Genomic DNA, 226,077 nt, shown 5'->3' on the forward strand with positions numbered 1-226,077 from the left:
GCGCGTGCACGCCGTCACCGGCCGCGAGCCGCTCCTTCTCGGTGCGGGACCGGAGCGGATCGGCTCGATCGGGGTCGTCTCGGGTTCGGCCGCGGACACGCTCAACGAGGCCGTCGCGGCGGGCCTGGATGCCTTCCTGACCGGCGAACCGCGAGAGCACATCACGGCCGAGGCGGCGGAACACCGCGTCCACTTCGTGGCCGCCGGACATCACGCGACGGAGACCTTCGGGGTCCGGGCCCTAGGTGAGCTGCTGGTGGACCGGTTTGGGGTCGAACACACCTTCTTCGATCAACAAAACCCGGTCTGATCGAATGTTTAGTACAGGTTGATCAGGTTGGCATTGTGGACATCCGGTGAAGTCGCTACCGTGCCCTGACACGTGGCAAACCTCACCAGGAGGATTCGTACTGATGGCAATCCATCTCACGCCCACGGAGCTCGCTCGCGAAGCCGGAATGGAACGGCGCGAGGTCATCGAGAAGTGCATGGAGCTGGGCGTGCCGATCTTCCAGGGACGAATCGACAAAACGCTCTTCATGGCCAATGTCGAGGAGCAGTCCGTCTCCGTAGCGGCGGCGTGATCTGCGGCGCCTAGCGCGCCTCCCCGGGTAGGATCGCCTCCTCGGCTTTTCGAGGAGGAGCAAGGAATGCAGGAGACGACGGCAGGGCCGACCCACGGGGGAACGGGGTCGGTCACGATCGCGGACATCGTGGGCCTGGCCGCCGAACGCTATGGGGAGCGTCCGGCGGCCCGGTTCAAGCGCGACGATGAGTGGCGCGAGGTGTCGTACGCCGAACTCGGCGAGATCGTCTCCGAGATCGCCCGCGGGTTCGTGGACCTCGGACTCGCGCAGGGCGATCGCGTCGCGCTGCTGTGCACGACGCGCGTCGAGTGGACGTACGCAGACTTCGGGATCACGTCCGCCGGTGGCGTCGTCGTCCCCGTCTATCCCACGAACTCGCCCGACGAGTGCGCGTGGGTGATCGGCAACTCCGAGTCGCGCTTCGTCGTCTGCGAGGACGCCGCGCAGGTCGCGAAGATCGTCGCGGTGCGCGACGGGCTGCCGCTGCTGGAGGGCATCGTCTGCATCGAGCCAGGGGTCGACGGGACGATCTCGCTCGACGAGCTCCGGGAGCGTGGACGCCCTCGTGACCGCGCGGAGATCGCCGCGCGGGTGGCGGCGACGAAGCCCGAGGACCCGTACACGATCATCTACACGTCGGGGACGACGGGGCCGCCCAAGGGCTGCGTGCTCAGCCACGGCAACTACCGCAACGTCACCCGCATGTGCGAGGAGATCGGGGTCATCGAGGCGGGCGAGCTCGTCTACCTCTATCTCCCGCTCGCCCACTCCTACGCGCTGCTGATCCAGCTGCTGGCGGTCGACCTGGGCGCGCCGATCGCCTATTGGAGCGGCGATCCGCAGCAGATCGTGCCGGACCTGATGGCCGTCAAGCCGGTCTACCTGCCGTCGGTGCCGCGGATCTTCGAGAAGATCTACACGCTCGTCACGTCCAACAACGATCCGCAGACGATCGCGGGCGCGACCCGGCTCGGGCTCACCGTGCGCCGCATGCTGGAGGCCGGCCAGGAGGTGCCGCCGGACCTGAAGGCCGCGTTCGACAAGGCCGACGCCGAACTGTTCGTCAACGTCCGCGGGATCTTCGGCGGGCGCATGAAGCAGGCGACCTCGGGCGCCGCGCCGATCTCGATGGAGATCCTCGAGTTCTTCTACGCGTGCGGCGCGCCCGTGCTCGAGGGCTACGGGATGACCGAGACGTCGACGGTGAGCACCACGTCCACGGTCGCCGACCACCGGCTCGGGACGGTCGGCCGCGCCTTGCCCGGCTGCGAGATCAAGATCGCCGACGACGGCGAGATCCTCGTCCGCGGGCCGCACATCTTCGGCGGCTACTACTCGCCCGGCGACGACACGTCCGCGTTCGGCGGCGTGAGCGACGACGGCTGGCTGCACACCGGCGACCTCGGCGCGCTCGACGAGGACGGCTACCTGTCGATCACCGGCCGCAAGAAGGACATCATGATCACCGCGGGCGGCAAGAACCTCACGCCCGCCAACCTCGAGAACGACCTCAAGCGCTCACGCTGGATCTCCCAGGCCGTGATGCACGCCGACCGCCGGCCGTACCCGGTCGTGCTGATCACGCTCGACCCCGAGGAGATCGTCCACTTCGCCCGCGAGCACGGGCTCAGCGAGGACGTCGCCTCGCTGTCGACCGACCCCAAGGTCATCGAGCTGATCCAGGGCGAGCTGGACCAGGTGAACGAGCGGTACGCCCGCGTCGAGCAGATCAAGCGCTTCTTCATCCTCGACCACGACCTGTCCCAGGAGACCGGCGAGCTGACCCCGACGCTGAAGGTCAAGCGCAACGTGGTCAACGAGCTCTACGCGGAGCACTTCGAACGGCTCTACTCCTGAGAGGCGCGTTCGACCGGCCTGTGGAGCGCGCGGCCCGCCTGCTGGCGGGCCTCGTGCTCTTTGGCCTCGCGTTGGCGGTCCTCGTCCAGGCCGACCTCGGCCTCGACCCCTGGACGGTCTTCCACCAGGGCATCTCCAAGCACGTCGACCTCTCGCTGGGCACGATCACGGTGATCAGCTCGCTGACCGTGCTCGCGCTCTGGATCCCGCTGGGCGAGCGCCCCGGGCTCGGCACGATCGCCAACGCCCTGATCGTCGGCCCGGTCCTGGACCTCGGCGTCGCCACGATCCCCGCGCCGCACGCCCTCGCGCTCCGCTACGCCTACGTGCTGGGAGGGATCCTCGCCATCGCCGTCGCCACGGGCCTCTACGTCGACGCCGGCTGGGGCCCGGGCCCTCGCGACGGCCTGATGACCGGCATGGCCAAGCGCGGTGTCCCCGTCGCCCTCGCCCGCGCCGCGATCGAGCTGACGGTCCTGATCGCAGGCTTCCTCCTCGGCGGCACCGTCGGCGTCGCCACCGTCCTGTTCGCCCTCCTCATCGGCCCGCTCGTCAAGCCCGCACTGAGCCGGTTCGCGATCCGCTCTCAGGCGTCGCTCTGACGCAGCAGGGCACCGGTGGTCTGCTCGAGGATGCGCCGCCAGGCGCGGGTCTTCTCGCGCTCGGCCGAGAAGTGGCGGACGACCTTCCGGACGCGCGTCGCGGAGATCTCGATGCCGTGGCGGCGGCAGACCTCGCGGATCTCGTCGTAGTCCTTGGCGAGCTTGAGCGTGACCGACTCGAAGCCATGGCGGGCGACGTCGACCCGGGAGGCGAAGTTGAGGATGTTCGTCTGGAACATCAGCTCGTCGTCGGGGTCCGGCTCGATCAGGACGATGTCGACGCCCGGGTAGCGCTCCTTCCAGTGGCCGGCCATCTCGTGCAGGCGCTGGTAGGCGAGCAGCTTGAACGTCTGGTAGCCGATCTTCGGGAAGCCCATGTCGGACACCCGGCGCACGCGGGTGCCGAAGAGGGTCGGGATCGTCTTGGAGAAGTCGTTGACGTAGGGGACGAGCGGGTTGACGACGACGATGAACTTGGCGCCCGCCTCGACGGCGATGTCGAGGTTGGTGGTGGAGACGATGCCGCCGTCGACGAGCTCACGCTCGCGCACCCGGTAGGGCGCGTAGATCATCGGCAGCGCGGTGGAGGCCCGGACGGCGCTGGAGATCGGGATGTCGTCCCAGCCCTCGGCGCCGAGCACGATCCGCTCGCACGTGTCGAGGTCGGTGGCGGCGAGGTAGAGCTCCTTCTTGAGCAGCCGGAAGTCGTCGGTCCGGCCTTCCTCGGAGAGCGCCTTGCGCAGGTAGTCCTCGACGCCCTGACCGGTGTAGATGCCGGACGGCAGGGCGTCGCCGAGCGCCAGCACGAGATCGACCGCGCTCAACGAACCCAGCGACGACGCGACGTTGCGCGCGACGCTGATCGCGTGCAGCGGCAGCTTGAGCGCCTTGGTGGCGAACTCGGCCTTGTTGAGCTTGAGCAGCATCTCGCGCCCGAGCGGCGGGAGCACCGACGGCAGCTGGTCGTTGACCGTGCGCATCATCTGCTCGGGCGTGACGCCGTTGGCCACGAGTGAGGCGATCAGCGATCCGGCGCTGGTCCCCACGTAGACGTCGAACTGGTTGACCGAACGGTTGGACGACAGCAGGTCGAGCGCCCGCAGCGCGCCGATCTGGTAGACGCCGCCGGTGAAGCCGCCCCCGCCCAGCACCAGCGCGGTGCGCGACGAACGTCGCCTGCGACGCGCCGGAGCGTTCATCTCGACCACGGACCCCATCCCGCCACCAGTGTAAGAGGCGCGACTTCCGTCCCGCCGCCGGGTTTCGTACGCTCGACATGCTCTTGCGCCGTCTCGCCCTGCTCATCTCCGTGGCCGTGCTCACCGCCGCGCCGGCCGCTGACGCCGCCGGCCCCGCCGCCACGAAGAAGGTCCTCCAGCGCGAGATGGCCAAGGCCGGCGCCTCTTCAGGCGCGTATGTCGTCGACCTCGGCACCGGCGCAGAGCTCTACGCGAGCAAGGCCGACGTCGCCCGCATGCCCGCGTCGGTGAACAAGCTCTACACGTCGTCGGCCGCGCTGCTGCGCTACGGCGCCGACGGCCACCTCACGACGAGCGTGCTCTCGAGCAGCCTCCCGGACGAGACCGGCACGATCGCCGGCGACATCGTGCTCAGGGGCGGCGGCGACCCGATGTTCAACTCCGCATCGGTCACCACCCTGGCCCAGCAGCTCGCGGACGCGGGGCTGCAGGAGGTCACGGGCCGGGTGATCGGCGACGAGTCCGCGTTCGACGCGTTCCGCGGCGTGCCCGCCTCCGGCTACCGCCTGACCAGTGAGGTCGGTCCGCTCAGCGCGCTGTCGTACAACCACGGCCGCACGGGCAAGTCGAGGCCGTACTTCCAGGCGAGCCCCGCGAAGTTCACCGCGCAGGCCTTCGAGAAGGCGCTCGAGAAGGAGGGCGTCAAGGTCGCCGGCTCCGCCCGCGCCGGTCTCACGCCCGAGGGGATGACGCCGCTGAGCGAGTTCGAGTCCCCGCCGATCGCCTCGATCGTCAAGGCGATGAACCAGCCGAGCGACAACTACATCGCCGAGATGCTGATCAAGGGCCTCGGCGCGCAGTTCGGCACCGCGGGCAGCACCACGGCGGGCGGGACCGTGATCAAGGACGCGGTCCGCGATTTCGGGATCACGCCGAGCGTCGTCGACGGGTCGGGATTGAGCCGCAGCGACCGCACGACCCCGCGCCAGGTCGTCGAGCTGCTCAGGCACATGGACTCCTCCGAGGCGGGCGTGGCGTTCGACTCCTCGCTCCCGGTCGCCGGCCGCAACGGCACGCTCTACAACCGGATGCGCGGGACCGCGGCCCAGGATCGCTGCCACGCGAAGACCGGCACGCTGCACGACGTGTCCGCCCTGGCGGGCTTCTGCAACACCACCGGCGGGGAACGCGTGGCGTTCGCGTTCCTGATGAACGGCGTCTACCCGAACGCCGCACGGGTGCTCCAGGACCGCATGACCGTGGCACTCGCGCGCTACGACGCACCATAAAACGGGTACGAGGCGGAAGTCATGCGCTCCCTCCTCATCGCCGCCCTCGTCACGCTTGCGCTCCCCGCCGTCGCGGACGCCCGCGACGCGACCGTCACCTCCTTCGACGGCACGCAGATCGTCCTCTCGTTCTTCCCCGCCCCAGGCGGCGGCAAGGCGCCGACGATCCTCGAGGGCCACGGCTGGGGCGGCTCGCGCGAGACGAACCCCGACGCGGCGAGCGACGAGGTCACGGGCAATGTGGGCGTCGGGGCGCTGCGCAAGGCCGGCTTCAACGTCCTCACCTGGGACAGCCGCGGGTTCGGGAACTCGGGCGGGACCGTGACGGTCGACTCGCCCGATGCCGAGGGCCGCGACGTCAGCGCGCTGATCGACTGGCTGGCCCAGCAGCCTGAGGCGCAGCTGGACAAGGCCGGGGACCCCCGCGTCGGCATGACCGGCGTCTCCTACGCGGGCGGCATCGAGCTCGTGACCGCGCCGCGCGACAAGCGCATCGACGCGATCGCGCCGATCATCGCCTGGCACAGCCTGCTCACGAGCCTCTACAAGGAGGAGACGGTCAAGGGCGGGTGGGCGAGCGCGCTGACCACGCTCGGGATCCCGACCTCCAAGGGCCGGCTGGACCCGCACATCCTGAGCGCCTTCACGAGCGGCGCCGCCACCGGCACGCTGAGCGCCGAGGACCGGGCGTGGTTCGACAGCCGCGGCCCCGGGGACCTCGTCAAGCAGCTCACGATCCCGACCTTCCTCGTCGAGGGCACGGCGGACACGCTCTTCACGCTCAAGGAAGCGATCACGAACTACGAGATCCTCAAGGCGAACCACGTGCCCGCGAAGATGCTGTGGTTCTGCGGCGGCCACGGGGTCTGCCTCACCGGCTCGGGCCCCAAGGGCCACATCGAGCAGGCGGTCGTCGCGTGGCTGAGGCGCTACGTCGCCGGCGATGCGAACGTCGACACCGGCCCCACCTTCGAATGGCTCGCCGACGACGCGCAGTGGCGCTCCGCCGCCGACTACCCGCTCCCGGCCGGCGCACCGATCACCGCGACCGGGTCCGGCACGCTCGTGCTCAACCCCGCCGACGCCGCCTCCGGCACGATCGCCACCGCCGGCAAGGCCGTCAACGCGGTCGACGTGCCTGTCGCCGTCGCCGCGCCTGCGCAGATCGTCGGCGAACCGCAGCTGCGCCTGACGTACAGCGGCACCGGCGCCGGCACCCACGTGTTCGCCCAGTTGGTGGACGAGGCGCGCGGCGTCGTCGTCGGCAACCAGGCCACCCCGATCCCCGTCACGCTCGACGGCGCGCCGCACACGATCACGCGCCCGCTCGAGGCGATCGCCGCCAGCGCCGCCAAGGGGACGAGGTACACGCTCCAGATCACCGGCGGCACGCTGCTCTACGGCCCGGTCCGCGGCGCCGCCGCGATCACGTTCTCCAAGATCGACCTCGCGCTTCCAACGGCCGGCGTCGCGGCCGTGCAGGGCGGCGCGGGCGTGCTCCCGACCACCCGCACGTGCCTCTCCAAGCGCCGCTTCAGCATCCGCGTCCGCGGCGCCCACCCGCGGGTGACGGTCGCGGGCAAGCGGGTGAAGGTCCGCAAGGGCCGCGCGATCGTCGACCTGCGCGGCAAGCCGAAGGGCACGGTGACGGTCAAGGTGACCGTCAAGCGCAAGGGCAGGACGGTGCGCGAGACGCGGGTCTACAAGACCTGCGCCCCTAAGCTGCGTTCGTGAGCGGACACATCGTCGCGATCGGCGGCGGCACCTTCCTGACCGACGATCCGGACCCGCGTCTCGATGCGTTCATCCTCGCGCTGACCGGCAGAGCCCGCCCGAGCGTCTGTTACCTGGGCACCGCCGGCGGCGACCACGAGCGCGGGTCGCTCGCCTTCTATCGAGCGATGCGGGCGCACGACTGCGTCCCGACCGAGCTGACGTTCTTCGAGCGCACGGTCGAGGACCTGGCGGGCTTCGTGGCCGCGCAGGACGTGTTCTGGGTCGGCGGCGGGTCGACCGCGAACCTGCTGGCGGTCTGGCGCCTGCACGGGCTCGACGAGCTCCTGCGCGAGGCGTACGCGCGCGGCGCGGTGCTCGCCGGCGTGTCCGCGGGGATGAACTGCTGGTTCGAAGGCTCGACGACGGACTCGTTCGGCGCGACCCTCGCGCCGCTGCGCGACGGGCTCGGGCTCCTGCCCGGCTCCTGCTGCCCGCACTACGACTCCAACGAGCAGCGACGCCCGCTCTACCGCGGCGCGGTCGACCGCGGCGAGCTCGCGCCCGGCTACGCCGCCGACGACTACGCCGCGCTGCACTTCCACGGCACCGACTTCGTCGAGGCGGTCGCGCTGCGGGAGGGCGCGCGGGGTTATCGCGTCGAGCCGGGCGCCGAGACCGCGCTAGGAACCCGCATCCTCTAGCAGCGCCAGCAGCCCGGGTTCGTCGAGGACCGGCACGCCGAGCCGCTCGGCCTTCTCGAGCTTGGAGCCCGGCGAGGCGCCCGCGACGACGTAGCTCGTCTTCTTGGAGACGCTGCCGGTGACCTTCCCGCCGGCGCGCAGGATGCGCTCGGTCGCCTGCTCGCGGGTGAGGTCGGGCAGGGTCCCGGTGAGCACGAACGTCTGGCCCGCCAGCGGTCCCTCGCCCGGCGGCGGGCCCTCCTCCTCGAAGCGCAGGAACGGCCGCAGGTCGTCGATCAGGGGGCGCAGCTCGTCGAGCTGCGAGTGGATCAGCGCCGCGGTGATCGGGCCGACCTTCGGCGTCTCCGCCAGCTGCTCGGGCGTTGCCGCCAGCAGCGCGTCCACGGTGCGGAACTGCTGCGCCACGTCGCGGCCGGTGACGTAGCCGACGCCCTCGATCCCGATCGCGAACAACACGATGCCCAACGGCCGCTCGCGGCTGGCCTGGATGCTGCCGAGGAGGCGGTTCACGCTGACCTCGCCGAAGCCGTCGAGCGCCAGCAGCTGGTCCGGTTGCAGCCTGTAGAAGTCGGCGACGGTGCGGACGATCCCGAGCCGCTGGAACAGCGCGACCTGCTTCTCCCCCAGCCCGTCGATGTCCATGATCTGCGCGAACGTGGTCAGCAGCTGCCAGCGGCGCTCCGGGCAGTCGCGGTTGGGGCAGCGGGTGAAGACGGCGCCCTCGCGCTTGACGGTGGGCGTGTCGCAGAACGGGCAGCGTTCGGGGACCTGCGGCGGCTCCGCTCGGTCGGCGCGTTCGACGGCGTGTGGGGCGGGCGAGACGACCTCGGGGATCACGTCGCCGGCGCGGCGGACGATCACGTCGTCACCGACCCGCAGGTCCTTGCGGGCGAGGACCTCCTCGTTGTGCAGCGTCGCGGCCTTGATCGTCACGCCGCTCACGTGGACCGGCTCGAGCGCCGCGAACGGATGCAGATCCCCGAACTTGCCGACGTTCCAGTTGATCGCGTTCAGCCTCGTGACCGCCGTCGTGGGCGGGAACTTCCAGGCGATCGCCCAGCGCGGGTCGCGCCCGACGACGCCGAGCCGGCGCTGCAGCTCGATGTCGTCGACCTTGACGACGACGCCGTCGATCTCGAAGTCGAGCGTGCCGCGGCGCTCCTCCCAGCGCAGGCAGCGGGCGACGACGTCGTCCTCGGCGGTCAGCTTCTCGATGTCGCCGTTGACGCGGAAGCCGTGCGCGCGCAGCCACTCCAGCGACTCCCAGTGCGAGCTGAACGTCAGGCCCTCGGTGACGCCGATCGCGTAGCAGAACATCGACAGCGGGCGCTCGGCGGCGAGGCTCGGGTCGAGCTGGCGGATCGTCCCCGCGGCGCTGTTGCGCGGGTTCATGAAGGTGGACTGGCCGGCCTGCGCGCGCCGCTCGTTGAGCGCGGTGAAGTCTCCGAGCGCCATGTAGACCTCGCCGCGCACCTCGAGCAACGGCGGAGCGTCGTCGACCTTGAGCGGGATCGCGCCGATCGTGCGCAGGTTGTGGGTCACGTCCTCGCCGACCTCGCCGTTGCCGCGCGTGGCGCCGCGCTCGAAGACCCCGTCGCGGTAGATCAGCGACATCGCGAGCCCGTCGATCTTCGGCTCGCACACGAACTCGAACCGCGGGTCCTCGATCCCCTCGCGCGCCAGGTGGTTGCGCATCCGCTCCACCCACGCCCGCAGGTCGGCCTCGTTGTGCGCGTTGGCCAGCGAGAGCATCGGCTGCAGGTGCGTGACCTTCTCGAGCTTGCCCACCGGCTCGCCGCCGACCCGCTGCGTCGGCGAGTCCGGCGTCAGCAGCTCGGGATGGTCGCGTTCGATCGCCCGCAGCTCGTCCAGCAGCGCGTCGTAGGCGTCGTCGCCGATCTCCGGGTCGTCGAGGACGTAGTAGCGGTGCCCGTGGTAGGCGAGCAGGTCGCGGAGCTCGGCCGCCCGTTCGGCCGGGGAGGTCACGTCTCTCCCAGTAGACGTGCGAGGTCGTACTCGCGCAAACCCTCCATCCCGTGCTCGGCCGTCAGGTCGAAGTGCAGCGGCGTGACCGCGATGCGGCCGGCCTTCACCGCCTCGAGGTCGGTGCCGGGCTCGCCGTCGTGCAGCGGCGCGTCCCCGTAGACGCGGAACAGCCGGCGGCCGCCGACCTCCTCCTCGATCAGCTCGAGCTTGTCCCGGTAGACGCGCTTGCCGAGGCGGGCGACGTCGACGCCGGCGATCGGCCCGGGCGGGACGTTGATGTTGAGCAGGGTGCCGGGCGGGAGCGGGACGTCGTCGAGGCGGTCGACGACCTGCGCGGTGAACGCGGCGGCGTTGGTGAAGTCGAAGAGGTTGCCGAGGCGGAAGTCCAGCTCGCGGTGCGTGGACTGCTGCGAGACCGCGATCGCCGGCAGGCCGAGCACGATGCCCTCGAGCGCGGCGGCGACCGTTCCGCTGTAGGTGATGTCGTCGCCCAGGTTGGCGCCGTGGTTGATGCCCGAGACGATCACATCCGGGGTGAAGTCTTCGATCAGACCGAGCGCCGCGAGCCGCACGCAGTCCACGGGCGTCCCGTCGCAGGCGTAGCCGACCGTCCCGTCCTCGAACGGGACCTCCGCCACCCACAGCGGGCGCCGGAACGTGATCGAGCGCGCCGTCGCCGTCATGTTGTCGTCGGGCGCGATCACGGCCAGTTCGATGTCGTCGAGCGCGACGAGGGCGCGCCGCAGCGCCTGCAGACCCTCGGCGTCGATCCCGTCGTCGTTGGTCAGCAGGACCCGCAGCATGTGGCGGTCGACTCTACTGACGTCCAGGTCTTCACCGGTGGGCGCGCCCTAAGGTCAGTCAGATGGCGCGGAGACCGGGGTGGCCGTGTGCCGTACTGCTGATCACGGGGGTGACGGCGCTGATCCTGGGCGCGCTGGCGCTCTACGGCCGCTATGCCGTGCTCGACCGCGAGGCGTTCGCGACGCGGGCCACGGGCGCGCTGCAGCAGGACGAGGTGGTCGACGAGATCGCGTCGCGGATCACGGGCCGGGAGATCGCCGTGAATCCGGCGCTGGCCTCGCGGCGGCCGATCGTCGATGCCGCGGTCCGCGACGTCGTCTCGGATTGGCGCTTCCAGGCTGAGTTCCATCAGGGCGCGCTCGTCCTGCACGACGCGCTGTTCGGCGACGGCGGGATGGCGACGGCGACGGACGGGAGCGGCAGGCAGATCCAGGTGCGCGTGACGGCGCTCCCGCTGCCCGGGACGGGCCGGGAGCTGCGTGACGCGGTCGCCGCCCGCTCGCCGCAGACGGTGCGCGAGCTGCCGGAGGGGGACCCGGTGCTCTTCCAGCTCGGCGGCGGGCGGCTCGAGTCGGCGCTCGTGAGCTCCGCGCCGCACGCGCGGCGACTCTCGCTGCTGGCGCCGTTCGCGATCGTCCTCGGGTTGGTGCTGCTCGGGTGGGCGGCGCGGCGGGCGCCGACGCGGCGTCTCGGGCTGCGGCGCGCCGCGCTCGGGATCGCGCTCGCGGGTGGGACGCTGGTCGCGGCGACCTCGGTCGGGCGGGCCGTCGTGCTCTCCACGTTCGACACCTCGCACGGGGACGCGGTCGTCGGGACGATCTGGAGCGCGTTCCTATCGGATCTGCGGCTGTGGGGGCTCGGGGTGGGTGCGGCGGGGTTGATCGCGGCGGCGGCGTTCGAGCCGGGCGCGCCGGGTGCGTGGCGGCGGGTGGTGTCGGGCGCGATGGCGCCGTCCGGGAGCATGTTGCGGCTCGCGCGGGCCGCCGCGCTGGTGCTCCTGGCGGTGCTGCTGCTGTGGATGCCCGAGGTGCCGCTGGACCTCGCGGTCGTCGCGGCCGCGGGGCTGCTGGTCTTCACCGGGGCCGCCGAAGTCGTGCGACTGGCCCAACGGTCATTAATCCGATAGACCGATGCGACGGCCGCGGTCAGCGGCCGATCACCCGGTCATGGACAGCTCACGACGTGTCGTTGGCGTCGCCGTGGCCGAGGAGCGCCCGCTTGCGGGGCTGATCGTCGGCTGGATGTTCATCGCCGGGGCGGTCGTCACGACGCTCCTCCCACTGCTCCCCGGCGCCGACGGCAAGGTCCTGACGCCGACGCTCCCGATCGGGATCGCGGCGTTCGTCTGGGGCCTGGTCGCCGCGTTCCGCTTTGACTGGGCGCGCGCGCCCGGCTGGGTGATCCACGTCTCCACCGTGCTCGGCGCGTTGTCGATCGCGGTCGCCACGCACGACACGGGCGGCGCCGACTCCCCCGCCCGCCTGCTGGTCATGCTCGTGCTGGTCTACGCGTCCTACTACTTCCCGTCGCGCGAGGCCTGGCCCTACCTGGTGCTCGTTCTCGCGCTCCAGGAGCTGCCGATGGCCTACGACAAGGATGCCTTGACGGCCGGCATCCTCGGCGAGCTGCTGACCGTCGGCCCGTGCTACTGGCTGCTCGGCTGGCTGCTGATCTCGGGCAAGCGGGGGATGATCGAGGCGCAGGCATGCGCCCAGGAGCTCGCCCGCACGGACCCGCTGACCGGCCTGGCGAACCGCCGCGCCTTGTTGGAGGCGATGGCCTGGCGCGAGCGCGGCCAGTGCGTCGGGCTGCTGATGCTCGACGTCGACAACTTCAAGCAGGTCAACACCGAGCAGGGCCATCCGGGCGGAGACCGCGCGCTCGTCTTCGTCGCCGAGTGCCTGCGCGACAGCTGCCGCGCCGGCGACCTCCCTGCCCGCCTCGGCGGCGACGAGTTCGCCATCCTCGTCCCATCCGCCTCCGCCGACGGCATGGCCGCCCTCGCCGCCCGCCTGCTCGACACGGTCCGCGCGGGCGGAACCGTCCGCATCAGCGTCGGCTGGGCGATCACCTCCGGCTCCGACGAGGTCCTCCTCCACGACGCCGACAACGCCCTCGCCGCCGCCAAACGCGGAGGCAAGGACCGCGCGCTCAGCGCGGCGCGAACATAAAGGGGTCAGGCCCCTTTAGGTTCGTAGCTCACCTCGGCGAGGTAGAGGCCGTGCGGGGGCGCGGTGGTGCCGGCCGCGGAGCGGGGGGCGCCTTCGAGGAGGCGGGCGAAGTTGTCGCGGCGGCCTTGGGCGACCTCGAGCATCGTGCCGACGAGGATGCGGTTCATGTTGCGCATGAAGCTGTCGGCCTCGATCTCGAAGGTGACGATGTCCTCGTAGCGGTACCACCGCGCGCGGTGGACGTCACGCTCGAAGCGCCGGTGGTAGGTGTCGGTCGGCGTGAAGGCCGTGAAGTCGTGGGTGCCGACGAGGGCCGCGGCGCATTCGTCCAGGGCGGCGAGATCGAGCCCGTACGGCCACCAGAGAGCGCGGCCGCGCTCGAAGGCGCTCGGCTGGCGGCGGGCAAGGATCCGGTAGCGGTAGGTGCGGCTCGTCGCGTCGTGGCGGGCGGAGAAGCCCGGCGGAGCCTCCTCGGCGCGCAGCACGACCACCTCGCGCGGCAGGAGGGCGTTGACGCCGCGCAGGTTCGGCAGCTCGCCCGCGTACGAGACGACCTGACCGAGCGCGTGGACGCCGCGGTCGGTGCGGCCGGCGACCGTGATGTCGACCGGCGCGCGCAGAACGATCTGGAGCGCCTTAACGACTTCGGCGGCCACGGTCCGCTGGCCGGGCTGAATCGCCCAACCGGCGAACGGGCCGCCGTCGTATTCGAGAGTGAGCTTGGTGGTGCTCAGACGAGCTCGAGATAGACCATTTCCGTGGCGTCGCTCGAACGCGGGCCCAGCTTCAGGATCCGCGTGTAGCCGCCCGGACGCTCGGTGTAGCGCGGAGCGATCTCCTCGAAGAGCTTGTAGATCACGCCCTTGTTGGGGTGCTGGAGGATCGACGTCGCCTGACGGCGCGCGTGCAGGTCACCCTTGCGCGCGAGCGTGATCAGCTTCTCGATCTCCGGCTTGACCGCCTTGGCCTTGGCCTCGGTGGTCTTGATCCGCTCGTGGTCGATGACCTCGATGCAGAGGTTCGCGAGCAGCGCCTTGCGATGGGCGCTGTCACGGGACAGCTTGTGACGCGTCTTCTGATGGCGCATTAGTCCGTGCGCAGCGTCAAGCCCCGCTGCGAGAGGGTCTCGATCACTTCGTCGATGGACTTCTTGCCGAAGTTCGGGATGGCAGCGAGCTCGCCCTCCGACTTCGACACGAGGTCGCCGACCGTCTGAATTCCCGCCCGCTTGAGGCAGTTGTACGAGCGAACGCCCAGCTCGAGCTCCTCGATGAGGATGTCGTCCATCGGGCCGCCGCCACGCTGGCCGCCGCCCGTGGGCAGCATGCCGCCGGGGCCGGCGCCGTTGTCGAGGCCGATCGGGCCGGGGCCCGCGCGGAGGTCCTCGATGCGGTCCTCGTCGGTGAAGATCGACAGGCTCGAGATCAGGATCTCGGCGGCCTCGCGGAGCGCGGCCTGCGGGTCGATCGAGCCGTCGGTCTCGATGTCCAGCGTGAGCTTGTCGAAGTCCGTGCGCTGGCCGACGCGGGCCTGCTCGACCGAGTAGGCGACGCGACGGACCGGCGAGAAGATCGAGTCGATCGGGATGACGCCGATCGGCTGGTCCGGCGACTTGTTCTCCTCCGCCGGGCGGTAGCCACGGCCGCGCCCGATCGTCAGGTACAGCTCCAGCTTCGTCTTCTTGTCCAGCGTGGCGATGTGCGCGTCGGGGTTGAGGATCTCAACGCCCGATGGGAGGTCGATGTCCCGCGCGGTGATCTCCCCCGGCCCCGTGACGACGAGCGGAGCCTCGACCTCGGTCGCATCCGAGTGCATGCGGCACACGATGCCCTTGAGGTTGAGGACGATGTCGGTCACATCCTCGGTCACGCCCTTGATCGTGGAGAACTCGTGCGCGACCCCTTCGATCCGGACAGAGGTCACCGCAGCGCCCGCGAGGCTGGCGAGCAGCACGCGGCGCAGCGAGTTCCCGAATGTGTAGCCGAAGCCGCGATCAAGCGGCTCAACCACGAACTGCCCGCGGTTGTCTTCAACCGATTCGGACGTGATCCGGGGGATCTGGAAGTCGAGCATCAGGGTCCTAACGTCGTTCTCGTGTGGGGAGGCAAGCCCCGGCGGCGCCGGCTGCGCGGCCAAGGGGGTGGGGAGGGCGATGACTACTTCGAGTAGAGCTCCACGATGAGCTGCTCCTGCACCGGCGCGGCGATCTCCGCGCGCTCGGGCCGGCGCAGCACCTTCGCGGTGAGCTGGTCGTGGTCGGCCTGGAGCCAGGCCGGGACCTGGGCGACGAGCTCGGTTGCGTCACGGATCACGGTCTCGGCATCGCTGCCGGGCTTGAACGTGATCACGTCGTTCTCGCGGACCTGATAGCTCGGGATATCGACACGGCGGCCGTTGATGGCCCAGTGCCCGTGGCGAATCAGCTGGCGCGCCTGGCGGCGGGACGCGGCGAATCCGAGGCGCACGAGCACGTTGTCGAAGCGGCACTCGAGGATCCGCAGAAGGTTCTCGCCCGTGATGCCCTGCTGACGGGACGCCTTCTCGTAATAGTTGCGGAACTGCTTCTCCAGAACGCCGTAGTACCGGCGCGCCTTCTGCTTCTCGCGAAGCTGGACGCGGTACTCGGACTGCTTCTGGCGCCCGCGGCCGTGATCACCCGGCGGGTAGGAGCGTCGCTCGACGCCGCACTTGTCGGTGAGGCAGCGCTCGCCCTTGAGGAACAGCTTCTGTCCCTCGCGGCGGCACTGCTTGCACTGAGGAGAGGTATCGCGTGCCATGTGTTCCTAGACCCTGCGCCGCTTCCGGGGGCGGCAGCCGTTGTGTGCCTGCGGGGTGACGTCCTTGACGCCCGTGACCTCGAGCCCGGCGGCCTGGAGGCTGCGGATCGCGGTCTCGCGGCCGGAGCCCGGGCCCTTAACGAAGACTTCGACCTTCTGCATGCCCTGCTCGATGCCCTTGCGCGCGGCGGCGTCAGCCGTGACCTGCGCAGCGAAGGGGGTCGACTTGCGCGAGCCCTTGAAACCGGCGCCGCCGGCGGACTCCCAAGCGATGACATTGCCCTCACGATCGGTCAGCGCGACGATCGTGTTGTTGAACGACGTCTTGATGTGCGCCTGGCCGATCGGGATGTTCTTCTTGATCTTGCGGCGACCGCGCTGGGGGCGGCGAGGAGCGGGCATTACTTCTTACCTGCCTTCTTCTTGCCCGCCACCTGCATGCGCTTGGGACCCTTGCGCGTACGAGCGTTGGTCTTCGTGTTCTGACCGCGCACCGGGAGGCCGCGCCGGTGGCGCAGGCCGCGGTAGCAACCGATCTCCATCAGCCGTTTGATGTTCTGGCTGCGCTCGCGACGCAGATCGCCCTCGACCACGTAGTCGCGGTCGATGATGTCGCGGAGCTTTGAGACCTCGTCATCCGTGAGATCGCGGACCTTGCGGTCCGGCTCGATCCCGATTGCGGCGAGGATGTCGTTCGAGGTGGGGCGCCCGATCCCGTAGATGTAGGTCAGGCCAATCTCCACGCGCTTGTTGAGGGGGATGTTGATCCCTGCGATGCGAGCCATGCTTCCGCCTACCCCTGACGCTGCTTATGCCGGGGGTTCTGGCAGATCACGAGCACCCGACCGTGGCGGCGGATGATCTTGCACTTTTCACACATCGGCTTCACCGACGGTCGTACCTTCATGATCCCTTTCGGCTGATGATCCAGACGGGGTGGCTCTGGCGACCGGGCCGGCCGCCGCTACCATGCCCCCGGAGCGGTTCACACGCAGAAGCCTCCCGGCTCCGAGCGCGACAGAGTAGGTTAGCAAAGGCTCGCGTGCCGCCGACCAGTGTGCTAATAGCCTGCACGCGCGGTATTTTCGGGGTCGCGATACTCGGCCGAGATGCTCGCTCAAGCCGCCGCGCTCCTCGCAGCTCTTAACCCGATCGTGGCGCACGACTCGCATGAGTCGTACCCGCTGAGCTCCGTCGGGGATCGCGGTCCGGTCGCCTACGGCCACGCCGCCCCGGCCCGAGCCGGGGGCACCTGGCTCCAGTACTGGTTGTTTTATGACTACCAGGACCAGGACCGCGGCCTCGTCCGCACCGGGCGCCACGAGGGCGACTGGGAGCTCGTCCAGTTCCGCGTGACCGACGGCGGGCGCCCGGTCGAGGCGGTCTATGCCCAGCACTCCGGCGCCGAGCGCTGCGGGGCGTCGGCGCTGCGCTTCCGGGACGGCCGCCCGATGGTCTTCCCGGCCCACGGCTCGCACGCGTCCTATCTGCGCCCGGGCGTCCGCGACCGGATGTGGCCCGACCCCAACGACGAGGCCGACGGGCGCGGCTCGGTCGTCTCGCCGCAGCTCGTCGTCATCTCGGAGGACTCGCCGGCCTGGATGCGCCGCTCGACCCCGTGGGGCGGCTCGCGCGCGGGATGGATTCCGGGCGAGCAGGACTCGCCGCGCGGGCCGGTGTTCCAGCCGGCCCGCTGGGACCCGGACGCGTTCGCGGCGGCCGCCGGCCCGTGCCGGGCGTCCTGCGACGAGGTCGGCGAGTGCGACGGCCGCGAGAAGGCGCTGACCGCCGCCGGCGTGCTCGCGCTGCTTGCGTGGCCGGCGTGGTGGCTGCGGCGCCGCCGCCGCGAGCGGCCGCGAGGGCCGGCGTGACGCGAGCGCGGCGTGGCGGTGCGGGCGCGGGGAGCGGCGGGGCGGCGCGCGCTGGGCGCGCACGGCGGCGCGGCGCGGGGGCGCGGCGCGGGGGCGCGGCGCGGGGGCGCGACGACGCGGGGGCGCGGCGACGCGGCGCGGGCGCGGCGGCGCGGCGCGGGCGCGGCGGCGCGGCGCGGGCGCGGGGGCGTGGCGGCGCGGGGTGTCGAGGTGAGCCGAAATCGTCAGGCGAGGCCAGACACGGCCGGCGCACCTGGCGCGCGGGCATGCCTCGCGGCTGTCCGGCCAGCCCACCCCGCGCGTCCGGCGGTCCCCTCTGGCGGGACCCGGCCGCGGGCGCGAAAGTGAACCGCATGAGAGTCCTCGTGGTTGCGCTCCTTCTCCTCGCCGCGTTGCCTGCCGCCGCGCGGGCGGACACGTTCGTCGCGACCGCCGACAGTCCGCCCGACGCGAGCCTGCCGCCGGGGCAGGACTTCACCAAGGTCGAGTCCAGCGTCGACGACGTCGCGGGGACGTGGGCCGTCGCGGTGACGCTGCGCGACGTGCCGGACGCCGACGGGTCGGCCGCGATCAACGCGACGCTCGACGCGACCGCGCCCGACGGCGGGTGCGGGGACACGTTCGGCTTCCTGCGGGCGAGCACGGACCCGGCCAACACCGCCGCCATGGGGTCGGTGCTGCCGCCGACCGGGCTTCGCGCCGCGCAGTCGATCTCGCGGACGGCCGATGGCGCGACGCTCACGTACGTGATGACCGACACCGCGCTCGTGGGGCTGCGGCCGGGCTGCCTGACGCTGACGCTGAGCAAGTTCGGCTTCAAGGACCAGGTCGACGATGTTCCGTTCACCGGGCCCAAGCAGCCGCCGGTCGTCGTCCCCACGCCCACCCCGACCCCCACGCCGGCGCCACTCACCGTGCGGTTCTCGCACCCCACCGCGCGGCTGCACGCGTCGAGCACGGGCGTCGTCACGATCACGCTCGCCCCGTTCGGACGCGCCGCCTCCGGAACGGTGACGGTCAAGCGCGGCGGCAAGATCGCGGGGCGCGCCAACTACAGCGCGAAGGTGGGCGCCGCGGTCAAGGTGCCGATCCGCCTGAACGCGACGACGCGCCGCAGCCTCGCGCGTGGGCGGACGCTGGCGGTGAAGGTCGTCGCGACCGCCGGAGCTGCGACGGACACGATCTCCACGACGGTTCAGCGCACGCGGACCCGCACCCGCGGCGAGTAGCCGAGGTAGTACGGGTAGGAGTCGTCGCGCCGGATCCGCGCCCGGATAAGGAACGACGCTCCGCGGCCGGCGCGCAGGAACCGGTACCGCGTGGTGAACGTGCCGCGCGCGCCGCGCGCGCGGGCGGTGTCGAACGTCCGCCATTTCCCGCCCTCGTATGCCTGCAGGTCGACGACCTTGCCCGAGCTCGGCAACGGCAGGCCGCGCAGGCGCCCGCGGATCGTGATGCGCCCACGTGGCCGGACGCGCTCCGGGGTGATCGAGAGCGTCGCTCCCGCGGCGACCCGCAGCTCGACCGTCTTGGCCGCGTCGGCCGCCGGGAGCAGCGTCCGCGAGCGGTACTCGACGCGGATCGAGCGCGCCGCACCCCGGCCCGGGGTGAGACTGAAGCGCCCGTCGGCGTCCGTGGTCACCTCGCCGGCGCGAGCGTAGTCCGCGCCGGCGCGCGATTGGCGGTCGAGCACCTGCAGGACGGCACCGGCGATCGGCGCCTCCGTGGCGCCCGTCAGGCGCCCCGTGATCCTCGCGGTGCGCCCGTAGCCCACGTCGACGCGCGGGCGCGCACGCGCGAAGCCCGCCGTCAGGCGCGCGACGGGCGTCGCGCCGGCGCCGTTGGCGACGCCGCCGATGTCAGCGGTGAACGGCTGGCTGTCGGCCGCGTTGCCACCCGCGTCGATGACCCGCAACCGCAGCGTCCGCTTGCCCCCGACGGCGACCGACACCGGGACCTGCGCGCCGGTGATCGTCGTCTGACACGGCGCGGCGAACGAGTAGTCGCACGTGAAGTCCTCGACGCCGACCACCGTCTCGCCGGACGTCACGTCGACGACCTCGGCGCGCTTGATCCCGGAGTTGTCGGAGGCGTCGAACGTGACCGGTTCGTTGCCAACCAGGACGCCGGCACCCGCGGCGAGCCCGGAGGACGCGACACGGTCCACGCGCGGCGGCACCTCGTCGCGCAGCGTGATCGTCGCGCCGCGGATCGCGTACTCGAGATACCCGTTGGCCGCGAGCGAGCACGGGTTCCCGGCACACCCGACCCCGAGCCGCAGGATCGTCCCCGTGCCGTCGTAGTTGCCCGCGGCGCCGTACTGGCCGAGCGAGATGTCGCCACCGACGACGACGGGGTTGCGCGGGTCATACCAAGCGCCGACCGCCGACGGCGGGCCCTGGACGTTGGCGTCGTTGGCCCCGGAGCCCTCGAGGTAGGCGCCGCCGACCACGGTGTAGCCGCTCAACACCGCGCCATAGCCCGGGTCGCTCCTCGTGGGGTTGAAGTGACGCAGCCGCCGGTTCCAGCTGAACCCCGCGATCGTCGTCTGCGGCGCCGCGACGAAGGTGAGCTGCGCGCCGCGATAGACGCCGTAGAGGAAGTCCGGCCGGGCCTGGATCTCGATCGTCGGGTTCGCGACGCTCGTGTCGCAGTCGCGGGTGACGAAGTCGTCCGCCGTCTTGTAGAGCGTGAACGAGTGATTGACGAACCGCCCGGCCGGCGTGTCGCACGCGTGGACGTCGTAGGTCCCGGCATGCGCGACCGGCGCCGCGAGCGCGAGCGCGCCCAGCGAGACCGACAGGGCTTTAGCGAACGCGGACACGGACACGCGGCGAATACCCGAGGTAGTAGGGATAGGAGTCGTCGCGGCGGACCCGCGCGCGGATCAGGAACGACCGGCCGGAGGCCGCTCGCTGGAAGTAGTAGCTCGTCGCGAAGCGCCCGCTCGCGCGCGCCCGCGTACTGCGGAAGGTGCGCCACTTCCCGCGCTCGAAGGCCTGCAGCTCGACGACCTTGCCCGACCGCGGCATCGGCAGGCCCCGCAGCCTCCCGGCAAGACGGATGCGCCCGCCCGCGCCCACCTGCCGCGGAGTGACCGACAGCGTCGCGCCCGCCTGCACGCGCAGCTCGACACGCCGCGCGACGCCGGGCTGCGCCAACATGCGCCGCCAGCGGTACTCGAACCGGATCGCCCGCGCCGCGCCCTTGCCCGCCAGGACGCTGAAGCGCCCGTCGGCATCGGTCGTGACCTCGAGCCGCTGCCGGTACTGCGTCCCGGTGCGCAGCTCACGGTCGAGCACCTGGAGCGTCGCGTTCGCGATCGGCGCGCCCGCGGCGGTCGTCAGCGTGCCGGTGATCCTCGCCCGCTTGCCGAAGCCGAGCACGAGCGTCCCACGGCGGTTGCTCGCGAACCTCGCCGTCAGCTTCGCCCCGGGCTCGGCGCCCGCGCCGTTGACCGGCCCGCCGACGCCGACGGCGAACGGATCGGACTCGGTCACGTTGCCGCCGGCATCGGTGACCCGCAGCCTGAGCTGCCGCTGCCCGGCCGGAAGACCGGCGGGGACGACCTGCGCACCCTGCGCCTGCGGGCACGGCGAGGCGTAGGAGAAGTCGCACGCGAAGTCACGCTGACCGACCACCTCGGGATCGCCGCCCGGCGTCACGTCGACCAGCTGCGCGCTTCTGATGCCGGCGTTGTCGTTCGCGTCGAAGAGCACCGGCTCGTCGCCGGCGACCGCGCCTCCCACGAGCAGGCCCGCGGCCTTGAGGTCGGTGATCTGCGGCTTGGTGGGGTCGTTCACGGTGACGGAAGCGCCGAAGATCTGGGAGAGGATCGACCCGACGCGTCCGGCTCCGTCCGTCCACAGCGCACACCCTTGCGCCGCCTCGCAGCCGATCGTCCAGCGCAGGAACGTCGCGTCACCCCTGTAGCCGGCGAGCGCGGGGAAGCTCGCGCGTGTGATCGTCGCCTCGTTCTCCGCGGCCTGGCCGAGGTTGTACCAGTGCTCGCGATCGATCGAACCGGAGGCACTGTGCTGCCCGGTGAGCTCGAACGCGGTCGGTCCGAGTTGACCGAGATCGAAGAGCATCGCCTTGCCGGGGTTGTTGTCCACCGGGTTGAACTGGAAGAGGTACCGGTGGATCGAGAAGTCCGCGATCGTGGCCCCGGTCGGCGCACGGAACGTCATCGTGGCCCCCCACCCCTGGTCGTAGGTCCGATTCGCGTTGGAGCTCAGGAAGATGCTCGGGTTCGCATCCGCTGTCGAACACGTGCCCGTCGCGAACTGCGGCGCGTTGCTCGTGATCTCCCACGAGTGGTTGGCGAACTTCCCCGCCGAGGTCCCGCACGCGTACACGTCGTAGGTGCCGGCCTGCGCCGGAGCCGCCGCGACACCCACCCCCACCGCCATGGTCGCCATCCAGCGACCGATCCGTCGATCCATCGCGGTCAATGATGCCACGCCGGTCGCCCGGCGAGGACGGAACGCGGCTACGCCGCCGCGGCGGGCTGCGCCTCAGGGTGATGCCAAGGCGTGAGGATGCGCGGGCCGGCCGCGGTGATCGCGATCGTGAACTCGAAGTGGGCGGCGAGCGAGCCGTCCTGGGAGTAGATCGCCCAGCCGTCGTCGCCCATGCGGACCATGTGGCGGCCGACGTTGACCATCGGCTCGACGGCGAGGACCATGCCCTCCTTCAACACGACGCCCTTGCCCGGGTCGCCGTAGTTGGGGACCTGGGGCTCCTCGTGCATGTCGCGGCCGATGCCGTGGCCGACGAGCGACTTGACGATCGAGAGGCCGTGGGACTCGACGTGCTCCTGCACGGCGTGGGAGACGTCGCCCAGGCGGTTGCCGGCGCGGCACTGCTCGACGGCCTTGAAGAGCGCGCCCTCGGTGACGTCCAGGAGTTTGAGGGCGACCGGCGAGACGTCGCCGACCGGGAAGGTGCGGGCGGCGTCGGCGACCCAGCCGTCCTTCACGACGCCGATGTCGACCGAGATGATGTCCCCGCGGGTCAGCTTGAACTTGCCCGGGATGCCGTGGACGACCATGTCGTTCGGCGACGCGCAGATCGAGCCGGGGAAGCCCTTGTAGCCCTTGAAGGCGGGCGTCGCGCCCTGGGAGCGGATGAACTTCTCCGCCGCCTGGTCCAGATCGGCCGTGGTGACGCCGGGCCGGATCTTCCCCGCAAGGAGATCCATGGTTCGCACCAGGATCTCGCCCGCGGCCGCCATCTGCTCGATCTCGGCCGGGGACTTGCGGATGATCACAGCCGTTCCTCCAACCGCAGCGTCGCGAGCGTCGCGCGGATGTGGTCGTGCACCTCCGTCTTGTCCCGCGTCCCGTCGAAGCGGCGCAGGAGACCGCGCTCGTCGTAGTAGTCCTTGAGCGGCTCGGTCATCTTGTGGTACGTCGTCAGGCGCTTCTGGACGGTCTCGGGCTCGTCGTCCTTGCGCTGGAAGAGCGGCTTGCCATCCTGATCGCAGACATTGTCGTGCTTGGGCGGGTCGAACTCCACGTGGTAGAGATGCCCGTTCGAGCACTGGCGGCGACCGCTCAGACGCTGGAGGACGACCTCGTCCGGAGCGTCGATGCTCAGAGCGGCGGTCAGCCGGCGGCCCAGCTTGTCCAGCTCCTCGCTCAGCGCGTCGGCCTGGCCGACCGTGCGCGGGAAGCCGTCGAGCAGGAAGCCGTCGTCGCCCTCGTCCTCGACCTTGTCGAGGATCATCGCGATCACGAGCTCGTCGGGGACGAGGTCCCCGTTGTCCATGTACTCCTTGGCCTTGCGGCCGAGCTCGGTGCCGTTCTCCTTGTGCTCGCGCAGGAGGTCGCCGGTGCCGATGTACGGCAGGCCGAAGTCCTCGCGCAGGCGGGCGGCCTGGGTGCCCTTACCGGCCCCGGGCGGGCCGAGGAGGATCAGATTGAGCTCGCTCATGGCTACTTCAGGAAGCCTTCGTAGTTGCGCATCATCAGCTGGGCCTCGAGCTGCTTCATCGTGTCGAGGGCCACACCCACGACGATCAGCAGCGACGTTCCGCCGAAGTAGAAGCTCGACGGCGCGTTCGTGAAGGCGATGATGATGGTCGGAAGCGCCGCGACCGCAGCGAGGTACAGCGCTCCCGGGAACGTCAACCGGGCCAGGATGCGGTCCAGGAACTCGGCCGTGGGCCGGCCTGGCCTCACGCCCGGGATGAAGCCGCCGTACTTCTTCAGGTTGTCGGCCTGATCAACAGGGTTGAACGTGACCGCCGTATAGAAGTACGTGAACAGGATGATCATGATCGTCTCGCCGAGCACGTACGCCCAGCGACCTGGGTTGAAGAAGGTCGCGAGACCCTCCAGGCCCGGGACGAGCTGGCCGATCGTGGGCGGGAACGCCATGATCGACGCGGCGAAGATGACCGGGATCACGCCGGCCATGTTCACGCGCAGCGGCAGGTAGGTCTGGCCGCCGGAGCTCATGCGACGCCCGATCACGCGTTTGGCGTACTGGATCGGGATCCTTCGCTGGCCCTCCTGGATGAAGACCACCGCCGCGACCACGCCGATCGCCAGGAACGGCATGATGATCTTGAAGACCGGGTCGGGGTTCGTCCACCAGGCCTGGATGCCGTGCGGCAGGCGCGCGACGATCGACGCGAAGATCATCAGCGAGATGCCGTTGCCGATGCCCCGCTGGGTGATCAGCTCGCCCATCCACATGACGAGGATCGAGCCCGCCGTGAGGCACAGGACCACGAGGATCACCGTGCCGGCGTTGAAGTTGTTGAACACCGGGGTGCCGCCGGCGGAGCCCTGCGAGCGGAACAGGAACGTGTAGCCGACCGCCTGCGCCGCGGCGAGGCCGACGGTCAGGTAGCGCGTGTACTGCGTGATCCGCGCCTGCCCGACCTCGCCTTCCTTCTGCAGCTTCTCGAGCGCCGGCGACACGACCACCAGCAGCTGCAGGATGATCGACGCCGTGATGTACGGCATGATCCCGAGCGCGAACAGCGCGATCCGTGACAGACCGCCGCCGGTGAACGTGTTCAGCAGCCCCAGCACACCGCTGGAGTAGTTGTTCTGGATGTCGTCCACGGCCTGGGTGTTGACACCCGGGACGGGGATGAACGAGCCCAGGCGATAAAGCGCCAGGACCGCCATCGTGAACAGGATCTTGTTGCGGATCTCCGCGACCCGGAACGAACTGAAGATCGTGGAGATCATGCCGCTGCTCTCGCTTTAGTCCTCGATGACCTGAACGCTGCCGCCCGCACCCTCGATCGCCTCGCGGGCGGACGAGGAGAACTTGTGCGCGGACACGGTGAACTTCTTCGTCAGCTCACCGCGGCCGAGGATCTTGACCGGCACGTCGCGGGTCTTCGCCAGGCCGGTGGCCTTGAGCTCAGCGAGCCCGATCGCCGCACCGTCGTCGAAACGCGCCTCGAGATCGTCCAGGTTCACGTGCTGCGTGTGCGTCCGGAACATCTCGAACGGCATGGACATCTTCTTGTTCGGGCCGCGCAGCTTGCGCATCCGCATGTGGAGCGGGTTCTGGCCGCCCTCGAAGCGGGCGCGCTGCTTGGCACCGGCGCGCGAGTTATAGCCCTTGTGGCCACGCCCGGACGTCTTGCCATGGCCGGAGCCGTGACCGCGACCGACGCGCTTGCGGTCCTTCTTGGAGCCGGGAGCCGGCTTCAGCGAATGGAGCCCGACCGCCTCGGCGGCGAGCTCCTCGTTGACGGCGTCCTGCTCACTCATGACTTCTCCTCGACCACAACGAGATGGCGGACGGCGTGGACCATGCCGCGAAGCGGCTCGGAGTCCGGACGCTCCACCGACTTGCCGATGCCGCGCAGGCCCAGCGAGCGCAGCGTGTCGCGCTGACGGCCGTTGGTGCCGTTGGCGGACTTGACCTGGGTGATGACGAGCGTGCTCACGCCGTGACCTCCTCGGTGGCCTCGGCCTCAGCCGGAGCCTCCTCGGCGGGAGTCTCGACCGCGACCGGCTTGGCGCTCAGGCCGAGGACCTTGTCCACGGAGAGGCCGCGGAGCGCCGCGATCTCCTCGGGCTTGCGCAGGTCCTGGAGGCCGGCGATCGTCGCCTTGACCAGGTTGATCGGGTTCTGGGAGCCGAGCGACTTCGAGAGGATGTCGTGGATCCCGGCGAGCTCGAGCACCGCGCGCACACCACCGCCGGCGATGACGCCGGTACCGGGGGACGCGGGCTTCAGGAAGACGCGGCCGGAGCCGAAGATGCCCGTGGTCTGATGGGTGATCGTCGAGCCGTGGCGCGGAACCCGGAACAGGTTCTTCTTCGCGCGCTCGACGCCCTTCTGGATCGCCAGCGGGACCTCGTTGGCCTTGCCGTAGCCAACGCCCACGACGCCGTTCTCGTCGCCGACGACGACCAGAGCGGTGAACGAGAACCGCCGGCCGCCCTTGACGACCTTGGCGACGCGGTTGATCTCGACGACGCGTTCCTGAAGGTCGAAGCCAGAGGCTGAGATTGATCGATCGGGGGCTGCCATGGAGTCCTAAAGGGTAGAAGGGGGCTGCGTCGCCTTAGAAATTAAGGCCGCCCTCGCGGGCGCCCTCGGCCAAGGCCTTGACACGGCCGTGGTACTGGTAGCCGCCGCGATCGAACACGGCGGAGTCGATGCCGGCGGCCTTGGCGCGCGACGCGAGCAGCTTGCCCGCCTCGGTCGCCTGCTCCATCGGCTTGAGCGTGCGCAGGTCGGCCTCGGTCCACTGGACCGAGACGACCGTGCGGCCCGCGTCGTCGTCGACGAGCTGGGCGAACACGCCACGGTTGGAGCGGAACACCGAGATGCGCGGGCGCTCGGCGGTGCCGTGCACCTTCGCGCGGACGCGGCGGCGGCGCTTGAGGCGCCGGGTGGGCGGAGAGACAACGGTCATGCGCGCTTACCGACCTTCCGGGCGACGTACTCGCCCTGGTAACGGATGCCCTTGCCCTTGTAGGGCTCCGGCGGCCGCTGCTTGCGGATGATCGCGGCGATCTCGCCGACGACTTGCTTGTTGTTGCCCTTGACGATGACGCGCGTGGGCTGCGGCACCTCGAACTCGATGCCCTCCGGCGCCTTGATCGGCACCGGGTGCGAGTAGCCGAGGGCGAGCTCGAGGTCCCTGCCCTTGAGCTGCGCGCGGTAACCGACGCCCTGGATCTCCAGCGTCTTGGTGAAACCGACGGTGACGCCCTCGACCATGTTCGCGATCAGCGAGCGCGTGAGCCCGTGGAGGGCCCGGTGCTCGGCGCGGTCGGTCGGGCGGGCCACCGTGAGGACGCCGTCCTCCTGGGAGACCGTGATGTCCCGGTTCTTGCGCTCCTCGAGGTTGCCCCGGGGGCCGGAAACGCGCACGACCTCAGGCTCGATCGTCACGGTGACGGTCGAGGGGACGTCGATGGGCTTTCTACCGATACGGGACATGCGGACTACCAGACCTCGGCGACGACCTCGCCACCGACGCCCGCAGCGCGAGCCTCGTGGCCGGTCATGACGCCGTGCGAGGTGGACAGGATGGTGGTGCCCATACCGCCGAGGACCTTCGGGATGCTCTTGGAATCCACGTAACGTCGCTGGCCCGGGCGGGACACCCGGCGCAGGCCGGAGATCACCGAAGTCCGGTTCTCAGTGTACTTGAGCCGGATCAGGATCTTGTCCGCCGCGGAGCCGGGGACGCCCGGCGCCTCGTCGAAGCCCTCGATGTAGCCCTGCTCGGTGAGGATCCGGGCCATTTCCTTCTTGAGTCCGCTGGAGGGGATCTCCACCGTCTCGTGCGCGGCCATGATGCCGTTCCTGATCCGGGTCAGGAAGTCGGCGATGGGGTCGGTCATCGACATGAGCGACTACCAGCTCGACTTCGTCATGCCGGGGATGAAGCCGTTGTGCGCCAGCTGGCGCAGGCACAGGCGGCACAGCCCGAACTTGCGGTACACCGCGCGCGGGCGACCGCAACGCCGGCAACGCGACTGCTGCCGCGTCTTGTACTTCGGCGTGCGGTTGGCCGCAACGATCTTTGAGGTCTTAGCCATTCGAGAAGTTCTCTCTTGGTCGTAATCAGGCGGCCACGGGCTCGCGGCCGGCGATGCTTTCGTATTCCTTCGGGCGCCCATCGCGCGCGAACGGCATGCCGAGCGCGTCGAGGAGGGCGAACGCCTCACGGTCGGAACGCGCCGACGTCGTGAAGGCGACATCCAGGCCACGGACCTGATCGACCGTGTCGTAGTCGATCTCCGGGAAGATGACCTGCTCCTTGATGCCCATGTTGTAGTTGCCACGGCCATCGAAGGACTTCGGGTTCAGACCGCGGAAGTCACGCAGGCGCGGGAGCGCCACGGACGTCAGACGGTCGATGAACTCGTACGCGCGCTGGTCGCGCAGGGTGACCGTCAGGCCGACGGGCATGCCCTCGCGCAGCTTGAACGCGGCGACCGACTTGCGGGCGCGGCGGATGTTCGGCTTCTGGCCGGCGATATCCGCCAGCTGCCCCAAGGCCGCCTCGAGCATCTTCGAGTCCTGCTTGGCCTCGCCCACGCCCATGTTGAGCGTGACCTTCAGCAGACGCGGGGCCTGCATCGGCGTCGAATACCCGAACTTCGCCACCAGGGCGTCGCGGATCTCGTCGTTGTATCGGTCCTTGAGGCGTGCCATCAGTCGAGCTCAGCTCCGGAGCGGCGGGCGACGCGAACGCGCTGGCCCTGCTCGTTGGTCTTGTGGCCCACGCGGGTGGGCTTGTGTTCCTTCGGGTCCACGATCGCCACGTTGGACACGTGGATCGGGCCCTCCTTCTCGATCACCCCGACCTGCAGGTTGGGGCGGCCGGGCACCGGGCGCTGGTGGCGCTTGATCATGTTCAGGCCCTCGACGAAGACGCGGCCCTTGGCCGGCTCGACGCGGATGACCTTGCCGGTCTTGCCCTTGTCCTTGCCCGAGATGACGATCACGTTGTCGTCAGTGCGGATCTTCGCCATGCCTAGAGCACCTCCGGGGCGAGCGAGACGATCTTCATGAAGCCGCCGTCGCGCAGCTCGCGCGCCACCGGGCCGAAGATGCGCGTGCCGCGCGGGTTGTTCTGGGCGTCGATGATCACGGCCGCGTTCTCGTCGAAGGCGATGTACGTGCCGTCCTCGCGCCCGAACTCCTTCTTCGTGCGCACGACGACGGCCTTGACGACATCGCCCTTCTTGACCGTCCCGTTCGGGTTGGCCTGCTTGACCGTGGCCACGATGATGTCCCCGACGCTCGCGTAGCGGCGGCGTGAGCCGCCCATCACGCGAATCGTCAGGATCTCGCGCGCGCCGGTGTTGTCGGCCACGCGCAGCCGGGTCTCGTTCTGGATCATCGAGCACGCTCCAGCACATCCAGCAGCCGCCAGCGCTTGGTGCGCGACATCGGCCGGCACTCCTGGACGCGAACCGTGTCGCCCGCCTGGGCGTTGTTGGACTCGTCGTGGGCGTGCAGGGTCACGGAGCTGCGGAGGATCTTGTGGTAGCGCTTGTGCCGGCGCGCGATGTCCACGCGCACGACGATCGTCTTGTCCGCCTTGGCGGAGACGACGATGCCCTGGCGCACCTTCGGGCGGCCGGGGCCATGCTCGGGGGCGTGCTGCTCCTCGGCGACGGGAGCCGCCGCACGAGCCTCGGCACGCTTGACCTTCTGCTTGGCGCGGTACGCACGGCGCTGCTTGGCGTTGCGCTCCTTGTGAGCGGCACGCTCGGCCAGGCGGTCCTCCAGCGTGCGCGGGCCCGAGGCCGTCTTGGCCTTGGCCGCGCGCGCGGCGGCGTTGCGTTCCTTGCGGGTGGCGGTGGGCTCCTCGGAGGCCGGCGCCGCGTCGGCGGTCGCCTCCGTGGAGGTCACCTCCTCCGTGGTCTCAGTTGTGGTCTCTTCGGATTCAGCCATCGTTCTTCGCAGTCGGGTCGATGCCGCGCTGGCGCGCGACGGTCAGGGCGCGGGCGAGGTCGCGCTTGGCGCCCCGCAGCCCGGCCGTGTTCTCGAGCTCGCCGGTGGCGTGCTGGAGACGCAGGCCGAACAGCTCACGGCGCTGGGTCGCGATGTGCTCGCGCAGCCCGTTGTCGTTGAGGTCACGGAGTTCGGTCGACTTCATCACTGACCGTCCTCGCGCAACACGAACTTGGTCTTCACAGGCAGCTTATGACCCGCCAGCCGCATGGCCTCGCGGGCGAGGTCCTCCGGCACGCCGGAGAGCTCGAACATCACGCGGCCCGGCTTGACGACGGCGACCCAGCCCTCCGGGTTGCCCTTACCGGAACCCATGCGGGTCTCGGCCGGCTTCTTGGTGAAGGCCTTGTCCGGGAAGACGTTGATCCACACCTTGCCGCCACGCTTGATCTTGCGGGTCATCGCGATACGAGCGGCCTCGATCTGGCGGTTGGTGAGCCAACCGGCCTCGAGGGCCTTCAGGCCGTAATCGCCGAAGGCGACCGTCTGCTGACCCCGCGAGAGGCCATGCCGACGCCCGCGATGCACCTTGCGGAACTTGACGCGCTTAGGGGAGAGCATTAGCGGGAGATCCCTCCGGAAAGGTCCGGACGCCCACCGCCACGGCCACCCTGGCCGCCGCGACCGCCGCCACCGCCTCCGCCGCCACGGCCACCGCCGCCGCCGCCGAAGCCGCCGCCGCCACCGCGACCGCCGCCTCCGCCGCCACGGCCACCGCCGCCGCCGCCGAAGCCGCCACCGCCGCCGCCACGGCCACCGGGTCCGCCGCCGCGGCCACCGCCGCCGCCGCCACCCTGGCCACCGCGCCCACGGCCTCCGCCGCCGCGCCCGTCGCCGCGCCCGCGGCCGTCACGGCCGCGACCGCCACGGCGGTCGTCGTCACGGTCCTGGCCACCGGTCGCCGGCTCGTCGAGCGACGTCAGGTCCTGACCGGCGTAGCCGGCCGGCATGATCTCGCCCTTGTTGATCCAGCACTTGACGCCGATGCGACCGAACGTCGTACGGGCCTCGTAGAAGCCGTAGTCGATGTCGGCACGCAGCGTGTGCAGCGGCACGCGGCCGTCGGAGTAGGACTCCGAGCGGGCCATCTCGGCGCCGCCGAGGCGGCCGCCGACCTGGATCTTGCAGCCCTTGGCGCCCGAGCGCATCGCGCTCGTGAGGGCGCGCTTCATCGCGCGCCGGAAGGCGACGCGGTTCTGCAACTGCTCGGCGATCGACTGCGCGACGAGCTTGGCGTCGAGCTCGGGCCGCTTGATCTCCAGGATGTTGACCTTGATGGCCTTGCCGGTCATCCGGTGCAGGTCGCGCCGCAGCGCGTCCACCTCGGACCCCGACTTGCCGATCACGATGCCCGGACGGGCCGTGTGGATGTTGACCTCCACCTCGGCAGCGTCCTTGCGGATCGTGATGTCGGAGAGGCCGGCGTGCGCGAGCTTGTTCGTGATGTGATCGCGAATCCGGACGTCCTCGATCAGAAAGTCCGAGAACTGGCGCTCAGAGAACCAGTTGGACTTCCAATCGTGGATGTAGCCCACGCGCATCGCCTCGGGATGAACCTTCTGACCCATGGCGGGCTAGGACTCCTTCGGGGTGAGCGTGATGGACAGATGCGAGGTGCGCTTGCGAATCCGCGTCGCGCGACCCATGGCGCGAGGCCGGTAGCGCTTCAGCGTCGGCCCCTCGTCAGCGTGGACGTTGAAGATCCGCAGATCCTCACCGACCAGTTCGTGGTTGTGCTCGGCGTTGGCGACGGCCGACTCGAGCAGCTTGCTCCAGGCCTTCGCCGCGCCACGGGGCGTGAACGCGAGGATCGCGCGCGCCTCGTTGACGTCCTTGCCGCGGATGTGATCGCAGACGAGCCGCGCCTTGCGGGCGGACGTGCGCACGTACTTGGCCTGCGCGGAGACCTTGAGCCCGACCGGGACGGCCTTGGGCTCCTCCGCCTTGCGGCCGCGGCGCGCCGCGCGCGAGCGCTTCGCGGAGTCCTTGGCCTCCTCGGCGGCTTCCTCGGCCTGCTCGGCGGCCTGCTCGGCCGCGCGGGCCTTGCGGGCGCGCTTGGGCTTGGGCGCCTCAGCGGCGGCCTCGGCAGCCTCCTCGGCCTTCTCCGCCTGCTCCGCGGCCTCCTCGGCAGCGGCCTCGGCGGCCGGGGTCTCCTCGGCGGCCTCGGCGGCTTCCTCCGCGGCCTCGGCGGCCACGGCGGCGGCCTCGTCGGCGCGCTCGACCTGATCGACGGGCTCGGACGACGCCTCCGGCGTCTCCTCGACCTCGTCCTTCTTGTCTTCAGGCTCGGTCATCGCACCTTGCCCTTCGAGTCATGCCCGCGGTACGTGCGCGTGGGAGCGAACTCGCCGAGCTTGTGCCCGACCATCGACTCCGAGACGAACACGGGAACGTGCTTGCGCCCATCGTGGACGGCGATCGTGTGACCCACGAACTCCGGGAAGATCGTCGACGCGCGCGACCAGGTACGGATCATCGTCCGCTGGTTGGCGTCGTTCATCTTCTCGATGCGCTCGAAGAGACGATCCTCGACCCAGGGCCCCTTCTTGGAGGAACGGCTCATCAGCGGCCACCCTTCTTGCCGCGGCGACGGCCGCGGACGATGTAACGGTCGGACTGCTTGCCCTTCTTACGGGTGCGGTAGCCGATCGTCGGCACGCCCCAGGGCGTCTGCGGGTGGTTGCCCAGCGGCGTGGCACCCTCGCCACCGCCGTGCGGGTGGTCCACCGGGTTCATGGCGGTACCGCGCGTCTGCGGGCGCACGCCCATGTGACGCTTGCGGCCGGCCTTGCCGATGGTGACGTTCTGGTGGTCGGAGTTGCCGACCACGCCGACGGTCGCCCGGCACGCCGACTCGACCATGCGCATCTCGCCCGAGGGCAGGCGCAGCGTCGCGTAGGTGCCTTCCTTGGCCATCAGCTGCACGCCGACACCCGCGGAGCGGGCGAGCTGGGCGCCGCGGCCCGGCTTGAGCTCGACGTTGTGCACCAGGGTGCCGACCGGCATCGACGACAGCGGCATCGCGTTGCCGACCTGGATGTCGGCGCCTGCGCCCGAGATCACCGTCATGCCGACCCGCAGGCGGTTCGGGGCGATGATGTAGGACTTCGTGCCGTCCACGTAGTGGAGCAGCGCGATGTACGCGGTGCGGTTGGGGTCGTACTCGATCGCCGCGACCTTGGCGGGGATCGCGTCCTTGGTCCGCTTGAAGTCGATCTTGCGGTACAGGCGCTTGGCGCCGCCGCCGCGATGCCGTGCCGTCTTGCGGCCGAGCGCGTTGCGACCACCGGACTTCTTCAGACCCTCGACGAGGCTCCGCTCCGGCTCGGTCTTCGTGATCTCCTGGAAGTCCGGGAACGTGATGAACCGGCGACCGGGAGACGTGGGCTTGGGCTTACGAATCGGCATGGCTTAGAGGTCGGCCTCGAGGCCCTGGAAGATCGGGATGGTCTCGCCGGGACGCACCTGGACCACGGCCTTCTTCCACGCCCGGGTGCGGCCGGCGGTGACGCCGCGGCGCTTGGGCTTGGAGGGGACCTTGGAGGTGCGCACCTCGACGACGTGAACGTCGAACAGCGCCTCGACGGCCTGCTTGATCTGCGTCTTGTGCGCCTTGTCGTGCACGCGGAACGTGTACTTGTCCGCGGTCGCCAGGACGTAGCTCTTCTCGGAGACGACCGGGCGGATGATCACCTGGCTGTGGTCCATCAGACCTTCGCCTCCTTGCGGGCCCGCGCCGTCAGGTTGTCGAGCGCGCTCTGGGAGAGCACGAGCGTCGCCGCCCGCACGAGATCGGCCACGCCGATGTCGTCGACGTGCAGGACGATCACGCGCGAGAGGTTGCGGAAGGACTTGGCCGCGGTCAGCTCGTCGTCGTGCAGCGCAACCAGGACCGAGCCGCCACGGTGGGCGTTCAGCAGGTCGGCGGCCTTGGACGTGCTCGGCGTATCGCCGAACCCGGGAGCGTCGACCACATGGATCGTCCCGCGCTCCGCGTGCACGGACAGCGCGGAGCGCAGCGCGGCACGGCGGGCCTTGCGGTTGACCTTGAGGATGTAGTGACGCGGGCTCGGACCGAAGACCGTGCCGCCGCCCGTCCAGATCGGCGAACGGCTGGTGCCGGCGCGGGCGCGGCCCGTGCCCTTCTGGCGCCACGGCTTCGCGCCACCACCCGAGACCATGCCACGGGTCTTGGTGGAGTGCGTCCCCTGCCGGCGCGCGGCCAACTCGGCCACGACGACCTCGTGCACCAGCGGACCGTTGAACGGCTGCTCGAACACGTCGGCGTCGAGGTCGACGGCGGCGCCGCCACCCAGTGCGGGGGCCTTAGGCATCGGTACGCACCTCCACGGTGTCTCCCTTGGAACCGGGGACGGAGCCGCGGACCATCATCAGGTTCTGCTCGGGCATGAGCTCGACGATCGTCAAGCCCTTCTGCGTCACGCGCTTGCCGCCCATGCGGCCCGGGCCCTTGATGCCCTTGAACACGCGCGACGGCGTCGCGGACGCGCCGATCGAACCCGGGGCGCGCACGTTGTGCGAGCCGTGGGCCTTGGGACCGGCGGCGAAGTTATGGCGCTTGATCGTCCCCTGGAAGCCCTTGCCCTTGCCCTTGCCGGCGATCTTGACCGTCTGGCCGACCTTGAAGGCCTCCACGGTGACGGTGTCGCCGACCACGAGCTCGCCGGCCTCGTCGCGGAACTCCACGAGCGTCTTGACCGGGGGCGCGTCAGCCTTCTTGAGGTGGCCGAGCAACGGCTTGTTCAGGGCTTTCTCGCGCACGGCACCGAATCCGAGCTGTACAGCTTCATAGCCGTCGGCCTCGTGCGTGCGGATGGCCGTGACCGGGCAAGGGCCGGCCTCGAGCACCGTCACGCGCTCGACACGACCGTCGTCGAGGAAGCGCTGGGTCATTCCCAGCTTCTTGGCGAGGATGGCGGGCATCAGTTGAAGGCGAGTCGGATCTCGATGTCCACACCGGCCGGGAGATGGTCGAGACGCTGAAGCGAGTCGACCGTCTTCGGGGTGGGCTGATGGATGTCGATCAGGCGCTTGTGCGTCCGGATCTCGAAGTGCTCCTGGGAGTCCTTGTCCTTGAAGGGGGACTTCACCACGGCATACACGTTCTTCTCGGTCGGCAGCGGCACCGGGCCGGAGACAGTGGCGCCAGTCCGCGTCGCGGTCTCGACGATCTCCTTGGCCGCGGTCTCGATGGCCGACGAGTCGTACGCCTTGAGACGGATGCGGATCTTGTTCTGGGCTATGGCCACGTTCTGTCCGGTACTTGGAGTGAAATCTGTGCTGGCTACTTGCGCGCAATGAGGGCGGCCCCCGGGCACCGGGGCCCGCCCTCTAAAGGTCGTATCTTGCGATTCGCGGCGGGCGTTGTGCGCCCGCCGCGGGGAACTACCTGCTTACTGAATGATCTCCGTGACGACGCCGGAGCCCACGGTGCGGCCACCCTCGCGGATGGCGAAACGCAGGCCGGCGTCCATGGCGATCGGCTGGATCAGCTCGACCTCCATCTGGATGTTGTCGCCCGGCATGACCATCTCCGTGCCCGCGGGCAGGTTGGCGACGCCGGTCACATCCGTCGTGCGGAAGTAGAACTGCGGCCGGTACCCGTTGAAGAACGGAGTGTGGCGGCCACCCTCCTCCTTCTTGAGGACGTAGACCTCAGCCTTGAACTTGGTGTGCGGGGTGATCGAGTTCGGCTTGCAGAGAACCTGCCCGCGCTCGATCTCCTCGCGCTTGATGCCGCGCAGGAGGCAGCCGACGTTGTCGCCGGCGCGCCCCTCGTCGAGGATCTTGCGGAACATCTCGACGCCGGTGACGACGGTCGAGCCGACTTCCTTGTGGATGCCGACGATCTGGACCGTGTCGCCCGTGTTGACGATGCCCTGCTCGATGCGGCCCGTGGCCACCGTGCCGCGACCCGTGATCGAGAAGACATCCTCGACCGGCATCAGGAACGGCTTGTCCAGGTCGCGCTCGGGCTCCGGGATGTACGTGTCCAGCTGGTTGCCCAGCTCGATGATCTTGTCGACGTACTCCTGATCGCCCTCGAGCGCCTTCAGCGCCGAGCCGATGACGAACGGAACGTCGTCGCCCGGGAAGTCGTACTCGTTGAGCAGGTCACGGACCTCGACCTCGACGAGCTCCAGGAGCTCCTCGTCGTCGACCATGTCGGCCTTGTTGAGGAACACGACGATGTACGGCACGCCCACCTGACGGGCGAGCAGGATGTGCTCGCGCGTCTGCGGCATCGGGCCGTCGGCCGCCGAGACCACGAGGATCGCGCCGTCCATCTGCGCGGCGCCCGTGATCATGTTCTTCACGTAGTCCGCGTGGCCGGGGCAGTCGACGTGGGCGTAGTGACGCGCCTCCGTCTCGTACTCGACGTGGGACGTGGCGATGGTGATGCCGCGGGCCTTCTCCTCAGGAGCGTTGTCGATCTCCTCGAAGGACCGGGCCTGACCGCCGTACTTCTCCGACAGGACCTTGGTGATGGCCGCGGTCAGCGTCGTCTTGCCATGGTCGATGTGACCGATGGTGCCGACGTTGACGTGCGGCTTATCCCGCGTGAACTTCTCCTTCGCCACTTTCTATTCGCTCCTAATCTCGAAATCTGTCCTGAGGCGAACCCGTGCAGACTACCGCGTCTACGCGGGAACCGGCACTCCGGTGCGGCCCTCGACCACCTTCTCGGCGATGTTGGGCGGCACCTCCTCGTACTTATCGAACTGCATGGTGTACGTCGCACGGCCCTGAGACATCGTGCGCACGTCGGTTGCGTAGCCGAACATCTCGCTCAGCGGGACGTGCGCCGACACCACCTGGGCGTTACCGCGCGGCTCCATGCCGTTGACCCGACCGCGCCGGCGGTTGAGGTCGCCGATCACGTCACCCATGTACTCCTCGGGCGTGACGACCTCCACGGAGAAGATCGGCTCGAGCAGAACCGGCTTGGCCCGCTTCGCCGCCTCCTTGAACGCCAGCGAACCGGCGATCTTGAAGGCGATCTCCGACGAGTCCGTGTCGTGGAACTTGCCGTCCACGAGCGTGACCCGCACGTCGACCATCGGGTAACCGGCGCGCACGCCGTTCTCCAGGGCCTCTTCGACGCCCTTCTCGATGGCCGGGATGAACTCGGTCGGGATCGAGCCACCCTTGATCTTGTTGACGAAGTCGAAGCCTTCGCCCGGCGCCGGCTCGATGTCGATGTAGACGATGCCGTACTGGCCCGAGCCACCCGTCTGACGGACGTGGCGACCCTCGATCTTCTGTGCCGTGCCCTTGACCGTCTCACGGTAGGAGACCTGCGGGCGGCCGACGTTGGCCTCGACCTTGTACTCGCGCATCATGCGGTCGACCAGCACCTCGAGGTGCAGCTCGCCCATGCCCGAGATCTCGGTCTGCCCGGTCTCCTCGTTGGTCCGGACCTGGAACGTCGGGTCCTCCTCGGCCAGGCGGCCGAGAGCGACGGACATCTTCTCCTGGTCGGACTTCGTCTTGGGCTCGATCGCCACGGAGATCACCGGGTCGTCGAACTCGATCGCCTCGAGCTTGATCGGCTTGTCAGGCGCCGCCAGCGTGTCGCCGGTGACGACCTGCTTGATGCCGACCGCGGCCGCGATGTCGCCCGAGTAGACCTCGGTGACGTCCTCGCGGTCGTTGGCGTGCATCATCAGGATGCGGCCGATGCGCTCGGTGCGCCCGGTGGTCACGTTGAGCACGCGCGAGCCGGCCTCGAGCTTGCCCGAGTAGACGCGGAAGTACGTGAGCTTGCCGACGTACGGGTCGGCCATGATCTTGAACGCCAGCGCGGCGAACGGCTCGGAGTCGTCGGCGTGGCGCTCGGCCTCGCGGTCGTCCTCGCCCTTGACCGGCTCCAGGCCCTTGACGGCCGGGACGTCCAGCGGCGACGGCAGGTACGCGATGACCGCGTCCAGCAGCGGCTGCACGCCCTTGTTCTTGAACGACGAGCCGCACAGCACCGGCGTGAGCTGGCTGGAGAGCGTGGCCTTGCGGATGGCCTCGACCAGCCGCGCCTCCGGGATCTCCTGCTCCTCGAGGATCATCTCCACGAGCTCGTCGTCGTAGTGCGAGACCTCCTCGAGCAGGTGCTCGCGCGCGATCGTCGCGTCGTCGAGCAGCTCCGCCGGGATGTCGATGACCGACACGTCCTTGCCGAGGTCGTCGTTGTAGACGACGGCCTTCATGGCGACGAGGTCGATGATGCCCTTGAAGTCGCCTTCCGCGCCGATCGGCAGCTGGATCGGCACCGGGTGGGCGCCGAGGCGGTCGATCATGGTCTGCACGCCGCGCTCGAAGTCGGCGCCGATGCGGTCCATCTTGTTGATGTAGGCGATACGCGGCACGGCGTACTTGTCCGCCTGGCGCCAGACCGTTTCAGACTGTGGCTCTACACCTGCAACAGAGTCGAAGAGGGCGACAGCACCATCGAGCACGCGCAGCGAGCGCTCGACCTCGACCGTGAAGTCCACGTGGCCGGGGGTGTCGATGATGTTGATGCGGTGATCAGCCCACTCGCACGTCGTGGCGGCGGAGGTGATCGTGATCCCGCGCTCCTGCTCCTGCTCCATCCAGTCCATGGTCGCGGCGCCTTCGTGCACCTCGCCCATCTTGTGGGACCGGCCGGTGTAGTACAGGATGCGCTCGGTCGTCGTCGTCTTGCCCGCATCAATGTGGGCCATGATCCCGATGTTCCGGGTCTTTTCGAGCGTGAACTTGCGCGGCATGGAGATATCTCTTCTCTGTGTGCGGTCTTCCTGCGTAGGCTGCCCCGACTACGGGCAAAGAAACGGGCCCTCTCGGGCCCGTGTCGTTTCACATAGTGCGAGGCCCTGTTCGCGGGTGGGCTATGTCTCGCGTGACTCCATGTGAAGGACCGGGTGCTGCGGCGACGTGCGTCTGCACGCTGCGCAACGGCAAGCGAATATAGCAGGGGTTAGACGCGATGGTCGCTGTCGGCGCGGTGTCCGCTAGAACCGGGTCCGATGATTCGTTTCGCGTGCGTCGTCGGGGCGCTCCTGTTGGCCTCGTCGACGCCCGCTTTCGCCCAGCTGAGGGCCGTTTCCGATGGCCCCGCGCCGGTCCTCGAGGGCGACCGCGTGCTGTGGGGCGAGCGCTCGGGAGAATCCGTGCAGTTCCTCAGCGCGCCGGTTTCCGGAGGCGCCGCGACGCCGTTCGGCTCGCTGACCGTGCCGCGCCGCGACGTCATGTGGCTCGCGGCCTCGCCAGGGCTGTTGGCGGTGCAGCTGCGCGACGGCGGTTCGCCGAGCGCGCCGGGACGCCTCTACGTCGCAGGTGCGGATGGTGCGTTCCGCTTGCTGGCGGACGATGTCGGCGAGGAGCCGTTCGATCCGCTCTGGCCGCCGCTATCGGTGACGAGCGGCGGGGTCTTCACCCAGGAGGCCGTGCCGCTCGTACGCGGCCTGTCGGGAGAACGGACCGAGGTCGTCGTCCCGCCGGAGTCCAACGCGGGGTTCGTCGCGGCGGCGGGCGACGTCGGCGTCGCCTCGACCGACGGCGCGCTGATCGTCTTCGACCTGCGCTCGGGCACCGAGCTGCACCAGATCTCGCTGGAGGGCTACGACGCGCAGGTCACGAGCCTCGCGGTCTCGCCGGACGGCGACGTCGCGGCGACCACCGCCGTCGGCGACGGCTCGGACGTGCTGCTCTACGCGCCCGCCGGCGCCTCGCGCGTGCGCGCGCTCGCGCGGGAAGTGCGGATGGAGACGGTGGCCACCGCGGGTGGGCGGGTCGCCTATGTGGGTTCGAACCGCCTCGACGCGGGCGTGCGGGTGACCGTGCTGGACGGTGCGTCGGGCGCGCGGCTGTTCCGCGGCCCGGTGAGCGCGGACGCCGAGCGGCTGAGCTTCGACGGCACGCACCTCGCGTGGACGACGGGCGGGTGCACGCTGCTGGCGGCGGTCCCCACGGCAGCGGTCGGCGTGGTGCCGTCGGGTCCCTGCGTGCGGACGGAGGCGAGCGTGGCGCGGATGGAAGGTGCGCGCGTCGAGGTCACCTGTCTCAGCGCGCCCACCTCCTCATGCCGGGTGCGCGCGGCCGGGCGGACGGCGCGCGTGCGGGTCGGGCGGACGAAGACGATCCGCCTCCCCCGCGGCGCGACGGTGCGCGTGATCGACCCGGATGGCCGCACGCGCACCGTCTTGCCTGCTTAGGGGTTCGTCGTCGACAGCGTGAACGTGAGGGTCTTCGAGTAGGACCCGGTGCGCAGCGGCTCGTTGCCGCCGATCGCCTGGCTGAACGTGATCGTCGTGACCTCGTTGGAGACCGGGCCTGACCAGGTCTTGGGCAGGTTGGTCATGAGCGGCTGGGCGAGCGTGAACGTGCCGTTCTTGAGCCGCATCGGCGCGACCGTGTCCGGGTCGGAGACGTTGAGCGTCGCGTCGCCGGCGGTCGAGACGATCGTCGCCGTGGTCTGCGCCGTGTACGTCTTCGGGACGCCCGGGGTGAACGGGCCGAAGCTCGCCGGTGCGCCGAGCGTCAGGGCGAGCGTCGCCGGAACCGTGCCGGCGGCGCCCGACGTCGCCTGCGCGGCCACCGTGTAGGCGATCGTGCGGGTGGTGACGTGACCCTCGGCATCGGTCGCGGTGATCGCCAGCGTGTGCGGCCCGGGCGTGGCGTTGAGGACCTCGCCGTTGCTCACCGCCTTGCCGTCGAGCGTCGCGACGCAGGACTCCAGCTCGGACTCGTCGGCGCAGCTGAAGCTCAGCGGGATCGGGGCGCCGAGCGGGAGCGTGGTTGCGACGTCGACGGTGATCGTCGGCGCGACCGTGTCGGGCGCGAGCTCCTTGATCCGCACGCTGCGGTACATGAGGTTGTTGCCCGCGTTCTCGAGGCCGATGGAGCCGACCCGGCCGTTGCGGGTCGCGGCGTCGTAGGTGCTCGTGAGCACGCCGTTGATCCACACCTGGATGTGGCTGCGCACGGCGCGGATCGTGAGCGTGTTCCACTCGCGGGTCGGCTTGTAGAGCGTCGCCGGCGCGGTCGGCGACGCGAACGTCGTCGCCGGGCCGCGCTCCTGCGTGATCGCACCCGTGCGGGTGGTCGCGCCGCCGTTGTCGAGGATCGCGACCTGGTAGCCCTTGTCGAGGTCGGCGACGACGGCCGGCGATGGTGACCGCACGAAGACGCCGCCGTTGTTGCTGGTGGCGGCGGTCCGGTAGTCCACGGAGAGCTCGAAGTCCTTGAACTGGCGGGGCGAGTAGTGGATCGCGCCCGGGTTGGCGCTCGTCGCGCCGCCCGAGGTCGCGAGGCTGGCCATGAAGTTGCGGGTGACCGCGCCCGCGCCGACGGCGCTCCAGCCCGCGAGCGACTCGCCGTCCCACAGCTCGGCGAAGCCGTCCGCGCCGGGCTTGTAGGCCCAGTCGACGCTTGCCGAGCCCGCGCCGGGCTTGAGGCTTCCGGGGGCGCCGCAGGTCCTCTCCGCGCAGGCGACGACGACGTCGGAGGCCGCGATCGGCGACGAGTAGGTGAGGCTGCCGCCCGTCACCCTTTGCAGCACGCGCGTGTACGACGTCGCGCCGGTCTTGCGGTAGACCTCGAACGTGAGGTCACGCGCCGGGGTCGTGGTCGCCGTGAACGTCGCGTTCTCACCGGCGGCGGGCGTGGTCGCCGGACCGGTGACGGTGACGGCACCGCCGGAGGTGGAGACGTTGGAGGTGGCGGTGCCGATCACCGTCGTGCCGTCCTTGACCGTGAGGCCGACCGTGTAGCGGCCGGCCGCGGCGTAGGTGTGCGTGGCGGTCGCGCCGGTGCCGGTGGCGCCGTCACCGAACGTCCACTCGTATGTGGCGGCTGCCGGGGCCTTGAACTGGGCGGCGGTGAACGTCGCGTCGTTGCCGGTCGCGTCCGCGGTGATGCGGGTGAGGGCGCGGGTGACCTTCAGCCGCGCGCTGACGCCGTCGGTGAGGTCGAGCACCTCGAAGCGGGTCCCGGTCTCGGGGTCCTCGAAGACCGGCGGACCGTCGCCCTGGCCCTCGCCGAGCGTGGCGATGTCGAGTTCTGCGGTGCAGCCCGCCCCGGTCGAGCCCGGCTGCGCGTCGAAGGTCTTGATCGTGCCGTAGGAGTTCAGGACCGTGACGTCGATCTTGTAGAGCAGCACGCCCCAGTCGCACATGCGGTGGCTGCCGGTGGTCACGGTCTCCGTCGCGTCGTTGCCGAGGGGTGCGCGCAACTCGGCCGCGATCGCGGTCGTCGGGCCCGTCCTGATCACCACGCCCTTCTTCGTCACCCCGTCCGGCGGGGTCGAGACCGGGCTCAGGGTGTACTCGGCGCTGCCATCCGTCGCCAGGCAGCCGAAGTCGGCGTCGTCGAGCCAGCCGAGCTTCCACTTGTTCCACGCCATGTACTCAGGCGCGTGTCCGGCGATGTTGCCCATCAGGTCCCAGCCGCCGACCCACGCGTGCGTCGCGCCCGTGCCGGAGCCGTTGTAGGACTCGGGCAGCGAGATCGCGTGGCCGGTCTCGTGGTTGATGATCTTCGGCCCCCAGCTGAACATGTCCTGGCCGAAGGTCGCCCCGTTCTTGACGATCGTGCCGTCGACCGCGATCTGCTCCGAGTAGAGGTTCAGCTCCGGCGAGAACGCGATGCCGGTCGCGTTGCGCGGCGGCATGATGTAGACGAGCTGGTAGCCCCGGTAGTCGGTCTCCGGGTCCGCCGCGAGGACCGCGTCGTGCGCGTACGCCTTCTGGTTGGCGATGCTGAAGGTCTGGCGCGTCATGCCGTAGCCGGTCGTCGGCTTGGGCATCCGGAACCACTTGTCGGACTTGAGCGTCACGTCGAGCTGGAAGCGGCCGTTGGAGCTCGCGTTGAAGAAGTCGACCGACTGCTTGAGGAACTCCCAGTAGGAGTTCGGGTCGCGCCAGTCGCGGCCGCCCTGGTTCGGGTTGGCGGCCGAGGCGGGCGCGTCGGAGAAGTCGACGAAGATCATCAGCGCCTTCACGTGGCCGATCGGGCGGACCTGCTTGGTGAAGTCCGAGTTCAGGCCGTGGTGGAGGTTCGTGTCCCACTCGCCGCTGCCGAGATCGACGTAGTCGCCGGGCCAGAGGCCGTCCGGCCGGTCCACGCGGCATTGCTGCGGCGGGTCGGGTGGTGCCGCCGTGGCCGGCGGTGTGGCGACCACCACCGCCGCGATGGCTACGAGCACTGCGATCCAACGGTGCATCCCCGACTCCCCTCGTCGTCGTGACGGGAGCAACGCTACGTGTGGGAGGGGGATGAGACCTTCCGCAGATGGCGGATTTCTAGGCTGCTGCGCTCCGACGGTCGTCGGACAGGAAGTCCTTGACGATGTTCAGCGCGCGGCCGTCGGGGCGGCGCCGCAGCGCGCCGTCCGCGATCAGCGCGTCGAGCAGCGCCTTGCCGAGCGCGCCGGCGACGTGCGGGCGGCGCTCGGTCCAGTCGGTGCAGGCGCGCACGAGCGGGCGGCGGGTGTGCAGCGCGGTGGGGTCGACGCCGAAGCGCCGCTCGAAGTAGCGCGGGTCGGTGAGGACGAAGGCGCCGTCGCAGAGGGCGAGCGCCTCGTGCTCGAGCAACTGGTCGGCGAGCGCGACCCCGGCGCGCCCCGCGAGGTGGTCGTAACACGAGCGCGCCTCGCGCAGCGCCTGCTTCTTGTTGTGGGCGGTGAGGCCGATCGGCCGTTCGTCGCCGGTCGAGATGTTGGCCAGCGCCTCGAGCGCCTCGGCGACGTGCGGGCCGGCGAGCTGCGCTTCTCTGCGCCGCCCGACGTTGGCGATCGTGATCAGGCCCGCGGATTGCAGCTTCTGCAGGTGGCCGGAGACGGTCGACGGCGCGACCCCGACCCGCACCGCCAGCGCGCCCGCCGACAGCGGCGGGCCGCCGAGCAACTCCTCGAGCATCCGCGCGCGGGTCCGGTCGGCCAGTGCGGCGGCGACGTCGGCGATCTCGGACATGGGCTGCACACTAGGCCCTCGACGCTTCGGCGAGCACCGAAACGTCGCGCGCTTATGGTCAAGCGCATGCTGCTCGCCGCCCCGGTCCCCGACCCCGGCCCCACCGGCCCGTACGGCACGATGCCGTGGCTGCGCGCCACGGTCTCGCGCTTCGCCAACGGCGAGACCCACGCCCGCCGCCGCGCGCTGGTGGAGGGGATGCTCGCCGAGATGGAGCCCGCGGCGCTGCGCGAAGAAGCCGCGGAGCTCGCCCGCGCGGCCGCGGCGCGGCCGGGCGACGCGGCGCGGCCGGGCGACGCGGCGCGGCCGGGCGACGCGGCGCGGCCGGGCGACGCGGCGCGGCCGGGCGAGGCAGCGCGGCCGGGCGACGCAGCGCGGCCCGACGACGCGTATCTGCCGGTCGCCGTGCTGGCGCGGCGGCTCGGCGCGCGGGACCTCGCCGCCGCCGTCGCGGCCACCCGCGTCGTCGCCGCGGCCTACCAGCCGCACACCTCGCACCCTGACGCCGACGACGCGCTCGCGCGGCTGCTCGAGCTCCTACCAGGTGGCGACGAGGAGGTCGTCGCCGGGCGGGTCGCGATCCTCGTCCAGGCGTGCGAGGCGACGGCCGGGCTCGTCCGGGGGGAAGATGTGCCGGTGCCCGTCACCCGCCGTGTCGGCCCCGAGGGCGAGATCGTGACCGTCAGCCTCGCGACGTGCCCGTTCGGGGCGGGCCCGCGCCGATGCCCGGGTGAGGCACACGCCCGCGCGCTGGTGGAGGGTCTCAGATGAGCTTCGCCGAGTTGCACAAGCCCGGGTTCGTGCTGCCCAACGCGTGGGATCACGCGTCGGCGGCCGCGTTGGCCGAGGGGGGTTTCGAGGCGGTCGGCACGACGAGCCTCGGCGTCGCCGCCGCGCTCGGCCTGTCCGATGGCGCCGCGGAGACCGCGGAGGCGACGATCGACCTCGCCCGCCGCCTCACCCACCTCCCGGTCCACATCTCGATGGACATCGAGAACGGGTTCAGCCACGACCCGGCGGAGGTCGCGGCCTACGTCGACCGGCTCGGCCCTGTCGCGGGCGTCAACCTCGAGGACCAGCTGACCGACCCGCAGCACTTCGCCCAGGTGCTCGTCGGCGTCACGGGCCACGGCACGTTCATCAACGCCCGCATCGACACCTACTGGCTCGGCGACGGCGGCGTCAAAGAGACCCTGGAGCGCGCGGAGCACTACGTGCACGCCGGCGCCGACGGGATCTTCGTGCCGGGCGTGCGCGACGAGCGCGAGATCGCCGCGCTGGTCGAGGCCCTCCCCGTCCCGCTCAACGTCCTCTTCCTCCCCGGGCTCACGGTCCCGCGGCTGGCCGAGCTCGGCGTCGCCCGGATCTCGACCGGCTCGCTGCTCTACCGCGCGGCGCTCGGTCAGGCCCTGCGCGTCGCCGCCGAGATCCAGGACGGCCGCAGCGACTTCGAAGCCCCGCCCTACGCGGCCGTCAACGCCCTCGCTACCTAAAGGGGTCAGGCCCCTTTAGATTTTGAGGACGAGCTTGCCGTGCACGTGGCCGCCTTCGAGCAGCTCTTGGGCGCGGGCGGCGTCCTCCAAGGCGAACGTCTCGGCGATGTGGGGACGCAGTCCGCCCTCGGCGACGAGCGGTGTGATCACCTCGCCGAGGTCGTAGCCCGACGGGCGGACGAAGATGTAGCCGGTCTCGATGTGCTCGCGCTTGGACGGCGGGGCGGCGATCGAGACGAGCCGGCCGCCGTGGCGCAGCGCCCCGAACGCCTGCTCGAGGCCGTCGCCGCCGAAGAGGTCGAAGGCGGCGTCGGCGCCCCCGCCGTCGGTCAGCTCGCGCACCTTCGCGGCCACGTCGCCGTCGTAGTCCACGGGCTCGGCGCCGAGGGACTGGATGAAGTCGAAGCTCGCCTCGGACCCCGTCGCGATCACGCGGGCGCCGCGGGCGAGGGCGAGCTGGATCGCGAGGTGGCCGACGCCGCCCGCCCCGCCGGTCACGAACAGCCACTCGCCGCCGCGCAGCCCGAGGCGCTCGAGCGACTGGTGCGCGGTCAGCCCCGCGAGCGGGAGCGCGGCCGCCTCCTCGAAGGTCAGCTCAGGCGGCATGTGGGCGAGAAAGCCCTCCGGCACGGACGTGAACTCGGCGTAGGTCCCGTACTGGAGGTCCTGGCGACGGCAGTAGCCGTAGACCGGGTCGCCCGGCGCGAACCACGTGACCGCGGGCCCGACCTTCTCGACCACGCCCGCCGCGTCCCAGCCGAGGATGACCGGGAAGTGGAACGGGAAGAGCCCGGCGAGCTTGCCCTCGCGCACCTTGTAGTCGACCGGGTTCAGCGACGCCGCGCGCACCCGCACGAGCACGCCGTCCGGCGCGACCGGGGGCGGCTCGACGTCGAGCAGCTCGAGCGCCTCGCGCCCACCCCAACGTTTGACGGCGATCGCCTTCATTAGCCCGGCAGTATCCACGAGACGGCCCCCCGAAACGACGAAGCGCCGGACTAGGCCGGCGCTTCAACTAACTCGTGGCGGGCGCGGTTACCAGCGGTAATGCGCGAAGGCCTTGTTGGCCTGCGCCATGCGGAAGATGTCGTCCTTGCGCTTGTAGGCGCCGCCCTGCTGGGACTGCGCGTCCATCAGCTCGTTGGCGAGGCGCTGGGCCATCGACTTCTCGCGGCGGTTGCGGGAGAACTCGACCAGCCAGCGGACGGCCAGGGTGCGGGCGCGGGGCGCGGGGACCTCGACCGGGACCTGGTAGGTGGCGCCACCGACGCGGCGGGAGCGAACCTCGAGGACCGGGGTCAGCGACTTGATCGAGATCTCGAGGGCCTCGACGGGCTCCTTGCCCGTGCGCTCGGCCAGGATCGCCAGCGCGTCGTACACGATGCGCTCGGCGGTGGACTTCTTGCCGTCCAGCATCACCTTGTTGATGACCTGCTGAACCAGCTTGGAACGGTGGACGGGGTCCGGATCAATGGTCCGGCGCCCTGCGGCTGCGCGACGCGGCATCTCTTACTTGGCCTTGACTCCGTATTGGGAACGGGCCTTCTTGCGATCGGAGACGCCGGCGGCATCGAGAGTGCCGCGGACGACCTTGTAGCGCACGCCCGGAAGGTCCTTGACGCGGCCACCGCGCACGAGCACGACGGAGTGCTCCTGCAGGTTGTGGCCTTCGCCGGGGATGTACACCGTGACTTCCATCGAGTTGGTCAGGCGCACGCGGGCCACCTTGCGCAGAGCCGAGTTCGGCTTCTTGGGCGTGGTGGTGTAGACGCGCGTGCAGACCCCGCGACGCTGAGGCGCGGCCACCTTCTTCTTGCGGCCCTTGCCGGACTTCAAGCCGGGGGTGGCGAGCTTCTTCGTCTTCGGGTTGCGGCCCTTGCGGACCAGCTGGGACGTCGTCGGCATACGGCGCCGGATGGTAGCAGCGCTTACAGCAGTGCCCGGGGATACGCGGCAGTGGCAACAACCGCCAACACGCCCAGCCACCCGAGACACACCAACAGATCGAGCATCGGGTGCCCGCCGCCGAGCAGGAATCCGCGCAGCCCCTCGACCTCGTAGGTCAGCGGATTCACGTGCGCGACGTCCTTCAGCCAGCCCGGCATGATCGCCAGCGGATACAGCGCGGAGGACGCGAAGAACAGCGGCATCATCACGAGCTGGCCGATGCCCATGAACCGCTCGCGCTCGCGCACCAGGGACGCGATGGTCATCGACAGGCACGCGAACGCCCCCGTCCCGATCGCCAGCAGCACCAGCGCGCCCACCACACCCAGCACGCTCCACTGCAAGCCGATCCCCGCCACGGCGACCACCACGAGCAGCAACACGGCCTGCACCAACGCCCGCGTCGCCGCGCCCGCGGCCTTCCCCAGCACGATCGCCGAGCGCGGCAGCGGCGTCGCCAGCAGCCGCTGCAGCTGGCCGACATCGCGCTCCCAGATCACCGCGATGCCGAAGAAGATCGCGATGAACATCGCCGCCTGGGCCATGATCCCCGGCGCCAGGTAGGCGCGGTACTCGACACCCCCGGTGGGGATCGAGCGCAGCCGGCTCATCGCCGTCCCGAACACGAACAGCCACAGCAGCGGCTGCACGGAGCGCGTCAGCAGGTCGAGCTGGTTGTGGCGCAGCTTGCGCCACTCCGTCAGCGACATCGCGAACGTCCCCTCGGCGATCCGCCGGAGCGGCCCGCCGGCCAGCGCGGCCGGCCGCGGGCGGACGACGTCAGCCGAGGCGACGGGCGACGCGGCGTTGGGCGCGGACATCGCTGAACCTCCCCTCTTCGGAGATCACGTGGCCGGTGACGGCGCGGAAGACGGCCTCCAAGGACCGCTCACCGTGCCGCGCCAACAGCGAAGCCGGAGACCCCAGCTCGACGATCCGGCCGCCGTCCATGATCGCCAGCCGGTCGCAGTGGCGCTCGGCCTCCTCCATCAGGTGCGTGGTGACGACGATCGTCGTCCCCGCCTCGGCGCGCAGCGCGTGCAGCCGGTCCCAGACCAGCGCGCGGGCGGTCGGATCGAGCCCCACCGTCGGCTCGTCCAGGAACAGCACCGACGGACGGTTCAACAGCGCGGTCGCGATCTCCAGCCGCCGCAGCATGCCGCCGGAGGAAGGTGCGGGCGAGCCGGTCGAGCATCGGCTCGAGCTCCATGGCGTCGACCGCCGCGGCGATCCGAGCAGAACGCTCCCGCCGTGGCACGCCGGTCACCCGCGCATAGAAGTCGAGGTTCTCCGCCGCCGTCAGCCCGCCGTCGGCCGACAGCGCCTGCGGCACGTACCCGATCGACGCGCGGACCGCCAAGGACTCCGCCTCGACGTCCCACCCGGCCACCGACGCCACGCCCGCGGCCGGCGACAGCAGCGTCGTCAACACCCGCAGCGTCGTCGTCTTGCCCGCGCCGTTCGGGCCCAGCAGGCCGAACACCTCGCCCTGCTCGACCTCCAGCGACACCTCGTCGACCGCCGTCAGCTCGCCGAACCGGACGACGAGGCCCGAGGCGGCGACCGCACTCAAAGCACGTGCTCCGTCAGCAGATGCGCGACACGCTGCCTGCGCTCGTTGAGCTCGGCCTCGAACGTCTCGAGCTCCTCCTTGCGCCGCCCCACCAGCGCCAGGAGCGAGTCGACGTGCGCGAGCGCCTCGTCCAGCAACCGCCGCTGTTCGACCGGGTCGCTCGTCTCGTTCCACGCCCGCCGCCGCTGCGCCCGCTCGTCCTCGCCGTGCATGACGGCCTTCAGCTCGTCCAGCGAGAGCCCGAGCGTGTGTTTGAGCCGCACGAGCTCGAGCAGCCGCGCGAGGTCCTCCTCGCCGTACTCGCGATGCGACCCCGCCGGCCGCGAAGCCGACTCCGGCAGCAGCCCGATCTCCTCGTAGTAGCGCACGGTCCGGGGCGTCACGCCCGCTTCCCGCGCCAACTCGCCGATCCGCACCGTCAGTCCCCTTTCGGCCGCAGCAGGCAGATCACGCCGCCGAACAGCGAGGTCGCCGCCAGCACCCACAGCGCCGTGTGCATGTTGGACACGAACGGCTCAAGGGTGGCATCGGAGAGGCCTGTCGTGACGCCCGAGAAGATCGCGAACAGCGTGTTCTTGTCCACCGAGGAGGTCACGATCGCGAGCACGAACGCGATCGAGATCACGGCGCCGGTGTTCTGCAGCATCGTGCGCGCGCCGGCCGCGATCCCGCGCCGGTAGGTCGGCACCGTGCCCATCATCGCGGCGGTGTTGGGCGAGTTGAACATGCCCGAGCCGACGCCGACGACGAACAGCCAGACCGCCGACCACGCGTACGGCGTGTGCACGCCGAGCGTCGTCATACCGACCAGCGCGAGCGCGGATACGACCATCCCCGCCGCCGAGAGCATCCGCGAGCCGCGGCGGTCGGCGTACACGCCCGCGATCGGCGACGCGATCAGCATCCCGATCGCCATCGGCGCCAGCTCGATGCCGGCCGTGATCGGGTCCTGCCCCTTGACGCCCTGGAAGTAGAAGACGAACACGAACAGCAGCGCGAAGCGCGACAGCCCGTTGATGAACGCCGCGCCGGTGGCGGCGGCGAACAGGCGGTTCTCGAAGATCGTCAGGTCGAGCATCGGCGCCCGGGAGTGACGTTCGATCAACACGAACACCGGCAACAGCACGACGCCGGCGACGATCCCGCCGATCGTCCACGGGTCCGTCCAGCCGTTGAGGCCGCCGCGCGAGAGCCCGAAGACGAGCCCGGTGAGGCCGAGCACGAACACCAGCACGCCCGGCACGTCGTAGCCGCGAATCCGGTCCGGCTTGGCCAGCTCGCGCAGGATCAGCCACGCCCACAGCGAGCCCAGCAGGGCGAACGGGACGTTGAACCAGAAGACCCAGTGCCACGAGATCGCCACGAGCGCGCCGCCGAGCACCGGCCCGATCACGAGCCCGATCGCCGCGACCATCGTGTTCGTCCCCATCGCCAGCCCGAGCTGCTCCTTCGGGAACGCGTCGGTCACCAGCGCGGCCGAGTTCGCGAACAGGAACGCGCCGCCGATCCCCTGCAGCACCCGCCAGACGATCAGCTCGGTGCCGCCGCCCGCGAAGCCCGCGCCGAGGGAAGCCAGCGCGAAGAGCACGAACCCCAGCACGTACGCCATCTTGCGCCCGAACAGGTCCGACAGCCGGCCCGCGAAGAGCACGAGCACGGTCGAGGAGATCATGTAGGCGAGGATCACCCAGACGAGCGAGAGGATGCTCGTCCCCAGCGCCCGCTCCAGGTCGGGCAGCGCGATGATCAGCGTGCCCGAGTTGATCGTCGCCAGCAGCATCCCGAGGCTCGTGCACGACAGCGCCCACCACTTGTAGTGCTCGTGCTCGGCATGGACGCCGATCCGGCGCCGCCGAGCCGCTGCTGTTTCGATCGCCATGGAACTAGATCCTAACGTGAACGTCAGGTTCTAGATGAGAGCACCTTCATCGCCGCGTTGTGACCCGGGATCCCGCTGACGCCGCCCCCGCGCCGCGCGCCCGCGCCGCACACGAGCACGTTGTCGTACGCGGTCTCGACCCCCCACGTGCCGACCTCGCCGTCCTCCTCGGCGAAGGGCCACAGCAGGTCGCGGTGGAAGATGTTCCCGCCCGGCAGCGCGAGCTCGGCCTCGAGCTCGACCGGCGTGCGCGCCTCGATGCACGGCTCGCCCGACGGCGCGATCCACAGGCAGTCCTCGATCGGCTCGCCCAGCACGCTGTTCAGCGACGCCAGGGTCGACGCGATCGCCTCGGCCTTGGCCGCCTGCGGCTCGCGGGCGAACAGCCGCGCGGGCATGTGCAGTCCGAAGCAGGTCAGCGTCTGAGCGCCCGCCTCGCGCAGGTCCGGCCCGAGGATCGTCGGGTCGGTCAGCGAATGGCAGTAGATCTCGCATGGCGCCAGCTCGGGGATCTGGCCCCGCTGGGCCTGCCCGTAGGCGAGCGCGAGCTGGGTCGCCGACTCGTTGACGTGGAAGGTCCCCGCGAACGCCTCGAACGGGTCGATCGACGGGTCGCGCAGCCGCGGGAGCCGCTTGAGCAGCAGGTTCATCTTCAGCTGCGCGCCCTCGGGCGGCGGGTCGGGCTCGGGCTCGCCGAGCAGCCGCGCGAGCACGGCGGGCGCGGCGTTGGAGAGCACGTGGCGCGCCGCGACCGTCCCGCCGTCGAACACCACCTCCGCGCCGACGCCGTCGGTCTCGATCGACGTCACCTCGACCCCGAGGCGGATCTCCGCCCCGGCCGCGTACGCGATCCCCGCCAGCGACTCGGTCAGCGCGCCCATGCCGCCGACCGGCACGTCCCAGTCACCGGTCCCGTTGCCGATCACGTGGTAGAGGAAGCAGCGGTTCTGGCGCAGCGACTCGTCGTCGATCCCGGCGAACGTGCCGATCAGCGCGTCGGTGGCGATGATCCCGCGCTCGAAGTCGTCCTCGAAGTAGCGGCTCAGCACCTCGCCCAGCGGCCGCTCGACCAGCGCCTCCCAGGCCGCGTCGTCACCCACCCGCGCCCGGAGCTCCTCGCGCGAGACCAGCGGCTGGGTCAGCGACGGGAACACGACCGACGCCATCCGCTCGGTCAGCGAGGAGAACGCCGCCCAGTTGGGGTTCGGCGGCTCGCCGGCCCGCACGAGCAGCCCGGTCCCGTCCGGTCGCGGCGAGTACGAGGACACCGAGCGACGGCGAAGCTCGATCGGCAGACCCAACTCCGTGGCGAGCTCGCGGGGGAAGAGCGAGACCAGGTACGAGTACCGCGACAGGCGCGCGTCGACGCCATCCCACGGCCGCTCGGACACCGCCGCGCCGCCGACGTGATCGGAGCGCTCCAGCACCAGCACGGACTTCCCCGCCCGCGCGAGCAGCGCGGCCGCGACGAGCCCGTTGTGCCCGGCCCCGATGACGACCGCGTCGTACACCTAGCGGCCGCTCCCGGAAATACGCCCGATTCCGGCGGGCCCCGCCCGCCTCTGCCGGGCCCCGGCAGGCGCCCACGTACTACCGGTATGCACGCGCCTGCCAGGACCCGGCAGAGACGACCGTGGATCTGGCCGGCGATCGGCCGTATTTGCGGTCGCGACCACTAGCCCAGCGCCTCGAACAGCTCCGTATAGGGCTGACCCGTCGCCTCGGCCACGGGCTGGTAGGTCACCTTGCCGTCGACGACGTTGACGCCCTTGGCCAGGCCCGGGTTCTCGCGCGAGGCCTGCAGCACGCCCTTGTCGGCCACGTGCAGGACGTACGGCATCGTCGCGTTCGTCAGCGCCCGCGTCGAGGTCACCGGCACCGCGCCCGGCATGTTGGCCACGCAGTAGTGCAGGATGCCGTCGACCTCGTAGGTCGGGTCCGAGTGGGTCGTCGGGCGCGAGGTCTCGAAGCACCCGCCCTGGTCGATCGAGACGTCGACGAGCACCGCCTGGCGCTTCATCAGCCCGAGTTGCTCGCGCCGGATCACGTACGGCGCCTTGGCCCCGTGCACGAGCACGGCGCCGATCACGAGGTCGGCCTCCGGCAGGCGCTGCTCGATGTCCAGCGTCGACGCGTAACACGTGTCGGCGCGGCCGTTGAAGGCGATGTCGAGCTCACGCAGGCGATCGATGTTGCGGTCGTAGACGTAGACCGTCGCCTCCATGCCGAGCGCGATGAACGCCGCGTTCATGCCGACCACGCCGCCGCCGATGATCATCACCTTCGCCGCCGCGACGCCCGGTACCCCGCCGAGCAGGATCCCGCGCCCGCCGAGTGGCTTCTCGAGCATGAACGCGCCCGCCTGCGTGGCGATCTTGCCCGCCACCTCGCTCATCGGGGCCAGGAGCGGAAGCCGGCCGCGGGTGTCCTCGACCGTCTCGTACGCGACGCACGTCGCGCGCGACTCGACCAGCCCGCGGGTGAGGTCGGGGTCCGGCGCCAGGTGCAGATAGGTGAAGAGCGTGTGGCGCGGCTCGAGCATCGCCACCTCGACCGCCTGCGGCTCCTTGACCTTGACGATCATGTCCGCCCAGGCGAAGACGGCCGGGGCGTCCGGCAGGATCTGCGCGCCCTGCGAGGTGTAGTCGGAGTCCTCGATCGCCGACCCGAGGCCGGCACCGGCCTGGATCGCGACCTCGTGACCGTGCTCGACCAGCTCTCGCACTCCGGCCGGCGTCAGGGCGACGCGGTACTCGTCCGTCTTGATCTCGGTGGGGACGCCGACCTTCATGTAGTCAGTTCCTTTCGGTCTGCACGAGTTCCCGCCCACGTAAGGCGAGCCAGAAGTCGATGCGGTCTCTCGCGCTGTCCAAGGAGCGGCCCGTCAACTCCTCGACGCGGCGGATCCGGTAGCGCAGCGTGTGACGGTGGCAGAAGAGCGCCTTCGCTGCGCGCTCCCATTGCCCGTTGCATTCGATGAACGCCTCCAGCGAGCGCATCAGCTCACCCCCGTAGGCGCCCTCGGAGTCCTCGATCGGGGCCAGGATCGAGTCGCAGAACAGCCGCAGCGCGTCGTCGTCCTGCAGTGACAGCAGCAGCTGGAAGCTGCCGAGGTCGCGGTACGTGGCGAGCTTGGTCGCGCCGTTGGATCCGTTCACCGACAGCGCCCGGGCCTCCAGCGCGCAGCGCGCCTCGTGGTAGCCGCGCCGCAGCTCGCCGGGCGCGACGGCGCGGCCCGCGCCCGCGGGCATCGCCTCGCGCACGACCCGCGCCACCCGCGCGTGCAGGCGCTCGGCGACGGCGAACAGCTCGTCGTCGTCCGTCGCCGGCAGCAGCGCGCAGAGGAACTTCCCGGCGGGAGCGACGAGGCCGCCGCCCAGCTCCTCGCGGACCGCCCGCGCGAGCTCGTCCTCCGCCGCGCCGCGCGCCGCCCGCGACGGCGCGAGGACGAGCGCCCCGGCGCGCTCGCGCAGCCCGAACGGCTCCAGCCGCCGCGCCAGCTCCGGGCCGGCCACCTCGCCCGAGACGAGGGCGCTCATGACGTCGCCCGCGAGGCGCCGCTCGGTGTCGTCGACGACCCGCCGGCGCAGCAGCTCGAGCGCCACGATCGTCACCGCCTGGTGCAGCGTGAGCCGGTCGAGCTCGCTCAGCGCGCCCACGTCCTTGGCCGCGATCAGCCACGCCTCGGGCGGCGGGCCGTCGCCGCGGCCCTGCGCGGTGCGCGCGACCGGCAAGGCGAGGGCTCCGGGTGGGAGCGCGTCCGGCACGAAGCCGCGGCGCGCCCCGCCGGCCAGACGCCCGCGCAGCTCGGCGGCCAGCGCGCCGACGTCGAGCTCGCCGCGCCGGGCCAGCGGCTCGCCGCGCCCGTCGAAGATCGCCGCGCGCCCGGCGATCAGCGCCGCCAGCTCGGCGGCGAGGCCGTCGAGACCGCGCTCGGACAGCACGACGCGCTCCAGCCGCTCGTGGGCGGACAGGGCGCGCCGCAGGACCGCGTACTGCTCGTTGACCAGGTGCGAGAACGCCTTCTCGGTGATCGCGATGAACGGCAGCTCGTAGGGGACCTCGAAGAGCGGGAACCCGTGCTCGCCCGCGGCGGCCAGCAGCGCCTCCGGGATCGCGTCATGCGCGAAGCCGACACCGAAGCCGAGCCCGGTCAGCCCGTGTTGGACGAGCCGCCCGACATAGCCCGCGGGATCGTCGCCGAGTTGCAGCCCGGTGGTCAGCAGCAGCTCGCCCCCGGACAGCCAGGGCGTCGGGTCCCGGAGCTCTGAGATGTGCACCCAGCGCACCGCACGGTCCAGCCCCGCCTCGCCGGCGGCGATCTCCAGCTCCAGTTCGCGCAGCAACGCTCGCAGCGGCAGCATCCGCTGCGAGCCTATCGCCGTGCGGGACTCCTAGGCCGCGACGGGCTGCGATCGCACGAAATCCCTGCTCCTGATCAACGTCAGGGACGTCACCGCGGCCCCGAAGGCGAGGACCGCGCCGACCAGCATGATCGAGTTCAGGCCGTCCACGAACCCCGCGACCGGCGTCGCGGCGCTGGTGACGTGGTGGGAGAAGATCGCGCCGAGCGCCGCGACGCCGGTGGCGATCCCGACCTGCCGGAACGTGGAGTTGATCCCGCTGGCCATTCCGGCTCGCGCGGGCTCGACGACGCCCACCGCCGTGCTCGCGAGCGGCACGTTGATGAAGCCCGCGCCGATGCCCGCGACGAGGAAGCCGGGGATGAAGTGCGTCCAGTCGCTGGTCGGGTCCAGGCCGCGCATCAGCAGCTGGGCGATGCCGACGCACAGGAAGCCAGGGCCGATCAGGAACTTGGTGGGCACCTTCTCGGTCAACCGTCCCGCGATCGCGGCCGTGAAGAAGATCGGACCCGACAGCACGAGGAAGCGCACGCCGATGTCGATCGCCGACAGCCCCAGCCCGGCCTGCATGTAGATCACCAGGTACGGGAACAGGCTGAACAGCGACGCGCTGATCGCGAACGCGGCGATCAGGCCGCCCACGAACGCGGGCTTGCGGAACAGCGTGAGGTCGAACATCGGCTGCTTCTGCAGCGCCTCCGCCGCGACGAAGGCCACCAGCAGCACGACCGCGGCGACCAGGGACCCGGCGACGGTCGCCGAGCCCCATCCGTCCTCGTTGGAGCGGATCAGCCCGAAGACGAGCAGGGCCAGGCCGAGGCTGAAGGTGCCGAGGCCGAGGAAGTCGACGGGGCGCGGGTTCGGGTCCTTGGACTCTGTGACGGCGCGGATCGTGATCACGAGCGCGACGACGCCGACCGGGATGTTGACCAGGAAGATCCAGCGCCACGACAGGCCGCTGGTGAGCGCGCCGCCGATCACGGGGCCGACCGCGACTGCGATGCCGGTGACCGCGCCGAAGACCCCGAAGGCGACGCCGCGATCGCGCCCGTGGTACGCGTTGGCGATGATCGCCAGGCCCGTGGCGAACATGATCGCGCCGCCGATGCCCTGGAACGCGCGGCTGAGGCTGAGGAAGGTCGATCCGCTGGCCAGGCCGCACAGCAGCGAGCCGAGCGTGAAGACCACGATGCCGATCGAGAACAGCAGCCGGCGCCCGAAGCGGTCGGCCAGCGAGCCGGCGGTCAGCTGGAGCGCGGCGAGCGTCAGCGCGTAGGCGTCGATCACCCACTGCAGGTCCGACAAGGAGGCGTGGAACGCCTGCTCGATGTCGGGAAGCGCGACGTTCACGATCGTGACGTCGAGAAGCAGCATGAAGATGCCGGCGGCGACAGCCACCAGGGTCAACCACTTGCGTTCCATGCCACGCACCTTACCTTCAGTTCAACTTATCGTCAACTTGCCTAACCATGTGGTCGGAGACCTATGATCTCTACGGCGTGGATCCGCTCATGGACTACACGGGTTATCTCCTGCGGACGGCGTTCTTGCGCGCCGCGACGATCGCCGCCCGCGAGTTCGGGCAGGAGTCGCACCCACGCGAGGCGGCGGCCATCGCCACCCTGCAGGCCTACGGGCCGCTGTCCCAGCAGCAGCTGGCGAACGGCTTGAACGTCAACCGGACCGTGATGGTCAAGCTGATCGACGGCCTCGAGTCCAAGGGCTTCGTCGAGCGCGTCCGCAATCCGGAGGATCGCCGCGCCTACGCGCTCCACGCCACCCGCACAGGACTCGAGTCCATGACCGAGATGCTGCCCCGGATGGCGAGCGCCGAAGCGGAGCTGACGGTCAACCTCTCAGAACCCGAGCACGAGCGGCTGAACGCGCTGCTGCGCGAGGTGATCGCGCCGCAGCCGCCGGCGCTGGCCGATCGCACCGGGTTCCTGCTCGCCCGTGCGCACCATCGCTTCCACGAGCGCGCCGACGAGGTCCTCAAGCCCTACGCGATCCAGATCCGCCAGTTCGGCGCGCTCGCGCGGCTGGCCGACGGGACGTCCTCGCAGCGCGAGCTCGCCGACCGCCTGCAGGTGAGCACGCCGGTCGTGGTCGAGCTCGTCGACGGGCTCGAGGCCGCGGGGTTCGTGGAGCGGCGCCGCGATCCGGACGACCGGCGCCTCAACGCGTTGCACGTCACGGGGGGAGGCCGTGACGTGCTGGAACGCGCAATCGCCGTGCTGCAGGCCGCGAACGAGGACTTGACGCGGCCGATCGGCGCAGATGGTGACCGCGAGCTGCGGTCGCTACTACGAAAACTGCTCGGAATCTAAACCCCACCTAAGGGGTCTGACCCCTTAGGTGGGGTTTAGGTTTATGCCGCGGCCGCTTCGGCGGCGCGCAGCGGCGGGCGGGTGACCAGCGCGGCGGCGCAGACGAGGACGAAGGCGAAGGCCTGGACGACGATGCCCAGGGCGTCGGAGGGCATCGGGTCGCCGAAGACGATGATGCCGCCGAGGATGCAGGAGACGTTGGCGGCGGTGGAGGTGGCGGCGATGACCGGGACGGCCTCGCCGTCCTGCATGCCGCGCGCCGAGGCGTAGAAGGCGACGACCGAGGCCAGGACCGTGATCGCCAGCCAGGGCGAGCTCACGATGCCGACGAAGCCGCCGGCGCCCGTGAGCGCCTTGATGGCGATGTCGGAGACGCCGAACAGCACGCCCGCGGCCGCGCCCAGCATCACGCCGTGGTGATGGTCGGGCATGCCGAGGTGCTTGCCGCCGATCAGCAGCGCGCCGAGGACGAGCATGCCGCCCTCGAAGCTGATCATGCCGAAGACCGAGTAGGTGGAGTGCGCGCCGGTGGCGGCCGGGAGCGTGATGACGAGCAGCACGAGGCCCAACGCGGTCATGCCCACGCCCAGCCACTGGCGCATGCCGACCTGGAAGCCGAAGAGCCGCTCGGCCATGACGGCGAGGATCACGACGCCGGTGGAGAGGACCGCCTGGACGACGGAGAGCGGGGCGAAGGCGAGGGCGGCCACGTGGAAGATCCAGGCGCCGGTCGCGACGGCCATGCCGATCGCGAACCACTTGCAGGAGTAGAGCTCCTTGGCGGTCCGGAACGGGTGACGGATGTCGACCGTCGGGGCGTCGTTCGCACCCTTGTGCTTGTACAGAAAGCCCAGCTGCGTGGCGATGGCGCAAGCGAACGCCAGCAGAATGCCCAGATTCAGCGACACGTGTCCTCGTACGTCGATTCAGCAGAGATTCCTCGCCACCAGCTCTTCGAAAGAGCGGGCTCCCCGGCGGGATGATCTCTACATCGGTCCCCGACCCGCGACTCTTTAGCGCGGTGGCGCCAGCGTAACGTCAGATATGAAGATTCCCTCAAGATGGCGCGTCGAACCCCCCTAAAGGAGAGGGCCCCTAGACCATTGCTGTTGGTCGACGTGGACGGCGTCCTCTCGCTCTTCGGCGGAGCCCGCGTGGCGCCCGAAACGCTGCTGCCAACACTGGTTGACGGGGTCCCGCATCTGCTCTCGCGGACCGCGGCGGAAGCGCTTGCGGAGCTCACCTCGGAGTTCGAGTGCGCGTGGTGCACCGGGTGGAAGGAGCGCGCGGATTCTCATCTTCCTCATCTGCTCGGGCTCCCTCGCGGCTGGCCGCACGTCCGCTTCCGAACCGCTCCCAACCACGGCGGCCACTGGAAGCTCGGCGGGATCGACGCGTTCGCGGGCCCGGAGCGGCCGCTGGCGTGGATCGACGACCACCTCGATGACGCCTGCCACGCCTGGGCGGCGGCCCGCGCGGGCCCGACGCTGCTGCTCGAGACCGATCCGGAGATCGGACTCACGCGCGCGCACGTCGCGCGCGCACGCGCGTGGCGCGCCACACTGGACTCATGAAGCTGCTGATCCTCGCCGTCCTGCTGCTCGGCTGCGGAAGCGACGTCGCGTCGGCGGCGACCCTCAAAGGAACGTTGAAGTACAGCCGCAACGGCGGCTTCGCCGGCGTCAGCGAGAGCGCCTCGATCGCCCCGAGCGGGAAGGCGACGTTCAAGGTCTCCAAGCGCCGGACGACGACCTTGACCCACGCTGAGCGCTCGCGGCTGGCCCGCTACGCCGAGGCCGCGGACATCCCGCACGCGAAGGTGCCCAAGGGCAGCAAGTGCTGCGACACGTACGCCTATGACCTGACCTACCGCGGGCGCACGCTGCGCTGGTACGACGGCGGGAAGGTGCCCAAGGCGCTCGCCACGCTCGTCGGCGAGCTCAACCGCCTCGTCAAGAAGCACGGAGGCGGGCTCGGCTGAGCCCGCCTCCGTCGTCAGATCACGGCGTCGTGGTCGACAGCGTGAAGGTGAGCGTCTTGCTGTAGGCGCCCGTGCGCAGCGGCTCGTTGGCCGCGATCGCCTGCTTGAACGTGACCGGCACCGACTCGTTGGACGTCGGGGCGGACCACGTCTTCACGACGCCGAGGCCCTGCAGCGGCGACGCCAGCGCGAACGCGCCGTTCACCAGCCGGCCGGTCGCGGTGCTGCTCGGATCGGCGACCGTCAGGGTCGCGTCGCCGGCGGTGGAGAGCACGGTCGCCGTCGTCGACGCCGTGTACTCCTTCGCCACACCCGGCGTGAACGCGCCGAACGCGGCGGGCGCGCCGAGCGTCAGCGCCAGCGTGGCGGGCACGCTGCCACCCACGCTGCCGTTCTCGTCGTCCGCCGCGACCAGCAGCCGCTGGCTCTTGACGGCCGACGTGTTGCCCTTCATGTCGGTCGCGATCCACTTGACCGTGTACGCGCCGGGCGTGCTCAGCGTCAGCACCTCGCCGATGCTGCGCGCCCGCTGGTTGTTGTACGTCGGCGAGGCCAGCGTCGGGGTCGAGCCGTCGGTCGTGTAGCGGATGACCGCGGCCTCGTCGTCCCAGTTGAACCGGAAATTGATCGGCTCACCGCTGGTCTGGGCCGCGGAGTACTCGATCGACGTGCTCGGCGCCTTGGTGTCGACGGCGTAGTCGTACGCGGACTCGACCATGCCGTAGTTGCCGTTGGCGAACTCCATCGCCTGGTCGCGACCCTCGTTGATCAGGTTCGCGTTGCAGGTGCCGGTGCCGCCGCCGGTGCCCACGCCCGAGAAGCACGGCTGGAAGCCGGTGATGATCTGCGCGGTGCCGGTCGAGGTCGACGTGAAGCGGTCCGCGCCGGTCTCGAACGAGTAGCTGATGATCCCCTTGCGGTACCACTGGTCGTCCGCCGAGTTGCCGGCGGCCGAGTAGAGCACGTCGGCGATCGGGCCGGTGCGCTCGGGCAGGATCACGGTGTTGCGGTGCTCCTTGATGCGGGCGAGGATCTTCTCGCCGGCCTCGAAGAAGTACTTCTCGATGCCGATGTTCGGCGCCGGCGCCGTCGTGCGGGCACCGTCGTTCTTGTAGGAGCCGGGCGCCCACATGAAGTAGCCGCCGTAGGAGTGGATGTTGTTGGCGAACTTGATGTTCGGGAACGTGTCGACGACCCACTTCTCGTTCTTGATCTCCGGCTCGGAGTACTCCGCCGGGCCCGAGTAGGTGTCGCTGGTGCAGCTCGACGAGGCGCCGAAGTAGCCGTCGAAGAGCGAGAACTCGCCGTTGTTGCGGTTGAGGTCGACGCCCCAGCTGTTGCGGCCGGCCGGGTCGGAGTTGCCGGTCAGCGGGCAGTGGTTGGTCATGTTGCGCCGCTGCGAGTTGAAGTCGTACATCGAGTAGTGGCCGCCGTCGGGGTTGACGTTCGGCAGGATGAAGACCTCGACCTGGTCGAGCAGCTTCTTGGTCTCGGGATCCGTGGCGTAGTTGCGCACCAGCCGCTCGGCGGTCTCGACGCAGGTCAGCGACGTCGTCCACTCGCGAGCGTGCTGCTGGCAGTAGAGGAACACGCCGACCTTGGAGCCGTCACGGACGGAGCCGATCCGGTACACGCGCTGCTGGAACGGCCCGCGGGCGACGTGCGCCGGGGCGTTGAGGAAGTCGTCCAGGTTCACCTTGGCGCGGACCGGGACGACGCCGGCGCCCGCGTTGTTGCGGTACGTCATGGCGGAGACGAGCGCCGTCGCGGCGGGCGAGGCGTTGATCGCCGCGACGACCTGCGCGGCCGTGCTGGTGAGCGCGCCGGTGTCGCTGGTCGCCAGGTTGACGACGATGTCCTTGCCGGTCACCGCGACGCTCAGCGGCGAGTTGTTCGCGCCGGGGTTCTTGAACTCGGCGGTGACCTCGTCGCCGCCCTGGTGGCCCCAGTCCTTGGCGGTCAACACGACCGCGGCGGCCGCCGACGCGGCGGCGGAGCCGGAGGTCGGCTGGACCTTGAGCGTGAAGTCGCCGATGTCGCCCTGGAAGCCCGAGATCTCGATCGTGTAGGTCCCGGCCACGGTGAAGGTGCGGTTGATCACCTCGGGGCTGGTCCCCGTGTCGACGTTGTTGAGGACGGTGCCGCTGGGGTCCTTGAGCGTCAGGATCAGGTCGGTCGACCCGGACGGGATGCCGTCGGTCGTGATGCGCAGCGGCGTGTTCAGCGGCGGGCTGAACGTGTAGGAGGCGACGGGCGCCGCGGCGGTGATCTCACCCGTCTGGTCGAAGATCGGCGTGCCGAGCTGGACGTCCGGCGCCGAGCCGATGGCGTTGGAGCCCGACATGATCGCCTGCGACTTGCGCTGGTAGCCGCCCGTCAGGTTCGGGAGGTTGACCGGCGTGACCAGGTTCGGGAACTGCGCGGCCAGCGCGTCGAGCTGGGCGCGGTTCTCCGTCGGGTCCTGGTAGCGGTTGAAGAAGCCCTTCTGGTAGCCGGCGACGTTCGGCGGCAGCGTCGTGCCGAGCCACTCGGTCACCTTGTAGGTGTCGACGGAGCCGGAGGACGCGGCGACGCGGACCGTCATCTGCGAGGCCGGGATCGCGGCCTGCTCGGGCGTCAGGCGCACGAGCTGACGGTGGTACATGTACTCGTCGGGCGTCGGGTCGGTGTCGACGAACCGACCCATGTTCGTCGCCGTCGAGTAGACCCCGTCGGCGCCGGCGAACGAGAGCGCCAGCGTCGGCCCGGTGAAGGCGGTGTTGGAGCCCGCGACGCGTACGGTCGCCTTGTTGTGCGCCTCGACGTAGAGGAACGTGCCGGCGTAGTTCGTGAATTTGTTGGCGCGCTGGATGACCGTCTCACCCGGGGTCGGCACGACGGCCTTGCCCTCGAGCTTGATGCCGCCGCGCGGGACACCCTTGGACGCGAGGTCCGCCGCGAGCCCCTCCAGGGCCGCCGCCTCCTCGCGCTCGGCGTTGACCGCGGCGCGCGTCTTGGCGTCCTCGATCGTCTGCCCGATGCGGAAGCCCATCGCGCGCAGCTCAGCCCGCTCCGATGGATCGACATCGATGTTCAGCTGGATCGAGCCGTCGTCCTCGACCTTCTTGTACTCGGCGAGGTCGTAGCCGCTCGCCGAGAGCTTGTCGACGTCGGCTTCCGAGTCGACGAAGACCTGCACGAGCGCGGTATCGGAGCCCGGCAGCGTGTCATTCGCCGACGCGATCCCTGCTGACCCAAACAACAACGCGGCCGTCGTGGCCAACGTCAATGATCGTCTCACGATCACTCCAGCACCCTCCTTCAGGCTTTAAAGGCCACACCGCGCGAGACGATCGCGCGGTGCATGAGGAAGAGTTGAACAGATTATGAGAGATCGGGGAACTGGCCGGGCGTGGAGTTTGCTCCACGCCCGGCCTAGACCCTTATGGAGTCGTCGTGCTGAGGGTGAACGTCAGCGTCTTGCTGTACGTGCCCGTGCGCAGCGGCTCATTGGCCAGGATCGCCTGCGTGAACGTGATCGGCACGACCTCATTCGAGACCGGAGCCGCCCAGGTCTTCAGCGTCCCGAGGCCGCCCAGCGGGTTGGTCAGGGCGAAGGTGCCGTTGACCAGCTTGCCGGTGTTCGTCGCGCTCGGGTCGGCGACGCTCAGCGTCGCGTCACCCGCGGTCGAGATCACGGTCGCCTGCGTGGACGCCGAGTACGACTTGGCGACGCCCGGGGTGAACGTCCCGAAGCTCGCCGGAGCGCCCATCGCCAGCGACAACGTCGCCCCGACGGTGCCGCCCACGCTGCCCGGGGTGTCGGTCAGGCCGACCCCGAACGTCTTGGACTGCACCGCGGACACGTTGCCCTTGATATCGGCCGCCAGCCACTTGACCGTCGTGCGGCCGAAGCTTGAGATCGTGATGACCTCGCCCACGCTGCGGGCGCGCTGGGCGTTGTAGGTCGGCGACGCCAACGTGGGCGTGGAGCCGTCCATCGTGTAGTGGATGACCGACGGCTCATTGTCCATCGTGAACCGGAAGTTGATCGGGCTCAGCGAGTTGGTCACGCCGTCCGAGTCGATCGACGTCGACGGCGGCGTCACGTCCTTGCCGTAGTCGTACGCCGACTCCACGAGACCGAAGTTGCCGGCCGCGAACTCCAGCGCCTCGTCACGGCCCTCGTTGACGAGCGAGCCGTTGGCCGGGCAGGAGCCCTGGCCGCCGCCGGTGCCGACCGCGCCGAAGCACGGCTGGAAGCCGACCGCCGTCTGCGCCGTGCCGGTCGTGGTGGACGTGAAGCGGTCAGCGCCGGTCTCGAACGAGTAGGCGATGATCCCCTTGCGGTACCAGTGGTCGTCGGCCGAGTTGCCGGCCGCCGAGTAGAGCACGTCGGCGATCGGGCCGGTGCGCTCCGGCAGGATCACCGTGCCGCGCGAATCCTTGATCCGGCGCAGGATCTTCTCACCGGCCTGGAAGAAGTACTTCTCGATGCCGATGTTCGGCGCCGGCGCCGTCGTGCGGTTGCCGTCGTCCTTGTAGGAACCCGGCGCCCACATGAAGTAGCCGCCGTAGGAGTGGATGTTGTTGGAGAACTTGATGTTCGGGAAGTTCTCCGTGACCCACTTCTCGTTGCGCGTCTCCGGCTCGGAGTATTCGCCCGGGCCCGCGAAGGTGTCGCTCGTGCAGGTCGACGAGGCACCGAAGTACCCGTCGAAGAGCGAGTACTCGCCGCTGTTGCGGTTCATGTCGACGCCCCAGGTGTTGCGGCTGTCCGGGGCGTTCGCGCCGTTGGCCGGGCAGTAGTTCGGCAGCGTCTTGCGCTGCTGGCTCGCGTCGTACATCGAGTAGTGCGCGCCGTCCGGGTTGGAGTTCGGCGAGATGAAGACCTCGACGTTGTCCAACAGCTCCTTCGTCTGCGGGTCGGTCGCGTAGTTCTCGACCAGCTCGTGCGCCGTCTGCAGGCACGTCAGGCCCGTCGCCCACTCGCGAGCATGCTGCTGGCAGAACAGGAACACGCCCGGCTTGGTGCCATCGCGATGCGTACCGATCCGGTACAGATGCTGCTGGAACGGGCCGCGCGCGACGCTCGCCGGCGCATTGAGGAAGTCCGACAGGTTGATCCGCGCGCGCGGCTGGACGATCGAGGCGCCCGTGATCCCACGGTACGTGGCGGCCGAGAGGAGCGCGGCGGCCTCCGGCTTGGCGTTGAGGGCGGCGACGACCTGGGCGGCCGTCGAGCTCAGCGCGCCGGTCGCATCCGTCGCGAGGAAGACCTCGACGAGCTTGCCGTTGACCGCCACGCTCAGCGGCTGGTTGTTGCCCGTCTGGCTGCGGAACTCGGCCATGACCTGGTTGCCGCCGTCCTGACCGTAGTCCTTGGCCGTGAGCACGACCCCGGCGGTGGTGGTCGCCTGGACCCGGAACGTGAAGTCACCGACGTCGCCCTGGAAGCCCGAGACCTCGAACTTGTAGGTGCCCGACGTCAGGAACGCCTGGTTGATGATCTCCGGGCTGGTGCCGGTGTCGATCGACTGCAGGACGTTGCCCGCCGGGTCCTTGATGGTCAGGATGAAGTCCGTCGAGCCGGACGGGATGCCGTCCACGGTCGCGCGGACCGACGTCCCCGCGGTGGCGTTGAACGGGATCGTGGCGACCGGAGCCGCGCCAGTGATCTCGCCCGGGGCGTCGAGCAACGTGGCGCCGAGCGTGACGGTCGGGGCGGCGGTGATGGCGCCCGTCCCGTTCATGATCGCCGCCGACTTGCGCTGATAGCCCGACGTCTTCTCGGGCATGTTGACGACCGACATCAGGTTCGGATTGGCCGCGGCGAGCGCGTCCAGGTCCGCCCGGTTCTCGGTCGGGTCCATGTACTTGGTGAAGAACGGCTGGTTCTTGAAGCCCGCGACGTGCGGCGGCAGCGACGTGCCGAGCCACTCCGTGACCGGGAAGGTCTCGACGCTGGCCGCGGCGCCGCCGGCGGTCGCCGCGGTGGCGACGCGGACCGAAGTGATGGTCGCCGGGGCGTCGGCGGGAAGGCGGATCAGCTGCCGGTGGTACATGTACGTCTGCGGCGTCGGATCCGGGTCGATGAACCGGCCCATGTTGGTCGCCGCGCTATAGACGCCGTCGGCGCCCGCGTAGGACAGCGCCAGCGCCGGCCCCGTGACCGAGTTGTTGGGCGCGACCTTGGTCGACTTGTTGAACGCCTCGACGTAGATGAAGCGCGCGGTGGTCCGGCCGCCGGCCGGGCCGACGACGTCCGTGAAGGTGTTGGCGCGCTGGATGACCGTGTCGCCCGGCGTCGGGACGACGGACTGCCCCTGGAACTTCTGCCCCTTGAGGCCGTTCTCGGCGACCTGGGCGGCGAGGTTCTCGGCGTCGATCGTGAACTGGCGCTCCGCCATGCGCTGCGGACCCGTGTTCGTGTCCTCGATCGTGGCACCGATCTTGAAGCCCTTGGCTTTCAGGCCGGCCTTCTCTTCGTTGGTCACGAAGAGGTTGAGCGTGATGGTGCCGTCGTCATTGACGCGCTTGTACTCGGCGGCGTCGTGCGTGGTGACGAGCTGGTCGGCCGTGCTCTGGTTCGGCACGGTGACCTCGACAAGCGCCTCGTACGGCGTCCCATCGTCGGCTGCCCAGGCGCTCGGAGCGCCCCCGATGAACAGTGCTGACGCGCAACACAGCGCCGTCAGCGACTTCTTCCCAACCATGGGCAGTCCTCCAAGTCCGTAGACCCCAAGGCTGTCACCCGGGTGACAGCCCCTCTCCAACCGCGTATGTGAGCAGAAATGGAGAGTTCGCGCACCTTCCGGCCGTGGAGGTTCCTCCACGGCCGGATCGTGCGTCAGGTGGTGACTACGGAGTCGTCGTGCTCAGGGTGAACGTCAGCGTCTTGCTGTACGTGCCCGTGCGCAGCGGCTCATTGGCCAGGATCGCCTGCGTGAACGTGATCGGCACGACCTCATTCGAGACCGGAGCCGCCCACGTCTTCAGCGTCCCGAGACCACCGAGTGGGTTGGTCAGCGTGAACGTGCCGTTGACCAGCTTGCCCGTGTTGGTCGCGCTCGGATCGGCGACGGTGAGCGTCGCGTCACCCGCCGTGGAGATCACGGTCGCCGTGGTGGAGGCCGAGTAGGACTTCGCCACGCCCGGGGTGAACGTCCCGAAGCTCGCCGGAGCGCCCATCGCCAGCGACAGCGTCGCCCCGACCGAGCCGCCGACCGAGCCCGGGGTGTCGGTCAGGCCGACCCCGAACGTCTTGGACTGCACCGCCGAGACGTTGCCCTTGATGTCGACCGCCAGCCACTTGACCGTCGTGCGGCCGAAATTGCTGATGGTCAGGACCTCGCCCACGCTGCGAGCGCGCTGGGCGTTGTAGGTCGGCGACGCCAGCGTCGGCGTCGAACCGTCCGTCGTGTAATGGATCACCGACGGCTCGTTGTCCATCGTGAACCGGTAGTTGATCGGGCTCAGCGAGTTCGTGACGCCGTCCGAGTCGAGCGTCGTCGACGGCGGGGTGACGTCCTTGCCGTAGTCGTACGCCGACTCGACGAGTCCGAAGTTGCCGGCCGCGAACTCGAGCGCCTCGTCGCGACCCTCGTTGGCCAGCGCGCCGGAGGCCGGGCAGGAGCCCTGACCGCCGCCGGTGCCGACGCCCGCGAAGCACGGCTGGAAGCCGACGGCCGTGGCCGCGGTGCCGGTCGTGGTGGAGAGGATGCGGTCGGCGCCCGTCTCGAACGAGTAGCTGATGATGCCCTTGCGGTACCACATGTCGTCGGCCGCGTTACCGGCCGCGGAGTACAGGACGTCCGCGATCGGGCCGGTGCGCTCCGGCAGGATCACCGTGCCGCGCGAGTCCTTGATGCGCTTGAGGATCTTCTCGCCGGCCTCGAAGAAGTACTTCTCGATGCCGATGTTCGGCGCCGGCGCCGTCGTGCGGTTGCCGTCGTTCTTGTAGGAGCCGGGCGCCCACATGAAGTAGCCGCCGTAGGAGTGGATGTTGTTCGCGAACTTGATGTTCGGGAACGTCTCCGTGACCCACTTCTCGTTGCGGGTCTCCGGCTCGGAGAACTCGCTCGGGCCCTGGTAGGTCTCGCTCGTGCAGTTCGTCGACGCGCCGAAGTAGCCGTCGAACGGCGAGTACTCACCGGCGTTGCGGTTCATGTCGACGCCCCAGGTGGTGCGGGCCGCCGGATCGGAGTTGCCGTTCGGGGCGCAGTAGTTCGGCAGCGTCTTGCGCTGGACGCTCGAGTCGTACATCGAGTAGTGCGCGCCGTCCGGGTTGGAGTTCGGCGAGATGAAGACCTCGACGTTGTCCAGCAGCTCCTTCGTCCACGGGTCGGTCGCGTAGTTCTCGACCAGCTCGTGCGCCGTCTGCACGCAGGTCAGGCCGGTGGCCCATTCGCGAGCGTGCTGCTGGCAGAAGAGGAACACGCCCGGCTTGGTGCCGTCGCGATGCGTACCGATCCGGTACAGATGCTGCTGGAACGGACCGCGCGCGACACTCGCCGGCGCGTTGAGGAAGTCCGACAGGTTGGTGCGCGCGCGAACCGGGACGATGCCGGTGCCGGCGTTGCCGCGGTACGTGGTCGCCGAGAGGAGCGCTGCGGCCTCCGGCTTGGCGTTGATCGCCGCGACGACCTGGGCGGCCGTCGAGCTCAGCGCGCCGGTCGCATCCGTCGCCAGGAAGACCTCGACGAGCTTGCCGTTGACCGCCACGCTCAGCGGCTGGTTGTTGCCGGTCTGGCTGCGGAACTCGGCCATGACGGCGTTGCCGCCGTCCTGACCGTAGTCCTTGGCCGTGAGCACGACCGCGGAGGCCTGGGCCGTCGCGGCGGTGCCCGTGACGGGCTGGATCTTGAAGGTGAAGTCGCCGAGATCACCCTGGTAGCCGGAGATCTCGAAGGTGTACGTGCCGGTCACCGTGTAGGTGCGGTTCAGGACCTCCGGGCTCGTGCCCGTGTCGACCGGGTTGCCGATCTGCACGCCGTCGGGGCCCTTGAGCGTCAGGATGAGGTCCGTCGAGCCGGACGGGATGCCGTCGACCGTCGCGAGGAGGGTCTGGCCGGCCGTCGCGTTGAACGTGATCTTGGCGACCGGGTTGGCGGCCGTGATCTCGCCCGTCGTGTCCAGCAGTGGCGCGCCGGTCTGCGCGGCCGGGGCCGTGCCGATGGCGTTGGAGCCGGACATGATCGCCTGCGACTTGCGCTGGTAGCCGGAGGTCTTCTCCGGCATGTTGACGACCGACATGAGGTTCGGGTTGGCGGCCGCGAGCGCGTCGAGGTCGTTCCGGTTCTCGGTCGGGTCCATGTAGTGCGTGAAGAACGGCTGGTTCTTGAAGCCCGCGACGTGCGGCGGGAGGTCCTTGCCCAGCCACTCCGTGACCGGGAAGGTCTCGACGCTGGCGGCGGCGCCGCCCGTGGTGGCCGCGGTGGCGACGCGGACCTGCTTGAGGTCGGTCACGCCGGCGGGCAGGCGGATCAGCTGCCGGTGGTACATGTAGAAGTCCGGCGTCGGATCGGTGTCGACGAAGCGGCCCATGTTGGTGGCCGCGCCGAACACGCCGTCGGCGCCCGCGTAGGACAGGGCGAGGGTCGGCCCGGAGACCGTGGTGGTGCCCGTGACCTTCGTCGACTTGTTGAACGCCTCGACGTACAGGAAGCGCGCGGTGGTGGTGCCGCCGGACGGGCCGACGACGTCCGTGAAGGTCACGGCGCGCTGGATGACCGTGTCGCCCGGCGTCGGGACGACCGACTGGCCCTGGAACTTCTGGCCCTTGAGGCCGTTCTCGGCGACCTGCTTGGCGAGCGCCTCGGCGTCGATCGTCGCCTGGCGCTGCTCCATCCGGATCGGACCCGTGTTGGAGTCCTCGATGGTGGCGCCGATCTTGTAGCCCGCCTTCTTGAGCTGGCCACGCTCCTCGTTCGTGACGAAGAGGTTCAGCGTGATGGTGCCGTCGTCGTTGACGCGCTTGTACTCCGCGGCGTCGTAGGAGCTGACGAGCGAGTCGGCCACATCCTGATTGGCGACCGTGACTTCGACGAGCGCCTCATATGGCGTCGCGTCATCGGCCGCCCAGGCGCTTCCGGCGCCCGTCAACAACAGCGCCGACGCGCAGCAAAGCGCGGTCAGCGACTTCTTCCCGACCATGGGTAGTGCCCTCCGTCTATAGACCCGGGCTCGCCACGCGCGTGGCAGCCCCCTCTCCGGAGGCGTATCTGAGCAGAACAGTGAAGGCGCGCGCACGCATTCGGCCGTGGAGTTGTCTCCACGGCCGACGTGCGCGTCAGGTGATGACTACGGAGTGGTTGTTGACAGGGTGAACGTCAGGGTCTTCGAGTAGGTGCCCGTGCGGAGGGCGTCGGTGGCCCCGATCGTCTGCTTGAACGACAGGGTCACCGAGTCGTTGGAGACCGGCTTGTTGTAGGACAGCAGCGCCTTCGGGGCGGACGAGCCGCCGACCGGGCCGGCGGCCGCGGGCGTGCCGCCGAGGCTCGACGCGCTCGCCTGCAGCTTCTGCGGCAGGAAGAACGAGCCGTTGACCAGGTTGCCCGTGTTCGTCGTCGCCGGGTCGGAGACGCTCAGAAGGGCGTCGCCGGCGGTCGAGATGACGTTCGCGGTCGTACCGGCGGTGTAGTCCTTCGGGACGCCCGGGGTGAACGCGCCGAAGGCGACCGGAGTGCCGAGCGACAGAGCGAGCGTCGGCGCGACGGTGCCGCTGGCGCTGCCGTTCTCATCGTCGGCCGCGACCAGCAGCCGCTGCGACTTCACCGCCTCGCGGTTGCCCTTGAAGTCCTCCGAGAACCACTTGAGCGTGTAGGCGCCCGGGGTGGAGAGCGTCAGGACCTCGGCCGGACGGCGCGGACCCTGGCCGTTGTAGCACTTGGTCGAGCCGGTCGGAGCGGCGCAGTCGACCTTCTCCGGCGTCGTCCCGTCGGTCGTGTAGTAGATGACCGACGGCTCGGAGACCCAGTTGAACTTGAAGTTGATCGGGTCGCCCGAGGTCTGGGCCGAGGAGTACTCGACCGTCGTCGTCGGCGGGGTCACGTCGTTCAGGTACTCGAGCGCGCCCTGGATCTCGCCGAAGTTGCCCTCGGCGAACTCCATCGTGGAGTCATGGCCCTCGTTGACCAGCAGCGCGTTCGGCGCCGCGACGGTGCCGCACGTGCTGCCCTGGCCGCCGTTGGTGCCCGGCCCGGCGAAGCAGGGCTGGAAGCCGACCGCGGTGCGGGTGATCGCGCCCGTCGTCTGGTTGACCGAGATGCGCTGCGCGCCGGCCTCGAACGAGTAGGCGATGATGCCGCGCTTGTAGTACTGCTCGTCGGCCGAGTTGCCGGCCGCCGAGTACAGCGTGTCCGCGATCGGGCCCGTGCGCTGCGGCAGGATCACCGTGTTGCGCGAGGACTTGATGCCGGACAGGATCGTGTTGGCGACATCGAAGAAGTAGTTCTCGATGCCGATGTTCGGCGCCGTCAGGGTCACGCGGCCCGTGGCCTTGTACGCGCCCGGCGCCCACATGAAGTACCCGCCGTGGGTGTGGATGTTGTTGGCGAACTTGATGCCCTTGTACGTGTCCGCGATCCAGTGCTCGTTGCGGATCTCCGGCTCAGAGGCCTCGAACGGGCCCGAGAACGTCTCGCTCGTGCAGGACGAGCTCGCGCCGGCGTAGCCGTCGAAGATCGAGCCGATCGTGTTGTTGCGGTTGAGGTCGACGCCCCACGAGTTGCGGTTGGCGACGTAGTAGCTCGCCGTGGTCGGCGCGCAGTAGTTCGTCAGGTTCTTGCGCTGCACGCTCGAGTCGTGGAACGCGGCGTGGCCGCCGTCGGGGTTGGAGACCGGGAGGATGAAGACGTTGAGCTTGTCGACGTACTCCTTGGTCGTCGGGTCCGTGGCGTAGTTGCGGACCAGGCGCTCGGCCGTCTCCAGGCAGGTGATCGGGGTGACCCACTCACGCGCGTGCTGCTGGCAGTACAGGTAGACGCCGACCGCGTTGTTGGAGCGGTCCTTGCCGATCCGGTACACCTTCTGCTGGAACGGGCCGCGGACGACGTAGCGCGAGTCGGTGCGGACCAGCGTCGGCGGGCTGGCGGTGAAGCTGCCGGACCAGTAGACCGTGCCGCCGCGCATGTAGTCGGAGAGCTTGACCTTGGTGGACGTGTAGTTCGGTCCACCGGTCGTGCCGTCCACGACCTGATACGTGCGCGAGCCGGTCGCCGCGACGACGCCCGTGCCCGCGCTCTGCAGGTAGGTCATGGCGCTCACCAGCGCGCTCGCCGCCGGATCGGCGTTGATCGCCGCGACGACCTGCGCGGCCGTGCTGGTGATCGCGCCGGTCCCGTCCGTCGCCAGGTTGACGACGATGTCCTTGACGGGCTGCGCGATCTCGGAGATCCCGTTCGACGCGTCGGCGTCCTCGGGGTCGTGGACGCGCCACGTGCCGTCGGTCACCGTGATCGAGAGCGGCGCGTTGTTCGCGCCCGGGTTCTTGAACTCGGCGGTGATGTTGTTGCCGCCCAGGTCGCCGCGTGCCTTCGACGTCAGGTAGACCGCGCCCGCGGTCAAGGCCGCGCTCGGCGTGCCATTGCCGGCGGTGGTGCCCGCCATCATCGCCATCGCCGGACGGCCATAGCCGCCGGTCTTCTCAGGCAGGTTGATGCTCTGGATGAGGTCCGGGAACTGCGTCACGAGCGAGTCCATCCGGTTGTAGATCTCGGTCGGATCCATGTACTTCGTGATGAAGTCCTTCTGGAAGTTCGTCACGCGCGGCGGGAGCGTCTTGTTGGCCCACTCGGTGACGCCGGCCGTGTCGTTGTTGCCATTGGCGTCGGCGACGCGGACGGAGATGTCCCCGGCCGCGAGGTTCGCGTTGGCCCCGAGCAGCGCGACCAGGCCGCGGTGGTACATGTAGCGGGCGCCGGTGCCGGCGTCGGTGTCGCCGAGCTTGTTGCCGCCGATCGCGGCGTCGTTGCCGTCAGGCGTGATCGTCGAGTTGGAGAGGTTGTAGACCTGCGACGTGCCGTTGGGGCTCGTGTAGGTGAACGACATCGCCGGCCCGGTGGTGTCGCCGTGCAGCTTGTTGTGCGCCTCGACGTAGAGGAAGCGCCCCGCGTAGTTCGTGAACGTGTAGGCGCGCTGGATGACGACGTTGCCGGGGACGTTGACCGCGCCCTTGGCCTTGTTCGCCTTCGTGAGGCCGTTCTTTGCGACGTTCGCCGCGAGCGCCTCACCCTCGGCGGCGGCCGCCGTCTGCGCCTTGACCGCGAGGCGAGAGCTCTCGTCCTCGACCGTCTGGCCGATCGTGTAGCCCTCGGCGCGCAGGCGCGCCTCCGAAGCGTCGTCGACGTAGACGCCCGCCTCGTTGAGCTCACCCACGAACCCGACGTCATAGCCCTTGCCTTCCAGGGCCTCGATCGCCGCGGGCGTACCCGTGACCATCACCATGCGCGGTTCGTCTTGCGCGAACGCCGGCGCGCCCGCTCCCAACATGAGCAGCGCTGTGACCGACAGCGCTGCGACCGACCGTGGACCGACCATCCAAGCCCTCCGTGTGTATTTGGACCATCGGGTGTCACTTGGGTGACACACCTCTGAGGGCTATCTGAACAGATAGTGAAAGCGGACGTAGCGGTCCGTGAGTGGATTTGTCTACACGCTCAGAATTCGTGCTGCTTCACGATCCCGTTGACCAGGGCGACGGCGGCCAGCCGGGCCCGTTTCTGGTTCTGCGGGAGGTCGTCGAGCTCGAAGCGCTCGAAGAGCACGCGCAAGTGCGCCTTCACCGCGTCGACGGAGAGATGGATCTCGTCGGCGATGTCCTTGTTGGTCGCCGGCGCGGCGTACGCGGAGTCCTTCAGCGGGCGGCAGAGCGCGACCAGCACCTTGCGCTGGCTCTCGCTCAGCGGGACGCCGGACGCGCCCAGGCGCACGGCCGCGGTCGAGTCCGCCTCGGCGTCCGCGGGCGAGCGGAACGTGACCGGGGTCTCCCCGAAGACGATCCGGTCGCCGTCCTTCAGGCGCCGCCGCCCGTTGACCCGCTCGCCGTTGACGTAGGTGCCGTTCCGCGACAGGCCGTCGTCGACCACGATCCAGTCGCTGCCGACGGGCTCGACCTGCGCATGCAGGCGCGAGACCTCGGTGTCCCAGCCGAGCGCGACGTCGCGCTCGGCCCGCCGGCCGACCGTGACCGGGCCGGTCAGCACGAGGATCACCTGCGCGCCGCCGCCGTCGCGGTAGAGCAGGAACGGCTCGCCACGGCGCTCCGCGTCCAGGCGGGCCTTGACGTCGGCGGGCGAGGTCATACCCCGAACTTACCCCAAGGTTTCACCAACCGGGTTCCGGCAAGGTGGGCGCGGATGAGGGCTGGACTACTCGCGGCCGCATTCGCGCTCGCCGCTCCTTCACCCGCCGTTGCCGCACCCGCGCAGGTCCCTTGTACGAGCATCGGAGGCGGTCACTACGAATGTGACTGGTACCGCGCCGGCGACGGCTTCTCGGGCGGCTCGCTCGTGGTCGTCGGCACCCAGACGGTCGGCTATCTCCCGTACGGCAAGAACTGGATCATCTGCCAGCAGGTCGGCGGTGACATGCGCAACGCCGAGGGCAACAAGAACAATTGGTACGGCTACACCCAGGCCGAGAACGACAAGTTCGGCTGGGCGAGCCCGCTCGACGCGCGCGGCGGGGACGACTACGGCGCGTTCGGCGGCGGGACGCCGAACTGCAACGGCAAGTACGGCTCGCCGCCCTCGTGGAGCGGCGTGTGGGGATCGCCGCCGCCGCCCACGCCGGGCGCGACCCCGACCCCCGCTCCGGGCACCGCGCCCCAGGACGCCGACCGCGACGGCGTCGCCGCGGACGCCGGCGACTGCGACGACACCAACTCGAAGGTCTACCCGGGCGCGCCCGAGGTGGCGGGCGACGGCATCGACCAGGACTGCAGCGGCGCCGATCTCGCCGGCAAGCTGTCGGCGACCGTCGCGTTCAATTGGACCAAGCGCGGCTCGACGATCAGGGTCGACAGCCTCCGCGTGACCGAGGCGCCCGCCGGCGCGACCGTCCGCGTCACCTGCTCGACCAGGCGCAAGGGCTGTCCGAAGGAGACCACCTTCACGACCAGCGCCAAGGGCAGCGTGTCGCTGACCAAGCTCTTCCGCAAGCGGCTCCGCAACGGCGCGGTCGTCACGGTCGCGGTCTCGACGCCCAACACGATCGGACGTGTCAAGCGCTTCACGAACCGGCGCGGAAAGCTCCGTTCGCAGACGCTCTGTCTCGCTCCGGGCGCGGCGAGCCCGGCGAGATGCTGAGCGCGTAGACCATCAAGGCGAGCCCGGCCCCGCCGGGCACCGTCAGCCGCTCCCACTCGAGCTCGACGACGCCGGCCGCGGGGAGGATGAACCCCTTGCGGCCGTGCGTCTTGTCGCGCACGTCCTGCGAGCGCCACAGCGCCTCGAAGGCCGGCACGACCCGCAACTCGTCGACCAGCGCGTGCAGCCGCGCGTTGTGCGGCTCGCGCGTCGCGCCGAGCCGCAGCGCCCCCGCGGCCTCCGCCTCGACCGCCGCCGGCTCCGCCAGCCGCGCCCGATAGTCCGCGTCGGTGAACACGAGCCGCGCGATGTTCGCGTCCTCACGCAGGCCGCCGAACAGCTCGTCCGCCGCGTCGTTGAAGGCGAGCACGTCGAGGCACGCGTCGAGCACGTACGCGGGCAACGGGTCGAGCGCCTCGACGATCGCGAGCAACGCCGGCCGCACCCCGCGCGCCGCTGCGCCGCCACCCCACGCGGCCCTCGCCGCGCCCGGCCGCGCCAGCGCGACCAGCCGCTCCTCCTCGGCGGGCGTCAGCAGCAGCGCGCGCGACAGCGACGCGAGCACGCTCTCCGACGGGCGCAGCCGCCCCTGCTCGAGCCGCACCACGTAGTCGACGCTGATCGCGGCCAGCTCAGCGAGCTCCTCGCGTCGCAGGCCCGGGGTGCGCCGCGCGCCGTCCGGCGCGATCCCGACGTCCTCGGGCCGCACCCGCTCGCGCCGCGAGCGCAGGAAGGCGCCGAACTCCTCGAGCATGGGAGGAACTCTCCCATTCACAGGACGCGAGCGCGGGCGCATCGTGTGCGGCGATGACCAACACCGAGCTCATGCACCGCTACATCGCCGCCTTCAACGACGGCGACCTCGACGCGTTCGACGCGCTGATCGCGCCGGACTACGTCAACCACTCCCCCGCCACGCCCGACCCGGAGCCGGGGCCGGCCGGCCTGAAGCCGATCGTGACGATGCTGCGCGAGCAGACGCCGGACCTGCGCTTCGAGGTCCTGCGGGTCGTCGACGGCGGCGAGTACGTCGCCCTCCACACCAAGGTCCACCCGTTCGGGGTGGACCAGATGCAGATCGAAAAGGTGCGCGACGGTCAGATCGTCGAGCACTGGCGAGTGACCGGGGCCCCGGCCTAAGCCGGGGCCCCGTGAAACCTAAAGGGGCCTGACCCCTTTATCTAACGCTCGTCGTCGCCGCCGAGGTCGGCGCCGATGTCGTCGAACGAGCCGCCCGCCGGGCCGAAGCCGGCGTTGATCTCGTCGAGCTCGGTGGTGTCGAAGGCGGGGCCGAAGCCCTGCAGGCCCTCGTCGTCGCCGAGGCCGAGCTCGGCGGCGAGGTCGTCGCCCTCGAGCAGGCCGACGTCGTCGATGCCGCGGGGCAGCGGCTCGGACGGCTCGATCTCGATCGTGCGGTAGCGCTTGAGGCCGGTGGCCGCCGGGATCAGCTTGCCGATGATCACGTTCTCCTTCAGGCCCGCGAGGCGGTCGATCTTGCCCTCGAGCGCCGCGTCGGTGAGGACCTTCGTGGTCTCCTGGAAGGAGGCCGCCGAGAGGAAGGAGTCGGTGGCCAGCGAGGCCTTGGTGATGCCGAGGATGATCTCGGCGTGCAGGGCCGGCTCGCCGCCTGCGGCGATGACCTTGTCGTTGATGCGCTTGAACTCGTGCCGGTCGACGTACTGGCCCGGCAGCAGGTCCGTGTCGCCCTTCTGCTCGACGCGCACCTTCTTGAGCATCTGGCGGACGATCAGCTCGATGTGCTTGTCGTGGATGTCCACGCCCTGCGACTTGTAGACCTCCTGGACCTCCTTGACGAGGTAGACCTCGGTGTCGGTCCGCCCGCGGAGCTCGAGGAGCTCGTGCGGGTACAGGGAGCCTTCGTTGAGCTGCTTGCCGGCCTCGATGCGCTCGCCCTCGCTGACGTGCAGGCGGGTACGGCGCGGGAACGCGTACCGGTGCTCCTCGCCGGCGTCGTCGGTGATGACGATCGTGCGGGCCTTGTCGGTGTCCTCGATGGACGCCACGCCTGAGACCTCGGCGATCTTCGCCAGGCCCTTCGGCTTGCGCGCCTCGAAGAGCTCCACGACACGCGGGAGGCCGTGCGTGATGTCCGCGCCGGCGACGCCGCCGGTGTGGAACGTACGCATGGTCAGCTGCGTGCCGGGCTCGCCGATCGACTGGGCGGCGACGATGCCGACCGCGTCGCCGATCATCGCCGTCTTGCCGGTCGCCATCGCGCGGCCGTAGCACTGCTGGCACACGCCGACGGTCGCCTCGCACTTGAGCGTCGAGCGCACCGGGATCTTGATGCTGGAGCCGTTGGCCCCGGCCGAGTCCCCGAACGCCGCGACGAGCGCCGCGAGCACCTCGAGCGTGATCTCGTCGCCCTTGGGGACGATCACTTCCTTGCCGCTCTTGACGTCGAGCGCCGCCATGCGGCCGACGAGCTGGTCCTCCTGCTCACCCGTGTTCTTGAACAGCGGGACCTCGAGGTACTCCTCGGTGCCGCAGTCCTCGATGCGGATGATCACGTCCTGCGCGACGTCCACCAGACGCCGGGTCAGGTACCCGGAGTCGGCCGTACGGAGCGCCGTGTCCGCGAGGCCCTTGCGGGCGCCGTGGGTGGAGGTGAAGTACTCGATGACGTCGAGGCCTTCCATGAAGTTGGCCTTCACGGGACGCTCGATGATCTCGCCCTTCGGGTTGGCCATGAGGCCGCGCATGCCGGCGAGCTGACGGATCTGCTTGAACGAGCCACGGGCGCCGGACGAGGCCATCATGTAGATGGAGTTCAGCTCGTCCGTCTTCTGGATGTTCTCGATCATGGCGTCGGCGACCTCGTCGGTCGCGGCGTTCCACTGATCGGTGACCGCCAGATGGCGCTCCTCCTGCGTGATCAGGCCGTCCTCGTACTGCTCCTGCAGGTTGGCCACACGCTCCTCGTACTTCTTGAGGATCGCCGGCTTGCTCGGCGGCACGACCACGTCGTTCTTGGAGATCGTGATGCCGGCCTGCGTCGCGAAGCGGAAGCCGAGGTCCTTGAACGCGTCGAGCACCTGTGAGATGGCCGAAGCGCCGAAGGACTGGACCAGCGTGTCCACGAACGCCGTCGTGTCGCGCTTGCGCAGGGACTTGTTGATGAACGTGTACTGGGCGCGATCGAAGTCCTCGCCCATCGTCTCCTCGAGGGCGCGCTCGATCCGGTCGTTGAAGATGATGCGCCCGACCGTGGTGGCGATGTGGCCGCCCTCGACCCACTCGGCGCGGTAGTGCGCCGGGTCGTGCAGGCCGACGAGCTTGTGCTCGTACGCCAGCTCGGCCTCCTGGGCGGAGCGGAACACGTGGACCTTCGGCTCGTGCGTCGCCGGGTCGATCGCCTTCAGCTCGTCTTCCTCGAGCCCGTAGGTGAGGTAGTAGGTGCCGAGGATCATGTCCTGCGCAGGCGTTGCCAGCGGCGCGCCGTGCGCGGGGGACAGGATGTTGTTGGACGAGAGCATCAGCACGCGCGCCTCGGCCTGGGCCTCGGCGGAGAGCGGGAGATGCACGGCCATCTGGTCGCCGTCGAAGTCGGCGTTGAACGCGTGGCAGACGAGCGGGTGGACCTGGATCGCCTTGCCCTCGACCAGCACCGGCTCGAAGGCCTGGATGCCCAGACGGTGCAGCGTGGGGGCGCGGTTCAGGAGCACCGGGTGCTCGTGGATGACCTCTTCGAGGACGTCCCAGACCTCCGGGATCATCGAGTCGACCATCTTCTTGGCCGCCTTGATGTTCTGGACGGCCTTGCGCTCGACGAGGCGGGCCATGATGAACGGCTTGAAGAGCTCGAGCGCCATCAGCTTCGGCAGACCGCACTGGTGCAGGCGCAGCGACGGGCCGGCCACGATGACCGAGCGGCCCGAGTAGTCCACGCGCTTGCCCAGCAGGTTCTGGCGGAAGCGGCCCTGCTTGCCCTTGAGCATGTCCGAGAGCGACTTCAGGGCACGGTTGCCCGGGCCCGTGACGGGCCGGCCGCGGCGGCCGTTGTCGAACAGCGCGTCGACGGCCTCCTGCAGCATGCGCTTCTCGTTGTTGACGATGATCTCCGGCGCGCCGAGGTCCAACAGCCGCTTCAGGCGGTTGTTGCGGTTGATGACGCGGCGGTAGAGGTCGTTGAGGTCCGACGTCGCGAAACGGCCGCCGTCGAGCTGGACCATCGGGCGCAGCTCCGGCGGGATGACCGGAACGGCCTCGAGGATCATCATCTCCGGCTTGTTGCCCGAGTGCAGGAAGGCCGAGACGACCTTCAGGCGCTTGACGGCGCGCTGCTGCTTCTGGCCCTTGGCCGTGCGGACCTGGTCCTCGAGCTCGACGCGCTCGGCCTCCAGGTCGACCTGCTCGAGCAGGTCGCGGACGGCCTCGGCGCCCATGCCGCCGCGGAAGTACTCGCCCCAGCCGTACGGCGAGCCGAAGCGCTCCTTGAGCTCACGGAACAGCGTCTCGTCGTTGACGACCTGCTTGGGCGTCATGTCCTGGAACAGGTCCCAGACCTGGCGAAGGCGCTCCATGGCGTCCTCGATGTAGGCCTCGGTGTCCGTGCGGTCGGCCTCCAGGGCCTTGCGCATGTCCTTGACGTGCTTGGCGCGCTCGTCGTCCTCGAGCTTGGACGTGTTGATGTCCAGGTGCTCGGCCCAGAGGTGGTCCTCGTCGGAGAAGTTCGTCTGCGAGCCGTTGCTCAGGTACGCCTCGCGGCGCTCGAGCGACTCGTCGATCTCCTGCAGGCGCAGATTCTTCTCGGCGGCGTACTCGTCCAGCGACTCGTTGACCTTGCCGGCCAGCTCCTCGAGGTCGGCCGCGCGAGCGTCCTCGTCCACCCACGTGACCATCGAGGCCGCGAAGTAGAGGACCTTCTCGAGCTCCTTGGGAGCCATGTCGAGCAGGTAGCCGATGCGCGACGGCACGCCCTTGAAGAACCAGATGTGCGAGACCGGGGCGGCGAGGTCGATGTGGCCCATGCGCTCACGGCGCACCTTGGACCGCGTGACCTCCACGCCGCAGCGCTCGCAGACGATGCCCTTGTAGCGGACGCGCTTGTACTTGCCGCAGTAGCACTCCCAGTCCTTGGTCGGACCGAAGATGCGCTCGCAGAACAGGCCGTCCTTCTCGGGCTTGAGCGTGCGGTAGTTGATCGTCTCCGGCTTCGTCACCTCACCGGAGCTCCAGCTCCGGATCTGCTTCGAGGACGCGAGACCGATCTCAATGGCGTCGAAATTGTTGATGTCGATCACTTACTCGGTCTCCTCACCGTCGGTGGCGGCGCCGGCTTCGATGTACCCCGCGTCGGTCGCCTCGTCGTCGTCTGTCTGGCCCTCGTCGCCCTCGTTGATCTCGAGGTCTTCGCTCTCATCCGCGGCCTGGCCGTCGGTCGCGCGCACGCCCGAGAGGTCGATGCCGAGCTCCTCGGCGGCGCGCAGCAGGTCGTCGTCCTCGTCGCCCATCTCGGCGCGCGCCCCGTCGTCGGAGACGACGTTGACGTCGAGCGCCAGCGACTGCATCTCCTTCAGGAGCACCTTGAAGGACTCGGGGATCGACGGCTCGGCGATGTTCTCGCCCTTGACGATCGCCTCGTAGGCCTTCACGCGCCCGACGGTGTCGTCGGACTTGATCGTGAGCATCTCCTGCAGCGTGTAGGCGGCGCCGTAGGCCTCGAGCGCCCAGACCTCCATCTCGCCGAAGCGCTGGCCGCCGAACTGCGCCTTGCCGCCCAGCGGCTGCTGGGTGACGAGGGAGTACGGGCCGGTCGAGCGCGCGTGGATCTTGTCGTCCACGAGGTGGAGCAGCTTCAGGATGTACATGTAGCCGACGGTCACCTGCTTCTCGAACGGCTCGCCGGTGCGGCCGTTGAAGAGCTGGAGCTTGCCGCTGGCCTTCTCGCCGGCCCGCCGCTTCTCGTCGACGTCCATGCGGATCGCGCCCTTGTGCTCCTTCTGCCACTGCACGAGCGCGTTGTCGACGTCCTCCACCGTGGCGCCGTCGAAGACGGGCGTCGCGACGTAGACGCGACCGTTGTCGGACTCGGGGGCGCGCTTGAACGCCTCCGTCCCGTCGTCGTACCAGCCCTCGGCCGCGGCCCACCCGAGGTGGGTCTCGAGGATCTGGCCGATGTTCATGCGGCTCGGCACGCCGAGCGGGTTGAGGATGACGTCCACCGGGGTGCCGTCCTCGAGGAACGGCATGTCCTCCTCGGGCACGATCTTGGAGATCACGCCCTTGTTGCCGTGGCGGCCGGCGAGCTTGTCGCCCTCGGAGATCTTGCGCTTCTTGGCCACGAACACGCGGACCAGGTCGTTGACGCCCGGGGACAGGTCGTCGCCCGCCGCGCGGCTGAAGGTCTTGACGTCGATGACGACGCCGCCCTCGCCGTGCGGGACCTTGAGCGAGGTGTCGCGGACCTCGCGCGCCTTCTCCTTGAAGATCGCGCGGATCAGCTTCTCCTCGGCGGTCAGCTCGGTCTCGCCCTTGGGCGTGACCTTGCCGACGAGCAGGTCGCCGGACGCGACCTCGGCGCCGATGCGCACGATGCCGCGGTCGTCGAGGTTGCGCAGCGACTCTTCCGAGCGGTTCGGGATGTCGCGCGTGATCTCCTCGTCGCCCAGCTTGGTCGTGCGGGCGTCGATCTCGTACTCCTCGATGTGGATCGAGGTGAGCTCGTCGTCCTTGACCAGGCGGCGCGACAGGATGATCGCGTCCTCGAAGTTGTAGCCCTCCCAGGACATGAAGGCGACGCGCAGGTTCTTGCCCAGCGCCATCTCGCCCTTGTCCGAGCTCGAGCCGTCGGCGAGCAGCTGGCCCTTGACGACCTCCTGCCCGGCCTTGATGAACGGCTTCTGGTGGATCAGCGTGCCCTGGTTGGAGCGCATGAACTTCTGCAGCTCGTACTCGTCACGCCCACCGTCCTCGGTGTTGATGACGATGCGGGTGGCGTCGACGAAGTCGACCACGCCGGCGTTGCGGGCCAGCAGCAGGTCGCCCGTGTCCAGCGCCGCGCGGCGCTCCATGCCGGTGCCCACCAGCGGGGCGTCGGTCTTCAGGAGCGGCACGGCCTGGCGCTGCATGTTCGAGCCCATGAGCGCGCGGTTGGCGTCGTCGTGCTCGAGGAACGGGATCATCGCCGTCGCGACGGACCAGATCTGCTCCGGCGAGACGTCGATCAGGTCGACCTCGGCGGGCTCGACGTAGACGTACTGGCCGGCCTGCGTGCGGCAGAGGATGCTGTCGCTCAGGAGCTGACCGTCGTCGCCGACCGGCTCGGTCGCCTGGGCGATCAGCCGCTCCTGCTCCTCGGTCGCGTCGATGCGGACGATCTCGTCGGTGACCTTGCCGTCCTTGACCACGCGGTAGGGCGTGATCACGAAGCCGTACTCGGAGACCTCGGCGAAGCTCGACAGCGAGCCGATCAGGCCGATGTTCGGGCCCTCCGGGGTCTCGATCGGGCACATGCGGCCGTAATGGGTCGGGTGGACGTCGCGCACCTCGATCGGCGCGCGCTCACGCGTGAGGCCGCCGGCGCCGAGCGAGTTCAGGCGGCGACGGTGCGTCAGGCCCGACAGCGAGTTCGTCTGGTCCATGAACTGGCTGAGCTGGGAGGAGCCGAAGAACTCCTTCAGCGCGGCCACGACCGGGCGGATGTTGATGATCGTCTGCGGCGTGATCGTGTCCGCGTCCTCGGTGGTGAGGCGCTCGCGGACGACGCGCTCCATCCGGTAGAGGCCGATGCGGAAGGCCTCCTGGATGAGCTCGCCGACCGTACGCAGACGGCGGTTGCCGAAGTGCTCGTACTCGTCGAGGTGCTCCTCGACGGCCTCTCGCGGGCGCGCCATGGCCTCGGCCGCGTAGTCCTTGAGGTCCTCGTCGAGCTCCTCGGAGATGCCGAGGACGTTCGGGAGGCGGACCAGCTCGCGGACGAGCGCGATGATGTCGTCGTGCGTGAGGGTGCGGACGTCGAGGTCGATGTCCAGGCCCAGGCGCGAGTTGAGCTTGTAGCGACCCACGCGCGTGAGGTCGTAGCGCTTGGGGTCGAAGAAGAGCTGGTTGAGCAGGTTGCGGGCGTTGTCCACCGACGGCGGCTCGCCCGGGCGCTGCTTCTTGAAGAGCTCGATCAGCGCGCCCTCCTCCGAGCGCGTGACCTCGGTGTCGGCGTCGACCGTGTTGCGGATGTACAGCGAGTCGTTGAAGAGCTTGAGGATCTCCTCGTCGGTGCTGTAGCCCATCGCGCGCAGCAGGACCGTGACGGGCAGCTTGCGCTTGCGGTCGATGCGGACGTAGACGCGGCCCTTCTTGTCGATCTCGAGCTCCAGCCAGGAGCCGCGGGCCGGCATCAGGTTCGCGACGAAGACCTGCTTCTCCGGATCCTTGGGCTCCATCAGGTAGGCGCCCGGGGAACGGACCAGCTGCGTCACGACGACGCGCTCGGTGCCGTTGATCACGAAGGTGCCGCGCTCGGTCATCCACGGGAAGTCGCCCATGAAGACCGACTGCTCGCGGATCTCACCGGTCTCGCGGTTGATGAAGCCGACCGTGACGGTCAGCGGGCGCGCGTAGGTGAGGTCCTTCTCGCGGCACTCGTCGAGCGACGCGACCGGCTGATCGAACGTGAACTCACCGAACTGGACGGCCAGATTGCCGGTGTAGTCCTCGATCGGGGAGATGTCGTCGATCGTCTCCCGCAATCCGCCCCCTTCTGGATCAACCAACCAGTCGAAGGACTTCTTCTGGATATCGATCAGGTTCGGAACCTCGATCGACTTGTCGAGGCGCGCGAAGGTACGGCGCGTGCGGGAAGCATCAACAGAAGCCAAGACGGCGACTCCTCGGGGAGGTCGGGATGGAGCGGGCGAGGTGCGCGGATCGTGCCGAGGGCATACGGGCGCGACCAGCCAAGATAGCACAGGGGTAGGCGAACCCCCCGGCGAGGGGCGCTCGACGCTCACGGACCCCGCCCGGCCCGGCTCCCGTATGTGGCGGGAAGGGCGCTGTGGACGGCTGCGACTATCGGTCGAGTGGCCCGAAGGATAGCGGCGGGGTCAAGAATCCGGAAGGATGCACTGACACTCTGGACGAAGGTCCATTTAGGGCTCGTCATGGTCAAGACGAGGCCGCTCATTCCGAAGAGAGGGTGCAATGCGTCTGTCGCACGCCATCGTGGTCGCACTTGCCGTCCCGGCGCTCCTGAGCGCGCCGGCGGGCGCGCGCGCCCTCGCCGCCAAGGCCTCAGTGCCCTGGGACAAGCTCGAGGCCACGAGCCCGGATCGCGTCGTCGCGAAGGCCTACGCCGGCCGCGACGACGCGTTGCAGGTGCGCGTCAGGCCGGGTGACAGCCCGACCCGCAGCGGCGAGCGCACGGAGATGGTCTACACGCAGGCGCACTCGCTGGGCTTCGAGGGCCAGACGGCGACCTATCGCTTCTCGACGCGCTTCCCGTCCGGCTTCAACTACGTCCCGGGCTCGACGTGGAACATCTTCGCCCAGTTCCACGAGACCGACCCCGACGGCTGCCATCCGAATCTCGCGCTGCAGATCAACGCGAAGAAGACCCCGCCGGTGCTGCGGCTGCAGACCCGCGGCGGCGAGCTCGACACCGCCACCTGCGAGCCCGAGTTCACGCCCAGCTGGGACTTCGGCGAGCTGCGCTACGACCGCTGGTACGACTTCGCGCTGACGGTCCACTGGTCGGCGGACCCCGCGGAGGGCTGGGTCGAGCTCTCGGACGGCGACCGGGTCGTCGTGCCGCGCAAGCGGACGGCGACGCTCTACCCCGGACAGGGCGTGTACTTCAAGCAGGGCTTCTACCGCCAGGCCTCGGACTTCGAGTCGCTGCTGTTCCAGACGCCGGTCAGTTCGGCGTCGCGTACACGGTGATCGTCTCTTTGAACCCCTTGAAGACCTTGATCGGCGCCGAGCGGGCGATCAGGTCCTTCAGCCGCGGGTCGTCAGGCGGCGCCTGCGTCCGGCTCGTGTAGGTGATCACGTACTGCGCGCGCGAGGCGCACAGGCGGGTCTTGTAGAACTTGCAGTAGGGCTGCGGAACGATCGCGCCGATCGTCTCCTCGGTCAGGATCAGCGAGTCCGCCGGCAGCGTGGAGGCGGCGTAGTCGCGCACCTGCCCGAGCGCGTTGTCCGAGCGCGACGCGAACCGCAGGTCGAAGGTGACGAGGTTCGCCGTGAGGATCACGACCATCGCGGCGATCCCGATGTTGGCCCATTTGAAGGTCAGCCCGCGCTCGCCCTTGAGCGCCATCAGCTCGCTGAACAGGAACAGCAGCAGCGGGATCTCGACCATCATGAAGTAGTGCGCCATCTTCAGCCCGGAGGCGGCGAAGGTGATCGCGGCGGCCGCGGCCCAGCCGTAGAGGACCGGGTCCGGGACGGCGTCGGTCGCGAACCGGCGGCGCACGAGGATCAGCGAGCGCCGGGCGACCATCAGCAGCGAGACGCCCGCGAGCAGCAGCGTCATCGTGAACACGATGTAGGGCCCGATGAACGCGTCGACGACCTGATCGAGGCCGGAGATCGAGCCGCGCGACTCCTTGTGACCGGTCAGGCGCTCGATCTGCACCTGGCTGGCGTCGAGGAACCAGTTGTGGGTGCCGTCCTGGAAGGCCAGGGTCATGCCCGCGATGTAGGCGGCGATCACGGCGAGCGCGACCGCGAGCAGCGTCAGGTGGCCGCGGACGTCGCGGCGGACGACCACGAACGTGATGCACACGGCCATCAGCACGTAGATGCCGACGTGCTTGAAGATCACCGTCGCGCCGACCAGCAGGCCCGCGAGCGCGTACGTGCGGGTGCGGTGGCTGCGCAGCGCCAGGTCATAGACCACGATCGCGGCGGCGGCGAAGACGAGCATCGTGTTCTCGATCCAGCTGACGCGGTTGGAGAACACGAGCCAGCCGTCGGTCGCGAGGACGATCAGCGGGATCAGCGCCAGGTTGCCCCAGCGGCGGCGCATGAGCGAGAACAGCAGCGCCAGGACGGCGATGCTCATCGTCGCCGCGAGGAAGCGCGCCGGGCCGATCCCGGTCCCGAAGACCCGCATCCACCCGCCCAGCAGCCAGAAGTAGAACGGCGGGTGGTACAGGTACGGCACCGTCTGCGAGCCGAAGTCCGCCTTCAGGTGCAGCCCGTCGCCGTTGGCCACGGAGGCGCCGATGTTGGCGTAGACCGGCTCGTCCCAGTCATAGCCCGGCTTGGACGCCAGGCCGGGGAACCGCATCAGGATCGCCAGCACGAAGACGGCGCCGAGCGCGAGCCGGTCCAGGGTGAGCGCGCCCAGCGTGCGGCCGGGCAGCGCGCGGGTGAGGGTCTTCGGGCTCACGCAGTGGCGCGGGCGCGGCTCAGGCCCGAGAGCATGCCGGCCGAGAAGGAGAGTCCGAGGATGAGCGTGACGGCGGGGAACATCACCGCAGAGATTCGGCCGGCGCGCAGGACACTGAAGCCGCTGAGCGCGAGGAAGCCGGCGAGGCCGGTGGCGATACCCGCGGCGGCGAGCACGGTCGCTCCCGGCACGGCGAAGGCCATCGAGGCCAGCAGGGCGACGCCGAGCACGAGCACCGCGCACACCGTGGCCAGGTCGCGGCGGCGCTTGCGCGAGAAGAACGCGTGCTTGTGCTTGTTGACGAACTGGGCGCAGCCACGGCCGGAGCGGTTGTACTCGCGGACGAGCTGACGCCAGCCCTGACGGTGGTAGTGGTCGGCGATCAGGCGCTGGGTGCAGAGGATCTCGAAGCCGGCGTCGACGATCCGCTGGAACCACTCGTAGTCCTCGTAGGAGAAGACGAACTCGGGGTCCAGCCCGCCGACGCGCTCGAAGACCTCGCGCGTGAAGAAGACGTTGGCGGTGATCGGCGGCTTGCAGCCCTTGCGGCCGAGCGTGGCGGCGTTGGCGACGTAGTCGTCGGCCATCCGCGGCGTCTTGGGCGCGAACGGGTTGCCGTCGACGTAGGTGCCCCAGAAGTCCTCGGCGACGCTCGCCATCGGGCCGGCGACGCAGGGCCAGGAGCCGAGCAGCTCGACGCCGGTCGCGACCCAGTCGCTCGGGAGGACCATGTCGGAGTCGGTCAGGCACAACACGTCGCCGGTGGCGGCGTCGAGGCCGAGGTTGCGCTTGTGGTTGGAGTCGCGCCCGCCGGTCTCGATCTGCGTCTCGATGATCCGGATGCGGCCTTCGTCGATGTGGGCGCGGACCGCGTCCCATGAGCGGTCGCCCACGTCGCCGACGAGCACGACCTCGATCGGGCCGGCGTAGGTCTGGGCCAGCAGCGAGTCGACCGTGCGGCCGATCGTGCGCTGGCTGTTCTTGACGGGGATGACGACGCTAACGGTTTGCATGCGAGAAGACCCAGAAGTGCGCGATGGCGTAGTTGACGAGGAAGGTGAGGCCGAGGCAGACCGTGTTGGCCGCGAGGTAGCCGGCGCCCGCGAGCGTGAGCAGCGAGAAGAGCGCCTGGTTGGCGGGGATGGTCACCACGCGCGAGGCGTGGAAGCGCAGCCACTGGCGCTTGGCGCTGGAGTGCTCGCGCCGGTCGCCCCAGGTCAGCCGGCGGTTGAGCACGAAGTTGAGCTCGACCGAGATCAGCGCCTGGACGAAATACGCCAGGTGCGCGGACCAGCCGAGGCCCTCGACGAGTGCGAAGAGGACCAGGTAGCCGAGCCCCATGACGGCCAGGCCGACCGCCGCGTAGGAGATCGACCGGCGCCCGCGGGTGGTGGGCGCCGAGGTGAGCGCGACGGCGCTCACGACTCGGCGAGCGCGACGTCGAGCGTGGGCAGCGCCGGGATGTAGTCGTTGCCGCGCGGGTAGTCGCGCTTGGCGAAGCGCAGCTGCGGGACGCGCAGCAGCGCCTCCTTGACGATCGACCCCGACATCTTGCTCTCGCCGAAGGTGCGGTCGTTGAAGACGATCGGCATCTCGGCGACCCGGGCACCGCCGCGGACGGCGCGGTAGGTCATCTCGATCTGGAAGACGTAGCCCTCGGAGGAGACCTGCTCGAGGCCGAGGCTCTGAAGCGTCTTGCGGCTCCAGCACTTGAAGCCGCCGGTGAGGTCGCGGACCGGCAGGCCGAGCAGGTTGCGGGCGTAGAACGAGCCGCCGCGCGAGAGGATCTTGCGCTGCAGGCCCCAGTCCGGCGTGGCGCCGCCGCGGACGTAGCGCGAGCCGAGCACGAGGTCGGCGTCCTCGGCGACCGCCAGCAGGTTCGGGACGTCCTCCGGGGCGTGCGAGAGGTCGGCGTCCATCTGGATGACGTGGGTCGCGCCGTGGTCCAGCGCGATCCGGAAGCCGGCCAGGTAGGCGCGGCCGAGGCCGTTCTTCGCGGTCCGATGCAGGACCTGGACCTCCGGATAGTCCGAGGCCAGCTCATCGGCCAGCTCGCCGGTGCCGTCGGGCGAGCCGTCGTCGACGACCAGGATCGAGAAGTTCGCGAGACCGACCGCGCGGCGGAGCTCCGTGAGGAGACGCCCGAGGACCTTCGGGAGGTTCTCGATCTCGTTATAGGTCGGGATCACGATCCACGGCCCCGCGACCGTCTTGTAGCCCTCGACCTCGACGTCGAAGTCCAGGTGCTCGATTCCCGCCGTGCTGAAGCGCTGAGTAGACATTCCCTTGCCTAGAAGCTCGACCCGGGGGCACCCCTGCGCCCCCCTTCCTGGCGCCGCAGATTGGCGCCGGATCCGGGCGCCAGAAGTCGGACGAATGTCCACCAATCGAACGGTTAGGTAAGGGGGTTGAAAGCCCTCGAAACCGTCGCGATATTGCGCTCGCTTGCAGCCTGGACGGAACCGGGCTGACACACGATTTGGAGGCTCTCTCCCCCATGAAGAAGGCAGCCCTGGCAGGGGCGCTGCTCGCCCTCGCGGTCCCGGCGACCGCACAGGCCGAAACGCTCAACTTCGATCTCCGGCAGACGCCGAAGACGCAGACCACGTTCGCCTACCACGAGTTCTACGTGGTGACCGTGGCCGGCACCGGCAGCTTCCACAAGCCGTCGGTCTGGGCGCACCCGGATCAGATCTTCTCGGCTCGCAGCTCGAAGCGCGCCGTGATCTGCGGCACGCCCGAGGCGGCGCCGATGTTCAACTCGCCGAACGCCACCGGCAAGGTCGGCTTCGACGCCGAGACGATCTTCGCCCGCCCGGTCGCCGAGGACGTCTGCGACGCCGAGAGCTCGCCGCGCCCGACCCGCCGGTTCGAGATCAACAACGGCGTGGCCTGGTTCCACCCGACGCCGCTCGACGGTCGCCACGTCGCGCCCAACGCCACGCACACGTACAGCTACGCGATCCGCGGCGAGGGCACCAAGGTCGGCTTCCGGATGCGCGACAACCCGGTCTCGGACAACTACGGCCGGTTCAAGCTGAACATCCGCCGCGCGAACGCGACCGACTGCGCCAACGGGCAGTGGATCCACTTCACCTGGGGCTACCAGGAGACCCACCCGGCCAATGAGGCCGAGTGCGCGGCGCTGGTCGACCCGGCGCCGGTGCAGCCGGACGCTGGCCTTTAAGTCCAGTTGGACAGGTGTTCAGGGGTCAGCCCGCTGACCCCTCGATACCACTCCCCGGAGATGAACTCCGCACTCTTTCGAGGCCTCTGCGCCGCGGCCGTCGCAGCCGGCATGGCCGCGACCCCCGCTCAGGCCGCTGAACGCCTCCAACTCGACAGCCGCGGCCCTGACGTGACGACGGCGCCGCTGCAGTCCGGCGCCGACTACTACGTCCAGGTCTCGGGCACCGTCTCGATCTGGCCCCGCAGCCAGTGGACCGCCAAGGGGACGCTCTGCGGCGCCGCCGAGTCCGGCCCGATGTACCCCTCCCCCGGCGTGGCCAACGGCCCGGTCGGCTGGGACGCCGAGACCGACTTCGCCGTCGCGCCCGGCGTCCCGTTCCACGGCTTCACCTGCGTGCCGTCGGACATCCCGTTCCACCTGACCGAGCAGACGCGCGGCGGCCTGCTCTTCGACGGCTCGCACGTCGAGCCGCTCGGCGGCCCGTTCAGCGTCCCGCAGGCGGACCACACCTACGTCTACCGCGTGACCGGCACCGGGGCGCCGCTGACGCTCCGGTTCGGCGACACGCCGAAGACCGACAACTACGGCGTCCTGAAGATCGCCGTGTTCAGCGCCGCCGAGTGGGACCCGGCCCAGACCGCCCCGCCCGCCCCGGCAGCGGCGGCCAAGGACACCGTCGGCGTCCTCGCGGTCTCGGCCAAGCATCGCTGCGCCAGCCGCCGCTACATCCGCATCCACCTGCGCGCCCCGAAGGGCGTCCACCTGCGCTCGGCGGTCGTGCGCTACGGCGGTCGCACGATCAGCCTCAAGGGCCGCAAGCTCAGGACCGCGGTCGACCTGCGCGGCCTGCCCAAGGGCGCCTTCAAGGTGCGCATCACGATGGTCACGACACGCGGCCAGACGCTCAAGGCCACGCGCACGTTCCGCACCTGCGCGCCCCGCCGGGGTTGAGGCCTGGCGGTCGTCCGCCACCACACCGGATTCCAGTTACCACGGACGGGGGATGGTGCGGTTATCCGCACCTCCCTAATCTTCAAGCAGTCCGAACACCCACACCGAGCCTCACCCGGGAGCGGCCCGTCACCGCCCCCGGCCTGTCCCGCCGGCGCACTCCGGCAACACCGTCATAGCTCGGGATTCCTGGAGGGAACATCACAAGAGGGCGCCCTGGTCACGGCGCCCTCTTTGTGTTTAACGGCAACAAAAAAGGGCGCCCCGCGGGGCGCCCTTTTCGAACCTAAAGGGGCCTGACCCCTTTAGGTTGCTACTTGATCTCGACGGAGCCGCCGGCCTCTTCGATCTCGGCCTTGAGCTTCTCGGCCTCTTCCTTGTCGACGCCCTCCTTGACGGGCTTGGGGGCCTCGTCGACGAGCGCCTTGGCCTCCTTGAGGCCGAGGCCGGTGGCCGCGCGGACGACCTTGATGACCTGGATCTTCTTGTCGCCGGCGGCGGTCAGGACGACGTCGAACGCCGTCTGCTCCTCGGCCTCCTCGGCAGCGTCGCCGCCGCCGCCACCGGCCGCCGGGCCGGCGACAGCCACGGCGGACGCGGAGACGCCGAAGGCCTCCTCGAGAGCCTTGATGCGCTCGGAAAGCTCGAGGACGGAGATCGACTTGAGCTCGTCGATCCAATCCTGGGTGCTGGTGGCCATGTTCTTAGTCCTCCGTGGGGGTCTCAGTGGAAGTGGGTGCTTCGGCGACCTCGGCGGCCGGGGCGGCAGCGGCGGCGCCGCCACCGATCAGGCCCTGATCGGCGATCGCCTGCAGCTGACGGGCGAGGCCCGCCGGCAGGTTGTTGAGGGCGGTCACGAGGCCGCTGAGCGGCGCGGCGACAGTGCCGACGAGGCGTCCGATGAGGACCTCGCGGCTCGGCAGCTGCGCGATCGCGTCGACGTCGTCGGGCGACAGCGCCTGGCCGTTCATCCAGCCGCCCTTGAACTCCAGAAGCGTGTTCTGGGTGCTGCGGCGGAAGTCGCGGAGCGCCTTGGCGGCCGCCGCGGCGTCGCCGCGGACGAACGTCATCGCGGTCGGGCCCGCGAGGAGCTCCTTCAGGCCGTCGGCGCCGACCTGGTCGGCGGCACGCTCGGCGAGCGTGTTCTTGACGACCGTGAAGGTCGAGTCGGCCGCGCGCAGCGCGGTACGCAGCTCGGCGGCCTGCGGCACAGAGATGCCGCGGTAGTCGACCGCGAAGACGGCCGAGGACTCCTGGATCGCCCCGGCCACCTCCTCGATGACCTGAGCCTTCTGCTCTCGGTTCAAGCGATTTCTCCTATCCCGGTCTTACGCGCGAACGCGCCGCCGGAGTCTGGGGAGAAGGCTGTGTCGGCGCGCGCTTACGCGGCGGACGCAGCCTCCGTCTCCACGAGGTCCTTGGTACGCGTCGGGTCGACCTTGATGCCGGGGCCCTGGGTCGACGCGAGCGTCACGGTGCGGATGTACTTGCCCTTGGCCGCGGACGGCTTGGCACGAATCAACTCTTCGATGATCGCCTGATAGTTCTCGAGCAGCTGCTCATCCGAGAACGACGTCTTGCCGACGGTCATGTGGACGATCGCCGTGCGGTCGGTGCGGTACTCGACCTTGCCGGCCTTGGACTCCTGGACGGCCTTGGCCACGTCCATCGTCACGGTCCCGACCTTCGGGTTCGGCATCTTGCCCGACGGGCCGAGGATGCGGCCGAGGCGGCCGACGATCGGCATCATGTCCGGCGTCGCGATCGCGACGTCGAAGTCCATGAAGCCCTCCTGGACGCGGGTCGCGAGGTCCTCGGCGCCGACGACGTCCGCGCCGGCCTCCTCGGCCTCGCGGGCCTTGTCGCCCTTGGCGAAGACGGCGATCTTGACTTCCTTGCCGAGGCCGTGCGGCAGCGCGATCGTGCCGCGCAGCTGCTCGTCCGCGTGGCGGACGTTGAGCCCGGTGCGGAAGTGCGCCTCGACGGTCTCGTCGAACTTCGCGCGCTTGACTTCCTTGATCAGCTTGACCGCCTCGGCGGGGGTGTACTCGCGCGTGCGGTCCACCTTGGTGCGGGCGTCGACGTAGCTCTTCCCGTGCTTGGCCATTACGCCACAACCTCCACGCCCATAGAACGCGCCGTGCCGGCGATGATCTTGGCCGCCTGATCGACGTCGTGGGCGTTGAGGTCGCCGAGCTTCTTCTCGGCGATCGCGCGCACCTGCTCGTTGGTGATCGTGCCGACCTTGGTGCGGTTCGGCTCACCGGAGCCCTTGTCGATGCCGATGGCCTGGCGGATCAGGACCGCGGCCGGCGGCGTCTTGGTGACGAACGTGAACGAGCGATCCTCGTAGACCGTGATGACGACGGGGATCGTGACCCCCATGTCGCCGGAGGTCTGGGCGTTGAACGCCTTCACGAACTCCATGATGTTGATGCCGTGCTGACCCAGAGCCGGGCCGACGGGCGGGGCCGGGGAAGCCTGCCCACCCGGCGCCTGCAGCTTGATTGTCGTCAGTACTTTCTTGGCCATTTCAGATCTTCTTCACCTGGTCGTACCCCACTTCCACGGGGGTTTCGCGGCCGAAGATGGAGACGAGCACCTTGAGCTTCGACGCGTCCTCGTTGATCTCGGAGATCTCGCCTGAGAAGTCCGACAGCGGGCCCGAGATCACCTTGACAGATTCGCCGATCGAGAACTGCGCCCTGCTCGGGACCTTCTGCGCCACCTCGCGGTGCAGCAGCCGGTCGACCTCAGCCTGGGTCAGCGGGATCGGCTCGTTGGAGGCCCCCACGAAGCCGGTGACGCCGGGCGTGCCCTTCACGACCTGCCAGGAGTCCTCGTTGAGGTCCATGTTCACCAGCACGTAGCCGGGCATGGTCCGCTTCTCGACGGAGATCTTCTGGTTGTCCTTCATCTCCTGGACCGTCTCGGTCGGAACGACGACCTGGCGCACGGCGCGCGTCTGGTTCAGGGATGAGACACGGTGCTCAAGGTTCTGCTTGACCTTGTTCTCGTGCCCGGAATAGGTGTTGATGACGTACCAGCGAAACATGTGAGGGGCGGCTGCCTTAAAGAATTGCCTGAATGATCGGGTTCCAGATCGCGTCGAGCAGCCCGAGATAGGCGCCGGCCACGATGACGAACCCGAGGGTCACCGCCGTGCCCTGGCCGACCTGACGCCGGTCCGGCCACTGCACGCGGCGCAACTCGGCGTAGGAGGCCCGCAGGAAGTCCGCCGCGCGACCGAAGAGGCCCTTGCGCGGGTGCGCGGGCTCGTTCGCGTGGTGGTGCTCCTCCGGCACCTGGGCCTCGCCGTTCGGGACGGCGGCGGTCTGCTGGAGCTCGTTGCCGGCACGACCGGCGGCCGCCGACGCCTCGGCACGCGCGGCGCGCTCCGCACGCGAGCGGCGACGCGGACGCTCCGGCCCGTCGGGACCGGCCTCGGCGATGTGCGCCTCGGTCACGGCCGGCTCGGCCTGCCCGAGCGGGTCGGGCGGCTCGGACTGGCCGAAATCGCGTTCGAAGTCGTCGTCGCGGACGCGGTCGTCGCCGAGGTCTTCCTCGGCGTCGCTCTCTCCCCGGCGTGGACGATCGGTGGCCATCGTGCGTTACCTAGCGGGTCTCGCGATGCCCGGTATGACGCCGGCACCACTTGCAGTACTTCCGCAGCGTGATGCGATCCGGGTTATTGCGCTTGGACTTCTTTGTCTGGTAGTTCCGGCGCTTGCACTCCTCGCATGCGAGGGTCACAGCGATCCGGACGTCTCCGCGGGCCATGACGGCGTGCTCCGAGAGTCGTGGGTTCGTGAATGCGCCGGGGCAAAGGAAAACCCCGCACCGGCGCGAGGTCGGCAAGGAAGGATAGCGCGCTAGCCCGCCGGGCTCAGGTACCGATCTACCACGACCTTCGGACGCTCCACCGGCGCCCCCGCCTCGGCCGACCACGCGAGCCGGACGAGCTGCGCGTGCGTCCACGCCAGCGGGGTCGCGGACTGGGTGCCTTCCCCCTGCTTGAAGCCATCTTTGCCCGTCGGCTCGCGCCCGTCCCAGACCTGTTCGGGAAGCATCCCGCCGCCGTTGGCGGTCTGGGCGATGTCCTGCAACAGAGTGTTCGCCCGCCGACCGGCGAGCAGCTCGTACTCGCCGCGCTCGCCCGCGAAGATCGGCCACGCGCGTCCGAGCGTGCGGCGTGTGTCGTCGTCGAAGATGCGCCACGATTTGCCGTCGCGGCGCTCGCCGTAGCCGTCGAAGTCGTAGCGGTGCCAGAAGCCGCCGGCGAGCAGACGGTCGTCGACGACCTTGACGGTGTTGACGATGACCGGGTCGGTCGGCGACTTGATGCCCAGCCGGACGAGCTCGAGGAAGCTGGGGTCCACGACGCGCCGTTGGTCGAGGTCAGACGGCCCCGAGTCGCCGATCGCGTAGGTCGTGCCCGTGTTCGGGTCCTTGTCCTTGGTCAGCCGCAGGTAGTACGGCGCGTCCGAGTACGGGCCGTTGGTGGTCGCCGTCCACTTCTGGACGTTGTTGGCCCAGGAGTCGGCCTTCTTGAGATAGGTCGTCAGGCGGGCGTCATCGCCGTTGAGCCGTGCGACGGCGGCCGCGCAGACGAGCCCGGCGATCTCGGCCGCGATCGTCGAAGGCGAGTAGCCGTCCTGGTTCTCCCAGCGGTCCTGCTCGGTCTCCGGCCCGTTCTCGACGATGTAGTCGGCCGCCTTGCGGATGTGCCGCCAGTCGCGCGCCCCGGTCCGGCCGAGCTGCCACGCGAGCACGATCGGCAGCCCGACCTGGTCCAGCTGCTCGGCCTTGAACTTCGGCGTGCCGTCGACCTGGGAGTTCTGCGGGAACGCGCCGTCGTCGAGCTGCTGCTCGTCGAAGAGGAAGTCGAGCGCCTCGTCCGCCGAGTCCTTGTCACCGGCGGCGAAGAGCGCGGTGGCGATCTGGTACAGGTCGCGTGCCCAGACGAGGTGGTACGGCGCGGAGCGCGGGTTGTCGGGGTCGATCCGCAGCTCGCCCCAGCCCCACGGCATCGTCGGCGACGCGACGAACGCGCCCGGGTTGTCCTTGTCCTCGTGGGCCTTGAGGACGAGCAGCGACGTCTCGTACTCCTTCAGGATCGGGACCGCCGCGGCCGGCGGCGGCTTGAGCTTGTTGCGCCACTCGACCCACCCGGCCTTGTAGTCGGAGGCGACGGCGTCGAAGCCGTCGCGCAGCGACAACATGGCGGCGTTGCGCGCGGCGGTTCCGAGCTTCGCGAACCCGATCGCCAGCGTCAGGTCGCGGTGCACGCCGCGGCCCGTGAGCCGCGTGTGCGCCTGCTGGACGACGTTGCCGGGCCGCAGCGCGTCGTAGGTGTGCTCGAGCAGATCCTCGGTGTGCCCCTTGTAGCCCGTGCTCGTGCGGGTCAGCGCGGGCCGCGCGACCAGCGCCGAGGCGATCCGGCTGTCGTGGCTGAGCAGGGCGTGCCCGCGCGTCCAGCCGACGTCGTCGGAGCCGTCGTTGTAGAGCTGCGGGTCGTAGGAGACCTCGACGTCGTGGTCCTTGCCGTCCAGCGACTCGAAGCGGACCTTGATCAGCACGACCGAGCGCTGCGGGTCGCTCACGTACGTGCGCGTGAGCCGCCACTTCGACGTCGACGACGTCTGCGTGTAGGTGAGTGTGTCCTCGGTCACCGCGCCCGTGCTCACGGTCCTGCCGTCGACCATGAAGTCCAGCGACCGCGCCGAGGGGTGGCTGAGGTCGGGGTAGTAGACCTCCGTCAGCCCGGCCTTGCGCAGCGTGAACCAGACACGGCTGGCCTTGGTCGCCGAGGTTCCGAAGCCCTGCTTGTCCGCGGGCGCCCACGTCGCCTTCCCGCCAGGAGCCCCAGGCGCGCGCTCGCGCGCGTACGCGGGCGCGCTGATCAGCAGCGCCAGCAGGACCGTTGTGAACGCCCGCAACATGCGCGGCAGCGTACAGTCGGGGCAATGGTCGTCAAGATCAACGCCATCGAGGTCGCCGAAGGCCGCGGCCCTGAGCTCGAAGCGCGCTTCGCGCGCCGCGCCGCCGAGGTCGACGGTCAGCCCGGCTTCCGCGGCTTCGAGCTCCTACGCCCGATCAAGGGCGAGGACCGCTACTTCGTCGTCACCCATTGGGACTCCGACGAGGACTTCCAGAACTGGGTCAAGTCCTCCGCGTTCACGCGAGGTCACGCGCAGGCGCGTGCGGACTCCAAGGGCACCGTCGCCCACGGGTCCGCGGTGCTGGAGTTCGAGGTGGTCGACCTCAGCTCGCCGGCGGAGTAGCCGGCGGCGGGGTCTCGTCGACCGCGAGCAGGAGCACGGTCATGTCGTCGGCTCGGCGCGCGGCGACGCAGAGGGCGACGGCCATCAGACAGCTGAGAAGCCACACGGTGGCGAAGCCGATGAGCCAGAGCATGTGCCTTGTATCGGCACGCACGAACCGCCCTTGAGGCGATTCGTACAAATGCTCAGAAGCGCCGTTCGTTGCGGCGCCGTTCCTCGTCTTCGCGGTCGCGCTCGGACTGCAGGCCGAGCTGCATCAGCACGTTGCCGAGCGCAACGAGCCCGGCGACGCCGATCAGGACGATCCCCGCTCCCAGCGGGGCGTCGCCGCCGATGATGATCAGGACGATCCCGGCGACGAGGATCGCCGCCGGGAGTCCGATCCGGAGGAGCTTCAACCCCACGCCACCGATTATGGACATGAGGGTTCACTGAACAGTCGGGTGTCGTTGACTCCGGCGGCCGGCACCGGTAGATGTTCGCCATGTCGACGCCGTCCCTCGCGCGGCCGATTCCCCAGACGTATGTGGTACGGGCCGTCCGGCGAACCCGCAACGACGCCGGCGTGACCCCACCGGTCGCGGACGAGGAGATCGTCGACGCACTGTTGCGCAACCGCCACGACTTCGAGGACGGCCTCCGGATACGTCTCGACAAGCAGTTCAAGGACTGCGACGTCGTGGGCGCATCGCTGCGCGACGTGCGCCTCGGCGGCGGTGTCCTGATCGACCTGGAGTTCAAGGTCAAGAGCCATAGGAACCTGGTCAAGCTCTCGGTGGGGTTCACCGAGGGAGTCGTGCTCCAGCTCGGCAAGCTCCTCGTGCGTGTGCTGCGCGAGCCGGTCGCGGTCTCGGTCACGGCCGCGCCCAACCGGCGCGCCAAGGCGACCTCGTCCAAGGCCGGTGGCGGCTGGGGGACGATGACGCCGGTGCTCGCGGCGATCGCCAGCGGGATCGGGGTCATCGGGTTCGTGACGTTTGTCGGCGGCGTGTTCGTGTGGGCGCGACTGAACGGCAATGGCTTCCCCGCCGCGCCGGCGCTCAGCGTCTATCCGCGGCAGGATCTGCTGGTGATCGGCGCCTCGACGCTGGTGCCGCAGGTGCTGATCGCGCTGGGCGCCGTGGCGGGGCTGACCGCGTTCTACCTGATCCTCCGCCAGATCCCGCGAGTCAAGGAACGGGAGCAGCTGGCGCGCGCCGGTCACCTTGACCACCTCACGTGGCCCGAGAGGATCGTCTGCGTGCTGCTCTTGATCATCGTCAGCCAGGTCCCTCGGTTCCTGGGCCTGACCGACGAGGTGCCCCTTGCCGCTCCCGTGCTGGTCCTCATCGCCGTGATCGCGGGCCTGATCGGCCTCGCTACGCGGCGGTTCGCCTACGTCGCGACTACCGCGTTCCTGGGGATCGGCGTGCTGATGAGCTACGTGGCGTTCGTGCGAGCGCGCAACGACAAGCAGATCCGCGGGGCCGCGCTGATCCGATCCGGGCAGACGCCCGTCACCGGGATCTACCTCACTGAGGGTGCCGGTCGCGTGTATCTCGCGCAGATCGAGTTCGACCGCCACGGCGTGCTCCGCGAGGACTTCAAACACATCATCGGGGTGGACAAGAGCGAGGTGACCGACCTCGCCGTCGCCGCGGCGCAACCGCCCGAAAAGGCGTTCGCCGACGCACAGAAGCTCAAGTCGGAGTTGTGCGGCTTCCAGCCCACCCCCGAGAAGCCGGCCGCCAGCGGCTGCGCTCCCACGCCGACGCCCACGCCTCCGAAACCGCCCGCGATCCCGCTCTACGCCGGCGGCGAGCGAACGCTCGACCCGGACGGCACGGTGCTGTTCGTGCTGCCGGCGTTCAAGGAGGACGCGATCGGCGTCGTCAGCTTCATCACACGCGAGCCCGTCCGCGTCGACGGCGCCGACAAGCCGCGCCGGATCAGCTTGGCGACGAAGCCGTTCCGCGGCCAGGCGGGTCACCCCGTCCGCATCCAATTGCGCCTGTCGACCCGAGCGCGGCGGTCAATGCGCGCTGCGGGTGGCGCGATGCCGGTCAGCATCCGGATCGTCGCGGTCGGAGCGACGGGGCTCGCGTCCCGCGACAGCTCCGGCTGCGTGGTGCTGCGCGCCGCGGCCGCTCGAGCCGCGGCGACGTGTTGATCACGCCGGGGCGTGTGCCGCGGCGGCCTCCTCGCGCGTCAGCGGGTTCTTGCCCCAGCGGGTGCTCTGGGCGTACTCGATCAGCCGCGGGAAGTAGTCGGTCAGGTGCGGGCACGCGATGCCGGCGGGGCCGAGCAGGGCGCGGGCGCGCGAGTCGTCGAAGACCATGTCCATGTCGAAGTACGGGAAGTACACGGCGGCGTGGTCGTCGGCGTGGGCGGAGCCGGTGCCGGTCGAGCCCGGGGCGACGACGGGCGGGCGCTCCTTGCCGAACGCGGCGCTGGTCATGCCCACGAGGTCGTCGACGGTGCAGGCTTCGCGGCCGCTGACCAGGTTCACGACCCCGCTCGACGACGAGTCCTCGAGCAGGTGCACGAGCGCGTCGGCGACGTAGTCGACCGGGACGACGTCCACCAGGGCCTCAGGCCGGGCGGGAACCTCGGCGAACAGGCCGCGGGAGAAGGCGCGGATCGGCCAATAGAGCACGTTGAACGCCGGCGTCCAGCCGGAGCCGGACTCGCCCATCACGATCGACGGGCGGGCGATCACCGGGTCCAGGTCGGACGCGTCGTTGACGACGTGCTCGGCCTCCCACTTGGTCTGCTCGTAGGTGTTGCGGAACTCCTGGCCCGCGTCGAGCTGGCGCTCGCGGAACGTGCCCTCGGTGATGCCGGCCACGTAGGCGGTGCTCACGTGGATGAAGCGATCCAGGCGGCCCGCGTTCTTGGCCTGCCGGGCGAGCCCGATGATCTCGCGCGTGCCCTCGACGTTGATCTGGCGCGCCTCGTCGAGCTCGAGGTCGAAGGAGATCGAGGCCGCGCAGTGCATGACCGCCTCGGCCTCCTCGGCGACCTGGCTGCGGGTGCCGGCGTCCATCCCCAGCCCCGGGGACGTGACGTCGCCGGCGACGGCGCGCGCCCGCTCGCGATACGGCGACGGGTCGCGCCACAGCTTGGCGAGGACGTCGTCCAACCGCTCCTGCGCGGCGACGTCGTCAGCCGCGCGCACGAGGGCGATCACTTCCCGATCGCCCTTCTCGAGCACGCGCGCCATGACCTCCATGCCGAGGAAGCCGGTCGCGCCCGTCAGGAAGACGGGAGATTTCACGCCTCCACCTCTTCCCGGAGCGGCACGATCTGCGTGCCCATCGCGTGGAAGCCGCCGTCGACGTGGATGACCTCGGCGGTGATCGCGCGCGACGCGTCCGAGAGCAGGAACGCGATCGTGTCCGCCACGGGCGTCGGATCCTCGACGTCCCACGGCAGCGGCGCCTGCTTCTCCCAGGCGGTGGCCAGGTCGCTGAACCCGGGGATGCCGCGTGCGGCGAGCGTCCCCAACGGGCCGGCGGAGACCAGGTTCACGCGCACGCGGCGGGGACCGAGGTCCCGCGCCAGGTAGCGCGACGTGGCCTCCAGCGCCGCCTTGGCGACGCCCATCCAGTCATAGACGGGCCACGCGACCTGGGCGTCGAAGTCCAGCCCGACGACCGACGCGCCCTCCTCGGGGAAGAGGTCGGCCAGCCCGACGGTCAGCGCCTTGAGCGAGAAGGCGCTGGTCTGGAAGGCCGTGACGGCGCTCTCGATCGGCGTGTTGAGGAAGTTGCCGCCGAGCGCGTCCTCCGGGGCGAACGCGATCGCGTGCAGGATGCCGTCCACGCGACCCCAGCGGTCGCGGAGATCCTCCGCGACCGCCTCGATGTCCGCCGGGTTGTTGACGTCGAGCTCGAGCACGTCCGGGACCGGGTCGAGCTTCTGCGCCGAACGGTCGGTCATGCGCTTGGCACGGCCGAACCCCGTCAGGACGACCTCCGCCCCGGCCTCCTGCGCCGCCTTGGCCGCCGCGTAAGCGATCGACTCGCGGTTCAGGACGCCCGTGATGAGGAGCTTCTTGCCTTCGAGGGTCATGCTGCCTCCAAACAGAGGACGGCGTTGTGGCCTCCGAACCCGAACGACGACGAGATCGCGATCGCGGGCTTGCCGTCGATGTTGAGCGGCTTGGCCTGGTGCGGGACGTAGTCGAGGTCGAGCCCCTCGCCCGGGTTCTCGAGCCCGAGCGTCGGCGGCGCGATCCGGTCGCGCAGCGCGAGCAGCGTCGCCACGGCCTCCACGGCGCCGGCGGCGCCGAGCAGGTGCCCGATCGAGGACTTCAACGACGAGATCGGGATCTGGTAGGCGCGCTCGCCGAGCGCGGTCTTCAGCGCGGCGGTCTCGGCGGCGTCGTTCAGCGACGTCGACGTGCCGTGCGCGTTGACGTAGACGACGTCCTCGGCGGTGATGCCGGCGTCGTCGAGCGCCGCCTGCATCGCGCGCGAAGGCCCGCCGCCCGTCTTGTCCGGGGCGGTCAGGTGGTACGCGTCGGCCGACGCGCCGTAGCCCTTCAGCGTGCCGAGGATCTTCGCGCCGCGCTTCTCGGCGCCCTCGCGCGTCTCGAGGATCAGGATCGCGCCGCCCTCGCCCATGACGAAGCCGTCGCGGTCCTTGTCGAACGGGCGCGAGATGCCCTTGACCGACAGCGCGTCGAGCGCACCGAACGCGGCGTTGGAGAGCGGCGTGATCGCCGCCTCCGAGCCGCCGGTGACGACGGCGTCGACCAGGCCGGACTCGAGCATCATCTTCGCGGCGCCGATGGCGTCCGCGCCGCCCGAGCAGGCGGAGACGATCCCGTGGCACGGGCCGAGCAGCTTGTAGCGCATGGAGACCGCGGCGGCCGCGGCATTGCTCATCATCAGCGGCACGGAGAGCGGCGGGACCTTCTTCGCCCCGCTCTCGATCAAGATCTCCTTGCCGCGCTCGAGCGTGCCGATGCCGCCGATGCCGGTGCCGAGGATCGATGCGATCTTCGTCCCGTCATACGGCAGCTCGTCGCTCCAGCCCGCCTCGGCCAGCGCCTCGTCGCCCGCGACCAGCGCGAACTGGGTGAAGCGATCCGCGCGGCGGACCTCCTTCACCGAGAGGTGCTCGGTCGGCTCGAACTCGCTCGCGCGGCCCTTGCCGTCCTGAATGCCGACGACGCCGGCACTCCAGCGCTCATGCAGCGTCCGAGCGCCGACTCCGAGCGGGGAGACGGCGCCGACGCCGGTGATGACGACTTCGCGGGTCAAGCCTTATCGACCACCAAGTTGATCGCGTCGGCGACGGTCTTGATCTTGCCGACGTCGTCGCCCTTGAGCGCCACGCCGTACTCGTCCTCGATGATCTGCGAGAGCTCGGCGAGGTCCAGCGAATCGACGTCGAGATCCTCGAACGTGGCCTCGTCGGTGATCTGCGACTCGTCGACGCCGAACTGCGGCAGCGCCTCGTAGACGGTCTTCTGGACGGCTTCGCGGGTGACAGTGGCCATGTGTTGTTCTCCTTGAGGTGGTTTAAGCGGACATTCCGCCGTCGACATAAAGCGTGGTGCCGGTGACGTAGCTCGCGTCGTCGGACGCGAGGAACCTCACCGCGGCGGCGACTTCCTCCGGGGTGCCCTGACGGCGGGCCGGGATCGCCTTGACGATCTCGTCCGTGGCCAAGTCGGCCGTCATGTCGGTGGAGATGAAGCCCGGAGCGACCGCGTTGACGGTCACCCCGCGCCGCGCGACTTCGGCGGCGATGGTCTTGGTCATGCCGATCAGGCCGGCCTTGGCCGCGGCGTAGTTGGACTGCCCGGCGTTGGCCCGTGGGCCGACGACCGAGGCGATGTTCACCACCCGCCCGTAGCGGGCCTTGATCATCGAGCGCAGCGCGTCGCGCGTGAGCCGGAACGCGGGCGACAGGTTGGTGCCGATCACCACGTCCCAGTCCTCGTCGGTGAGCTGGAGCGCGATGTTGTCGCGCGCCACACCGGCGTTGTTGACGAGCCCCAGCACGGGGCCGCCGAACGCGTCCTCGACCTGCTTGAGCAGCGCCTTGGAGTCGCCGCCCGCGACGTCGGCCTGGAAGCCCTGGGCGTTCCCACCGGCCTCCTTGATCGCGTCGATCACGGCCTGCGCGCCGTCGGGGTCGCTGCGATAGTTGACCGCGACGTTCCAGCCGTCGGCGGCGAGGGCTTTTGCGATCGCCGAGCCGATGCCCTTCGAGGCGCCGGTGACCAGCGCGGTGGCGTCGTCAGGTCTACTCATCCGCTCCACTCCATCACGCCGGCGCCCCACGTGAAGCCTGCCCCGATCGCGGCGACCAGGACCTTGTGCCCGGGGCGCAGGCGGCCGTCCTCGCGGGAGAGGCTGAGCGTCAGCGGGATCGACGCCGCGGAGGTGTTGCCGAGCTGCGCGATGTAGTCGGCGACCTTGCTCGAGTCCAGCTCCAGGCGCTCGCCCACGGCCTTGAGGATCCGCGAGTTGGCCTGGTGGTAGACGAACAGGTCGATGTCGTCGAGCTCGAGGCCCGCCGCGCTGACCGCGTAGATCGTCGACTCCGAGAGGCGCTTGATCGCGATCTTGAACGTCGAGATGCCGTCCATGCGGATGTACGGGTCCTCCAGCGAGGCCACGATCGTGTCCCCGAGCCCGCCGTCGGCGGTCAGGTCGATCGGGCCGATGCCGCTCCCGGACGTCGTCGGTCCGAGCACGACGGCGCCCGCGCCGTCGCCGAAGAGCATGCCGGTCTTCTTGTCGTCGAAGTCGGTGATGCGGGTCAGCTTCTCCGCGCCGATCAGCAGGACACGCTCCGCGCGGCCGACCTCGATCATCGCGGCGGCCTGCGCGAGGCCGGCGAGGAAGCCGGTGCAGGCGGCGCCGATGTCGAACGCGGCGGCGCGTTCGGCGCCGATCGCATGGGCGACGCGCGGCGCGCAGTTGGGCGTGATCTCGTCCGCGCTCATCGTCGCGACGATCACGTAGTCGAGATCCGCGGCGTTGGTGCCCGCGTCCTGCAGCGCGCGGCGGGCGGCGAACACGGCCATGTCGGTCGTGCCCTCGTTGGCCGCGGCGCGGCGACGCGCCTGGATGCCGGTGCGCTTGACGATCCAGTGGTCGTCGACCCCGATCCGCTCGGCGATGTGCCCGTTGGGGACGATCTCGGTCGGCAGGTAGTGGCCGAGGCCGATGATCGTCGCCGTGCGCGGCGGCGCCGGGCGGTTGGCGAGGCGGGCGCCGGCGCGGGCGACCTCCTGCAGCTCGGGCGGCAGCACAGCGCTAGGCATGGACAAGTCCTTCGGCGGGGGTCTCGAATACGACGCCCTTGAGGATGCGCTTCCCCATCCGGGCGAGCACCTTGCCGGGGCCGACCTCCACGAAGGAGGGCGCGCCGGCCTCGTGCAATGCGATCACGGTCTCACGCCAGCGCACCGGCCGGGTGAGAGCGGTGGCCAGCTCCTCGCGCACGTCCGTGAACGGTGCGGCGGAGGCGCCGGAGAAGACGGTGAAGCTCGGCTCGCCCAGCTCGACCTTGTCGAGCGCGGCGCGGAACTCGCCCACCGCGGGCTCCATCGCGGGCGAGTGGAACGCGCCGGCGACGTTGAGGCGGATCACGCGGGTGTTGCGCGCGGTCGCGACCTCCTCGGTCTTGTCGAGCGCGTCGAGCGAACCCGAGAGGACGACCTGCCCGGGGGCGTTGTCGTTGGCGACGGTGACGCCGCCTTCGGCAGCGATCTCGCGCGCGTCCTGGAGGCTTGCGCCGACGAGCGCCAGCATCGAGCCGTTGCGCGCCTCGCCCATCAGCTTGCCGCGCAGGACGACGAGCTCGAGCGCGTCGTCGCGCTTGAGGACGCCGGCGGCGACGAGCGCTGCCAGCTCGCCGAGCGAGTGCCCGGCGCCCGCGGAGGGGTGCAGGTCCAGCGCGTCCCAGCCGACCACCGACGCGCAGAAGATCGCGGGCTGTGCGAAGCGGGTGTTCTCTTCGACGCGGGCGAAGGGGTCTTCGCCGACGAGCTCGGTGACTCTTTCGAGGAGCTCGGGGGCGCGCTGGGCGACGAGGTCGCGCATCTCAGGGGTGTGGCTCCCCTGGCCCGGGAAGAGCGCCGCGGGTTGTGTTGCGTTGCTCACACCTGCACCGTTACGCACCGGCTCGCGCCGTCCCACCCTCGCTTCGGCGCTACCCCCTCGTTGGGGGGTGCCGAACCCCCTACGTCACGAAATCAGGCCCAGACGCTGGGCCTTCTGGACCGCTTCGGCGCGATTTCGCACGCCGAGCTTGCGATAGAGGCTGGAGGTGTGCTCCTTGACGGTGTGCGGGCTGAGGAACAGGCTGCTCGCGATCTCGCGGTTGGTGGCGCCGCTCGCCACCGCCTCGAGGACCTCGCGTTCGCGTTCGGAGAGCGGCGGCCCGGCGGGGGACTCGTGGGGCTTGAAGACGGTCATCCCGAGGCCGACCATGCGGACGGCGCCGGCGATGTCGGCGGCGGGCCAGTCCTTGGAGATGAAGCCCGAGGCGCCCGCGGCCTTGGCGGCGTTGGGGCTGATCCGGCCCGCGCCGGAGATCAGCAGGACGTTGATGCGGGGCGAGAGCGCGATCAGCTGCTGGCAGATCTCCGCGCCGGACTCCTGGCCGACGAAGAGGTCCACCAGCGCGACGTGCGGGTCGTAGCGTCGTGCGAGCGCCAGCGCCTCCTGGGTGTTGCGCGCGGACAGCGTGCGCTCCACCCACGGCTGTTCGCCGAGCATCATCCGCAGGCCCCAGTGCACGACCTCGTGGTCGTCGACGACGAGGACGCGGAGCTTGCGGTCCGAGCTCCCGCTGGCGATCCGGGACGGGTTGAGATCAGGTCCGGTCAAGGGGTACAGCCAGTCTGACGCGCCACGTTCCGGGCTCGCGCTCGCCGAACTCGACGATCCCGCCGAGCTGCAGCGCCTCGAGCGCCGCGAGCTTGAGGCCCATCCCGTGCTGGCGCGCCTTCCCGCGCACGCCGTCGTTCGTGACGTCGAGGACGAGCGTGTCGCTGTCGTGGATCGCGAGGCTGACCTCGACCCGGGTCGGCCCGGCGTGCTTGTGGGCGTTGCGGACCGCCTCGGCGAGCACCGACTGGGCCAGCGGCTCGAGCTCGTGCGGGATCTCGATCTGCTCTGAGCCTTCGCGCAGCGTGAGATGGAGGTCGCGGTGCTCTCGTCTGAGCCGCTCGACCTCTTCGAGGAGGGTCGTCTCGGTCTCCGGCGCGGCGCGTCCGAGCGGGCGCTGGAGCGCGCGGCGCAGGTCCTGCAACGCGGCTTGCAGCTCCGCGCCGATGCGTTCCCGCGCCGCCGGGCTGAGCTCCGCCTGGCTGGAGAACACGAGCTGGATGCCGAACAGGCGCTGGATCACGGACTCGTGCACCTCGCGCGCGAGGTCCATGCGTTCCTGCAGCTGGCGGGCCTGCGCCTGCTTGTTGGTGGCGAGGCGGGCGAAGGCGGCCAGCGCGGCGGTCTTGCCGAGCGTGTAGAGCAGGTAGCGCTCGGGGTCGCTCAGCGGAGGCTTGTCCGGGCCGCGGTCGGAGAGGATCACGCCGAGCCAGCGGCCCGCGGCCGCCATCGGCGTACAGACCAGGGTGGACTGCTCGACGAGGCCCTTGAACTCGTCGGGGACGCCGATCGCGTTCGGGATCTCGATCACCCGGTCCTCGACCAGCGACTCGCGGGCGACCGGGACGGTCTCGACCGTCACCTGGGCGTCGAGGAAGGTGTCGAGGTCGATCCCGAAGCTGCCCGCCGCGCGGACGCGCCGACGCGCGCCGTCGTAGCGGAAGATCACGGCGCGGTCCATGTCGGCGAGCCGGCAGGTCGCCTCGCACAGACGGCTGTAGAACGCGTCGGAGCTCGGGTCCGACTCCACGCGCGAGAGCAGTTCGACGAACGTCTCGAGCGCGTCGATGCGAACGGTCGGCTCGGTGGGTGGGGCGGTGTGGCTCTCCATCCTGGTGCGAACGCTACTCGTCCAGGAGGCGACCCACACCCGCCAGGTCGAAGACCCGCCGGACCGCGGGTGAGGCGCGGCGGATCTCGAACCGCCAGCCGTTGCTCTCGGCGATCAGGTGGGCGTCCATCAGCATCGTCAAACCGGTCGAGTCCATGAACGTGACCTCGGCCAGATCGAGCGCCACGGCGTGGCCCTGGCGGCGGAAGCGCTGCAGCATCTCGACCAGCTCAGGAGCGGTCGCGATGTCCAGCTCGCCGTGGACGACGAGCAAGCGGTCTCCGCGGAGGTCGGCGACCTCCGTGACCTTCCACCGGGTGGGGCCGCCGGACGGGCTCGTGCATTGGAAGCTAGCGCACTAGTGCCGCCGCAGGACGAACCAGACGGTCGTACCGTCATCGGAGTCGATGCCCCAGCGGTCCGCGAGCTGGCCGACGAGGAACAGGCCGAAGCCTCCGGGCTCGTCCAGGCCGCCGATCCGCGGCCCCGGCGTGAAGCCGCCGTTGTGGTCGCAGACCTCGATGCGGACCTCGGCGTTCCAGTGCGCGTGGAGCTGGACCGGGTGCTTGCCGTCCCCGTACTTGACAGCGTTGGTGACGAGCTCGGACACGAGCAGCTTGACCGTCTCCGCCTCCCCGCCGACGAGGTGCGCGTCCATCGCGTCACACACCTTGGTGCGCGCCTCGGCGACCGAGCTGGGCTCGGCCGGGAGCGTGAGGTCGAACGATCCGTCCATCTTGGGATTGGCGTGCCCATCGCCTTGCGGGCGGAAACGCCCGCGATCCGGGTTCTTACGCGATCGCGTGCGGGGCCTCGTGGCCGCCGGCGCCCGGCGCGACGCGCCCGTCGCGCATGGCGATCACCGTGCTCGCGCGGGCGGTGACCGAGGCGTCGTGGGTCGAGCAGACGATGCAGGTTCCCTGGGCCGCGCGGTGGGCGAGCAGCTCCGCGACCTTGATGGCGTTGGCCTCGTCGAGGTTGGCGGTGGGCTCGTCGGCGACGATGAGGCTCGCGTCGGTGGCGAGGGCGCGGGCGAGGGCGACGCGTTGACGCTCGCCGCCGCTGAGGCCGCCGGCGGTTCGTCTGTGGAGCTCTCCGAGGCCGACGTCGGCGAGCGCGCGCTTGGCGCTCTCGCGCGCCTGCTTGGCGGTCTGGCCGCGGGCGCGGAGGCCGAGCGCCACGTTCTCGAGCGCCGAGAGGCCCGCGACGAGGGTCGAGACCTGAGGGACGATCGCGACGAGCTGGGCGCGAAGTTGCGCCAGCTCCGCGCGCGACTTGGTCGCGACGTCGTGGCCCGCGAGGAGGACCTTGCCGTGATCCGCCCGATCGAGGCCCGCGATCAGGTGCAGCAGCGTCGTCTTCCCGCAGCCGGAGGGGCCGACGAGGGCGTGGAAGGCGCCGGTCTTGAGCGCGAGCGTGACGTTGTCGACGGCGGCCACCGTCTCGGCCTCGGTGCGGAAGCGGCGGCGGACGTGCTCGAGCCGCACGAGCTCCTCGCCTTTGGCCGTCGTCCGGCGTTCCGGTTGCGCCTCGCGCAGTTTCGGGCGGACCGCGCCGCGGAGGACGACCGCGCCGGGCCCGATCGCCACCTCGGCCTGATGTTCGATGCCCGCGGAGCGCAGGTCGTCGGGGTCGAGCCGGAGCAGGCCGCCGTCGTCGACGAACACGTAGCGGCGGCCGTTCGCGCCGTGCAGCTCGCCGGTGAGGCGGCCGTCGCGGATCGTGACGACGCGCTTGGCCACGTCCGCGGCCCGCGGGTCGTGGGTGGCGAGCAGGACCGTCGCCTCCTCCCGGGCGGCCGTCTCCGCGAGCAGCTCGAGGATCGCGCGGCCGGTGGCGGCGTCGAGCTGGCCCGTGACCTCGTCGACCAGCAGGAGCTTCGGTCTGACCGCGATCGCGACGCAGAGCGCCGCGCGCTGCTGCTCGCCGCCGGAGAGCTCTTGGCGCTTGGCCTTCTCGCGCCCTTCGAGGCCGACGCGCGCGAGGAGCTCGCTCGCCCGCGCTCTCGCCTCCCTGGTCGAGGTGCCGGCGAGGCGGGCGCGCAGCGCGATCCGCGCGCCGACGCTCTGATCGTCGCCGAGCGCCCGGCGGGCGTCCTGCGCGACCGACGCGACCGTCCTCGCCCGGTGCGCGGCCAGCTGCTTCGGCTTGGCCTCGTCGAGCCGCGTCCCGTACACGAACAGCTCCCCGGCGGTGACCGCCTGCAGCCCGGCCAGGCACGCGAGCAGCGTCGACTTGCCGGACCCACTCGGCCCCATCACCGCCACCAGCTCGCCGGGCTCCGCCTGGAGCGAGGCCCCTTGGAGCGACACGACATTGCCGGTCGCGGACTCGTGGACGACGAACAGCTTCCGGGCGTCGATCGCGCTACCCACGCCGCCCGCCCACCCGCGCGACCCCGCTGCGTCCGCGCGCGCCGCCCCGCGCCGTCTCGCCGCCCCGGCGCACGCCACCCCGCGCGGCAGCTCCGCGCCTACCCACGGAGCCTCCCCACCGCGTCGCCCTTGAACGCGCGGCGCGCCAGCGCGCTCGCCACGACCAGCGTCGCCACCGTCAGGGTCGCCGCCGCGGTGACCGCCTCGGCCCACGGGAACGCCGGGACGAGGGCCGGGAGCGGGTCGCGACCGTCGGCGCCGAGGGCGAGCAGGCGCGGGAAGAGCGTCGTCAGCGCCGCGCCGCCGAGCAGCCCGGCGCTCAGCCCGACCGCCGCCGTCGCCACGGCGCCGGCGACCATCTGCGCGCGCAGGGTCTTCGGGGCGACGCCGATCGCTTCCAGCTCGGCCTGCTCGCCGCCGCGGTCGCGGGCGCTCGCCGCGACCGCCAGGGCCGTCGCCGCGAGCGCGACGAGGGCGCCGAGGCCCGCGAGGATGCGCAGCGCGAGCACGACGCCGCGGGTCACCGCGTCGGCGTGGGCCTTCGCGCGCACCTCGCTGAGCCGCAGCTCGCGCCCCTCGCGTGCCAGGTTCTCGCCGCCCACGCGCCAGCGCTCGGAGATCGACGCGAGGCCCGGGTACTGGGTGTTGAGCGCGGCGAACAGGCGGCCGACGTCGGCGACGGCGACCTGCCCGTGCGGCGCGGTCGGCATGCGGTAGATGCGGCCGACGATCCGCAACCGGATCTGCCCGCCGCCCGGAACGCGGGCGAACAGGTTCTTCGTGTTCTGCAGGCCGGGTGTGGCCAGGACCGGGACGGGCTCGCGGGCGGACGGCTGCAACGGGCGAACCGCGAGGTAGCCGGCGAGGCCCGCGATCGAGTACTCGAACACACGGCGCCCGTTCGTTCCGAGATCGAACGTGCCCTCGGTGGCGGGCATCCAGTCGTCGAACGCGGTCAGCGCCTTCGTGCTCCCGTCCTCGAGGCGCGCGGTGAGCGTCCCGGGCGCGACGCGCGCGAGGCTCGCGGTGCCACTCCCACCGCTCGACGCGGTGACCTCGAAGGCGATCGCGACGCCGCCGCGGTCGCGGGCGGGGACCTTTGCCGCGAGGACGGCTCTCCCGGGCCGCACGTCCCGCGAAGGCAGCAGGCGGCCGAACGTCCCGTCCCGGCGCTGGATCGCCAGCTGCAGGACCGCGCTCGCTCCGGACACCCGCACCGGCAGCTCGATCTGGCGGGCGTCGGGCGGGATCGTCACGCCGTGCAGGCGCATGCCCTTCGGGTCGGGGTCGAGGCGCTTGGCGAGCTTCGCGATCGGCGTGTCGCTGAAGTCGGGGCGCCAGCCGGGCAGGTGGGCGAGCAGCGGCGCGCTGACGCCGAGCAGCTGCAGCTCGAGCGGCTGCCCGAGCCCTTCGGCCTCGATGCGGACGATGGGCGAGTCGTTCGCGGCGGGTTTCGCGGACGGCGAGGGCGCGAGGCCGCGGACGTCGGCGGCGGTCCGGTACGCGGCCTGGTCGTCGACCCCCTGTTCGAGCGTCTTGGCGTGCCCGAGGGCGAACGTCCCCGCCGCTCCCGCGACGGCGACCACGGCGACCGCCGCGGCGGTGCGCCCCGGCTGGCGGGCGACCGCGACGAGCGTGAGATAGGGGCCCACCGGCAGCGGCTCCGCGGCGCGGGCGAGGGCGCGCAGCAGCGGCGGCACGACCCGGAGCGCGATCAACCCGCACGCCAGCGCCGCCGCACCGGGAGCGAGCACCAGCACGGGATCAACGGTCCGCGCGTCGGCCAACTCCTTCGCTCCCACCTGCCCGCGCGCCGCCGCCTGCCACACCAACGCCCCGAGCGCGACGAAGCACCCCGCCTCGAGCGCCACCCGCACACTCCGCGACTGCCCACCGGCGAGCACTCCGGCGACGACGAAGGTCGCCGCGAGCCACAACACAACCGCGACGAACAACGTCTCGGACGTCAGCAGCCCCGCGTCGAGGACGGCGCCGACATGCCCGCCGCCGCCCGCGGACGCGCCGGCGCCACTCGCCACGCCCCCTGCCGCGCCACCCGCCACGCCCGCTCCCGCGCCACCCGCCACGCCCGCTCCCGCGCCACCCGTGCCACTCGCGGTCCAGTCACTCGCGCCCGCCACGACCACCGTCGCCGCGACCGCGATCGCCGCGCCCGCCAGCACGCCGACCAGCGCCGGCACGGCCGCCTCGCCCAGCACGAGCGCGCCGAGGTGGCGGCGGCGCGCGGCCATCGCCTTCAGGCGGCGCAGCTCATCGGCGACGTCGTCGCGCTGCTCGGCGGCCGCGAACGCGACGAAGGCCAGCAGCACGGTCGCGGCCAGGCCGGCCGCGATCAGGGCGAACGCGGCGGCGGCGCGGCCGCGGGTCGCCTCGGCACGCAAGGGGACCGTCGGCTGGTGGACGGTCGCGTCGTCGACGATCCCCGCGAAGGCGGCCTCGGCGTCGGCGAGCCCGTTCAACGTCCGGTTCGTGTTCCACGGGTGGACGGCGCCGGGATCGAGCACGCGCGTCCACATGAACACGCGCGGGACGATGTCGAGCTCTTGGAGCGAGAGCAGCGGGTCGACGCCGTCGGTGACCAGGAAGGTCGAGTTCGCGTCGATCAGCCCGGCGGGAGGCGGGAGCGGCCCGAGCGGCAGCGCGTCGAGCCGGCCGACGCCGACCACCCGCAGCGGCACGTCGTAGAGCTCCAACCGCGCCCGGACCTTCTCGCCCGCGACGCGCAGCACCTCGCACCCCTTCTCGTCACACCCCTTCGGCAGCCGCCCGGACACGAGCTTCACGTGGCCGGCGAGCCCGTCGACGCCCGCGAGCACGAGCGGCTCCTGCGTCACCGCCCGCCCGCTCATCCGCACGGCCTTCACCGTCCCAGGCAACAACCCGGCCGACACGAGCCCGTCCCGGGCCTGCCGATCGAGATCCTGATACTGCCCCGCCCCGCCCTCATGGTCGTTCGGCCGCCGCACGGTCAACCGCAGCGCCCGCTCCGCCGGAGTCGCCTTCCTCAGCACCTCCTCGAGCGACGACTGCCGCGCCACCAACGTCAGCGGCGCCACCGCGAGCACCACCGCAGCCGCGGCCGCAACCCCCACGGCAACCGCCACCAACGACCCGGCCCGCCGCCGCGAACGAGCGAACGCCAACCCCACCAACGCCGACCAGGCCCCGAACACGAGCGGAACCCTCTCACGCCCCGCCCACCCCCACCACCACAGCCCCGCACCCGAGGGTTAGATAAACAAGCCTGGCCCGCTTTAGGTTGGCTTTAGGTACGGAAGCGCGCAAACACGCGCCCCGCCGTCGCGAACCTAAAGACGGCCTGGGGTGAGTTAACCGGGCTTAAGGAAGCGGCCAGGTGTGGACCGGCTCGTTGGAGTGCATGTGGTCGCGGTAGCGGACGGTCATCTCGCGCAGGGCGTCGGCGCGGTCGAGGTTCTCGTAGAGGCGGTGGAAGCAGGCGGCCTGCCAGGAGGCGCCGTTGACGCCGCCGACGCAGCGGCGTTCGATGATCTCGAGCAGGCGGTCGGCGTCGCCCGAGTCGACCTCCCAGCGGGACAGGCCCTCGCGGGCGAGCGGGAGCAGGCGGCGCAACACCAGTTCCGTCGCCGGCGCCTCACCCACGCCGGGCCAGTACAGCCGCGCGTCGATCCCCTGCCGCGCCCCCTCGTAGAAGTTCTCCTTCGCCGCATCGAAGGACATCGAGGACCAGACGGGGCGGTCGTCCTCGACCAGCACGCGGATCAGCCCGTAGTAGAAGGCCGCGTTGGCGAGCGTGTCGACGATCGTCGGCCCCGCCGGCAGCACGCGGTTCTCCACGCGCAGGTGCGGACGTCCCCGCGCGATGTCATAGATCGGGCGATTCCAGCGGTAGATCGTCCCGTTGTGCAGCCGCAGCTCCTGCAGCCGAGGCGCTCCGCCGCTCTCCAGCACCGCCATCGGGTCCTCGTCCTCGACCACCGGCAACAGCGCCGGGAAGTAGCGGACGTTCTCCTCGAAGAGGTCGAAGATCGACGTGATCCAGCGCTCCCCGAACCACACCCGCGGGCGCACGCCCTGGGCCTTGAGCTCCTCCGGCCGCGTGTCCGTGGTCTGCTCGAACAGCGCGATCCGCGTCTCACGCCACAGCTCGCGCCCGAAGAAGAACGGGGAGTTCGCGCCGATCGCCATCTGCACGCCCGCGATCGCCTGCGCCGCGTTCCAGTGCGCGCCGAAGTGGGCGGGATCGATGATCTGGTGCAGCTGGACGCTCGTGCACGCCGCCTCGGGCGCGATCGTGTCCGCGAACATCGCGAGCCGCTCGACCCCGTTGATGTTGATCTCGAGGTCCTCCCCGCGAGCGGCGAAGATCTGCTCGTTCAGGAGCTTGTACCGCGGGTTCGCGCTCAAGGCGGACCCGTTCAGGAGATGCTCGGTGAGCGTCGGGAGGATCCCGATGATCATCATGTGCGCGCGGGCCTTTGACGCCTGCTCCTCGGCGTGATTGAGATCCCGCCGCACGGTGTCCTCGAGCTCCGAGAAGACCTTCCCCTCCAGCTTGCGCGGCGGGATGTTGATCTCGATGTTGAACTGCGCGAGCTCGGTCTGGAAGTCGTCGTCGGCGATCAGCTCGAGCACGTGCGTGTTCGCGAGCGCCGGGTCGCCGGTCTCCTCGGTCAGGTTGAGCTCGATCTCCAACCCGATCGACCGGCGGTCAGGGTCGAACCGTGACTCGGCCAGCATGCGCTCGAAGACGTCGAGGCACAGCTTGACCTTGTCGCGGTAGCGCTGGCGGTTCTCGCGGCTGAAGGTGGTATCGGCGACTTCATCGCCCATGAGGCTCCCTTTCCCGGCGGAGCCCGAAGTGTGTCAAGAATTACGAGCGATGGATGAGCACGACCTGGCGCTCCGGCGAGCACTGTTCGAGGCCTTCGCCAACGGCACGCCGTTGCCGGAGGCCGACTACTCCTCGCTGGCGCGACAGCACATCGTCGCGCTCGACGAGGACGGCGACGTCCTGATGGCGCACCCGTTCGCCAACCACACGCAGGGCGCCCGAGTCGACGCGCGAGGCCGCACGTGGTGGGGCAACTGCGCGTGGGACGCGTTCGGGATCGTCGCCGCGCTCGATCTGGATCAAGCCACGATCACCGCCCAGGGCATCACGGTCGACACGAACACCGACGACGGCGCGGTCTTCCATGTCCTCGTCCCCGCGGCCCACTGGTGGGACGACATCGGCTTCACCTGAGCGACGATGCGGCTCCTCCGGTCCGGGAGTGAGATCACCGAAGGCGAACTGGTCGACCTGCGGACGCTCAGGCGCCTCGCCGAGCGCTGGTACGGCAACCGGCTCGACGCCGACTGGCGCCCACGCACCCGCGACGAGTCGCAGGCCATCCTCGACGAGGTCGGCCTGACCAGCCCGTTCTGGCAACTCCCCTAGTCGATGACGACACCGACGGTGACCGAGGACACCTTGCCGTTCTCGATGCGGAAGTCGGTCACGGTCTTGCCCGCGGTGAACTCGCCGGTGTGACACGAGCGCGCCGTGCCGACGCCCTCGCACTTGACGCCCTTCACCTTGGCCTTCACCTGGTTCTCGGTCGAGCCGACGCCGATCCCGCCCGTCGTGAAGTCGCCCTTGCCCGTGGTCGTGACCGCGGTGACGTGGGTCTTGCCCTGGAACGTCACGCGGATGCCGCCCGAGAAGCGGTACTCGACGTACGGCCCGAAATCGTTGCTCAGCGTGCGGATCTTGATCGGCTTGCCGAGTGCCGCCCGCACCTGCTCGCGGGTCGCTCGGAGCCGGGCGCCGGCGATCCCCGCGTCGACCTGGATGAGCGCGTGCGCCGACGGAACGAAGATCAACAACGCAGCAGTGATCCAAATCGGCGCGAGGCGTGCATAGGCGGTCATAGGCGCGAGCGTATAGGGGAAGCAAATGGCGAAGCCGGGCGATGTCATCGATGTGCCGGAACTGGGTGTGCGGGTCGTGTTCCTCGCCACCAGCGAGTCCACCGACGGGGCGTACACCGAGGTCGACGTGGTCGGCCGCGCGAAGGGCTTCATCACGGTCAGCCACGTTCACGTCGGCGTGACCGAGCACCACACCGTGCTCGAGGGCTCGATGAAGGTGAAGCTGCACGGCAAGGTCCATCACCTCAAGGCGGGCGACGAGATCACGATCCCGCCGGACACGCCGCACTTTCAGAAGCCCGGTCCCGAGCCCCGCGGCCGGATCCGCATCCGCCTCACCCCGAGCGCCCGCAGCGACGAGTTCTTCGAGCGCTTGGCCGAGCTCGACTACAACCGCTTCGGCTTCCCGAAGCCGATCAGCGCCGCGAAGTTCGTGCGCGAACTGGGCGAGGCCGGCCACGCCGCAACGCCGAGCCTGAAGACCCAGCAACGCCTGGCGAAGCTGCTCGACAGCGAATACGCATTCGTCGACGAGTGGGACGTCGACGCGCCCCAGGATGCCGTCTTCGACGCGCTCGCGGACGGCACGACCTACCCGCAGTGGTGGAAGCGCGTCTACATCAGCGCCGTCCAGGAGGGCGACTCCACCGTCCAGCACTTCAAGGGCCGCCTGCCGTATCACCTGCACACCCGCACCCGGACGATCAGCTCCGAGCGCCCGCACCGCCTGCACGGCGAGACCGAGGGCGACCTGCGCGGGACCGGCATCTGGACGCTGAGCCCGAACGCCGACGGATCCACCCACGTCCGCTTCGACTGGACGGTTCACGCCGACCGCCCGCTCCTGAAGGCGCTGACCCCCTTCCTTCGCCCCGCCCTGCGCTGGAACCACAACTGGGCGATCGCCCGTGCGATGGAGGGGCTCGAGCCCTATGTGCGAGCACATGCCACAGTTGCGGTCTGAGCTCGAAGGCGACACCCGCGACGAAGGCGCTCGAGCGGGCCAAGGTCCCGGTCAAGACGCACGCCTACGCGCACGACCCGAAGGCCGCGTCCTACGGGCTGGAGGCCGCGGAGGCGCTCGGTCTGGACCCGGCCACGGTCTTCAAGACGCTCGTCGCCGACGTCGACGGCAAGCTCACCGTCGCCATCGTCCCCGTCGAGAAGCAGCTGGACCTGAAGGCGCTGGCATCGGCGGTCGGCGCCAAGAAGGCGCAGATGGCCGACGTCAAGCAGGCGGAGCGCACGACCGGCTACGTCGCGGGTGGCATCAGCCCGCTCGGCCAGCGCAAGGCGCTCCCCACCGTCCTCGACGCCTCCGCGCTCGATCACCCCGCGATCCACGTGAGCGGAGGCCGGCGCGGGCTCGAGATCGAGCTCACGCCGGCCGACCTGCAACGGCTCACGAACGCGACGGTCGCCGCGATCGCCCGGTAAAGCCCACCTAAAGGGTCAGACCCCTTAGGTTCGCTTAAGGTTCTGTCGTCGACAGCGTCCAGGTGAGCGTCGTCGAGTAGGACCCCGTGCGCAGCGCGTCGGAGGCCCCGATGTGCTGCTTGAACGACAACGGCACCACGGCATTGGAGACCGGAGCGGACCACGTCTTCGGCGCCCAGTCGACGACCAGCGCCGACGGGAGGCTGAACGCCCCGTTTGCCAGGTGGTCAGCGCCCGACCAGGAGAGCGCCGCGTCGCCGCCGGTCGAGATCACGGTCGCCGTGGTGGACGCCGTGTAGTCGCGATCGACCCCCGGAACGAACGCACCGAACGTCGCCGCCGGACCGAGCGACAGCGAGAGCGTCGCCGGCACCGTCGCACCGACGTCACCGGAGGCGGGCACGCCGACCGAGATCGGGTCGGTGTCGATGTTCGCCCAACTCTGCCCGTGGGCGATGTACTTGGGCGCGTTGGAGAGCACGAACGGCGCGGTCGCCGCCACCGTCACCGCGATCGTGATCGGCGGGTAGGACGCGTGCGGCGCGAGCGTGTCGGTGCGCGTGCACGTGCGGGTCCGCGAGCCCGAGCACGTCCATCCAGGCCCGCTCGCCGAGACGACGTTCAGCCCGGTCGGCACCGCGTCGGAGACCGAGACCGTCGACCCGCCCACCGGGTCGGGATCGCTCGGCTGGTCGGTCAGGTTGGTCACGACGATGTTCAAGGCGCCGTTCCCGCCGCGCACGAACGTCGCCGGCGAGTGGGTGGCATCGATGCCGAGCGCGTCCGGCGCGACGAACCACTGGCCGGGCGGCGTCCCCGCCCGCTCGAGGAAGTTGTACGGCACCGGGTTCGTGGCCTGCGGGATCGGGCGATCGGACGACACATAGCGGTCCGCGACGACCTGCCCGGAGCGATCGACCTTGCCGAAGCAGTACCCCATCGCGCGCCCGCGGTCGATGATCATCGGCACGGCGTCGCTCGTCGCGAGGCCAGCCGGCGTGTCGATCGGCCCGTCGTGGATGCCGATGATCGCCCCCGGGCGGAAGCGGGAGATGATCCCGTCCGCGGTCTGCTGCGCGGTCGTGGCCGGCTCGTAGTCGTTGCCCGTCTCGATCCGCGTCAGGAAGTACGTGTAGCCCTGCGCGGCGACGACCTCCTGCGTGTGCGTGTTGGCCGACCCGAACGGCGTGCGGATGCCCTTGAACGTGAACGGCGCGCCGATGGCGTCGAACACGGACTCGTTGTGCTTGATCTCCTCGATCTTGGCCGCGTCCGAGAGCGCGTTCATGTCGGTGTGGTTGTACGTGTGCGAGAGCAGCACGTGGCCCTCGGCGACCGTGAAGCGCTCGATGTCCGGGTTGGCCTCGGCGCGCATGCCGAGGTCGAAGAAGTCGCCGTGGACCTGCTTCTCGCGGAAGTACTGCAGCGTGCGCGGGCGGTACATCGACGGGCCGTCGTCGAACGTGAACGCGACCCGGTTCTGACACGAGTCGTCGACCTGGTGATCGGCGGCCGTGCCGACGAGCGAGGAGGACGCCGCCGCGAGGATCGCGGCCCGCTCGGGCGCCGAGAGCGCGAAGTCGCCGAGCACCGCGCCGACGTGGGCGACGAACGCCTCGTGCGACGCGAACGGCTCCGCCTCCCAGATCTTGTCCAGCACGGTGCAGCCATCGGCGCGCTCGACGTTCAACACGCCCGAGTCGACCGCCGGCACCGGCGGCCCGAACTGCACGTGCTCCGACGCGCCCCACCCGTTGACACATGCGTCCGTGACGATCGGGATGACATCGGAGGCGGTCGCTCCATCGGCGTCCCCGCCGCCTGACACCGTCGGCGCGTTCGTGACCGACGCGGGCGCCGTATTGGCCGTCTTGACCGTCACCTTGATGTCCGGATACGACGCGCCCGGGGCGAGCGCGTCCGATCGCGTGCACGTCGTCGCCGCGCACATCCACCCCGCGCCGCTCGCCGCCACCGGCCCGGCGGCCGACGGCGCGTCGTTGATCAGCGCCGTCAGCCCGGCCGGCAGCGCGTCGGTCACCGTGACCGTCCCGCTCGTCGGATCACCACCCACGTTCGAGACCCGCAACGTCAGCGTCGCCGGGTTGACCGTCGTGTTGGTCCCTTCCACCTTCAGCAGCGTCCCGCGCGAGTGCGTCGCGGAGATCGACAGATCGGCAGCCGCCATCGCCGGCGACGCTGTGACCAGCAGCGTCGTCGCGACAGCGGCCGCCAGGAGGCCTGGCCGGCCGGGCATGGACTTCCCCCGATGGAGTTGTGTTTTCTAAAGCCCACCTAAGGGGTCAGACCCCTTAGGTGGGCTTTATGCTCGTCCTGCGGATTTGCGCCGCGAGCGGGTGACCGCGTCCGACGCCACGGCCGCCAGCAGCACGCCGCCGGTGACCATGAACTTCACTGCGGTGTCGAGCGCCAGCAGGTCCATCCCGTTGGAGATCGACACGATCACGAGGCTGCCGAGCAGCGCTCCCCACACCGAGCCGCGGCCGCCGAACAGGCTCACGCCCGCGACGACCGGTCCGGCGATCGACATCAACAGCACGTCGCCGCCGCCCGAGGACTGGTTGACCGCCAGCAGGCGCGACGCGGCCATGATCCCGCCCGCGGCCGCGAACAGCGACGCGAGCATGAACACCGACGTCTGGATCCACTGCACGCGGATGCCCGCGCGCCGCGCCGCCTCGGCGTTGCCGCCGATCGCGTAGATGTGGCGGCCGTAGGTCGAGCGGGTGAGGATCGTGTTCATGATCATCACCAGGCCGACCAGGATCAGCAGTGCCAGCGGCACACCCCGGTCGGCGTTCAACACGGCCACCGTGGCGATGATCGCGACCGACGGGGCGACCAGGCGCGCGACGAGCAGCCCGACGGATTCGGTCGGCAGGCCCTTCCCCGCGCGCCGCTGCCGCCGCCGCAGAGCCGCGAGCGCCAGCCACGCGATCCCCACGACCGCCAGCACCCACCCGACGACGTCGGAGAAGAACGTCGACGTCAGGCCGGTGATCGTCGGATCGGTGATGTTCAGCGTGCCGGTCGTGCCGAGCACCTTCAACTGTGCGCCCTGCCAGGTCAGCAGGCCGGCCAGCGTGACCACGAAGGTGGGGATCGAGAGCCGCGTGGCGACCGACCCCTGGAAGAACCCGATCGCCAACGCGGCGGCGAATCCGACCAGCAGCGCCGGCACCGGCGCCCACCCCGACTTGACCGACAGCGAGGCGACGATCGCCGCGCTCAACCCCGAGACCGCACCCACGGAGAGGTCGATCTCACCCAGCAGCAGCACCATCACGACCCCCACCGAGATCGTCCCGACCGCGACGCTCTGGAGCGCGAGGTTGGTCAGGTTGATCGGCGTCAGGAAGCGATCGTGCGCGATCGCGAAGATGATCCAGATGATCGCCAGCGTGATCAGCACGCGCAGCGACCCGGCCTCGCCCTCCATCAGCCGGCGCGCCACGACGCGCGGGTGGAACTGCGACTGGACGTCGGGCGCGGCGGTCCGCTCGGGCATCGTCGCGCTCACGCCGCCACCCCCGCGGCGCCGGTGATCGCACCGACCACCGCAGAGTGCTGAGAGGCATCCGCCTCGAACTCGCCCGCGTTGCGCCCGAGTCGCAGCACCACGACCCGGTCGGCGACCTGGAAGACGTCGGCGAGGTTGTGCGAGACCAGCAGCACCCCCAGCCCGCGCTCCTTCAACCGCAGCACCAGCTCGAGCACCTGCTGCGTCTGCGCGACGCCCAAAGCAGCCGTCGGCTCGTCCAAGATCACCAGCCGCGGCTCGCCCAGCAGCGCCCGCGAGATCGCCACGGATTGGCGCTGGCCGCCGCTCAAAGTGCCCACCTCGGCGCGCACGTTCGGCAACCGCACGCTCAAGGAACGAAGCAGCGTCGTCGCCTGCTCCTCCATCGCGATCTCGTCCATGAACCGCAGCCCGCCCTCGCGGGCCTCATGGCCGAGGAACAGGTTCGCGACCACATCGAGGTTGTCGCACAGCGCGAGGTCCTGGTAGACGACGGCGATCCCCAGCGCGGGCGCGTCGTGCGGGGAGCGGATGTGCACCTCGCGGCCCTCGAAGCGGAACGTGCCCTCGTCAGCGGGCTGCACGCCCGAGATGGCCTTGATCAGCGTCGACTTGCCCGCGCCGTTGTCGCCCGCGAGGGCGACGACCTCACCGTGCGAGACGGTGAGGTCGACGTCGCGCAGCGCCTCGACCGCGCCGAACCGCTTCGACGCGCCGCTGATCTCCAGCAGCGGCGTCACTGAATCCCCGCCTCCGTGCAGGCCGACGCGAACTCACCCGTGCAGATGTCCGCCGCCGAATGGAACCCGTCGGCGATGATCGTGTCCTTGACGTTCTCCTTCGTCACCGCCGTCGGATCCAACAGCACGGTCGGGATCTCGCCGGTGCCGTTGTCGACCTTGTTGTTCACGAGCGAGGCCGGCGGCTGCGTGCCCTTCACCAAGTCCACCGCGAGCTCGGCGGCCGACTCGGCCTGCTTCTTGATCGCCAGGTAGATCGTCATGTACTGCTCGCCGGTGAGGATGCGCTGGATCGCCGCGACCTCGGAGTCCTGGCCGGTGGTCGGGATCGTCTTCGGGTCCATCCCGGCCGACTTCATGGCCGCGATCGCGCCGCCGATCATGCCGTCGTTGGCGGAGTAGACGCCCGAGATCTTGTCCTTGCCGATCGCGGTGATCGCCTGCTCGGTCTCCTGCTGGGCCTTGTCCGGGCTCCAGTCGGGGGTGTCGTACTCGCGCGCGATCTTGATCCCGGACGGGTCGAGCACCTCGTGCGCGCCCTTCTTGTAGTCGCCCGACGAGGGATCGGTGGGCGAGCCGTTGAGCATCACGATCTGCTTGCCGGCGGCGTCGCCGAGCTTGTCGAGCAGCGCCTGCGCCTGCAGCTTGCCGACGCGCACGTTGTCGAAGGAGACGTAGTAGGAGATCGGCGCGCCGGAGATCAGGCGGTCATACGCGATCACCGGGATGTTGGACTGCTTGGCCCGGTTGACCGTCGCGGTCGCCGCCTTGGCGTCGACGGCGTCGAGCACCAGCACCTTCGCGCCGTTGGTGATCGCCGCCTCGGCCTGCTGCTGCTGACGCGCGGCGTCCTGGTTGGCGTTCTGGTAGATGATCTTGCAGTCCGGACAGAGCGCCTGGACCTTGGCCTCGAAGAGCGGTTTGTCCTGCTCCTCGTAGCGCGTCGTCTTGGTTTCAGGCAGCAGCAGAGCGATCGTGCCGCTCTTCTCACCTCCACCGCCCGAGCTCCCCTTCGAGCTCGAGCCGCCGCCACTGTCACCGCTGCCACCGTCGTCACCGCCGCAGGCGACCGCCCCCGCGCTCAGCGCGAGCGCGGCGACCACCGCCAGCACACTCCTGCGATTCGTCCTCATCCTCACTCCTTCCCCACCGTATGTCGATCATTGGAGGGCCTGGCGAGCAGGCTCGAAGCGAGCCCGGTCGCGGCCTCGAGCGCCTCGGGCCATCCACGCCCGGACGCGAAAGCGGACACCAGACCGGCATTGAACGCATCCCCGGCGCCGGTGGTGTCCGTCGGCTCGATCACGGGCGCCGGAGACGACAGACGCCCGCCTTGGGGCCCGAACGCCACACAGCCGTCCGCGCCGAGCTTGATCACGACCCAGCCGCCTGAGCGCCGCTGCAGGTCACGGCCGGCCTTGACCACGGAGTCCGTGCCCGCCAGCGCCCGCGCCTCCGCCTCATTGGGCAGGAAGACGTCCACCAGCGGCAGCAGCGCGTGGATCTCCTCACGGGTCGTCGGAGCGAACCCGTCCGTGTCCCAGGCCGTGTCGAAGTACGTGCGCGCGCCGAGCTCGCGCGCGGTCTGCAGCAGCCGCGCCGTCGGCTCGCCGCGCATGGCGGGGGCGCAGAAGTAGTCGCACACGAGCACGTGGTCGACGGCCAGGCTCGAGGGCGGGACGATCTCCGCGGTCGCGGTCCCCGTCACTCCCAGGTACGTGATGAACGAGCGGTCACGCCCCGGCGCCTCGACGGCGACGGTCAGCCCGGTCGCCTGCTCGGGGTCGACCACGATGTCGTCGGCGAGGCCGAACTCCCCGAGTTGCTCGAGCACCCAGCGGCCGTAGTGGTCGTCGCCGACCGCGCCCACGAGCCTCGGCGACATCCCCGCCTCGAGCAGCGCGAGCGCCGCGTTGGCGCCCGCGCCCCCGACGCGCAGGTCCATCCGCTCGACGAACGCCGCCGTCCCGGGCAGCGGGATGTCGAGCAGCGGCGCGAGCAGCAGGTCGACGTTGACGCACCCGATGACCGTGACGCTCACGTGACCGCCCCTCGGAGTGCGCGGCCGCGAGAACGAGCCGCCAGGCGAGTTCTCGCCGGAGCATGCGAGCGCGCCGCGCGAGTCATGCGGCCACCTTCGTGTCGTCCTGCTCGCGGGCGAGGGAGTCGACCCGCAGGCCGCGGAGCTCCGCGACGCACTGCACCAGCAACTGCATGGGGAGGATCTGAAGGATCGGATCGGCTTCGACGAGGAAGTCCGCGCCCTTGCCGATCGTGGCCACGGTCGCCCCGTAGCCGGACAACGTCTGCGCCAGCTCGAGCTCGCGCTCGGCGCCGAAGAGCACCGCGCCGAAGCCCTCGGCGACCGACTCGAGCGGGCCGTGCAGGTACTGGCGCGTCTCGTACTCGGCGGCCGGGAGGAGGAGCGCCTCGCGGGCGAGCAGCGCCGCTTCGCCGGCCGAGCCGACGGCGGGCCCGGCGCCGACGGCGTCGAGCGTGCGGATCGCGGCGAACGCGCCCGCCAGCTCCCGCGCGTGCGGCTCGAGCCGCTCCAGCGTCGCCGAGACGCGCTCGGGCAGCGCATCCCACGAAGCCGCGGTGTCCAGCAGCGCGTCGGTCAACAGACCCAGCGTCTGCAGGGTCGCCGTGTACCCGAGCGTCGAGACGGCCGTGTCGCGCTCCGGGCCGAGCGGCAGCCAAGCGTCGGCACCGCGCGCCAAGGGCGAGTCGCCGAAGGCGCTGACGGCGATCGTGGGCGCGCCGTCGAGGCGCTCGAGGACGTCGAGCACCTCGGTGCTCTTGCCGGACTGGGAGACGAGCACGAAGGCGTCGCCGAGGCGGGCGATGCCGTCGCCGGTGAGCGCCGACGGGTGCAGCGCGAAGGCGCGACGCCCGGCGGCGTGGAGCGCGTGCAGCGCCGGCGCCAGCGCGTGCCAGCTCGCCCCGATCCCGGTGAGGATCAGCGTGCCGGTGCGGGCCGGCGCGAGGTCGGTCGCGGCCAGCGCCGCGCGGACGTCACCGAGTCCTGCTTGAAGATTTGCTGCCTGAAGGCGAACGCCCTCTGCGAACGAGCGCAAATTTGTGACCTTTCCTAACCAAACGAAGGCGTTCCGGGGCGGGCAGCACCGCCCGCCCCGGAACGGGACCCCTCTTAGGGCGTCGTCGTGGACAACGTGAACGTCAGCGTCTTGCTGTAGGTGCCGGTCCGGAGCGGGTCGGACGCACCGATGTGCTGCTTGAAGCCGATCGTCACGGCCTCGTTGGATGTCGGCCCGTTCCACGCGGACTTCGAGAACGAGACCTGCACCGGCGACGGCAACGTGAACGCGCCGTTCGCCAGGAACGCCGGGACCGGGGCCACGCTCAGCGCCGCGTCACCCGCGGTCGAGATGACGTTGGCGCTGGTGGACGCGGTGTAGTCCTTGTCCACGCCGGGCGTGAAGGCCCCGAACGTGGCCGGCGCGCCGAGCGTCAGCGACAGCGTCGCCGGCACCGAGCCGCCGGCGGAGCCGTCGACCGCGGTGAGCTTGCCGACCTGGACGGCCGCCTTGGCCGCGGCCAGGGCCTCGGGCGTGTTCGCCTGGCCGGGCGTCGCGCCGCCGAGCGGGACGTCGCCCGCGTTGGCGAGGCCGAGATCCTCGACGCCGGTCTGCGGAGCGCAGCCGCCGTTGGCCCCGATGCTCACGGTGTCGACGTTGTGGCCGGAGACGCTGACCACCGCGCCCGCCCCGGCGTCGGAACCCTTGTAGGTCTCCGTGATCATCTGCGACTGACCGGGCCACAGCGTCACGTAGTTGTCGCTGTAGTTGGCCGGTCGGACCTGGTTGTCCCCGGTCCCGGCGCGCCGCACGTCGACGCGGGCGAGGAACGCGACGGTCGACGACTTGTTGGTCAGGCGCACGTCGGTGGCCGTGTCCTGGCCGTCCGGCAGGCCCGCCTGCGCGTGCGTGGTCGCGCACGCGTCCAGCGTCGTCTTGGACAGCAGGCCGTTGATCGGGTCCTGCTGCGGCGTCTGCAGGTTGCGCAGATCGCCGTAGGTGGACAGGTTCGGGTACGCGTTGCCGGTGTAGGTCGGCGTGTCGTTGACCGTCGACAGCCAGTACACGTTGCGGTCGATCACCTTCGTCCCGCGCTTGAGCTGCAGCTCGAGGAAGTACGTGCGCTGCGGCACGCCATTGACCTGAGGAAGCGTCGGGTTCGGGATCTGGAAGAGCTGGTTCATCACGCCCTGGCTCGGCAGGGTGATGTTCCAGGCGTCCTTCGCGTCGAGCACGTTGCCCGCCATGTCGTACGTGCGGGCGGAGACGGTCAGCCCGGACTGCGTCGACCCGGTGAGGTTGGCGACGTTGACCATCCGGTTGCCCGGGTCGTTCTCAGGCGCCGCGTACGAGTAGTAGACGTGCAGCGGCGTGTTGGCCTTCTTGGCGCCGAAGTAGCTGCCCGCCTGGTCGTAGTCGTGGTTGTACAGGTTCCACAGCAGGCTCGGCATCGGCTTGTTCATCATCCAGTAGACGAGGCCGGTCGAAGGCGAGTCGGTCCGCGTCGAGTGGTCGATGTAGGCCTCGAACTGGGCCCGCACGGACTCGTAGTTCAGCGCGACGCCCTTGCGCACGAAGTCCGCGATGTTCGGGTTGTTCGCGTACAGCCCGGTCGCGCCCGGCGGGTTGGTCGGGCACGTGACCGGCGCGGCGGTCCAGGTGCCGTAGCGGCGGCAGATCGCCGTCGCCTGCACGCCGACGTGCTGGAAGGACGCGTAGCTGGTGCCGGAGTCCTGCCCGCCGCGGCCGGAGTTGAACAGGCGCAGATTCGGCGAGGTGATCATCTGCTGCTGCGCCGCGGGCGGCATGAAGCGGTTCAAGGAGTCCAGCGTCGGGATCGTCGAGCCCGGGCTGGCCTCGGTCTCGAACGCCCACGCGCCGCCGCGGTTGACGAAGGCGCCGCTGGTGCACGGGTTCGCGCCCGTCGAGCCCGAGCAGTTGAGGCTGTACGCGTAGCTCGGCGGGAACCAGTTGTACGGGCCCTCCTTCATGCCTGACGGCCCGAGCGTGGCGGTCGACTTGTACTCCGCCGACGCCGTGATCGGGATGTCGAAGTCGGCGTCCTTCATGCCCTTGATGACGCCGGCCTCCTGCTGGGCGCCGGGAGCCTCGTCGCTCCAGCTGAAGAAGATCACGCTCGGGTGGTTGCGCTGCTGGCGGCCGAGGGTGAGCGCGGTGTTGTAGTTGACGTCGAGGTCCTTGGCGGTCCAGCTGTTCGGGGACTCCCAGTAGTTGCAGCACAGGAAGCCGCCGTAGACGAGCAGGCCCTGCTTGTCCATCTCGTCGTAGAAGGAGTCGGGCTGGTCGTCGCCCTCCAGGCGCAGGCCGTTGAGCCCCATCGCCTTGATCAGGCTCACCTCATGGTCCAGGCGCGTCTTGGAGTAGCGCAGGAACATGTCCGAGTCCATCATCCCGCCGCCGCGGAAGACGAACGGCTTGCCGTTGATCGAGAACCAGCGCGAGCCGTTGTAGGCCTTGGTGCCCTTGGCCGACAGCCAGGTCTTGATCGTGCGGATGCCGAAGGTGCGCGACGCCGTGTCCGACGCCGTGCCGCCCACCGACGTCTTCATCGTGAACCTGTAAAGCGGCTGGTCGCCCATCTGGTACGGCCACCAGAGCTTCGGATTGGCGATGTGGACCGGGTCGAACGTGAGCGTCTTGCTCTCGCCCGCGGCGAGGCTGACCGTCTGGTGCACGTTGATCGGGTTGCCGCCGCTGGGGTCGGTGATCGTCGCGTCGACGTCACCCGCGACCGCGCTCGCGGACGTGTTCTTGACCGTGCCCTTGAGCGTCAGGTCGGTGCTCGAGAGGTCCTCGGCGTTGACCTGGTTCACGTGCGCGTCGGAGAGTTGCAGCGAGTTGGAGACGTGCAGGCGCACCGGGTACTTCAGGCCGGTGTTCTGGTCGCGCGCGGCCTGCGTCCAGTCGTTGAAGTCCTGGTTGAGCATCGCGCCCGGGTTGTTCGGATAGAGCTTGAGCGCGATCGCGTTCGCGCCCGGCTTGACCAGGCTCGTGATGTCGAAGTCGTACTCGGGCTCAGAGCCCTGCAGGACCGCCTGCGTGGAGACCTGCGTCCCGTTGACCCACAGGTCGGCCTTGCCCATGATCCCGCGGATCTGGAGCTCGGCGTTCTGCCCCGGCTTGAGGTCGGGGGTGAACTCCGTGCGGAACCACCACGGCACGGCGTAACGGCTGGTCGCCAGCGGCGCGCTGTGGGCGCCGGGCTGGTCGCCTTGGCAGGCGGTGATGTTCTCGCCATAGAAGATGTTGTCGTCGCCGCACTGGGACCCGGCCGGGGCGTTCTGGATCTCGGCGGCGACCTCTGAGCCGACGGCGTTGGCGTCGTTGGTCTTGACCTTCAACCAGGCGGCGGTGTCGAAGCCCGCCTGGCTCAAGCCGGCACCGGTGTCGGTGACCGAAGCGCTGCTGGAGACCTGCCAGTTCGGCGCGAGGTCCGTCGTCTCTCCCATCGCGACCGGCGTGAGGATCGCGCAAACGCCGCCCGCGGCTATGGCCGCGGCGGTGACTGCGCGCGCACGGAGTCTTGATCCGAGCACGGAGTTTCCTTTCTTGGTTCCTCTTCAACCCCCGGCCACGATTAATTCGTAGCCTTTCCTAACGAAAGCGCAAGCTATACCTTCCGCGCTCCTTGGTCAAGCCAGTCGAAATAGGTAACCTCCTTCCCCTGACCCGGAGTGAGCCCTCACCGCGGGAGAGCCCGCGCCCGAACCTGCTCCGAGAGCTCAGCGAGCAGGCGATCCTCGAGACGATCTTTCGCGAGGGGCCGATCACCCGGCCGGAGATCGCCGAGCGCACCAACATCTCCAAGCCGACGGTCTCGGTCGTGGTCGAGCGGCTCGTGCAGGCCAAGCTCGTGCAGGCGGCGGGCGAGCGCCCGGGCCGGCGCGGCCGGACGCCGCTCGCGTTCGTCGTCAACTCCGCCGCGGGCTTCGTGGTCGGCATCGACATCGGCTCCACGCGCCTGCGCGTCGCGGCGGTCGACATCTACGGGGGCGCACTGCGCGAGCTCGAGCTCGAGACCTCGCGCGGGGGCCCGCGCGCGGTCGAGGAGCAGATCACCGAAGCGGTCCGCCAGATCGACCGCGAGCTCGCCGGCCGCCACGGCGACCTGCTGGCGATGGGGGTCTCGACACCCGGCGTGGTGGACCCGAAGACGCGACGGGTGACGTCACTCGCCTGGCATGTCAGCGCGACCGGCGAGTTCGACTCGCTGGCGACGCTCGAGAGCCGCTTCAACGTCCCGGTGCTGGTCGACAACGACGTCAACATGGCCGCGGTCGGCGAGAAGTGGCGCGGGCTCGCGGGCGGTGTGTCGACGTTCGTCGCGATCTCGATCGGCGCGGGCGTCGGCATGGGCATCGTCATCGACGACGAGCTCTTCCGCGGCTTCCACGGCGCGGCCGGCGAGATCGGCTACCTGCCGCTGGCGCGCGACCCGTTCGACGCCCACCATCGCAAGCTCGGCGGGCTCGAGGACGAGATCGGCGCCGAGGGCATCCTCATCGCCTACCGCGAGGCGGGCGGCACGGCCGAGTCGACCCGCGAGGTCTTCGAGGCCGCCCGCACCGGCGACGCCGCGGCGTCACAGGTGATCGAGAACGCCGCGCAGCGCATCGGCCTCGCGATCGCCACCGTCTGCGCGGTCATCGACCCCGAGCTGGTCGTGCTGGGCGGGCGGATCGGCGGCGCCGCGGACCTCCTCCCCGCCGTGCGCGCGACCGTCGGCCGGCTGCTCCCGCTCCCCACCCGCATCGAGACCTCGATCCTCGCCGAGCGCGCCGCGCTCGAGGGCGCCCTGGCGATGGGCCTGCGCGAAGCGAGGAGCCAGCTCTTCTCTCGCGAGCGCCGCGCGCAAACCTAAAGGGGTCAGGCCCCTTTATCTAATGCCTTCGGCGCTGAGCCGCATCACTTCGGGCGCGTCGGCCTTGGTCACGAAATGCGGGCCGGTCGCGATCAGCTCGCCCTCACCCGGGAAGACGCCGTAGCGGTGGCGCTCGGCGAGCAGCATCACCGGCAGGTAGCCCTGCAGGTAGGGCTGTTGGTCGACGGCGAAGAGCATCTTGCCGTCGCGCACGGCGGCCAGGACCTCGGGTGAGAGGTCGAACGTCGCGAGCTTGACCCGCGACTCCAGGCCGGAGGCGCGGACCGCGTCGAGCGCCGGCTTGGCGCCGCCCGGGCCGAGCGTGATGATGCCGTCGACGCTGCGGTCGTTGAGGGCCTCGGCCATCCGCGTCTGCGCCACGGTCTCGTTCTGCAGCGGGACCGGCAGCGGCTTCATCGTGCCGCCGGTCTTGGCCAGGCCGTCGGCGAGACCGCGGCAGCGTTGGTCGAGACCGGTGTTGCCGTTCTCCTGGTTGACGCAGAGCGCGTGCTTGACGCCCGCCCGGCCCATCCGGCGGCCCGCTTCGAGCCCGGCCTTGTACTCGTCCTGGCCGACGTGGGCGAGCGCGCCGACCTTGCGGAACTCGTCGCTGCCCGAGTTGATCGTGACGACGGGGATCCCCGCCTTCACCGCGGCCTTGATCGACGGTGAGAGCGCGGTGGCGTCCGGCAGCGAGACGATCAGCCCGTCGGGATGGTCGGCGACCGCTTGGTCGATGTAGCGCCGCATCCGGTCGATCGAGAACGAGTCCGGAGAGCGGTAGGAGACGGCGGCGCCGCTCTGCTTGTGCGCCTCCTCGACGCCGCGCTGGACGACCTTCCAGAACTCGTCGGACGCCTGGCCGTGGGTGATGAAGACGAGCCGCGCCGTCGCGATCCGCACGCCGCGGGACTGCCGGTCGGGCGCCTCACGGGCGGTGGCCGTCGCGTCGCCGCTCACGACCAGGTCGCGCTCGCGCACGTTGGTGACCCGCCCGCAGCCGGCCAGCAACAGGAGGGCGACGAAGAGCCATGCCACGGGGCGGCGAGCCGGCCGGCGCCTCATGTCCGCGACGCCTCCGCGACCAGCGAGCCCGGCTCGCAGGGGATGTAGGCCACGAGCGTGGTGCCGCCGCCGGGCGGGCTGGTCACGTCCAGGCGCCCGTCGAGCACCTGCAGCCGGTCGATCAATCCGCGCAGGCCCGTGCCGCCCTCAACGACGGCCCCGCCCTTGCCGTCGTCGGCAACGCGCACGACGACCTCCCCGCCGACGCGGGTCACCTTCACCCACGCGTTGCGCGTCTCGGCGTAGCGGACCACGTTGGTCAAACCCTCGGCGACCACGAAATATGCGGCGGCCTCGACCGGCGCGGGCAAACGTTCGTCCAGGTCGACCTCGGCCTCGATGTTCAGCGGCGCGCGGGCGACGAGCGCCTCGACGGCCGCGCCGACGCCGCGTTCGGACAGGAACGCGGGATGGATGCCGCGGGCGAACTCGCGCAACTCGGCCAGCGCGACGGCGAGCTTCTCGCCGATCTGGTCGACCGTGCCCGCCAGGCCGGAGTCGGCCAGCCGCGCCTTGAGCATCCGCAGGTCCAGCGCGAGCGACACGAGCTGCTGCTGCGCGCCGTCGTGCAGGTCGCGCTCGATCCGGCGGCGCGCGTCGTCCGCCGCCTCGACGATCCGCAGCCGCGAGACCCGCAGCTCCTCCACGCGGGCGCGCAGCTCGGCCTTCAGGCGCTCGTTGTCGATCGCCAGCGCGGCCGCGGACGCCGCGGCGGTGACCAGCTCGGGGGACGCGTCGAGCTCGGCGTCGTGGACGATCGCCGCCAGCCGCACGCCGCCGCGGTCGACCGCCGTCCAGGCGCGGCCGGAGCCGGGGTCCGGGAGCCGCACGGGCCGGCCGGCGTCGTCGACGAAGATCTCGCGCTCGGGCAGCCAGTAGGCGATGTTCAGCGAGCGGTCGCCGAGGCGCTCGGCCAGCAGCTCGCGGACCGGGCCGCCCTCGGCCACGCGCGAGCGCAGCAGCCAGCGCACGAGCGCGCGCATCCCCGCGCCGACGCCCTCGAGCGCGGCGATCGAGACGATCGTGGCCGGCAGCGCCAGCAGGCAGAGCGCGATGCCGACGACCGGCCCGAGCGCCCACGGCCCGAGGAGTCGTCCGTCCTCCCCCGCCAGCCCGCTCACGCCGAGTCCCGCCATCGCGATCGCGAGGATCACCGGCAGCCCGGCCGCGGCCAGGCCGAGGAGCGAGATCGGCAGCTTGAGCAGGAGCATCCCGGCGGCGCGCGCGAACGGGCGGTTCAGGAGCAGCTCGCGGATGCCGCGACCGCGCACCGGCTCGACGGGTGGAAGGTGGGTCTCGAGCAGCCGGTTGGCCTGGCGGCGCTCGCCTTCGGCCAGGCGCCACGTGAGGGTCGCGGTGCCGCGCAGGATCGGCAGCCCGACCCACAGCGGGACGAGGATCGTGCCGACCACGAGGCCGCCGCCGATCACCAGCAGGTAGGTCAGGCCTTGGCCGAGCCCGACGACGAGGTAGAGCAGCGCCCGCCGCGCGGCGCGCAGGTGCGGCGAGAGATCGAGCGCCATCGTCATGACGCGGCCTCGACCGTGACGTCGCCGCTGGTGCTCAGCGCCTGGATCTGGAAGGGCGCGTCGGGGGCGTTGGTGAGGCCGCGCACGCGGACCGCGCCTGAGTCGCTCTGGGCGTCGATCTGGTATCGGCCCGCGGGAACGACCGCGCGGACGTCGCCGGCGCGCGAGCGCAGCTCGAGCCGGTCGGCGGAGCACTCGGCCATCGCGCGGACGCTGCCGCTGTCGGACGCCGCGCGCAGCTGGAAGCCGCAGAAGCCGCTCGCGGCGATCGGGCCGGAGCCGGTGTTGACCGAGACCGACGAGCGAACCCCGGTCAGGCTGACCGACCCGCTGCCGGTCTGGATGTCGAGCGGGACGTTGTCGGGCACCGCGAGCCGGTAGGAGGCGCGGCAGGAGCCGAGCACCTGGTCCGGGCAGCGCGAGGTGATCGTGAGCGTCCCGTCCTTGACCGAGCGCGCCTCGCGGCTGGGCGCGCCGTACGCGAAGCGGTCGACGCGGCGCACCTCGACCGCCGCGGCGCCGCCGTCGATCTCCACGTCGGCGTCGCCGAGGTCGAGCCGGATGCCCGACAGGTCGCCGAGCACGCGGTAGCTCGTGGTACGGGTCTCGCGCGAAGCGGCCCACCAGATCGCGAGCGTCCCCGCCGCGACCAGCAGCAGCACCACGGAGACGGTGACCAGCCACCACCAAGCCGCCGCGCTCGCCGGCGCGGTCGGCGACTCAGATCGCCCCTGCATGGGCGGATCTTCTGTGACCGTCACAGGCGTACCGTAGTGGGGCGGACGGTGCGGCTGACCACACCATCGTTCACCTGTCTCCCGTAATGGACCCGTTGCGCACGCGTGGAAATATCCACACCGTTCCCGAAAGGACATGACCAGGCCCACGGATGGGCCGCTCTCTCTCCTCGCACCGGCCCCAGGGCGCCCTTTCTCCCCCCCGACGTCCGCCGGCCGGCCAGCACCTTCGAGCCGTCGCGTCTGACCAACGCGGCGGCTCATTTCGTTAATACGCCGCGCTCCTTATGAGATCGCAAGGTCTTATCAAGGTGACGCCAAGGTTTGCCCGCGAGCATGGTCGTCGTTCCCTCCGCTCCGGCCCTGGACAGTTCCTCTCTCTCCCCGACGTCTGCTGGCCGTTTATGAGCCTTCAGGGCCGTCGCGCCTGACCAGCGCGGCGGCCCACCCTCCCTTAAGCGACCGGGGGGCTGCCGCCCCCCGGACCCCTCGCTTTACGGATTCCCCCACCTGGGGTCGCAAGGTGGCCCCAAGGCGCTCCCAAGGTCGTCCTGGGACAGTTGATCCCACGATGACCCCGCCGCTGGACTACATCGACTGCAGCCTCCCGCACGAGGAGATGACGCTCGGCGAGTACCGCCGCACGCGCGTCGCCCCGCCCGCGCCGCGCCGCCGTCTTCGCCGCCTGTTCCGCTAGCAGCGTAGGCTCGCTCCATGAGCGAGCCGACGAAGTTCCTGCTGGGCGAGGACGCCATCCCGACGCACTGGGTCAACCTGCTCCCCGACCTCCCGGGCGAGCCGCTCCCGCCGCTGAACCCGGGGACCGGTGAGCCCGCCGGCCCCGGCGACCTGGCGCCGATCTTCCCGATGGGGCTGATCCTGCAGGAGGTCTCGGGCGACCACGAGGTCCCGATCCCGGACCCGGTCCGCGACGCCTACCGGCTGTGGCGCCCGACCCCGCTGTTCCGCGCGCACCGCCTCGAGCAGGATCTCGGCACCTCCGCGAAGATCTTCTACAAGTACGAGGGGGTCTCGCCCGCGGGCTCGCACAAGCCGAACTCCGCCGTCCCGCAGGCCTACGAGAACGCGCAGGCCGGGATCAAGAAGCTCGTCACCGAGACCGGCGCCGGGCAGTGGGGTTCGAGCCTTGCCTTCGCCTGCTCGCTCTTCGGCCTCGAGTGCGAGGTCTACATGGTCGGCTCTTCGTACGACCAGAAGCCCTACCGGCGCTCGATGATGCAGACGTGGGGCGGGACCGTGTACCGCTCGCCGTCGGACCGCACCGAGTCCGGCCGTGCGCAGGCCTCGCACCCCACGGGCTCGTTGGGGATCGCGATCTCCGAGGCGGTCGAGGTCGCCGCGCAGAACGAGCACATCAACTACGCGCTCGGCAGCGTCCTGAACCACGTGCTGCTGCATCAGACCGTGATCGGCCAGGAGGCGATGCAGCAGCTCGAGATCGCCGGCGCGTTCCCGGACGTGATCGTCGGCTGCGTCGGCGGCGGCTCGAACTTCGCCGGGCTGGTGTTCCCGTTCATCCGCGGGACGCTGCGCGGCGAGAACCAGGTCCGCTACGTCGCGGCCGAGCCCGCGGCGTGCCCGACCCTGACCCGCGGCCTCTACGCGTACGACTTCGGCGACACCGTCGGGCTGACCCCGCTGATGCCGATGCACACGCTCGGCCACGACTTCGTCCCGCCGCCGCTGCACGCCGGCGGCCTGCGCTACCACGGCGCGGCGCCGATGATCAGCGGGCTGGTCAAGGCGGGCGTCGTCGAGCCCCGCGCCTACCGGCAGAACGAGACCTTCGAGGCCGCCGTGCGCTTCTCCCGCACCGAGGGGATCATCCCGGCGCCCGAGTCCGCCCACGCGATCCGCGGGGCGATCGAGGAGGCGCTGGCCGCGAAGGAGGCGGGTGAGGAGCGCACCATCCTGTTCGGGCTCAGCGGCCACGGCCACTTCGACCTCGCCGCGTATGACGCCTACCTGGGCGGGACGCTTGAGGATCCCGAGTTCTCGGAGGAGGATCTCGAGTCGGCGCTGGCCGCGCTGCCGGCGAACACGCCGGCCATCGCATAACGCGAGGGAGGTCCCGGGATGCGGCAGGACATCGAGTTCGACGCTGAGGGCACGACGCTGCGGGGGTGGTTGTACGTCCCCGACAATGCGGGCGGGCCGGCGCCGACGATCGTGATGTGCCACGGGTACAGCGCGGTCAAGGAGCTGTTCCTCGACGCGTTCGCCGAGGTGTTCTGCGAGGCGGGGTTCTGCGCGCTCGTCTACGACAACCGCAACCTCGGCGCCTCGGACGGCGAGCCGCGGCAGGAGATCGACCCGTGGGCGCAGGTCCGCGACTACCGGCACGCGATCACGTTCGCGCGCACGCTGGACGAGGTCGACTCGGACCGGATCGGGATCTGGGGCTCGAGCTATTCGGGCGCGCACGCGCTCGTCGTGGGCGCGATCGACCGGCGCGTGAAGTGCGTCGTCGCCCAGGTTCCGCTCATCTCCGGGCACGAGAACGCTCGCCGGCTGGTGCGGGCGGACCTGATCAAGCCGACCCAGGACATGTTCGACGCCGACCGCGAGGCGCGCGCCCGCGGCGAGGCGCCGATGACGATCCCGGTGGTCGCGCCCGAGGGCGAGCCCTGCGCGCTGCCGACCGCGGACTCCTACGAGTGGTTCACGACGAGCGGGTCCGACCGTGCGCCGTCGTGGATCAACGAGTGCACGCTGCGCAGCGTCGAGATGTTCTGGGAGTACGAGCCGGGCACGTACCTGGCGTGGATCTCACCCACGCCGCTGCTGATGGTCGTCGCGCAGGGCGATCACCTGACGGTGTCGGACCTCGCGATCGACGCGTTCGAGCGGGCGCGTGAGCCGAAGAGGCTCGAACTGCTCTCAGGCGGGCACTTCGACGCCTACATCGCGGACTTCGAGCGTTCCAGCGGGGCGGCGCGGGACTGGTTCGTGCAGCACCTGACGGCGGGCACGCGGGTGCCCGCGATGACCTAGAACCGGGGGGCTGCCGCCCCCCGGAGCCCCCCGCTTAAACGGCGACGAGGCGGGCCGCCTGGCGTTCAGCGCGGCCCGCAACCGTCCGTGCGACGGGGCGGCCGTGCGGGCCGGCGGCGCCCATCAACAGGAAGTGGGCGGCGACGCACGTCCCTTTGCCCTTGCTGGAGATGATCACGCTGTCGGCGAGGTCGGCGATCAGCGGCATGCCGAGCCCGACGCCCGGCGAGTCGGTGCGCGGGTGCATGCCGAGGCCGTCGTCGGTCACGGAGACCTCGACGCCCTCCTCGTGCAGGTCGGCGGTGACGCGGACCGCGCCGGGACGCTCGCGGTCGCGGTAGGCGTGCAGCACGGCGTTGGTCACGGCTTCGGAAACGACGACGCCGACGGCGTCGCGGTCGACGGCGATCCCCGTCAGCGCATCCAGCACCGCGCGACGCGCAAGCGAGACGCTCTGTGGCTCAGCCGGTAGATCCACGTCGAGCAGGTGGGCGGGAGCAACCTGTCTCATCGCTTAGGGGTATGCCCCGAGGCGAGTGGTTTACACCCGCGCAGGGGTCATCACTCCGACGAGTCCTGGATCAGACGGTCCAGAAACGCGGCCTGTGCGGGATTGATGCGCTCCCGCGCCTCGTCGAGGGTGAACCACTGGGCGCGATCGACCTCGGGGAACTCGGCCTGCCGCCCCGACCGCGGCGGCCACTCCATCGTGAAGGTGTTCGAGCGGATCGCCTCCGCGTCGAGGTCGCCCTCGAGCGCGTAGGCCTGCACGACCTTCCCGGACTTCTGCTTGACCGTCCCCAGGTCGGCGAGGTCGTGCGCGTCGGGCTTGGTGCCGGTCTCCTCCTCGAACTCGCGCACCGCGGCCTGGAGCGATTCCTCGGCCTGGTCGTGCTCGCCCTTCGGGATCGACCACGCGCCGAGGTCCTTCTTGGCCCAGAACGGGCCACCGGGATGCACGAGCAGCACCTCCAGCTCGGCGGTGCGACGGAACAGCAGGATGCCGGAGCTGCGCTTGGCCATTGGTCACAGTTTCGCGCGTCGGTTCCTAGCTCGACGCCGACGACATCGCCGACCTCTACGACGCCCACGCCCGCGCGCTCGTCACCTTCTTCGCGCGGCGCACGTTCGACGTCGCCGCCGCGACCGCGACCGCACGCTTCCAGGACGGGCGGGAGGTGACCCGGACGCTGTACTCGGAGTGACGTAAGGTCCAGGCGATGGGCTTGCAGGAGGAGCTGATCGCCGAGCTCGACTCGGACCGTGTCGTCACCGGCGCCGACGAGCTGCGCCGGCACGGCACCGACGAGGGCTGGCACTCCGCGGCCGCGCCGGACTTCGTCGTGTACCCGCGCGACAGCGAGGAGGCGGCGGCGGTCGTCCGCCTGTGCGCGAAGCACCGGACGCCGATCGTCCCGTTCGGCGCCGGCACGAGCCTCGAAGGCCACGTCGCCGCGCTCCGGGGCGGCGTCTCGATCGACACCGCGCTGATGAACCGCATCCTGCGCCTGAGCGTCGAGGACATGGACGTGACCGTGCAGGCAGGCGTCACCCGCCGCCAGCTCGACGAGAAGCTCCGGCCCGAAGGCGTGTTCTTCAGCGTCGACCCCGGCGCGGACGCGAGCATCGGCGGCATGGCGGCGACCGGCGCGTCCGGGACGACCAGCGTCCGCTACGGAACGATGCGCGAGAACGTCCTCAGCCTCACCGTCGTCACGGCCGACGGCGAGATCGTGAGAACCCGCTCGCGCGCCCGCAAGTCGAGTGCCGGCTACGACCTCACGCGACTGTTCATCGGCTCCGAGGGCACGCTCGGCCTGATCACCGAGGTCACGCTGCGCGTCCAGCCGACCCCCGAGGCGATGACCGCCGCGACGGCCGCCTTCCCGAGCCTCGACGCCGCCGTCGACACCGTGATCGAGGTGCTCGCCCACGCGATCCCGATCGCCCGCATGGAGATCGCCGACGACGTCCAGATCGACGCCGTCAACCAGCACTTCGGCCTCGACCTCGAGGTCGCCCCCACGCTCTTCCTCGAGTTCCACGGCACGCCGGCCGAGACGCGGGCGCAGGCCGAGGAGACGAAGGAGATCGCCGAGGCCCACGGCGTCCACGGCTTCGCGTTCGCGCAGGACGAGGCCGAGCGCCGCCGCCTCTGGCACGCCCGCCACGGCGCCTACGAGGCCGGCCGCGCGCTCCGCCCCGGCAGCCAGGGGTTCACCACCGACGCCTGCGTCCCGATCTCCAAGCTCGCCGAGACGATCGCCGAGACCAAACGCGACCTCGACGCCTCCGGCCTGATCGCCCCGATCGTCGGCCACGTCGGCGACGGCAACTTCCACCTCGCGATCCTCGTCGACCCGGACGACGGCGACGAACTCCAACGCGCCATCGACCTCAACGACCGCCTGGTGAGGCGCGCCATCGACGCTGAGGGAACCTGCACCGGCGAGCATGGCGTGGGCTACGGCAAGTCGGAGTTCCTGGAGCTCGAGCACGGGCCGGTCGCCGTGGCGATGATGCGCGCGATCAAGTCAGCATTGGATCCGGACGGTCTGTTCAATCCGGGGAAGGTCGCAGGCTAGATTCGAGAGTGATACAACTGCCACGAGGTCCGCACCGGGCTTCGCCGACCGAGGAGTGACGACGTGTGCCTGGCCATCCCCGGCCAGATCGTGGAAGTCGTCGACGAGTCCAATCAACTCGCCCGGGTCGACGTAGCCGGGGTCCGGCGGACCGTGAACATCGGCCTGTTCGATGACCTCGGGCCCGGGGACTGGGTGTTGATCCACGTCGGATTCGCGATCTCGGTGATCGACGAGGATGAGGCGCGGGCGACCCGCGAGCTGCTCGAGGCGATGGGTGCCGAGTACGAGCAGGAGCTCACCGAGCTCAGAGCGAGCGTGATCGAGTGAGCTGCGAGGACGGGCACTGCGTCACGTGCGGGGATGACGGGACGCCGATGACGGTCCTGAAGATCCGCGGCGATCAAGGGCTCTGCGAGGACGACGACGGCGCGCATCACACCGTCGAGCTCGCGCTCGTCGAGGCCGAGGCGGGTGATCAGGTCCTCGTTCACGCCGGCGTTGCGCTGGTGACCCTGTGAGGTTCGTCGACGAGTTCCGCGACGCCGAGCTCGGCCGGGCGCTGGCCACCGAGATCCTCGCGACCGTCGAGCCCGGCCGGCACTACAAGGTGATGGAGGTGTGCGGCGGGCACACGCACTCGATCTACAAGTACGGGGTCGACGATCTGCTGCCCGCCAACGTCGAACTCGTGCACGGGCCGGGCTGCCCGGTGTGCGTGATCCCGATGGGGCGCGTCGACGACGGGATCGCGCTCGCGAACGCGCCCGGCGTGATCTTCACCTGCTTCGGCGACATGATGCGCGTGCCCGGCTCGAACGGCACGCTGCTGGAGGCCAAGGCGGGCGGGGCGGACGTGCGCATGGTCTACTCGCCGCTGGACGCGCTGCGGATCGCCAAGGCCAACCCGGAGCGCGAGGTCGTGTTCTTCGCGATCGGCTTCGAGACCACGGCGCCCAGCACCGCGCTGACGCTCAAGCGGGCGAAGGCCGAGGGGATCAGGAACTTCAGCTGCATGTGCAGCCACGTGACGATCGTCCCGCCGCTGCGCGCGCTGCTGGACTCGCCGGACCTGCGGCTGGACGGCTTCATCGGCCCCGGCCACGTCTCCACCGTGGTCGGCGCGCGGCCGTTCGAGTTCATCCCCGCCGCGTACGGCAAGCCGGTCGTGATCGCGGGCTTCGAGCCGCTCGACATCCTCCAGGCCGTCCAGATGATCCTCGTGCAGCTGCGCGACGGCCGCTGCGAGGTCGAGAACCAGTACAAGCGGGTCGTCCCGTACGAGGGCAACGAGCGCGCCCTGCAGGTCATGGCCGAGGTGTTCGAGCTGCGCCCGCACTTCGAGTGGCGCGGGCTGGGCTTCATCTCACACTCGGGTCTGAAGCTGAGTGACGCGTATGCGGACTTCGACGCCGAGCTGCGCTTCGCCGTGCCGGGCATCCGCGTCGCCGACCCCAAGGCGTGTCAGTGCGGCGAGGTCCTCAAGGGCGTCATCAAGCCGTTCGAGTGCAAGGTGTTCGGCACCGCGTGCACGCCGGAGCGGCCGATCGGCACGTGCATGGTGAGCTCCGAAGGAGCCTGCGCGGCCTATTACAACTACGGACGGTTCGCGAGAGAACGCGAGGTCGTGTGACCACGCGCGAGGCACGGGTGCTCGAGATCATCGAGACGGCTCGGGCCAAGCGCGCGAAGTTCCGCGACGAGCGGATCACGATGGCCCACGGCGCGGGCGGGAAGGCGACGGCGCGACTGATCGAGGGCCTGCTCGCGCCCGCGTTCGGCATCGCGGCGCTCGACGACGCGGCGATCGTGGGCGAGCTGGCGATGACCACCGACGCCTACGTCGTCAAGCCGCTGCGCTTCCCCGGCGGCTCGATCGGCGAGCTCGCCGTCAACGGCACCGTCAACGACCTCGCCATGGCGGGCGCGAAGCCGCTCGCGCTCACGTTGAGCCTCATCCTCGAAGAGGGCCTGGACGCGGCGACGCTGCGCGCGGAGGTGGAGGCGATCGCCGGCGCGGCCGCGGCGGCGGACGTCGCGATCGTCGGCGGCGACACCAAGGTCGTCGAGCGCGGCCACGCCGACGGGATGTACATCACGACGAGCGGGATCGGCCGGCGAGACCCGCGCGCGGCGTTCGAGCCCGCCCGCCCCGGCGACCGGATCCTGCTCTCCGGCCCGATCGGCGCCCACGGCACCGCGATCATGCTCGCCCGCGGCGAGTTCGACCTCGAATCCGACGAGATCGCCTCGGACACGCAGCCGCTGTGGCCGCGGGTCGACGCCATCCTCGGGCCTGGCATCCGGCAGCTGCGCGACGCCACCCGCGGCGGCGTCGCGTCCGTCCTGAACGAGCTCGCCCGCGCGTCCGGCGTCGCGATGTTGATCGACGAGGCGCAGATCCCCGTCTCCCCCGCCGTCACCGGCGCCTGCGAGCTGCTCGGCATCGACCCGCTCTACGTCGCCAACGAAGGCGTCTTCGTGGCGATCGCGGACCGCCCGCTGCCCGGCTTCGCCGACATCGGCGAGGTCAAGACCGAGCCGCCGGGGATGGTGTTGGTCAAGACGAGCTTCGGCGGGCGGCGTGTCCTGGATGAGCTGGTCGGCGACCCGCTGCCGAGGATCTGCTGATGCATGAGCTCTCGATCGCCGACGCCATCGTCCGGATCGCGGAGGCGCATGCCGGCGGCCGGAAGATCGAGAGCGTCGAGGTCAAGATCGGGCACCTGCGCCAGGTCGTGCCGGACGCGCTGGAGTTCGCGTTCGAGCTGCTCGCGCCCGGCGTGGCGCTGAAGGTCGAAGAGGTCCCCGCGGCGGGCGTCTGCCGCGTGTGCGGGATGGAGAGCGAGCTGCCGGGGTTCCCGCTCGCCTGCGAGACGTGCGGGAGCCTGGACGTGGAGCTGGTCCGCGGGGAGGAGTTGCTCGTGGACGCGTTGACGATGGAAGGAGTGCCCAGTGGCCGGTGTTGAGGAGGTCGACATCCTCTGGATCTCGGAGGGGATGAGCTGCGACGGTGACTCCGTCTCGATCACGGCCGCTGGGCAGCCGTCGATCGAGGACGTCCTGCTGGGCGCGATCCCGGGCCTGCCGAAGGTCAACCTCCACAACAAGGTCCTGAGCCCGACGCTCGGGGGCGAGGAGTTCCTGACGCCGTTCCGCGCGGCCGCGCGCGGCGAGGCGACGCTCCCGTTCGTGCTCGTCATCGAGGGCTCGATCCCCAACGAGGAGATCAACGGCGAGGGCTACTGGACGTCGTTCGGCAACGACGAGGCGACGGGCGAGCCGCTGACGCTGAACTGGTGGATCGACCAACTCGCGCCGAAGGCCTGGGGCGTCGTCGCGATCGGCACCTGCGCGACCTACGGCGGCATCCACGCGATGGCCGGCAACCCGACGGGCGCGATGGGCCTGGCCGACTACCTCGGCTGGGACTTCCGCTCCGCGGGCGGTCTGCCGATCGTCAACGTCCCCGGTTGCCCGGTCCAGCCGGAGAACTTCATGGAGACGCTCGTCTGGCTGCTCTACGAGGCCGCGGGCCTGGCGCCGGTGATCCCGCTCGACGACCAGCTGCGCCCGCAGTGGATCTTCGGCGCCACCGTGCACGAGGGCTGTGACCGCGGCGGCTACTACGAGCAAGCCGACTTCGCGCACACCTACGACTCGCCCAAGTGCCTGGTCAAGCTCGGCTGCTGGGGCCCGGTCGTCAACTGCAACGTGCCCAAGCGCGGGTGGATGAACGGCCTTGGCGGCTGCCCGAACGTGGGCGGGATCTGCATCGGCTGCACGATGCCGGGCTTCCCCGACAAGTTCATGCCGTTCATGGATCCGCCGCCCGGCGGCGGCGTGTCCTCGAACGTGATCGGCGTCTACGGCAAGACCGTCCGGCGCCTGCGCTCGATCACCAACAAGACCGTCAACAAGGAGCCGAAGTGGCGGCACACGGGCTCTGACCTGACCACTGGCTACCAACCGCGCTGGGGGAAGTGACATGGCTGCCACCCGAGAGCCCGTCAAGCCCGAGGCCGGTCGCATCGTCGACATGGCGTGGGACCCGATCACGCGCATCGTCGGCAACCTCGGCATCTACACGAAGATCGACTTCGACCGCCGCGAGGTCGTCAGCTGCAAGGCGACCTCGTCGCTGTTCCGCGGCTACAGCGTGTTCATGAAGGGCAAGGACCCGCGCGACGCCCACTTCATCACCAGCCGCATCTGCGGCATCTGCGGCGACAACCACGCGGTCTGCTCCTGCTACGCGCAGCAGATGGCCTACGGCGTCAAGCCGCCGCCGCTGGCCGAGTGGATCGTCAACCTCGGCGAGGCCGCCGAGTACATCTTCGACCACATCATCTTCCAGGACAATCTGGTCTTCGTCGACTTCTGCGAGCAGATGGTGTCGGCGACCAACCCGGGCGTGTGGGCGAAGGCGCAGAACACCGCCGCCCCGGGTCGCGACCAGCACGGCTACGCGACGATCGCGGACATCATGACGTCGTTCAACCCGTTCACGGGCGCGACGTACCGCGAGGCGCTGCACATGAGCCGTATCGGGCGGGAGATGATCTGCCTGATGGAGGGGCGCCACGTGCACCCGTCCACGATCTACCCGGGCGGCGTCGGCACCGTCGCGACCCCGACGCTGCTGACCGACTACCAGAGCCGGCTGCTGCGTTGCCTGGACTTCATCAAGAAGGCCGTCGCGATGAACGACGACGTCTTCGACTTCTTCTATCAGGCGCTGCCGGGCTATGAAGAGGTGGGCCGGCGCCGCGTGCTGCTCAACTGCTGGGGCGCGTTCAACAACCCGGACTTCTGCACCTACGAGTACCGGACGATGGGCGACTGGGGCAACGAGATGTTCGTCACCCCGGGCATCGTCGTCGACGGCGAGTTGGTCACCACGAACCTCGTCGACATCAACCTCGGCATTCGGATCCTGCTCGGCTCGTCGTACTACCGCGACTGGGAGCCCGACGGCGAGGTGTTCGTGCCCAACGACCCGCTCGGCAACCCGGTCGACAGGCGCCACCCGTGGAATCAGACCACCACGCCGATGCCGCAGAAGCGCGACCTCGACGGCGGCAACTACTCGTGGGTGATGTCGCCGCGCTGGTTCCACGACGGCGACAACCTGGCGATGGACACCGGCGGCGGCGCGCTCGCGCGGCTGTGGGCGACGGCGCTCGCGAACAAGGTCCACATCCCGTTCGTGGATGCCACCGGGTCGAGCGTGAAGATCCACCTCCCCAAGACGCCCGACACCGCCGCCGTCGACCTCGAGTGGAAGATCCCGCAGTGGTCCAACGCGATCGAGCGCGACCGCGCGCGGATCTACTTCGTCGCCTACGCCGCCGGGTGCGCGTTCCACTTCCTCGACAAGGCGTTCGAGGAGGTCCGCGCGGGGCGGACGAAGACGTTCGAGCCCTTCGAGGTGCCGGACGAGTCGATCGGCTGCGGGTTCCACGAGGCGGTGCGCGGCGTGCTCAGCCACCACCTCGTCATCCGCGACGGCAAGATCGCCAACTACCACCCGTACCCGCCGACGCCGTGGAACGGCTCGCCCACCGACTCCTACGGCACGCCCGGCCCGTACGAGGACGCGTGCAACGGCATGCCGATCTTCGAGGAGGCCGACGAGGAGAGCTTCCGCGGCATCGACATCATGCGCGCGGTCCGCTCCTTCGATCCGTGCCTGCCGTGCGGGGTGCACATGTACCTCGGCAACGGCAAGACGATCACGCAGGTGCACTCGCCGATGTTCGGGGAGCACTCGTGATCGAACAAGTGGAAGCGTTGCTCGACGAGGTCGAGACGTTCCCCGAGCCGCAGCGCGAGGTCGCGACCGAGCTCGTGCGCGCGCTGCTGGAGATGTATGGCGAGGGCCTGGCGCGGATCGTCGCGGCGTGTGACGTGCCGGTCGACGACGAGCTCGTCGCGCATCTGCTGCTCCTGCACGGGCTCCATCCGGTGCCGGTGCGAGAGCGGGTGATCGGCGCGCTGGACGAGGTAAGGCCTTACCTCGCTTCGCACGGCGGGGGCGTGGAGCTGGTCGACGTCGCCGACGGCGTCGTGCGGCTGCGGCTCGAGGGCTCGTGCCACGGCTGTCCGTCCTCGGCGGCGACGTTGCGGGGCGCGGTCGAAGAGGCGATCGCGCGCGCCGCGCCGGACGTCGAACGGGTCGAGACCGAGGGGGTCGCGGAGCCCCTGCTGCAGATCGAGCTCGCATGTCCGCTCTGATGCGGCTCGCGCAGCGCTCGACGGCCGACGTCGAGCGCTGCGATCTGTGCGGGAACCCGATCGCGGCCGACCACCGGCATGTGCTCGAGCTGGCCACGCGCGACGTCAAGTGCGCGTGCCGGCCGTGCCGGCTGCTGTTCGAGCGGTCGGATCGGATGAAGCTCATCCCGGCCGACGTGCGGCGCGTCGAGACCGTCGATCTGGGCGTGCCGGTCGACATGGCGTTCGTGGTGCGGGTGGACGGGGTGCCGAAGGCGTTCTACCCGAGCCCGGTCGGGCCGACGGAGTCGTTGCTGGGAATCGATCTGGAGGTCGAGCTCGCCGATGACGTCGAGGCGCTGCTGGTGCGCGGGTCGGATGCGTGGATCGTGGGCGTCGACGTCTGCTTCGCGCTCGTCGGGCTCGTCCGCACGCATTGGCGCGGGCTCACCGGCGGCGCGGACGTCCGCCGCGAGCTGGACGCGTTCTTCGAACGGCTGGAGACGTGATCGAGCTCGGCTTCTCCGTCGACGGCGCCGCGCCGGTGGAGCACTCGGCGGTGCCGACGCTGCGGTTCGCGCTGGGCGTGCGTTGCGAGGAGCCGGTCCGCTCGGTGCTGCTCGACGTCCAGTTGCAGATCGCGGCCCGGCGGCGCGGGTACGACGCGGCGGCGCACGACCGGCTGTTCGAGCTCTTCGGCCCGGTCGACGCGTGGCCGACCACGTTGCGGACGCTGCTGTGGACGCGGACGACGCTCGTGGTCCCGGCGTTCGAGGGCGCGACCGTGGTCGACCTCGACGTGCCGTGCTCGTACGACCTCGAGGTGGCCGCGTCGCGCTATCTCGATGCGCTGGCCGACGGCGACGTGCCGCTCGAGTTCCTGTTCAGCGGCAGCGTGTTCTACGAGCAGGACGGCCGGCTGCAGACCGTGCGGCTGCCCTGGAGCAGCGAAGCCGCGTACGCGCTGCCGGTGCGGGTGTGGAAGGAGACGATGGAGCGTTACTTCCGGGGGACGGCGTGGGTGCGGCTCTCGAAGGAGAGCTTCGACCGGCTCTCGGCCTACAAGGCGCGCAACGCGTTCGCGACGTGGGATGACGCCCTGGAGGCGTTGGGCCTATGACCACCGAGCTGCGCAAGCTCGCCGACGCCGTCATGTACGAGGGCTACATGCTCTGGCCGTACACGCCGAGCGCGCTGAAGAACCAGCGGCGGTGGACGTTCGGCTGCGTGTTCCCGCCCGCGTGGACGGCGCGCCACCCCGATGACGCGTGCCTCATGCGCACGCAGGTGCAGCTCGAGAGCGACCCGGCCGCGGTGACGGTGACCGTGCGGTTCCTGCGCGAGGGCGTCGAGCGGTCCGTCGGGCCGGGCGCGTTCGAGCTCGGCGCCGTCGACGTGGCCGTGGACGGCGCGCGGCTCACGGTCACGGTGCGCAACACGTCGGGCTGGGACGGCGAGGACCGCGAGGAGGCGCTGCGCCATGCGCTGTGCTCGACGCACACGCTGCTCGAAGGCGGGCGGTTCGTCTCCGCGACCGAGGCCGACGGCTGCGAGAACGTGGGTACGTGGCCGGTGCTCGTCGGCGATGACGCGATGCTCTCGTCGCCGATCATCCTCGAAGATCACCCGCGGATCGCGCCCGAGTCGCCCGGCGACCTCTTCGACGGCGGGGAGATCGACGGGCTGCTGGCGCTGAACATCCTCGCGCTGACCGATTCCGAGAAGGCCGAGATGCGCCTGGACCCGCGCACGCGGGAGATCCTCGAGCGCACGGAGAACCTGACCGAGGAGCAGCTGTGGACGCTGTCGGGATACCGGTTGGAACGCGAGTGAAGCTGCGTCCGCGCGCGGGCGGCGACGTGTTCGACCTCGCCCTGGCCGGGAAGACCGCCGTCGTCGACACGGTCGAGACCGACATGGAGGGCCGCGTCTTCGTCGGCGTGCTCGTCGACGACGACCCGGGGCGCGACCTCGGCGAGCGCGGGCATCGCTTCTTCTTCTCGCCGGAGGAGGTCGCGCCGCTGCGCGTGCTGGTCGCCGGGATCGGCAACGTCTTCCTGGGCGACGACGGCTTCGGCTGCGCGCTGGCGGCGCGGGCCGCGTTCGAGGGGGTCGACGTCGCCGACTTCGGCATCCGCGGCATGGACCTCGCGTACGCGCTCGCGGACTACGACGTCGTCGTGTTCCTCGACGCGATGCCGCGCGGAGGCGCACCCGGCACGCTCTACGTGATCGAGCCGGACGTGGACCAGGTCCCGGCCGGGTTCGACGCGCACGGGATGGACCCGGTGCAGGTCCTGGCGCTGGCGCGGACGCTCGGCTCGGCGCTCCCCCGCACGCTGGTGCTCGGCTGCGAGCCCGAGGCGATCGAGGAGTTCACCGGGCTCAGCGCGCCGGTCGAGGCGGCGCTGGACGGGGCCTTGAAGCTGCTCGACGAAGTCCTGCGAAAGGAGCTGTCATGAAGAGCGCGATCATCGTGATCGGGGGCGTGGCCGCCGCGGTCGGCGCGGTGTTCACGGTGCTGCCCGAGATCCGGCGCTACCTGAAGATCCGGTCGATGTGAGATGCACCGCGTCCGGGTGAGGATCGTCGAGGACGCGCTCGACGCCAACAACACGATCGCGAAGGCCAACCGCGAGGACTTCGACCGCGCGGGCGTCGCTGTCGCGAACCTGATGGGCGCGCCCGGCGCGGGCAAGACGGCGCTGCTCGAGTACGTGCTCTCCGACCTCGGCGGCGTGCGCGCCGGCGTGCTCGAGGGTGACGTGCAGGGGTCGCTGGACGCCGACCGATTGGCGTCGCTGCACGTGCCGGTGACGCAGGTGCAGACGTCGCAGGGCTTCGGCGGCGAGTGTCACCTGGACGCGAACATGGTCCGCTCGGCGATCCCGTCGATCCCCCTGGAGGAGATCGACCTGCTGGTGATCGAGAACGTCGGCAACCTCGTCTGCCCGGCGGAGTTCCGCGTGGGTGAGGACGCGCGGGTGATGGTCGCCTCCGTGACCGAGGGCGAGGACAAGCCGCTCAAGTACCCGCTGATGTTCCGCGCGTGCGAGCTCGTCGTGCTCAACAAGGCCGATCTGCTCCCGTACGTCGACTTCGACCTCGACAAGTGGTCGCAGCGGCTGCAGACGGTGCATCCGGGCGTGCACACGCTGCTGGTGAGCGCGCGCACCGGCGAGGGCGTGGACGCGTTCCGCGACTGGCTCGCCGCGCTGCCGGAGCGGCGCCTGGTCGAGGCGTGACGGAGCCTGGCCAGCGCCGCCGCGGCACGAACGGTTGGGTTTCAGGCATTCCGAAGGTGCCGAGGTGAATGACGTCGCGTTCTTCAGCGCCGAGTCGGCGCGGTTGGCGGCGCTGTGCGACGAGATGGCGGTGCGGTTCCTGCGCGGCGGGCGGCTGCTCGCGGTGGGTGAGGAGTCCGACGCGCGGCACGTCGCGGTCGAGTTCGTCCACCCGGTGATCGTGGGCAAGCGGGCGCTGCCGGCGCTCGCGCTGCCGACGGCCGAGGCGCTGGCGCTCGAGCGCGAGGAGGACGACATCGTGGTCGTGTTCGATGCGGGCGGGGTGCGCGTGCTGGACGAGTCGTTCTCCCCGCCCACGGACGACCCGTTCATCCGCCAGGAGCTGGTCGAGACGCTCTACCACGTGCTCTGGGAGCTCGTGCACGTGTTCCTCGAGCACCGCGACCGCTCGCGGGTGGGCGCGGGGGCGGCTTCGTTCCTCTATCCGTTCCTCGAGGGTGACGGCGTCGCCGACCTCGACGCGGTGCGGGAGGACGTGCGGCGCTCGATCGAGGCGAAGGCGGCCGAGATCGGGGCGCTGCGCGAGGAGGTGCTGCGCGAGAACGAGTCGGTGTTGCGCGACGCCGCGGCGGCGCTGGGGCCGCGGGTGCTCGCATTGGGCAACGGCGGGTCGGCCACGGACGCGATGGACGTCGTCGCCGACCTGCGGGCGCGTGGGCGGCGCGCGCTCGACCTGACCGACGACCCGGCGGTGCTGACCGCGATCGCGAACGACATCGGCGTCGAGGCGATCTTCGCCCGCCAGGTGATCGCGCACGGCCGCGCCGGCGACACGCTGCTGACGTTCTCGACCTCGGGGTCGTCGGCGAACGTGATCGCGGCCTTGGGGGAGGCGCGGCGGCGCGGGCTGTCGACGATCGCGATGGTCGGCTACGACGGCGGGCGGATCGCGGCGGAGTCGCTCGCGGACTTCGTCGTCGTGGTGCGCTCGGAGCACATCCCGCGCATCCAGGAGGCGCAGGCGAGCGCGTACCACCGGCTCGTGGAGCTGGCTTGAGGGTCCGCGCGCGGGTGTCGGGCGTCGTTCAGGGCGTCGGCTACCGGCCGTTCGTGTACGGGCTGGCGGCCGAGCTCGGGCTGTCCGGGTTCGTGTTCAACGACGCCGAGGGCGTGCTCGTCGAGGTCGAGGGTTCCGCGGTCGAGGAGTTCGTCGCGCGGCTGCGGGTGGAGGCGCCGCCGCTGGCTCGCGTAGAGGACGTCTCGTGCGTCGCGATGCCGGACGAGGGCTCGCTGTCGTTCGAGATCCGCTCGAGTCCGCGCGGCGGCGCGCCGGACGCGCCGATCTCCCCCGACGTCGCGACGTGCGACGCCTGCCTGGCGGAGCTGTTCGACCCCGCGAATCGCCGCTACCGCTACCCGTTCATCAACTGCACCGACTGCGGCCCGCGCTTCACGATCGTCACCGGCGTCCCGTACGACCGCGCGTACACGACGATGGCGGGCTTCGTCATGTGCGCGGACTGCCAGGCCGAGTACGACGACCCGCTCGACCGCCGCTTCCACGCCCAACCCAACGCCTGCCCGGTCTGCGGCCCGCAGGTGACGGGCTACGACGAGGCGGTACGGGTGCTGCTCGACGGCGGCATCGTCGCGGTGAAGGGCATCGGCGGCTTCCACCTGGCCTGCCGCGCCGACGACGAGCCCGCGGTCGCCCGCCTGCGCGCCTCGAAGCACCGCGAGGAGCGCCCATTCGCCCTCATGTCCCTCGACCCCCTCACCCTCGTCGTTTCTAAAGCCGGCCTGCTCCCGTTTACGAAGCGGGAGCGGCCGATCGTCGTCGCAGAGCGAAATCCCGGTGCGTGCTCTGCTCCTTCGGTCGCGCCGCGGACGTCCGAGTTGGGCGTGATGCTGCCGTACTCGCCGCTGCACCATCTGCTGCTCGCGGACGTCGGCGTGCCGCTCGTGATGACCAGCGGGAACGTGTCAGACGAGCCGATCGCGTACGAGAACGAGGACGCGCTCGAGCGGCTGAAGGGGATCGCCGACGTGTTCCTATTGCATGACCGGGCGATCCACACCCGCATGGACGACAGCGTCGTGCGGCGCGGGCGGATCGTGCGGCGGGCGCGTGGGTACGTGCCGGCGACGCTGCCGGTCGACGTCGCGCCGCCGCTGCTCGCGGTGGGTGCGGAGCTCAAGTCGACGTTCGCGCTCGCCCGCGACGGGCGCGCGTGGGTCGGGCATCACATCGGCGACCTGCGAACGTACGAGACGCTGCGCTCCTTCACCGACGGGATCGCGCACTTCGAGCGCCTGTTCGCGGTCACGCCCGAACTGGTCGCGCACGACCTGCACCCCGAGTACCTGTCGAGCAAGTTCGCGGAAGAGCTCGGGCTGCCGCTCGAGGGCGTCCAGCACCACCACGCCCACCTCGCCGCGGTGCTCGCCGAGCACGGGGTCGAGCGCGGCGCCGGAGCGATCTACGACGGCACCGGCCATGGCACCGACGGGACGGTCTGGGGCGGCGAGCTCCTGCGTGGCGATCTGCTCGGCTTCGAGCGGATCGGCGCACTCTGGCCCGTGCGAATGCCCGGCGGCGAGGCCGCGATCCGCGAGCCCTGGCGGATGGCGTGCGCCTGGCTGCTGGAGATCGGCGCCGACATCCCTCCGGAATGGGAGCGCGTCGCGCAGCTCGCCCGCACGGGCCTCGCCTCGCCGGTGACGACGAGCATGGGCCGCCTGTTCGACGCCGTCGCCGCCCTCTGCGGCATCCGCGACACCGTCACCTACGAGGGCCAGGCGGCGATCGAGCTCGAGGCGGTGGCCGCCCACGACGAACGCGGCGCCTACCCGCTTGCATACGACTTGCATACCGGGGTCAGGCTCCGGTATGCAAGCGGTATGCAAGGCGTGCTCGATGCGCGGGAGACCGTCGCGGCGGTCGTCGAGGACGTCGCCCGCGGGGTCGATGTGGCGCGCGTGTCCGCCCGCTTCCACAACGCCGTCGCGCGGGCGACCGCGGACGCTCTCGAAGACGAGCCCGTCGTCGTCCTGGCCGGCGGCGTGTTCCAGAACGCGCTCCTGCTCGACCGCACGCTCGAGCTCCTCCCCCACGCGCTCACGCCGATCCAGCTCCCGGTCAACGACGGCGCTATCGCGTACGGCCAGGCGGCGATCGCGGCACGACGAGCCCTGTCTCGTACGCCGTGATCACGGCCTGGGTGCGGTCGCGCAGCCCGAGCTTCATCAGCACGCGGCTGACGTGGGTCTTGACGGTCTCCTCGCTCACCACGAGGCGCGCCGCGATCTCCGCGTTGGTCAGGCCCTCGGCGAGCTCGCGCAGGACGTCGACCTCGCGCGGCGTCAGCTCCTCGAGCGTCCGGGGGCGCGGGCGCCGGCGGGCGAACTCGCCGATCAGCCGCCGCGTGACGGATGGGGCGAGAAGCGCGTCGCCGCCCGCCACCACCCGCACCGCGTCGAAGAGCTGCTCCGCCCGCACGTCCTTCAGAAGGAACCCGCTCGCGCCCGCGATCAGCGACTCGTAGACGTACTCGTCGAGGTCGAACGTCGTGAGCACGATCACCCTCGCCTCGCCCGAGACCAGACGGGTCGCCTCGATCCCGTCCATCACCGGCATGCGCACGTCCATCAGCACGACGTCGGGCCGCTGCGCGCGACACGCCTCGACCGCGGCGTGCCCGTCGGCCGCGGTGGCGACGACGGTGATGTCCTCCTGGGTCTCCAGCAGCGCGCCGAACCCGGCGCGGACGATCTGCTGGTCGTCGGCCACGACGACGCGGATCACGTGGGGAGCCTCGCCTCGACCCGGAACCCGCCGCCGACCGCGCCGCCGGTGACAAGCTCGCCGCCCACCAGCGCCACCCGCTCGTGCATGCCGCGCAGCCCCTGCCCGCCGGAGCCGAGCTCGTTCGGCCCCGGCCCCTCGTCGCGCACGCTCAGCCACAGGTCGTCCGGCCCGTAGCGCAACGAGACCTCGACCGGCGCGCCCGGCGCATGCCGCCGCGCGTTGGTGAGCGCCTCCTGGACGATCCGGTACGCGGTCAGCTCGACGGTCGGTGCCAGCGGCGCGGGATCGCCTTCGAGGACGAGCCGCACCGGCGTGCCCGACCCGCGTGCGGTCTCAAGCAGCTCGCCGAGGCGGTCGAGCCCCGGCTGCGGCGCGAGGTCTGAGCCGCCCTCCTCCGTGCGCAGCACGCCGAGCACCCGCCGCATCTCGGTCATCGCGTCGCGGGCGGTCTCACCGATCGCCTCCAGCCGCGCGCTGCCCTCCACCGGCATGCCGGGTGTCGTCAGCCGCGCGGTGTCGGCCTGGATCGCGATCGTGGAGACGTGGTGGGCGACGACGTCGTGCAGCTCGCGCGCGATCCGCGCCCGCTCCTCCAGCGCCGCCCGCGACGCGCGCACCTCGCTCACCTGGCCGCCCAGCCGCCGCGAGTTCCCCACGCCCAGCGCCCCGATCCCCGCCGCGAGCAGCAACAGGTTCGACAACACGACCTCGCCGCTGGACAGCGTCAAGAAGACGACGAGCACGCCGAGCACCACCGTCACCCACCCGCGGGCGCGTTCGGCCAGCAGGTAGAGCACCCAGGTCTGCGCGATGATCACCGCCGCGGTCTCGGGCGTCGGCGGGCCGCTCGAGACCAGGACGAGCGTCGAGAAGCTCGTCACCGCCGCAACCGTCTTCAGGTGCGTGCGCCGGAACGCGAGCGCCAGCGTCGCGGTCAAGGTCAGCAGGAACGTCGTGAACAGGTCCGGGAAGCCGGTGCGCGTGTAGACGTAGGCCTCGACCAGCCCGAGCAGGCCGAGCGCGAGCGCCGAGACGATCGGCCAGTCGGGCCGGGCCGCCAGTCGCTTCCAGCGCTCCACGCTCTCGATTGTGACCGTGCGGCGCCGCCACGACATCCCTCTCACGGGGGATGTCGAAGACCGCTCTGCCGCGCGACGACACGCCGCGCCCGTGCACGTACCTTCGCGGCCATGATCGAAGTCGAGGGCTTGACCAAGCGCTACGGCGAGACGCTCGCCGTCGACGGACTCACGTTCGACGTCCTCCCGGGCCAGGTCACGGGGTTCGTCGGGCCGAACGGCTCCGGCAAGTCCACGACGATGCGGGTGATCCTCGGGCTCGACGCGCCCGATGCCGGAACCACCCGCGTGGGCCGGCGGCCGTACGCGACGCTCCCCCACCCGCTGCGCGAGGTCGGCGCGCTGTTGGACGCGAGCGCCGTCCACCCCGGGCTGAAGGGCGTCGACCACCTCCGCTGGCTGGCCGACAGCAACGCGATCGCCCCAGCGCGTGTCCGCGAGGTGCTGGAGCTCGTCGGCCTCTCGAGTGTGGCCGAGCGTCGCGTCGGCACCTACTCGCTGGGCATGCGCCAACGGCTCGGGATCGCCGCCGCGCTGCTCGGGGACCCACCCGCGCTGCTCTTCGACGAGCCCGTCAACGGCCTGGACCCCGAGGGCATCCGCTGGATCCGGGGGCTGCTGCGCTCGCTCGCCGCCGAAGGCCGCGCCGTGCTCGTCTCCAGCCACCTGATGAGCGAGCTCGAGGACACCGCCGACCACCTGATCGTGATCGGCCGCGGGCGGCTGATCGCCGACACGACGATGGGCGAGATGCTGGCCCGCGGCGACGGGCGGGTGCTGGTCCGCAGCCCGGACGCACAGGCGCTGATGCCACTGCTCGCGGGCGCCGGCGGACGCGTGGAGACCGACGGAGACGTGCTGACGGTGACCGGTCTCCCCGCGCCGTGGATCGCCGACCTCGCCCTCAAGGCCGGCCTGCGGGTGCACGAGCTCTCCCCCCGCAGGACGTCGCTGGAGGACGTGTTCATGGACCTGACCCGAGAGGCGGTGGAGTACCGATGAGCGATGCCCTGCGCGCGGAGTGGACGAAGCTGCGGGCGCTGCGCAGCACGAAGTGGTCCCTGTTCGCGCTGCTGGCGCTGACGGTGATCCTGAGCTGGCTGATCGCGGCGAGCACGCACACCGACGGCTGCCCGATGGGGGACCGCTGCGAGGACGACCTGGTGGCGATCGCGCTCGGCGGCGCCTACCTCGGCCAGATGGCGGCCGTCGCGCTCGGCGTGCTGGTGCTGGGCAGCGAGTACTCCAGCGGCATGATCCGGACGACGTTCGCCGCCACGCCGGGCCGCCACCGCGTGCTGCTGGCGAAGGCGGCCGTGGCCGGCGGCCTCGTGCTCGTCATCGGGCTGCTCGCGAGCGGCCTGGCGTTCCTGATCGCGAGCACGGTGCTCGACCAGAACGGCTACACCGCCGCTCACGGCTACCACGTGGCCGCGTTCGGGACCGAGTTGCGAGCGGTGACCGGCACCGCCGTCTACCTCGCGGCCGTCGCGCTCTTCAGTCTCGGCGTCACCGCGGTCCTGCGCCACACCGCCGCCGCGATCTCGATCGTCTTCGCCGTCCTCTGGGTCCCGCTGATCGTGATCTCGATGATCCCGATGGACCTCGGCCTCAAGCTCGGCCGGTTCTTCCCGATGCTCGCGGGGCTCGCGGTCCAGCGTTCGACGAACGCCGACGACGCGATCCCGATCGCGCCTGTCGTCGGCCTGCTGGTGGCGTGCGCGTATGCCGCCGCGGCACTGGGCGCCGGCGCGTGGCTACTCGCCCGCCGCGACGCCTGACGCGGTGAACAGCTCCTCCAACCGCTCGAGCGTGCGCGGCGTGCCGATCGCCATCACCACGTCCCCCGCGGCCAGCAGCGTGTCGGCCGCGGGCTGCGGGCGGAAGGAGCCGTCGGCGTGACGGACGCCGACGATGTAGGAGCCGCCGCGCACGTCGCCCACCGTGCGCGCCACGCCCGCGGAACCGCTCTGGACGGTGATCTCCTCGAGCCGGTACTCGGCGGCGACGTCCATCGTGCCGGTGACGTTCGGGTGCAGCGCGAGCCGCGCCATCTCGGTGCCGGAGGACTTGTATGGCGAGATCACGCGGTCGGCCCCGGCGCGGCGCATCTTGCTCTCGTTCTCCTCGCGGCTGGCGCGGGCGACGATCGCGATGTCGGGCCGCAGCTCGCGCGCGGTCAACGCGATGAAGATGTTCTCGGCGTCGGAGTCCACGCAGGCGACGATCGCGCGGGCGCGGGCGATGCCGGCGTCGCGCAGCGCCTCGTCGTCGGACGGGCGGGCGGTGATGAAGCGCACGCCGGGCGCGTAGGCCGCCTCGCGGTTCTTCGGGTCGTCGTCGACGACGACATACAGCGCGCCCGCCGCGCGCAGATCGCTCGCGACCTGGCGGCCGACCCGCCCGAAGCCGCAGACGATGTAGTGGTCTCTGAGTCGCTCGGTCATCCTGCGCGCGCGTCGTTCCGACAGGAGTGTGCCCAATTCGCCGGTGACGACGAGCTCGGTCAACGAGACCAGGGCGTAGAAGAGCGTGCCGACGCCGAGGAACGTCAGGACGACCTTGACGATCTCGCCGGCGGTGTCGTGCGGCGCCTGGATCGCGCCGGTGGTCGCGACCGTGTCGATCGTCCAGATGAACGCGTCCCAGGCGTTCCGGTGCTCGAGCAGCGCGTAGGCGATCGTGCCGCCCGCGATCAGCACGCACAGGGCGAGCCCGAGCATCGCCAGGCGCCGGAAGACGTCGCGGGTGTGCGACATGCGCCCATCGTCCTAGATCCAGCGACCGATGTGTTCGACGCGGCACAACGCGTACCGTTGATGGCGCATGGCCGCCGCCGACAGCACCGCCTTCCGGGCCCTGTCCGACGTCGTGCTGGCGATCGCCGCCGAGCACGAGGTCGAGCCCGTGCTGCAACGGCTCGTGCACTCCGCGCGCGAGCTGGCGGGCGCGAAGTACGCCGCGCTGGGGATCCCGGACGGCGAGGGCGCCTTCGCCTCGTTCATCACGTCGGGGATGAGCGACGAGCTGATCGAGGCGATGGGCCCGCTCCCACGCACCCACGGGATGCTCGGCGCGATGCTCGAGTCCGCCGAGCCGCACCTGACGGACGACATCACGCAGGACCCGCGCTTCCGCGGCTGGTGGCCGCGCGCGCACCCGCTCATGCGCTCGTTCCTCGGCGTGCCGATCGTGACCCGCGGCGAGGTGCTCGGCGCCGTCTACCTGACCGAGAAGGAGGACGGCTCGATGTTCTCCGCGGCCGATCAGAAGCTGATCGAGCTGCTGGCTGCGCACGCCGCGATCGCGATCGAGAACACCCGCCTCTACCAGCGCTCGCGCGAGCTGAGCATCATCGAGGAGCGCAACCGGCTGGCGCGTGAGCTGCACGACTCGGTCACGCAGCGGCTGTTCGGCGTGAAGTTGGCCGCGCAGAGCGCCGCCACGCTGCTCGAGCGCGACCCGTCCAAGGCCGCGGTCGAGTTGCAGCGGGTGTCCGAGCTGGCGAGCGGCGCGATGGAGGAGCTGCGCGCGGTGGTCTTCGAGCTGCGGCCCGGATCGCTCGAGGCCGAGGGCCTGGCGACCGTGCTGCGCAAGCACGTCGAGGTGCTGCGGCGGGTCAGCGGCGTGAAGATCGAGCTCGGCGTCTGCGACGTCCCGCGGCTCGCGCCCGGACCCGCGACGCAGGTGCTGCGGATCGCCCAGGAGGCGCTCGGCAACGCGCTCCGCCACTCGGCCGCCAAGCGGATCAAGGTCAAGCTCGGCGGCGACGGCGAGCGGCTGTTCTTGAAGGTGATCGACGACGGCTGCGGCTTCGACCCGTCCGGCCCGGAGGTGCGGGGCCAGCGCCTCGGGCTGACCTCGATGGAGGAGCGGGCGACCGAGCTCGGCGGGCACCTGAGCGTGACGTCGCGGCTCGGCGAAGGGACCACCGTCGCCCTGGAGCTGCCGCTGTGATCCGCGTCCTGCTCGCCGACGACCACGCCGTCGTCCGCCAGGGCCTGCGCACGTTCCTCGACCTCCAGGACGACATCGAGGTCGTCGCCGAGGCGGGCGACGGGGAGGCCGCGGTCGACGCCGCCGCCCGCACCGACCCGGACGTCATCCTGCTCGACCTCGTGATGCCCAAGCTCGACGGCGTCGGCACGCTCAAGAAGCTGCGCGAGAGCCGCGCGCGGATCATCGTGCTCACGAGCTTCGGCGACGACGACAAGCTGTTCGCCGCGCTGCGGGCGGGCGCCGCGGGCTACCTGCTCAAGGACGTCGAGCCGGCGGAGCTCGTGCGCTCGATCCGCAACGTCGTCGACGGCAACACGCCTCTGAGCCCCACGATCGCCACCCGCGTGGTCGAGGAGATCGCGCAGGGCGGCGGCGCCCCCGCCGAGGTCGACGACCTCACCCCGCGCGAGCGCGACGTGCTGATCCTCATCGCCCGCGGACGCTCGAACAAGGTCATCGCCCTCGAGCTCGGCGTGGCCGAGAAGACGGTCAAGACCCACGTCTCCCACATCCTCGGCAAGCTCGGCCTCACCGACCGCACCCAGGCGGCCCTCTACGCCGTCCGGCACGGCCTCGTGTGAACCTAAAGCCCACCTAAGGGGTCTGACCCTTTAGGTGGGCTTTAGGTTCGCGGGTCCTAGGTCCAATTGCCAATAGGAAGGGAGCGGCGGCGGGCGTAGCTTCGATGCCATGCCCACCGCCATCGTCACCGGCGCCTCTCGCGGCCTCGGCCTCGCGCTGGCCCGCGCCCTCGCCGAGCGAGGGTGGGGGCTGGTCATCGACGCCCGCGAGCGTGACCCGCTCAACGCCGTCGCCACCGAGCTCGCCCAGACCACGAACGTCGTCGCGCTCTCCGGCGACGTCGCCGACCCGCTCCATCGCGAGGCGCTCGTCGCCGCCGCGGGACCCGTCGACCTGCTCGTCAACAACGCGTCCGTGCTCGGCCCGAGCCCGCAGCCGGCACTCGCGGACTACCCGCTCGACACGCTCGAGCACGTCTACCGCGTCAACGTCTTCGCGCCGCTCGCGCTGACCCAACTGGCGAACGCGCAGACGACGATCAACGTGACCAGCGACGCCTCCGTCGAGGCCTATGAAGGCTGGGGCGGCTACGGCTCCGCGAAGGCCGCGCTCGACCACCTGACCGCGATCCTCGCCGCCGAGCAGCCGCAGCGGCGCTTCTACGCCGTCGACCCCGGCGACATGAACACCCGCCTGCACCAGGAAGCGTTCCCCGGCGAGGACATCTCCGACCGCCCGCCGCCGGAGGACAGCGTCCCGGGTCTGCTCGCGCTGATCGAGGGCGAGCACCCGTCCGGCCGCTACCAGGCCAAGGCGGTGGTCGCTGTATGACGGCCATGCACTTCGTCGAGGCGGCCGAGCCGCCGCTCGTCCGCGACGAGGTCCGCCTGATGATCACGGCGGGCGACGAGCTGATCCACACGGACTTCCTGAGCTTGGCCGATCACCTGGCCCCGGGCGACCTGCTGGTCGTCAACGACTCCGCCACGCTGCCCGCGGCACTCCCCGCCCTCAGGGCAGACGGCGAGGCCGTCGATCTGCACCTCTCCACCCCCGATCCCACGAACCCCGATCGGTGGGTGGTGGAGGTGCGGAGCGACGGGCACCGCGCCCGCGGCAGGGCCGAGACCCTGCGGCTGCCTGGTGGCGGCCGCGCGCAGCTGATCGCGCCCTATCTGAGCCCGAACCGCCTCTGGGTCGCGCGACTGCAGCTCCCCGAGCCGCTGCTCGCCTACCTGGACCATCACGGCGCCCCGATCCGCTACGCCCACGAGCCGACCGCGCGCCCGCTGGAGGACCACCAGACGATCTTCGCCACCCACCCCGGCAGCGCGGAGATGCCGAGCGCCGGCCGCCCGTTCACCAAGCGCGCGCTCACCCGCCTGCGCGAACGCGGCATCGGCGTCCAGCGCATCACCCTGCACACCGGGGTCAGCTCACAGGAACGCGGGGAGCGGCCGTACCCGGAGCGCTACGCGGTCTCGCACCACACCGCCGAGCGCGTCAACGCCGCGCAACGGGTCATCGCCGTCGGGACGACCGTCGTCCGCGCGCTGGAGACCGTGGCCGACGGCGACGGTGTCGTCCACCCCGGAGAAGGCTGGACGAACCTCGTCGTCACCCCTGAGCGCGGGGTCCGCGCGGTCGACGGCCTGCTCACCGGCTGGCATGAGCCGGAGGCGAGCCATCTGCTGCTGCTCGAGGCCGTCGGCGGGCGCGAGCTCGTCGAGCGTTCCTACGCCGCCGCCGCGGCAAGCGGTTACCGGCGGCACGAGTTCGGCGACCTGCACCTGTTGCTGCGCTGACGCGCCTATGCTCCGCAGATGCGGGGCCTCGAAGAGCGCCTCCGGCTCGCCCTGGAAGGGACCGAGACCGGCTTCTGGGAGTGGTTCGTGGACACCGACGTCGTCGAGTGGTCGGACAACATGGGCCCGCTCTACGGCCTCCCGCGGGGCCACCAGCCGGCCGGCGTCGAGGACTTCCTGCGCCTGCTCGAGCCCGATGACCGCGAGCAGATGGGCAAGCACGTCCAGGCCGCGCTCGCGGACGGCACGCCCTACGAGATGGACCTGCGGATCGTCCTCCCGGACAAGGGCCTGCGCTGGCTGCACGCGCGGGCGCGGGCGGTCGTGACCGACGGGCGGACGGAGCGCATCACCGGGCTGCTGAGCGACGTCACCGAGCGCCGCCAGCGCGAGGAGGCGCACGCGTTCTTCGACGCCGCCAGCCAGGTGCTCGCCCGCTCGATGGACCCAGTCGAGACGCTCGAGGAGGTCGCGCGCCTCGCCGTTCCCGCGCTCGCGGACTGGTGCTCGGTCCAGCTCGCCGACGACCAGCGGGCGGTCGCCGTCGCCCACGTCGATCCCGACAAGGTCCGCTGGGCGCTCGAGCTGCAGGAGCGCTACCCGCCGGATCCCGATGCTCCGACCGGCGCGCCGGCGGTCATCCGCTCCGGCCGCTCAGAGCTGTACCCGCTGATCGACCGCGCGCTGCTCGAGGCCGCCGCGCTCGACGAGGAGCAGATCCAGCTCGTCCGCGACCTGCAGATGCACTCGGTGATGGTGGTTCCGCTGCTCGCGCGCGGCCGGACGCTCGGGGCGATGACGTTCGTCTGGGCGGAATCGGGACGTCAGTACTCGACGCGGGAGCTCGAGCTGGCGGAGGAGCTCGGCCGCCGCGCCGGGCTCGCGCTCGACCACGCCCGCCTGTTCGCCCGCGAGCACGCGACCGCGGCGATGTTGCAGCGCGCGCTCCTCCCCGCCACGCTGCCGGAGCTGCCCGGGTACGAGCTCGAAGTCCGCTACGTCCCCAGCGACTCGCGCGACCACGCCGGCGGCGACTGGTACGACGCGTTCGCGCTCGGCGACGACCGGATCGGGATCGTGATCGGCGACGTCGGCGGGCGCGGGATGAGCGCCGCCGCGACGATGGGCCAGATCCGCAACGCGCTGCGCGCCTACGCGCTCAAGGGCGCCGCCGGCCCGCACGAGGTGATCGACGACCTGCACACGCTCGTCGAGGCCTCGGCGGGCGCGATCACCTTCGTCACCGTCGTCTACGTCGTGCTGGACCCGCGGACGGGCGAGTGCGAGATCGCGACCGCCGGGCACCTGCCGGCGCTGATCGCCGGCCGCGGGTACGTATCCGCCCCGCGCTGCCCGCCCCTCGGGTTCAGCGGCCCCGATCCGTGCGCGAGCGGGCGCTTCACGCTCGCTCCCGGGGAGACGTTGTGGCTCTATACGGACGGGCTGATCGAGTCGCGGCGGCGGCCGCTCGACGACGGCCTCGCGGCGCTCGAGGAGGCGGCGGCGCGGGCGAGGGGCACGCTGGCGGAGATCGCCGACCGGCTCGTGGTCGAGCTTCCCGCGTCGCGCGACGACGACATCGCGCTGCTCGGGCTGCGCCGGTTTCAGTAGTAGACGGTGTGGGCGATGTGCGCCGGACGCTCGGTGTACGGCGGCTTGACGCCGCGGTTCCACAGCCAGTTGTCGAGCAGGCGCGGCGCGACGCCGAGCTCGTGGGCGAGCCGCTCGCACGCGTGCACGGCGCACGCGCGCAGCTCGCGCTCGAACTCCCCGCCCGGCGTGAGCGGCAGGCCCATGTCGATCCGCCGCTCCAGCTCCTCGGAGTAGCGCAGCACGCCGTCGACGCGGAGGACGTGCGGGACGAGGTTGTCGGCGAAGATCGTCAGGCGGTCGATGTCGGGGTAACTGACCACGCCGGCCAGGTGCAGGTCGTTCGCGGCGATCTGCGCGCGCTTGTAGAAGCCGACGTCGTCGAAGAACGGCATCCCGGTCGCGAGCCGCTCGGCGAGATCCTCCGCGCTGTCGCCGAGGATCTTCTCCATCGGGCGGTGGCCGAGGAAGGCGCCGAGGTGGTTCAGCGCGGCGGCGTAGAGGCGGGTGAGTTGGTGGTCGGCGGGCATGCCGAGCGCCGCGCCGACGGTGGGCGGGTCGAGCGCGCGCAGCTGATCGGACGTCCAGGGCCGTTCGGCGCGGGCGTGCTCGGTCAGTCGTTTGGTGAGGCCGTCGGTCGTCACCTGCAGCTCGCCGAACCAGCCGGACCCGAAATTGATCGCGTCGAGGATCAGCACGTAACGGGCGACCGCCTCGGGCGAGCCCTCGAGAAAGTGCAGCTCCTGGTCCAATCCGCTGATCCCGCCGGAGGCGATCCGCACGTCGGGATCGATGCTGACGTGGCGGGCGGTGGCGGCAATACCAGCGCAATGAACGCGGACTCGATCGGTCAGCACTCCCGGACAGGCTACGGTGACGGGCCGCTATGAAACGTGTCGCTCTGCTTTTCCTCGTGCTGGGGCTCGCCGCCTGTGGCTCTTCGAAGCCGAGCAGCACGCCCGCCACCATCGCTCTGGACTTCACCCCGAACGCCGTCCACGCGCCGCTGTACATGGCCGGTGACGCGCTGAAGATCCAGAAGCCGGGCGCCGGTCCGGACTCGCTCAAGCTCGTCTCGACCGGCAAGGTCGACCTCGGCGTGCTCGACATCCACGACCTCGCGATCGCCCGCGAGCAGGGCGTCGACGTCGTCGCCGTGGGCGTGCTCGTCGGCAAGCCGCTGGCCGCCTTGATCGCGCAGCCTGGCGTCGGACGCCCGCGCGACCTCGCCGGGAAGACCGTCGGCGTCTCCGGCCTGCCGAGCGATCCCGCCTTCCTGAAGGCGATCGTCGAGGACGACGGTGGCGACTACGCCAAGATCAAGCAGGTCACGATCGGCTTCAACGCGGTCTCGCGGCTGCTGACGAAGCGGGTCGACGCCGTGCCGGCCTTCTGGAACGCCGAGGGCGTGGTGTTGAAGGCGCGCGGGCTGGACGCGAAGGAGTTCCGGGTCGAGGACTACGGCGCGCCGCCGTACCCGGAGGTCGTCCTGGTGACGGCGCGCAAGACGCTGGATGCCAAGCGGGCGACGATCGATGCGGCGCTGGCGGCGATCCGCGGCGGCGTGGCGGCCGCGCGCAAGGACCCGGCCAAGGCGGTGTCGTTGATCGCCAAGGCGGCGGAGACCGACGACACCAAGCTCGAGCGCGAACAGCTGGACGCGGTGCTGCCGCTGTTCGCGGACGACCTGAAGGCGCCCACGGACGTGCTCAACGCGTGGGCGGACTTCGACGCGCGGATCGGGCTCGTGAAGACCCGCCCCGACGTGTCGAAGATGTTCGACTTCGGGGCTTAAAGCGAGGCGCCCGGACCGCTGTCACCGTCCGGGCTGCCGTCGATCAATGTTTGGCGGCCTCTAAGCGGGCCTCCGGGGCTGCAGAGCCGAGTGCGACGGGCCTTCCGGCCCGCCCGCCGGTCATATGAACTGAGCGTCCGGCGGATCTACCATGTATATGCGGACATGGTTGCGCACAGGGCTCTCATGCGCAACCCGGATTGTCAGAGTGGGAGCACCGCGCGCACGGTCGTGCCCGCGCCGGGGGGCGACTCGACCGCGAGCTGCCCGCCGAGCGCCTCGACGCGGTCGGCGAGGCCGCGAAGCCCGCTGCCGTTGCCGGCGAGCAGGTCGGCGCCGCCGCGGCCGTCGTCGGCGATCTCCACCCGCAGCTCCGCGTCGCCCGTGTGCATGACCACGCGCAGCTCGGACGCCTCCGCGTGCTTGACCGCGTTGGTCAGCGACTCGGCGACGACGAAGTAGACGGCCGCCTCGACGGGCTCCGCCAGCCGCTCCTCCGGCACACCCACGACGCTCAGCGGCAGCGGCGAGCGCGAGGCGAGCGTCTCCAGCGCGGGCGCCAGGCCGCGATCGGAGAGCACGGCCGGATGCAGGCCGCGGGCGAGCTCGCGCAACTCGGCCAGCGCCTGCTCGAGCTCGTGCGCGGCGCCGCGCAGGATCGTCGCCGCGAGCTCCGGATCGCCGAGCTTCTTCTCGAGCATCCGCAGCTGCACGGCGAGCGCGACGAGCCGCTGCTGCGCCCCGTCGTGCAGGTTGCGCTCGAGGCGCCGGCGCTCGGTCACGCCCGCCTCGAGGATGCGCACGCGCGAGGCGTTGAGCTCGGCGCGTGCCTCGGCGCTCTCCAGCGCGAGCGCGACCAGCACGGCGAAGCCGTCGAGCCGGGTCTCGGCGTCGGGGCCGAGCGCGCCGACGGACGCGACGAGCACGAGGCCCCAGATCCGCCCGCCCGCGACGATCGGCGCCGCCACCGCGGAGCGGAACCCGTTCGCCCGCATCAGCTCGGCCGCGCGCCCGCGCACGTCGCGGTAGTCCTCGATCCGTGCGGGTCGCCCGGTGCGGGCGACGATCGCCGTCAAGCCGTCGCTGTCGGCCAGCGGCACCGACGTCCCCACGATGAACCCGCCGGGGTCGTGCTCGTCGGCCCAGCGGCCGACCGTCCACGCCTGCCCGTTCTCGTAGCGGATCGTCGCCGCCGAGCGCACGTGCAGCAGCTTCCCGGCCTCCTCCGCGACGGCCTGGAAGACCTCGTCCGGCTCGGGCGCGGAGGCCACCAGGGTGGCGACCCGACGCAGCGCCGACTGCTCCTCGGCGAGCTGAGCGAGCGCCTCGTACGCGCCCGCGTCGAGGACCATCCCGATCAGGTCGTCCTCGAGCGTGAACAGCGTGCCGGAGATCGGCATCCGCCGCTCGCCGCCGAGCCGCACGCGCCGGCGGGTGTCCGTGCTCGCGATCAGCTCACGGACCTCGCCGGCCAGCGGACCCTCGTCGAGCGTCCTCCCGGTCTGCGCGCCCGTGACCATCGTAAACGCGGTGTTGGCGTAGACGACGCGCAGCGTGGCGTCGAAGCATCCGACCGCCGCGGGCGTCGCGTCGAGCAGCCCGCGCAATGCGGACGGAGCCAGACCGCCGGATGGCCTCGAGCTGCGAGAGGGCATTTCTGGCCCTAGACGCTAGACGCTGTGGGGGAAAGCGGATCGTGTGCCCCCGAATCGATCCGGGAGCACACGCCGGAGACGAGCGTCTCCGAGGCGGGGGTCGCGGTCAAGGTCAATAAACCGGTCGACCGTCTAGAGATCGACCACGCGGAGGTCTGGACGACGGGCTTGCAATGCATCGGTGATCACCCGGCGATGGCAGGTGGACGGGTCGGCCTCGAGGCAGAACAGGGCGGTGCGCGGGCCTTTTTCGAGCTCGGCGTCGAGCTCGTCGAGCGCGCCGGTCGCATGCTCGGCGAGGTGGGCGCGGAAGGCGGTGGCCGCCTCGTCGATCCTGCCCGCGTGAAAGAGGAACCGGATGTCGGCGGGCGTGCCGAGCTCACGCCGGTTCTCGTACGCGATGCCATGGTCGCCGAGCAGCTCACCGAGGCGCGTCTTGGACATCCCCGGCCGCCGCGACTGCGGACGGAAGCGGACGTCGATCACCCGCTGCACGGTCGCCGCCTCGAGCTCCGCCACGAGCTCCGGCGGGAGCAGCTTCTCGTAGCCGATCGTCCAGATGGTGCTCATGTGGCCGCAGGCTAGCTTGCAGAGTTCGGGGGTCCTTCGCTCTAGCGTGAACGTCCGCCGCACATCCGCGGCGCTCTCGCCATGCCCAGAACCGCTGTCGCGCTCATCGTCGTCCTGCTCTCCGCCGTCGTCGCGGTCGGGCCCGCGGGCGGGCAGAGCGAGGGCAACCTGCGCGATCGGATCGGGTCCGGCAAGGCGCAGGAGCGGGCGCTGGCGAGCGCCGCCGCCCGGCTCGGACAGCTCGAGCGCAAGGTCTCCCGCGAGGTCGCGGTCCTGGAGGGCCGGCTCTCCGAGGCCCAGAGCGAGCTCGACGCCGCGGACGCCCGCCTCGCCTCGACGCAGACCCGCCTCGACGAGGCCCGCCGCCGCGTGGTACGGCTGCGCAAGCGCCTCGCCGAGGTCAGGTCCAAGCTCAGCGGCCTGCTGCGCGAGCGCTACATGGGCGGCTCGCCGGATCTGATGACCGTCGTGCTGCACGCCGACGGCTTCCCGCAGCTGCTGGAGACCCTGCAGTTCGTCCGCCGCGTCGAGCTGGCCGACACCCGCCTGCTGGACCTCGTCCGCGCCGCGAGAAGCGACGCCGACCACGAGCGCACCGTGCTCTTCGACCTGACGAAGAAGCGCGACCAGGAGGCCGACGCCGCCCGCACGCGCCGCGACGCGCTCGCCTCGATCACCCAAGGCCTGCGCGACCGCCAGGCGTTCCTCGCCCGCGCGCACGCCGCCCGCCTGGCCGCGCTGAGCCGCGTGCGGTCCAACCGCCGCAAGGCCGAGCGCGAGTTGACGTCGCTCCTCGCCGCCCGCGCCCGCGCCGCGGTCTCGAACGTCGGCCCGGGCGGTCCGTGGGCGATTCCGTGGGCGATCGTGCAGTGCGAGTCCGGCGGCCAGAACCTCCCGCCGAACTACGCCGGGGCCTCCGGCTACTACCAGTTCATGGTCGCGACGTGGCGGGGCCTCGGCGGCTCGACGCCGCAGGCCTACCAGGCCTCCAAGGCCGAGCAGGACCGGCTCGCGGCCAAGTTGTGGGCGGGCGGCGCGGGGCGCGACAATTGGGTCTGTGCCTCGCTCGTCGACGCTTGAGCCCTGGGAGGCCGCGCTCCTGGACGAGATCCCCGTCGGGCACCTCGGGCTGCTCGACGAGGGCGGGAACCCGCGGGTGCAGCCGATCACGTTCGCGCGGGTCGAGCGGGTGATCGTGAGCGCGATCGACGACAAGCCCAAGCGCGGCGTCCCCGCCCGGATCGAGCGGCTGCGCAAGCACCCGCGCGCGGCGCTGACGGTCGATCGCTACGACGCCGACTGGACGCGGCTCGCGTGGGTGCAGTTGCTCGGCGACGTGACCGTCGAGGACGTCGACGAGGACTCGCTGGCGGCGCTGGCCGCCCGGTATCCGGCCTACCGGGAGACGCCGCCGAGGGGACCGCTGTTGAAACTCCGACCGGAGAGGGTTCTCAGCTGGCGCTGGGCAGGTTAGGCTCGCCCGATGCGCCTGACCGTCGTCCTCGCCGCCGCCGTCATCGTGCTGATGACGCCGGCGCTCGCGCTCGCCCAAGACGAAGACCGCTGCGGACCGGCGAAGGCGGGCGAGCAGTGCGGGGAGGGCAACGGCCGCCAGACGCCGGGCGGCAGCGGGACCGGCAAGGTCTCGCACAAGGGCTGGCCGAAGATCACCGGCATCCTCTGGACCGTGCTCGACGACGGCAACCACGAGCGCGCCGGCACCGAGGACAACGACGAGCTGCTCGGCCACCACGGCAACGACAAGATCAACGGCGGCGCCGGCAAGGACGTCATCTGGGGCGACTGGGACCCCAAGAACAACTCGTCCAAGCAGTCCGACGTGTTGTACGGCGGCGACGACAACGACTTCATCTACCCCAGCCACGGCAAGAACGTCGTCTACGGCGGGCGTGGGAACGACCGCGTGATCGCCTTCTACGGCCACGGGACGATCGACTGCGGACCGGGAGCGAAGGACTACGCGCAGGTGCGCGAGAACGGCGCGTACAAGACCCGCAACTGCGAGATCATCCGCCACTTCTGCCAGTACGGCTCCAAGCCGAACGGCGACTGCAAGAAGCCCGGCGAGGGCCTAGCCTTTCGCCAGCCACTCCGCCTTGTGGACCTTCTTGGCGGCCTGGTAGCCCTTCAGCGCGGCGGGTGAGTCGACGTCGCCGAGCGTCGGGTGCCACGGGATCAGCGGCTCGGCCAGCTCGACCCCGAAGCGCTTGAAGAGCACCGAACCGAGCGCCTTGATCTTCATCTCGCCGAACCCCGGCAGGCCCGCGAGGTTCGCGCGCAGCTCCTCGGTGGTGGTCGGCTCCGTCCACACCCGCGCCGCGTCGCCGTCGTAGCGCTCGAGGACATGCTGCGCGAGCTCGTGCACGCGGGTCGCCATCGCGCCGGGGAAGCGGTGGATCGCGGGGCGTTCGCGGAAGATCGGGTCCAGCTCGGCGGCCGCGACCGCGCCCACGTCGAGCGTCCCCAACCGCTCACGCAGCACGTACGGCCCCATGAACGCCTTCTGCACCGGCACCTGCTGGTCGAGCGCGAAGCCGACCAGCAGCGCGAACGCGTCGTCGACGAGCAGCCGGTCGGCCTCGTCGTTGCCCGTGAAGTGCAGGCGGTCGGTGGTCATGACGCCAGCTCCGGCGGGAGGGCCTTGAGGCCGTCGGGGTACATGTAGGCGATCGTCTCCTCGGACATCTCGAGCGTGTTCGCCGCCTCGTGCGGGGCGCCGAACACCAGCCACAGCACGTCGTGCTCGGTGTCATTGAACACCTGGCGCACGCTTTCGGGTGAGACGTACAGCGAGGACAGGCGCGGGAGCTCGAGCAGGTCGTCGTCGACCCGGATCCGGCCCACGCCGTCGATGACCACGTAGACCTCGTGGGTCTCGTAGTGGCGGTGCTTGGTCGACGCCTGGCCCGGGCGCAGCCGCCAGAACCGCCCGCCGAGGCCGGGGGCCCCGAGCTGGTCGGTGAGGTTCGTGTTCAGGACGCCCATCTGGTTCGACGGGCGCCAGAACGCCTCGCCGGCGGGCAGGACGGAGTAGCTCATCTGGCCTTCAATGTGGCAGGCGCGTAGCCGCTCTTGGTCGCCTGCGAGGCGGTCTTTGACTTGAGGGTGAGCTTGACCTTGCCGTTGGAGGCGGTCGTGGCGGACTTCCCGCCCGCCTTGACCTTCGCGCCGGAGACGGGATCGCCGGCGTCGGTGACCGTGAACGTGACGGTGTTGCCGGAGCGCTTGGCCGCGAGCGTGAGGCCCGGCAGCACACGTTTGACGTAGGTCGAGGAGTCGGCGCCGGTGCCGACGCCGAACACCGCCAGCACGTCGGCGCTGTTGCCGGTCGCCGAGAGGTCGAGCGTGTAGACCGAGTGCGCGTCCTTGACGACGCCGACGTCGACGGGCTCGCCGAAGCGGTTGGCGGTCTCGTTGGAGCGGGCGACGTAGACGTGCTTGTCGCCGAACGAGCCGTCCGACCACGCCACCCACAGGCGGCCCTTCGCGTCGGTCGAGATCGCCGTCTCGGCGCTTGAGTCCGTGCGGGCGAGGAGCGCGGCCGAGGCGGCGCCCACCTTCCACACCCGCACCTGGTCGGCGGTCGGGTAGCCGACGGCGCGGGCGATGTAGAAGCCGCCGCCCTTCGGCCGCGCGACGATCGGCGTGCGCGAGAGCTCCGGGCCGCCGACCATCACCTGCGTGCCGGGCATCGTCATCGCTCCGCCCGCCGGCGTCCCGTTGGCGGCGACCGCCTGCGCGCGGATGCCGGGCGGCGTGTCGCTGAACCAGGCGAGCATCGTCGCGCCGCTCGCGTCGGTGGCGAGGTTGTCGTCGTAGCCGTAGCCGCCGGTGGTCTGGAAGTTCGTGTTGGGCGTGGCGGGGTCCAGGCCGGCGTGGATCCAGGTGCCGAGCGTGCCCGCCCACGACTGCAGCGTGGTGCCGTCCGGGAGGGTCGAGGCGGCCTGGTCCGAGCCGTAGGCCTGTGCGCCGAGCGGGACGATCGAGCCCGGTTGGAGCTGCCAGCTCGCGCCGCCGTCGGCGCTGAACGCGGTGTTCAGGTCCTGGTTCGTCTCGCCCGCGTCCGTCGTGCGGATGCCGCCCCAGAACGCTCGCAGGCCGCCGGGGACGGCGACGATCGCGGGGTCGCTCATGCTCGCCCAGCCCGATTGGATCGGCGTCGTCGCGTCGATCTTGCCGCTCGGCTCGATGCGCGTGTGCGACAGGTCGCCGCCCTTGTGCCAGGCGACGTGCAGGACGCTGTCCTGCGTTCGCACCAGCGAGACCTGGTCGATATTGGAGCCGTTGGGAGCGGTGACCTGCTTCCACCCGGCGGCCTGGGCGGCGGGGGCGGCCGCGATGGCGAGGGCGGCCGCGAGCGCGAGAGACGTCTTCACGCGCTGAGACTAACGGCCTCCCAGGCCTGCTGCAGCGCCTGCACGAGCACCTCGGGCGGCTGCGCGCCGGACACCCCGAAGCGGCGGTCGAGCACGAAGAACGGCACGCCCTGGATGCCGAGCTGCGATGCGAGCAGCTCGTCCTCGCGGACGTCCTCGGCGAAGCGGTCGGTCTGTAGGACGTCGCGTGCTTCGTCGGCGTCCACGCCGGTCTCGGCGACCACGCGGACGAGCGTGTCGTGGTCGGAGATCGGCTCGCCTTCAGTGAAGTACGCGCGGAACAGCCGCTCCTGCGCCGCCGTCTGGTGTCCGTACGTCGCGGCGAGGTGGATCAGGCGATGCGCGTCGAACGTGTTGCCGGAGCGCGACCGGTCCAGGTGGAACTCCAGGCCCTCTTCCTTCGCTCGCTGGGTCATGTCGACGCCGAGCTGCGTCGCCCGCTCGACGCTCATCCCGTACTTGGCCGACAGGCGCTCGGCGTAGGTCCCCTCGGCGATCTGCGGAGCCTCCTGGTCGAGCTCGAACGAGCGCCACATCACCGTCACCTCAGCGGCGTGCTCGAAGGCCTCCAGCGCCGCTTCGAAGCGCCGCTTGCCGATGTAGCACCAGGGACAGACCACGTCGGACCAGATTTCCACCGTCAGAGGCATGGCTCCAGGTTAAGCACCTGTTCATCCGTTTGCGGCGGCTGTGCGTTAAACCGGACACTGTGGTCCTCCTGATCCTGTTCGCGTTCCTGGCCGGTGCCGGTACCGCCGTCAGCCCGTGCGTGCTCCCGGTCCTGCCGGCGCTGCTCAGCGCGGGGGCGACCGGTGGGCGGCGGAGGCCGGTCGGGATCGTGCTCGGGCTCGCGGTCACGTTCACGGTGACGATCGTCGGGCTGGCGAAGGTGGTCGACGGCGTCGGGCTCGGGGACTCGGTCACGCGCGACCTCGCGATCGTGGCGCTCGCGGTCTTCGGGGTCGTGGTCGCCGTGCCGTGGCTGGGCGATCGGTTGGAGGCGCCGCTGTCGCGGCTGGCGCGGTTCGGGCCGAAGTCGGGCGGGCGCGGGTTCTGGTCCGGTCTGTTGGTCGGCGCTGCCCTGGGCTTCGTGTACGCGCCGTGCGCGGGGCCGATCCTCGCCGCCGTGGTGTCGGTGAGCGCCGCGTCCGGGCGGACGGTGGCCGTGGGACTCGCGTACGCGCTCGGGTCCTCGGTGGTGTTGCTGATCCTCGCGCTGGCCGGCCGGCGGGCGACGGTGCGCCTGCGCGGGCCGGCGCTGAGCCGCGTGCTCGGCGCCGTGATGATCGTGACCGCGGTGGCGATGGCGTTCCAGCTCGACGTGCGCTTCCAGACCGCGATCGCGGACCATCTCCCGGCGGCGGTGGTCAATCCGACCGGCTCGCTGGAGAAGTCCAAGACGGTGTCGGACAAGCTCGCGTCGCTGCGACCGACATCGCGCTATCACGCCGCCGCCGCGTCCTCCGACCTCGACGACTACGGTCCGGCGCCGGACTTCGCCGGCAACGACCGCTGGTTCAACTCCAAGCCGCTGACGCTCGCGTCGTTGCGCGGACGGGTCGTCCTGATCGACTTCTGGACCTACACCTGCATCAACTGCATCCGCACGTTCCCACACCTGAAGGCGTGGGACGCGAAGTACCGGTCCAAGGGGCTGACCATCGTGGGTGTGCACTCGCCGGAGTTCGGCTTCGAGAAGAAGGCGTCCAACGTCGAGCGGGCGATCCGCCAGAACGGGATCCAGTACCCGGTCGCCCAGGACAACGAGCTGGCGACGTGGAACGCGTGGAGCAACCAGTACTGGCCGGCCGAGTACCTGATCGACGCCCGCGGGAACGTGCGCTACGCCAACTTCGGCGAGGGCGACACGGACAAGACCGAGGCGGCGATCCGCGGGCTGCTGGCGGACGCGGGCGCGAAGGATCTCGGCGGCAACGCCAAGCCGGATCGCGAGTACGACCCGAGCGCCGAGGCGACGCCGGAGACGTACATCGGCGCCGCGCGGGCGGAGCGCTTCCTCCCCGGCGTCCAGCAGGTCGGCACGGCGACCTACACGCCGTACGACGGGTCGTTGCCCGAGTCCCATTTCACTCTGGGCGGGCGCTGGAAGGTCACCGACGAGTCGGCGACCGCGGGCCCGGGCGCGACACTGCGCGGCAACGTGACCGGGAAGGACGTCTACCTCGTTCTGAGCGGTCCGGGCGACGTCGACGTGCGCGTGGATGGCAAGCACGAGCAGACCGTCCACGTGACCACGCAGAAGCTCTACCACCTGCTCTCGCGTCCTTCCGCGTCCTCGCACGACCTACAGCTGACGTTCGCGCCGGGCGTGTCCGCGTTCGCCTTCACCTTCGGGTGATCCGAACCTAAACCCCACCTAAGGGGTCTGACCCCTTAGGTTCCCTTTAGGTGATCCGAAAGGTGTAGATGCGGGGTGCAGATGGGTCGCGCGGCCGACGACGGGACGGCGTGCGCGGCGGAGGATCGTCGGTATGACCTCCCTCGCCATCGAGACCCACGGACTCGGCAAGCGGTTCGGTGACCGCGCCGCGCTCGAATCCATCGACCTGGAGGTGCCGCGCGGGTGCGCGTTCGGCTTCCTTGGGCGAAACGGCGCCGGCAAGACCACGCTGGTGCGGCTGCTGCTGGGCCTGGCCCAGCCGACCTCGGGGACGATGCGGCTGCTCGGCCACGACCTGCCGGGCGAGCGGGCGCAGGCGCTCGCGCGGGTCGGCGCGATCGTCGAGGAGCCGCGCTTCCACCCGCACCTGACCGGCCGCGAGAACCTCCATGTCCACGCCGCGGCGCGCGACGCCGGCGCACACGACCGCGTCGACGCGGCGCTGAAGCGGGTGGGCCTCGCCAAGCGCGCCGACGACAAGGTCAAGACCTACTCGCTCGGCATGCGCCAGCGGCTCGGCGTCGCCCGCTGCCTGCTGTGCGATCCCGAGCTGCTGATCCTCGACGAGCCGGTCAACGGGCTCGACCCGGCCGGCATCCTCGAGTTCCGCGGGCTGGTGCGCTCGCTGGTCGACGAGGGGCGCACCGTGCTGCTGTCCTCGCACCTGTTGGACGAGGTCGAGAAGACGTGCGACCTGGCCACGATCGTCGACAACGGGCGAGTCGTCGCGCAGGGCACGATCGCGGAGCTGACCGCCGGCGGCGAGCGCACGATCGACATCGTCGCCGAGCCGACCCTGAAGGCCGCCGGCGTGCTGGCCGGCGTGCCGGCCGTCGCCCGCGCGGTCGAGTACGACGGGCTCGTCCGGGCGACGATCGCCCCGGGCGCCCCGCGCGACATGGACGTCGTGACCGTCCTGCTGCGTCGCCTGCTCGCCGAGAACATCTCGGTCGAGCGCGTGATGCCCGTGACCCGGTCGCTGGAGGACGAGTTCCTGAGCATGACGACCCGACTGGAGAACGCCTGATGTCCCGCCTGATCCGCGCCGACCTGCTGAAGCTGTACCGCCGCACCGGGATGATGTCGGTCGTCGCGTTCATCGTCCTGGGCTCCGTCGTCATCTACTTCGGTGCCGACCTGTTCCTGGACTCGTCGTCGGACTTCGAGACCGCGACCGGCGTGTTGACGCTGGTGGCCGCGGTCGCGGGCGCGATCATCGGCGCCACCGCGGGCGGGGCCGACATCGAGGCGGGCGTGTTCCGCGACCTCGCCGCCACCGGCCGCTCGCGCACCGCGCTCTTCTTCTCACGCCTCCCCGCCGCGTGGATCCTCACGCTCGGGATGCTCGCAATCGCCGTGGCGGTGTCCGCCCTGCTCTCGACGCCGTCGCTGGGCGACGTCTGGCGCGGCGGGTCGAGCGTGCTCGTCTCAGGCGCGCTGACCGCCGCGGTCTGCGTCGGCCTCGCCGCGCTGACCGGCTCCCGCGGCCCCGTCATGGGCATCGCCCTGGCCTTCCAGCTCGGCGTCGCGCCGCTGCTCGCCCAACTCGACGTGCTCGGCAACGCCCGCTGGGCGATCCCGTCCGTCGCGATCTCCCGCATCGACTCCGCCGACGGCATCCTCGCCGCATTGCCCTTGGCGGGCGCGATCGCGATCATCCTCGCCTGGGCCGCCGCCGCCCTCGGCGGAGGCCTCTGGAAGACCCGCACGTCGGAAATCTAAAGACGGCCTGCTCTCTTTATCTTTGCTTTATGCGCCGGTTTGCCCTCCCGATCCTGCTCGTGGTGCTCGCGATCGGCGTCGCAGTGCCGTTTGGGACGCCGTTCGTGTTCTTCGCGCTGCCGTCGGTGTACGTGTTGGCAGAGCGTTCGCTCTGGGGCGGGGTGGGGGCGTCGGCGGTGATCGTCGCGGCGCAGCTGGTGAAGATGGACCACGCGCTCGAGCTGATCTCGACCCTGGTGTTCACGGCGGCGACCGTGGCGGCGGCGCGGTACCTGGTGCTGCGCCGCGGAGCGGCCGCGCGGGAGAAGGAGCTGCTCAGCGAGGCCGCCGCGGCCGAGGAGCGGCTGCGGATCGCGCGCGAGCTGCACGACGCGGTCGGGCACGACGTGTCGCTGATGGTCGTGCAGGCGGAGGCGCTCGCGGCGGTGACCGGGGACGAGCGGGCGGACGCGATCGCGGCGCTCGGACGGCGCACGATGGGCGAGATGCACCGCACGCTTCAGGTGCTGCGAGACGACGCCGGAGAGCTCGCGCCCCAGCCGGGGCTCGACGACGTCGGCGGCGTGATCGAGCAGGCGCGGCGAGCGGGCGTGCAGATCAGCTACGCGGTCGAGGGCGCGCCACGCCCGCTCCCCGCCGGCCTGGACGCGAGCGCGTACCGGATCGTGCAGGAGGCGGTCACCAACGTGATCCGCCACGCGGGCGGCGCCGCCGCGGCGGTCACCGTCCACTACGGCGACGACGCGCTCGAGCTCCGCGTCACCGACGAGGGCGGCGAGAGCACCGCGACCTCCAACGGCGGCCACGGCCTCGTGGGCATGCGTGAGCGGGTCGCGGCCTTCAACGGGACCTTGCAGGCCGGCCCGCGCGACCACGGTTTCGAAGTCCGAGCGGAGCTTCCCTACAGCGCATGATCCGAGTCCTGATCGCCGACGACCAGCCGCTGATGCGGACGGGGTTCAAGACCGTGCTCGAGGCCACGGGGATGATCGAGGTCATCGCCGAGGCCGACGACGGTGCGCAGGCCGTCCAAGCCGCCGAGCGCCACCGCCCGGACGTGATCCTGATGGACATCCGCATGCCCGTGATGGACGGCCTGGAGGCGACCCGCAGGCTCCCGCGCTTCAAGGTGCTCGTCCTGACGACCTTCGGCCTCGACGACTACATCGTCGAAGCCCTGCGCGCGGGCGCCAGCGGGTTCCTGACCAAGGACGTGCCGCGCCAGGAGCTCGTCGCCGCGGTCAAGGCCGTCGCCGCCGGCGATGCCGTGCTCTCGCCGCAGGTCACGAGGAGGCTGCTCGACCGCGTCGCCCACCGGTTGCCGGCGCCGACGCCCACCGATGGCGTCGCGGCCTTGACCGATCGCGAGCGCGAGGTGCTGCAGCTGATCGCCGGTGGGCTCTCCAACGCCGAGATCGCCTCCGCGCTGGTCGTCGCCGAACCGACCGCCAAGCGCCACGTCTCCAACCTGCTGGGCAAGCTCGGCCTACGCGACCGCGTCCAGGCCGTGATCTACGCCTACGAGAACGGAGTGGTCGGGCGGCCCGGGTGAGGGCCGCCCGACCGTCACCCGCCTAGGGCGTCGTCGTCGACAGCGTGAACGTCAGCGTCTTCGAGTAGGCGCCCGTTCGCAGCGCGTCGCCCGCCCCGATGTGCTGCTTGAACGTGATCGTCACCGCCTCGTTGGACACCGGGCCGGTCCACGCGGCCTTCGAGAACGCCACCTCCAATGGCGACGGTAGCGAGAACGCGCCGTTCGACAGGAACGCCGGGGTCGGAGCCACCGTCAACGCGGCATCGCCCGCGGTCGAGACCACGGTCGCGCCGAGCGTCGCCGTGTAGTCCTTCGCCACGCCCGGCGTGAACGCGCCGAACGTCGCCGTCGGCGAGCCGAGCGTCAGCGCCAGCGTCGCCGGCACCGACCCGCCGACCTCGCCCGCGACCGGCGTCTCGATCGGGCCGTCCGCGGTCGGGCTCAGCGCGTCGCCCGGGTGGCAGTGGTGCGGCGAGAAGAACGTCGAGCCGGGCACGCAGCGGAACATGCTCGGGTTCGTCCAGCTCGGCGCGAGACGGACGTTCGTGGCCTGCTCGAACGCGTAGCCCGCGTTCAGCAGCGCCGCGTCGCCGTCGGCCTTGCCGATGAACACGACGCCGATCGGGTTGCGCCCGGCCGAGCCCGTGCCGAACGCGGCCGGAACGGTGAGCACCGGGTAGCCCGCGCGGTCCGCGACACCCACCAGCGCGCTGCCCGCCGGAGCCGCGATGACATCGGTGTCCGAGAGCAGCGCGTCGAGCACGCCGGCGCTCTGCGTCTTGCCCGCCGCGGTGTCGGCCGCCAGCGCACTGACATCGGGGCTCAACGACGCCTGCAGGTCACGCTGCTGGTACTTGAGACCCTCGACCGGGTTCGCGGTGTTGTAGTTGACGATCCCCTGCAGCGAGCCCGCCCCGCCGGACACGCCGGCGAGGTACGCGTTGAGGTCCTTCTCGAACGAGCGCGCGATGACGCTCGGCGCGCTCACCGTCCCCGCGGTCTTGGTCACGGTCGTCGCGCCGACGCCGGTCAAAGCGGTCGCGACGCCCGCCGGCAGCGTGCCGACGACCGCGACCTTCTTGCCGATCAGCCCGCCGGCGGCCACCGGGAACGACTTGCCGGACAGCGCCGACAACCCCGCGGCCGCATCGGCGACCGTCCGCGTGATCGGCCCGACCGCGTCCTGCGACTTCGCCACCGGCAACACGCCGTCCGACGACACGAGACCCAGCGACGGCTTGAGGGCGACCACGCCCGCGACACCTGCCGGAGCGATGATCTGCGCGGAGTCGGTCGAGCTCTCCAACCCCACCGTCAGCGCGGCGAGCCCCGCGGCCGTCGCGGCCGAGGAGCCGGCGGCCGAACCCGCCACCGTCTTGTCGGTGTCGGACGGCAGCAGCACCTGCCCGCCGAGCGACGAGTAGCCCTCCGGCGCGCCCGAGTCGAGCAGCCCGTTGAGCTCACTCACATTCGTCTTGCCGAGCACGATCGCGCCCGCGGCCTTCAGCTTCGCGACCAGCGCGGCGTCGGCGCCCGGGAGCGACTTCTGCAGCGCGATCGACCCGCCGGTCGTCGGGAGGCCGAAGACGTCGACGACGTCATCGACCAGCACCGGGATGCCGTGCAGCGGCCCGCGCGAGCCGGACGTCGCCCGCTCGCGATCGAGCGTCTTGGCCTCCTCGACCGCCCGCGTGTTCAGAGCACGGACGGCCTGCAGCGCGGGACCTTCCGCGTTGGTCAGCGCGATCCGCGCCAGGTACGCCTTGACGAGCGTCTCCGAGCTCAACGTCCCGGCGGTCAGACGCGCCTGCAGCGACGTGGCGGACTCCGTCTCCAGCGAGAAGTCCAGAGCCGGGGCCGCGCCGCCCACCAGCTTCATCGTCGACTCGTAGTCCGGGTTGCAGGAGCCACGCGAGGAGAACGCCGGCGCCGGAACGGTGTGAGCGCACCGGTACATGCTCGGGTTGATCTCCGACACCGGCTTGCGCAGCTTCGTCGCCTGCTCGATCACGTACGCGACGCCGATCAGATCCCGCTCCTTGTACGCGTTGGCGTGGATCGAGACGTTCAGGGTTCGCCGCTGCGTCGCGTTGTAACCCATCGGGATCGTCAGCTGCGGGTAGCCGGCGCGCGGGCCGTTGCTCACGGAGCCGAGGATCGCGATGAAGTCGTCGCTCGGGTCGGCGGTGTCGTTGGCCATCATCCGGTCGATCCCGGAGTGGCTCAGCTGCTTGCCGACGAGCAGGTTCGAGCGGTACGCCACCGAGGCGGCGCTGTCGGGCGAGATGTCGATCGCCAGCGACCCGGCGTGGGTGCTGTTGCCGAACTTCAGCGCCTCGTGCTCGTTGGCCAGGTTGTCGGCGGCCTCCTCGGCCAGCGACTTGATCGGGGCGTTCGGGCCGAGATGCGCGTAGTAGTGGTCGATGTCACGGTGCGCCTCCCAGTTGAGCACCGAGCCGGGGACGCCCGCCGGGGAGATCACGGGGCGCTCGACGAGGATCGCCCCCGCCGCCTCCAGCGCGGCCTTGGCCGTGTTGACCTCGGCCGACGTGCCGTTCCAGCCGATCCGCTTGCCGCGCACGAAGTTCAGGTCCAGCGCGGACATGTAGTTGGGCAGCGTGTGCGGAACGGGCGGGATGATGTCCTCGTCGTTGATGCCCGGGCCCCAGATGCCGTGGTAGTAGTCGGCGTTGTGGGCGTCATAGCCCGCGATCGACTGCAGTGTCATCGCCGCGTTGGCGACGGTGCGGTCCATCGGGCCGGCGGTGTCCTGCGACGCCGAGATCGGCGCGATGCCATATCCCGGCACCAGCCCGACCGTCGGCCGCAGACCGACCAATCCGTTGGCCTGTGACGGCGAGATGATCGAGCCCGACGTCTCGGTGCCGACGACCAGCATCGACAGCGCCGCGGCACTCGCCGCGCCCGAGCCCGACGACGAGCCGGACGGGTTCTGGTCGGCGTCGACGGCATTGAGCACCTGGCCGGTCAGGTTGGAGAACCCGGACGGCTGGTTGCCGAAGAAGTTCGCGTACTCGGACAGGCCGAGCTTGCCGAGGATCACGACGCCGCTCTCGCGCAGCTTCTTCGCCACGCCCGAGTCGATCGCCGGGAACGAGTTGCGCAGCGAGTAGTTGCCCGCCGACGTGTACATGCCCTTCACGTCGATCAGGTCCTTGAGCAGGATCGGTAGGCCGTGCGCCGGCCCGCGGACGTGACCTTCACGGCGCTCCTTGTCGAGCAGCGCGGCGTCCTTCAGCGCGTCGGCGTTGAGCTGCGTGACCGCGTTCAGGCCGGGGCCGCTCTTGTTCAATGCAGCGATCCGCGCGATGTACGCGCGCGTGAGCTCCACCGAGGTCAACTTCCCCTCGTCCATCAACTTGACCGCCGTCGGACCGTCGAGCGTTTCGAGGTTCAAGTCGGCCGCCTGTGCCGGCGCGACGCACGCCAAGGCACACGCGAGCGCGAGCATCGCGAGTTTCATCCGGTTCCCTCCGTTAGTGGACGTACTGACCCGAGTGCGACGCTAACCCGGCTCCCATGCTCCGCACATTGGACCGACGGTCGAATGTGCGCTCGACCGCCGGGCGAACCTAGGGATCCGCTACAAGGTCAACGCAACGACCAGCAGTCCGCCGCTCCGCGACGACCAGGGCGTCGAGTCGCCACCCCCACCTGGTCGCCCGCCGGTGACGCGCTCGTGTGGGCGACGCCGCGCCGTCCGCACCGCCACGCTGCCATCCGTCAAGGTCGAGCGCGGCAAGGTCAAGCTGACGGTGAAGCTGCGCTCAGGTGGCGTGCCAGGAACTCCGCCTGGCGTGACACCGCGCGCTCGAACCACTCGCCCGTGTAGATCTCGAAGTGGCCGATCGGGTAGCGCACGACCTCGCCCTGCGAGGCCTCGTGCGCGACCCGCTCGGACGCGTCGACGTCCACCAGCGAGTCGTGGTCGCAGATGCAGACCAGCAGCGGGCATGTGATGCTCGACGCCTTCGTCCCCGGCCGGTAGCGCAGGATCTCGAGCCCCGCGCGGGCGGAGATCGCGTTGACCCAGACCGTGTCCGGCGGCGTGATCGACTCGAAGCCGGGGAGCGTGTCCTGCGCGCTCATCAGCGCCACCTCGCCGGGCTTGCCGGCCGCCTTGACGAGCTTCGGCGCTCGCCCGAACAGCGCGCCGCCGGCGTCCTGCAGTGCCAGCTTGGTGAGCTTGGCCGCGGTCACCTTCGGTGCCAGCAGCGACGCCCTGAACCCGTCGGTCATCGGGCATTGCGCGACGGCGGCTTGCACCGGCTCGGATGCCGCCAGCGTGATCGCGTGCCCGCCTCCGAAGGAGGAGCCGAACAGGCCGACCTTCTCGATCCCGGGCAGGCCGCGCGCGTGCTCGATCGCGATCCGCCAATCCTCGAGCTGGGTCTTGATCTCGAACAGCTGGCGGGGCTCGCCGCCACTGGAGCCGAAGCGCCGGTAGTCGAAGACGAGCGCCGCCAGCCCGGCCGCGGCGAAGCGCTCGGCGTACGCGGTCAGGCGCTGGTCGTGCACCGCCGAGAGGCCGTGGCCGAGCACGACCGCGCCGGTCGCGCCCTCGGGATGCCAGAGCCAGGCGGCGATGTCCTCGCGGAGTCTCAGAACGGAAGCCATTGTGCTGGGAACACTTCCCGGAACCGGCCCGGGTAATCGGGGACGAGTTTGAGCGCGTGCGCGCCGGCGGGGCGCGCCTCGACGTACGGGCGCAGCTGGTCGAAGCACATCATCAGCCGCACCGAGGGGGCGATCTGGAAGTCGGCCGCGTTCGGGTCCTCGCCGCCGATCACGCCCTCGGCGAGCAGCGCGTCGACCCGGTCCAGCTGCGCCGGCAAGGCCGCCAGGCACGTGCGCGCGGTCTCGTCGTCGGTCCGCATCTGGAACAGCACGACCGGCTTGATGACGGGCAGGATCGTGCGCATCGTGCCCGCCGGGATCTTCAGGACGGGAGCGGTCAGGAAGCTCGCCATCGCGTCCGGATCCTTGGCGACGCTGTAGCGCGACATCTGCCGGATCCCGTCCTGCAGCGCCGAGTCGGCCCACGCCTCGGCGCCCTCGATCGTCACGCGGTCGGCCTCGGGGAGGAGCGGTGGCTTGGGCACGAAGTGGTCGAGCGCGCGGGCGATCTTCATCGTCCCGCTCACCCGCTTGCCCTCGATCGTCAGCACCGGCACGGTGGAGCCGCGATAGCGCAGGAGCGGCAGCATCGCCTTGTGGCTCATGTTCGGCAGGTCCAGGCGGGTGAACTCGATGCCCTTGTGGCGCAGCATCAACTCGGCGCTGACGCACGGGTGCGAGCCGGGGACGCCGACGAGCTTGGCCTCCATGTCAGTCCACCAGCGCCTGGTAGGTGAGCTGGCGCAGCTGCGAGCGCAGCGGGTAGGTGCTCGACGGCGCGAGCTGGGTGAAGAAGTGCGCGGTGACGCGCTCGGAGCGATCGACCCAGAAGGCGGTGCTGGCGAGGCCGCCCCACGCGAGCTCGCCCTCGCTGCACAGGACCTTCGTGCGCGCGGCGTCGAGGACGACGGAGAACCCGAGTCCGAAGCCCATGCCCTCGTTCTGGGTCTCGGAGATCGTCGGCCGGGCGACCTGTTTGAGCTCGGCGCCGCCGGGCAGATGGTTGCGGCCCATGAAGCGGAGCGTACGCGTCCCGAGCAGGCGCGTGCCGTCAACCTCGCCGCCGCCCAGCAACATGCGGGTGAAGCGGTGATAGTCGGCGGCGGTCGAGACGAGCCCGCCGCCGCCGGAGAGGAACGCGGGCGCGTGCAGGGCGGGCGCGCCGAGCCGGTCGTTGCGTTGCAATCCAGGTCCGTAGAGCGCGGCGAGCCGATCGGGGTCGGCGCTGCCGAAGGCGGTGTCGGTCATCCCGAGCGGGTCGAAGATCCGCTCCTTGAGGAAGACGTCGAGCGTCTGGCCGCTGATGACCTCGATGACACGGCCCAGCACGTCGGTGGCGACCGAGTAGTTGAACTCGGTGCCCGGCTCGAACAGCAGCGGCAGGCCCGCCCACACGTCGACGCATGCCGCGAGGTCCATCCCCTGCGGGGCGCCGAACTCGAAGCCGTGGTCGCGGTAGATGCCGTCCACGGGATGCGCGTAGGCGAAGCCGTACGCGAGACCGGCGGTATGGGTGAACAGGTGCCACATGCGGACCGGCTCGGGCGTGGCGACGGTCATCGGCTTCTGCTGCGAGCCGCCGGTCCACACACGGGCGTCGGCGAACGACGGGATGAACCGCGCGACCTCGTCCTTGAGCTCGAACGCCCCCTGTTCCCAGAGCATCATCGCCGCGACCGACGTGACCGGCTTGGTCATCGAGTAGATCCGGAACAGCGTGTCGTCGGTGACCGGCGTCCCGGCCTCGACGTCGCGCAGACCGCCCTTGGCGACGTGCACCAACTCGCCGTCGCGCGCGATCACCGCGAGGAAGCCGGGCAGCTTGCCCTCGTCCACGTAGCGCTGGTAGTTGCGGTCGATGCGGGCGAGGCGTTCGGGGTCGAAGCCTGCCTCGCGAGGGTCGATCTCGATGTCGAGCACCCCCGCATGTTCCCAAGCTTTGTCCAAGCGAGAAGTGGTTGGATTCGCGCAGTTCAATCGGGAGGAGAGCCCGGATGCGCAGACTGCTGTTGGCCCTGATCGTCCTTCTCGCCGTGCCGACGGCGGCGCGCGCGGACACGGTGGTGTCGCTCGGAGATTCGGCGATATCCGGCGAGGCGGGGCGATGGGCGGGCAACACGAACCAGTCCTCGTCCAAGACCGACGCGCTCGGGCCGACCGCTTACTTCGACAATGCCAACGGCACCGGCGAGGCGATCCCGGGCTGCCATCGCTCCAAGTCGGCCGAGGTGCACATCGGCGGCGGCGTGACGTCGGTCAACCTCGCCTGCTCGGGCGCGCGGACCTACTCCCGCGTGTCGGACTCCAACTTCAAGCCGGGCATCGACTTCTACAACTCCGGCGGCAACAAGGGGCAGGCCCTGGCACTGCAGGAGCTCGCCGGCCGGGACAAGGGCATCAAGGCCGTCGTGGTGCTGATCGGCGCCAACAACTACGGCTTCGCGGACATCGTCCAGACCTGCGTGACCGACTGGCTGACGTCGCCGTCGTGGTGGAAGAACTACTGCCAGGACGACTCGAACATCACGGCGATGTTCACGCAGTCGAACATCAACACGATCACGACGCAGGTCAGGGGCGCGTTCCAGAACGTCAGGAACGCGATGCTCGCCGGTGGCTACGCCGACGGCACCTACAAGATCCTCGCCCAGACCTACTCGGCGCCGATCCCGAAGTCGGCCGGCTTCCGCTACGGCGAGACGGGCTTCACGCGTCAGACCGTCGGCGGGTGCGGCGTCTGGAACAAGGACGCCAACTGGGCGCGCGACACCGTCGTCACCACGCTCAACAACACCGTGCGCAACGCCGTCGCCGGCATGGCCAATGTCCAGGTGCTCAACATGGACGAGGCGCTCGCGGGGCGCAAGCTGTGCGAGAACACGGTCGGGTTGCTCGAGGAGCGCGGGATCTCGACGTGGCGCTCGGCGGGCGCGGTCGACAACAGCGAGTGGGTGCAGCAGATCCGCACGCTGACGACGCTCTTCCCGCCCTATCAGCTCCAGGAGGACGCGCACCCGAACTACTGGGGCCAGCTGGCGCTGCGCAACTGCTTCCGGCAGGCGTACAACGGCGGCGCGGTGCGCGGCGGGACCTGCTCGCGCGGCACCGGGCTCAACGGCAATGGCGAACCGAACATGACGCTCGGCTGAGATGAAGTGGGCCGTCACCGCGGCCCTGCTCGTCGGCCTGGTCCTCGCGGGCCGGGCCGACGCGGCGACGCCTGAGCTGCGCCGTTGCGGTGGGGCGCTGTGCGGGTCGATCGAGCGGCCGCTCGGGAACGGGCGGACGATCGATGTCGCGTTCCGCTGGTATCGCGGCGACGGTTCCCGGCCGCCGATCGTGGCCGTCGAGGGCGGTCCCGGTTATCCATCGACCGGGAGCCGCTGGGAGTACCGCGGGATCTTCGGGCCGCTCGTCCGGTCGCGTGGGCTGCTGCTCGTCGACAACCGCGGCACGGGCGACTCGGCGCTGATCGACTGCCGGTCCGTGCAGGGCTTCCCGGGGCGCACGTCCGGGCGGCCGTTCGCGCGACGGGTCGGGCGGTGCGCGGCGCAGTTCGACGCGCGGTACGGGCGTGGCGCGCACTCGTACTTCGCCACCGCTTACGCGGCGGACGACCTCGCTGCCGTGATGCGGGCGTTGCGGCTGGGGAAGGTCGACCTCTACGGCGACTCCTACGGCACGTTCTTCGTGCAGGAGTTCATCGCGCGCCACCCGTCGACGCTGCACTCGGTCGTGTTGGACTCCGCCTACCCGCGGCGGGACCTCGACCCGTGGTACGCGTCCTCGGGTGCGGCGGCGCGGGCGGCGATGGAGACGGTCTCGCCGGGGTCGGTCGCGCGGCTCGGCGAGTTGCTCGCGCGGGTGCGGACGGCGCCGATCGTCAAGCGGACCCGCGACGCCGACACGACCAGCGTGCTGTTCCGGGTCGACACGCGGGTGCTGGCGGACATGGTCCAGGACGCCGCGTCCGATCCCGTGATCCTGCGTGAGCTCGACGCATCGGTGCGGGCGGCGCTCGCCGGCGACGACGTGCCGCTGGTGCGCCTCGCGGCGCAGTCGAGCACCTGGAACCACTCGCCGAGCGACGCGTCCTACTTCTCGCGCGGCGCCTATCTCGCCGTGTCGTGCCTCGACTACCCGCGCTTGGCGTCGTTCGCGGGCGCGCCCGAGGCGTTCGCGCCCTTCACCGCCGCCGAGTGGCTGACGATCAGCGGCTTCTCGCAGCCGTACGACATCTGCCTCGACTGGCCGGCGTCCAAGCGGCCGCCGGCGGTGCCGGACGTCAAGGTCGACGTGCCGATCCTGATCGTGGGCGGCGATCTCGACTCGCTGACGCCGCTGTCGGACGCGCCCACGTTCGCCCCGGGATTGGGCGACGACGTGACGATCGTGACCTTGAGGAACACCGTCCATGTGACGAGCGAGGGCGACAACTACCTCGTGGAGGGGATGCGCTGCGCGCGGAACGTCATGCGCTCGTTCATCCGCGGGGCGCTGGACTCGACGTGCGCGGCGTCGATCCCCGCGCTGCACACGCCGGACTACCCGCTGACGTTGTCCGCCGCCGCGCCCGCCACGCTCGTGAGCGGGCCTGACCCGGGCGAGAGCGCCCGGCGTGCCGCGACCGTCGCGGCGCAGGCGTTCGCCGACGCGACGATGCGCTGGGTGTACACGGGCGGCGGTCGCCTCGGCGCGGGACTGCGCGGCGGCCGCTTCAGCGTGCGCGACGAGACGTTCTCCTTCCAGGACGTCCGCTTCGTGAGCGACGCGACCGTGTCCGGCGCGGGCACGTTCAAGGCCGCCACCGGCGCCGTCGACGCGACGCTGACGGTCGCGGGCGTGACCGTGCATCTGCGCTGGACCCAGGCCACCCCGCAGGCCCGCGCGGAGATCGGCGGCAGCGTGCTCTCACTCCCGGCACCCTGACGCGATCAGCTGGGCGACATGCCCCGCGGCCGCGTCGGGGACCGCGGCGAAGCTGAGCAGGATCCCGCTCGGTCCCGGCGCGACGCGGTGGGGTGTGATGCCGTCGACGATGACGCCCGCCGCGCGGAGCCGCTCGACCAGCGCGGGCTCGTCAGCGCCCGGGATGTGCAGGGCGATGTGCAGGCCGGCCGCCGCGCCGGCCACGGTCGCGTCGGGCAGTACCCGCGCGAGCGCGGCGATCAGCGCGTCGCGGCGCCGCCGGTACGCGCGGCCGGAGCGGCGCAGGTGGCGGTCGTACGCGCCGCGGGAGATGAAGTCCGCCAGCGCGAGCTGCTCGAGCGCGGGCAGGCCGTGGTCGAGCGACTCGCGCGCCTCGACGAACCGCTCCCGCCACGCCGGCGGCGAGATCAGCCAGCCGAGCCGCAGCGCGGGCGCCAACGTCTTCGACACCGAGCCGACGTGCACCACCAGATCCGGCCGCAGCCCCTGGAGCGCGCCGACCGGCGCACGGTCGTAGCGGTACTCGGCGTCGTAGTCGTCCTCGATGATCAACGCGTCCCGCTCGGCCGCCCAGCGCAGCAGCTCGGCCCGCCGTTCCGAGCTGAGGACGGCGCCGGTGGGGAACTGGTGGGCGGGCGTGAGCAGCACCGCCCGCGCGTCGCCGGGCAACTCGTCGACGACGACGCCGTCCTCGTCCACCCGCGTGGGCACCGGCACCAGGCCACGCTTGGCGAACAGCGCGCGGATGCCCTCGTGCCCGGGGTCCTCGACCGCCAGCTTCACCGGCCCCAGCGCCTCCGCGATGGTCACGAACGCCTGGCCCGCGCCGGCACACAGCACCACGTCCTCGGCCTCCGCGACCGTCCCCCGCACCCGCCCGCGATACGCGGCCACGACCGCCCGCAGCCGGTGCGCCCCGGGGATCGGCGGGTAGTCGAGCTCCGCCACCCCGGCCCCACGCACCGCCTCGCTCAACGACCGCACCCAATCCGCCCGCGGAAACCGCGCCAGATCAGGCCGCCCGGGTCCCAGGTCATACCGCACCGCCACCCCACCACCTAAGGGGTCTGACCCCTTGACAATGCGATCTTGCGCTGAGCAGGGCTTTTCGTGCGAACGCAGTGTTGAGGGGACAGACCCTTTGAGGGAGGCGACGCGGGGGGGCGTGCGTGGGGTGACGAGGAGCCAGCCTTCGGCGGCGAGTTGCATGTAGGCGTCGCTCACGATCCCGCGGGAGACGCCGAGGTCGCCCGCCAGGGCGCGGGAGGCCGGTAGGCGGTCGCCCGCGGCCAGGCGGCCCGAGCGGATCAGGGCGCGGAGCTGGTTCTCGAGCTGGCGCTGGAGCGGGCCGTTGCCGCGCTCCAGGGCGACGAGCAGCTCGGTCGTGCTGGCCTGGTTTTCAGGCATCGAACTGGACCTTACATCCAGGCCAGAGCGGCCCTAGCTTCCCGCGCCATGAGAGCATGGATCGGCGGAGCGACCGCGGCGGCCCTCGTCGGCGCCTCGTTCCCGGTGAGCGAGGCGCTGGTCGACTATCCGTACGCGACCGGTCAGATGATCCGCTACGCCGCGGGCGCGCTGATCCTCGCAGCGCTCCTCAAAGGGCGGCTCGGCATGCCCACGCTCAAGGAGTTCGGGCTGCTGGCGCTCGTCGCGGCGGTCGGCATGGCGGCGTTCAACCTGGCCGTGCTGGCGGCGGTCGACCACATGGGCGCGACCAACACCGGCGTGATCATCGGCGCTTCGCCGGTCCTGCTCGCCCTCGCCGGCACGACCCGCGACCGGCGGGTGATCACGGCGGCCGCGATCGTCGTCGCGGGCGCGGCGCTGGTCAACGGCGCCGACTCGCGGATCAGCGCGATCGGCCTCGCGATCGCGTTCGCCGGCCTCGGGTGCGAGGTCGGCTTCACGCTCCTCGCTGCACCGCTGCTCCCCCGCCTCGGCCCGATGCGGGTCGCCGCCTGGGCGGCGATCCTGGCGACGCTCGAGCTCGCGGTCCTCACCCGCGGCCACGTCCCCACGCCCACCACCCACGAGGCCGCCGCGATCGCCTACCTCGCGGTGATCACGACCGCGCTCGCGTTCGTCCTCTGGTTCGGCGCCGTTCAACAGCTCGGCGCCGCGAAGGCGGGCCTGCTGGTCGGCTTCATGCCGATCGCCGCCGTGACCGTCGACGCCGCCCTCAACGGCCGGACGCCATCGACCGCCGACCTCGCGGGAACGGCGCTCGTGGCGGCGGGGATCGTCTACGGCGCCATGCCGAGCGTTGTGCGGATCCACAACGCGGTCCACCGAACGTTGGCCCGCGGTCCGATGACGTGACGCCGCCGGCGCGGCACCATTCCCCTAGGTCATTCCGAAGGGGAGAGCGATTCTTTGAACGTCGGTATCGGGCTCGCGCTGCTGTGCGCGGCCGTAACGCAGCTCGGCTTTCTGTGCAAGCACCGCGGCGCGACGCAGGCGCCGCGAGTCGACCTGCGGGCCCCGCTGCGCAGCGCGCGTGACCTGTTCCGCTCGAAGTGGTTCGCGATCGGCATGGCGATCGCGGGCGGCGCCTGGATCCTGCACGTCGTGGCACTCGCGCTCGCGCCGCTGAGCGTCGTCCAGGTCGCGCTCTCCACCGGCGTCGTGATGCTCGCGGTGCTCGGCGAGCGCCTCTTCGGCTGCCAGGTCGGCAGCCGCCAGTGGGTCGGCGTGATCATGACGAGCATCGGCCTGACCCTGCTCGTGGTCACCCTCCCGCGCACCGGCGGCAGCCACTCCGCGTTCGCCGTCCCGGCGCTGATCGCCTTCCAGGCCGGGATGCTCGCGCTCGGCGTCCTGCTGATCGCGGCGCCCAAGCTCGGCACGCCCGCCCACCATCACGGCGCGGTCCTCGGCGCCGCCGCCGGCACGCTGTTCGGCGTCTCCGACGTCGCCGTGAAGGCGCTGACGAGCGTCGGCGGCCCGCTCGAGCTGCTGATCTCCCCCTGGCTGCCCGTCGCGCTGCTGGCCTCCGCGCTCGCCTTCCTCGCCTCCGCCCGCGGCTTCCAGGAGGGCGAGGCCGTCCCGGTCATCGCCTGCACGAGCACCGCCGCGAACGTGACGGTGATCACCGGCGGGATCGTGGTCTTCGGCGACGCGCTGGCCGGCGGCGTCCTGCTGGGCGTGCAGATCCTCGCCTTCGCCCTGGTGGCCGTCGCCGCGCTGGTCACCCCGCACGGCCGTCCGGTCCCCGCCTAGCGAGCTACCTTGCGCGGCGGGATGCGCCGCGCTCTGCTGTTCCTGGTCGTTCTGCTGTCCGCCGCGCCCGCGCAGGCCGCGCCACGCCCGCTCGCCAGGAATCCGACCGCCGCCGCGCTGGCCGGGGACACGGTCCTCTACACGCAGGTGACCGGCCGGCGGCTGCGGGTCCTCGCTCAGCCGTACACGGGCGGGACGCCCACCGAGGTCTTCCGGCGCACCGCGCCCAGAGGCAGGATCGTCAGTGCGCAGCTCGCCGCCTCGCCCCAGCAGGCCGCGCTGCTGATGACCACCGACGACGGCTCGGCGTTCGGCGCCACGGACCTCTTCGCCGGCCCACCCACCGGTCCGTGGACCCGGCTATTCCCCAGCGCCGAGGGAATGCTCCCGTTCCGGAACCAGGTCGTCGGCGAAGCCGTGTTCACCAGCGAGTTGCGCGGGGAGTTCGACGTCGGCGCCGTGGTCGTGCGCGACCCGGCACCGCATGTGGTCGAGCACATCCCACCCGAGATCGCCTACAGCGCCGTGTTCGCCGGCCGGTTCGTGGCCTTCACCGACGACCTGCGGATCGTCGTGCAGGACTGGCGGACCGGGGAGCCCTTCAGCACGGTCGTCGTGCCGGATCCCGTCGACGAGATCGCCCTGCGCGACGACGGCCGGATGGTCTACCGCACCGATCAGCACGAGCTCTATGAGGGACAGCGCAAGCTCGCACAGGCCGACGGGAACGTCGCCTTCGCCGGGGACCGGCTCGTCTACCAGCGCGGCTTCGACCTGCGCGTGCTGGAGCCCGACGGCCGGAACCGTCGCTTCGGCGTCCACACCGAGGAGCTGGACGGCTTCACCACCGACGGCACGCGGGTGCTGTGGTGGGCCAACGGCTGCCTGCTGACCGCGGACGTCGCCGAGCTCGCAGTGGACGCGATCGCCCCCGGCGCCTGTCCTCGCAGCGAGGTCAAGCTCGGCGAGAACACCGACCTGCCGCTGCGGCGAACTGTCTCGGTCCCCGTACGCTGCGTCGCCGCGCCGCGCGAGTGCCGCGGCACCATGAGGGTCCGCGACGGAGCGCGGGTCGCCGCGCGCGCCCGCTTCGCCGTCCCCTCCGGCCACAGCCGCCGCGTGCGCATCACGCTGAGCGCCCGCACCTACGCCCACGCCCGCCGTAAAGGGTCCGCGCACCTGCCCGTCGAGCTCCGCACCGACGACGGCGACCGCTCACCCGCCAGCTTCACGCAGGCGCTGTTCCTCCAGGAATAGAGTGCCGCGCATGGCCGCCGCAGGGGTGGTTGGCAGTTTGGTGGGGCAGATCGAGGACGAGCTCGACGCGGTCGTCGAGCGCATCTGCGACCGCATCCGCGAGGAGATCCCCGACTTCCGCCGCCTCCCGCGCGCCACGCTGGCCGACGCGGTGCGGGGCAACGTGTCGCGTGCGCTCGCCGCGCTGCGCGAGCTGCGCGATCCGACGCAGGACGAGCTCGAGCGCGCCGCCGCCGTCGGCCGTGAGCGCGCCGAGCAGGGCCTGACGGTCGACGCCGTCCTGCACGGCTACCGGATCTCGGTCACCGGCGTGTGGTCGCGCTTCGGCGAGCTCGCCCGCGCGGAGGGCGCCGACGTCGCCACGGTGCTGGCCTTCAGCGAGACATTGTGGCGCTGGGCGGACGCGGTCATGGATGTCGTGGCCGCCGCGCATCGCGAGGTGGAGCTCGAGCAGGCGCGCGAGGAGCAGCAGCGGCGCGACGCGTTCATCTTCGCCGTGCTGACCGGGACGCTCGACCCGGACGAGCTGCGCCGCGAGAGCGCGACGTTCGGGCTCGATCCCGAGCGCGAATACATCCCCTTCCGCGCGCGGGGACGTCTGAAGGCGGACGGGATGTCGATCGCGCTCGACCATGACGTCGCCGGTCTGACCTTGACCGCGCCGAGCCCGCCGCACGGGGTGACGGTGGGGTTCGCGGCGCCCGCGCGGCTCGAGTCGCTTCCCGCCGGGTTCGCTCATGCCAGCCGCGCGCTGCAGACTGCGCTCGCGTTCGGGCAGACCGGCGCATTCAGCCTCGCCGATCTGTCGATCCGGCCCGCGATCCTGGCCGACGAGGCGCTCGGCGACGCCTTCGCGGAGCGGCACCTGGCCCCGATCCGCGGCCTCGGAATGGAGCTCGAGGACACGTTGCGGACCTATCTCGACCTCGGGATGCGGATCGACGAGACCGCCCGCGCCCTGCACGTACACGCCAACACGCTGCGCCATCGACTGCGCCGATTCGAGGAGGCTACGGGCGCGAACTTGCGGGATCCGCGCGTCGTCGTGGAACTCTGGTGGGCACTCGAGCGCCGGCGCCTCCAAACTTAGTCCACTTGTCCACACGATCAACAGCGCTGGCCGTCACCGAGACGCTGGTGCTGGTCGTCGCGATCGTGGTCGCCGCACTGACGTCCACCGCCGAAGACTGGCAACCACCGGCCCTCGTCGCCCTCCTGCTCGGGCTCGCCCTTGCCACCGACTGGTTCGCCGTCAGCCACGGCGGGCAGCGGATCTCCGGCTCGTTCCTGGCCCTCGTCCTGGCAGCCGCGCTGCTCGGCCCCGCGCCCGCCACCGCGATCGGCATCGCCGCCGTCCTGTTCGATCAGCTGCGCGCCCGCAACCCGCTCCCGCGCCTGATCGCCAACCTCGCCGCGTTCGCGACCTTCCCGCTCGTCGGCGCGCTGATCATCGACGCCGCCGACGTCGCGCCCGAGTCCGCCGCGTTCCCGCTGCTGGTGTTCGCCACCTTCCTGCTGACGAACTTCCTCAACTTCCTGATGATCGGCGGCCACCACGCGTTCGAGACGCGGACGCCGCTGGCCGACGGGTTCCGCAAGATCTTCGTGCCGGTGCTGCCGTCGGAGATCCTCAGCGCGGTGCTGTGCGCGCTGGTCGCGACGTTCTACGCGCGCACCGGCGTCGCCGCGATCGCGCTGATGCTGTTCGTGCTGCTGACCTTCCAGTACCTCCTGCGCGAGCTGCTGCTCTCGCGCGAGCGGGCGGAGCGGCTGGCCGGCCTGCAACTCGGGGTGCTGATCTCGATGATCGAGACGCTCGCGCTGCGCGACCGGATGACGGCGCGCCACTCGGCCGCGGTCGCCCGCTACGCCCGGGCGATGGCCAAGGCGCTCGGCTGGACCACGGAAGAGCAGGACCTGGTCCACACCGCGGGGCTGCTGCACGACATCGGCAAGTTCGCGTTCCCGGACTCGATCCTGCTCGCCGACACGCGGCTGACCGACGAGCAGTGGCAGCAGGTCAAGCGCCACCCGGAGGACGGCGCCGCGATCGTGCGGCGGATCGACGGCTACTCGCCGGTGGCGGAGATCATCCACGCCCACCATGAGCGCTGGGACGGGCGCGGCTACCCGCGTGGGCTGCGCGGCGACGCGATCCCGCACGCCGCGCGCATCATCGCCGTCGCCGACACCTACGACGTCATCACGGCGCGCGATTCCTACCGCAAGCCGATCTCCGTCCAGGAGGCGATCGCCGAGCTGCGGCGGTCGGCGGGCGGCCAGCTCGACCCCCACGTGGTCGAGGTCTTCATCGGCCTGCTGACGGCGGGCGACCTTTCGTTCGGGCATGGCGACGACGCCGATTTCGAGGCCGAACTGGGGTTCGGCCGACGAGTCCAGGCACACGCCCTCCCCCGAACGAGGTAATCGTTTGCTCACCCCTTAAGCCCGCGCTATAGGGGGCCGATGAAGTGATTACGCAGGGCAATGAAGTACCTGCAAATCAAACACTTCTAGCCGATCAAGGAGCGATCACAATGGGCTTCAAGTTCTAGTCCCGCGGGGATGATCTCCTCCACCGCGCCGGCAAACTCCGCCGGCCCACCGGAGGGCACCACGACCGGGCGCATAGTGCGCGCCCGTCGCACCGCGGACCTGATGCGAGCAGCGTTCAGGTCCTTCTGCTTCACCAGGACGCCAAGCTTCGCCTCGGCGATCCGCCGCCCCACCTCCGGCTGATCGCGGCCGAACGGCACTGCCACGATCGGCACGCCGGCCGCAACCGCCTTCTGCACGATCCCCATGCCGCCGTGGCAGACGACCGCCGCGGCGCGTTCCAGCACGGGTCCATGCGCGACGAAGCGCTCGACCCGGACGTTATCCGCTTGTGGAAGCTCGCCCGCACCGTGGGCGTCGGCGAGCGTCACGAGCACCCTGACGGGTTCGTCGCGCAGGCCCTCGATGGCCGCCGCGGCGAGCGCCTCATCTCCCTGATATTCGGTCGAGCAGGTCACCAGGACCCACGGGTCGCCCGGTTCGTCCAGCCACGCCGGCGCCTCGGCCGGCGGGTCCCAGAGCTGCGCGCCCACGAAGCGCACGTGCGCCGGCGTGTCGGTGCGCGCGTACTCGAGCGGCTCGCCCGTCAACGCCAGGATGCGGTGTGGGCGATAGAGGTTCTCGATCGGGTCCTTGACCGGGTCCAGCCGTGCGTTGACCCGCAGCGCGTTCAGGCGCGGCAGCATCGCCTTGCTGTACTCGCGCAGCACGACGCGGAGGAGCAGCTTGTCGCGGAGCGCGCCGAGCGGCCCGCCCATCGGCTTCAGTCCCAGCCCGTACGGCGGGATGCCCTTGCCCGGGAACGGGATCAGCGACGGCATGACCGACGCCCACGGCAGGCCGGAGCGTTCGGCGCCGATCGCGGCGCCGTAGGCGATCGTGTCGATCAGCAGGACGTCGGGGCCGTAGGCGTCGATGTGGCGCTCGAGGTCCGCCCGCTGCTCTTCGCCGCGTCCGAGCAGGTCCCGGAGCCCGCGGTGCAGGCGATCCCGGCCTTGGACCTCGTAGTCGGTGATGGCCTTGGCTGTGCTCTGGTCGACCGCGGCCGCGTCGAGCCCGGCAGCACGCAGCTGCTCGACGTGCTCCGCGTTCGCGATCAGTTTGACCTCATGCCCGCGCTGTTTGAGCGCGAGCAGGCCGGGGACGAGCGGGAAGACATGCCCGGTGGCGGGCGTGGTGTAGGCGAGAATCCGTGCCATGTGGGGAGTCCTTATGCGGGGAGCACACTGCGGATGAGGTGCGCGACCGTCTCGCGCGTCTGGTCGGCGGTGAGACCGCCGTCGCGGCGCAGGACGAGCCAGAGCTCGACGCCGCAGAGGCCGATGAGCTGGCCGGTGAGCTGCGGACCGGCGGCGGCGATCTCGTCCGCGAACGCCGCCTCGATCCACTCGCGATGCCCCTGCCGGCCGCCTTGCGCGTTGGCCGCCAGCGTCGGCGAGGCCTCCTCCTGGCGCAGCGAGCGGTCGATCAACGCGCCGAACCGCTCGTACTGACGCTCGAGGGCGGCGGCCACGACGTCGGGGTCGGAGCTGTCCGGCTCGCCCCGCGCCGCGCGGATCCCGTCCGCCACCCACTCGTTCACCAGCCGGACCAGGCCATCCTTGGTCTGGACCCGCCGGATCAGCGTCTGCACCCCGACGCCGGCCCGCTCGGCCACGTCGGCGAGCGTGATCTGGTCGAACGGCTTGGCCATGAACGCGTCCAAGGCCGCCTCCCGGATCGCCGCCGTCCGGGCCTCAGCGGCCTCGGCGCGACGGCCCTGGCGATACGGGCGAGTGGGTGCCGCCTCTTTCATGGTAAGGACGTTACCGCCGAAATGGCCCGCCGGAAGTGCGGCCAACCACACCGTTGCCATGAGACGCTGTCGCGCATGACCCGTCTCGTAGGCATCAACCACGTCGCGCTGGAAGTGGGAAGCATCGAGGAGGCGCTCGCGTTCTACGGGCGCTTCTTCGACATCCGCCTGCGCGGCGTGGCGCCCGGGATGGCGTTCATCGACATGGGCGACCAGTTCCTCGCGCTGTCCGAGGGCCGCGAGCAGGACGCCGACGACGGGCGCCACTTCGGGCTCGTCGTCGACGACAAGGAGGCCGTCCGCGCGGCGCTCCAGGACGCCGACGTCGAGATCGAGCCGGGCCGGCGCCTCGACTTCCGCGACCCGTGGGGCAACCGCGTCGAGATCGTCGACTACCGCGACATCCAGTTCACCAAGACGCCGGCCGTGCTCGCCGGCATGAGCCTCGCGGGCCTCGTCAAGCACCCGGGGGCGCTCGAGGAGCTGCGCGAGAAAGGCCTGCTCTAAACGGGGCGGCCCGCCGCGCTGAGGTGGGCGAAGGCGAGCGCTCGGGGCATGCCGAGCTCCTCGGCCAGGTAGGCGAGGGACTCGTCGACCGAGCGGCGCGTCGGCTCGTCCAGCCGGGCGCGCTCGAACCAGTACGGCGCGGCGTGGGGCGACGCCACCTCACCGCGGGAGAGCACGGTCAGCCGGAACGTCGCGCGCAGCGGGGCCTCGAGCGCGAACGTGCCCTCGCGGACGTAGTGCGGGTCGCCCGTGAAGAACTTCGCGCCTGGGACGTGGATCGGGAGGAAGAGGCTCGAGCCGACGCCGAGGCGGTCGTGCGACGCCGGGTCCGCGCCGGCGACGCCCATGATCCCCATGGAGGGGTCGAGCGGGAACTCGGCGCGCAGCTGACGCGAGACCGGCAGGTAGCCGCGATAGCCGTCGTCGGCCCGGCGGACCGGCGTGAAGAGCGTCACGGCCTGGGCGCCGCCGCCCGCGTGGCGGTTCGAGACCACGCCGTAGGGCACGCGCGGGACGAGGCCGAGCACGTCGACGCGCAACACGTCGCCGGGTCCGGCGCCGCGGACCGCGATCGGGCCGGTGACCACGCACGGGCTCTCGTACGAGCGGCTCGACGCGGCCAAGGCGCGGGCGTCGTCGAGCACCCGCTCGCGCGCGATCCCGTAGCGGCCGAAGTAGGCGACCGGGTCACGGCCTTGGTCGGAGAGGATGCCTTCGTGAGAGATGGTGTCGACGGTGACAACCGCGCCCGACTCGACGGTGGCCGCGGGCACGCTGTCGGCACCGGGCAGGACGCCCCAGCGGACGGTCTCGACAGTGGAGCGCAGGTAGCGACCTTCGACCCGTCCGACGCCGGATTGCAGGACTTTGCCGGCCGCGGCGGCGACAACCCCGGGTGACGACAGCCAACGCGGCGCGACGGCTCCGGCGTTCACGAGCGCGCCCGCCCGCCGCAGATCGGCCTGGTCGATGGCGCCCTGCAGCAGCGAGACGGCGGCCTCGCGGTCGGGTTGCATCCATTGGTGGGTCACGCCGAGCAGGCTCGCAGCGATGTAACCGGTTTCCTCTCGACCACGAGGCGGAACCTGATTGGACGTCCGGTCCAAGGCGCGGTGGGGTGCGCACCCTATTGCTGACGCGGTGACAATCTGCGTAGGCTTGCCGACCGAGTCGGGCATGGACGTGGACAGAGACGATCGGGGGGACCTGGAAGCCCTCCTCCTCGCCCCGGTGGGCGTGGGTACATCCGAGACCGTCGATCCCGTGCGTCTGCAGGACCGCCTGCGCCGGCGAGAGGCGGCGCTGCGCGCCGTGCTCGAAGGGCTGCCGGACGCCACCGTCGCCTCCGGGCGCGACCACAGGATCGTCTTCGTCAACGCCCACGCCGAGTCGCTGTTCGGCTACGAGCGCGACGAGCTCCTCGGCCAGCCGGTGCAGATCCTCTGGCCGGAGCGCCTGCGCGACCGCTACACGCGCAACATGGAGCTCTACTTCGAGACCGACCACCCGCTGCGCTTCTCCACCCGCGCGGACGGCCTGCGCCGGGATGGCTCGGAGTTCGTCGGCGAGATGAGCTGGGGGATCGTCGAGACCGAGGCCGGCCCGCTGCTGCTGGCGATCGGGCGCGACATGACCGCCCACCGCGAGGCGCTCGCGCGCGTGAAGCGCCAGTCCGCGCAGGTCGCCGCAGTCGCGGCGCTGGGGGAACGGGCGCTGGCCGGGGCGGACGTCGCCGACCTGGCCGCGGAGGCGGTCGAGAAGCTGCGCGAGACGCTCCCGCTCACCGGCGCGTTCGTCGTGCGCGAGCAGGTCACGCTCGCCGCGTGGGGCACCGCGGCCGGCGGGGCGGCGCTGCGCTTCGAGATCCGCACCGGCGACGAGATCTTCGGCGAGGTGAGCGTGGTCAACGAGACGCCGCTCAACGAGGACCAGGAGAACTTCCTGCGCGGCGTCGCCAACGTCCTCGCCACCGCGATGGGGCGGATGCGCAGCGACGAGCAGATGCGCCACGAGGCGCTGCACGACCCGCTGACCGGTCTCGCGAACCGCGCGCTGTGCCGGGAGCGGCTGATCCACGCGCTGGCCCGCAGCGGCCGCGACGACGGCTCCGCCTGCGTGCTCTTCATCGACCTCGACGACTTCAAGGGCGTCAACGACCTCTACGGCCACGCGGCGGGCGACGCGCTGCTGATCGCCCTGGCCCGGCGGCTGGTCGCCACCGTGCGCCCCGCCGACACCGTCGCCCGCCTCGGCGGCGACGAGTTCGTGGTCGTCTGCGAGGACATCGACGAGTCCACCGCGATCGCGCTCGGGCACCGCCTGACGGAGGCGATCCACGAGCCGATGGACATCGAAGGCGTCGAGCACCGGCTGTCCGCCTCGATCGGCATCGCGCTCGGCGCCGCCGGCCGCCGCGACCCCGACGCGCTGCTCGCCGACGCCGACGCCGCCGCCTACCGCGCCAAGGCCGAGGGCCGCGGGCGGGTCGAGGTCTTCGACACTCGCCTGCGCAGGCACGCACGCGAACGGCTTCGCACTGCCGCGGCGCTCGAGCGCGCGCTCTCCCTCGGCCAGCTCCGGCTCGCCTTCCAGCCGATCGTGCGCCTCGACGACGGCTCCGTGGTCGGCCACGAGGCGCTGCTGCGCTGGGACTCGCCGGGCGGGGTGATGTCGGCGCCCGCCGAGTTCATCCCGGTCGCGGAGGAGTCCGCGCTGATCGTCGAGATCGGCGCCTGGACGCTGATGCAAGCGTGCCACGAGAGCGCGGCGGCGTTCGGCGTGGCGCCGGAGGGCCCGGTCGTCGACGTCAACCTCTCGCGCCGCCAGCTCGCCCAGCCCGACCTGCCCGCACTGGTCGCCGACTGCCTGCGCTCGAGCGGGCTGCCCGGGCGGCGGCTGCGGCTGGAGGTCCGCGAGACCGTCCTGCTCGGCGCCCCCAAGACCGCGCGGCGAAACCTCGACGACCTGCGCGCGATGGGCGTCGTGCTGGTCCTCGACGACTTCGGCACGGGCTACTCGTCGCTGCGCGACCTCCCCGTCGCCGCGGTCAAGATCGACCGCTCCTTCGTGGGCCAGCTCGGCTCGAGCCAGGGCGACACCGCGATCGTCGCCGCGATCGTCTCGCTCGCCCACGCGCTCGGCATCGACGCGATCGCCGAGGGCGTCGAGAATGAGGAGCAGGCCGAGCGGCTGCGCGAGCTCGGCTGCGAGCTCGCGCAGGGCTATCTGTTCGGCGCCCCCGGAACACGGATAACCTCCGGCTCGTGACCACGTTCGAGGAGCTCGACGCTCTGCCCACCCGTGAGCTGCACGACCGCGCCGTCAAGCGCGCGGAGCACCGGCTCGACGTGAAGTTCTTCTGGCGGCTGATCCAGGAAGGCACCGCCGCCGAAGCCGCTCAAGGCGACCTCGAGGATGCCGAGCAGGACTCGCTGCACTGGAGCCGCCAGATGCTCGAGGTGCTGCGCAAGGACGAGGCCGCGCTCGAGGTACGGCGTCCGATCTACATCGACTATCTGCTGGGCAAACACTCGGAATAGCGCGGATTGGGCCGTCCGGGGGGTTTGTATTTCCCGGCCGGTTGACCCCTCCTAGATGGGCATGGAGATTGCCCGCGTGGAGTTGATTCGTGAGATTCCGGACGTCGGACTCGCCGCGCAGTTCGACGGCGAGCCGCTGGTACAGAGCTTCCGGGTGCGGGGCCGTAAGGGCCGCGTCTGGATCACCACCCGCGAAGCCTTCGAGATCCCGGGCTTCGGCGCGCCGTGGGTGGCGGGCCGGCTCGTCGCCCTGGAGGCGCAGATGGGCAAGCGCGCGCTGGTCCGCGCGCTGCGCGCGGGCATCCGCCTGCATGCGGACACCCGCGAGCTGGCACTCGCCGCTTAGGCGTCCGCCGAGACGAGGTTCACGCCGAGCGTCGCGCCGCAGTTGACGCCGGAGCCGGTCTGGTGCACGACCATGCCGAGTCGCGTCCCCGCGGCCAGGTGGACGGTGTTCGCGCCCGACAGGGACGGGTTGCCCGCCGCGCCGCCGACATCGAGGTCGAGCGCGCCCGCCAGGCTCGCGCCCTCGCGGATCTGGAAGCGGGTGTTGGCCGCGCCGCCGTTGCAGTTGCCGTTCAGCGTGAGCAGGTAGTTGCCGGACGTCGGGACGGCGACGTTGGTCGGGCTGGCGATCGTCATGCCGTGGTTGGAGATCCCGGACGTGTTCGCGCCGGAGATCGGGAGCGCGGTGTTATTGAAGGCCGAGCCGGGGACGAACGCGACCCCGCGGGCCGTGAACGACGGCGGCCCTTGCGTGGCGGCGTAGGTGACGCCGGCCGTGCCGGCGAAGAGAGCGGCAATCGCGACGATCAGGGCGGGGCTGGGGCGGCGTGCGAGACGCTTGAACATGGAGATCCATCTCCTGATGGTGGGGTGGGATGCCCCGATTGACGCCTCAGCCGTCGGCGAATTCCGTCCCCAGCCCGAGCATGAGGCCGCTCTCATCGAGCGCGGCGCTCGTGGTGAGGAAGAGGATCACGCCGTCGGTGGGGGCGACTGCCTCCTCGAGCGTGTCGCCGTAGAGGTCGCGGACCTCGCCGAGCACCTGGCCCGCGCGGACGTGCTCGCCGGTGGCCGCGTGGGCGACCCAGAAACCGGCGTGGGTGCTGTAGAGCCACTCGAAGCGGCGGACGATCCGCGAGCGCGGCGGGTCCGGCTCGCCGTCGAGCATCTTCAAGAGCTTCAGCGCGTTGCGGGTCCCGTCGACGAGCAGTTTCGTGGCCGCGGCTTCGAGCCGGCCGGCCCCGCCCGCCTCGGCGATCACGCCCTTGGTCGCAACGCTCATGCCCGTCAGCGCGTCGGACTCGGTGTAGTCGACGACGTACGGGAGGCCCATGGCCAGCGCGAGCTCGCGCGAGCCGGGGTCGGCGAACAGCGCGAACGGCTCGAGCGCCTCGACCAGGTCGCCGCCGTGGAGGTCGATGAAGGCGTCGGCGGGCGCGATCAGCCGGCTGTGGATGTCGTGGGCGAGCCGGTCGGTGTAGGTCCCATCCGGGTCACCGGGAAACGAGCGGTTGAGGTTCTTGCCGTCGGCCGGGACGACGAACGGCGAACGCTGCGTGAACGAGTCCATGCTGACGACGGGGACGGCGGTGATCCGGCCGTGCAGCTGCGCGGGTTCGAGTCCGCGCATGACGTCGATGACCGCGGCGATCGAGGAGTACTCGCAGCCGTGCACGCCGCCGATCAGGCTCAGGTGCGGGCCGTCGTGGGCGCCTGTCAGGTCGAAGGCGGGAACCGCGACTTCGTCGAGTGTGATCGTCGTACGCACGCGGCGCATTCAATACGGTCACTGCGTGTTCCGCCCGCTGGGAGAGCCCGAGCTGGTCCGGCTCGACGACGACGCCCTGATCGCGTACGTGCGCGCGGCGCGGCTGCACGGCCACGAGTCGTCGCGGGTGGCGCTGGCGGTGCTCGTCTACGGCCACTGGCACAACGTCTCGCGCCGGGTCGCGCTGAAGGTGCCGCCGGCAGCGGTCGAGGACGTCACGTCCGAGGTGCTGGTGAGCGCGCTGCAGTCGGCGTTCGGCGGGTCCTCGCAGGGCGAGTTCCACGTGTGGCTGCAGACGATCACTACCCGTCGGATCGTGGACTTCCATCGCCGGGCGCGGCCGGTCGTGGGGCTCGACGAGCGCCTGGCGGCGCCGGAGGAGGACGCGATGGACGTGACCGATGCCGTCGAGCGGGTGCTCACGCGGCTGAGCGATGAGCATCGGCGGGTGGTCGAGCTCGTAGTGTTCGCCGGGCTCGCGGCGTCCGAGGTCGACGGGGTCAGCGCGGCCAACGTGCACCAGATCACCTCCCGTTTCCGGCGCGCGTTACGCGAGGAACTGACATGACCGACGTCGACGCATTGCTCGCAGACTTCATCGCCGCCGATCGCTCCGGTGTCGCCGATCCGGCGCCGTATCTCGCGCGGGTCTCAGGCACGGATCGGGTCGAGCTGGAGGCGCTGATCGACGGCTACCTGGCGCGAGCGCCGCGGCGCGCGTTCGATCGCGGGGCGTTCGAGGCTTCGCCCGCGGCCGGCGTCGTGGCGGCGCTGGAAGGCTGGCCGGCGCTGCTGCCGCGGTTGCGCGAGCGGGCGCGGCTGCGTCCCGCGGAGCTCGTGGCACGGCTGGCGGCCGAGCTCGGGGTCGGCGGGCGTGAGGCGAAGGTCGGCTCCTACTACGGGCGGATGGAGGCCGGGACGCTGCCGGTCTCCGGCGTCAGCAACCGCGTGCTGGAGGCGCTGGGGCGGATCGTGGGCGAGAGCGCCGTCGTCCTGCGCGCCGCCGGGACGCTCGCGCCGCCGCCTCCACCCGCGCCCGCCGTCGCGCGCATGGCCGCCCCCGCCGCCGCGGAGTTCGCCGGCGCGATGCCCGAGCGCGACGAGGTCGACGTCCTGTTCACCGGCGGCATCTGACGCCGCTTCTACGATCGGCGCCCGATGGATCCTGTCCTGCGCACGCTCCTGCTGGAGCGGTTGTCGGCGTCCGACCTCGACGACACCGCCAAGCACGTCATCGAGGTCGCCTGCGCGGGCGAGGCCGAGGCGGGCGACGCCGCGCCGCCGGTCTGGCTGTCGTCGGTGACCGTCGAGGGCTTCCGCGGGATCGGGACGCCCGCGACGCTGCCGTTGGAGCCCGCGCCGGGGCTGACGGTGGTGGTCGGCCGCAACGGCTCCGGCAAGTCCTCGTTCGCCGAGGGCCTCGAGCTGCTGATGACCGGACGCCTGAAGCGCTGGGAGAAGCGCCCGAAGGCGTGGACGGAGACCTGGCAATGCCTGCACTGGGACGAGCCGACGCGGATCGGCGCGACGCTCGTGCTCGAGGGCTCAGGCGACGAGGTGTCACTGGCGCAGGAATGGCCCCACGGCGCCCTGTATGACGACGCGAGCGGGCGGGCGGCCCCCGCCGCGGTCCTCGCCGAGCACCACTGGGACCGCGACCTGCCGTCCTTCCGGCCGTTCCTCGCGTACGCCGAGCTGGCGACGATGTTCGACACGCTCTCGTCGCTGTACGAGGCGCTGACCCCGGTGCTCGGGCTCGGTGACATCGACGAGCTGGTGGCGTCGCTCGCCGCCGCCCGCCTGGCGTACGACAACCAGCGCAAAGAGGTGGGGCGCTTGAAGGACGCGCTCGTCACCCGGCTGGACCCGGAGGACGAGCACGCCGCCCTGGTCGCGGCGGCGCTGGGCGTCCGCAAGCCCGACCTCGACGCGATCGAGCAGCTGCTCGCGGATGCGCCCGACTACAGCGGCGACACCGCGATCCTGCGCCGGTTGGCGGGCCTCCACGTGCCGTCCGACGACGAGATCCGCGCGGCGTTCACCGCCGTCCGCGTCGCCGAGCGCGCCCACAAGGACGCCGCCGCGACCGACGCCAAGCGCGCGACGGACATCGCCGCGCTGCTGCGCCGCGCGCTCGCGGTCCGCGACCCGGCGCGGCTGACCGACGACTGCCCCGTCTGCGGCACCCCGGACGTCCTCGACGAGGCGTGGGCGGCCCGCGCGGCCGAAGAGGCCGCCGCGCTGGACGAGCAGGCGCGCGCGCTGACGGCCGCCGAGACCGCGCTGGGTGCGGCGCGCCGCGGCGTGGCGACGCTGATCGACGCGAACGCGCGCAGCGCGCCGGCGCTGGCCGCGCAAGTGGGGCTCGCCGCAGCGCCGGCGGCGGCCGACCCCGCCGCCGCGCCGGCCGATCCCGCCGCGGGTGCCGCCGGCTCACCGGCCGACCCCGTCGCGCGGCTCGACGCGGCCTCGCCGCGCGCGGACGACGTCCTCGCCGCCGCCGCGCACCTTCGGGTCCTCTCCGCGACGGCCGCGGACGAGCTCGGCAAGCGGGGCGCCGCGTGGCAGGAGCTCGCCGGCCACGTCGCGGGCTGGCTCGAGCAGGCGCGGGAGGTCGAAGCGCGGGCCGAGACGCTCATCGCCCTCAAGGCCGCGGAGAAGTGGGTGAAGGGAGCGGCGGAGGAGTTGCGCCGGGAGCGCTTCGCGCCGATCTCCGAGCGGGCGATCGCGAACTGGCGGGAGCTGCGGCAGGGGTCGGCGATCGACCTGCACGACATCACGCTCAAGAAGTCCGGGCGGACCGGGCGGGCGGACTTCGACGTGCGTGCCGACGGCGAGGGCGCGAACGCGCTCGGGGTGATGTCGCAGGGCGAGCTGCTCGCGCTCTCCGTCTCCGTCTTCCTGCCGCGCGCCGCGCTCGACGAGTCCCCGTTCCGCTTCGCGGTGATCGACGATCCCGTGCAGGCGATGGACCCCGCGAAGGTCGACGGGCTCGCGCGCGTCCTGCACCGCGCGGCGCGCACCCGCCAGATCGTCGTCTTCACCCACGACGACCGCCTCCCCGAAGCCATAAGAAGGCTCAAGCTCGACGCGACGATGCTCCATGTCGACCGTCGCGCGAACTCGACCGTCGACGTGCAGGTGTCCAGGACGCCGGTGCAGCGCTACCTCGACGGCGCCCGCGGGTACGCGAAGCCCGATCGGCTGCCGCCGGAGGTGCAGGCGCGGGTCGTCCCGATGTTCTGTCGCAGCGCCGTCGAGGCCGCCGCGGCCAACCTCGTCAGGAGGCGGGCCGTCGAGGCGGGAACGAGCCTCGACGAGGCCGACGAGCAGATCGACGAGGCGCGGACGCTCCGGGAGACGCTCGCGCTCGTGCTGTTCGGCGAGGCGGGGCGCCAGGGCGAGGTCGCGAGCGAGGTCCGCAAGCGCTACGGGACGCACGCCGCGAGCCTCGTGTCCGAGCTCAACCGCGGCTCGCACGGCGCGACGCTCGACCCGCAGACGCTCAAGCGCCTCCCGGACACCACCCGCGACTTCATCCAGCAATTGACGAAATGACGAGCCGGCTCACCGTCGCCGCCGTGCTCGACGAGGCCGAGCGCCAACTCGACGAGTTCGACCCGCACACGTCCGGCACGTGGCCGCACGCCGCCGCGGTGCTGATCCGGCAGTCGCTCGAGTCGACGCTGAACGGCTTCTGGATCAACAAGGCGCCCGGGATGCAGGAGACGAGCTGGCGCGACCGCTGGCAGTGCCTGCCCGCCTACCTCGGCGACAAGCCCGAGGCGCGCGCGGCGGACTTCGCGTGGACGGCGCTCAGCCAGGCGTGCCATCACCGCGCTTATGAGGTCGGTCTCACACAGGACGAGTTGCGCACGCACCTGAATACGGCGCGTGCTTTCCTGGACGCAGTGCGGGAGTCACTGAGTTGACGCAACCGATCGCGCTCGTGCTCGCCGGCGGCGGCGCACGCGGCGCCTACGAGGCCGGGGTGCTCTCGGTCCTGCTGCCCGCGCTCGGTGAGGACGAGCGCCCGAACATCATCGTCGGCGCGAGCGTCGGCGCGGTCAACGGCGCCTATCTCGCGGCCACCCACGAGTCGCCGGACCTGACCACCGGCCGCGCGATCTGGGAGAACCTCACCTGGGGCGACGTGCTGGCGACGCCGTCGATCCGCGACCTCGACCGGATCGCCCGCGCCGCGCTGACGTTCACCGGCCTGCTCTCGCTCGAGGTCCCCGCGCTGCTGGACGCGACCCCGCTCAAGAGCACCCTCGACAAGCTGATCCCGTTCGCCGAGATCGGCCGCCACGTCGACTCCGGCCGCCTGCTCTCCGCCGCCGTCGTCGCCACGTCCGCGCTGACGGGCCGCAGCGTCGTCTTCCACCAGGGCGGCACGCCGGACGCGGTGCGCGATCACAAGCGCAGCATCGACTACGTCCCGACCGTGCTCACCGAGCAGCACGTGCGGGCCAGCGCCGCCATTCCGGCCGCGTTCCCGGCGGTCGAGGTCACGGAAGGTCCCGCCCCGGGCTGGTACTTCGACGGCGGCACCCGCCTGAACGCGCCGATCAAGCCCGCGCTGTCGCTCGGCGCCGAGCGGGTGATCGTCGTCGGCCTGAACTCGATCGCGCCCGCGACCGACCAGATCGCCGGCCCCGAGCGTCCCGACGTCTTCGCGGGCGCCGCCCACGTCATCGACGCCCTGCTCGCGGACCCGCTGGTCGAGGACATCCAGACGCTGACGACGATCAACGAGCTCGTCGGCGGCCGCCACATGCCGCACCATCGCCGGGTCCCGTACATCTTCATCGCGCCGCCGGAGCGCGACACGATCGGCCGCATCGCCCGCGACATCTTCCGCCGCCACTACGGCGGGCTCTTCCACGCGCACCGCTCGCCGCAGCTGGCGTTCCTCGGCCGGCTGATGGACGCGGGCGCCGACCCCCTGCACGGCGAGCTGCTCAGCTACCTGTTCTTCGCGCCCGAGTTCGCCCAGGCGCTCATCGAGCTGGGCCGCAACGACGCCCAGGCGTGGCTGGAGGAACCGCACGACGAGGGCCTCTGGGACACCGGCCCACTCGGCCGCCACCGCGGCGTCTAGTCGCAAGCGGCGACATGCGCCAGGACCGCGAGGACGCGGCGGTGGGACGCGTCGTTGGCCGGCAGCTCGAGCTTGCTGAAGATCGACGTGACGTGACGCTCGACCGCGCGCTCGGAGACGAACATGGCGTCGGCGATCCCGCGGTTGGAGCGCCCGGAGGCCATCCCGTCGAGGACCTCGCGCTCGCGTGGCGTGAGCGATTCCAGCGCGCTGCGGCGACCCCGGATCATCGACGCCACCACCTCCGGATCGAGCACCGACCCACCTCGGGCCACGCGCGCGACGGCGGCCGTGAAGCGCTCGATCTCGGCGATCCGGTCCTTGAGCAGGTAGCCGACGCCGGTCGCGCCGCTCTCGAGCAACTCGCGGGCGTAGCGCTCCTCGATGTGGGCGGACAGGACGAGGATGCCCATGTGCGGGAACTCGGCGCGGAGGATGCGCGCGGCCTGCAGGCCCTCGTCGGTGTGGTCGGGCGGCATGCGGACATCGATCAGCACGACGTCCGGGCGGTGGGCGCGGACCTTGCGCAGGAGGTCGTCGCGTTCGCCGGACTGGCCGACCACCTCGAACCCGGACTCCTCCAGCAGGCGGGCGGTGCCGGCGCGCAACAGGACGGAGTCCTCGCCGATGACGACCCGCAGCGGCTCCTCGACGCCCGGCTCCAGCCGCAGGGCGCGGGTCTCGAACTGCGTGACAGGCGGATACATGCCGCCGAAGCTACGGCTGGACGGCCTCGCGCGAAACCGGCGGGATGGCTGGATTTATCGCCGCGGGCAGCTCGGCCCGCGACTTGATCCCCAGCTTCTTGTAGACCTTCGAGAGGTTCCACTGGACCGTCTTGGGGCTGATGAACAGCTCGTCGGCGGCCTCCTGGTACGTGCGCCCGGCGGCGATCAGCTCCGCGACCCGCTGCTCGGTCGGCGTGAGCGCGCCGTCGGCGGGAGCGCGCCCACCGACCCGCGCGAGCTCGCCCCGCGCCCGCTCCGCCCAGAGCGGGGAACCGAGCGCCTCGAAGCCATCGAGCGCCACCTGCAGGGTCGCCCGGGCGGCGCCCCATTGCCGCGCCCGCCGCTCGCGCGCGCCGAGGACGAGGAGGAGCCGCGCCCGCTCGAAGGGCTGGCCGTCCTCGCCGCCCGCCGCGACGCCGGCCGCGGCCACCCCCACGAGCGCGTCACACCGCGCCGCCACGGACGCGGCCCACGGCCGTGCGCGTTCCAGCGCGGCGGCGACGGCGCGCGCGTCCTCGCCCCGCCCTGCCAGCACATACGCCTCGACCGCGTCGGCCTCCCAGCGGAACAGCGCGGGCTCGCGCAGACCGCTCGCCTCGACGCCCGCGCGGACCTCGTCGAACGTGGCGTCGGCCGGTTCGCCGAGCGAGAGCTCGAGGAAGCCGCGCGTGGCGAGCATCTCCAAGGCCGCGGGGATGACGCCGCGCGCCTCGGCCAGCTCCAGCCCGCGCTCGATCAGCTCACGTGCGCGCGCGGCCTCGCCCCGGTGGGCGGCGACGAGCGCGAGGATCGCCAGCGCGTACGGCCCCTCCCCCGCCTGGCCGCTCTGGTCGACGGACTCCATGCACTCGTCCGCGTGCCGGGACGCCGCCTCCCAGTCGCCGAGCAGGAGCTCAGCCCGGGCGAGCTGGAAGAGCACGAACGGCAGCGAGTGCTCGTCACCGCGGTCCAACGCCTCGGTGTGCAGCGCCGCGAGCCGGTCGCGGGCCTGCGCGAGCCGTCCGTCCCAGAACAGCAGCATCGCGTGGATCCAGTCCGGACGGCCGAGGATCTGGGTCCAGCCTGGCTCGGCGGGGAGCTCGAGCGCGCGCTCGATCAGCCCCATCGCCATCCCCTCGCCGCTCAGCGACTCCAGGAACGCGACGTGCGAGAGCGCCCGCGCCAGCAGCGTGGGGTCGCCGAGGTCCTCGGCGAGCGTCAGCGCCGTCCGGGCGTGGACCTGGGCCGCCGCCACGGTGTCGACCGACTGCGTGCACCAGGAGAGCCCGGTCTCGATCTCGATCCGCAGCGCCGCGTCGATCTCCGGCTCACCGAGCGCGCGTGTGAAGACCTCGTAGGCGGCGCGAAAGCCCTCGCGGTGCGCCCGCACCCACCCGAGCCGCGCCAGCGCGTACGCGCGCTCGCGCCCGGACGGAACCTCCGGCAGCACCTCGTCGAGCACCGCCTGCGCGCGCTCCGCGTCCCCCGCCTCCAGGTGGCGCTCGGCGGCCTCGACCGCGATCCGCCACGAGGAACCCGGCTGCAGCGGCCGCGCCATCTCGAGCAGCTCGGCGGCGGCGTCGGGCGCGCCGCGCGCACGCGCCCGGCGAGCCGCCTCGACGAGGGCGGATGCGACCGCCTCGTCGGGCGCGTCCGCGGCGAGCGCGAGATGCCGCGCCCGCTCCTCGGGATCGTCGACGACCTCCGCCGCCCGCGCGTGCAGCGCCCGCTTGTCCGCGACCTGCTCGTAGGCGATCGACGACAACAACGGATGCGCGAACCGCACCCGCGCGGCGCCACCGCCGGCCGCCGCGGGGAGGCTGGGTGTGGTGCTCGCCGCCCCGCGGCCGCCCGCGGCACCACCGTCGTCCACCTCGAGCACGCCCGGCGCGGCCGCTGCGTCCACGACGGCTGTCGTCGGCCGCGACAGCACCGCGGCCAACGCCGCCGCCGCGCGACCCTCGGGCGACAAGGCGGCGAGGCGGTCGGCGACGAGGCCGCGCAGGGTCGACGGGACCTCGTCGCACCCGAGCAGCTCGAGCGCGTAGTACGGGTTGCCGCCGCTGATGCGGTGCACGCGGTTGAGCTCGGTGCGCGAGATCGGGCCGAGCAGCCGTGACAGCGCGTCACGCGCCAGCGGGCCGACGGTGACGCGCGCGGACTCAGGGAGGTGCAGCGGCATCGCCCCGCCGCCGCGGCGCGCGACCAGCAGCCCGACCCGCGCGTCTTCCAGCCGCCGCGCGACGAACGCCAGCACGACCGACGACGGATGGTCGAGCCACTGCACGTCGTCGACCGCGACCACCGTTGGCCGCGCCCGCAGCACCGCCAAAAGCCCAAGCGCGACCGCGCGCTGCGGCGCGCCGTGCTCCCCCGGCTCGACCCGCAGCAGCGCGACCTCCAGCGCGTGCCGCTGCGGTCCCGGCAACGACGACAGCTCGTCGTCGCCCAAGGACGCCAGCAGATCGCCCAGCGCGGCGTAGGCCAGCTGCGTCTCGGCCTCGACCGGCCGGCACGACAACACGCGGTACGGCGACCGCGCGACCGCCTCCCGCCAGAGCGCCGTCTTGCCCACGCCGAGGTCGCCTTCGAGCAGCAGCGTGGCGGGACCAGAGGCCACAGCGGACAGGAAGCCTTCGATCCGTTCCAGCTCGCGTTCGCGCCCGACGATCATGAGAACGGGCTGATCCTAACCGTCGGTCTACCGCCACATTACGGGGGCCTGCCCGCGATTCGACACCGGTTGCCTCCATCGAGCGAATGGCGTCGCGGTGGGAAGGTTCCTCCCATGTCCAAGTCGCTGCACTACACCTTCGCCGCCCTGCTCGTCCTCGCTACGACCGCGTCCGCGCTGGCGCCGCGCGGCTCACGCACAACGCGGCCAGCAGGACGATGAACGGGTCGATCGCCGTGCGGTAGCGCGGCGTCTCGACGACCAGGAACACCACACTCAAATACATCAGGAGCGGCACCGCCCAGAGCCACCACGGCGCTGCCCGGGCCTCACGCGTGAAGGCGCCGACGAGCGCCAGCAGCGCGAACACCCAGAAGCAGATCACGCCCGCGATCGCCCACCCGCGGGTGGCGGAGATCGTCGCCGCGGTGTGGATCGACCAATCCATGCCGGCGAGGTCCAGCATCCGCCGCGACGTCCACCACGCGACCGTCAGCACGTAGCCCGGGTGGGCCTTGATGAACTCGATCGAGGCCTTGCGCAACTCCTTCTCGAGCACGGGCTCGGGGGTCGAACGCACGCGATTGAAGATCGGCCGGTAGTCGTCGACCCGCTTCAACGTCCGCCACGACGCGGGGTTCTTCTTGTCGGCCTTCGCCTCGCTGTTGTACGTGCCGGCCAAGGCGCTCCCGAACTGCGTGGAGACCGGCACGAAGGCGTGGAAGGTCTCGTAGTTGCGGATCGTCCACGGCGCGACCGTCAACCCGGCCACCACGCACAGCACCAACGGCGCGCGCCACCCACGCCAGACCGCCGCCGCCAACGGCGCCAGCAGCACGATCGCGTTCGCCCGCCCGAGGATCGCGAGCCCCATCAATACGCCCGCGGCCACCACCCACGGCCACCGCTTCGAGTGCAGGACACACGCGATCGCGCCCAGGAGGCAGAGCACGAAGAGCGGCTCGCTCATGATCGACTGCCCGACCAGGATGAGCGGCACATACACGGCTCCCAGCGCCAAGGCGATCAGCGCGATCCGCCGCCCCCAGAGCTGGAACGCGATCACCCCGATCAGCGCCACGATCCCCGTCCCGACGAACGCGTTCGCGATCCGACCCCACTCGACGTCGGGTCCGGTGACGACATACACCGCCGCCAGGAAGATCGGATAGGCGGGCGGGCGGAACGCCGTCGGCCGCCCATATGACAACGCAAACCCGTGCCCGGAAGCGATCGAGACCGCGTGGCGCTGGTAGTCCAGCGCGTCGTGGACGAGCGTGTAGCCGGGCGTCGCGAGCACGAACGCCACCCGGATCGCCAGGGCGGCGAAGACCAGCGCGAGCGCTATCCGCGTTCCGCTGCGATCCATGCGGCCGGGCGGCGGAGCAGCGCCCAGCGCCGGTCGAGCCGGAAGCGCGCCAGCACCCACAGGGTCTTGAACGCGTAGCGCAGGCTGGTGAGGAAGTCGACGCTCGACGCCTCGTGGAAGTAGCGCGTCGGAATCGGGATCTCGCGCACCCGCGCCCCGCGGGCCAGCATCTGGGCGAAGATCTCCTGGTCGAACACGAAGTCGTCGGAGTTGCGCAGGAACGGGATCGAGCGCAGGAACTCGGCGCTGAACGCGCGGTAGCCCGTGTGGTACTCCGAGAAGCGCACGCCGAACGCGCGGTTCTCGATCCCCGTCAGCAGCCGGTTGCCGACCCACTTCCAGCGCGGCATCCCGCCCGCGATCGCGCGGTCGTCGAGCAGCCGTGAGCCGATCACGACGTCGGCCTCGCCGGCCAGGATCGGCGCCGCCATGTCGGCCACCAGCCCCGGGTCGTACTGGTTGTCGGCGTGCACCATCACGACGACCTCGGCGCCGTCGCGCAGCGCGCGCACGTAGCCGGTCTTCTGCGAACCGCCGTAGCCGCGGTTGACGGGATGGCGCAGCACGTCGAGCCCGTTGTGGACCGCGACCCGCGCCGTCTCGTCCGGCGACGCGTCGTCGATCAGCAGCGCGCGGTCGGCGGCATCGGCGGGCATCTCGCGCACGACGTCCGGGATCGTGCGCACCGCGTTGTAGGCGGGGAGGACGACCTGCACCGGCGCGCGGCCGTTCTCCGGGCGCAGGAGCGGCTCGGGCGCGAGCCGGACCGGCGTGCGGTGGGCGACGATCACGCGCTCGTCGCCGAGCGAGAGGCTGATCGGCACCGGCGGCATCCGCTCCGCGAGCGCGGTCATCGGCCCCGACACGGGACCCATCCGCTCCGCCAGCCCGCCGACCCACCGCTTGGCCGCGAACGTGCGCACGAACGCCACGTCGGCGGAGATCACCAGGCCGCGGGCCGAGATCAGCTCGCGCAGCGTCCGCCGCGGCAGCAGCACCGTGTGGGCGGGCAGGTAGCCCCACCAGCGCGAGCCCGCGAGCTTGGCCGTCGAGCTCGACGGATCCGGCGTGACGACGCAGAGGACGCCGCGCGGCCGCAGCAGCCGCGCGCAGACGTCGATCGCGGCGACCGGGTCGTCGAGGTGCTCGAGCACGTCGGCCAGGAAGATCGCGTCGAACTCGCCCGGCGAGTCGCCGTTCGAGCCCTGCGAGAACGACTCCAGGGGGACCTCGCGCACGTCGAGCCCCAGCGAGCGTGCGTGCCGCGCTCCGTCGCGCGAGAGCTCCAGCCCGACGGTGTCGTACCCGCGGCGACGCGCCTCGTCGAGCAGGAGGCCGTACCCGCAGCCGACGTCCAGGAGGCGCCCGGACGGCACATGCGGCTCGATCAGGTCGAGCAGGCGGTTCGCAGTCGCGCGCCGGCCCGACTCCTCGGTCAGGTACTCGTCGTCGCGCATGTCGCGGTAGAGATCGTGCAGCTCGGCGCCGTGCGGGAGCACCGGCTGCTGCACCGTCCCGCACTCCGTGCACTCGAGCAGGTCGCCGTGCCCGCCGACGCCGTGCGCGGAAGGCGACAGCGCCGCGGCCGTGACGGCCACGCTGTCGCCCTGCACCTTCAGCTCGAGGTCTCCTGAGCAGATACGGCAGCCCGCCATGCGGCGCGGGACGCTACCAAGCGAAAGCTGCGGGACGGTGAAGTCCCCACGGACGGGCATCTTCGATCTCCTCGGAAAGCGTTAGGAGCGTCCCTTCCCCGTGAGGGCGGCCGACGAACTGGACGGCGAGCGGAAGCCCGTCCGGACCGAAGCCCGCCGGCACGGAGACGGCCGGCTGGCCGGTCGAGTTCCAGAGGACGCCGAATGGCACCCAGCCGCTCTCCCACAGGTACGTGACGGTCGCGCCCCGCCCCTCCATGATCTGAGCCGGGACCGCGGGCGCGGCGAGGATCGGCATCAGCAGGACGTCGACGTCCTCCCACAGCTTGCCCACCCGCGAAGCGATCCGCTGCTCGGCCTCGAGCAGCCGGTCGACGGTCCGATCGGAGACCAGCTGTCCCGGACGCGCAATGTGGCGGGTGCGCCGCTCGAGGCGCTGCGGCTGCTCGACCTCGCCCACGAAGTCACGGATGCCGCGGAACATCAGGCCGAGGATCACCGGGACGTCGCGGGCGCGGAAGTCGGGGTCGCGCTCGATGACCTCGTGCCCAAGGTCCTGCAGCAGGTCGCGCGTGTCGCGCAGCGCGGCCGCCGTCGCGTGGGTGAGCGAGCCGCGGGTCGCGGGCGGGAAGCGTTCGCTGTAGGCGATCCGCAGGCGCCGCCGCGGCGGCGCCTCGATGCCCGGCGCCATCACGTCGTACATCAGCCGCGCGTCCCGCACCGAGCGGGTGAGGCCGCCGAAGCAGATCCAGTGCGTGTCGTCGTGCTCCCGCGGGACGCGGTGGGCGTGCGGCTTGAGCCCGAACAGCCCGCAGCACGCGGCGGGGATGCGGATCGAGCCGGCGCCGTCGCCCGCGGTCGCGGCGGGGACCAGGCCCGCGGCGACGGCTGCCGCCGAGCCGCCGCTGGACCCGCCCGGCGTCCGGTCCGTGTCCCACGGGTTGCGGGTCACGCCCCACGTGATCGACTCCGTGAACGGCCACAGCCCGAGCTCCGGCATCGTCGTCTTGCCGATCACGATCGCGCCGGCGTCCTTGAGGCGCCTGACCACTTCGGCGTCCTGCGCGGCGCGCTCGGTGATCGCCCCGGTCCCGCGGCTGGTGATCTCGCCCGCGATGTCCATCTCGTCCTTGACCGCGATCGGGACCCCGCTCAAAGGCCCGGGCCGCGGCCTGTCGGCCTGCGCGAGCGCCTGCTCGGCATAGACGGCGCCGAAGGCGTTCAGCTGCGGGTCGAACCGCTCGATGCGCTCCAGCGAGAGCTCCACCAGCTCGCGCGCGCTCACCGTTCCGGCCGCGACCAGCTGCGCCTGGCGAGCGAGACCGGCGTACGCGAGGTCGACGGCGTTCACACTGATGAGCCTACGTGCCGGAGTGGAGCGCGGAACATCTCGTCGACGAGGGGCTCGCGCGCCGGCTGATCGTGGAGCAGTGCTTCGAGCCGTCGTCGCTCTCGCTGCTGGGCGAGGGCTGGGACAACACGGTCTGGCTCGTCGACGGGCGCTGGGCGTTCCGGTTCCCGCGGCGGACGATCGCCCTGCCGGGCGTGCAACGGGAGCTGGCGGTGCTGGGCGAGCTCGCGCCGCAGGTCCCGTTGCCGATCCCGGTGCCGAAGTGGGTGGGCGAGCCGTCGGAGGCGTTCCCGTGGCCGTTCTTCGGCGCCGAGGCGATCGAGGGGCGCGAACTGGCGGACGCGGAGCTTTCCCACGATGCCCGCTGCGCACTCGGCCGTCCGCTCGGCCGCTTCCTCCGCGGCTTGCACGACGCCCGCGTGAGCGTCGAGCTGCCGTATGACCCGATGGGCCGCGGGACGATGGAGACGCGCGTGCCGAAGACCCTCGACGCGCTGGCGCGGATCGACCACCTGTGGTCGATGCCCGACGAGGTCCGCGACGCCCTCCACGACGCGGCACGGCTCGTCGCCGGCGTCTATGACCACCCCGTCGTCGTGCACGGCGACCTGCACGCCCGGCACCTGCTGGTCCGCGACGAGGTGCTCGCGGGCGTGATCGACTGGGGCGACGTCTGCTCCGGCGACCCCGCCATCGACCTGGCGCTGTGCTGGTACGCGCTCCCGCCGGACGGGCGCGCCGAGTTCTTCGCCGCCTACGGCCGCGTCAGCGAGACCCAACTCCTGCGCGCCCGTGTCCTCGCGCTGTTCATGTGCGCGACGCTGGTGCTCCACGGCACCCACGAGGGCCTGGACGGAGTCGTCCGCGAGGCGCTCAGCGGCCTGGAACGCTCTGCGTGAGCGCTTCGCGGGCGGTCAACACGTCGTCGGTGGCGATCACGACCTTGCCGTCGCACGCCGTGTAGGCGAGATCGACGTTCACGTTCGCGTCGGCCAGCGCCAGCATCACGTCCGTGACGCCGCCTGGCCCGACGTCGGCCACCAGCACCTCGCGCGTGTCGGCGACCTTCATCCTCGCCGACTTCAACGCCTTCGAAGCGGTGTCGACGTCCCCGTCGTCCACCAGCGCGTGCACGAACCCGCGGCCGTCGCCGGTGAACGCGCACAGCCCGCGCAGATGCACACCCGCAGCGAGCGTCGCCTCGCCCAACCGGGCCAGCGCACCGGGCTCATCGGCCAACATCACCGTCAGATCGGTCGGCATCGCCGACCCATCATTCCAGAGCGGTCAAAAGATGCGGTCGAAGCGGCGCTCGAACAGCGCCGTGGGCAGCGAGCCACGGCCGAGACCGACCGGGTGGCCGTAGGCGTGCTCGATGTCGAAGTCGACCGACGTCCAGCCCTGCGAGCGGACGCGAACGACGACCGCGCGCGGCGAGGAGCCGGGGGTGACGGGGTAGCGGCCCGTCCAGACGGTGCCGTCCGGGACGTTCACCCGGTCGCTCCCGCGTACTCCCGAGCGCGCTTCTTGGCGGCGTCGCGGAAGGCCGCGTACGCGAACGGGTGGTGGAAGACGTCCAGGGCGCGCTCGCCCGGTCCGACCTCGACCTCGAAGCCATCTCCGGTCTTGCCGTCCTGCAGCGCGACGGTCACACGATCGGTAGCCGGATCCCAGAGGAGCCGGATGTCCAGGCCGTCGTTGCGGCGGTGGGCGAGTTCGCGAACGGTGGAGGTGGTGGAGGTCATTTGCCGGTCCTGTTCTGCTCGTGGCGACTGACACGAATAGTCCCTGGGGAGAAGTTCTCTCCCCAGGGGGTTCCCACCTCTTTCACGCGCGGCTCGCAGGCGTGTGCGTGTCGGGCCAGCCGTACCCTGAATGGGTCGGCCTGGCGCACCCTCAGTAGGTGATTCGCACCTCGACGCGGCGGTTGCGCTCCATCCCCGCCGCGGTCGTGTTGGTCGCGCGCGGCTGCGTCTCGCCGGCGCTGCGGATCACCAGCTTGCCCTTCACGCCGAGCCGGCGCAGCTTGTGGCAGACCTGCGCGGCGCGGCGCTGACCGAGCGCCCGGTTGGCCGCCGCGCTGCCGCGCGAGTCGGTGTGGCCGATGCACGTGATCGACTTCGCCCCACGCACGTCGCGGGCGATGCCGTGCACGATCTGATCCGCCGTGATGCGCAGCGCGCTGCGCGACGTCCCGAACGGGCCGACCGGCACGATCACCGTCTCCCGCGGGAGCAGGGTGGCGGCGAGCTTCGCGCTGCGGGTCTCGCCGCGCGCGAGCTTGGCGTCGACCTCGAGGCGGACCTTCAGGCCGCCCGCCGAGCTGCGCACGAGCTTGCGGCCGGTGGCGTTGAGGAGGACCTTGACGACGACGGACTGCTTCGCGTCGCCGGTCACCGTGGTCCTGCCGGTGCCGACGAGCACGCGCTTGACGGCGCTCGCGCGGGCGAGACGGGCCTCGCTGACGTCCGCGTAGGCGTTGACGGTGCAGCTGCGGACCGTGTCGCCCGCGATCGTGCACCCGACGCCGACGGTGTTGCCGTTCTCGACCGTCGCGCGAGTGGAGATGCGGGCGTCCAGCGTCGGCGGCGCGGGCGCGACCGGAGGATCGACCGGCTTGGCGGAGACGGTCCAGCGGTACTCGACGGCCGGGCTGACGTTGCCGGCCGCGTCGACCTGGCGGACGGTCAACACGTGGCCGCCGAGCGCGAGGTCGGTGAGCACGATCGGCGACGCGCACGGACCGAACGAGCCGCCGTCGAGCGCGCACTCGAGCGTCGCGTCGGGCTCGATGCCGACCTCGATGCGAGCCGTGCGATCGGTCGTGTCGCCGTTCGGGCCGGCGAGCACCGCGGGCGCGGCCGGAGCGGTGGTGTCGACCGTCCAGTGCCAGGCGGCCGGGGTCGCGTCGGGCAGGCCGCCGTAGACCGAGCGGACCTCGAAGGTGTGCTCGCCTCGGCCAGGTGCTCGAACTGCTTGGTGCTCGTGCAGGCCGTCCAGGCGCCGCCGTCGAGCCGGCACTCCAGGGTGGTGCCGACGGGCCCGTCGGCGGTGAAGGCGAACGTCGCGCCGGCGAGCGTCGTCCGCTGGGCGGGGCCGGCGGTGATCGCCGTCTGCGGGAGCGCGAGCGTGGCCGTCGGAAGCTCCGTCGTCCCGGCGCCGTTGGTGGCGCTGAACACCGCGCGGAGCGTCTTGCCCGCGTCCTGCGCGCCGACCGTGTAGGTCAGGCCGGTCGCGCCCGGGATGTCGGTGCAGTTCGTGCCATCCGCCTCGCAGCGCTGCCAGCGGCGCGACGTGGTCAGCGAGCCGCCGAGCCACGTCGGGTCGGCGGTCGTGACGACGCCGTTGGCGGCGTGCGCGATCGTCGGCGTGGTCGCCTTCGGCGTCAGCACGACGGGGACGCTGCCGACGTTGTCGGCCGGGTTGAGCTCGCCGTTGGCAGGGCCGGGCGCGACCTCGAACCCGAGGTCGGCGGTGTCGGCGGCGCCCGTGACCTTGCCGGTGACGTGGTAGGTCACGGAGCCGCCCGCCGCGAGGTCGACGGTGCCGGCGGTCAGGCCGGTGCCGCTCGCGGTGTCGCAGGTGCCGCCGGTGGCGTTCGTGCACGTCCACGCGATGTCGGTGAGCCCGCCGCCGCGCAGGGTGACGGGGGCGTCGTCGGTGGCGTTGAGGTTGGAGTTGGAGACCGTGACGTCCCAGTCGACGATGCGGTCGCGGGCGCCCGGCGACGGCTGCTGCGTCGCCGTGGCGGTCAGGTCGACGGGCAGCGCGACCTTGATCGAGCGCACCTCGTGATTGTTGTTGGAGCCGCCGGTCGAGGCGGCGAAGCCGACCTTCAGGTTGGCGGGGGCGGCGCCGCCGAGCGGCACGCCGTTGAGCACGACCTGGCGCACGCCGTCGGCGTACTGGAGCCACGTGTACGCCTTGCCGTCGGCGACGGCGACCGTGACCCGGATCTTGTTCGCGCGGGTCGCCTCGAGCGTCTTGCCGGCCGGGACGGGAGCGCCGCCGAGCCAGGGGGCGTTGCTCGCGGTCGGCCCGCGCACGCCGACCCAGTTCGGCATCTCGTACAGGCCGGCGCCGTTGCCGCGGCCGCAGTAGACCGAGCTGCCGAAGTTGCCGTACTCATCGAGGCCGATGCCGACATAACCGCCGGGGACACCGGGGCGACCCTGGTTGTCGCACCCGGTGTAGCCCAGTCCGCCGCCCTCGATGCCGAGGCTGAAGGCCTGCGAGGCGTCGAACAGGAACACGCTCGTGCCGTCCGCGCCACGCGGCCAGCTGCCCGTGTAGCCCCAGGCGGCGTAGTCGAACTCGACGAGGACGCCGTCGGAGGACGGAAACGACGTGGTGTTGTAGGCGGCGCCCACGCGCCCGGGATCGGCGGCGGGCGTTAGCCGCAGCCAGCCGTCGCCGGGGGTGTCGATGGAGTTGGCGGTCAGCACGGCGCTGCCGCTCGTCGTCCAGCCGGGTGCGGTGGTGCCGGTGAAGCCCTCCGTGAGCGGGAACGGGCCGGTGGCGGACGCTGTTGCGGGAAGTGCGAGCAGCGTTGCGGCGACGGCCAGAGCGCTCCTCCACTTGGGGAGTTTCGAGATCGGGTTCACACCCCAAATCGGTCGGACGGGTCCGCTTGCGCTTGAGGAGCGTTGTCAGCCTCCGGATAACCTCCGGAGCCGTGGACCGGCCGTTCGTTGATCTGGGGTTCGCCCGCGTCGACACGGACCGCGAGGCGCGCCAAGGCGCGCCTGAGGCGATCTATGCCGAGGGCAAGACGCCTGACGAGGTCGCCGCGATCGCGACCGCGCTGCTCGACGGCGGCGCGAGCAGCGTGCTCGTCACCCGCGCCGACGCCGCCCACCGCGCGGCGCTCAAGAGCGTGGCCGACGACGCGCAGGAGGACGAGCGCGCACGCCTGGCCTGGGTGGCGCGCGACACGCCCGCGCCGCTCGGCCTCGTCACGATCGTGAGCGGGGGGACGAGCGACGGTCCCGTCGTGCGCGAGGTCCAGGTCCGCGCCGAGCTGCTCGGCACGACCGTGATCGTCCATCGCGACGCGGGCGTCGCCGGCCTGCACCGGCTCGAGCCCGCGCTGCCGGACCTCCGCCGAGCCGACTGCGTGGTCGTCGTCGCGGGCTGGGACGCGGCACTCGCGTCCGTCGTGGGCGGCCTCGTCGCCGCGCCCGTGATCGGCGTGCCCACCAGCACCGGCTACGGCGCGACCTTCGGCGGCGTCTCCGCGCTGTTGTCGATGATGACCAGCTGTGCCGCGGGCGTCGCGGTGGTCAACATCGACGACGGCTTCGGCGCCGGAACGATCGCGGCGCGGATCGCCCGGAGGGCGGCGGCGTGATCCTCTACATCGACTGCATCGGCGGCGTCGCGGGCGACATGCTGCTCGGCGCGCTGATCGACGCGGGCGCCACGGTCGACCTGTCCGGCCTGAACGTCGACGGGCTGCATCTGCAGCTGGGCAAGGCGGAGAAGCACGGGATCGTCGCGACCACCGTGAACGTGACCGGCGCGCCCTCGCAGCCGCACCGCCACTGGTCGTCGATCCGCGCGCAACTCGACGCCGCCGACCTCCCGGAGCGGGTCAGACACCGCGCCCAGCGAGCGTTCGAGAGACTGGCGATCGCCGAGGGCCGGATCCACGGGATCGACCCTGAGCACGTGCACTTCCACGAGGTCGGCGCGATCGACGCGATCGGCGAGATCGTCGGCGTCGCGCTCGCGCTCGAGTCGCTGGACGTCGACACGATCGTCTGCTCGCCGCTGCCCGTCGGCCGCGGCTTCGTCAAGGCCGCCCACGGCCGCCTCCCGCTCCCCGCGCCCGCCACGCTGAGCCTGCTCGAAGGCGCGCCGATCCACGGCGTCGACATCGACAAGGAGCTGGTCACGCCGACCGGCGCCGCGCTCGTCGCCGCCCTCGCGACCTCCTTCGGCCCGATCCCCGCGATGACCGTCGCGGGGTCCGGCTACGGCGCCGGCACCCGCGACCTCGAGGAGCTGCCCAACGTCGTCCGCGCGATCCTCGGGACCGACGCCAAGAGCGGCGGGGTGAGCCTGATCGAGGCCAACCTCGACGACTTCCTCCCGGAGCTCGCGCCCGACGCCGCGCAGGCCGCCTTCGCCGCCGGCGCGCTCGACGTGTGGACGACGCCGATCCAGATGAAGCGCGGCCGCCCCGCGTTCACGCTCTCCGCGCTCGCCCGCCCCGGCGACGAACGCCATGTCGCAGAGGCGATATTGCGCGAGACGTCAAGCCTCGGCGTCCGGATCTCACACCTCGCCCGGATCGAGCTCGAACGCGAGAGTTTCACGGTCGAGGTCAACGGCGAGCCTGTACGTGTGAAGGTCGGAAAGCTCGACGGGAAGGTCGTCAACCTCGCGCCAGAGCACGCGGACGTCGAGCGGGCCGCGCACATCTCCAACGAACCGGTGAAGGTCGTATGGGCGAAGGCGATCGCAGCGGCGCACCGCTGATCGAGCGCATCGCCGGCCTCGGCTCAGCGATCGTCGCCTTCTCCGGCGGCGTCGACTCGTCCGTGGTCGCGGCGCTCGCCCATCGGGCGCTCGGGGACAAGGCGCTGGCCGTGACCGCGGTGAGTCCGTCCGTCGCCCAGGGCGAGCTGGAGGGCGCCAAGCGCGTCGCCGAGCACATCGGCATCACCCACGAGATCGTCCGCACCGACGAGCTCGCCCGCACCGGCTACCGCGCCAACGGGCCGGACCGCTGCTACTTCTGCAAGTCAGAGCTCTACGACGTGCTGGCGGAGCTCGCGAAGCAGCGAGGCTTCAACGCGCTTCTGAGCGGCGCCAACCAGGACGACCAAGGCGACTGGCGCCCGGGCCTCAAGGCCGCCGCCGAGCACGGCGTCGTCCACCCGCTCCAGGACACGAGCAAGGCCGAGGTCCGCGAGCTGGCGCGCGCCTTCGGGCTGCCCAGCGCAGACAAGCCCGCGAGCCCCTGCCTGGCGTCGAGGATCCCCTACGGCACCAGCGTCGACCCGCGCACGCTCGCGCTGATCGACCGCGCCGAGCACGCCGTGCGCGACCTCGGCTTCCCGGTCATCCGGGTCCGCCACCACGGGATCATGGGGCGCCTCGAGGTCGACGCGCCCGACCTCGACCGCGCACTGGCCAACGAGGCGCGGATCGTCACGGCGATCAAGGACGCCGGCTACGACCACGCCGTGATCGACCTCAAGCCCTTCAAGTCGGGCCGGCTCAACGCGGCGCTAGTGCGTCCCGCAGCATCGCCGTAAGGGCGGTGGCGAAGCGCGCCCGCGCCTCCGGCGTCATCGGGTCGACGCCGCTCAACCGCGCCCGGAACCCCGCGTCGGAGAAGTAGGTCGAGACCGCCCCGTAGACGAGCTGCATCAGCTCGACCGGGTCGTGCTCGCGCAGCCGCTCCGCGGCGACCTCGCGCTCCAGGAACGCGACCGCGCGATCCAGGAACGGGCGCATGTGCTCGGCCATCGCGTCCTCCAGGCGGCCGCCGCCCTCGATCGCCTCACGCCGCCAGATGACGACGAAGTCGTGGTGGGTCGCGAAGAACTCCATGCCCGCGGCGACCAGCGCGGCGACGCGATCGAAGCCCACGGGCGCCGCCGACACCGCGGCCGACGTCATCGCCGCCCAGTCGAGCATCGCCTGCTCGATCACGGCGGCGTAGAGGTTCTCCTTGGACTTGAAGTGGTAGAGCAGCGTCGGGTGCTTGACCCCCGCGCGCTCGGCGATGTCCTGGAGCCGGGCGGAGTAGCCGTGCTGTGCGAACTCCCCGCGTGCCGCCTCGAGGATGCGGTCCGTCGACGCCATCTACTGACACGTTAGTAGAGAGATTGGTACGGTGACGTCTTGCCCGTAACCCTCAAAGAGCGGCTGGCCGGCAAGACGCTGTTGCTCACCGGTGCCTCGGGCTTCGTGGGCAAGGCGTTGCTGGCCCAGGTCGTACGCGAGCTTGGAGACACACAGGTCACCGTGCTCCTGCGCGGCGACGCCCACGACCGCCTCCAGAACCAGGTGCTGACGAGCGCGCCCTTCGACGGCCTCGACGGCAGCGCCGTCCAGGCCGTCTCAGGCGACCTCGGCGACGACGGCCTCAAGCTCGATCAGCCCTACGACATAGTCATCCACTGCGCCGCGAGCGTCTCGTTCGAGCAGGCGCTCGACGAGGCGCTCGAGCTCAACGGCAAGGGTCCGGCGCGCCTGCTCGCAGCCGTCCGCGCCGCCGGCGGCGACCCGTACTTCATCCACGTCTCGACCGCGTACGCGGCCGGCCAGCGGACCGGGCTCGTGCTCGAGCGCCCGTCCGGCACCGCGCCGAGCGAGCCGTGGCTGGACCTCGACGCCGAGCTCGCCGCGGGGCGCAAGTGGCGCGCCGACATCGAGGCCGAGTCGCGTCTTCCCGAGCACCAGCACCGCTTCGTCAAGGAGGCCCAACGCGCGGTCGGCCCCGCCGGCGGCCCGGCGATGGGCACGCGCGCGGAGATCCTCCGCTACGAGTGGGTGCGCGAGCAGCTGACCGAGCGTGGCCGCGAACGCGCCCGCGCGCTCGGCTGGAGCGACACGTACGGGCTCTCGAAGGCGATGGGCGAGCGCGCGCTGATCGCCGCCGGCCCGAAGGACCTGAGCATCGTCCGGCCGGCAATCGTCGAGTCCGCCCTGCACACGCCGTACCCGGGGTGGATGGAATCGTTGAAGGTCGCGGACCCGATCATCCTCGGCTATGGCGCCGGGATCATCCCCGGCCGCTTCGCCGCCAACAGCTCGATCCGCATTGACATCATCCCCGTCGACTTCGTCGCCAACGCGTGTCTGGTCGCGGCCGCGTACCCGCCCGAGAAGGGGCACGTGCGGACGCTGAACGTCTCGACCGGGATGCGCAAGCCGTTCACCATCGGCGAGCTGGCGGAGCTCTCCAAGGGCTACTTCCGCAACTACCCGCTGCCCGACGAGGACGGTCTGCCGGTCGAAGTGCCCGAGTGGCGGTTCCCCTCGCCCACAGAGGTCTTCGGCGCGCTCGACCGCGCCGACCGCGTGCTCAAGAAGGGGCGCGATCTCGTCGACCGGCTGCCGATCCCGCGCTCCGACGACGTCGAGCTGCGCCTGCACAAGGATCAGCGCAAGGTCGACCGCCTCCGCCGCCTGAACGAGATCTACTGGCCGTACGGCGCGCTCGACTGCGTCTTCGACGACCGCAACGCGCGCGAGCTGCTCGCGCAGCTGCATCCGGACGACGTCGAGCGCTTCGGGTTCGACGTCGACGAGATCGACTGGGATCACTATCTCGGCGAGGTCCACCTGCCCGCGCTGCGCGCGATCGCCGTTCCGCCTGCGCCCGGTCCGAAGAAGATCCGCAGCGCGAGCCGCCGCCCCGCGCCCGAGGGCCCGCCCGCGCTGGCGGTCTTCGACGTCGAAGGCGTGATCCTGGACAGCACCGTCGCGCACTTCTACGCGTGGCTGCGCACCCGCGACATGCCGGAGCTGGACAAGCTCGTGTGGACGGCCGGCATCGCCGCGCGGGTCCCCGGCTGGATCATGGAGGACCGGCGCAGCCGCACCGCGTTCAACCGCAACTTCTACCGCCTCTACAAGGACCTCCCGAGCCGCGAGCTCAAGATCCAGGCCAAGGAGGCGTTGCCGGACTTCATCCAGCCGCGCATCCAGAGCGAGGCGGTCCGGCGGATCCGCGAGCACAAGCGCCGCGGTGACAAGGTGATCCTGCTCACCGGCGCGCTGGACTTCCTCGTCGAGCCCTTGAAGCACCTCGGCGACGAGCTCGTCGCGGCGCGGCTCGTCGAGCGGGTGGGACGCTTCACCGGCGAGCTCGCCGAGCCGCCGCTGACCGCCGACGGCCGCGCCAGCATGACCGCGCGCCTGGCGGCCGACCACGGCGTCGATCTCGCCCACTGCCACGCCTACGGCGACTCGCTGGCCGACCTGCCGATGCTCGAACTGGTCGGCAACCCGCACCCGATCAACCCGGACTTCCGGCTCTCCCGCGAGGCGCGCCGCCGGCGCTGGCCGATCGAGGAATGGACGACCGAGAAGGCGGCGGTGTAGTGGTCACGTCCGTGAGTACGGCGCATCGCCCGGCCAGATCACCGGTCGTCGCTGCCCGCGGCGGCCGCCGTCGGCATACCGGTAGTACGTGGGCGGCGGCCGCCGCCCGGCAGCGGCGGGCGGGGCCCGCCGGAATGCGTCGTACTCCCGGAGGTGGCCACTAGTGCAGGCATTGACGTACACGCCGACGCTCACGAAGTACGTGGCGACCCGCGCGGGTCTTCCCGGCGCGGGAGCGCTGGCGTTGGAGGACATCCGCTGGCCGAGGAGCCCTGGTCCCGGCTGGCTTCCGGTGCGGCCCACGCTCACCGGGATCTGCGGCTCCGACCTCGCGCTGCTCTCCGGCAAGGCGTCGCTGCATCTCGCCACGTTGACGTCCACCCCGTTCGTTCCCGGACACGAGATCGTGGGCGAGATCGGCGCGGGCCCGCGGCGCGGCGAGCGCGTGGTCGTCCAGCCCGCGCTCGGGTGCGCGGCGCGCGGGCTCCCGGCGTGCACGGAGTGCGCGCAGGGGCTCCCCGCGCTCTGCCGCAACACCACCGACGGCGTCGTCAGCGCGGGCCTGCAGACGGGCTTCTGCCGCGAGACCGGCGGTGGGTGGAGCGAGGGCCTCGTGGCGCACGAGTCCCAGCTGCACGCGGTGCCGGACGATCTGTCGGACGAGGACGCCGTGCTGGTCGAGCCGCTCGCGTGCGCGCTGCACGCCGCGCGGATCGCCGACATCCAGCCCGGCGAGCACGTCGCGATCATCGGCGCGGGCACGATCGGCCTGCTCACGCTCGCCGCGGTCCGCGACGCGGCGCCGTCCGCGACGCTGATCGCGGTCGCCAAGCACTCGGGCCAGCAGACCGCCGCGCGGCGCTTCGGCGCCGACGACGTCTGCGCCCCCGACCGCATCTACATCGAGGGCGCGCGGATCACCAATTCGCGCAGGTTGGTCGGTCATCAGGGCCGCGAGATGTTGCTTGGCGGCTTCGACTGTGTATTGGACTGTGTGGGGAGCGGAGCCAGCCTTGAACAGGCCACGACGATGACGCGTGCGCGCGGTCGCGTGATCCTCGTCGGCATGCCCGGCGAGCTGAAGGCCGACCTGGCCGCGGCCTGGCTGCGCGAGCTGCAGATCCAGAGCGCGTACGGCTACGAGCACGACTTCCCGCGCGCGCTCGAGTTCGCCAAGGTGCTCAAGCCCGGCCGTCTGATCGACCGCGGCTGGCCGCTGCGGCTGCACAAGAAGGCCATCGACCACGCCCCGAAAGCCGCGCGAGCGGGCCACGCCAAGACCGTTTTCGAGATCGCCGCATGAGCATTGCCCCGACCCGGATGATCGAGCGCTCCAAGCGCCGTCACCCCGCCGCCGAGCGCGAGTCGTGCGTCGTGGAGGTTCACGAGCACTCGCCGCCCACGCTGTTCCACTCCGGCGAGTCGTTCCGGCTCGAGCGCCTGCCGGTCGGCTCGCGGATCATCTATCCGCCGCCGCCTTTGAAGGGGTTGGTGGATGTCGACGCGGCGATCGCCGCCGCCCTCGATTCCCCGTTGGGGATGGACCCGCTGGACTCGCTGCTGAGCCCGGGCATGAAGCTGACGATCGCGTTCGACGACATCAGCCTCCCGCTCCCGCCGATGAAGACGCCGGACATCCGCGGGCGGGTGATCGAGCACGTGCTCGAGCGCGCCTACCGCGCCGGCGTCGAGGACATCCACCTGATCGCCGCGCTCGCGCTGCACCGGCGGATGACGCCCGACGAGCTCAAGCGCGCGGTGGGCTCGCGGATCTTCGACGAGTTCTATCCCGACCGCCTCTACAACCACGACGCCGAGGATCCCGACGCGATCGTCTCGCTGGGCGAGACCGGGCACGGCGAGGCCGTCGAGCTGTCCAAGCGGGCCGCCGACTCGGACCTGCTGATCTACGCGAACATCAACCTGGTCACGATGGACGGCGGGCACAAGTCCGTCGCGGTCGGCCTGGGCACGTACAACAGCGTCAAGGCGCACCACAACGTCCACACGATGCGCCACTCGAAGTCGTTCATGGACCCGTCGAAGTCCGAGCTGCACAACAGCGCGGGCCGCCAGGGCGACATCGTCGAGGCCGCCGTCCCGATCTTCCACATCGAGACGACGCTCAATAACGACATGTTCGACGGGCCGCTGGCGTTCCTCGCCAAGCCCGAGGCGCGCTGGACGCCGCGCGACCAGGCCACGTTCGCGGCTTTGAAGCGCACGACCGACCGCATGAACCCGAAGCTGCGGCGGGCCGCGTTCCATAAGTCGACGGCGCCGTACGCGGTGACCGGCGTGACCGCGGGCGCGGTCGCCCCGGTGCACGAGGTGACCTTGGAGCACTGCGCCGCCCAACAGGCCGTGGGCGTGCGGGGGCAGGCGGACATCGTCACCGCCGGGCTGCCCTACGTCGGCCCGTACAACGTCAACTCGATCCTCAACCCGGTGCTCGTGATGTGCATGGGGCTCGGGTACTTCTTCAACCTCTACCACGGCGTGCCGTTGGTCCGCGAGGGCGGCGTGATGATCTTCACGCACCCGGTCTCGCGCGAGTTCCACCCCGTGCATCACCCCTCGTACGTCGACTTCTACGAGGAGGTGCTGGCGACCACGACGGACCCGATCGAGATCGAGCAGCGCTTCGAGAAGTCCTACGCCGAGGACGAGTGGTACCGCCACCTGTACCGGACGAGCTACGCCTACCACGGCGTGCACCCGTTCTACATGTGGTACTGGGGCGCGCACGCGCTGCAGCACCTCGGCGACGTGATCTTCGTCGGTGGCGACCCCGAGGCGTGTCGGCGATTGGGCTTCCGCCGCGCGGACACGATGCGCGACGCGCTGGAGATGGCCGAGCAGGTCGTCGGGCGCGATCCGTCGCTGACGCACTTCCACTGCCCGCCGCTCTTCTACGCCCAGGTCGAGGCATGAAGTTCGCGTCCGGAGGACGCCGTCTGGAGAAGCTCGCGGGCGCGAACGTCTCTCGCCGCGAGCCGGCGCCGCGCAAGTGGCGCACGATCACCGCGGGCAAGGACCCGTGGTCGGAGCGCGGCGTCGAGGACCAGCCATGGCTGCGTGAGCCCAAGCCCGCGCTCGCCCGGGAGATCGCCCAGCAGACGCTGCTGTTCCCCGCGACGCGGCTCGTCGCCCAGCCGACCGTGATCGGCGCGGAGGACCTGATCCACGCGCCGCAGCCGGCGATCCTCGCGCCCAACCACGAGTCGGACATCGACACGCCGCTCGTGCTGCTGTCGTTGCCGCACGCCTGGCGCACCCGCACCGTCGTGGGCGCGGCGTCGGATCGCTTCTACCGCAAGCGCGGCTACGCGATCGCGAGCGCGTTCTGGATCAACACGTTCCCGTTCGACCGCGGCGGCGGGCAGCGCCGCGGACTGGCAGCGGCCGCCGCCCACCTGCGCGACGGCCGCAACGTCCTGCTCTTCCCCCAGGGCACGCGCGGCGCCGGCCCGGACGGCTACCGCCACGGCGTCGCCGAGCTCGCGCTGACCGCCGGCGCCCCGATCATCCCCGTGCACATCGAGGGCACCGCGCTCGTGATGCCCAAGGGCCGCGGCCTGAACCGCCGCGCCAAGACCAAGGTCACCTTCGCCCGCCCGCTCCACCCCCGCCCGGGCGAGACGCCCGCCGAGCTCACCGCCCGCCTCCACGATGCCATCGAGTCGTAGGTGCCAGGGGTCTGACCCCTTTAGGTGACGGCCTCGCACCCGCACGCGAGTCCGGCCTGCGGACCTAAAGGGGCCTGACCCCTTTATCTTGGCGTCGTGGCCGACGAAGAGACGATCCGCCTGGCCGGGCGCGAGGTGCGGATCACCAGCCCGGGGAAGGTCCTGTTCTCCGAGCGTGGGGAGACCAAGCTCGACGTCGTGCGCTACTACGCCGCGGTCGCCGAGCCGCTGATGCGCACGATGGGCGGGCGGCCAGTGCTGATGCAGCGCTTCCCGCAGGGCGCGAGCGGCAAGGGGTTCTTCCAGAAGCGGGTGCCCGACAACGTCCCCGAGTGGCTCGAGACGACCACCGTCGAGACCGTCAATGGGACGCCGTCACGAGCGCTCGTCGTCGCCGACGTCGCCCACGTCGCGTGGGCGGTGAACCTCGCATGCCTGGGCTTCCACGTCTGGCCGTACCTGGCCGACGACGCCGCGCACACCGACGAGCTGCGGCTCGACCTCGACCCCACGCCGGGCACCGGCTTCAAGGACGCGGTCGTCGCCGCCCACGAGCTCAAGGCGCTGCTCGACGAGCTCGGCATCGTCGCGTTCCCCAAGACCACGGGCAACCGCGGGCTGCACGTCTACGTGCGGCTCGAGCCCCGCTGGGACTCCTACGAGGTGCGCTCAGCGGCGGTGGCGGTCGCGCGGGAGCTCGAACGCCGCCGCCCCGACATCCTCACCGCCGCGTGGTGGAAGGAGGAGCGCGGGAAGCGCATCTTCGTCGACTACAACCAGAACGCGCCGCACAAGACGGTCTTCGGCGCCTGGTCGGTCCGCGCGCGCAAGGGCGCTCAGGTGTCGACGCCGCTGAGCTGGGACGAGCTCGACGACGTCGACCCGGACGAGCTGACGCTGCCGGTCGTGGCCGGCCGCGACGACCCGTGGGCGACGATCAACGACGCCCCCCAGTCCCTCGAGCCGTTGCTGGAGATGAACGCGCGCGACCGCGCGAGCGGCCTGATGGACGCGCCGTGGCCGCCGGTCTACCCGAAGCAGCCGGACGAGCCCCCGCGCGTCGCCCCCAGCCGCGCCAAGAAGGACTAGGCCGCAGGTCCGTAAGCGAGGTGCACGACGCCGTTGGCGTACGTCTGCGCGGCCCGCAGCGCGAGCTTGAGCTGCGGCCCGCCCTCGGGGATCAGCCGCACGCCTCCGCCGAGCGTGAGCGGGTAGACGAACAGGTTGAGCTCGTCGATCAGCCCGTCCGTCAGCAGCGCCTGCACGAGCGTCGCCGAGCCGCTCATGTAGATGTCGCCGTCGACGTCCTCTTTGAGCTTGGCGATCCGCGCCGGGTCGTACGGCCCGATGATCTCCGAGTTGCGCCACGTCGCCTCGGTCAGCGTGCTGGACACGACGTACTTGATCGTGTCGTTGAAGAACGGCGCCCCGGGGTCGTCGTCAGCCGTCCGTGTCGACCACGCCGGCTCGAACATCTGGTACGTCTCGCGCCCCAGCAGGATCGCCTTGCAGTTGCCGGTGATCGCCGCGAGCGTCTTCTCCATCTCGGGGTCGAACCCGTATTCGAACGTCCACGTCGGCGCGTCGATGACGCCGTCGAGCGTCATGAACTCGTGTACACGAATGCCTCCCATAGGTCGGCACCGTATCCTGCCGGACATGATCGAGCGCGCCCCCTTCGGCGCGACCGGACACGAGTCCAGCCGCGTGATCTTCGGTGCCGCGGCGCTCGGCGACGTCTCCAAGGCGGACGCTGACCGCACGCTCGAGGTGATCCTCGAGCACGGCATCAACCACATCGACGTCGCCGCAAGTTACGGAGACGCGGAGCTCAGGATCTCCACCTGGCTCAAGGAGCACGAGTTCTTCCTGGCCACCAAGACCGGCGAGCGGACGTACGCCGCGGCGCGCGAGCAGATCCGCCGCTCGCTCGACCGGCTCGGGGTCGACCACGTCGACTCGATCCAGTTGCACAACCTGGTCGACGTG

General features: G+C 71.0%; 223 protein-coding genes and 2 pseudogenes (2 of these 225 cut by a window edge). 91 read left to right on the top strand and 134 right to left on the bottom strand.

All coding sequences use genetic code 11. The annotated features are described in order from the left end of the window. The 4 genes from G569_RS0100295 to yczE form a co-directional block, all read left to right on the top strand. Positions 1 to 310, top strand: the 3' portion of a protein-coding gene (locus G569_RS0100295) for a Nif3-like dinuclear metal center hexameric protein (protein ID WP_037494123.1). Its footprint begins 449 nt before the window's first position; only the last 310 of its 759 coding nucleotides appear in the window; its start codon lies beyond the left edge, outside the window; the stop codon is at positions 308 to 310. 103 nt (positions 311 to 413) lie between these two features. Beyond that, the gene (locus G569_RS63615; protein WP_169542033.1) at positions 414 to 584 is read left to right on the top strand and encodes a hypothetical protein; all 171 of its coding nucleotides are present in this window, start codon (positions 414 to 416) and stop codon (positions 582 to 584) included. A 66-nt stretch (positions 585 to 650) separates the two neighbouring features. Beyond that, positions 651 to 2,444, top strand: coding sequence for an AMP-dependent synthetase/ligase (locus G569_RS0100305; RefSeq protein ID WP_028061923.1), 1,794 nt, complete (start codon positions 651 to 653; stop codon positions 2,442 to 2,444). Positions 2,445 to 2,464: 20 nt separating this feature from the next. Beyond that, a complete protein-coding gene (yczE, locus tag G569_RS0100310) occupies positions 2,465 to 3,046 on the top strand; it encodes a membrane protein YczE (RefSeq protein ID WP_037494124.1) in 582 nt (193 codons plus the stop codon). On the opposite strand, the gene G569_RS44380 is transcribed toward yczE, so the two are convergent. Further along, on the bottom strand, positions 3,031 to 4,263 hold the full coding sequence (locus G569_RS44380) for a patatin-like phospholipase family protein (protein WP_053225636.1): 1,233 nt from the start codon (positions 4,261 to 4,263) through the stop codon (positions 3,031 to 3,033). The genes yczE and G569_RS44380 overlap by 16 nt on opposite strands. Positions 4,264 to 4,322: 59 nt before the next feature. Here G569_RS44380 and dacB point away from each other — a divergent pair, with 59 nt between their 5' ends. From dacB to G569_RS44390, 3 genes are read left to right on the top strand one after another with little or no spacing between them, the layout of a single operon-like run. After that, on the top strand, positions 4,323 to 5,534 hold the full coding sequence (gene dacB, locus G569_RS0100320; RefSeq protein WP_028061925.1) for a D-alanyl-D-alanine carboxypeptidase/D-alanyl-D-alanine endopeptidase: 1,212 nt from the start codon (positions 4,323 to 4,325) through the stop codon (positions 5,532 to 5,534). 21 nt (positions 5,535 to 5,555) lie between these two features. Beyond that, entirely contained in the window at positions 5,556 to 7,268 is a 1,713-nt protein-coding gene (locus tag G569_RS44385) for a CocE/NonD family hydrolase (protein WP_053225637.1), read from the top strand. Beyond that, positions 7,265 to 7,951, top strand: a complete 687-nt coding sequence (locus G569_RS44390) for a Type 1 glutamine amidotransferase-like domain-containing protein (RefSeq protein WP_157591730.1) — start codon at positions 7,265 to 7,267, stop codon at positions 7,949 to 7,951. Before G569_RS44385 ends, G569_RS44390 begins: the two co-directional genes overlap by 4 nt. Here G569_RS44390 and ligA read toward each other — a convergent pair. Together ligA and surE are read right to left on the bottom strand one after the other, a co-directional pair. Beyond that, positions 7,931 to 9,937, bottom strand: a complete 2,007-nt coding sequence (gene ligA / locus G569_RS44395; protein WP_037494125.1) for an NAD-dependent DNA ligase LigA — start codon at positions 9,935 to 9,937, stop codon at positions 7,931 to 7,933. The two genes, G569_RS44390 and ligA, sit on opposite strands and share 21 nt — an antisense overlap. Beyond that, on the bottom strand, positions 9,934 to 10,740 hold the full coding sequence (surE, locus tag G569_RS44400) for a 5'/3'-nucleotidase SurE (protein ID WP_064750235.1): 807 nt from the start codon (positions 10,738 to 10,740) through the stop codon (positions 9,934 to 9,936). The genes ligA and surE overlap by 4 nt, the downstream gene beginning before the upstream one ends. Before the next feature lie 62 nt (positions 10,741 to 10,802). On the opposite strand from surE, the gene G569_RS0100350 reads away from it, so the two are divergent. Together G569_RS0100350 and G569_RS56925 are read left to right on the top strand one after the other, a co-directional pair. Beyond that, positions 10,803 to 11,867 (top strand): hypothetical protein, encoded by a 1,065-nt coding sequence (locus G569_RS0100350; RefSeq protein ID WP_157591731.1) that lies wholly within the window; start codon positions 10,803 to 10,805, stop codon positions 11,865 to 11,867. 40 nt (positions 11,868 to 11,907) lie between these two features. Next, positions 11,908 to 12,912 carry a GGDEF domain-containing protein gene (locus tag G569_RS56925; protein WP_028061928.1) on the top strand — a complete coding sequence of 335 codons (1,005 nt, stop codon included), beginning with the start codon at positions 11,908 to 11,910 and terminating at the stop codon, positions 12,910 to 12,912. 5 nt (positions 12,913 to 12,917) lie between these two features. Here G569_RS56925 and truA read toward each other — a convergent pair whose 3' ends face one another. From truA to rpmJ, 7 genes are read right to left on the bottom strand one after another with little or no spacing between them, the layout of a single operon-like run. Next, positions 12,918 to 13,646 (bottom strand): tRNA pseudouridine(38-40) synthase TruA, encoded by a 729-nt coding sequence (gene truA / locus G569_RS0100360; protein WP_028061929.1) that lies wholly within the window; start codon positions 13,644 to 13,646, stop codon positions 12,918 to 12,920. Continuing rightward, positions 13,643 to 13,999, bottom strand: coding sequence for a 50S ribosomal protein L17 (gene rplQ / locus G569_RS0100365; protein ID WP_028061930.1), 357 nt, complete (start codon positions 13,997 to 13,999; stop codon positions 13,643 to 13,645). The genes truA and rplQ overlap by 4 nt, the downstream gene beginning before the upstream one ends. Beyond that, complete coding sequence (locus G569_RS44410; protein WP_371683440.1) at positions 13,999 to 15,048, bottom strand: DNA-directed RNA polymerase subunit alpha; 1,050 nt, start codon at positions 15,046 to 15,048, stop codon at positions 13,999 to 14,001. The genes rplQ and G569_RS44410 overlap by 1 nt, the downstream gene beginning before the upstream one ends. 20 nt (positions 15,049 to 15,068) lie before the next feature. After that, on the bottom strand, positions 15,069 to 15,689 hold the full coding sequence (rpsD, locus tag G569_RS0100375) for a 30S ribosomal protein S4 (RefSeq protein ID WP_028061931.1): 621 nt from the start codon (positions 15,687 to 15,689) through the stop codon (positions 15,069 to 15,071). Between the two features lie 6 nt (positions 15,690 to 15,695). Beyond that, positions 15,696 to 16,091 carry a 30S ribosomal protein S11 gene (rpsK, locus tag G569_RS0100380; protein WP_028061932.1) on the bottom strand — a complete coding sequence of 132 codons (396 nt, stop codon included), beginning with the start codon at positions 16,089 to 16,091 and terminating at the stop codon, positions 15,696 to 15,698. After that, positions 16,091 to 16,474 (bottom strand): 30S ribosomal protein S13, encoded by a 384-nt coding sequence (gene rpsM / locus G569_RS0100385; RefSeq protein ID WP_028061933.1) that lies wholly within the window; start codon positions 16,472 to 16,474, stop codon positions 16,091 to 16,093. The genes rpsK and rpsM overlap by 1 nt, the downstream gene beginning before the upstream one ends. A gap of 8 nt (positions 16,475 to 16,482) precedes the next feature. Then, positions 16,483 to 16,596, bottom strand: a complete 114-nt coding sequence (rpmJ, locus tag G569_RS60695; protein ID WP_081685960.1) for a 50S ribosomal protein L36 — start codon at positions 16,594 to 16,596, stop codon at positions 16,483 to 16,485. 202 nt (positions 16,597 to 16,798) lie between these two features. Between rpmJ and G569_RS0100390 the strand changes: the two genes are divergently transcribed. Beyond that, a complete protein-coding gene (locus G569_RS0100390; RefSeq protein ID WP_037494127.1) occupies positions 16,799 to 17,560 on the top strand; it encodes a Vps62-related protein in 762 nt (253 codons plus the stop codon). Between the two features lie 353 nt (positions 17,561 to 17,913). Continuing rightward, positions 17,914 to 18,789, top strand: coding sequence for a hypothetical protein (locus G569_RS0100395; protein WP_157591732.1), 876 nt, complete (start codon positions 17,914 to 17,916; stop codon positions 18,787 to 18,789). On the opposite strand, the gene G569_RS0100400 is transcribed toward G569_RS0100395, so the two are convergent. From G569_RS0100400 to fusA, 28 genes and pseudogenes are all read right to left on the bottom strand, one after another. Continuing rightward, positions 18,756 to 20,384, bottom strand: coding sequence for a carboxypeptidase-like regulatory domain-containing protein (locus G569_RS0100400; protein WP_028061936.1), 1,629 nt, complete (start codon positions 20,382 to 20,384; stop codon positions 18,756 to 18,758). The two genes, G569_RS0100395 and G569_RS0100400, sit on opposite strands and share 34 nt — an antisense overlap. Continuing rightward, positions 20,368 to 22,005 (bottom strand): carboxypeptidase-like regulatory domain-containing protein, encoded by a 1,638-nt coding sequence (locus G569_RS0100405; protein ID WP_157591733.1) that lies wholly within the window; start codon positions 22,003 to 22,005, stop codon positions 20,368 to 20,370. Before G569_RS0100405 ends, G569_RS0100400 begins: the two co-directional genes overlap by 17 nt. Positions 22,006 to 22,052: 47 nt before the next feature. Continuing rightward, positions 22,053 to 22,832 carry a type I methionyl aminopeptidase gene (gene map, locus G569_RS0100410; RefSeq protein WP_028061938.1) on the bottom strand — a complete coding sequence of 260 codons (780 nt, stop codon included), beginning with the start codon at positions 22,830 to 22,832 and terminating at the stop codon, positions 22,053 to 22,055. Next, positions 22,829 to 23,497, bottom strand: a complete 669-nt coding sequence (locus G569_RS0100415; protein WP_028061939.1) for an adenylate kinase — start codon at positions 23,495 to 23,497, stop codon at positions 22,829 to 22,831. The genes map and G569_RS0100415 overlap by 4 nt, the downstream gene beginning before the upstream one ends. A gap of 2 nt (positions 23,498 to 23,499) precedes the next feature. Then, on the bottom strand, positions 23,500 to 24,768 hold the full coding sequence (gene secY, locus G569_RS0100420) for a preprotein translocase subunit SecY (protein WP_028061940.1): 1,269 nt from the start codon (positions 24,766 to 24,768) through the stop codon (positions 23,500 to 23,502). 15 nt (positions 24,769 to 24,783) lie between these two features. Then, entirely contained in the window at positions 24,784 to 25,302 is a 519-nt protein-coding gene (gene rplO / locus G569_RS0100425) for a 50S ribosomal protein L15 (protein WP_053225639.1), read from the bottom strand. Beyond that, positions 25,299 to 25,481, bottom strand: a complete 183-nt coding sequence (rpmD, locus tag G569_RS0100430) for a 50S ribosomal protein L30 (protein ID WP_028061942.1) — start codon at positions 25,479 to 25,481, stop codon at positions 25,299 to 25,301. Before rpmD ends, rplO begins: the two co-directional genes overlap by 4 nt. Further along, positions 25,478 to 26,071 carry a 30S ribosomal protein S5 gene (gene rpsE / locus G569_RS44415; protein WP_037494130.1) on the bottom strand — a complete coding sequence of 198 codons (594 nt, stop codon included), beginning with the start codon at positions 26,069 to 26,071 and terminating at the stop codon, positions 25,478 to 25,480. Before rpsE ends, rpmD begins: the two co-directional genes overlap by 4 nt. Positions 26,072 to 26,105: 34 nt before the next feature. Next, entirely contained in the window at positions 26,106 to 26,459 is a 354-nt protein-coding gene (gene rplR, locus G569_RS0100440; RefSeq protein WP_028061943.1) for a 50S ribosomal protein L18, read from the bottom strand. Continuing rightward, positions 26,456 to 26,989, bottom strand: a complete 534-nt coding sequence (gene rplF, locus G569_RS0100445) for a 50S ribosomal protein L6 (protein ID WP_028061944.1) — start codon at positions 26,987 to 26,989, stop codon at positions 26,456 to 26,458. Before rplF ends, rplR begins: the two co-directional genes overlap by 4 nt. Before the next feature lie 5 nt (positions 26,990 to 26,994). Beyond that, positions 26,995 to 27,402 (bottom strand): 30S ribosomal protein S8, encoded by a 408-nt coding sequence (gene rpsH / locus G569_RS0100450; RefSeq protein ID WP_028061945.1) that lies wholly within the window; start codon positions 27,400 to 27,402, stop codon positions 26,995 to 26,997. 6 nt (positions 27,403 to 27,408) lie between these two features. Continuing rightward, the gene (locus G569_RS60700; protein WP_084283986.1) at positions 27,409 to 27,594 is read right to left on the bottom strand and encodes a type Z 30S ribosomal protein S14; all 186 of its coding nucleotides are present in this window, start codon (positions 27,592 to 27,594) and stop codon (positions 27,409 to 27,411) included. Positions 27,595 to 27,619: 25 nt separating this feature from the next. Beyond that, the gene (rplE, locus tag G569_RS0100460) at positions 27,620 to 28,213 is read right to left on the bottom strand and encodes a 50S ribosomal protein L5 (protein WP_028061947.1); all 594 of its coding nucleotides are present in this window, start codon (positions 28,211 to 28,213) and stop codon (positions 27,620 to 27,622) included. Next, a complete protein-coding gene (gene rplX / locus G569_RS0100465; protein WP_028061948.1) occupies positions 28,213 to 28,533 on the bottom strand; it encodes a 50S ribosomal protein L24 in 321 nt (106 codons plus the stop codon). The genes rplE and rplX overlap by 1 nt, the downstream gene beginning before the upstream one ends. Positions 28,534 to 28,535: 2 nt before the next feature. Continuing rightward, positions 28,536 to 28,904 carry a 50S ribosomal protein L14 gene (gene rplN, locus G569_RS0100470; RefSeq protein WP_028059511.1) on the bottom strand — a complete coding sequence of 123 codons (369 nt, stop codon included), beginning with the start codon at positions 28,902 to 28,904 and terminating at the stop codon, positions 28,536 to 28,538. Further along, positions 28,901 to 29,461, bottom strand: coding sequence for a 30S ribosomal protein S17 (gene rpsQ, locus G569_RS66260; protein ID WP_084283988.1), 561 nt, complete (start codon positions 29,459 to 29,461; stop codon positions 28,901 to 28,903). Before rpsQ ends, rplN begins: the two co-directional genes overlap by 4 nt. Next, positions 29,454 to 29,666, bottom strand: coding sequence for a 50S ribosomal protein L29 (gene rpmC, locus G569_RS0100480; protein ID WP_028061950.1), 213 nt, complete (start codon positions 29,664 to 29,666; stop codon positions 29,454 to 29,456). Before rpmC ends, rpsQ begins: the two co-directional genes overlap by 8 nt. Beyond that, positions 29,666 to 30,082, bottom strand: a complete 417-nt coding sequence (gene rplP / locus G569_RS0100485) for a 50S ribosomal protein L16 (protein WP_028061951.1) — start codon at positions 30,080 to 30,082, stop codon at positions 29,666 to 29,668. The genes rpmC and rplP overlap by 1 nt, the downstream gene beginning before the upstream one ends. Continuing rightward, positions 30,082 to 31,089, bottom strand: coding sequence for a 30S ribosomal protein S3 (gene rpsC, locus G569_RS66265; protein WP_028061952.1), 1,008 nt, complete (start codon positions 31,087 to 31,089; stop codon positions 30,082 to 30,084). The genes rplP and rpsC overlap by 1 nt, the downstream gene beginning before the upstream one ends. A gap of 6 nt (positions 31,090 to 31,095) precedes the next feature. Continuing rightward, positions 31,096 to 31,434 (bottom strand): annotated as a pseudogene (rplV, locus tag G569_RS65105) (50S ribosomal protein L22); the annotation flags it as partial. A 377-nt stretch (positions 31,435 to 31,811) separates the two neighbouring features. Further along, on the bottom strand, positions 31,812 to 32,084 hold the full coding sequence (rpsS, locus tag G569_RS0100500; RefSeq protein ID WP_028061954.1) for a 30S ribosomal protein S19: 273 nt from the start codon (positions 32,082 to 32,084) through the stop codon (positions 31,812 to 31,814). After that, positions 32,084 to 32,929: a 50S ribosomal protein L2 gene (rplB, locus tag G569_RS0100505; protein WP_028061955.1), complete on the bottom strand. Its 846-nt coding sequence runs from the start codon at positions 32,927 to 32,929 to the stop codon at positions 32,084 to 32,086. The genes rpsS and rplB overlap by 1 nt, the downstream gene beginning before the upstream one ends. Before the next feature lie 3 nt (positions 32,930 to 32,932). After that, positions 32,933 to 33,229, bottom strand: a complete 297-nt coding sequence (gene rplW / locus G569_RS0100510; protein ID WP_028061956.1) for a 50S ribosomal protein L23 — start codon at positions 33,227 to 33,229, stop codon at positions 32,933 to 32,935. Then, positions 33,229 to 33,855 (bottom strand): 50S ribosomal protein L4, encoded by a 627-nt coding sequence (gene rplD, locus G569_RS0100515; protein ID WP_028061957.1) that lies wholly within the window; start codon positions 33,853 to 33,855, stop codon positions 33,229 to 33,231. The genes rplW and rplD overlap by 1 nt, the downstream gene beginning before the upstream one ends. Further along, positions 33,848 to 34,465, bottom strand: coding sequence for a 50S ribosomal protein L3 (gene rplC, locus G569_RS0100520; protein WP_037494133.1), 618 nt, complete (start codon positions 34,463 to 34,465; stop codon positions 33,848 to 33,850). The genes rplD and rplC overlap by 8 nt, the downstream gene beginning before the upstream one ends. Beyond that, positions 34,465 to 34,785, bottom strand: a complete 321-nt coding sequence (rpsJ, locus tag G569_RS44430; protein WP_037494334.1) for a 30S ribosomal protein S10 — start codon at positions 34,783 to 34,785, stop codon at positions 34,465 to 34,467. The genes rplC and rpsJ overlap by 1 nt, the downstream gene beginning before the upstream one ends. Before the next feature lie 150 nt (positions 34,786 to 34,935). Further along, positions 34,936 to 36,123, bottom strand: a complete 1,188-nt coding sequence (gene tuf, locus G569_RS0100525) for an elongation factor Tu (protein ID WP_028061959.1) — start codon at positions 36,121 to 36,123, stop codon at positions 34,936 to 34,938. 60 nt (positions 36,124 to 36,183) lie between these two features. Further along, entirely contained in the window at positions 36,184 to 38,283 is a 2,100-nt protein-coding gene (gene fusA / locus G569_RS0100530) for an elongation factor G (RefSeq protein ID WP_028061960.1), read from the bottom strand. Between the two features lie 258 nt (positions 38,284 to 38,541). On the opposite strand from fusA, the gene G569_RS0100535 reads away from it, so the two are divergent. Then, positions 38,542 to 39,729 carry a WD40 repeat domain-containing protein gene (locus tag G569_RS0100535; RefSeq protein ID WP_028061961.1) on the top strand — a complete coding sequence of 396 codons (1,188 nt, stop codon included), beginning with the start codon at positions 38,542 to 38,544 and terminating at the stop codon, positions 39,727 to 39,729. On the opposite strand, the gene G569_RS56930 is transcribed toward G569_RS0100535, so the two are convergent. Both G569_RS56930 and G569_RS44440 read right to left on the bottom strand, forming a co-directional pair. Next, positions 39,726 to 42,719: a 3-keto-alpha-glucoside-1,2-lyase-like domain-containing protein gene (locus G569_RS56930; protein ID WP_053225640.1), complete on the bottom strand. Its 2,994-nt coding sequence runs from the start codon at positions 42,717 to 42,719 to the stop codon at positions 39,726 to 39,728. The genes G569_RS0100535 and G569_RS56930 overlap by 4 nt on opposite strands. 97 nt (positions 42,720 to 42,816) lie before the next feature. Then, on the bottom strand, positions 42,817 to 43,485 hold the full coding sequence (locus tag G569_RS44440) for an ArsR/SmtB family transcription factor (protein WP_053225641.1): 669 nt from the start codon (positions 43,483 to 43,485) through the stop codon (positions 42,817 to 42,819). Positions 43,486 to 43,551: 66 nt separating this feature from the next. On the opposite strand from G569_RS44440, the gene G569_RS44445 reads away from it, so the two are divergent. Then, on the top strand, positions 43,552 to 44,256 hold the full coding sequence (locus G569_RS44445) for a hypothetical protein (protein ID WP_084284141.1): 705 nt from the start codon (positions 43,552 to 43,554) through the stop codon (positions 44,254 to 44,256). Further along, positions 44,253 to 44,978, top strand: coding sequence for an isocitrate lyase/PEP mutase family protein (locus tag G569_RS44450; protein ID WP_037494134.1), 726 nt, complete (start codon positions 44,253 to 44,255; stop codon positions 44,976 to 44,978). The genes G569_RS44445 and G569_RS44450 overlap by 4 nt, the downstream gene beginning before the upstream one ends. Positions 44,979 to 44,993: 15 nt before the next feature. Here the strand turns inward: G569_RS44450 and G569_RS0100560 are convergent, their stop codons facing one another. From G569_RS0100560 to G569_RS0100610, 12 genes and pseudogenes are all read right to left on the bottom strand, one after another. Then, positions 44,994 to 45,926 (bottom strand): NADP-dependent oxidoreductase, encoded by a 933-nt coding sequence (locus tag G569_RS0100560; RefSeq protein WP_028061962.1) that lies wholly within the window; start codon positions 45,924 to 45,926, stop codon positions 44,994 to 44,996. An 87-nt stretch (positions 45,927 to 46,013) separates the two neighbouring features. Beyond that, on the bottom strand, positions 46,014 to 46,484 hold the full coding sequence (gene rpsG / locus G569_RS0100565) for a 30S ribosomal protein S7 (RefSeq protein WP_028061963.1): 471 nt from the start codon (positions 46,482 to 46,484) through the stop codon (positions 46,014 to 46,016). A 3-nt stretch (positions 46,485 to 46,487) separates the two neighbouring features. Further along, positions 46,488 to 46,883, bottom strand: a complete 396-nt coding sequence (gene rpsL, locus G569_RS0100570; RefSeq protein WP_028059562.1) for a 30S ribosomal protein S12 — start codon at positions 46,881 to 46,883, stop codon at positions 46,488 to 46,490. Positions 46,884 to 46,906: 23 nt separating this feature from the next. Beyond that, a complete protein-coding gene (locus G569_RS0100575; RefSeq protein ID WP_028061964.1) occupies positions 46,907 to 47,746 on the bottom strand; it encodes an ABC transporter permease in 840 nt (279 codons plus the stop codon). Beyond that, positions 47,706 to 48,083 (bottom strand): AAA family ATPase, encoded by a 378-nt coding sequence (locus tag G569_RS64405; protein WP_211232875.1) that lies wholly within the window; start codon positions 48,081 to 48,083, stop codon positions 47,706 to 47,708. Before G569_RS64405 ends, G569_RS0100575 begins: the two co-directional genes overlap by 41 nt. 76 nt (positions 48,084 to 48,159) lie before the next feature. Beyond that, a pseudogene (locus G569_RS66270) lies at positions 48,160 to 48,435 on the bottom strand (ATP-binding cassette domain-containing protein); the annotation flags it as partial. A 59-nt stretch (positions 48,436 to 48,494) separates the two neighbouring features. Continuing rightward, the gene (locus G569_RS65115; RefSeq protein WP_028061965.1) at positions 48,495 to 48,914 is read right to left on the bottom strand and encodes a MerR family transcriptional regulator; all 420 of its coding nucleotides are present in this window, start codon (positions 48,912 to 48,914) and stop codon (positions 48,495 to 48,497) included. Positions 48,915 to 48,916: 2 nt separating this feature from the next. Then, a complete protein-coding gene (locus tag G569_RS0100590) occupies positions 48,917 to 50,377 on the bottom strand; it encodes an MFS transporter (protein ID WP_053225643.1) in 1,461 nt (486 codons plus the stop codon). Between the two features lie 23 nt (positions 50,378 to 50,400). Continuing rightward, positions 50,401 to 51,888 carry a phytoene desaturase family protein gene (locus tag G569_RS0100595; protein ID WP_028061967.1) on the bottom strand — a complete coding sequence of 496 codons (1,488 nt, stop codon included), beginning with the start codon at positions 51,886 to 51,888 and terminating at the stop codon, positions 50,401 to 50,403. Between the two features lie 164 nt (positions 51,889 to 52,052). Then, positions 52,053 to 53,168, bottom strand: a complete 1,116-nt coding sequence (ald, locus tag G569_RS0100600; protein ID WP_028061968.1) for an alanine dehydrogenase — start codon at positions 53,166 to 53,168, stop codon at positions 52,053 to 52,055. A 4-nt stretch (positions 53,169 to 53,172) separates the two neighbouring features. Beyond that, positions 53,173 to 54,741 carry a PucR family transcriptional regulator gene (locus G569_RS0100605; RefSeq protein WP_028061969.1) on the bottom strand — a complete coding sequence of 523 codons (1,569 nt, stop codon included), beginning with the start codon at positions 54,739 to 54,741 and terminating at the stop codon, positions 53,173 to 53,175. A gap of 30 nt (positions 54,742 to 54,771) precedes the next feature. Next, complete coding sequence (locus G569_RS0100610; protein WP_028061970.1) at positions 54,772 to 56,163, bottom strand: MFS transporter; 1,392 nt, start codon at positions 56,161 to 56,163, stop codon at positions 54,772 to 54,774. Positions 56,164 to 56,240: 77 nt separating this feature from the next. On the opposite strand from G569_RS0100610, the gene G569_RS60710 reads away from it, so the two are divergent. Continuing rightward, a complete protein-coding gene (locus G569_RS60710) occupies positions 56,241 to 57,068 on the top strand; it encodes a MarR family winged helix-turn-helix transcriptional regulator (protein WP_169542034.1) in 828 nt (275 codons plus the stop codon). 41 nt (positions 57,069 to 57,109) lie between these two features. On the opposite strand, the gene G569_RS0100620 is transcribed toward G569_RS60710, so the two are convergent. Next, a complete protein-coding gene (locus G569_RS0100620) occupies positions 57,110 to 57,976 on the bottom strand; it encodes a DMT family transporter (RefSeq protein WP_028061972.1) in 867 nt (288 codons plus the stop codon). A 201-nt stretch (positions 57,977 to 58,177) separates the two neighbouring features. On the opposite strand from G569_RS0100620, the gene G569_RS44460 reads away from it, so the two are divergent. Both G569_RS44460 and G569_RS0100630 read left to right on the top strand, forming a co-directional pair. Beyond that, complete coding sequence (locus tag G569_RS44460; RefSeq protein ID WP_157591734.1) at positions 58,178 to 58,642, top strand: HAD domain-containing protein; 465 nt, start codon at positions 58,178 to 58,180, stop codon at positions 58,640 to 58,642. Next, the gene (locus tag G569_RS0100630; RefSeq protein WP_028061973.1) at positions 58,639 to 59,049 is read left to right on the top strand and encodes a hypothetical protein; all 411 of its coding nucleotides are present in this window, start codon (positions 58,639 to 58,641) and stop codon (positions 59,047 to 59,049) included. The genes G569_RS44460 and G569_RS0100630 overlap by 4 nt, the downstream gene beginning before the upstream one ends. A gap of 19 nt (positions 59,050 to 59,068) precedes the next feature. Here G569_RS0100630 and G569_RS56940 read toward each other — a convergent pair whose 3' ends face one another. The 5 genes from G569_RS56940 to G569_RS0100655 form a co-directional block, all read right to left on the bottom strand. Further along, the gene (locus G569_RS56940) at positions 59,069 to 62,311 is read right to left on the bottom strand and encodes a M14 family zinc carboxypeptidase (RefSeq protein ID WP_053225646.1); all 3,243 of its coding nucleotides are present in this window, start codon (positions 62,309 to 62,311) and stop codon (positions 59,069 to 59,071) included. A gap of 160 nt (positions 62,312 to 62,471) precedes the next feature. Further along, the gene (locus G569_RS56945) at positions 62,472 to 65,744 is read right to left on the bottom strand and encodes a M14 family zinc carboxypeptidase (protein WP_028061974.1); all 3,273 of its coding nucleotides are present in this window, start codon (positions 65,742 to 65,744) and stop codon (positions 62,472 to 62,474) included. 145 nt (positions 65,745 to 65,889) lie between these two features. Continuing rightward, positions 65,890 to 69,183 carry a M14 family zinc carboxypeptidase gene (locus G569_RS56950; protein WP_028061975.1) on the bottom strand — a complete coding sequence of 1,098 codons (3,294 nt, stop codon included), beginning with the start codon at positions 69,181 to 69,183 and terminating at the stop codon, positions 65,890 to 65,892. A 147-nt stretch (positions 69,184 to 69,330) separates the two neighbouring features. After that, positions 69,331 to 72,567: a M14 family metallopeptidase gene (locus G569_RS56955; protein WP_053225647.1), complete on the bottom strand. Its 3,237-nt coding sequence runs from the start codon at positions 72,565 to 72,567 to the stop codon at positions 69,331 to 69,333. A gap of 119 nt (positions 72,568 to 72,686) precedes the next feature. Then, on the bottom strand, positions 72,687 to 73,331 hold the full coding sequence (locus tag G569_RS0100655; protein WP_053225648.1) for an FHA domain-containing protein: 645 nt from the start codon (positions 73,329 to 73,331) through the stop codon (positions 72,687 to 72,689). Positions 73,332 to 73,385: 54 nt separating this feature from the next. Between G569_RS0100655 and G569_RS0100660 the strand changes: the two genes are divergently transcribed. Next, positions 73,386 to 74,336, top strand: a complete 951-nt coding sequence (locus G569_RS0100660; protein ID WP_084283994.1) for a putative metal-binding motif-containing protein — start codon at positions 73,386 to 73,388, stop codon at positions 74,334 to 74,336. Here the strand turns inward: G569_RS0100660 and G569_RS0100665 are convergent. Next, positions 74,260 to 75,090, bottom strand: a complete 831-nt coding sequence (locus G569_RS0100665; RefSeq protein WP_028061978.1) for a helix-turn-helix domain-containing protein — start codon at positions 75,088 to 75,090, stop codon at positions 74,260 to 74,262. The two genes, G569_RS0100660 and G569_RS0100665, sit on opposite strands and share 77 nt — an antisense overlap. 53 nt (positions 75,091 to 75,143) lie before the next feature. Here G569_RS0100665 and G569_RS0100670 point away from each other — a divergent pair, with 53 nt between their 5' ends. Next, the gene (locus G569_RS0100670; protein ID WP_028061979.1) at positions 75,144 to 75,476 is read left to right on the top strand and encodes a nuclear transport factor 2 family protein; all 333 of its coding nucleotides are present in this window, start codon (positions 75,144 to 75,146) and stop codon (positions 75,474 to 75,476) included. Positions 75,477 to 75,517: 41 nt separating this feature from the next. Here G569_RS0100670 and G569_RS44485 read toward each other — a convergent pair whose 3' ends face one another. Both G569_RS44485 and rpoB read right to left on the bottom strand, forming a co-directional pair. Then, on the bottom strand, positions 75,518 to 79,600 hold the full coding sequence (locus G569_RS44485) for a DNA-directed RNA polymerase subunit beta' (RefSeq protein WP_053225649.1): 4,083 nt from the start codon (positions 79,598 to 79,600) through the stop codon (positions 75,518 to 75,520). Further along, entirely contained in the window at positions 79,601 to 83,170 is a 3,570-nt protein-coding gene (gene rpoB, locus G569_RS44490) for a DNA-directed RNA polymerase subunit beta (RefSeq protein WP_064750236.1), read from the bottom strand. A gap of 322 nt (positions 83,171 to 83,492) precedes the next feature. Here rpoB and G569_RS0100685 point away from each other — a divergent pair, with 322 nt between their 5' ends. Then, entirely contained in the window at positions 83,493 to 84,230 is a 738-nt protein-coding gene (locus G569_RS0100685; RefSeq protein WP_028061980.1) for a polysaccharide lyase family 20 protein, read from the top strand. Here G569_RS0100685 and G569_RS0100690 read toward each other — a convergent pair. From G569_RS0100690 to G569_RS0100705, 4 genes are read right to left on the bottom strand one after another with little or no spacing between them, the layout of a single operon-like run. Continuing rightward, complete coding sequence (locus tag G569_RS0100690) at positions 84,205 to 85,686, bottom strand: ArnT family glycosyltransferase (RefSeq protein ID WP_028061981.1); 1,482 nt, start codon at positions 85,684 to 85,686, stop codon at positions 84,205 to 84,207. The genes G569_RS0100685 and G569_RS0100690 overlap by 26 nt on opposite strands. Beyond that, on the bottom strand, positions 85,683 to 86,699 hold the full coding sequence (locus G569_RS0100695) for a glycosyltransferase (protein WP_028061982.1): 1,017 nt from the start codon (positions 86,697 to 86,699) through the stop codon (positions 85,683 to 85,685). The genes G569_RS0100690 and G569_RS0100695 overlap by 4 nt, the downstream gene beginning before the upstream one ends. Beyond that, positions 86,686 to 87,108: a GtrA family protein gene (locus G569_RS0100700; RefSeq protein WP_028061983.1), complete on the bottom strand. Its 423-nt coding sequence runs from the start codon at positions 87,106 to 87,108 to the stop codon at positions 86,686 to 86,688. Before G569_RS0100700 ends, G569_RS0100695 begins: the two co-directional genes overlap by 14 nt. Then, positions 87,105 to 87,968, bottom strand: a complete 864-nt coding sequence (locus G569_RS0100705; RefSeq protein ID WP_084283996.1) for a polyprenol monophosphomannose synthase — start codon at positions 87,966 to 87,968, stop codon at positions 87,105 to 87,107. Before G569_RS0100705 ends, G569_RS0100700 begins: the two co-directional genes overlap by 4 nt. A gap of 215 nt (positions 87,969 to 88,183) precedes the next feature. Between G569_RS0100705 and G569_RS0100710 the strand changes: the two genes are divergently transcribed. Together G569_RS0100710 and G569_RS0100715 are read left to right on the top strand one after the other, a co-directional pair. Next, positions 88,184 to 88,873: a hypothetical protein gene (locus G569_RS0100710; RefSeq protein WP_028061985.1), complete on the top strand. Its 690-nt coding sequence runs from the start codon at positions 88,184 to 88,186 to the stop codon at positions 88,871 to 88,873. 60 nt (positions 88,874 to 88,933) lie between these two features. Then, complete coding sequence (locus G569_RS0100715; RefSeq protein ID WP_157591736.1) at positions 88,934 to 89,827, top strand: hypothetical protein; 894 nt, start codon at positions 88,934 to 88,936, stop codon at positions 89,825 to 89,827. A gap of 313 nt (positions 89,828 to 90,140) precedes the next feature. Here G569_RS0100715 and rplL read toward each other — a convergent pair whose 3' ends face one another. From rplL to G569_RS0100750, 8 genes are all read right to left on the bottom strand, one after another. Continuing rightward, entirely contained in the window at positions 90,141 to 90,527 is a 387-nt protein-coding gene (gene rplL, locus G569_RS0100720; RefSeq protein ID WP_028061987.1) for a 50S ribosomal protein L7/L12, read from the bottom strand. 4 nt (positions 90,528 to 90,531) lie between these two features. Further along, a complete protein-coding gene (gene rplJ, locus G569_RS0100725; protein ID WP_028061988.1) occupies positions 90,532 to 91,134 on the bottom strand; it encodes a 50S ribosomal protein L10 in 603 nt (200 codons plus the stop codon). Between the two features lie 74 nt (positions 91,135 to 91,208). Continuing rightward, complete coding sequence (gene rplA / locus G569_RS0100730) at positions 91,209 to 91,934, bottom strand: 50S ribosomal protein L1 (protein WP_028061989.1); 726 nt, start codon at positions 91,932 to 91,934, stop codon at positions 91,209 to 91,211. Continuing rightward, positions 91,934 to 92,359 (bottom strand): 50S ribosomal protein L11, encoded by a 426-nt coding sequence (gene rplK, locus G569_RS0100735; RefSeq protein WP_028061990.1) that lies wholly within the window; start codon positions 92,357 to 92,359, stop codon positions 91,934 to 91,936. Before rplK ends, rplA begins: the two co-directional genes overlap by 1 nt. Position 92,360: 1 nt before the next feature. Next, positions 92,361 to 92,882 carry a transcription termination/antitermination protein NusG gene (gene nusG / locus G569_RS0100740; RefSeq protein ID WP_028061991.1) on the bottom strand — a complete coding sequence of 174 codons (522 nt, stop codon included), beginning with the start codon at positions 92,880 to 92,882 and terminating at the stop codon, positions 92,361 to 92,363. 16 nt (positions 92,883 to 92,898) lie between these two features. Beyond that, a complete protein-coding gene (gene secE / locus G569_RS60715) occupies positions 92,899 to 93,432 on the bottom strand; it encodes a preprotein translocase subunit SecE (protein ID WP_037494136.1) in 534 nt (177 codons plus the stop codon). 10 nt (positions 93,433 to 93,442) lie between these two features. Next, entirely contained in the window at positions 93,443 to 93,607 is a 165-nt protein-coding gene (gene rpmG / locus G569_RS60720; protein ID WP_084283998.1) for a 50S ribosomal protein L33, read from the bottom strand. Between the two features lie 92 nt (positions 93,608 to 93,699). Beyond that, positions 93,700 to 95,769 carry a glycoside hydrolase family 15 protein gene (locus G569_RS0100750; protein WP_028061992.1) on the bottom strand — a complete coding sequence of 690 codons (2,070 nt, stop codon included), beginning with the start codon at positions 95,767 to 95,769 and terminating at the stop codon, positions 93,700 to 93,702. Positions 95,770 to 95,793: 24 nt separating this feature from the next. Between G569_RS0100750 and G569_RS0100755 the strand changes: the two genes are divergently transcribed. Beyond that, the gene (locus tag G569_RS0100755; protein WP_028061993.1) at positions 95,794 to 96,111 is read left to right on the top strand and encodes an antibiotic biosynthesis monooxygenase family protein; all 318 of its coding nucleotides are present in this window, start codon (positions 95,794 to 95,796) and stop codon (positions 96,109 to 96,111) included. Here G569_RS0100755 and G569_RS62155 read toward each other — a convergent pair. After that, a complete protein-coding gene (locus tag G569_RS62155) occupies positions 96,092 to 96,244 on the bottom strand; it encodes a hypothetical protein (protein WP_157591737.1) in 153 nt (50 codons plus the stop codon). The two genes, G569_RS0100755 and G569_RS62155, sit on opposite strands and share 20 nt — an antisense overlap. Positions 96,245 to 96,296: 52 nt before the next feature. Continuing rightward, positions 96,297 to 96,515: a hypothetical protein gene (locus G569_RS0100765; RefSeq protein ID WP_157591738.1), complete on the bottom strand. Its 219-nt coding sequence runs from the start codon at positions 96,513 to 96,515 to the stop codon at positions 96,297 to 96,299. Positions 96,516 to 96,595: 80 nt separating this feature from the next. On the opposite strand from G569_RS0100765, the gene G569_RS0100770 reads away from it, so the two are divergent. Further along, positions 96,596 to 98,260 (top strand): hypothetical protein, encoded by a 1,665-nt coding sequence (locus tag G569_RS0100770; RefSeq protein ID WP_028061995.1) that lies wholly within the window; start codon positions 96,596 to 96,598, stop codon positions 98,258 to 98,260. On the opposite strand, the gene G569_RS0100775 is transcribed toward G569_RS0100770, so the two are convergent. The 14 genes from G569_RS0100775 to G569_RS0100840 form a co-directional block, all read right to left on the bottom strand. Next, a complete protein-coding gene (locus G569_RS0100775) occupies positions 98,261 to 99,367 on the bottom strand; it encodes an SDR family oxidoreductase (RefSeq protein WP_028061996.1) in 1,107 nt (368 codons plus the stop codon). After that, complete coding sequence (fabI, locus tag G569_RS44500) at positions 99,364 to 100,164, bottom strand: enoyl-ACP reductase FabI (RefSeq protein WP_037494139.1); 801 nt, start codon at positions 100,162 to 100,164, stop codon at positions 99,364 to 99,366. The genes G569_RS0100775 and fabI overlap by 4 nt, the downstream gene beginning before the upstream one ends. After that, on the bottom strand, positions 100,161 to 101,360 hold the full coding sequence (locus tag G569_RS0100785) for a beta-ketoacyl-[acyl-carrier-protein] synthase family protein (RefSeq protein WP_028061997.1): 1,200 nt from the start codon (positions 101,358 to 101,360) through the stop codon (positions 100,161 to 100,163). The genes fabI and G569_RS0100785 overlap by 4 nt, the downstream gene beginning before the upstream one ends. Beyond that, complete coding sequence (locus G569_RS0100790) at positions 101,357 to 101,599, bottom strand: acyl carrier protein (protein WP_028061998.1); 243 nt, start codon at positions 101,597 to 101,599, stop codon at positions 101,357 to 101,359. The genes G569_RS0100785 and G569_RS0100790 overlap by 4 nt, the downstream gene beginning before the upstream one ends. Positions 101,600 to 101,621: 22 nt before the next feature. Continuing rightward, a complete protein-coding gene (gene fabG / locus G569_RS0100795; RefSeq protein WP_028061999.1) occupies positions 101,622 to 102,359 on the bottom strand; it encodes a 3-oxoacyl-ACP reductase FabG in 738 nt (245 codons plus the stop codon). Then, complete coding sequence (locus G569_RS0100800) at positions 102,356 to 103,378, bottom strand: beta-ketoacyl-ACP synthase III (protein ID WP_084283999.1); 1,023 nt, start codon at positions 103,376 to 103,378, stop codon at positions 102,356 to 102,358. The genes fabG and G569_RS0100800 overlap by 4 nt, the downstream gene beginning before the upstream one ends. After that, positions 103,371 to 104,219 carry an ACP S-malonyltransferase gene (locus G569_RS44505; protein WP_157591739.1) on the bottom strand — a complete coding sequence of 283 codons (849 nt, stop codon included), beginning with the start codon at positions 104,217 to 104,219 and terminating at the stop codon, positions 103,371 to 103,373. The genes G569_RS0100800 and G569_RS44505 overlap by 8 nt, the downstream gene beginning before the upstream one ends. A gap of 84 nt (positions 104,220 to 104,303) precedes the next feature. After that, a complete protein-coding gene (locus G569_RS0100810; RefSeq protein ID WP_245602327.1) occupies positions 104,304 to 104,948 on the bottom strand; it encodes a response regulator transcription factor in 645 nt (214 codons plus the stop codon). Then, a complete protein-coding gene (locus G569_RS0100815) occupies positions 104,935 to 106,059 on the bottom strand; it encodes a GAF domain-containing sensor histidine kinase (RefSeq protein ID WP_028062002.1) in 1,125 nt (374 codons plus the stop codon). The genes G569_RS0100810 and G569_RS0100815 overlap by 14 nt, the downstream gene beginning before the upstream one ends. A gap of 13 nt (positions 106,060 to 106,072) precedes the next feature. Continuing rightward, a complete protein-coding gene (locus tag G569_RS44510) occupies positions 106,073 to 106,333 on the bottom strand; it encodes an STAS domain-containing protein (RefSeq protein ID WP_053225652.1) in 261 nt (86 codons plus the stop codon). 84 nt (positions 106,334 to 106,417) lie between these two features. Further along, positions 106,418 to 106,795, bottom strand: a complete 378-nt coding sequence (locus G569_RS44515) for an ATP-binding protein (protein ID WP_053225653.1) — start codon at positions 106,793 to 106,795, stop codon at positions 106,418 to 106,420. A 55-nt stretch (positions 106,796 to 106,850) separates the two neighbouring features. Next, positions 106,851 to 108,434: an ABC transporter ATP-binding protein gene (locus tag G569_RS0100830; RefSeq protein ID WP_028062003.1), complete on the bottom strand. Its 1,584-nt coding sequence runs from the start codon at positions 108,432 to 108,434 to the stop codon at positions 106,851 to 106,853. A 98-nt stretch (positions 108,435 to 108,532) separates the two neighbouring features. Further along, a complete protein-coding gene (locus G569_RS0100835) occupies positions 108,533 to 111,547 on the bottom strand; it encodes an FtsX-like permease family protein (RefSeq protein ID WP_169542035.1) in 3,015 nt (1,004 codons plus the stop codon). Positions 111,548 to 111,794: 247 nt separating this feature from the next. Beyond that, positions 111,795 to 113,267: a glutamate-cysteine ligase family protein gene (locus tag G569_RS0100840; protein ID WP_028062005.1), complete on the bottom strand. Its 1,473-nt coding sequence runs from the start codon at positions 113,265 to 113,267 to the stop codon at positions 111,795 to 111,797. A 49-nt stretch (positions 113,268 to 113,316) separates the two neighbouring features. Between G569_RS0100840 and merB the strand changes: the two genes are divergently transcribed. Next, entirely contained in the window at positions 113,317 to 113,682 is a 366-nt protein-coding gene (gene merB / locus G569_RS0100845; protein WP_028062006.1) for an organomercurial lyase, read from the top strand. Positions 113,683 to 113,688: 6 nt separating this feature from the next. Then, the gene (locus tag G569_RS0100850; protein WP_028062007.1) at positions 113,689 to 113,877 is read left to right on the top strand and encodes a hypothetical protein; all 189 of its coding nucleotides are present in this window, start codon (positions 113,689 to 113,691) and stop codon (positions 113,875 to 113,877) included. Here G569_RS0100850 and G569_RS0100855 read toward each other — a convergent pair. After that, entirely contained in the window at positions 113,874 to 114,350 is a 477-nt protein-coding gene (locus G569_RS0100855) for a hypothetical protein (protein WP_157591741.1), read from the bottom strand. The two genes, G569_RS0100850 and G569_RS0100855, sit on opposite strands and share 4 nt — an antisense overlap. Positions 114,351 to 114,375: 25 nt before the next feature. Between G569_RS0100855 and G569_RS56960 the strand changes: the two genes are divergently transcribed. Then, a complete protein-coding gene (locus G569_RS56960; protein ID WP_028062009.1) occupies positions 114,376 to 115,314 on the top strand; it encodes an SRPBCC family protein in 939 nt (312 codons plus the stop codon). Next, entirely contained in the window at positions 115,311 to 115,787 is a 477-nt protein-coding gene (ybaK, locus tag G569_RS0100865) for a Cys-tRNA(Pro) deacylase (RefSeq protein ID WP_028062501.1), read from the top strand. Before G569_RS56960 ends, ybaK begins: the two co-directional genes overlap by 4 nt. Before the next feature lie 34 nt (positions 115,788 to 115,821). Here the strand turns inward: ybaK and G569_RS0100870 are convergent, their stop codons facing one another. From G569_RS0100870 to G569_RS44535, 7 genes are all read right to left on the bottom strand, one after another. Further along, complete coding sequence (locus G569_RS0100870) at positions 115,822 to 118,044, bottom strand: polysaccharide deacetylase family protein (RefSeq protein ID WP_028062010.1); 2,223 nt, start codon at positions 118,042 to 118,044, stop codon at positions 115,822 to 115,824. A 66-nt stretch (positions 118,045 to 118,110) separates the two neighbouring features. Then, entirely contained in the window at positions 118,111 to 119,328 is a 1,218-nt protein-coding gene (locus G569_RS0100875; RefSeq protein WP_028062011.1) for a sugar ABC transporter permease, read from the bottom strand. Continuing rightward, the gene (locus G569_RS44525; RefSeq protein ID WP_053225836.1) at positions 119,325 to 120,059 is read right to left on the bottom strand and encodes an ATP-binding cassette domain-containing protein; all 735 of its coding nucleotides are present in this window, start codon (positions 120,057 to 120,059) and stop codon (positions 119,325 to 119,327) included. Before G569_RS44525 ends, G569_RS0100875 begins: the two co-directional genes overlap by 4 nt. A gap of 5 nt (positions 120,060 to 120,064) precedes the next feature. Further along, a complete protein-coding gene (locus G569_RS0100885) occupies positions 120,065 to 121,201 on the bottom strand; it encodes an ABC transporter substrate-binding protein (protein WP_028062012.1) in 1,137 nt (378 codons plus the stop codon). Between the two features lie 2 nt (positions 121,202 to 121,203). Continuing rightward, on the bottom strand, positions 121,204 to 122,109 hold the full coding sequence (locus G569_RS63620) for a carbohydrate kinase family protein (RefSeq protein ID WP_028062013.1): 906 nt from the start codon (positions 122,107 to 122,109) through the stop codon (positions 121,204 to 121,206). Between the two features lie 82 nt (positions 122,110 to 122,191). After that, positions 122,192 to 123,145 (bottom strand): SIS domain-containing protein, encoded by a 954-nt coding sequence (locus G569_RS62160; protein WP_053225654.1) that lies wholly within the window; start codon positions 123,143 to 123,145, stop codon positions 122,192 to 122,194. A 74-nt stretch (positions 123,146 to 123,219) separates the two neighbouring features. After that, on the bottom strand, positions 123,220 to 126,576 hold the full coding sequence (locus tag G569_RS44535; protein WP_053225655.1) for a glycoside hydrolase family 2 protein: 3,357 nt from the start codon (positions 126,574 to 126,576) through the stop codon (positions 123,220 to 123,222). A gap of 179 nt (positions 126,577 to 126,755) precedes the next feature. Between G569_RS44535 and G569_RS0100905 the strand changes: the two genes are divergently transcribed. Next, a complete protein-coding gene (locus tag G569_RS0100905; RefSeq protein WP_053225656.1) occupies positions 126,756 to 127,988 on the top strand; it encodes an ROK family transcriptional regulator in 1,233 nt (410 codons plus the stop codon). A gap of 15 nt (positions 127,989 to 128,003) precedes the next feature. Here G569_RS0100905 and G569_RS0100910 read toward each other — a convergent pair whose 3' ends face one another. Genes G569_RS0100910 through G569_RS0100920 form a run of 3 tightly spaced genes read right to left on the bottom strand, consistent with a single transcriptional unit; the run spans position 128,004 to position 131,319 of the window. Beyond that, positions 128,004 to 129,053, bottom strand: a complete 1,050-nt coding sequence (locus G569_RS0100910; RefSeq protein ID WP_028062015.1) for a sugar ABC transporter substrate-binding protein — start codon at positions 129,051 to 129,053, stop codon at positions 128,004 to 128,006. Continuing rightward, positions 129,050 to 130,582, bottom strand: coding sequence for a sensor histidine kinase (locus G569_RS56965; protein WP_084284005.1), 1,533 nt, complete (start codon positions 130,580 to 130,582; stop codon positions 129,050 to 129,052). The genes G569_RS0100910 and G569_RS56965 overlap by 4 nt, the downstream gene beginning before the upstream one ends. Then, entirely contained in the window at positions 130,579 to 131,319 is a 741-nt protein-coding gene (locus G569_RS0100920) for a DUF4097 family beta strand repeat-containing protein (protein ID WP_028062016.1), read from the bottom strand. The genes G569_RS56965 and G569_RS0100920 overlap by 4 nt, the downstream gene beginning before the upstream one ends. Before the next feature lie 571 nt (positions 131,320 to 131,890). Between G569_RS0100920 and G569_RS65860 the strand changes: the two genes are divergently transcribed. Genes G569_RS65860 through G569_RS0100935 form a run of 3 tightly spaced genes read left to right on the top strand, consistent with a single transcriptional unit; the run spans position 131,891 to position 134,334 of the window. Beyond that, positions 131,891 to 132,016: a hypothetical protein gene (locus tag G569_RS65860; protein ID WP_306764983.1), complete on the top strand. Its 126-nt coding sequence runs from the start codon at positions 131,891 to 131,893 to the stop codon at positions 132,014 to 132,016. 17 nt (positions 132,017 to 132,033) lie between these two features. Beyond that, complete coding sequence (locus G569_RS0100930; RefSeq protein ID WP_028062017.1) at positions 132,034 to 133,398, top strand: TrpB-like pyridoxal phosphate-dependent enzyme; 1,365 nt, start codon at positions 132,034 to 132,036, stop codon at positions 133,396 to 133,398. An 18-nt stretch (positions 133,399 to 133,416) separates the two neighbouring features. After that, the gene (locus G569_RS0100935; protein WP_028062018.1) at positions 133,417 to 134,334 is read left to right on the top strand and encodes an alpha/beta hydrolase; all 918 of its coding nucleotides are present in this window, start codon (positions 133,417 to 133,419) and stop codon (positions 134,332 to 134,334) included. Positions 134,335 to 134,368: 34 nt separating this feature from the next. On the opposite strand, the gene G569_RS56970 is transcribed toward G569_RS0100935, so the two are convergent. Then, complete coding sequence (locus G569_RS56970) at positions 134,369 to 134,845, bottom strand: ATP-binding protein (protein ID WP_084284009.1); 477 nt, start codon at positions 134,843 to 134,845, stop codon at positions 134,369 to 134,371. A gap of 50 nt (positions 134,846 to 134,895) precedes the next feature. Beyond that, on the bottom strand, positions 134,896 to 135,357 hold the full coding sequence (locus G569_RS0100945) for an NUDIX hydrolase (protein ID WP_028062020.1): 462 nt from the start codon (positions 135,355 to 135,357) through the stop codon (positions 134,896 to 134,898). 197 nt (positions 135,358 to 135,554) lie between these two features. Between G569_RS0100945 and G569_RS0100950 the strand changes: the two genes are divergently transcribed. From G569_RS0100950 to hypF, 17 genes are all read left to right on the top strand, one after another. Then, positions 135,555 to 136,919: an FAD-binding oxidoreductase gene (locus tag G569_RS0100950; protein ID WP_028062021.1), complete on the top strand. Its 1,365-nt coding sequence runs from the start codon at positions 135,555 to 135,557 to the stop codon at positions 136,917 to 136,919. Positions 136,920 to 136,982: 63 nt separating this feature from the next. Next, a complete protein-coding gene (locus G569_RS0100955) occupies positions 136,983 to 137,249 on the top strand; it encodes a HypC/HybG/HupF family hydrogenase formation chaperone (RefSeq protein WP_028062022.1) in 267 nt (88 codons plus the stop codon). Next, a complete protein-coding gene (locus tag G569_RS0100960) occupies positions 137,246 to 137,440 on the top strand; it encodes a HypC/HybG/HupF family hydrogenase formation chaperone (RefSeq protein WP_028062023.1) in 195 nt (64 codons plus the stop codon). The genes G569_RS0100955 and G569_RS0100960 overlap by 4 nt, the downstream gene beginning before the upstream one ends. Beyond that, complete coding sequence (gene hypD, locus G569_RS0100965; protein ID WP_028062024.1) at positions 137,437 to 138,552, top strand: hydrogenase formation protein HypD; 1,116 nt, start codon at positions 137,437 to 137,439, stop codon at positions 138,550 to 138,552. Before G569_RS0100960 ends, hypD begins: the two co-directional genes overlap by 4 nt. Then, entirely contained in the window at positions 138,549 to 139,550 is a 1,002-nt protein-coding gene (gene hypE / locus G569_RS0100970) for a hydrogenase expression/formation protein HypE (protein WP_028062025.1), read from the top strand. Before hypD ends, hypE begins: the two co-directional genes overlap by 4 nt. After that, positions 139,550 to 139,888: a hydrogenase maturation nickel metallochaperone HypA/HybF gene (locus tag G569_RS0100975; RefSeq protein ID WP_028062026.1), complete on the top strand. Its 339-nt coding sequence runs from the start codon at positions 139,550 to 139,552 to the stop codon at positions 139,886 to 139,888. The genes hypE and G569_RS0100975 overlap by 1 nt, the downstream gene beginning before the upstream one ends. Positions 139,889 to 139,919: 31 nt before the next feature. Next, entirely contained in the window at positions 139,920 to 140,906 is a 987-nt protein-coding gene (locus G569_RS44550; protein ID WP_084284147.1) for an NADH-quinone oxidoreductase subunit B family protein, read from the top strand. Position 140,907: 1 nt separating this feature from the next. Then, positions 140,908 to 142,695 carry a nickel-dependent hydrogenase large subunit gene (locus tag G569_RS0100985; RefSeq protein ID WP_028062027.1) on the top strand — a complete coding sequence of 596 codons (1,788 nt, stop codon included), beginning with the start codon at positions 140,908 to 140,910 and terminating at the stop codon, positions 142,693 to 142,695. Further along, positions 142,692 to 143,156, top strand: coding sequence for a NifU family protein (locus tag G569_RS65120; protein WP_053225659.1), 465 nt, complete (start codon positions 142,692 to 142,694; stop codon positions 143,154 to 143,156). The genes G569_RS0100985 and G569_RS65120 overlap by 4 nt, the downstream gene beginning before the upstream one ends. Further along, positions 143,144 to 143,644 (top strand): DUF5947 family protein, encoded by a 501-nt coding sequence (locus tag G569_RS0100995; RefSeq protein ID WP_028062028.1) that lies wholly within the window; start codon positions 143,144 to 143,146, stop codon positions 143,642 to 143,644. Before G569_RS65120 ends, G569_RS0100995 begins: the two co-directional genes overlap by 13 nt. After that, the gene (locus tag G569_RS0101000) at positions 143,641 to 144,255 is read left to right on the top strand and encodes a DUF6084 family protein (RefSeq protein ID WP_028062029.1); all 615 of its coding nucleotides are present in this window, start codon (positions 143,641 to 143,643) and stop codon (positions 144,253 to 144,255) included. The genes G569_RS0100995 and G569_RS0101000 overlap by 4 nt, the downstream gene beginning before the upstream one ends. Further along, positions 144,252 to 144,968: a hypothetical protein gene (locus G569_RS0101005; protein WP_028062030.1), complete on the top strand. Its 717-nt coding sequence runs from the start codon at positions 144,252 to 144,254 to the stop codon at positions 144,966 to 144,968. Before G569_RS0101000 ends, G569_RS0101005 begins: the two co-directional genes overlap by 4 nt. Further along, positions 144,965 to 145,597, top strand: coding sequence for a hydrogenase maturation protease (locus tag G569_RS44560; protein ID WP_211232876.1), 633 nt, complete (start codon positions 144,965 to 144,967; stop codon positions 145,595 to 145,597). Before G569_RS0101005 ends, G569_RS44560 begins: the two co-directional genes overlap by 4 nt. Continuing rightward, positions 145,594 to 145,698: a DUF6893 family small protein gene (locus tag G569_RS66275; protein WP_371683441.1), complete on the top strand. Its 105-nt coding sequence runs from the start codon at positions 145,594 to 145,596 to the stop codon at positions 145,696 to 145,698. The genes G569_RS44560 and G569_RS66275 overlap by 4 nt, the downstream gene beginning before the upstream one ends. A 1-nt stretch (position 145,699) precedes the next feature. Continuing rightward, positions 145,700 to 146,380 carry a hydrogenase nickel incorporation protein HypB gene (hypB, locus tag G569_RS0101020; RefSeq protein WP_028062031.1) on the top strand — a complete coding sequence of 227 codons (681 nt, stop codon included), beginning with the start codon at positions 145,700 to 145,702 and terminating at the stop codon, positions 146,378 to 146,380. A 64-nt stretch (positions 146,381 to 146,444) separates the two neighbouring features. Beyond that, the gene (locus tag G569_RS0101025; protein ID WP_053225660.1) at positions 146,445 to 147,437 is read left to right on the top strand and encodes a D-sedoheptulose-7-phosphate isomerase; all 993 of its coding nucleotides are present in this window, start codon (positions 146,445 to 146,447) and stop codon (positions 147,435 to 147,437) included. Positions 147,438 to 147,451: 14 nt separating this feature from the next. After that, entirely contained in the window at positions 147,452 to 149,590 is a 2,139-nt protein-coding gene (gene hypF / locus G569_RS0101030; RefSeq protein ID WP_245602331.1) for a carbamoyltransferase HypF, read from the top strand. On the opposite strand, the gene G569_RS0101035 is transcribed toward hypF, so the two are convergent. Beyond that, positions 149,532 to 150,185: a response regulator gene (locus G569_RS0101035; protein ID WP_028062034.1), complete on the bottom strand. Its 654-nt coding sequence runs from the start codon at positions 150,183 to 150,185 to the stop codon at positions 149,532 to 149,534. The genes hypF and G569_RS0101035 overlap by 59 nt on opposite strands. Then, the gene (locus G569_RS0101040) at positions 150,182 to 151,267 is read right to left on the bottom strand and encodes a sensor histidine kinase (RefSeq protein WP_211232877.1); all 1,086 of its coding nucleotides are present in this window, start codon (positions 151,265 to 151,267) and stop codon (positions 150,182 to 150,184) included. Before G569_RS0101040 ends, G569_RS0101035 begins: the two co-directional genes overlap by 4 nt. 111 nt (positions 151,268 to 151,378) lie before the next feature. Here G569_RS0101040 and G569_RS0101045 point away from each other — a divergent pair, with 111 nt between their 5' ends. Further along, entirely contained in the window at positions 151,379 to 152,269 is an 891-nt protein-coding gene (locus G569_RS0101045) for an ABC transporter ATP-binding protein (protein WP_028062036.1), read from the top strand. Then, the gene (locus tag G569_RS0101050) at positions 152,266 to 153,048 is read left to right on the top strand and encodes an ABC-2 transporter permease (RefSeq protein ID WP_028062037.1); all 783 of its coding nucleotides are present in this window, start codon (positions 152,266 to 152,268) and stop codon (positions 153,046 to 153,048) included. Before G569_RS0101045 ends, G569_RS0101050 begins: the two co-directional genes overlap by 4 nt. On the opposite strand, the gene G569_RS44565 is transcribed toward G569_RS0101050, so the two are convergent. Beyond that, entirely contained in the window at positions 153,025 to 154,026 is a 1,002-nt protein-coding gene (locus tag G569_RS44565; RefSeq protein WP_053225662.1) for a potassium channel family protein, read from the bottom strand. The two genes, G569_RS0101050 and G569_RS44565, sit on opposite strands and share 24 nt — an antisense overlap. Positions 154,027 to 154,093: 67 nt before the next feature. On the opposite strand from G569_RS44565, the gene G569_RS0101060 reads away from it, so the two are divergent. The 5 genes from G569_RS0101060 to G569_RS0101080 all read left to right on the top strand — a co-directional run bounded on the left by G569_RS0101060 (position 154,094) and on the right by G569_RS0101080 (position 159,204). After that, a complete protein-coding gene (locus G569_RS0101060) occupies positions 154,094 to 155,224 on the top strand; it encodes a GAF domain-containing sensor histidine kinase (protein ID WP_028062038.1) in 1,131 nt (376 codons plus the stop codon). Further along, positions 155,221 to 155,847, top strand: a complete 627-nt coding sequence (locus tag G569_RS0101065) for a response regulator (RefSeq protein ID WP_028062039.1) — start codon at positions 155,221 to 155,223, stop codon at positions 155,845 to 155,847. Before G569_RS0101060 ends, G569_RS0101065 begins: the two co-directional genes overlap by 4 nt. 109 nt (positions 155,848 to 155,956) lie before the next feature. After that, entirely contained in the window at positions 155,957 to 156,619 is a 663-nt protein-coding gene (locus G569_RS0101070) for an SDR family NAD(P)-dependent oxidoreductase (protein ID WP_028062040.1), read from the top strand. Beyond that, complete coding sequence (locus tag G569_RS0101075) at positions 156,616 to 157,593, top strand: S-adenosylmethionine:tRNA ribosyltransferase-isomerase (RefSeq protein WP_028062041.1); 978 nt, start codon at positions 156,616 to 156,618, stop codon at positions 157,591 to 157,593. Before G569_RS0101070 ends, G569_RS0101075 begins: the two co-directional genes overlap by 4 nt. A gap of 18 nt (positions 157,594 to 157,611) precedes the next feature. Then, positions 157,612 to 159,204, top strand: coding sequence for a PP2C family protein-serine/threonine phosphatase (locus G569_RS0101080; RefSeq protein ID WP_028062042.1), 1,593 nt, complete (start codon positions 157,612 to 157,614; stop codon positions 159,202 to 159,204). Here G569_RS0101080 and G569_RS44570 read toward each other — a convergent pair. Further along, positions 159,198 to 160,040 (bottom strand): queuosine salvage family protein, encoded by an 843-nt coding sequence (locus tag G569_RS44570; RefSeq protein WP_157591743.1) that lies wholly within the window; start codon positions 160,038 to 160,040, stop codon positions 159,198 to 159,200. The genes G569_RS0101080 and G569_RS44570 overlap by 7 nt on opposite strands. Positions 160,041 to 160,069: 29 nt before the next feature. On the opposite strand from G569_RS44570, the gene G569_RS44575 reads away from it, so the two are divergent. Continuing rightward, positions 160,070 to 160,978 carry an ABC transporter substrate-binding protein gene (locus tag G569_RS44575; protein WP_084284011.1) on the top strand — a complete coding sequence of 303 codons (909 nt, stop codon included), beginning with the start codon at positions 160,070 to 160,072 and terminating at the stop codon, positions 160,976 to 160,978. Positions 160,979 to 161,181: 203 nt separating this feature from the next. Here G569_RS44575 and G569_RS44580 read toward each other — a convergent pair whose 3' ends face one another. Beyond that, the gene (locus G569_RS44580; RefSeq protein WP_028062043.1) at positions 161,182 to 162,633 is read right to left on the bottom strand and encodes a GAF domain-containing sensor histidine kinase; all 1,452 of its coding nucleotides are present in this window, start codon (positions 162,631 to 162,633) and stop codon (positions 161,182 to 161,184) included. 132 nt (positions 162,634 to 162,765) lie between these two features. Then, a complete protein-coding gene (locus G569_RS0101100; protein WP_028062044.1) occupies positions 162,766 to 163,203 on the bottom strand; it encodes a DUF488 domain-containing protein in 438 nt (145 codons plus the stop codon). 81 nt (positions 163,204 to 163,284) lie between these two features. Between G569_RS0101100 and G569_RS44585 the strand changes: the two genes are divergently transcribed. From G569_RS44585 to G569_RS0101115, 3 genes are read left to right on the top strand one after another with little or no spacing between them, the layout of a single operon-like run. After that, entirely contained in the window at positions 163,285 to 164,283 is a 999-nt protein-coding gene (locus tag G569_RS44585) for a transglycosylase family protein (protein ID WP_037494142.1), read from the top strand. Next, on the top strand, positions 164,261 to 164,677 hold the full coding sequence (locus G569_RS44590) for a pyridoxamine 5'-phosphate oxidase family protein (RefSeq protein ID WP_053225666.1): 417 nt from the start codon (positions 164,261 to 164,263) through the stop codon (positions 164,675 to 164,677). Before G569_RS44585 ends, G569_RS44590 begins: the two co-directional genes overlap by 23 nt. 9 nt (positions 164,678 to 164,686) lie before the next feature. Then, positions 164,687 to 165,367, top strand: a complete 681-nt coding sequence (locus G569_RS0101115; protein ID WP_028062045.1) for a calcium-binding protein — start codon at positions 164,687 to 164,689, stop codon at positions 165,365 to 165,367. Here the strand turns inward: G569_RS0101115 and G569_RS0101120 are convergent. From G569_RS0101120 to G569_RS0101135, 4 genes are read right to left on the bottom strand one after another with little or no spacing between them, the layout of a single operon-like run. After that, complete coding sequence (locus G569_RS0101120; protein WP_037494144.1) at positions 165,296 to 165,841, bottom strand: HhH-GPD-type base excision DNA repair protein; 546 nt, start codon at positions 165,839 to 165,841, stop codon at positions 165,296 to 165,298. The two genes, G569_RS0101115 and G569_RS0101120, sit on opposite strands and share 72 nt — an antisense overlap. Further along, entirely contained in the window at positions 165,838 to 166,263 is a 426-nt protein-coding gene (locus G569_RS44595; protein ID WP_037494146.1) for a cupin domain-containing protein, read from the bottom strand. The genes G569_RS0101120 and G569_RS44595 overlap by 4 nt, the downstream gene beginning before the upstream one ends. Then, positions 166,260 to 167,600, bottom strand: coding sequence for an Ig-like domain-containing protein (locus G569_RS0101130; protein ID WP_028062047.1), 1,341 nt, complete (start codon positions 167,598 to 167,600; stop codon positions 166,260 to 166,262). The genes G569_RS44595 and G569_RS0101130 overlap by 4 nt, the downstream gene beginning before the upstream one ends. After that, on the bottom strand, positions 167,597 to 168,250 hold the full coding sequence (locus G569_RS0101135; RefSeq protein ID WP_245602333.1) for a DsbA family oxidoreductase: 654 nt from the start codon (positions 168,248 to 168,250) through the stop codon (positions 167,597 to 167,599). The genes G569_RS0101130 and G569_RS0101135 overlap by 4 nt, the downstream gene beginning before the upstream one ends. A 59-nt stretch (positions 168,251 to 168,309) precedes the next feature. Here G569_RS0101135 and G569_RS44600 point away from each other — a divergent pair, with 59 nt between their 5' ends. The 5 genes from G569_RS44600 to G569_RS0101160 all read left to right on the top strand — a co-directional run bounded on the left by G569_RS44600 (position 168,310) and on the right by G569_RS0101160 (position 173,275). Beyond that, positions 168,310 to 169,959 (top strand): cytochrome c biogenesis protein DipZ, encoded by a 1,650-nt coding sequence (locus G569_RS44600; protein WP_053225667.1) that lies wholly within the window; start codon positions 168,310 to 168,312, stop codon positions 169,957 to 169,959. Between the two features lie 133 nt (positions 169,960 to 170,092). Next, a complete protein-coding gene (locus G569_RS0101145; RefSeq protein WP_028062049.1) occupies positions 170,093 to 171,028 on the top strand; it encodes an ABC transporter ATP-binding protein in 936 nt (311 codons plus the stop codon). Further along, on the top strand, positions 171,028 to 171,723 hold the full coding sequence (locus tag G569_RS0101150) for a hypothetical protein (protein WP_028062050.1): 696 nt from the start codon (positions 171,028 to 171,030) through the stop codon (positions 171,721 to 171,723). Before G569_RS0101145 ends, G569_RS0101150 begins: the two co-directional genes overlap by 1 nt. A gap of 29 nt (positions 171,724 to 171,752) precedes the next feature. Next, positions 171,753 to 172,637: a sensor histidine kinase gene (locus G569_RS44605; protein WP_053225668.1), complete on the top strand. Its 885-nt coding sequence runs from the start codon at positions 171,753 to 171,755 to the stop codon at positions 172,635 to 172,637. Then, positions 172,634 to 173,275 (top strand): response regulator, encoded by a 642-nt coding sequence (locus tag G569_RS0101160; protein ID WP_028062051.1) that lies wholly within the window; start codon positions 172,634 to 172,636, stop codon positions 173,273 to 173,275. The genes G569_RS44605 and G569_RS0101160 overlap by 4 nt, the downstream gene beginning before the upstream one ends. 22 nt (positions 173,276 to 173,297) lie before the next feature. On the opposite strand, the gene G569_RS56975 is transcribed toward G569_RS0101160, so the two are convergent. The 4 genes from G569_RS56975 to G569_RS0101180 form a co-directional block, all read right to left on the bottom strand. Continuing rightward, entirely contained in the window at positions 173,298 to 176,741 is a 3,444-nt protein-coding gene (locus G569_RS56975; RefSeq protein WP_053225669.1) for an amidase family protein, read from the bottom strand. 281 nt (positions 176,742 to 177,022) lie between these two features. Next, positions 177,023 to 177,895 carry an alpha/beta hydrolase gene (locus G569_RS0101170; RefSeq protein WP_028062052.1) on the bottom strand — a complete coding sequence of 291 codons (873 nt, stop codon included), beginning with the start codon at positions 177,893 to 177,895 and terminating at the stop codon, positions 177,023 to 177,025. Then, positions 177,880 to 178,605: a glutathione S-transferase family protein gene (locus G569_RS44615; RefSeq protein WP_053225670.1), complete on the bottom strand. Its 726-nt coding sequence runs from the start codon at positions 178,603 to 178,605 to the stop codon at positions 177,880 to 177,882. The genes G569_RS0101170 and G569_RS44615 overlap by 16 nt, the downstream gene beginning before the upstream one ends. Position 178,606: 1 nt before the next feature. Continuing rightward, complete coding sequence (locus G569_RS0101180) at positions 178,607 to 179,815, bottom strand: serine hydrolase domain-containing protein (RefSeq protein ID WP_028062053.1); 1,209 nt, start codon at positions 179,813 to 179,815, stop codon at positions 178,607 to 178,609. Positions 179,816 to 179,889: 74 nt separating this feature from the next. Between G569_RS0101180 and G569_RS0101185 the strand changes: the two genes are divergently transcribed. Then, entirely contained in the window at positions 179,890 to 181,044 is a 1,155-nt protein-coding gene (locus G569_RS0101185; protein ID WP_028062054.1) for an SGNH/GDSL hydrolase family protein, read from the top strand. A 1-nt stretch (position 181,045) separates the two neighbouring features. Further along, the gene (locus G569_RS0101190) at positions 181,046 to 182,824 is read left to right on the top strand and encodes an alpha/beta hydrolase (protein ID WP_028062055.1); all 1,779 of its coding nucleotides are present in this window, start codon (positions 181,046 to 181,048) and stop codon (positions 182,822 to 182,824) included. On the opposite strand, the gene pdxR is transcribed toward G569_RS0101190, so the two are convergent. Continuing rightward, positions 182,807 to 184,231: a MocR-like pyridoxine biosynthesis transcription factor PdxR gene (pdxR, locus tag G569_RS44620; RefSeq protein ID WP_037494148.1), complete on the bottom strand. Its 1,425-nt coding sequence runs from the start codon at positions 184,229 to 184,231 to the stop codon at positions 182,807 to 182,809. The two genes, G569_RS0101190 and pdxR, sit on opposite strands and share 18 nt — an antisense overlap. A 48-nt stretch (positions 184,232 to 184,279) precedes the next feature. Here pdxR and G569_RS44625 point away from each other — a divergent pair, with 48 nt between their 5' ends. From G569_RS44625 to G569_RS56980, 5 genes are read left to right on the top strand one after another with little or no spacing between them, the layout of a single operon-like run. Then, the gene (locus G569_RS44625; RefSeq protein ID WP_053225672.1) at positions 184,280 to 185,146 is read left to right on the top strand and encodes a DMT family transporter; all 867 of its coding nucleotides are present in this window, start codon (positions 184,280 to 184,282) and stop codon (positions 185,144 to 185,146) included. A 54-nt stretch (positions 185,147 to 185,200) separates the two neighbouring features. Beyond that, positions 185,201 to 186,046 (top strand): membrane protein, encoded by an 846-nt coding sequence (locus G569_RS0101205; protein ID WP_028062056.1) that lies wholly within the window; start codon positions 185,201 to 185,203, stop codon positions 186,044 to 186,046. Between the two features lie 21 nt (positions 186,047 to 186,067). Further along, the gene (locus tag G569_RS0101210) at positions 186,068 to 187,303 is read left to right on the top strand and encodes a hypothetical protein (protein ID WP_028062057.1); all 1,236 of its coding nucleotides are present in this window, start codon (positions 186,068 to 186,070) and stop codon (positions 187,301 to 187,303) included. A gap of 10 nt (positions 187,304 to 187,313) precedes the next feature. Continuing rightward, on the top strand, positions 187,314 to 188,393 hold the full coding sequence (locus G569_RS0101215; RefSeq protein WP_157591744.1) for a PucR family transcriptional regulator: 1,080 nt from the start codon (positions 187,314 to 187,316) through the stop codon (positions 188,391 to 188,393). Positions 188,394 to 188,398: 5 nt separating this feature from the next. Then, positions 188,399 to 189,730, top strand: a complete 1,332-nt coding sequence (locus G569_RS56980) for an HD-GYP domain-containing protein (RefSeq protein WP_157591745.1) — start codon at positions 188,399 to 188,401, stop codon at positions 189,728 to 189,730. Between the two features lie 86 nt (positions 189,731 to 189,816). Here G569_RS56980 and G569_RS44635 read toward each other — a convergent pair whose 3' ends face one another. Both G569_RS44635 and G569_RS0101230 read right to left on the bottom strand, forming a co-directional pair. Then, on the bottom strand, positions 189,817 to 191,058 hold the full coding sequence (locus G569_RS44635) for a glycosyltransferase (protein ID WP_053225675.1): 1,242 nt from the start codon (positions 191,056 to 191,058) through the stop codon (positions 189,817 to 189,819). Positions 191,059 to 191,069: 11 nt separating this feature from the next. Then, positions 191,070 to 191,654 carry a TetR/AcrR family transcriptional regulator gene (locus G569_RS0101230; RefSeq protein WP_028062059.1) on the bottom strand — a complete coding sequence of 195 codons (585 nt, stop codon included), beginning with the start codon at positions 191,652 to 191,654 and terminating at the stop codon, positions 191,070 to 191,072. A 75-nt stretch (positions 191,655 to 191,729) separates the two neighbouring features. On the opposite strand from G569_RS0101230, the gene G569_RS0101235 reads away from it, so the two are divergent. Then, the gene (locus tag G569_RS0101235; RefSeq protein ID WP_037494150.1) at positions 191,730 to 192,161 is read left to right on the top strand and encodes a VOC family protein; all 432 of its coding nucleotides are present in this window, start codon (positions 191,730 to 191,732) and stop codon (positions 192,159 to 192,161) included. Here G569_RS0101235 and G569_RS44640 read toward each other — a convergent pair. Beyond that, the gene (locus G569_RS44640) at positions 192,158 to 193,192 is read right to left on the bottom strand and encodes an acetamidase/formamidase family protein (protein WP_169542036.1); all 1,035 of its coding nucleotides are present in this window, start codon (positions 193,190 to 193,192) and stop codon (positions 192,158 to 192,160) included. The two genes, G569_RS0101235 and G569_RS44640, sit on opposite strands and share 4 nt — an antisense overlap. A 145-nt stretch (positions 193,193 to 193,337) precedes the next feature. Between G569_RS44640 and G569_RS56985 the strand changes: the two genes are divergently transcribed. The 3 genes from G569_RS56985 to G569_RS0101255 all read left to right on the top strand — a co-directional run bounded on the left by G569_RS56985 (position 193,338) and on the right by G569_RS0101255 (position 196,046). After that, positions 193,338 to 195,428: a putative bifunctional diguanylate cyclase/phosphodiesterase gene (locus G569_RS56985; RefSeq protein WP_084284015.1), complete on the top strand. Its 2,091-nt coding sequence runs from the start codon at positions 193,338 to 193,340 to the stop codon at positions 195,426 to 195,428. Then, positions 195,425 to 195,700 carry a hypothetical protein gene (locus tag G569_RS0101250; protein WP_028062061.1) on the top strand — a complete coding sequence of 92 codons (276 nt, stop codon included), beginning with the start codon at positions 195,425 to 195,427 and terminating at the stop codon, positions 195,698 to 195,700. Before G569_RS56985 ends, G569_RS0101250 begins: the two co-directional genes overlap by 4 nt. Positions 195,701 to 195,776: 76 nt before the next feature. Then, entirely contained in the window at positions 195,777 to 196,046 is a 270-nt protein-coding gene (locus G569_RS0101255; RefSeq protein WP_028062062.1) for a hypothetical protein, read from the top strand. On the opposite strand, the gene G569_RS0101260 is transcribed toward G569_RS0101255, so the two are convergent. Next, positions 196,043 to 196,552 carry a hypothetical protein gene (locus tag G569_RS0101260; RefSeq protein WP_028062063.1) on the bottom strand — a complete coding sequence of 170 codons (510 nt, stop codon included), beginning with the start codon at positions 196,550 to 196,552 and terminating at the stop codon, positions 196,043 to 196,045. The two genes, G569_RS0101255 and G569_RS0101260, sit on opposite strands and share 4 nt — an antisense overlap. A gap of 46 nt (positions 196,553 to 196,598) precedes the next feature. Continuing rightward, a complete protein-coding gene (locus G569_RS0101265; protein ID WP_028062064.1) occupies positions 196,599 to 197,474 on the bottom strand; it encodes a succinylglutamate desuccinylase/aspartoacylase family protein in 876 nt (291 codons plus the stop codon). A gap of 25 nt (positions 197,475 to 197,499) precedes the next feature. Between G569_RS0101265 and G569_RS0101270 the strand changes: the two genes are divergently transcribed. From G569_RS0101270 to G569_RS44670, 5 genes are read left to right on the top strand one after another with little or no spacing between them, the layout of a single operon-like run. After that, positions 197,500 to 198,042 (top strand): RNA polymerase sigma factor, encoded by a 543-nt coding sequence (locus G569_RS0101270; protein ID WP_028062065.1) that lies wholly within the window; start codon positions 197,500 to 197,502, stop codon positions 198,040 to 198,042. Then, positions 198,039 to 198,608, top strand: coding sequence for a hypothetical protein (locus tag G569_RS56990; protein ID WP_028062066.1), 570 nt, complete (start codon positions 198,039 to 198,041; stop codon positions 198,606 to 198,608). The genes G569_RS0101270 and G569_RS56990 overlap by 4 nt, the downstream gene beginning before the upstream one ends. A 24-nt stretch (positions 198,609 to 198,632) precedes the next feature. Continuing rightward, positions 198,633 to 201,032: an AAA family ATPase gene (locus tag G569_RS44660; RefSeq protein ID WP_053225679.1), complete on the top strand. Its 2,400-nt coding sequence runs from the start codon at positions 198,633 to 198,635 to the stop codon at positions 201,030 to 201,032. Beyond that, positions 201,029 to 201,406, top strand: a complete 378-nt coding sequence (locus G569_RS56995; RefSeq protein ID WP_053225680.1) for a hypothetical protein — start codon at positions 201,029 to 201,031, stop codon at positions 201,404 to 201,406. The genes G569_RS44660 and G569_RS56995 overlap by 4 nt, the downstream gene beginning before the upstream one ends. Beyond that, positions 201,403 to 202,578, top strand: a complete 1,176-nt coding sequence (locus G569_RS44670) for a patatin-like phospholipase family protein (protein WP_053225681.1) — start codon at positions 201,403 to 201,405, stop codon at positions 202,576 to 202,578. The genes G569_RS56995 and G569_RS44670 overlap by 4 nt, the downstream gene beginning before the upstream one ends. Here G569_RS44670 and G569_RS0101295 read toward each other — a convergent pair. From G569_RS0101295 to G569_RS0101315, 5 genes are all read right to left on the bottom strand, one after another. Continuing rightward, on the bottom strand, positions 202,575 to 203,285 hold the full coding sequence (locus tag G569_RS0101295; protein ID WP_306764984.1) for a response regulator transcription factor: 711 nt from the start codon (positions 203,283 to 203,285) through the stop codon (positions 202,575 to 202,577). The two genes, G569_RS44670 and G569_RS0101295, sit on opposite strands and share 4 nt — an antisense overlap. 10 nt (positions 203,286 to 203,295) lie before the next feature. Beyond that, entirely contained in the window at positions 203,296 to 205,959 is a 2,664-nt protein-coding gene (locus tag G569_RS44675) for a helix-turn-helix transcriptional regulator (protein WP_053225682.1), read from the bottom strand. A gap of 160 nt (positions 205,960 to 206,119) precedes the next feature. After that, positions 206,120 to 207,328, bottom strand: coding sequence for an ArnT family glycosyltransferase (locus tag G569_RS0101305; protein ID WP_028062068.1), 1,209 nt, complete (start codon positions 207,326 to 207,328; stop codon positions 206,120 to 206,122). Beyond that, positions 207,304 to 209,043 carry a methyltransferase domain-containing protein gene (locus G569_RS60735; RefSeq protein WP_084284018.1) on the bottom strand — a complete coding sequence of 580 codons (1,740 nt, stop codon included), beginning with the start codon at positions 209,041 to 209,043 and terminating at the stop codon, positions 207,304 to 207,306. The genes G569_RS0101305 and G569_RS60735 overlap by 25 nt, the downstream gene beginning before the upstream one ends. Next, positions 208,997 to 210,334, bottom strand: coding sequence for an amidase family protein (locus tag G569_RS0101315; RefSeq protein ID WP_028062069.1), 1,338 nt, complete (start codon positions 210,332 to 210,334; stop codon positions 208,997 to 208,999). The genes G569_RS60735 and G569_RS0101315 overlap by 47 nt, the downstream gene beginning before the upstream one ends. A 14-nt stretch (positions 210,335 to 210,348) precedes the next feature. Here G569_RS0101315 and G569_RS0101320 point away from each other — a divergent pair, with 14 nt between their 5' ends. Next, the gene (locus G569_RS0101320; RefSeq protein WP_028062070.1) at positions 210,349 to 211,233 is read left to right on the top strand and encodes a phosphotransferase; all 885 of its coding nucleotides are present in this window, start codon (positions 210,349 to 210,351) and stop codon (positions 211,231 to 211,233) included. On the opposite strand, the gene G569_RS0101325 is transcribed toward G569_RS0101320, so the two are convergent. From G569_RS0101325 to G569_RS63630, 5 genes are all read right to left on the bottom strand, one after another. After that, positions 211,208 to 211,597: a hypothetical protein gene (locus tag G569_RS0101325; protein WP_028062071.1), complete on the bottom strand. Its 390-nt coding sequence runs from the start codon at positions 211,595 to 211,597 to the stop codon at positions 211,208 to 211,210. The two genes, G569_RS0101320 and G569_RS0101325, sit on opposite strands and share 26 nt — an antisense overlap. Before the next feature lie 24 nt (positions 211,598 to 211,621). Then, positions 211,622 to 211,828 (bottom strand): hypothetical protein, encoded by a 207-nt coding sequence (locus G569_RS0101330; RefSeq protein ID WP_028062072.1) that lies wholly within the window; start codon positions 211,826 to 211,828, stop codon positions 211,622 to 211,624. Then, entirely contained in the window at positions 211,825 to 212,079 is a 255-nt protein-coding gene (locus G569_RS0101335; protein ID WP_028062073.1) for a hypothetical protein, read from the bottom strand. Before G569_RS0101335 ends, G569_RS0101330 begins: the two co-directional genes overlap by 4 nt. 151 nt (positions 212,080 to 212,230) lie before the next feature. Beyond that, on the bottom strand, positions 212,231 to 213,058 hold the full coding sequence (locus tag G569_RS63625; RefSeq protein ID WP_169542037.1) for an OmpA family protein: 828 nt from the start codon (positions 213,056 to 213,058) through the stop codon (positions 212,231 to 212,233). Further along, positions 213,022 to 214,938: an L-type lectin family protein gene (locus G569_RS63630; protein ID WP_028062074.1), complete on the bottom strand. Its 1,917-nt coding sequence runs from the start codon at positions 214,936 to 214,938 to the stop codon at positions 213,022 to 213,024. Before G569_RS63630 ends, G569_RS63625 begins: the two co-directional genes overlap by 37 nt. 71 nt (positions 214,939 to 215,009) lie before the next feature. Between G569_RS63630 and larB the strand changes: the two genes are divergently transcribed. The 3 genes from larB to larE are packed head-to-tail and all read left to right on the top strand — an operon-like array spanning position 215,010 to position 217,599. After that, positions 215,010 to 215,684 (top strand): nickel pincer cofactor biosynthesis protein LarB, encoded by a 675-nt coding sequence (gene larB, locus G569_RS0101350; RefSeq protein WP_211232878.1) that lies wholly within the window; start codon positions 215,010 to 215,012, stop codon positions 215,682 to 215,684. Next, positions 215,681 to 216,817 carry a nickel pincer cofactor biosynthesis protein LarC gene (larC, locus tag G569_RS44690; RefSeq protein WP_037494153.1) on the top strand — a complete coding sequence of 379 codons (1,137 nt, stop codon included), beginning with the start codon at positions 215,681 to 215,683 and terminating at the stop codon, positions 216,815 to 216,817. The genes larB and larC overlap by 4 nt, the downstream gene beginning before the upstream one ends. Next, complete coding sequence (gene larE, locus G569_RS0101360) at positions 216,784 to 217,599, top strand: ATP-dependent sacrificial sulfur transferase LarE (protein WP_028062076.1); 816 nt, start codon at positions 216,784 to 216,786, stop codon at positions 217,597 to 217,599. The genes larC and larE overlap by 34 nt, the downstream gene beginning before the upstream one ends. Here larE and G569_RS57005 read toward each other — a convergent pair. After that, positions 217,562 to 218,152 (bottom strand): TetR/AcrR family transcriptional regulator, encoded by a 591-nt coding sequence (locus tag G569_RS57005; RefSeq protein ID WP_028062077.1) that lies wholly within the window; start codon positions 218,150 to 218,152, stop codon positions 217,562 to 217,564. The two genes, larE and G569_RS57005, sit on opposite strands and share 38 nt — an antisense overlap. A 39-nt stretch (positions 218,153 to 218,191) precedes the next feature. On the opposite strand from G569_RS57005, the gene G569_RS0101370 reads away from it, so the two are divergent. The 5 genes from G569_RS0101370 to ligD all read left to right on the top strand — a co-directional run bounded on the left by G569_RS0101370 (position 218,192) and on the right by ligD (position 225,177). Then, positions 218,192 to 220,399: an HAD-IB family hydrolase gene (locus G569_RS0101370; protein WP_028062078.1), complete on the top strand. Its 2,208-nt coding sequence runs from the start codon at positions 218,192 to 218,194 to the stop codon at positions 220,397 to 220,399. 163 nt (positions 220,400 to 220,562) lie between these two features. Then, entirely contained in the window at positions 220,563 to 221,702 is a 1,140-nt protein-coding gene (locus G569_RS0101375) for a zinc-dependent alcohol dehydrogenase (RefSeq protein ID WP_028062079.1), read from the top strand. 17 nt (positions 221,703 to 221,719) lie between these two features. Then, complete coding sequence (gene larAH, locus G569_RS0101380) at positions 221,720 to 223,333, top strand: NPN-dependent hydroxyacid isomerase, LarAH14/15/16 family (RefSeq protein WP_053225685.1); 1,614 nt, start codon at positions 221,720 to 221,722, stop codon at positions 223,331 to 223,333. Continuing rightward, on the top strand, positions 223,330 to 224,088 hold the full coding sequence (locus G569_RS57010; RefSeq protein WP_053225686.1) for a lysophospholipid acyltransferase family protein: 759 nt from the start codon (positions 223,330 to 223,332) through the stop codon (positions 224,086 to 224,088). The genes larAH and G569_RS57010 overlap by 4 nt, the downstream gene beginning before the upstream one ends. Before the next feature lie 96 nt (positions 224,089 to 224,184). After that, positions 224,185 to 225,177: a non-homologous end-joining DNA ligase gene (gene ligD, locus G569_RS0101390; protein ID WP_028062081.1), complete on the top strand. Its 993-nt coding sequence runs from the start codon at positions 224,185 to 224,187 to the stop codon at positions 225,175 to 225,177. On the opposite strand, the gene G569_RS0101395 is transcribed toward ligD, so the two are convergent. Continuing rightward, positions 225,174 to 225,722, bottom strand: a complete 549-nt coding sequence (locus G569_RS0101395) for a dihydrofolate reductase family protein (protein ID WP_028062082.1) — start codon at positions 225,720 to 225,722, stop codon at positions 225,174 to 225,176. The genes ligD and G569_RS0101395 overlap by 4 nt on opposite strands. A gap of 25 nt (positions 225,723 to 225,747) precedes the next feature. On the opposite strand from G569_RS0101395, the gene G569_RS0101400 reads away from it, so the two are divergent. Then, positions 225,748 to 226,077 carry the 5' portion of an aldo/keto reductase gene (locus G569_RS0101400; RefSeq protein WP_028062083.1) on the top strand. The gene runs 510 nt beyond the window's last position, so 330 of the gene's 840 nt are visible here — the first part of the coding sequence; the start codon lies at positions 225,748 to 225,750; its stop codon lies off the right edge, out of view.

Source organism: Solirubrobacter soli DSM 22325, assembly GCF_000423665.1.
GTDB classification, from domain to species: domain Bacteria; phylum Actinomycetota; class Thermoleophilia; order Solirubrobacterales; family Solirubrobacteraceae; genus Solirubrobacter; species Solirubrobacter soli.

Coding starts and splice junctions, on each gene's coding strand:
- rplR (WP_028061943.1), bottom strand. CDS start 26,459: ATGACCGTTGTCTCTCCGCCCACCCGGCGCCTCAAGCGCCGCCGCCGC.
- G569_RS0100560 (WP_028061962.1), bottom strand. CDS start 45,926: ATGAAGGCGATCGCCGTCAAACGTTGGGGTGGGCGCGAGGCGCTCGAG.
- G569_RS0101100 (WP_028062044.1), bottom strand. CDS start 163,203: ATGAGCACCATCTGGACGATCGGCTACGAGAAGCTGCTCCCGCCGGAG.
- G569_RS44575 (WP_084284011.1), top strand. CDS start 160,070: ATGAAACGTGTCGCTCTGCTTTTCCTCGTGCTGGGGCTCGCCGCCTGT.
- rpsE (WP_037494130.1), bottom strand. CDS start 26,071: ATGGCAGCCCCCGATCGATCAATCTCAGCCTCTGGCTTCGACCTTCAG.
- rplE (WP_028061947.1), bottom strand. CDS start 28,213: ATGGCACGCCTCAAGGACCGATACAACGACGAGATCCGCGACGCCCTG.
- G569_RS0100800 (WP_084283999.1), bottom strand. CDS start 103,378: ATGCCTAGCGCTGTGCTGCCGCCCGAGCTGCAGGAGGTCGCCCGCGCC.
- G569_RS0100655 (WP_053225648.1), bottom strand. CDS start 73,331: ATGACCTCGCCCGCCGACGTCAAGGCCCGCCTGGACGCGGAGCGCCGT.
- rpmC (WP_028061950.1), bottom strand. CDS start 29,666: ATGAAGTCGACCGAACTCCGTGACCTCAACGACAACGGGCTGCGCGAG.
- G569_RS0100815 (WP_028062002.1), bottom strand. CDS start 106,059: ATGGAGAGCCACACCGCCCCACCCACCGAGCCGACCGTTCGCATCGAC.
- G569_RS0101075 (WP_028062041.1), top strand. CDS start 156,616: ATGACGGCCATGCACTTCGTCGAGGCGGCCGAGCCGCCGCTCGTCCGC.
- G569_RS44595 (WP_037494146.1), bottom strand. CDS start 166,263: ATGAGCTACTCCGTCCTGCCCGCCGGCGAGGCGTTCTGGCGCCCGTCG.
- G569_RS0100610 (WP_028061970.1), bottom strand. CDS start 56,163: ATGGAACGCAAGTGGTTGACCCTGGTGGCTGTCGCCGCCGGCATCTTC.
- rpsQ (WP_084283988.1), bottom strand. CDS start 29,461: ATGGCTGAATCCGAAGAGACCACAACTGAGACCACGGAGGAGGTGACC.
- G569_RS0100840 (WP_028062005.1), bottom strand. CDS start 113,267: ATGGGCGATGAAGTCGCCGATACCACCTTCAGCCGCGAGAACCGCCAG.
- rplD (WP_028061957.1), bottom strand. CDS start 33,855: ATGCCTAAGGCCCCCGCACTGGGTGGCGGCGCCGCCGTCGACCTCGAC.
- G569_RS0100930 (WP_028062017.1), top strand. CDS start 132,034: ATGAGCGAGCCGACGAAGTTCCTGCTGGGCGAGGACGCCATCCCGACG.
- G569_RS60700 (WP_084283986.1), bottom strand. CDS start 27,594: ATGGCTAAGACCTCAAAGATCGTTGCGGCCAACCGCACGCCGAAGTAC.
- rpsG (WP_028061963.1), bottom strand. CDS start 46,484: ATGCCGCGTCGCGCAGCCGCAGGGCGCCGGACCATTGATCCGGACCCC.
- G569_RS0101120 (WP_037494144.1), bottom strand. CDS start 165,841: ATGACCACCGACCGCCTGCACTTCACGGGCAACGACGAGGCCGACCGG.
- G569_RS44615 (WP_053225670.1), bottom strand. CDS start 178,605: ATGGAGGCCAAGCTCGTCGGCGTCCCCGGCTCGCACCCGTGCGTCAGC.
- rplW (WP_028061956.1), bottom strand. CDS start 33,229: ATGGACCACAGCCAGGTGATCATCCGCCCGGTCGTCTCCGAGAAGAGC.
- rplA (WP_028061989.1), bottom strand. CDS start 91,934: ATGGCCAAGCACGGGAAGAGCTACGTCGACGCCCGCACCAAGGTGGAC.
- G569_RS0101295 (WP_306764984.1), bottom strand. CDS start 203,285: ATGTATCCGCCTGTCACGCAGTTCGAGACCCGCGCCCTGCGGCTGGAG.
- nusG (WP_028061991.1), bottom strand. CDS start 92,882: ATGTTTCGCTGGTACGTCATCAACACCTATTCCGGGCACGAGAACAAG.
- G569_RS44580 (WP_028062043.1), bottom strand. CDS start 162,633: ATGCCCTCTCGCAGCTCGAGGCCATCCGGCGGTCTGGCTCCGTCCGCA.
- G569_RS44660 (WP_053225679.1), top strand. CDS start 198,633: ATGGATCCTGTCCTGCGCACGCTCCTGCTGGAGCGGTTGTCGGCGTCC.
- G569_RS0101325 (WP_028062071.1), bottom strand. CDS start 211,597: ATGCCGACCGATCTGACGGTGATGTTGGCCGATGAGCCCGGTGCGCTG.
- G569_RS0100685 (WP_028061980.1), top strand. CDS start 83,493: ATGCGTCTGTCGCACGCCATCGTGGTCGCACTTGCCGTCCCGGCGCTC.
- rplL (WP_028061987.1), bottom strand. CDS start 90,527: ATGGCCACCAGCACCCAGGATTGGATCGACGAGCTCAAGTCGATCTCC.
- G569_RS66275 (WP_371683441.1), top strand. CDS start 145,594: ATGAAGAGCGCGATCATCGTGATCGGGGGCGTGGCCGCCGCGGTCGGC.
- G569_RS0100985 (WP_028062027.1), top strand. CDS start 140,908: ATGGCTGCCACCCGAGAGCCCGTCAAGCCCGAGGCCGGTCGCATCGTC.
- G569_RS44635 (WP_053225675.1), bottom strand. CDS start 191,058: ATGGCACGGATTCTCGCCTACACCACGCCCGCCACCGGGCATGTCTTC.
- fusA (WP_028061960.1), bottom strand. CDS start 38,283: ATGCCGCGCAAGTTCACGCTCGAAAAGACCCGGAACATCGGGATCATG.
- G569_RS0101145 (WP_028062049.1), top strand. CDS start 170,093: ATGACCTCCCTCGCCATCGAGACCCACGGACTCGGCAAGCGGTTCGGT.
- G569_RS0100885 (WP_028062012.1), bottom strand. CDS start 121,201: ATGAGGACGAATCGCAGGAGTGTGCTGGCGGTGGTCGCCGCGCTCGCG.
- G569_RS64405 (WP_211232875.1), bottom strand. CDS start 48,083: ATGCTGCGGCGGCTGGAGATCGCGACCGCGCTGTTGAACCGTCCGTCG.
- G569_RS0100715 (WP_157591736.1), top strand. CDS start 88,934: ATGAACTCCGCACTCTTTCGAGGCCTCTGCGCCGCGGCCGTCGCAGCC.
- G569_RS44550 (WP_084284147.1), top strand. CDS start 139,920: ATGAGCTGCGACGGTGACTCCGTCTCGATCACGGCCGCTGGGCAGCCG.
- G569_RS0100670 (WP_028061979.1), top strand. CDS start 75,144: ATGACCAACACCGAGCTCATGCACCGCTACATCGCCGCCTTCAACGAC.
- G569_RS0100945 (WP_028062020.1), bottom strand. CDS start 135,357: ATGGCCAAGCGCAGCTCCGGCATCCTGCTGTTCCGTCGCACCGCCGAG.
- merB (WP_028062006.1), top strand. CDS start 113,317: ATGGATGAGCACGACCTGGCGCTCCGGCGAGCACTGTTCGAGGCCTTC.
- G569_RS62155 (WP_157591737.1), bottom strand. CDS start 96,244: ATGCTCTGGCTCATCGGCTTCGCCACCGTGTGGCTTCTCAGCTGTCTG.
- G569_RS0100870 (WP_028062010.1), bottom strand. CDS start 118,044: ATGCCCGGCCGGCCAGGCCTCCTGGCGGCCGCTGTCGCGACGACGCTG.
- G569_RS44385 (WP_053225637.1), top strand. CDS start 5,556: ATGCGCTCCCTCCTCATCGCCGCCCTCGTCACGCTTGCGCTCCCCGCC.
- G569_RS44380 (WP_053225636.1), bottom strand. CDS start 4,263: ATGGGGTCCGTGGTCGAGATGAACGCTCCGGCGCGTCGCAGGCGACGT.
- G569_RS0101050 (WP_028062037.1), top strand. CDS start 152,266: ATGAGCGATGCCCTGCGCGCGGAGTGGACGAAGCTGCGGGCGCTGCGC.
- G569_RS44675 (WP_053225682.1), bottom strand. CDS start 205,959: ATGATCGTCGGGCGCGAACGCGAGCTGGAACGGATCGAAGGCTTCCTG.
- G569_RS60735 (WP_084284018.1), bottom strand. CDS start 209,043: ATGCCCGTCCGTGGGGACTTCACCGTCCCGCAGCTTTCGCTTGGTAGC.
- G569_RS44450 (WP_037494134.1), top strand. CDS start 44,253: ATGAGCTTCGCCGAGTTGCACAAGCCCGGGTTCGTGCTGCCCAACGCG.
- G569_RS0100590 (WP_053225643.1), bottom strand. CDS start 50,377: ATGGCGATCGAAACAGCAGCGGCTCGGCGGCGCCGGATCGGCGTCCAT.
- rpsL (WP_028059562.1), bottom strand. CDS start 46,883: ATGCCGACGACGTCCCAGCTGGTCCGCAAGGGCCGCAACCCGAAGACG.
- G569_RS0101210 (WP_028062057.1), top strand. CDS start 186,068: ATGCGCCGCGCTCTGCTGTTCCTGGTCGTTCTGCTGTCCGCCGCGCCC.
- G569_RS56985 (WP_084284015.1), top strand. CDS start 193,338: ATGGACGTGGACAGAGACGATCGGGGGGACCTGGAAGCCCTCCTCCTC.
- G569_RS0101395 (WP_028062082.1), bottom strand. CDS start 225,722: ATGGGAGGCATTCGTGTACACGAGTTCATGACGCTCGACGGCGTCATC.
- rplQ (WP_028061930.1), bottom strand. CDS start 13,999: ATGCGCCATCAGAAGACGCGTCACAAGCTGTCCCGTGACAGCGCCCAT.
- surE (WP_064750235.1), bottom strand. CDS start 10,740: ATGCTGCGGGTCCTGCTGACCAACGACGACGGGATCGACGCCGAGGGT.
- G569_RS56965 (WP_084284005.1), bottom strand. CDS start 130,582: ATGACGATGGCGCTCGATCTCTCGCCGCACCTGCGCGCCGCGCGGCGG.
- G569_RS0100630 (WP_028061973.1), top strand. CDS start 58,639: ATGAAGCTGCTGATCCTCGCCGTCCTGCTGCTCGGCTGCGGAAGCGAC.
- rpsS (WP_028061954.1), bottom strand. CDS start 32,084: ATGAGCCGTTCCTCCAAGAAGGGGCCCTGGGTCGAGGATCGTCTCTTC.
- G569_RS56925 (WP_028061928.1), top strand. CDS start 11,908: ATGGACAGCTCACGACGTGTCGTTGGCGTCGCCGTGGCCGAGGAGCGC.
- G569_RS44625 (WP_053225672.1), top strand. CDS start 184,280: ATGAGAGCATGGATCGGCGGAGCGACCGCGGCGGCCCTCGTCGGCGCC.
- G569_RS0100920 (WP_028062016.1), bottom strand. CDS start 131,319: ATGCAGGGGCGATCTGAGTCGCCGACCGCGCCGGCGAGCGCGGCGGCT.
- rpsK (WP_028061932.1), bottom strand. CDS start 16,091: ATGCCCGCTCCTCGCCGCCCCCAGCGCGGTCGCCGCAAGATCAAGAAG.
- ald (WP_028061968.1), bottom strand. CDS start 53,168: ATGAAGGTCGGCGTCCCCACCGAGATCAAGACGGACGAGTACCGCGTC.
- dacB (WP_028061925.1), top strand. CDS start 4,323: ATGCTCTTGCGCCGTCTCGCCCTGCTCATCTCCGTGGCCGTGCTCACC.
- G569_RS0100535 (WP_028061961.1), top strand. CDS start 38,542: ATGATTCGTTTCGCGTGCGTCGTCGGGGCGCTCCTGTTGGCCTCGTCG.
- G569_RS0100350 (WP_157591731.1), top strand. CDS start 10,803: ATGGCGCGGAGACCGGGGTGGCCGTGTGCCGTACTGCTGATCACGGGG.
- G569_RS0100855 (WP_157591741.1), bottom strand. CDS start 114,350: ATGACCGCCTATGCACGCCTCGCGCCGATTTGGATCACTGCTGCGTTG.
- G569_RS0101080 (WP_028062042.1), top strand. CDS start 157,612: ATGCGGGGCCTCGAAGAGCGCCTCCGGCTCGCCCTGGAAGGGACCGAG.
- G569_RS57005 (WP_028062077.1), bottom strand. CDS start 218,152: ATGGCGTCGACGGACCGCATCCTCGAGGCGGCACGCGGGGAGTTCGCA.
- pdxR (WP_037494148.1), bottom strand. CDS start 184,231: ATGCCTGAAAACCAGGCCAGCACGACCGAGCTGCTCGTCGCCCTGGAG.
- larAH (WP_053225685.1), top strand. CDS start 221,720: ATGATCGAGCGCTCCAAGCGCCGTCACCCCGCCGCCGAGCGCGAGTCG.
- G569_RS0100975 (WP_028062026.1), top strand. CDS start 139,550: ATGCATGAGCTCTCGATCGCCGACGCCATCGTCCGGATCGCGGAGGCG.
- rplK (WP_028061990.1), bottom strand. CDS start 92,359: ATGGCCAAGAAAGTACTGACGACAATCAAGCTGCAGGCGCCGGGTGGG.
- G569_RS0101190 (WP_028062055.1), top strand. CDS start 181,046: ATGAAGTGGGCCGTCACCGCGGCCCTGCTCGTCGGCCTGGTCCTCGCG.
- fabG (WP_028061999.1), bottom strand. CDS start 102,359: ATGAGTAGACCTGACGACGCCACCGCGCTGGTCACCGGCGCCTCGAAG.
- rpmJ (WP_081685960.1), bottom strand. CDS start 16,596: ATGAAGGTACGACCGTCGGTGAAGCCGATGTGTGAAAAGTGCAAGATC.
- G569_RS44440 (WP_053225641.1), bottom strand. CDS start 43,485: ATGTCCGAGATCGCCGACGTCGCCGCCGCACTGGCCGACCGGACCCGC.
- G569_RS44605 (WP_053225668.1), top strand. CDS start 171,753: ATGCGCCGGTTTGCCCTCCCGATCCTGCTCGTGGTGCTCGCGATCGGC.
- G569_RS44445 (WP_084284141.1), top strand. CDS start 43,552: ATGCTGCTCGCCGCCCCGGTCCCCGACCCCGGCCCCACCGGCCCGTAC.
- G569_RS0100605 (WP_028061969.1), bottom strand. CDS start 54,741: ATGCTGCCGCTGCGAGCGTTGCTGCGCGAACTGGAGCTGGAGATCGCC.
- G569_RS0100995 (WP_028062028.1), top strand. CDS start 143,144: ATGTCCGCTCTGATGCGGCTCGCGCAGCGCTCGACGGCCGACGTCGAG.
- G569_RS0100415 (WP_028061939.1), bottom strand. CDS start 23,497: ATGAGCGAGCTCAATCTGATCCTCCTCGGCCCGCCCGGGGCCGGTAAG.
- G569_RS56945 (WP_028061974.1), bottom strand. CDS start 65,744: ATGGTTGGGAAGAAGTCGCTGACGGCGCTGTGTTGCGCGTCAGCACTG.
- larE (WP_028062076.1), top strand. CDS start 216,784: ATGGGCGAAGGCGATCGCAGCGGCGCACCGCTGATCGAGCGCATCGCC.
- G569_RS0100950 (WP_028062021.1), top strand. CDS start 135,555: ATGGGCTTGCAGGAGGAGCTGATCGCCGAGCTCGACTCGGACCGTGTC.
- G569_RS0100755 (WP_028061993.1), top strand. CDS start 95,794: ATGGTCGTCAAGATCAACGCCATCGAGGTCGCCGAAGGCCGCGGCCCT.
- G569_RS57010 (WP_053225686.1), top strand. CDS start 223,330: ATGAAGTTCGCGTCCGGAGGACGCCGTCTGGAGAAGCTCGCGGGCGCG.
- rplN (WP_028059511.1), bottom strand. CDS start 28,904: ATGATCCAGAACGAGACCCGGCTGCGCGTGGCCGACAACACCGGCGCG.
- G569_RS0100665 (WP_028061978.1), bottom strand. CDS start 75,090: ATGCTCGAGGAGTTCGGCGCCTTCCTGCGCTCGCGGCGCGAGCGGGTG.
- rplB (WP_028061955.1), bottom strand. CDS start 32,929: ATGCCGATTCGTAAGCCCAAGCCCACGTCTCCCGGTCGCCGGTTCATC.
- G569_RS56955 (WP_053225647.1), bottom strand. CDS start 72,567: ATGGTCGGTCCACGGTCGGTCGCAGCGCTGTCGGTCACAGCGCTGCTC.
- rplP (WP_028061951.1), bottom strand. CDS start 30,082: ATGCTCTCCCCTAAGCGCGTCAAGTTCCGCAAGGTGCATCGCGGGCGT.
- fabI (WP_037494139.1), bottom strand. CDS start 100,164: ATGACCCTCGAAGGCAAGAAGCTCCTCATCACGGGCGTCCTGAACCGC.
- G569_RS0100305 (WP_028061923.1), top strand. CDS start 651: ATGCAGGAGACGACGGCAGGGCCGACCCACGGGGGAACGGGGTCGGTC.
- G569_RS0101150 (WP_028062050.1), top strand. CDS start 171,028: ATGTCCCGCCTGATCCGCGCCGACCTGCTGAAGCTGTACCGCCGCACC.
- hypB (WP_028062031.1), top strand. CDS start 145,700: ATGCACCGCGTCCGGGTGAGGATCGTCGAGGACGCGCTCGACGCCAAC.
- rpsM (WP_028061933.1), bottom strand. CDS start 16,474: ATGGCTCGCATCGCAGGGATCAACATCCCCCTCAACAAGCGCGTGGAG.
- G569_RS56970 (WP_084284009.1), bottom strand. CDS start 134,845: ATGAGACAGGTTGCTCCCGCCCACCTGCTCGACGTGGATCTACCGGCT.
- rpsC (WP_028061952.1), bottom strand. CDS start 31,089: ATGGGTCAGAAGGTTCATCCCGAGGCGATGCGCGTGGGCTACATCCAC.
- G569_RS56995 (WP_053225680.1), top strand. CDS start 201,029: ATGACGAGCCGGCTCACCGTCGCCGCCGTGCTCGACGAGGCCGAGCGC.
- G569_RS0101260 (WP_028062063.1), bottom strand. CDS start 196,552: ATGTTCAAGCGTCTCGCACGCCGCCCCAGCCCCGCCCTGATCGTCGCG.
- secE (WP_037494136.1), bottom strand. CDS start 93,432: ATGGCCACCGATCGTCCACGCCGGGGAGAGAGCGACGCCGAGGAAGAC.
- rpsD (WP_028061931.1), bottom strand. CDS start 15,689: ATGGCACGCGATACCTCTCCTCAGTGCAAGCAGTGCCGCCGCGAGGGA.
- G569_RS0101185 (WP_028062054.1), top strand. CDS start 179,890: ATGCGCAGACTGCTGTTGGCCCTGATCGTCCTTCTCGCCGTGCCGACG.
- G569_RS56950 (WP_028061975.1), bottom strand. CDS start 69,183: ATGGTCGGGAAGAAGTCGCTGACCGCGCTTTGCTGCGCGTCGGCGCTG.
- G569_RS0101335 (WP_028062073.1), bottom strand. CDS start 212,079: ATGACCTCCACCACCTCCACCGTTCGCGAACTCGCCCACCGCCGCAAC.
- G569_RS0100575 (WP_028061964.1), bottom strand. CDS start 47,746: ATGTCCGCGCCCAACGCCGCGTCGCCCGTCGCCTCGGCTGACGTCGTC.
- secY (WP_028061940.1), bottom strand. CDS start 24,768: ATGATCTCCACGATCTTCAGTTCGTTCCGGGTCGCGGAGATCCGCAAC.
- G569_RS0101170 (WP_028062052.1), bottom strand. CDS start 177,895: ATGGCTTCCGTTCTGAGACTCCGCGAGGACATCGCCGCCTGGCTCTGG.
- G569_RS0100770 (WP_028061995.1), top strand. CDS start 96,596: ATGTCGACGCCGTCCCTCGCGCGGCCGATTCCCCAGACGTATGTGGTA.
- G569_RS0100910 (WP_028062015.1), bottom strand. CDS start 129,053: ATGAGGCGCCGGCCGGCTCGCCGCCCCGTGGCATGGCTCTTCGTCGCC.
- G569_RS44585 (WP_037494142.1), top strand. CDS start 163,285: ATGCCCAGAACCGCTGTCGCGCTCATCGTCGTCCTGCTCTCCGCCGTC.
- G569_RS0100790 (WP_028061998.1), bottom strand. CDS start 101,599: ATGGCCACTGTCACCCGCGAAGCCGTCCAGAAGACCGTCTACGAGGCG.
- G569_RS0101070 (WP_028062040.1), top strand. CDS start 155,957: ATGCCCACCGCCATCGTCACCGGCGCCTCTCGCGGCCTCGGCCTCGCG.
- G569_RS0100390 (WP_037494127.1), top strand. CDS start 16,799: ATGCTCGCTCAAGCCGCCGCGCTCCTCGCAGCTCTTAACCCGATCGTG.
- G569_RS44535 (WP_053225655.1), bottom strand. CDS start 126,576: ATGGGAGAGACGACGGACCTCGCGCCGAACTGGCAGGTCTCCAGCAGC.
- G569_RS56975 (WP_053225669.1), bottom strand. CDS start 176,741: ATGAAACTCGCGATGCTCGCGCTCGCGTGTGCCTTGGCGTGCGTCGCG.
- G569_RS0101230 (WP_028062059.1), bottom strand. CDS start 191,654: ATGAAAGAGGCGGCACCCACTCGCCCGTATCGCCAGGGCCGTCGCGCC.
- G569_RS0100935 (WP_028062018.1), top strand. CDS start 133,417: ATGCGGCAGGACATCGAGTTCGACGCTGAGGGCACGACGCTGCGGGGG.
- G569_RS0100660 (WP_084283994.1), top strand. CDS start 73,386: ATGAGGGCTGGACTACTCGCGGCCGCATTCGCGCTCGCCGCTCCTTCA.
- rplC (WP_037494133.1), bottom strand. CDS start 34,465: ATGCCCGCCATCCTCGCCAAGAAGCTGGGAATGACCCAGCGCTTCCTC.
- G569_RS0100750 (WP_028061992.1), bottom strand. CDS start 95,769: ATGTTGCGGGCGTTCACAACGGTCCTGCTGGCGCTGCTGATCAGCGCG.
- G569_RS0100710 (WP_028061985.1), top strand. CDS start 88,184: ATGAAGAAGGCAGCCCTGGCAGGGGCGCTGCTCGCCCTCGCGGTCCCG.
- G569_RS0101160 (WP_028062051.1), top strand. CDS start 172,634: ATGATCCGAGTCCTGATCGCCGACGACCAGCCGCTGATGCGGACGGGG.
- rpsH (WP_028061945.1), bottom strand. CDS start 27,402: ATGTCGATGACCGACCCCATCGCCGACTTCCTGACCCGGATCAGGAAC.
- G569_RS0101005 (WP_028062030.1), top strand. CDS start 144,252: ATGACCACCGAGCTGCGCAAGCTCGCCGACGCCGTCATGTACGAGGGC.
- G569_RS0100405 (WP_157591733.1), bottom strand. CDS start 22,005: ATGGATCGACGGATCGGTCGCTGGATGGCGACCATGGCGGTGGGGGTG.
- G569_RS63615 (WP_169542033.1), top strand. CDS start 414: ATGGCAATCCATCTCACGCCCACGGAGCTCGCTCGCGAAGCCGGAATG.
- G569_RS0100705 (WP_084283996.1), bottom strand. CDS start 87,968: ATGTCTACTCAGCGCTTCAGCACGGCGGGAATCGAGCACCTGGACTTC.
- G569_RS0100850 (WP_028062007.1), top strand. CDS start 113,689: ATGCGGCTCCTCCGGTCCGGGAGTGAGATCACCGAAGGCGAACTGGTC.
- G569_RS0101060 (WP_028062038.1), top strand. CDS start 154,094: ATGGCCGCCGCCGACAGCACCGCCTTCCGGGCCCTGTCCGACGTCGTG.
- G569_RS65860 (WP_306764983.1), top strand. CDS start 131,891: ATGACCCCGCCGCTGGACTACATCGACTGCAGCCTCCCGCACGAGGAG.
- G569_RS44565 (WP_053225662.1), bottom strand. CDS start 154,026: ATGTCGCACACCCGCGACGTCTTCCGGCGCCTGGCGATGCTCGGGCTC.
- G569_RS0100395 (WP_157591732.1), top strand. CDS start 17,914: ATGAGAGTCCTCGTGGTTGCGCTCCTTCTCCTCGCCGCGTTGCCTGCC.
- G569_RS44515 (WP_053225653.1), bottom strand. CDS start 106,795: ATGGACGGATCGTTCGACCTCACGCTCCCGGCCGAGCCCAGCTCGGTC.
- rplO (WP_053225639.1), bottom strand. CDS start 25,302: ATGAGTGAGCAGGACGCCGTCAACGAGGAGCTCGCCGCCGAGGCGGTC.
- G569_RS0100695 (WP_028061982.1), bottom strand. CDS start 86,699: ATGCAAACCGTTAGCGTCGTCATCCCCGTCAAGAACAGCCAGCGCACG.
- G569_RS0101045 (WP_028062036.1), top strand. CDS start 151,379: ATGATCGAAGTCGAGGGCTTGACCAAGCGCTACGGCGAGACGCTCGCC.
- G569_RS56990 (WP_028062066.1), top strand. CDS start 198,039: ATGACCGACGTCGACGCATTGCTCGCAGACTTCATCGCCGCCGATCGC.
- G569_RS0101115 (WP_028062045.1), top strand. CDS start 164,687: ATGCGCCTGACCGTCGTCCTCGCCGCCGCCGTCATCGTGCTGATGACG.
- G569_RS0101235 (WP_037494150.1), top strand. CDS start 191,730: ATGACCCGTCTCGTAGGCATCAACCACGTCGCGCTGGAAGTGGGAAGC.
- rpmG (WP_084283998.1), bottom strand. CDS start 93,607: ATGGCCCGCGGAGACGTCCGGATCGCTGTGACCCTCGCATGCGAGGAG.
- G569_RS56960 (WP_028062009.1), top strand. CDS start 114,376: ATGGCGAAGCCGGGCGATGTCATCGATGTGCCGGAACTGGGTGTGCGG.
- rplF (WP_028061944.1), bottom strand. CDS start 26,989: ATGTCCCGTATCGGTAGAAAGCCCATCGACGTCCCCTCGACCGTCACC.
- G569_RS0101215 (WP_157591744.1), top strand. CDS start 187,314: ATGGCCGCCGCAGGGGTGGTTGGCAGTTTGGTGGGGCAGATCGAGGAC.
- G569_RS0101135 (WP_245602333.1), bottom strand. CDS start 168,250: ATGCCTCTGACGGTGGAAATCTGGTCCGACGTGGTCTGTCCCTGGTGC.
- rplX (WP_028061948.1), bottom strand. CDS start 28,533: ATGGCGAAGATCCGCACTGACGACAACGTGATCGTCATCTCGGGCAAG.
- G569_RS0101305 (WP_028062068.1), bottom strand. CDS start 207,328: ATGGATCGCAGCGGAACGCGGATAGCGCTCGCGCTGGTCTTCGCCGCC.